We start from the raw sequence: 226,356 nt of genomic DNA on the forward strand, positions 1-226,356 counted from the left end.
CCGCTGGCATCTGGCACAACTGGACCACCGGCGCCAAGATCAAACGATCTCTCATCGCCTACGACCACTGAGAACATCGGACTCATTCATCTAGGCGGGGTGGGGGCCGGGGCGTACGCTCGGTTCCGACGGTTTCTCTGACTGAGTCAGTCATACAGGGGGCGAGCCATGACCGTTCCGGAGATCCGCGCCTTCAACCGCTTCTACACCAACCTCATCGGCGCCCTCGACTACGGCCGCCACCTCTACGCCCCCTACACCCTCACCGAGTCCCGCGTCCTGTACGAACTCGCGCACTCCCCCCGCACCGACGCCGCCGACCTGCGCACCCAGCTCTCCCTGGACTCCGGCTATCTCAGCCGCATCCTCGGCAAGTTCGAGCAGGCGGGACTGGTCGAGCGGGGGCCGTCCGAGGCGGATCCGCGGCGGCGCCGTATCGTCCTCACCCCGCGCGGCCGGAGCGCCGCCGAGCTGCTCGACGAGCGGGCCCGGGAGAGCGTCGAGGCGCTGCTCGGCACCGTCGCCCCCGCCGACCGGCCCCGGCTCACGGAGGCGATGCGCACCATCCGGGGCATCCTCGGCGACGGCCGCGCCCCGCGCCCCGAGGACGTCGTGCTGCGCGAGCCCGGGCCCGGTGACCTCGGCTGGATCGTGCAGCGCAACGCCGCGCTGTACGCCGCCGAGTACGGGTGGAACGCCGACTACGAGGGCCTCGTCGCCCGGATCGTCGCCGACTTCGCCGAGGATCACGATCCGCATCTGGAGCGGGTGTGGATCGCCGAGCTGGACGGGCGGCCGGTGGGGTGCGTGATGTGCGTACGGGACGACGCACCCGGCACCGCCCGGCTGCGGCTGCTCCTCGTGGAGCCCGGCGCGCGCGGGCTCGGCATCGGGGACCGGCTGGTCGAGGCGGTCGTCGACTTCGCGCGCGAGGTCGGCTACCGCGACCTCGTGCTGTGGACCAACGACGTGCTGGCCGCCGCCCGCCGCATCTATCAGCGGCACGGTTTCGTCCTCGTCGCCGAGAAGGCCCACCGCTCCTTCGGCAAGGACCTCGTCGGCCAGGACTGGCGCCGGGACCTGCGTACGCCGACCGAGGAGTGAGACACCGTCGGGACACCGTGAGATCCCGACGGGTGCCGGTACCCGTCCCCGAGTAGGGTCCCCACCATGAAGCTCGCCTTCTCCACCCTCGGTGTCCCCGGTCTGCCCCTTCCCGAGGTGCTGCGGCTCGCGGCCGCGCACGGCTATCACGGTGTGGAACTGCGCGCCCATCCCGAGGAGCCCGTCCATCCCGGTATCGGCCCGGCCGAACGGGCCGACGCCACCGCCCAGTTCAAGGCCGCCGGTGTGGAGGTGCTCTGCCTCGCCGGGTACGCGCGCGTGGCCGCGCCCGGCGCCGACGAGCCCGTCGTGGAGGAGATCCGGGCCCTGCTCGACCTCGCCCACGACCTCGGCGCGCCCTTCGTCCGCGTCTTCCCGGGCGGCGCCGACACCCGGTCCCCCGCCGAGGCCGACGCCATCGCCGCCCGTCGCCTCGGCACGGCCGCCGAGTACGCGGCCGACCTCGGCGTACGGATCCTGCTGGAGACCCACGACTCTCACCGCACCGGCGCCGCCGCGACGCGCGTCCTGGGTCTGGTCGGGCACCGGCAGGTGGGCGCGGTGTGGGACGTGATGCACACCTGGCTGGGTGGCGAACAGCCCCTGGACAGCTACGCCGCGCTCGCCCCGTATCTGGGATATGTACAGGTCAAGGACATCGCCTCGACCGAGGACACCAGCCCGCTGCCGCTCGGCGCCGGGGTGCTGCCGCTCGCCGAGTGCGTCGAGGTCCTCTCCCGGCACGGCTGGGACGGCTGGCTGTGCTGGGAGTACGAGAAGCGGTGGTACGAGGCCGCCGCGCCGCTCCCCGAACTGCTGGACGCGGGCCGGGAACACCTGACCCGGCTGCTCACCGAGTCGGCCTGAGTCCCGCCCCCTCCCCCTCCACGCACCACTCCAGCACCGCCGGCCACGACCCGTACCCCGCGTCCAGGTCCAGGTGGCCGGCGCCCGGCAGCACCTCGGCGGTCAGGCCCAGCGGATCGCCGTACTCGCGCTGGACGCCGTCCGGGCAGTACGGGTCGTCGTCCCCCGCGACCAGCCACGTCCGCCCCGGCAACCGCAGACCCTCGGGTACGGCCAGGGCGAACTGGGCGACTTCGGGCTGCCGTACGAGGAAGGAGGCGGCGGGGGGAGCGACCAGCAGGACCCGGTCGACGTCCGCCGTACCGGGCAGCTCCCGTACGACCGCGTGCAGCCAGAGGACGACGGACAGGCTGTGCGCGACGACGACCCGCTCCCCGTCGGCGCCGAACTCCCCCAGGTGACGCCGGAGTTCGGTCAGCCACACCTCCAGCGTCGGGTCGTCCGGGTCCGGCAGTCCCGGATACGTCACCCGGTGGCCCCGTTCGTCGAGACGGTCGGCGAGCCAGTGCTGCCAGTGGGCCTCGGGGCGGTGGTTCTGCCAGCCGTGGAGGATCAGGTAGGACGTCATGCGTCGATGATTTCCGCCCGCACTCACCAGGTCCAGTTAATCTTTCACGATGGAACCCTTAAGCTCCGCCTTCACCATCGATCTGCGGCGCCTCACGGTCCTGCGCGAGCTCCAGCGCCGGGGCAGCCTCGCCCGTACCGCCGAGGCGCTGCACCTCACCCCGTCGGCCGTCTCCCAGCAGCTCTCCGCTCTGGCCCGCGAGTTGGGGGTTCCGCTCACCGAACGCGACGGCCGGGGCGTCCGGTTGACCGGTCAGGCGCGGGTTCTGCTCGATCACGCCGACGTGATCGCCGCCCAACTGGAGCGGGCGCGCGCCGACTTGGCGGCGTACGAGGAGGGCGGGCGCGGCACGGTGACGATCGGCTGTTTCTCCAGCGCGATCCTGGGCCTGCTGCCGGACGCGCTGCGGGCGCTGGACGAACGGCTGCCGCGGGTGCGGATCGACGTCGTCGAGGCGGAGCCGCCGGATCTGTTCACGGCGCTCGACGCGGGCCAGGTCGACGTGGCCGTGGCGGTGGACTTCGCGGCGGCCCCACCGTCCACCGACCGCCGCTACCAGCGGGTCGACCTGTGCGCGGACATCCTCGATGTGGCCGTCCCGGCCGGGCACCGGCTCGCGGGGCGCGGCCGGATCGCGCTGCGGGAGCTGGCCGCGGAGCCCTGGATCGTGGGCGACGCGCGCAGCTGCTGCGGGGCGGTGGCGCGGTCGGTGAGCGCGGCCGCCGGGTTCACACCGGACATCCGGCACGCGGTGAACGACTGGAGCGCGCTGGCGGCGCTGGTGGAGGCGGGGCGGGGCGTGGCCCTCGTACCTCGCCTGGTCCGGCCCCTGTACGCCCACCGGCGCATCGCCCTGCTGACGACCGAGGGAACACCGCCGTCCCGGAACCTCTTCGCGGCCGTCCGCACGGGCTCGGAAACGGATCCGGTCCTGACGGCAGTCCGAAACCAGCTACGCCTGACGGCGGCGGCCGCAGCGGCTCCGCCCGGGAGAACGGACGGAGGGACGTACGGTGACCGGGGCGGCCTGGCGGCCGGGTGACCGGTCGGCGAGGTGATCGGTCGGCCGGGGTGATCAGGCGGCGAGGAGATTAGGCGGCCGGGTGACCGGTCAGCGGGGCGATCAGGCAACCAGGGCGACCGGTCGGCCGGGCGATCAGGCAACCAGGGCGACCGGTCGGCCGGGCGATCAGGCAACCAGGGCGACCGGTCGGCCGGGCGATCAGGCAGCCGGGGTGACCGGTCGGCGGGGCGATCCGGCGGCCGGGGTGATCAGCCGGCCTGGTGGATCTGGCGGCCGGGCGACCCCCCTGTCAGCGCACCGCCGGCGCCGTCCGCTCTATCGCGCGGGACACCCGGTCCTCCAGGCGGGCGCGGCACTCCGGCCACTCCGTCGCGGTGATCGAGAAGATCGCGGAGTCGCGCAACAGGCCTTCCTCCCCCGGCACCTTGGAGGCGTGGTAGTTGCGCAGGATGCCCTCGAAGCGGGCGCCGACGCTCTGGATGGCGGCGCGGGAGCGGGCGTTGCGGGCGTCGCTCTTCAGGTCGACCCGGCCGACTCCCCACTCCTCGAAGGCGTGGCGGAAGAGCAGGTACTTGGCCTCGGCGTTCACTCCCGTGCCCTGCGCCGAGGCGGCCAGCCAGGTGTAGCCGATCTCGACCGCGTCCAGCCGGTCGTCGCCGCGCCACCTGCGCGGCTCGCAGTACGCCGTCGTCCCGACCGCCCGTCCGGTCGCGCGGGAGATCTGGGCGTAGGGGGCGATCAGTCCGGCCGCGGCGCGCCCGAGCTGTGTGTCGATGTACGCGCCGACGCCCTCGCCCCGGGGCACCCAAGTGAAGTCGAACGTCCCCCGGTCCTCCTCCGCCGCGACCGCCAGATCGGCGGCGTGCCGCCGCTCCAGCGGCTCCAGGCGCACCAGCGCGCCCTCCAGAAGGGGACCCTCCAGCCCGTGACTCACCCCGTGATGTCCTTCCTCAACCGCGCGAACGCCTCGTGGAAACCCGGGAAAGTCTTACGGACACAGCCCGGGTCGTCGAACGAAATACCGGGCGCGCGCAGCCCGGTCACCGCGAAGGACATGACGATGCGGTGATCGCCGTGGGTCCGGATCTCCGTGCCGGACGCGGGGGCCGCCGGTTCGATGCCGATCCAGTCCGGGCCGGTGGTCACCGGGACGCCCAGCCGCCGCAGGTTCTCCGCGCAGGCCTCCAGGCGGTCGCACTCCTTCACGCGGGTGTTCGCCACGTCCTCGATGCGCACCGGGCCGCTCGCGTAGGGGGCGATGGCGGCGAGGGTCGGCATGGTGTCGGAGATGTCGCGCATGTTCACGGTGACGCCGCGCAGTTCGCCGGTGCCCTCGACGGTGGTGCGGTCGGCGCCGACGTCCACCTTCGCGCCCATCCGGCGCAGCACGTCCACGAAGCCGAGGTCGCCCTGGAGCGCGCCCCGCCCGAGGCCCTCGACCGTCACACGGGCGCCCGGGGTGACGGCGGCGGCCGCGAAGACGTAGCTCGCGGTGGAGGCGTCCGGTTCGATGGCGTAGGTCGTGGCGCGGTAGCCGCCCGGCGGGACGACGAAGACCTCTCCGTCCCGCTCCACCTCCACGCCGAAGGCCCGCATCATCGCGGTCGTGATCTCCACGTACGGCGCCGAGACGAGGTCGGTGACGCGGATCCGCAGGCCGGTGCGGGTCAGCGGGCCGAGCAGCAGGAGTGCGGTGAGGTACTGCGAGGACTGGCCGGCGTCCAGGGTGACCTCGCCGCCCTCGACGCCCGCCGCCCGGACCGTCAGCGGATGGTGCCCCTCGCGCTCCTCGTGCCGCAGGTCGACGCCCAGGTCGCGCAGGGCGCGGGTGAGCGGCAGCAGGGGGCGGCGGCGCATCTGCGGCGAGGCGTCGAAGCGGAAGGTGCCGTGGCCGGCGGCGGCGAGCGCGGGCAGGAAGCGGGCGGTGGTCGCGCCGTCCCGGCAGTACACGTCCGCCTCGGTCACCGCGGGACCGGCCGGCCGGCCGTCGATCTGCCAGGAGTCCGGCGTACGGCCGACGCGGTACCCGAGCCGGCCGAGTCCCTCGGCGAAGCCCTCCGTGTCGTCCGAACGCAGGGGCCGTACGAGGGTGGTGACACCGTCGGCCGCCGCCGCGAGGAACAGGGCGCGGGCGGTGATGGACTTGGAACCGGGAATGTCGACTACGGGCATGCCCTCATGATCGGCCGAGCACGGGTTCGGGCGCCCGCTCGTCCACGGGATGGACCCCTTCCCGTCGCCTGCGCGTCACCGAGGTCAGCGCCACGCCGCCGACCAGCAGGGCCGCCGCGCACCAGCGCAGGCCGTCGACCCGCTCGCCGAGGAACAGGGCCGCCGACGACATGCCGAACACGGGGACCAGGAGGGAGAAGGGGGCGACGGTGGAGGCCGGGTAGCGGCGCAGCAGCCGGCCCCAGACGCCGAAGCCGAGGACCGTCGTGACCCAGGCGACGTAGAGGACCGTGCCGGCGCCCCGCGGGTCCAGGGCGCGCAGGGCGTCGTAGTCCCGGCTGGGCCCCTCCAACACGAGGGACAGGCCGAGCAGCGGCAGGACGGGGATCGTGCTGACCCACACCATGAAGTTGAGGGCGTCCGGCGGGGCCGCCCGGCGGGTGAGGACGTTGGCGGCGCCCCAGCAGGCCGCCGCGGCGATCACCAGCGCGAAGGCGCCGAGCGGGCCCGAGGCACCCTCGTCGTAGGCCGCGACGCCGATGCCGGCCAGCGCCACCGCCATGCCCGCCACGCCCGTCGCCGAGGGCCGCTCGCCGAGCACCGCGAAGGCGATGAGCGCCGTGAACACCGACTGGATCTGCAGGACGAGTGAGGACAGTCCGGCGGGCATCCCCGCGTCCATGCCGACGAAGAGCAGCCCGAACTTGGCGACCCCGAGCACGAGGCCCACGGCCACGATCCACTTCCACGCCACCTTCGGACGGCCCACGAAGAACACTGCGGGCAGGGCCGCCACCAGGAAGCGCAGGGCGGAGAAGAGCAGGGGCGGGAAGTGGCCGAGGCCGACCTCGACGACGGTGAAGTTGACGCCCCAGACGGCGGCGACGAGGACGGCGAGCAGGAGATGTGCGGGTCGCATGCGTCGAGGATCGCGGCGGTGGACTGTTCAGCACCAGCGAAGATTGCTGCATGGTTGGATGAAGCAACGCTAACGACGGGAGGGGCGATGCTGGATCTCCAGCGCCTGCGCGCCCTGCACGCGGTCTCCGTCCACGGCACGGTCGGCCGGGCCGCCGCCGCGCTCGGCTACACCCCGTCCGCCGTCTCCCAGCAGATCGCCAAGCTGGAGCGGGAGACGAGGACGGTCCTGCTGGAGCGGGAGGGCAGGGGGGTGCGGCTGACCGACGAGGCGCTGCAACTCGTCGCCACCGCGCAGGAGTTGCTGGCCATCGTGGAGCGGGCCGAGACCGGTCTGGAGGAGCGGCGCGGGCTGCCCGCCGGACGGCTGACGGTGGCCGCGTTCGCCTCGGCGGCGCGCGGACTGCTGCCGCCGGTCCTCGCCGACCTGGCGCTGCGGCACCCCGCCCTGGACGCCCGGCTCACCGAGATCGACCCGCATCTCTCCGTCGACCTGGTCGCCAAGGGGGCGGTCGACGTGGCCGTCGCCCACGACTGGGACATCGCGCCGCTGCCGGCCCCGGCGGGCGTGGAGCAGGCGGTGATCGGGGACGACCTGTGCGATCTGCTGGTCCCCGAGGGGCACCCCTTCGCGGGGCGTACGGCGGTGCGGCGCGCGGAGCTGGGCGGCGAGCGGTGGATCTGCCAGCCGCCCGGCCGGGTCTGCCACGACTGGCTGGTCCGCACCCTGCGCGCGGCCGGCCACGAACCGGACCTCGTCCACCAGGCCGACGAGAACCCGACCCTGGTGGCCCTGGTCGCGGCGGGACTGGGCGTGGCCCTGATCCCCCGCCTGGGGCGGGGGCCGCTTCCGGCGGGGGTGGTGGAGGTCCCGCTGGACCCGATGCCGGTACGGCGCCTGTACGCGCTGTGGCGCGCGGGCGCGGCACGGCGTCCGGCGATCGTGGAGACGGTCCGCGCGCTGCGAGACCACTGGCCGCGCGTGACACACCGTCAGTGACGACGCCGCCGACGCCCCCCGCGCGGGCGCGGCACGGCGTCCGGCGATCGTGGAGACGGTCCGCGCGCTGCGGGACCACTGGCCGCGCGTGACACACCGTCAGTGACGACCCCGCCGGCGCCCCGCCCGCCTGCTCATCGGCCCCGCACACCACCGACACACCGGCAGCGACCGCCCCGCCGGCGCCCCGCGCGCCCGCTCATCGGCCCCGCACGCCACCCCCGTACCGACTTCGGGGAATCCTCGCGAAGCCCGGAACCCGGTTCGTGGCTCGCTCGTCCAACTCCCGAAAACGCCGGACGAGTCCGCGCGGTGCGGTGTCGGCCCTCGCTTCTGGCGGCGATCGCCGACCACCCTCTCCGCCGCACCGCGCACCGGCGACATCCGTCATCGGCGCGCCCCCTCCCTGCGCCGATGACGGCCCCCTCTCCGTGGGGCCGGGAGCACCCCGACCCGTACGCCCGCCCCCCGCTGCGCGGAATACCGCCCCCTGCGCGCTACCTTGACCGGCAGAAACTTTCCGGATACTGGTGTCGCGACGGAAGTTTCCTTCAGTGGATCACCTCCGGAAGGAGCGCACGTGCCCTCCAGACGCACCGTCCTCGCCGCCGGCGCCGGCCTCACCGCCGCCCTCGCCCTCAGCGGTTCCGCCCGCGCCGACGACAGCCGGCTGACCGCCCTGATCTCCGGTATGACGCTCGACGAGAAGGTCGGCCAGCTCTTCGTCTCGCGGGTCTTCGGCCACTCGGCGACCGCCCCCGACCAGGCCGACATCGACGCCAACCTCAAGGAGCTGGGCGTCCGTACGGCCGCCGAGCTGATCGCCAAGTACCACCTCGGCGGGATCATCTACTTCACCTGGGCGCACAACACCCGCGACCCGAGGCAGATCGCCGCCCTGTCCCACGGCATCCAGCGCGCCTCCCTGGCCCAGCCGCGCGGGCTGCCGGTGCTGATCTCCACCGACCAGGAGCACGGCATCGTCTGCCGGATCGGCAAGCCCGCCACCCTCTTCCCGGGCGCGATGGCGGTCGGCGCCGGGGGCTCGCGCGCCGACGCCCGCACCCTCGGGCGCGTCGCGGGCCGCGAACTGCGCGCGATGGGCGTACGGCAGAACTACTCACCCGTGGCCGACGTGAACGTCAACCCGGCCAACCCGGTCATCGGCGTACGCTCCTTCGGCGCCGACCCGAACGCCGTCGCGGAGCTGGTCGCCGCCGAGGTCGAGGGGTACCAGTCCGCCGGTGTGGCCGCCACCGCCAAGCACTTCCCGGGGCACGGCGACACCGCCGTCGACAGCCACTACGGCTTCCCCGTCATCACCCACAGCCGTGAGGTGTGGGAGACGCTCGACGCGGTGCCCTTCCGGGCGGCGATCGCGGCCGGCGTCGGCGCGATCATGACCGCGCACATCCTGGTCCCCGCCCTCGACGACTCCGGCGACCCGGCCACCCTGTCCCACCCGATCGTCACCGGCCTGTTGCGCGAACGCCTCGGCTACGACGGGGTGGTGGTCACCGACGCCCTCGACATGGCGGGGGTGCGCACCAAGTACGGCGACGAGCGGGTGCCCGTGCTCGCGCTCAAGGCCGGCGTCGACCAGCTCCTCAACCCGCCCGACCTGGACCTGGCGTGGAACGCGGTCCGCACCGCCGTGCAGAACGGCGAGCTCACCGAGGCGCGCGTCGAGGAGTCCGTCCTGCGCGTCCTGCGGCTCAAGGAACGCCTCGGGCTGCTCGACGACGTGTACGGCCGGGCGGGCGCGATGCGGACGGTCGGCGGTACGGCCCACCGCACCGAGGCCGACCTGATCGCCGAACGCACCACGACCCTGCTGGTCAACGAGGGGCCGGTGCTGCCGCTGTCCCCGCGCACCCGGCCCCGGCTGCTGGTCGTGGGCGCCGACCCGGCCTCCCCGTCCGGCACCACCGGCCCGCCCACCACCGTCCTGGCGAGCGCCCTCACCGAACTCGGTTTCACGGCGACCGCTCTGTCCACCGGCACGGCCCCCTCCGCCACGACCATCGCCCGCGCGGTGGAGGCGGCGGGTGCGGCGGACGCGGTGGTCGTGGGCACGTACAACGTCGCCGCCGGCAGCGCCCAGCAGAGCCTGGTCCGCCAACTGGTCGCCACGGGACGCCCGGTGGTCGCCGTGTCCCTGCGCAACCCCTACGACGTGGCCCAACTGCCCACCGTCAAGGCGTATGTGGCGGCCTACTCCTGGACCGACGTCGAACTGCGCGCCGCCGCGCGGGTGATCGCGGGCAAGGTGGCGCCGCGCGGAAAGCTGCCGGTGCCGGTGCAGCGGGCGGACGATCCGACGCGGGTGCTGTACCCGATCGGGCACGGGCTGTCGTACTAGAACTCACCCCCGTACGGGAGCCATGTCCCGCAAGCCGCGCAAAACCCCCCATTCCGGTGGCGCGCCCGCACCCGTGGGCGTCACGCTGGTGCGGGGGTCACGCGCGGGCATGGGGGGCACGGCGATGGGACGTTCCTTGCGGGTGCTCGGCGCCGCCCTGCTCGCGCTGCCGCTGCTCACGGCGTGTCAGTCGTCCGCGTCGGACACGGTGACCGGACCCGCCGGCCCCCGGACGCCGGCCCCGTCAGCCCCCGGGTTCGGCGCGGTGTTCCTCGGGGTCGGCGAGTGCAGCTCCTTCGGGACGGACAACTACACCGAGGTGCCGTGCGACGGCGAACGGGCGGCGGCGCGGGTCCTCGCCCGCCACACCGGCAGACCGGCCGACGGCCCCCTCTGCCCGCCGGTCACGGACTTCGTCCTGTACATCAGCGAGCAGGCGTCGTCCTCCGACGAGGACGGCGACGGCACGCTCCCCCGGGCCTACGCCTGCATGCGCAACCTCCAGCCCCCGCACCCCGGCGACCCGGGCGCCGGAGGCGGCCCGCGCACGATCGTCGGCGACTGCGTGTACGGCCTGACCGAAGGCCGGGTACGCGAGACGGCGTGCGACGGCTCCGGCCCCCACCGCCCCCAGTACCAGGTGACGAAGGCCGCGCCCACCCGACACCAGTGCCCGGCGTCCACGGCCCTCTACGTCCACCTGAGCCCCCCGAACCCGGTGGGCTGCGCCCGCCGGGTCTGAGCCCGCGTGGGCGCTACGGCCGCAGCGCGGGTTCCCTTTCCACGTCGCGTACGTCCAGCCTGGCGTCGAACTTCGCCAGGGGCCTGGCCGCGGTGACGGCGGTCGGGGAGACGCCTGCCCAGGCCAGGATGCGGGACGTGGCCAGGGACTTCTCGTCGGCCACCAGGCCCGCCACGTTCGCCCCGTGGTTCAGGCCGGGGGCCGTGAAGACGTACGCGTCCTTCGCGCCCTTGTCGACGCGGAAGCGCTCCGCGCCCCACGGGTCGTTCTGGCCGTAGACGAAGAGCATGTGGCGGGCGTTCTGGCGGACCCAGGTGTCGACGTCCCGCATGGCCCAGGGCTGGAAGGTCATCGGGATGTCACGCGGGACGAAGTTGCGCGGCGGCTGGTAGCCGTAGCGGATGTACTGCTTCTCGATGTGCGGGAAGTGGATGGTGGGGGCGCCGAGTTGGGTGCCCGCCTGGTAGTAGTACGGGGTGTACGTCTCCAGGCCCTGGTCGGCGTAGGCGCTGAAGCCGGAGATCGTGTCGACCGAGTTCCAGATCTCGTCGTCGGTCGCGGTCGCCGCGTTCGCCGGGATCGTGTCGCAGTCGGACAGCAGGCTGTACTGCCAGAAGCCCCACACGTAGTCGAGGACGACCGCCTCGTAGGCGCGGTCCAGGCTGCCGATGGTGGTGAACGTGTAGCCGTTCTCCGCCGCGTAGGCCGCGTACTTCTTCTCCAGCGGCTCGCGGCGCACCAGCGCCTCGCGCTGCACCGCGTTCAGACGGTCGCGGCACTCCTTCGTGCCGACCCCGGCGAAGAAGCGGTCGTAGGCCGAGTCCTCCTTGTTCACCACGTCGTTGGGCGCGACGTAGGCGACGACGCCGTCCATGTCACGCGGGTAGAAACGCTCGTAGTACGTGGCGGTCATGCCGCCCTTCGAACCGCCCGTGGCCAGCCAATTCTTGGAGTAGACGGGCTTGAGGGCCTCGAAGACGCGGTGCTGGTCGCTCGCGGCCTGCCAGATGTCCAGCTTGGACCAGTCGGCGGGGGCGGGGCGGGAGGGGGTGAAGAAGCGGTACTCCAGGGAGACCTGGTTGCCGTCGACGATCTGGGTCGGCTCGCGGCGGCTGGGGCTGGTGGAGACGTTGTAGCCGCTGGTGTAGAAGACCGTCGGGCGGCTGACGTCCTTGTGCAGCACGGTGATCCGCTGCTGGAACGTGCCCGCCGACGGGTTCCGGTGGTCGACCGGCTGGGTGTAGTTCAGGACGAAGTAGCGGTAGCCGGGGTACGGCTTCTCCTGGATCAGGCTCATGCCCGGGATCGCGAGAAGCCGGTCCTTGATGTCCGTCGGCTCCGGCTCGGCGGCTGTGGCCGCACCCGCCGTGCTCAGCGTGCCTATGAGCACGGTGAGCGCCAGCAGCCATCTGAGCGCCTTGCGCATGCGCGTGCACCCTCCCTGTAGACAGATGTGCGCCGGAAGCTATCGGAGCAACTCTGTTCACACCAGGGGAGGTTGAGACCTCGTGCGGGGTGCCTTTCAGGACGTGCGAGGTGCTGTACGGGACATCAGCACAGAATCCAGCCGGAACTGACCGAGCCCGTCCCCACCGAGCCCCTCACCCATACGCACCGGTGTCCCGCGTGCACGGTGACCGGGCCGGCGCGCAGGATGGAGCGCACATCGCGCACCACGGGACGGCTGCCGCGCGCCTGCACGCTGACCGTCATCCGCCGGACCACGCCGGGCCGCTTGGTGACGGTGATGGCGCAGACGGTGCCGTTGCCCTTGAAGACGTACACCGACCCGGTGGGGAAGGTCAGCGTCCGCACCTGGCGGCCGGCGCAGGGCGCGGTCGCCGCGGGGGCACGGTCCGGCACCGCCGCCTGGGCACTGCCCGGGACGGCGAGTTCCAGCAGCCCGGACACGGTCAGTACGGCGAGCCCGAGCCCGAGCCGCCGCCGTATCGCACCAACGCTCACGCCAGCCCCTCCGTCCGCGACAGTTCCCGTACTGGTGTACGGACGCACGAGGCGGGTCGAATGGTTGCGCTACCCGTGACGGTCGGCTCGGGTCAGCTCAGCTCGGCCGCCACCGGCTCCCCGATGAACGTCCGCCACAGTTCGGCGTAGCGGCCGCCGAGGGCGAGGAGTTCGTCGTGGGTGCCGTCCTCCACGACGCGGCCGTGGTCCATGACCACGACGCGGTCGGCGCGGGCCGCCGTGGTGAGGCGGTGGGCGACGACCAGGGTGGTACGGCGGCCGGCGAGACGGTCCGTGGCCTGGTTGACCTGGGCCTCCGTCGCCAGGTCGAGGGCCGCCGTCGCCTCGTCGAGGAGCAGGATGTCGGGGTCGACGAGCTCCGCGCGGGCCAGGGCGATGAGCTGGCGCTGGCCGGCCGACAGGTTGCGGCCGCGCTCGGCGACCTCGTGGAGGTAGCCACCCTCCAGGGTGGCGATCATCTCGTGCGCGCCGACCGCGCGGGCCGCCGCCTCCACCTCGGCGTCGGTGGCGTCCGGGCGGCCGTAGGCGATGGCGTCGCGGACCGTGCCCGCGAACAGGTACGCCTCCTGCGGGACGACGCCCAGGCGGTGGCGGTAGGAGGTGAGGTCCAGGGCGCGCAGGTCGGTGCCGTCGACGGTGACCCGCCCCGCGGTCGGGTCGTAGAAGCGGGCCACCAGCTTGACGAGGGTCGACTTGCCCGCGCCGGTCTCGCCGACGAACGCGACGGTCTGACCGGCGGGGACGCGCAGGTCGATGCCGGTCAGCGCCTCCTCCTCGGCGCCGTACGCGAAGTGCACGTCCTCGAAGGCGATCTCACCGCGCAGCGAGAGGACTTCGAGCGGTTCGTCGGCGGACTTGGTGGACGTCGGTTCCTGGAGCAGCTCCTGGATGCGGCCGAGGGAGACGGTCGCCTGCTGATAGCCGTCGAAGACCTGGGAGAGCTGCTGCACGGGGGCGAAGAACAGGTCGATGTAGAGCAGGTACGCCACCAGCGCGCCGGTGGTCAGGGTGGCGTCGTCGACGCGGCCCGCGCCCGCGATCAGTACGGCCGCGGCGGCCACCGACGACAGCAGCTGGACGAAGGGGAAGTAGAGGGAGATCAGCCACTGGCCCCGGATACGGGCCCTGCGGTAGCTGTCGCTGGCCTCGGCGAACCGCGCCCCGCCGTCGCGTTCGCGCCGGAACGCCTGTACGATCCGCAGCCCGGACACCGACTCCTGGAGGTCCGCGTTGACCGTCGACACGCGCTCGCGGGCGAGTTCGTACGCCTTCACGCTGGCCCGGCGGAAGAAGTACGTGGCGACGATCAGCGGGGGCAGGGTGGTGAAGACGACGAGCGCCAGCTGGAGGTCGATCACCAGCAGGGCGACCATGATGCCGAAGAAGGTGACGACCGAGACGAACGCGGTGACCAGGCCGGTCTGCAGGAACGTCGAGAGGGCGTCGACGTCCGTCGTCATCCGCGTCATGATCCGGCCGGTCAGCTCCCGCTCGTAGTAGTCGAGGCCGAGCCGCTGGAGCTGGGCGAAGATCTTCAGCCGCAGCGAGTAGAGGACCCGCTCCCCGGTGCGCCCGGTCATCCGGGTCTCGCCGATCTGCGCCGCCCACTGCGCGAGGACGGCGAGCAGTCCGAGCAGCGAGGCCGCCCAGACCGCGCCGAGGGCCGCCGCGCTGACGCCCTTGTCGATGCCGTGCCGGATCAGCACCGGCAGGAGCAGCCCCATCCCCGCGTCGACCGCGACCAGCCCGAGGCTGACCAGCAGCGGGGCGCCGAAGCCGCGCAGCAGCGCGCGCAGCCCGTAGTGGTCCTCCGGGCGTACCGCGCGCGCCTCGTCGATGTCCGGGGTGTCGGTGGCCGGGGGCAGCGCCTCGACCTGCGCGAGGAGCTCGGGTGTGGCGGGGGTGCCGCTCAGGGCGGTGTCACGGGGCTCCCGCGCCCCCGCCCACAGCCTCGGCGTGATGCCGCGCTCGGCGTCGAACTCGGCGTCCAGCTCGTCCCGTACGGACGTGTCCTCGGCCTGCGCGACCGGCTGCGCGTGGCCCGGGGAGACGCCGCCGAGTTCGTCGGGGTCGGTGAGCAGGCGGCGGTAGAGGGCCGAGCGTTCCTGGAGCTCCTCGTGGGTGCCGAGGTCGGCGAGGCGGCCGGCGTCCAGGACGGCGATGCGGTCGGCGAGGTTGAGTGTGGAACGGCGGTGCGCGATGAGGAGGGTGGTGCGGCCCTCCATGACCTGCGCGAGGGCCTCGTGGATCTCGTGCTCCACGCGCGCGTCCACGGCGGACGTGGCGTCGTCGAGGACGAGCAGGCGCGGGTCGGCGAGGATCGCGCGGGCGAGCGCGATGCGCTGGCGCTGGCCGCCGGAGAGGGTGAGTCCGTGCTCGCCGACCTTGGTGGCGTAGCCCTCGGGCAGCTCGGCGATGAAACGGTCCGCCTGGGCGGTGCGGGCGGCCTGCTCGATCTGCTCGTCGGTGGCGTCCGGACGGCCGTAGGCGATGTTGTTGCGGACGGTGTCGGAGAAGAGGAAGGAGTCCTCGGGGACCAGGCCGATCGCGGCGCGCAGCGAGTCCAGGGTGAGCTCGCGGACGTCCCGGCCGCCGACCAGGACCGCGCCGTGCGTCACGTCGTAGAAGCGGGGCAGGAGCAGGGAGACCGTGGACTTGCCGGAGCCCGAGGAGCCGACGACGGCGAGGGTCTCGCCGGGGCGGATCTCGAAGCTGAGGCCGTCGAGGACCGGGTGGTCGGGGTCGTAGCCGAAGGAGACGTCGTCGAACTCGACGGTCGCGGGCGCGTCCGCGGGGAGTTCCACCGTGCCGTCCTTCATGGTCGGCTCGGTGTCGATCAGCTCCAGGACGCGTTCGGTGCCGGCGCGGGCCTGCTGGGCGACGGTGAGGACCATCGCCAGCATGCGGACCGGGCCGACCAGCTGGGCGAGATACGTGGAGAAGGCGACGAACGTGCCGAGGGTGATGTGTCCGCGTACCGCCAGCCAGCCGCCGAGGGCCAGCATGGCGACCTGGCCGAGGGCGGGGACGGCCTGGAGGGCGGGGGTGAACTTCGCGTTCAGGCGGATCGTGCGCAGACGGCCGGCGAAGAGGCGGCGGCCGACCTCCCGCAGCTTGCCCGTCTCCTGGTCCTCCTGCCCGAAGCCCTTCACCACGCGGACGCCGCTGACGGCGCCGTCGACCACGCCGGCCACGGCGGCGGCCTGGGCCTGCGCGTACCAGGTGGCGGGGTGCAGCTTGGAGCGGCTGCGCTTGGCGATCCACCACAGGGCGGGCGCGACGGCCAGCGCGACCAGGGTCAGCGGGATCGACAGCCAGGCCATCACGACCAGGGAGATCACGAACAGCGCGACGTTGCCGATGGTCATCGGCAGCATGAAGAGCAGGCCCTGGATCAGCTGGAGGTCGCTGGTGGCGCGGCCGACGACCTGGCCGGTGGACAGCTCGTCCTGACGGCGGCCGTCCAGCCGGGTGATCGTCGTGAACATCTCGGTGCGCAGGTCGTGCTGCACGTCGAGGGCGAGGCGGCCGCCGTAGTAGCGGCGGATGTAGGTGAGGACGTAGACGAGGAGGGCCGCGCCGATCAGGGCGGCCGCCCAGGGGGCCATGTCCCGGCTGTGGTCGCCGACCACATCGTCGATGATCACCTTGGTGACCAGCGGGACGAGGGCCATGACGGCCATGCCGAGGAGGGAGGAGCCGAGGGCGAGGACGACGTCCTTGGGGTAGCGCCAGGCGTAGCCCGCCAGCCGTCGTGCCCATCCCCGTTGCTCGCTCACGCCGGTGCCCTCCGTCAGATCTGATCTTCCGGAAGGCACCAACACGAACAGAAGCGGATTTCATCCCTCCGCAATGATCGGGACCCGGTCGGATGCGAACCCGTCACTCGGGGTGAGGCCTCCCCGAGGTCAGGAGGCGGCGAGGTCGCGGTGGATGACCCTGGCCACGCCCTGGATCGTCGCGATGCCGTAGTCCATGGTGCTGTTGCCCTGGGTGAGGACCGTGATCGTGTAGTCGTGGCCGCCGCCCGTGAACGTGCCGACGCTGTGGACCCGCCAGCCGTAGGTGGCGCGCTGGAGCCAGCCGTTCTTGACGTGCACGGCGACGCCGGAGCCCGCGCCGTACGGGGTGCCCCAGCGCTGCGAGGAGATGACCTGGCCCATCAACTTCAGGATGTACGCGCGGGAGTTGTCGCTGAGGACGGCGTTGTGCGCGGTGATGAGCTTGAGCAGCTTCTGCTCGTCGGTGACCGTGATCTGGGTCAGGCCCCAGTAGCCGTTGGCGCCGGGCTTCGTCTGGGTCATGCCGGCCGCGGTGAGGAAGCCCCTGATCTTCGTCAGACCCAGCTGGCTCCACAGCCTGCTGGTCGCCGCGTTGTCCGACTTGGTGATCATGGCGGTGGCGAGCGAGGTCTCGGTGCTGGTCAGATACCGGTTGTGCTTCCTCGCGTCCCACAGCAGGGTGGCGAGGACGGTGACCTTGACGACGCTGGCCGAGTCGTACGCCGTGGTGGCGCGCAGGGTGCAGGTCGTGTTCGTCGTACGGTCGTAGAGGCCGACCGCGACGGTGCCCGCGCGCCCCGCGAGCGCCGAGGTGATGTCGGTGCGCAGCTTGGTCGCCAGCGCCGCGCTGGACGACGTGCAGCTGACGGCGGGGGCGGTGGCGGAGGCCGGGGCGGCCGCGGCCACGCCGGTTATGCAGGCGGTCAAGGTGCCGATACCTACGGCGAGGGCTCTGGTGCGTCGTGAAGTCCGGGGCGTCATGCCCCGGTTGACGCGTGAGGCGGCCCGAATGGTTGTACGAGTCGGGTCGGTTGTGGATTCGTTACCTGGGCGCTTGGGTCACTCGGCGGCTTCCGTCACCGCTTCCAGCGCCTCGTACTGCCCGCCCGCTTTCTAGTACTCGTCGTGCCGTCGCAGCCAGTGGGTCTCCTCGCCCTCCTCCTGGCGGCCCAGGGGGGCGCGGTCCAGGAGGCCGTAGTACGCCATGGCCGGTTCGAGGCCGCGCGCGGTGGTGACGTAGGTGCGGAAGACGGTGCCCTCGGCGAGCGCGTAGGCGCTCAGGCCGGGGCCCTCGGTGACATAGCTCGGCACGTCCGTGCCGCACGCCTGCGCCATCTGACGCACCGTCGGCGGGATGTCGCCCTCCAGGAACGGCGCGAGCTCGTCCGGCGTGTACACGAAGCCCAGGTCGCGGTGGAAGTCGCTGCCGCCGCTGGAGACCCAGTCGAAGCCCCAGCCCATCCGCCGCCGGTAGTCGAGGAGTCGGTCGAGGGGCGCCCGCGAGGAGCAGATCAGCGTCACGTCACGGGCCTTGAGGTGCACCGCGTTGGGGTCGAGGGTGTCGGCGATGGAGGAGCAGACCGGGCATCCCGCCTCGTAGGGCGGGCCGAACATGAAGTGGTAGACGAGCAGCTGGGAACGGCCGTCGAAGAGGTCCGCGAGCTGCTGGGTCCCGCTCTCGGTCTCGAAGCGGTACTCCTTGTCGACCGGCACCCAGGGCAGCTCCCGCCGCTTGCGGGCGAGCTCGTCGCCGCGGCGGGTGAGCTGCTTCTCCTCCGCGAGCAGTTCCTGGCGGGCGGCGTCGAACTGTTCCCGCGTTCCGACCGTGTGCTCGGGCATGGCCTCGTCCCTCCTGTAAGGCAGCCCCACCTCCACCGTACGCGCGCCGTACCCGGCCTTCCCCTTTTGCTCAGTTTGCCGCTTCCCGTCATCCAATCGACATGTCCACTTCATAGACAGGTCCGCATGTCCATGCCACTCTCCCCGTGCCGCCTCCATTCAACCCGCGTAGATCGGACTCCCCACATGAAGCTGGCGACACGTACCGGCCACTGGAGGGCGGTGGCGCTGGCCACCTCCGCCGTGCTGGTCGGCCTCACCGCTCCCGCCCTGACGGCGACCCCGGCCGCGGCGACGACGACCTCGTACGACTCGACGTACTACAAGAACGCCGTCGGCAAGACGGGCGCGAGCCTGAAGGCCTCCCTCCACACGATCATCAGCAGCCAGACGAAGATCTCGTACTCCGCGGTCTGGAACGCGCTCAAGGTCACCGACCAGGACCCGAACAACAGCAACAACGTGATCCTGCTGTACAGCGGGGTCTCGCGCGCCAAGTCCCTCAGCGGCGGCGACCTCGGCGACTGGAACCGCGAGCACGTCTGGGCCAAGTCCCACGGCGACTTCGGCGAGGTCACCGGCCCCGGCACCGACCTGCACCACCTGCGGCCCGCCGACGTCCAGGTCAACAGCATCCGCGGCAACCTGGACTTCGACAACGGCGGCAGCGCGGTCACGAACGGCGGCGGCAGCCGCGTCGACTCCGACTCCTTCGAGCCGCGCGACGCCGACAAGGGCGACGTGGCCCGCATGATCCTCTACATGGCGGTCCGCTACGAGGGCGACGACGGCTTCGCCGACCTGGAGCCCAACGAGAAGGTGGGCAACGGCAGCAACCCGTACATCGGCAAGCTCTCGGTCCTCAAGGCATGGAACGAGCAGGACCCGCCGAGCGCCTTCGAGGAGAAGCGCAACCAGGTCATCTACGACACCTACCAGCACAACCGCAACCCGTTCATCGACCACCCGGAGTGGGTCGAGGCGATCTGGTAGGGGCCGGCCTACAGGTGCGTGGGCGCGAACATCCGCGGTACCGCCGGGAGTACGACCACCGACGGGCCGGGTGAGCCGAGCGCCTTCGCCAGGTCGGGCTCCAGGGTCTCCGGGGTCGTACGGATCCCGGGGACCCCGAAGGACTCCGCGAGGGCCACATAGTCGGGGCGGGTCAGTTCCGTCCCCGTGGACCGGCCGAAGGCGTCCGTCATGTACTCGCGCAGGATGCCGTAGCCGCCGTCGTCGATGATCAGCCAGGTGACGGGGAGGTCGTACTGCCTCGCCGTCGCCAGCTCCGCGATCGAGTACAGCGCGCCGCCGTCGCCGGACACCGCCAGCACCGGGCGCGTGGGATCCGCCACCGCCGCGCCCAGGGCCGCCGGGAAGCCGTAGCCGAGGCCACCCGCGCCCTGGGCGGAGTGCATCAGGTTCGGGGCGTGCGCGTCGAAGGCCGACCAGGCCCAGTACGACATGATCGTCATGTCCCAGAAGGACGGGGAATCGGTGGGCAGGGCCCGCCGGATGGACCGCAACAGGCCCTGTTCCAGGGTGAGTTCCTGGGCGGCGAGGCGGTCGGCGACCTTCGCCAGCACCTCGCGCACCCGCTCCGGCGCCGTCGGGTCGACGCGCTCGGAAACCGTCTCCAGCAGCGCCTGCAACGCCAGTCGCGCGTCCGCGTGGATGCCCAGCGCCGGATGGTTGGACTCCAGCTTGCCGAGGTCGGCCTCGATCTGGATCACCCGGCCGCGGGGGCGGAACGTGTGGTAGTTCGAGGACAGTTCGCCGAGGCCCGAACCGACCACCAGCAGGACGTCCGCGTCCTCCAGGAAGTCCGTGGTGTGGCGGTCCTCGATCCAGGACTGGAGCGACAGCGGGTGCGTCCAGGGGAACGCCCCCTTGCCGCCGGGGGTCGTCACGACCGGCGCCTGGATCCGCTCCGCGAGCCGCCGCAGCTTGCCCGCCGCGTCCGCGCGGATCACTCCCCCGCCCGCGATGATCGCCGGACGGGCCGCACCGGACAGCAAGTGGGCGGCCACCGCGGTCAGTTCGGGGCGCGGGGGCAGCTCCTCGGGGAAGGCGTCCCCGACCGTCACCACCGGCACACGCGCCTCGGCCAGCAGCACGTCCTGCGGGATCTCCACCCACACCGGGCCGTGGGGCGCGGAGAGCGCCGACTTCCAGGCGGCGGTGATCGCGGACGGGATCTGGGACTGCGTGCGGACGGTGTGCACCGACTTCACCACGCCCCGGAACGAGGCGGCCTGGTCGGGCAGTTCGTGCAGATAGCCGTGCCTGCCGCCGCCCAGCCCGGCCGTCGGGATCTGGCTGCTGATCGCGAGGACGGGGGCGGAGGCCGCCGCGGCCTCCTGGAGCGCCGGGAGGGACGTCAGCGCGCCGGGGCCGGTGGACAGCAGCAGCGGGGCCGCCTCGCCGGTGACGCGGCCGTACGCGTCCGCCGCGAACCCGGCGTTGTTCTCCACCCGCAGGCCCACGTAGCGCAGGTCGGAGCGGCGCAGCGCGTCGAACACACCGAGCGCGTGCTGGCCGGGCAGGCCGAAGACGGTGGTCGCGCCGAGCCCGGCCAGTGTCTCCACGACCAGGTCTCCGCCGTTGCGTCCGGCGGGAGGGTTCAGGGCCGCCGAGATCTGGGCCTGCGTCGGACGGAGCACCAGGTCGTGGTCGTGGGTCACTGCTCGCGAGCCTCCGCAATCTGACGGGACATGATCGTGGTCAGTTCGTACGCCGTGTGGGACGCGGCCACCGAGGTGATCTCCGCGTGGTCGTACGCGGGGGCCACCTCGACGACGTCCGCCGAGACCAGGTTGCAGGATGCCAGGCCGCGCAGGATCTCCAGGAGTTCGCGCGAGGTCATGCCGCCGGCCTCCGGTGTGCCGGTGCCCGGCGCGTGGGCGGGGTCCAGGCAGTCGATGTCGATGGAGATGTACAGCGGGCGGTCGCCGATGCGCTGGCGCAGCTGGTCGGCGACCTCGTCGGCGCCGCGACGGTAGATGTCGGCGGACGTGACGATGCCGAAGCCCATCTTCTCGTCGTCGGTGAGGTCCTGCTTGCCGTAGAGCGGGCCGCGGGTGCCGACGTGGGAGAGGGCGGAGGTGTCGAGGATGCCTTCCTCGACCGCGCGCCGGAACGGCGTGCCGTGGGTGTACTCCGCGCCGAAGTAGGTGTCCCAGGTGTCCAGGTGGGCGTCGAAGTGGAGCAGGGCGACCGGGCCGTGCTTCTTCGCGACCGAGCGCAGCAGCGGCAGCGCGATGGTGTGGTCGCCGCCCAGGGTCATCAGGCGGGCGCCGGTGCCGAGCAGTTCGTCGGCGGCGGCCTCGATCGTCTCCACGGCCTCGTTGATGTTGAACGGGTTCACCGCGATGTCACCGCCGTCGGCGACCTGGGCGAGCGCGAAGGGGGAGGCGTCCTGCGCCGGGTTGTAGGGGCGCAGCAGCCGGGAGGCCTCGCGGATCGCGTTGCCGCCGAAGCGGGCGCCCGGCCGGTACGAGACGCCGGAGTCGAACGGCACGCCCACGACGGCGACGTCGGCGCGGCCGACCTCGTCCAGCCGGGGCAGCCGGGCGAAGGTCGCGGGGCCGGCGTACCGCGGGATCCGGGAGGAGTCGACGGGGCCGCGGGGCGTCTCGTTGCTGCTCATGGTCAAGGCCTTCCTTCGTGTGCGCCGTGCGCCGTGCGCCGTCCTGCGCAGGCGACCAGCTTCGACCCTAGGTGGCCCGGCGGCGACTGCGAAGTGTACGTTTCCTCCATTACACCCGGAGACCATGGAGAAAACATCCACCGTGCCGGACCCCGCCGTTCCCCCCGCTCCCCCCGTCCCCCTCGCCGCACTCCTCGCCCGCGAGGACCTCGCCCTGCGGCAGATCGCCGGACCCTCCGGCCCCGGGACCGTCGTCCACGGCGCCCACACCTCGGAGATGGCCGACCCGTACCCGTATCTGCTGGGCGGTGACCTGCTGCTGACGGCGGGCGTGCACATCCCGGACACGGCGGACGCGTCGTACTTCGACGACTACGTCACCCGGATCGTGGCGGCCGGCGGCGCCGCGCTCGGCTTCGGTCTCGCGCCGGTGCACGACACCGTGCCGCCCGCCCTGGTGGCCGCCTGCGACGCCCACGGGCTGCCCCTGCTGGAGGTGCCGCCGGGGACCACGTTCTCGGGTGTGGCCCGAGCGGTGTGGCAGCTGATGGCGCGGGCCCGGCTCGCCGAGCTGCGCCGGGTGACGGAGGCCCAGCAGAGCCTCGCCTCCGCCGCGTCCCGCCCGGACCCGGTCCCCTCCGTGCTGCGGCAGCTCGCCCAGCGGCTCGGCGGGCGGGCGGTGCTGTACGGGCCGGAGGGCGCCGAGATCGCGTCCGCCGGTCCGGCGCCGGACGACCGGGCGGGCGCCGCGCTGGCCGAGCTCGCAGAGGTCGTCACCGTCCGCCCCTTCACCACCGCCACCGACACCGTCGCCGCGACCCACCTGGCCGCCTACGCCCTCGGCGCCGGCCGGGGTCTCGTGCTGGGCGTCGCCGCCCCGCAGCGCACCCCTGGTGACCACACGATCGCCTCCGTCGCCGCCGTCCTGCTCTCCCTCCTCACCGGCGAGCAGCGCAGCGGCTCGGGCACGGCCCGCTCCTCGGCGCTCGTACGCCTGCTGCTGGGCGCCACGCCGGAGGAGGTGGCCCCACGACTCGGCGCCGCCCGCTGGACGGTGATCCACGCCTGCCCGGACCCGGAGACCGCCGGTGCGCCGGGCACCGCGGGCAGCCAGGAAGAAGCCCACACCCCCGACCCCATCACCGCCTCCGCCCTCGGCGCCGCACTCGGATCGTCGCTCGTCGATGTCGCCGACGGGATCGTGCGGGTTCTCGTGCCGGAGGGGCAGGAGCCCGTGCCGTGTCCCGGTTGGATCCTCGGGGTCAGTCCGGTGGTGGCGGCCGGGGAGCTGGCCCTCGCCGATGCCCAGGCCGGTCGCGCCCTCGCCCGGGCCCGGGCCACCCGCGGCCCGCTGGTCCGGCACGGGGCGCGCACGGGCCTGGCCGGTCTCGTCCCCGCCGGTGAGGCCGAGGCCCATGCCCGGGCCCTGCTCGCCCCGATCGCCGGGACGCCCGCCCTGCCCGAGACGCTGCGCGCCTGGCTCTCCCTGCACGGGAGCTGGGACCGCACCGCCGTCGCGCTGAAGGTGCACCGCAACACCGTCCGCCAGCGCATCGCCCGTTGCGCGGCCCTGCTGGAGGCGGATCTGGACGACCCGGACGTCCGTATGGAGCTGTGGTTCGCGCTGCGGCAGAACTGACCGGGGTGACCCACGTCCCAGCGGCCGAAACCCCGACGACGCGGACAGGCCGCTGCCCCACAATGGACACCATGCCGATACCCGGGACACCCAGCCGCGCGGAGCTCGTCGATCATCTCGTCAGAACGCGTATCGCGGGCGACGTGGCCACGCCCCGCGAGAACAACCTCTCGCACTACCGCCAGCTCGCGAACGGCAACCGCCACTACTGGTTCGGCCTGGAGCTCGGCGACCGCTGGAGCGACGAGCAGGACGTGCTCGCGGTGATGGCCGAGAAGGTCGGCGTGAGCGACGACCCGGAGTACCGGTACGGCCAGGACACCATCGACCCCGAGCTGACCGTCGCCGGTCTGGAGCGGCTGGCGAGCCGGCTGCGCAAGGCGGCCGAGGACCGGCAGCGGGTGCTGTTCGCCACCGGCCACCCGGGCGGCCTGCTGAACGTGCACCACGCCACCGCCGCGGCCCTGCGCGCGGCGGGCTGCGAGATCGTGGTCATCCCGGACGGGCTGCAGACCGACGAGGGGTACGTCATGCAGTTCGCGGACGTGGCGGTGCTGGAGCACGGCGCGACCCTGTGGCACACCCACTCCGGCGAGCCGATGAAGGCCATCCTCACGGCCCTGGAGCGGACCGGCCGGCCGCTGCCCGACCTCGTCGTCGCCGACCACGGCTGGGCCGGCTACGCGGGACAGCACGGCGTCGACTCCGTCGGCTACGCGGACTGCAACGACCCGGCGCTGTTCGTCGCCGAGACGGAGGGCACCGTCCAGGTCGCCGTCCCGCTCGACGACCATGTGCTCAGCCCGCGTTTCTACGAGCCGATGACCGCGTATCTCCTGGCCGAGGCGGGCCTGGCCTGACCGGCGGGGTCAGCGGGGAACCCTGACCACGCCCTCCTGGATCACCGAGATGGCCAGCCGGCCGTCCCGTGTGTAGATACGGGCCTGGCCGAGGCCCCGGCCGCCGTGGGCCGACGGTGACTCCTGGTCGTAGAGCAGCCAGTCGTCGGCGCGGAACGGGCGGTGGAACCACATCGCGTGGTCCAGTGAGGCGCCGACGACGTCCCCCACCGCCCAGCCGCCCCGGCCGTGCGCGAGCAGCACCGAGTCGAGCAGGGTCATGTCGGAGACATAGGTGGCCATGACGACGTGCAGCAGCGGATCGTCGTCGAGCTTGCCGTTGGTGCGGAACCACACCTGGCTGTGCGGCTCGCGCGGCTCGCCGAACTTCCCGTACGGCGGCTCGTCGACGTAGCGCAGGTCGATGGCCTCGCGCGCCTCCAGGAACCGCTCGACCACGTCGGGGTCGAGGTGGTCGTAGCCGCGCAGCCGCTCCTGGGAGGTGGGCAGCGTGGCCGGGTCGGGCGAGGGCGGCATGGGGGTCTGGTGGTCCAGCCCCTCCTCGTACGTCTGGAAGGACGCCGAGAGGGCGAAGATCGGCCTGCCGTGCTGGACGGCGACCACCCGGCGGGTGGTGAAGGAGCGGCCGTCGCGCATCCGCTCGACGGTGTAGACGATGGGCGCGCCCGGGTCGCCCATGCGCAGGAAGTACGCGTGGAGCGAGTGCGCGGGCCGGTCCGCCGGGACCGTGCGCCCGGCGGCGACCAGCGCCTGCGCGGCGACCTGCCCGCCGAAGACGCGCGGGACGACGGCGGAGCGGGACTGGCCGCGGAAGATGTTCTCCTCGATCTGCTCGAGGTCGAGCAGATCGAGGAGATCCTGGAGTGCCTGGCTCATGGCGTGTGGTGGTACCGGCCAGTGATCGTGGTCGTCCTACAGACCCATGTCCTTCGCGATGATCGACTTCATGATCTCGCTGGTGCCGCCGTAGATGCGGTTGACGCGGTTGTCCGCGTACAGGCGGGCGATCGGGTACTCGTTCATGAAGCCGTAGCCGCCGTGCAGCTGGAGGCAGCGGTCGATGACGCGGTGGGCGACCTCGGTGCAGAACAGTTTGGCGCTGGCGGCCTCGGCGGGCGTCAGCTCGCCGGCGTCCAGGGCCTCCAGGGCGCGGTCGGCGACGGCCTCGGCGGCGTCCACCTCGGCCTGGCAGGCGGCCAGTTCGAACTTGGTGTTCTGGAAGGCGGCGACGGGCTGGCCGAAGACGACGCGGTCCTGGACGTACTGCTTGGTGAACCGGATGGCGGCCTTGGCCTGCGCGTAGGCGCCGAAGGCGATGCCCCAGCGCTCGGAGGCGAGGTTGTGGCCGAGGTAGTAGAAGCCCTTGTTCTCCTCGCCGAGGAGGTCCTCGACGGGCACCTTGACGTCGACGAACGCCAGCTCGGCGGTGTCGGAGGTCTTCAGGCCGAGCTTGTCGAGCTTGCGGCCGACGGAGTAGCCCTCGGCCTTGGTGTCCACGACGAAGAGGGAGATGCCGTGGCGGCGGTCCTCGGCGGTGGGCGCGGCGGTGCGGGCGCAGACGATCATGCGGTCGGCGTGGACGCCGCCGGTGATGAAGGTCTTGGCGCCGTTGAGGACGTAGTGCGTGCCGTCCTCGGAGAGCTTGGCGGTGGTCTTCATGCCCGCGAGGTCGGAGCCGGTGCCCGGCTCGGTCATCGCGATGGCCCACATCTCCTCGCCGGAGACGAACTTCGGCAGGTAGCGCTTCTTCTGCTCGTCGGTGGCGAGCAGCTTGATGTAGGGCAGGCCGAGCAGGACGTGGACGCCGGAGCCGCCGAACTGGACGCCCGCGCGGGCGGTCTCCTCGTACAGCACGGCCTCGAACTTGTAGGAGTCGATGCCGGCGCCGCCGTACTCCTCGTCGACGCGTATGCCGAAGACGCCCAGCTCGGCGAGCTTGTAGTAGAACTCGCGCGGCGCCTGGCCGGCCTCGAACCACTCGTCGTAGACGGGGACGACCTCGGCCTCGATGAAGGCCCGGAGGGTCTCCCGGAACGCTTCGTGATCCTCGTTGAACACCGTACGGCGCATGCCGCCACCTCCACGTACATCAGCTGGGCCGGCCGCCCTGTCTAAGCGCTTGCTCACATCACCGTACCGGCGAGTATAGAAGTCGTCCAGAGACGTCTGTCACTCTTCGCTCAGTCTGTACCGCCGGGACTGGACGAGGTCTGGATGCCCCGCGGCGCCGACTCACGCCTGCGCGCGGTCCTCCGCCGCCGCCCCGAAGGCGCCGCGCGCCATCTTGTGCAGCAGTTCCGCCGTCGCCCCCCGGCCGGGCAGGGAGCCGGGGCGGCCCAGGTGCGGGGTGGAGTTCAGCAGGCCGAAGACCGAGTGGACCGCCGAGCGGGCGGTGGGCTCGGTGAGCGCCGGATACACCTCGCGGACCACCTCCACCCACAGCTCGACGTACTGCCGCTGCAACTGGCGCACCAGCTTGCGGTCGCTGTCCCGGAGGCGGTCCAGCTCGCGGTCGTGCAGGGTGATCAGGGGGCGGTCGTCGATCGCGAAGTCGATGTGGCCCTCGATGAGCGAGTCGAGGACGGCCCCGGCGGGCACCCCGTCGGCCTCCGCGAGACGGCGCCGCGCCCCGGTCAGCAGCTGGCCGCTGATGCCGACGAGCAGCTCCGCGAGCATCGCGTCCTTGCCCGGGAAGTGGCGGTAGAGACCGGGACCGCTGATGCCGACGGCGGCTCCTATCTCGTCGACCCCGACGCCGTGGAAACCCCGCTCGGCGAAGAGGCGGGCGGCCTCCTTGAGGATCTGCTCGCGGCGGGTGGGGGCGTCGGTTCTGGTGGCCATGAGGGCAATTCTAGACAGGGAGGTTAGCGGTCGTTAACCTGAAGGAAATGCGTTAACGCTCATTAACAGGGTGAGGGGATCGCAGGATGCACGAGGCACCGGAGCTGACCAGCGCGGCAGACCCCGCGTCGGCGGCCTGGCGCGCCAACGAGGAGGCGCATCGCGCGCTCGCCGAGGAGCTGCGCGAGAAGCTGGCCGCCGCACGCCTGGGGGGCGGTGAGAAGGCGCGGGCGCGGCACACCGCGCGCGGCAAGCTGCTGCCCAGGGACCGGGTGGACACGCTGCTCGACCCGGGCTCGCCCTTCCTGGAGCTCGCCCCGCTCGCCGCCGACGGGATGTACGAGGGACAGGCCCCGGCCGCCGGGGTGATCGCCGGCATCGGCCGGGTCAGCGGCCGCGCGTGCGTGATCGTCGCCAACGACGCCACGGTCAAGGGCGGCACCTACTACCCGATGACCGTGAAGAAGCATCTGCGCGCCCAGGAGGTGGCCCTGGAGAACCGCCTGCCGTGCCTCTACCTGGTCGACTCCGGCGGCGCCTTCCTGCCCATGCAGGACGAGGTCTTCCCGGACCGGGACCACTTCGGGCGGATCTTCTACAACCAGGCCCGGATGTCGGGCGCCGGGATCCCGCAGATCGCCGCGGTCCTCGGCTCGTGCACGGCGGGCGGCGCGTATGTGCCCGCCATGAGCGACGAGGCGGTCATCGTGCGCGGCCAGGGCACGATCTTCCTCGGCGGGCCCCCGCTGGTGAAGGCCGCCACCGGCGAGGTCGTCACGGCCGAGGAGCTGGGCGGCGGCGAGGTCCACTCGCGCGTGTCGGGCGTCACCGACCACCTCGCCGAGGACGACGCGCACGCGCTGCGGATCGTGCGGAACATCGTCGCCACGCTCCCCGCGCGCGGGACGCCGCCCTGGGAGGTCACCCCGGCCGTGGAGCCCAAGGTCGACCCCGCCGGGCTGTACGGCGCGGTGCCTGTCGACCCCCGCACCCCCTACGACGTGCGGGAGATCATCGCGCGCGTGGTCGACGGCTCGCGGTTCGCCGAGTTCAAGGCCGAGTTCGGGCAGACCCTGGTCACCGGCTTCGCCCGGATCCACGGCCACCCGGTGGGCATCGTCGCCAACAACGGCATCCTGTTCTCCGAGTCCGCCCAGAAGGGCGCCCACTTCATCGAGCTGTGCGACCAGCGCGGGATCCCCCTGGTCTTCCTCCAGAACATCTCGGGCTTCATGGTCGGCAAGGACTACGAGGCGGGCGGCATCGCCAAGCACGGCGCGAAGATGGTCACCGCCGTCGCCTGCACGCGCGTGCCGAAGCTGACCGTCGTCGTCGGTGGCTCCTACGGCGCGGGGAACTACTCGATGTGCGGCCGGGCCTACTCCCCCCGCTTCCTGTGGATGTGGCCCAACGCCAAGATCTCGGTGATGGGCGGCGAGCAGGCCGCGTCGGTCCTCGCGACCGTCAAGCGCGACCAGCTGGAGGCGCGCGGCGACGACTGGCCGGCCGAGGACGAGGATGCCTTCAAGGCGCCGATCCGCGCCCAGTACGAGCGCCAGGGCAACGCCTACTACGCCACCGCCCGGCTCTGGGACGACGGCGTCATCGACCCCCTGGAGACCCGCCAGGTGCTGGGTCTGGCCCTGACCGCCTGCGCCAACGCGCCGCTGGGCGACCCCCAGTTCGGCGTCTTCCGGATGTGAGGACCCATGTTTGACACAGTGCTTGTCGCCAACCGGGGCGAGATCGCGGTCCGCGTCATCCGCACCCTGCGCGCCCTGGGTGTGCGTTCGGTGGCCGTCTTCTCCGACGCGGACGCCGACGCGCGGCACGTCCGGGAGGCCGACACGGCGGTACGGATCGGTCCGGCGCCGTCCGCCGAGAGCTATCTCCACATCGAGCGCATCCTGGAGGCCGCCGCCCGCACCGGCGCCCAGGCGGTCCACCCCGGGTACGGCTTCCTCGCGGAGAACGCCGACTTCGCGCGCGCGTGCGCCGACGCGGGCCTGGTGTTCATCGGGCCGCCGGCCTCCGCGATCTCCCTCATGGGCGACAAGATCCGGGCCAAGGGGACGGTGAAGGAGGCCGGCGTCCCGGTCGTCCCCGGGTCGAGCGGCAGCGGCCTGACGGACGCCCAGCTCACCGAGGCGGCCCTGGAGATCGGTCTGCCGGTGCTGCTCAAGCCGTCCGCGGGCGGCGGCGGCAAGGGCATGCGCCGGGTGCGGGACGCCGCGCTGCTCGCCGACGAGATCGCCGCCGCCCGCCGCGAGGCCCGCGTCTCCTTCGGCGACGACACCCTCCTCGTCGAGCGGTGGATCGACCGGCCCCGGCACATCGAGATCCAGGTCCTGGCCGACGGGCACGGCCAGGTCGTGCACCTGGGCGAGCGCGAGTGCTCCCTCCAGCGACGGCACCAGAAGATCATCGAGGAGGCGCCGAGCGTCCTGCTCGACGAGGCCACGCGCGCGTCGATGGGCGAGGCCGCGGTCGAGGCGGCCCGCTCCTGCGGCTACCGGGGCGCGGGCACGGTCGAGTTCATCGTCCCCGGCGACGACCCGTCGTCGTACTACTTCATGGAGATGAACACCCGCCTCCAGGTGGAGCACCCGGTCACCGAACTCGTCACCGGGCTCGACCTGGTGGAGTGGCAGGTGCGGATCGCGGCGGGCGAGCGGCTGGGCTTCGGCCAGGAGGACGTCCGGCTGACCGGGCACGCGGTCGAGGCGCGGATCTGCGCGGAGGACCCCGCGCGCGGATTCCTCCCGTCCGGCGGCACCGTGCTGCTGCTGAACGAGCCGCGGGGCGACGGGGTGCGCACGGACTCCGGGCTCAGCGCGGGCACCGAGGTGGGCAGCCTGTACGACCCGATGCTGTCCAAGGTCATCGCGTACGGCCCCGATCGCGCGACGGCGATCAGAAGGCTCCGGGCGGCCCTCGCGGAGACGGTGACCCTCGGCGTGCAGACCAACGCGGGCTTCCTGCGCCGGCTGCTGGCCCATCCGGACGTCGTGGCGGGCGAGTTGGACACCGGTCTGGTCGAGCGGGTGGTGGACGACCTCGTCACCACGGACGTACCGGAAGAGGTGTACGAGGCGGCGGCCGCCGTGCGGCTGGACGCGCTGAAGCCGCGGGACACGGGCTGGACGGACCCCTTCTCCGTGCCGAGCGGCTGGCGCCTCGGAGGCACCCCCCGGGCCGTCACCTTCCCGCTGCGCGTGCAGGACCCCGTGGAGCACACCCCCCGGGGCACCCACACCGTCACCCCCGACCGGGTCTGCGTCACCCTCGACGGCGTCCGCCACACCTTCCACCGCGCCGCCGACTGGCTGGGCCGCGACGGCGACGCCTGGCACGTCCGCGACCACGACCCCGTCGCCGCCTCCCTCAACCGCGCCGCGCACGCGGGCGCCGACTCGCTCACCGCGCCCATGCCGGGGACCGTGACGGTGGTGAAGGTCGCCGTCGGCGACGAGGTGGCCGCCGGGCAGAGCCTGCTGGTGGTGGAGGCGATGAAGATGGAACACGTCATCTCCGCCCCGCACGCCGGCACGGTCGCCGAACTGGACGTGACCCCCGGCTCGACGGTCGCCATGGACCAGGTGCTGGCCGTCATCGCACCGCACGAGGAGGCCGAGGAATGACGGCACCGGGACTCCCCATGGTCGTACCGGCCCAGGGCCTGCCCCCGCGGGTGCGGATCCACGAGGTCGGCGCCCGTGACGGACTGCAGAACGAGAAGTCGACCGTGCCGACCGAGGTCAAGGCGGAGTTCGTGCGCCGTCTCGCCGGCGCGGGCCTGACGACGATCGAGGCGACCAGCTTCGTCCACCCCGCGTGGGTGCCGCAGCTCGCGGACTCGGCGGAGCTGTTCCCGCTGGTGCGGGATCTGACGGGGGTCCGGCTGCCCGTGCTGGTCCCCAACAACCGCGGTCTGGAGCGGGCGCTGGCGCTCGGCGCGCGCCGGATCGCGGTCTTCGCCAGCGCGACGGAGTCCTTCGCGAAGGCCAACCTCAATCGCACGCTGGACGAGTCGCTGGCGGTGTTCGGCCCGGTCGTCGCCCGCGCCAAGGACGAGGGCCTGCACGTCCGCGGCTATGTCTCCATGTGCTTCGGCGACCCGTGGGAGGGGCCGGTCCCCGTCCACCAGGTCGTGCGCGTGTGCAAGGCGCTGAGGGACATGGGCTGCGACGAGCTGAGCCTCGGCGACACGATCGGCGTCGCCACGCCGGGCCATGTCCTCGAACTGCTGTCGACGCTCAACGAGCAGGGCGTGCCGACGCATGTGATCGGCGTGCACTTCCACGACACCTACGGCCAGGCCCTCGCCAACACCCTGGCCGCCCTCCAGCACGGCGTCACCACCGTCGACGCCTCCGCCGGCGGTCTCGGCGGCTGCCCGTACGCCAAGTCGGCCACCGGGAACCTCGCCACCGAGGACCTCGTGTGGATGCTGCACGGCCTCGGTATCGACACCGGGGTCGATCTGGACCGTCTCGTCGCCACCAGCGCGTGGATGGCCGAACAACTGGGCCGACCCAGCCCGTCCCGCACCGTCCGAGCCCTGTCCCACAAGGACGACGAGGCCGGCCAGGACCACCAGGAGCAGTGATCACAGTCATGGACTTCCGACTCTCCCCCGAACTGGAAGAACTCCGCCGCACGGTCGAGGCGTTCGCGCACGACGTGGTCGCACCGAAGATCGGCGACTTCTACGAGCGGCACGAGTTCCCGTACGAGATCGTGCGCGAGATGGGCCGCATGGGCCTGTTCGGGCTGCCGTTCCCGGAGGAGTACGGCGGGATGGGCGGCGACTATCTCGCGCTGGGCGTGGCGCTGGAGGAGCTGGCCCGGGTGGACTCCTCCGTGGCGATCACCCTGGAGGCCGGGGTGTCGCTGGGCGCGATGCCGATCCATCTCTTCGGCACCGAGGAGCAGAAGCGCACCTGGCTCCCCCGGCTGTGCGCCGGCGAGGTCCTGGGCGCCTTCGGCCTCACGGAGCCGGACGGCGGCTCGGACGCGGGCGCGACCCGGACGACGGCCCGTCTCGACCCGGAGACGGACGAGTGGGTGATCAACGGCACGAAGTGCTTCATCACCAACTCGGGCACGGACGTCACGGGGTTGGTGACGGTCACCGCGGTGACCGGTCGCAAGCCGGACGGCAAGCCGCTCATCTCGGCGATCATCGTCCCGTCGGGCACGCCCGGCTTCACGGTGGCGGCGCCGTACTCCAAGGTCGGGTGGAACGCCTCGGACACCCGCGAGCTGTCCTTCGCCGATGTGCGGGTCCCGGCGGCGAACCTGCTCGGTGAGGAGGGGCGCGGCTACGCCCAGTTCCTGCGGATCCTCGACGAGGGCCGGATCGCCATCGCGGCGCTGGCGACCGGTCTGGCGCAGGGCTGTGTGGACGAGTCGGTGAAGTACGCCAAGGAGCGGCACGCCTTCGGCCGGCCGATCGGCGCCAACCAGGCCATCCAGTTCAAGATCGCCGACATGGAGATGAAGGCGCACACGGCCCGGCTCGCCTGGCGCGACGCTGCGGCCCGGCTGGTCAGTGGCGCTCCCTTCAAGAAGGAGGCGGCCCTGGCCAAGCTGTACTCGTCGACGATCGCCGTGGACAACGCCCGTGACGCCACGCAGATCCACGGCGGCTACGGCTTCATGAACGAGTATCCGGTGGCCCGGATGTGGCGTGACTCCAAGATCCTGGAGATCGGCGAGGGCACGAGCGAGGTGCAACGGATGCTGATCGCCAGGGAATTGGGGCTCGTGGGCTGAGACTCGACGCCCACGCGGCGCGCGCGGCTTGGGAATCGAGGGGCGCCCTCTGGACAACTTCTGAGGTTAGGCTAACCTACCTTCGAATTGTCCGGCGGGCGCCCCGCCCTGTTCGAAAGCAGCGTGTCCATGTCCAACGCCAGAGCCACTCATCCGACCCGTCGCGGCATCCTCGCCGCCGGAGGCGCCCTCGGTCTCGGCGCCGCGCTCGCGGCCTGCGGGGACGACGACGCGAAAAAGGGTGGCTCGGGCACGACGTCGAGCACCTCCGCCAAGTCCGGCCCCTGGACGTTCAAGGACGACCGCGGCACGACCGTGAAGCTCGACAAGGTCCCGTCGAACATCGTCGCGTTCACCGGCGTCGGCGCCGCGCTCTTCGACTACGGCATCCAGGTCAAGGGCGTGTTCGGCCCGACGAAGACCACCGACGGCAAGGCCGATGTCCAGGCCGGCGACATGGACATCAGCAAGGTGGAGATCCTGGGCAACGTCTGGGACGAGTTCAACGTCGAGAAGTACGCCGCCCTCGCGCCCGACTTCCTCATCTCCACCATGTTCGACAACGCCGGCACCCTCTGGTACGTCCCCGAGGCATCCAAGGACAAGATCGCCAAGCTGGCCCCGAGCGTCGCCGTCTCCGTCTACGACCGTCAGCTGACCGCTCCGCTCCAGCGGATGTGGGAACTCGCGGAGTCGCTGGGCGCGGACATGACGGCCGCCGCCGTCACCGAGGGGAAGAAGAAGTTCGAGGCCGCCTCGGCCCGGCTGCGCGCCGCGGCCAAGGCCAAGCCGGACATCAAGGTGATGGCCGGGTCCGCCAGCCAGGAGCTGTTCTACGTCTCCGGCACCAACCTCTCCATCGACCTGGAGTACTTCAAGGCGCTCGGCGTGAACTTCGTCGAGCCGCCGGAGAGCGCCAAGGCGCAGGGCGGCGGCTGGTACGAGTCGCTGAGCTGGGAGAACGTCGACAAGTACGCGGCGGACATCATCATGATGGACGACCGGTCCTCGACGATCCAGCCGGCCCACATCACCGAGGCGACCTGGAAGAAGCTGCCCGCGGTGAAGGCGGGCCAGGTCATCGCCCGGTCGCCGGAGCCGATCCTGTCGTACGCGAAGTGCGTGCCGCTGCTGGAGAACCTGGCGGCGGCTCTGGAGAAGGCCAAGAAGGTCGCCTAGTCGCGGACCGCACCCTGGGTGCGCCGAGGGGTCCCCCATGCTCCTCGGCGCCCTTCGGCATGCCCTCCTGAAGCCTGGCTGGAGTCCGGCTGGAATCTGATCGGAGCCCCAACTCCCTGACTGAATAGGGTTGTTGATGCCGCGACAAACGTGAGTACCGTCACGGAAGGGGTGCGGTTCGGAGTGGGTAGCTTAGGTTAGGCTAACCTAAGCAAGATCGAGGCTCCCCGCCCCCGCGTCCGTCCGCAGCGGACCGTCCCCACCTCCGGAGGACCCCCACCATGCGCTCGCACCTGCTCAATGACACGACCGCGGAGCAGTACCGCCGCTCCGTGACCGAAGGAGTCGAGCGGGTGGCCGCCAAAATCGCCGCCACCAACCGTCCGTTCACCGGCGTCACGGTCGACGCCCTCGCTCCCGCCATCGACGCGATCGACCTCGACCAGCCGCTGCACGACACCCACGCGGTGCTCGACGAGCTGGAGGACGTCTATCTGCGGGACGCGATCTACTTCCACCACCCCCGCTATCTGGCCCACCTCAACTGCCCGGTCGTCATCCCGGCCGTGCTCGGCGAGGCCATCCTCTCCGCCGTCAACTCCTCCCTGGACACCTGGGACCAGTCCGCCGGCGCCACCCTGATCGAGCGCAAGCTCATCGACTGGACGGCCGGCCGTATCGGCCTCGGCCCTGCCGCGGACGGGGTGTTCACCTCCGGCGGCTCCCAGTCCAACCTCCAGGCGCTGCTGCTGGCCCGCGAGGAGAACAAGAGCGGCGACCTCGGCAGGCTGCGCGTCTTCGCCTCCGAGGCAAGCCACTTCAGCGTGCGGAAGTCGGCGAAACTGCTCGGCCTCGGCGAGGACGCCGTGATCTCCGTCCCCGTCGACCACGACAAGCGGATGCAGACCGTCGCGCTCGCCCGTGAGCTGGAGCGCTGCACGAGGGACGGCCTGATCCCCATGGCCGTGGTCGCCACGGCCGGCACCACCGACTTCGGCTCCATCGACCCGCTGCCCGAGATCGCCGAGCTGTGCGCGCAGTACGGCACCTGGATGCACGTCGACGCCGCCTACGGCTGCGGGCTGCTCGCCTCCCTCAAGTACCGGGACCGCGTCGACGGCATCGAACGCGCGGACTCCGTCACCGTCGACTACCACAAGTCCTTCTTCCAGCCGGTGAGTTCATCGGCCCTGCTGGTCCGCGACGCGGCCACCCTGCGCCACGTCACCTACCACGCCGAGTACCTCAACCCCCGCCGCATGGTGCACGAGCGCATCCCCAACCAGGTGGACAAGTCCCTGCAGACCACGCGCCGCTTCGACGCGCTCAAGCTGTGGGTGACCCTGCGCGTGATGGGCGCCGACGGCATCGGCCGGCTCTTCGACGAGGTCTGCGACCTGGCCGTCCAGGGCTTCGACCTGCTCGCCGCCGACCCCCGCTTCGACGTCGTGGTCGAGCCGACGCTGTCCACCCTGGTCTTCCGCTACATCCCCGCCGCCGTCACCGACCCGGCCGAGATCGACCGCGCCAACCTCTACGCCCGCAAGGCCCTGTTCGCCTCCGGTGACGCCATCGTCGCGGGCACCAAGGTCGGCGCCCGCCACTACCTGAAGTTCACCCTGCTCAACCCCGAGACGAAGGCGTCGGACATCGCCGCCGTCCTCGACCTGATCGCCGACCATGCCGAGCAGTACCTGGGAGAGTCCCTTGACCGCGCTTGCTGACACCACGGAAAAGACCTACGACTTCGTGGGCATCGGGCTCGGCCCCTTCAACCTCGGCCTCGCCTGCCTGACCGAGCCGATCACCGAACTCGACGGCGTCTTCCTGGAGTCGAAGCCCGACTTCGAGTGGCACGCCGGCATGTTCCTCGACGGCGCCCACCTCCAGACGCCGTTCATGTCGGACCTGGTCACCCTGGCCGACCCGACCTCCCCGTACTCCTTCCTGAACTACCTGAAGGAGAAGGGCCGGCTGTACTCCTTCTACATCCGTGAGAACTTCTACCCGCTGCGCGTCGAGTACGACGACTACTGCCGCTGGGCCGCCGGGAAGCTGAGCTGCGTCCGCTACGGAACGACGGTGACCGAGGTGACGTACGAGGACGAGCTGTACGTCGTGAGCACCGCGAACGGTGACACCTACCGCGCCCGCCATCTGGTCCTGGGCACCGGCACCGTCCCCTTCGTGCCCGAGCCCTGCCGGGGCCTGGACGGCGGCCTGTTCCACAACGCGCAGTACATGCACCGCAAGGCGGAGCTGCTGACCAAGAAGTCGATCACGATCGTGGGCAGCGGCCAGAGCGCCGCCGAGATCTACTACGAGCTGCTGTCCGAGATCGACGTCCACGGCTACCAGCTGAACTGGGTGACGCGCTCCCCGCGCTTCTTCCCCCTCGAATACACCAAGCTGACGCTGGAGATGACCTCCCCGGACTACATCGACTACTTCCGGGCGCTGCCCGAGGAGACCCGCTACCGGCTGGAGAAGCAGCAGAAGGGCCTGTTCAAGGGCATCAACTCCGACCTCATCGACGCGGTCTTCGACCTGCTGTACCAGAAGAACGTCGAGAGCGGCGACCGCCCGGTCCCCACCCGTCTGCTCACCAACTCCTCGCTGACCAGCGCGCGGTACGCCGACGGCACGTACACGCTGGGCTTCCACCAGGACGAGCAGGACAAGGACTTCGAGCTGGACACCGAGGGCCTGGTCCTCGCCACCGGCTACCACTACGAGCCCCCGGCCTTCCTCGCCCCGGTGCGCGAGCGGCTGCGCCACGACGGCCACGGCCGCTTCGACGTCGCCCGCAACTACGCCATCGACGTGACGGGGCGCGGGATCTTCCTGCAGAACGCCGGCGTCCACACCCACAGCGTCACCAGCCCCGACCTCGGCATGGGCGCCTACCGCAACAGCACCATCATCCGAGAGCTGCTCGGCACCGAGTACTACCCGGTCGAGAAGACCATCGCGTTCCAGGAGTTCGGCGTATGAACCTCACCCTTCGTCCCCTCGACCCGCTGAAGGACGCCGAGCTGCTGCACTCCTGGGTCACCCACCCCAAGGCCGCCTTCTGGATGATGCAGGACGCCCGGCTGGAGGACGTCGAGCGGGCCTACATGGAGATCGCCGCCGACGAGCACCACCACGCGCTGCTCGGACTGCACGACGGCGAACCGGCGTTCCTGATGGAGCACTACGACCCCGCCCACCGCGAGCTGGTCGGGCTCTACGAGCCGCGGCCCGGCGATGTCGGCATGCACTTCCTGGTCGCGCCCACCGACCGGCCCGTCCACGGCTTCACCCGGGCCGTCATCACCGCCGTGATGGCCCATCTGTTCGAGGACCCCGCGACCGCGCGGGTCGTCGTCGAACCGGACGTGGCCAACAAGGCCGTCCACGCCCTGAACGAGGCCGTCGGCTTCGTGCCCGAGCGGGAGATCGACAAGCCGGAGAAGAGGGCGCTGCTGAGCTTCTGCACCCGGGAGCAGTTCGTCGCGGCGACGGGGGTGCGCGCGTGAACCTCACCGACGCCGTGGCCCACCTCTCCCCCGAACGCTGGGAGCAGGCCAACCGCCACCTTCTGCGCAAGGCCCTCGCCGAGTTCGCGCACGAGCGGCTGATCACGCCCGAGGCCGACGGGGACGCGTATGTCGTGCGCAGCGACGACGGGCTGACGTCGTACCGCTTCACGGCCGTGCGCCGCGCCCTCGACCACTGGCAGATCGACGCCGGCTCCATCGTCCGCACCCGTGAGGGCGCCGAACTCCCGCTCGCCGCACTGGACTTCTTCATCGAGCTGAAGCAGTCCCTGGGCCTGAGCGACGAGATCCTGCCGGTCTACCTGGAGGAGATCTCCTCCACCCTCTCCGGCGCCTGCTACAAGCTCACCAAGCCGCAGGTCACGGTCGCCGAGCTCCTCGACGGCGGCTTCCAGGCCATCGAGACCGGCATGACCGAGGGGCACCCCTGCTTCGTCGCCAACAACGGGCGGCTCGGCTTCGGCGTCCACGAGTACCTGGCGTACGCCCCCGAGACCGCGAGCCCGGTCCGGCTGGTGTGGCTGGCCGCGCACCGCTCCCGCGCGGCCTTCACGGCGGGCGTCGGCGTCGACCACGAGTCGTTCCTGCGGGACGAGCTGGGCGAGGCCACCCTGAACCGATTCCGCGCCACGCTCACCGAGCAGGGCCTCGACCCCGCCGACTACCTCCTCATACCCGTCCACCCCTGGCAGTGGTGGAACAAGCTGACGGTCACCTTCGCCGCCGAGGTCGCCCGCCGGCACCTCGTCTGCCTCGGCGAGGGCGACGACGAGTACCTGGCCCAGCAGTCCATCCGGACCTTCTTCAACACCTCCGACCCCCGCAAGCACTATGTGAAGACGGCCCTGTCCGTCCTCAACATGGGCTTCATGCGCGGCCTGTCCGCCGCCTACATGGAGGCCACCCCCGCGATCAACGACTGGCTCGCCCAGCTCATCGAGAGCGACCCGGTGCTGAAGTCGACCCGCCTCACGATCATCCGCGAGCGGGCGGCCGTCGGCTACCGGCACCTGGAGTACGAGCGGGCCACCGACCGCTACTCGCCGTACCGCAAGATGCTGGCCGCCCTGTGGCGGGAGAGCCCGGTGTCCGCCCTCCGGGACGGCGAGTCCCTGGCGACCATGGCCTCGCTGGTCCACGTCGACCACGAGGGCCGCTCCGTGGCCGGCGCGCTGATCGAACGGTCGGGCCTGCCCGCCACCGAATGGCTGCGGCACTACCTGCGCGCCTACTACACCCCGCTGCTGCACTCCTTCTACGCCTACGACCTGGTCTTCATGCCGCACGGCGAGAACACGATCCTGGTCCTGAGGGACGGCGTCGTGACACGGGCGGTGTACAAGGACATCGCCGAGGAGATCGCGGTGATGGACCCGGACGCGGTGCTGCCTCCCGAGGTCGCCCGCATCCGGGTGGAGGTCCCCGAGGACACGAAGCTGCTGTCGATCTTCACGGACGTCTTCGACTGCTTCTTCCGCTTCCTCGCCGCGAACCTCGCCGAGGAGGGCGTCCTGACCGAGGACGGCTTCTGGCGCACGGTCGCCGAGGTCACCCGCGAGTACCAGGAGTCCGTGCCGCATCTGGCCGACCGGTTCCGCCAGTACGACATGTTCGCCCCCGAGTTCGCCCTGTCCTGCCTCAACCGGCTCCAACTGCGCGACAACAAGCAGATGGTGGACCTGGCGGACCCCTCCGGGGCGCTCCAGCTGATCGGCACCCTGAAGAACCCGATCGCCGGGTTCTGACCCGTCGGTGCCGTCCCGATTGGGAGACAATCCCCCCATGGCGGAAATCATCCAGAAGGACGGCACCTGGGTCTTCGACGGCGACGCCCTGCGGCTGACTCCCGGACGGGACAAGAACATCAGCCCGCTGCGTCGGCAGCTGGGTGAACTGGTCGTCCCCCTGGGCGCGTTGAGCGGGATCTCCTTCGAGCAGGGCAAGCGGAACGGGCGGCTCAGGCTGCGGCTGCGCGACGGCGCCGACCCCCTGCTGCACGCCACCCGGGGCCGGCTGCGCGAACCCCACGACCCGTATCAGCTGCTCGTCGAGTCCGACCGGTACGGCGTCGCCGAGTACCTGGTGGACGAGGTCCGCAACGCCCTGCTGCTCGACCGGGTCCCGGCCGACCCGGTGGACGCGTATCTGCTGCCGGGCCCCGCCCTGCCGCTGACCGTGTCCGCCGGGGACGGCACCGCCGGCTTCGACGGCGAGCACGTGCGCCTGGAGTGGAACTGGAAGACGGAGGAGGCCAAGGCCGCCGCCGGCGCCCGCAGCCTGCCCCTCGCCGACATCACGGACGTGGAGTGGCATCCGGCGGTCGGCCTGGAGAACGGCTGTCTGCGCTTCACCGTGCGGGGCGCGGCCACCAAGGCGCCCGCGAAGTACGACCCCAACGCGGTGGAGCTGTGGGGCTTCAAGAAGGACCCGCTGATGGCGCTGGTCGCGGCGGCCGTCCAGGCCCGGCTGCCGCACCCGGCGGCGGCCCGTGACGGCGTACGCGACGGAGTACGGCGGGACGCCGCGCCGCACGACACCCTGGCGGCGGCCGACGGGGCCGGGGCGGCCCTGCCGGCCGCCGGTGACAGCGACCACGACGCCCTGCTGCGGCGCCTGCGGGAACTCGGTGAGCTGCACCGCTCGGGGGTCCTGACGGACGAGGAGTTCACCTTCGCCAAACAGGCGGTCCTCAAGCGGCTGTGAGATCCCCTACTTCGCTCGGCGCGCCACCGTGAAGTGGTCGATGCGGTCGCCCGTCTCGGCGATGCCCGACACCTTCAGGGTGGTCCAGCGGCCCTTCGGCGCGGGCGTGACGTCCACGCGCAGGAAGGAGTAGTTGAGGTAGCGCACCCGGGACCAGGCGACGGTCTCGTTCTGCTTGCCGTCCTTGAGGTTGACGAACGAGGCCACGGAGTCGACCTCGTGCTCGTGTCCCTCGTAGGAGTCGGGGGCGGTGAACGCGTACAGGCTGCGGCCGGCGGCGCCCGCCGTCACGTAGACGACGCCCTCGGTCTCGGGGTAGGCGGTGCCGCCGATCGGCAGCTTCTTGACGACCTCGCCCGCCTTGATGACGTCGGTGCGCTCGTACTGGTGGTTGTGGCCGTTGATGACGAGGTCGACCTGGTACTTGTCGAACAGCGGCACCCACTCCTGGCGGACACCGCCCTCCGAGGCGTGCGCGGTGGAGGTGCAGTAGGCGCAGTGGTGGAAGAAGACGACGATGAAGTCGACGTCCTTCGAGGCCCGGTACTTCTTCAGCTGGGTCTCGAACCAGGTGGTCTGGGTGCCGCCGGAGATGCCGAGGTTGGCCGGGATCTCGAAGGAGACGTCATTGGGGTCGAGGGAGATGACCGCCGTGTTGCCGTGCACGAAGGAGTAGACGCCGGGCAGGTTCTTGGCGTCCGGGCCGTTGTCCGGGAGGGTCCAGCGGGCCTCCTCGCCGCCGTAGCCGTTGGGCGAGTACCAGGCCTCCATGTCGTGGTTGCCGAAGCTCACCATCCACGGCACGGACTTGGCGACCGACTCCGTCTGGTAGAGGAACTGGTCCCAGGTGCGCGAGTCGAAGCCGGTGTCGGTGGTCTTGCCGGCGCCGGCGGGGTCGCCGTAGGCGATGTCGCCGGCGTGCAGGTGGAAGGCCGGGTTCTGGCCGAGGATCAGGCTGTCGTTGGCGAGGGCGTGGTAGCTGACGCCCTGGTCGCCGAAGGCGGTGAAGGTGAAGGGCGCCTTCGCGGCGGGCGCGGTGGTGAAGGTGCCGAGGGTGCCCAGCAGATGCGGCTGGGCGGGGTCGAAGCCTTCGTGGCCGACGCCGTAGTAGTAGGTGCGGCCGGGGCGCAGATGGGTGAGCTTGGCGTGCAGGTAGTACTGCGTGCGGTCGCCGCTCGCGCCGACGCCGGCCGGGGTGTACAGGGTGCGCACCTCGGCCTCGATCTTGCGGGAGAGGTCGCAGGGGTGGGCGCCGATGCGGATGAACGGCTTCTTGACGGCGACCGGCACCTGCCAGGAGACGGTCATCTCGGTACGGGGGTCGTTGCCGTAGGCGAGGTGGCGGCCGAAGGGGGCGACGAGGGCACCGTCGACATGCTCGGTGGCCGGCGCGGCCGACGGGGTGGGGACGGCGGCCCGGGCGGTGGCGCCCGGGACGAACACCCCACCGGCGACGGCGCCCAGGGTGACGGCACCGCCTCTGATCATCGTGCGCCGGGAGAACTTGGAGCGAAGGTACTCGTGCTGCTCGGCCATGCTCATGCGCTCGGCGAGCTCGTCGGGTACGCCCATGCGAGGAAGGTCCATGGCGTCTGAAACTCGTCCTCCCAGGCGACGGGCCGCAAGACGCCGGATGGACGGTTCACGAACAGGCACTCATGAGCGATTCAATGACCGTCCAAGTTTTGCCTGCAGAGGGCTGCCCGATATCGGGCAGGTTTCTTGCGAAACTCGGCTCGGTACCCCAGGATCTACCGGGTGCACGACGAACTCGTTGATCACCTGACGCGCTCCACCCCCCTGAACAGGGGCGAGGCACTGCGGGTGATCCAGGACGTGCTCGCCTACTTCGACGAGACGACCGAGGAGTACGTCCGTCGCCGCCACCGCGAGCTCCAGGCCCAGGGCCTGGTGAACGCGGAGATCTTCGAACGGATCGAGGCGGACCTGAGATACCGGGCGGTCGCACCGCCGGAGCTCACCCTCCGGCAGCTGCGCCGCATCGTCTACGGCTAGGAATACGTATACATGTGCGGAATCGTCGGATACATCGGGAAGCGTGATGTGGCCCCGCTGCTGCTGGAGGGCCTGCAGCGGCTGGAGTACCGCGGCTACGACTCCGCGGGCATCGTCGTCAGCTCCCCGAAGTCGGCGGGCCTGAAGATGGTCAAGGCCAAGGGCCGCGTGCGCGACCTGGAGGCCAAGGTCCCGGCCCGCTTCAAGGGCACCACCGGTATCGCCCACACCCGCTGGGCCACCCACGGCGCCCCGTCCGACCTGAACGCCCACCCGCACATGTCGGCCGACAGCAAGGTCGCCGTCGTCCACAACGGCATCATCGACAACGCCGCCGACCTGCGGAAGAAGCTGGAAGCGGACGGCGTCGAGTTCCTCTCCGAGACCGACACCGAGGTCCTCACCCACCTCATCGCCCGCTCGCAGGCCGAGAAGCTGGAGGACAAGGTCCGCCAGGCGCTGCACGTGGTCGAGGGCACCTACGGCATCGCCGTCATGCACGCCGACTTCCCGGACCGCATCGTCGTCGCCCGCAACGGCTCCCCGGTCGTCCTCGGCATCGGCGAGAAGGAGATGTTCGTCGCCTCGGACATCGCCGCGCTGGTCGCCCACACCCGGCAGATAGTGACCCTCGACGACGGCGAGATGGCCACCCTCAAGGCCGACGACTTCCGCACCTACACGACGGAGGGCACCCGTACGACGGCGGAGCCCACCACCGTCGAGTGGGAGGCCGCCTCCTACGACATGGGCGGCCACGACACGTACATGCACAAGGAGATCCACGAGCAGGCCGACGCCGTGGACCGCGTGCTGCGCGGCCGCATCGACGACCGTTTCTCCACCGTGCACCTCGGCGGCCTCAACCTGGACGCCCGCGAGGCGCGCCAGATCCGCCGCGTCAAGATCCTCGGCTGCGGCACCTCGTACCACGCGGGCATGATCGGCGCCCAGATGATCGAGGAGCTGGCCCGCATCCCCGCCGACGCCGAGCCGGCGTCCGAGTTCCGCTACCGCAACGCGGTCGTCGACCCCGACACCCTGTACATCGCCGTCTCCCAGTCCGGTGAGACGTACGACGTCCTCGCCGCCGTGCAGGAGCTGAAGCGCAAGGGCGCGCGGGTCCTCGGCGTGGTCAACGTGGTGGGCTCCGCGATCGCCCGCGAGGCGGACGGCGGCGTCTACGTGCACGCCGGCCCCGAGGTCTGCGTGGTCTCCACGAAGTGCTTCACCAACACCACCGTCGCCTTCGCGCTGCTCGCCCTGCACCTCGGCCGCACCCGCGACCTCTCCGTACGCGACGGCAAGCGGATCATCGAGGGCCTGCGCAAGCTGCCCGGCCAGATCGCCGAGATCCTCGCCCAGGAGGAGGAGATCAAGAAGCTGGCCGACGAGTTCGCCGAGGCCCGCTCGATGCTCTTCATCGGCCGCGTCCGGGGCTACCCGGTGGCCCGTGAGGCCTCCCTGAAGCTCAAGGAGGTCTCGTACATCCACGCCGAGGCCTACCCGGCCTCCGAGCTCAAGCACGGCCCGCTGGCCCTCATCGAGCCCGCCCTCCCCACGGTCGCGATCGTCCCCGACGACGACCTGCTGGAGAAGAACCGCGCGGCCCTGGAGGAGATCAAGGCCCGCTCGGGCCAGATCCTGGCGGTGGCCCACCAGGAGCAGGAGAAGGCGGACCGCACGATCGTCGTCCCGAAGAACGAGGACGAGCTCGACCCGATCCTGATGGGCATCCCCCTCCAGCTCCTGGCGTACTACACGGCGAAGGCCCTGGGCCGCGACATCGACAAGCCGAGGAACCTCGCGAAGTCGGTCACGGTCGAGTAGTTCAGACAGAGACGGAACGGACCCCCACGTGATGCCACCTTCACGGGGGGTCCGCTCATGTGCGCCGGGGTCGCCCAACTCCCCGGCATCGGCTGCCCACTAGCCGGTGGCCGTCACCCCCCGGCCGGCAGCCCGTCGCGGAAGCGTCGTCGGCCAGTGAGCCAACGCCGCGGTCGCCGCGTACCAGGCGACCGCCCCCGCGGCGACGGCGAACCAACCGCCCACCTTGGCAAGGCCATCCGTGTCGCCGAAGCGCGCGATCGCGAGCAGCACCAGCGCGACGAGGAACAACCCGTAGGTCCCCTGGGTGAGTTGGTCGCCCCCGGAGACGGTCAGGGAGAGCGCCACCAGGGCGAACAGCAGCAGGAACAGTCCGGCGGCGTTGTCGGAGACCTGGTTGCCGGCGGAGACGGCCCAGGTGAACCAGAAGGCGCCGACGGCCGCGAAGGCGGTCCCGTTCACGGTGTCGCGGTCGCGGAGGGCGAGAAGGCCGGCGACGAACAGCGCGACGCCGCCGACGTAGTGGGCGATGGATACGGCGTCCGCAGCCGTCACGCCGTCGATCACGTCCGTGTACCCGAGGCCGAAGGCCAACAGGGTGACGCCGAGGGCGAGTCGGCCGACGATCGTGGTGGTGCTTCCCGCAGAGACGTCGTTGTCCACGGCGGGCTCCCTTCATGCATTGTGCAGTTGTGTGACCGATATATGCCCTTCACAAGGGCACAAACACCTCCGCGGGCCAGGAGATTCATATCGGTCGCACAGGGGGAGCCGCCGTTCCCACGGAGCATCTCACCTGGGAGAACGGGGAGTTACGGAAGGACAACGAGAGGACGGGGTCCGGACGTCAGGGGATGACGACAACCGGCCGCTTGGCGCGCTTGGCGAGCCGACCCGCGACGGAGCCGAACATCCGGCCCACGATGCCGTGCGTGGAGCCGACGACGATCGCGTCCGCCTCGTACTCCCGCCCCACCTCTTCGAGTTCGTGGCAGATGTCGCCGCCGCGCTCGACGAGGATCCAGGGCACCTCCGCCAGATAGTCCGCGCAGGCCAGTTCGAGGCCGAGGACCTCGGTGCGGTGGTCCGGGACGTCCACGAAGACGGGCGGCTCGCAGCCGGCCCACACCGTGGTGGGCAGCCGGTTGGCCACATGCACGATGATCAGCCCCGAGCCGGAGCGGTGGGCCATGCCGATGGCGTACGCGAGGGCGCGCTCACTGGACGTGGAGCCGTCGAAGCCGACCACCACGCCGTGCTTGAACGCGGGATCGCAGGACGGGCGTGCGTCGGGTGTCGCCAGCGGATCGGCCGCCGTGGGATCGGCGACGGGCCGCTTGCGGTCCGCGGGTTCGAAGAATTCGTGACCGGCCATGGCTGTCTCGGCGTTTCGATCCTTGGTGGGTGGGACGACAGTGAGCGGCGGAGCTGTGTCCGGGAATCATCTTCCCAACCCCATACCCCCAAGGGTACGGCGGCACGCCTCCTCTGCCCATATCCCGCGCACAGGGTGTGGGGGCTCCCCGCACGCCGTGTGCGGGGTTCCAGGGAGCATGCACGAGGGGGCGCCCGTAACGCAATGGTTGCTGCCCCGTACAGGCGGTTTGCACGGCATTCGCTCACCCGTCACCGATCCGCGCAGTGACCGAGTGATCGAACAGGCGTTGAACCCGGTGAACCCGCCCTCCCAGGGAGCCCGTCATGTCCGCACCGCGCACGAACACCGAGCCCGCCGCCCGCGACGACAAGGCGAGCGACCTCATCCGCTGGGCGGCGTTCACCTGCGTCCTGGTCCCGGTGGTCCTCCTCTGGTACGGCAGCTCGCTGGCCGGAGCGGCCGGCACCGCGCTCGGCCTCGCCGCGGTGACCGCGGTCTGCCGGCTGCTGCTGCGGCAGTCCGAGCGGGGCGCGGCCCGGCTGCTCACGGAGGAACAGGCACCCCAAGGGCCCCAGCCGAGCCGCCGGCACCGCACCGGGGCGACGGCCCATCGAGGCGGACGTCACACTGGGGGAAACACACCGGTCGGCTGACCGGTTTCCGCGCACGCGGCCGTATCTTTTCAGCCAACTTCCGGCGACCGCGCATCAGGCCGTCCAACACCCCCCTGCACCCCGTTTGACCTGCAAGGAAAGGGTCCACAGGACCCTGCGCACCCTACGCAGATCGGCCACTGCGACGAGGCCCACTTCCCTGCACGACCCGTGGGTGCAACGCTTCGTGATCGAATGCTTCACGCCAAGTTGCCATGTCGACAATGTGCCGGGTGACGCACTGCCTCACCCGGGAACAACGCGACACAGTAGATTCGATCTTGACTGTCTACGGCGGGGGACTCGTGCAGGACCGAGGGGAAACGTGCAGGAGCGACACAACCGAGGAGCCGCGACCACCGAGGGGGGCTTAGCAGGATGAGCCACGACTCCACTGCCGCGCCGGAAGCCGCGGCCCGGAAGCTTTCCGGGCGACGCCGCAAGGAGATCGTCGCGGTGCTGCTGTTCAGCGGCGGCCCCATCTTCGAGAGTTCCATTCCGCTGTCGGTGTTCGGGATAGACCGCCAGGACGCCGGCGTGCCGCGCTACCGCCTTCTGGTGGCAGCCGGCGAGGACGGCCCGCTGCGGACCACAGGGGGCCTGGAACTCACGGCACCACATGGCCTGGAGGCGATCTCCCGGGCGGGCACGGTCGTCGTGCCGGCCTGGCGATCGATAACCTCCCCGCCGCCGGAGGAAGCGCTCGACGCACTGCGTCGGGCGCACGAGGAGGGCGCCCGCATAGTAGGACTGTGCACCGGCGCCTTCGTCCTCGCGGCGGCGGGCCTGCTGGACGGCCGACCGGCGACGACACACTGGATGTACGCACCGACGCTCGCGAAGCGCTATCCGTCGGTGCATGTCGATCCCAGGGAGCTGTTCGTCGACGACGGCGACGTGCTGACGTCGGCGGGTACGGCGGCCGGAATCGATCTCTGTCTTCATATAGTGCGCTCGGATCACGGCAATGAGGCGGCGGGCGCACTGGCCCGGCGACTCGTCGTGCCGCCGCGCCGGTCGGGCGGCCAGGAGCGCTACCTCGACAGGTCTTTACCGGAGGAGATCGGCGCCGACCCGCTGGCCGAGGTCGTCGCCTGGGCGCTGGAACACCTCCACGAGCAGTTCGACGTGGAGACGCTGGCAGCGCGCGCGTACATGAGCCGTCGTACGTTCGACCGCCGCTTCCGCTCACTGACCGGCAGCGCGCCGTTGCAGTGGCTGATCACCCAGCGGGTGCTCCAGGCGCAACGCCTGCTGGAGACGTCGGACTACTCGGTGGACGAGGTGGCGGGCCGCTGCGGCTTCCGCTCGCCCGTCGCGCTGCGCGGCCACTTCCGGCGGCAGCTCGGCTCGTCGCCGGCGGCGTACCGGGCGGCGTACCGGGCGCGCAGGCCGCAGGGCGAACGGACCGACGTCGAACCGCCGTCCCCGCCACCGGCGCCGATGCTGTCCCCGACGACGTCGGCGGTCGGCACGGCACCCGGCCTGCACCCGGAGACCCCGGTCCCGATGCAGACCCGCCGGACGGCCGCGGCGGCCAGCGCGGTGGGCCTGGCGTCGGACCACCACGCCCGCGAGCCCTATGCGGCACGGGTGGGACTGCCGGGGCCGCGCAGCGGGTCCTGAGGATGTCCTGAGGCCGAGGAAAGGTGTGGGGGCCGGGGTGGAAGATTCCACTCCGGCCCCCGCCCTTTCCTTCAGCCGGCTTCCTTCAGCGGCGGCCCTTGCCCCCGCGCAGGTGCACCCAAAACCGAACGTCAGCTTTAGGGTGGTCGCATGAACGATCGCATGGTGTGGATCGACTGCGAGATGACCGGCCTCTCGCTGTCCGACGACGCGCTCATCGAGGTGGCCGCCCTCGTCACCGACTCCGAGCTGAACATCCTCGGCGAGGGCGTGGACATCGTCATCCGCCCGCCGGACTCCGCCCTGGAGACGATGCCGGAGGTGGTACGTCAGATGCACACCGCGTCCGGTCTGCTCAAGGAGCTGCCGAACGGTACGACCCTGGCGGAGGCCGAGGAGCAGGTCCTGACGTATGTGCGCGAGCACGTCAAGGAACCGGGCAAGGCCCCCCTGTGCGGCAACTCCGTCGGCACGGACCGCGGCTTCCTCCTCCGTGACATGCCGAAGGTCGAGGAGTATCTGCACTACCGGATCGTCGACGTCTCCTCGATCAAGGAACTCGCCCGCCGCTGGTACCCCCGGGCCTACTTCAACAGCCCGGAGAAGAACGGCAACCATCGCGCCCTCGCCGACATCCGCGAATCGATCGCGGAGCTGCGCTACTACCGCGAGGCCGTCTTCGTCCCCCAGCCCGGCCCGGACTCCGACACCGCCAAGGCGATCGCCGCCAAGCACGTCCTGCCTGCTCAGCACGGCTGAAGGGGGCTCGCGTACGGCCCCCGCGAAAGCCGTGCGCGAGCACCCCTTCGGACCCTGTACACTTTTTCTCGGCCGGTCGGGGACGACAAAGTCCACTGCCGGTCATGGTGGGTGTAGCTCAGCTGGTAGAGCACCTGGTTGTGGTCCAGGATGTCGCGGGTTCGAGTCCCGTCACTCACCCTGAATGATCAAGGGGCTGACCTGACAAACAGGTCAGCCCCTTGGCGTTCCCAGATGTCTGGGGACGGTGGAGTCGGCGTCGCCTGCGTCTGGTGTGCGAAGCCGTTGGACACCGAATCGGTCATCGACCTCTCGGCAAACGTCTGCGCCGCGTCGCGTACGGCCATCGGCTCATCCACGTGGCGGCGATCGAAGCGGCCGGCAAGCCCGCGCCCGCCCGCACGCACCGCCACCAGGACGTCGGTCGTAGGGGACGGCCAGCTACGACGAGCCGTACGACACGTACATCCCCGAGATCGGCACCGGCACCGCCGCCACGGTGTATCTGCACCGGCGCGCCTGCCCGCGAACCCCACGACAGACCTACCCGTCGACCCCGCCCCCGTCGCCTACCCTGAGGGCCTGTCCCCGGGGAGAGTGAGCCGCCGCCGTGCAGATCGAGCCCATCACCACGTCCCGCCTGGATCTCCTTCCCCTCCGCGTCGAGCACGCCGAGGAGATGGCCACGGTCCTCGCCGACCCCGCCCTCCACACGTTCATCGGCGGCGCGCCCGCCACCCCGGAGGCCCTGCGCGCCCGTTACGTGCGTCTGGTCGCCGGTTCGCCCGATCCGGCCGTCTCCTGGTGCAACTGGGTCCTGCGGCACCGCTCCGAGGGCCACCTGCTCGGCACCGTCCAGGCCACGGTCACCGACGCGGGCCGGGCTGCGGAGATCGCCTGGGTGATCGGCGTCCCCTGGCAGGGGCGGGGCTACGCCAAGGAGGCCGCCGCGGCCCTGGCCGACCGGCTGCGCACCCAGGGCGTCCACACCCTCACCGCCCACATCCACCCGACCCACGGCGCCTCCGCCGCCGTAGCGGAAGCGGCCGGACTGACGCCCACCGACGAGGAACAGGACGGCGAGATCCGCTGGCGGTCCCGCTGACGGCGCAGGACGGCTGACAACCCGCCTCCCACAAGACGCCGACCACCGCCGCCAGGTGCGCCCCGCCTCTCCGAACTCCCCCGCGCCCTCCGGGACTTACGACGACGCCCGCTCCACCAGTTCCGCCGCCAGGACCACCTGTCGGCGTTCCAGGCCCCGTGACACCGCCGGGCGGCGGTCGGCGATCTCGGTGAGGAGGAGGTCCAGCATGCGGCGGCCCATCTCCTCGATGGGCTGGCGGACGCTGGTCAGGGGCGGGTCCATGTGGCGGGCGATCGCCGAGTCGTCGTAGCCGACGAGGGCGACGTCGTCGGGGATCACCCGGCCCGCCTCGCGCAGCGCCTGGCGGGCGCCCGCCGCCATCACGTCGGAGCCCGCGAAGACCGCGTCGAGGGCGGGGTGCCGGGCCAGCAGCTCGGCCATCGCCCGGCGGCCGCCCTCCTCGGTGAAGTCGCCCGGCTCCACCAGGCTGTCGTCCACCGCGTGGCCGGCCTCGCGCAGTGCGGCGCGGTAGCCGTCGACGCGGCGCTGGGCGCCGTACACGTCCAGGCGGCCCGTGATGTGCGCGATGCGGTGCCGGCCACGGGAGAGCAGGTGCTCCACCGCGGCGCGGCCGCCGCCGTAGTTGTCCGAGTCGACCGAGGGGAGCGTCTCCGCGGCCGACCTGGGGCCGCTGATCACCGCCGGGATCTCCAGCTGGGAGATCAGGTCGGGCAGCGGGTCGTCCGCGTGGACCGAGACCAGCAGCACGCCGTCCACCCGGTGCGCCGCGAGGTACTGCGCCAGCCTGCGGCGCTCCCGGTCGCTGCCGGCGAAGATGAGCAGCAGCTGCATCTCGGTGTCCGACAGTTCCGCCCCGACACCGCGCAGCATGTCGGAGAAGTACGGCTCGGCGAAGAAGCGGGTCTCCGGCTCGGGGACGACGAGGGCGATCGCGTCGGTGCGGTTGGCGGCGAGGGCGCGGGCCGCCGTGTTGGGGACGTATCCGAGTTCCGCGACCGCGGCCTCCACCGCCGCGCGCGTGGCGTCGCTGACCCTGGGCGAGCCGTTGATCACCCGGGAGACGGTGCCGCGGCCCACGCCGGCCCGCGCGGCGACCTCTTCGAGGGTGGGCCTGCCGCCGCTGCGGCTGCCGCCGCTCCGGCCCCGCGCTCCGTGGCTTGCCATGGGCTCCGCCTTCCCACCGTCATCCAACCCCGTTGGCCTGGAATCTAACAGTCCTGTGTGTTCGGACGATCGTCACGACGACCGTCGACCGGGTTAGCTAACAGGCCGATAACCGAACGCATCTCTCCGCGCGCTCACCCTTGACACCCCCGCCCGAACCGACGACTCTTCAACACATCACTTGTGGGAGCGCTCCCACGGTACCTGACACATACATATCCCGCACGTTCCCCGCCCGAGCCGCAGCGAGAACAAAACGGGCCCAACCATGCACGTTGGCCGGGGGGTCGGCACGTCAGGGCAACAGGAGGACGCAATGCGAGCATTCACCCGTACCGCCCGTAGGGCGGTGGTCCTCGCGGCCGTAGCGTCGCTGGGCGCCGGGTTGCTGGCCGGCTGTGCCGACGACGGCGGCGACGACGACTCGAGCGGGTCGTCGTCCGGCGGCGGCAAGGGCAAGACCACCATCACGCTGGGCCTTTTCGGCACCTTCGGCTTCAAGGAGGCCGGGCTCTACGCCGAGTACGAGAAGCTCCACCCCGACATCAAGATCGCCGAGAATGTCGTGGAGCGGAACGAGAACTACTACCCGGCGCTGCTCAACCACCTGACCACCAACAGCGGCCTGCAGGACGTCCAGGCCGTCGAGGTCGGCAACATCGCCGAGATCGTCGGCACCCAGGCGGGCAAGCTCACGGACATGTCCAAGGTTTCGGGCGTGAACAAGAGCAACTGGCTGCCCTGGAAGTGGTCGCAGGCCACCACCAAGGACGGCGAGACCGTCGGCCTGGGCACCGACATCGGCCCGATGGCCATCTGCTACCGCAAGGACCTCTTCCAGGCGGCCGGCCTGCCCACCGATCGTGCCAAGGTCGCCCAGCTGTGGGCCGGCGACTGGGGCAAGCTGGTCACCGCCGGCGAGCAGTACAAGGCCAAGGCCCCCGCGGGCACCACCTTCTGGGACTCCCCCGGCGGCCTGATCAACGCGATCCTCAGCAGTGAGAAGGAGAAGTTCTACGACGAGAAGGGCGAGGTCATCTACAAGACCAACCCCGCCGTCAAGGCCGCCTTCAACCTGACCGCGAAGGCCGCCGAGGAGGGCCTGACCGGCGCCCAGACGCAGTTCCAGCCGACGTGGGACCAGACGATCGCCAACAGCAAGTTCGCGGCGATGGCCTGCCCGCCCTGGATGATCGGCTACATCAAGGGCAAGTCGAAGCCCGACGCCGCCGGCAAGTGGGACGTGGCCGTGGCCCCGAAGTCCGGCAACTGGGGCGGCTCCTTCCTGACCGTGCCGAAGAGCGCCAAGCACGTCAAGGAGGCCCAGGAGCTGATCGCCTGGCTGACCGCGCCCGCGCAGCAGGCCAAGCTGTTCAGCGTGCAGGGCTCCTTCCCGAGCGCGCCGAGCACGTACACCATGACCGAGGTGACCAGCGCCAAGAACCCGATGACCGGGGACGCCCCGATCGGCCAGATCTTCGGTGAGGCCGCCAAGGCGATCCCGGTCCAGGTGATCGGCCCGAAGGACCAGATCATCCAGCAGGGTCTGACCGACAACGGCGTGATCCTGGTGACGAAGGGCAAGTCGCCCGAGGAGGCCTGGAACACGGCGACGAAGACCATCGACAACAACCTGGACAAGTGACCGGTATGGCCACCCGCCACGACACCGCCGCGCCCCCCGTCGAGGGGGGCGCGGCCCCGGGCCGCCCGGGCCCGGGAGCACCGCCCGCGGAGGCGGACGCGCGCCGCCGGGCCCGGCTCTCCCGCCGCTGGCAGCGGGACATGCGCTGGAGCCCGTACGCGTTCGTCTCGCCGTTCTTCCTGCTGTTCGTCGCCTTCGGTCTGTTCCCGCTGCTCTACACGGGCTGGGCGTCGCTGCACCAGGTGGAGCTGACCGCGCCGACCGACATGACCTGGGTCGGGATGCGCAACTACACCCGTATCTTCGACGACGACTTCTTCTGGAACGCGGCGAAGAACACCCTGACGATCGGCATCATCTCGACCGTCCCGCAGCTGTTGATGGCGATGGGCGTCGCGCACATCCTCAACTACAAGCTGCGTGCCTCGACCTTCTTCCGGGTCGCGATGCTCGCACCGTACGCGACGTCGATCGCGGCCGCCTCGCTGGTGTTCGTGCTGCTCTTCGGCCGCGACTACGGCATGATCAACTGGGCGCTGGACCAGGTCGGGATCAACCCCGTCGACTGGCAGAACGACAAGTGGCCCTCCCAGATCGCCGTCTCGTCGATCATCATCTGGCGCTGGACCGGCTACAACGCGCTGATCTACCTCGCCGCGATGCAGGCGATCCCACAGGACCTCTACGAATCGGCGGCGCTGGACGGCGCGAGCCGCTGGCAGCAGTTCCTGCATGTCACGCTGCCGTCGCTGCGGCCCACGATCCTGTTCACGGCGGTCGTCTCGACGATCGGCGCGAGTCAGGTGTTCGGCGAGCCGCTGCTGTTCGACGCGAACAAGGGCGCGTCGGGCGGCGCGGAGCACCAGTTCCAGACCCTCGGCCTGTACCTGTACGAGCAGGGCTGGGTGAACCAGCACCTGGGCCGGGCCTCCGCCATCGCCTGGACGATGTTCCTGATCCTCATCGTGATCGGGATCATCAACTACGTCATCTCGCGCCGGCTGCGCGCCAGTAGTTAGGAGTACGGCCGTGACGACGACTTTGACGACACCGGAGGACACCCGGCCGGCCGCGAAGAAGGTGCGCCGGCCCAAGTCGGCGCGGGCCGGCGGGCAGATGCACGGCGGGCCGGTCGCCTACGTGATCCTGGCCGTGTTCACCATCGTCTCGCTGTTCCCGCTGTTCTGGACGGCGGTCGCCGCCTCCCGGGACAACAACCGGCTGGCGCAGACCCCGCCGCCCTTCTGGTTCGGCTCCAACCTCGGGCACAACCTGGACGTGGCCTGGAACGACGCGAACCTGGGCGAGGCATTCGTCAACACCACGTTCGTGGCGGGGGTGTCGGCGGCGACGGTGGTCTTCCTGTCGACGATCGCCGGGTTCGCCTTCGCCAAGCTGCGCTTCCGGGGCCGTAACGCGCTGATGCTGCTCGTGATCGGCACGATGATGGTGCCGCCGCAGCTCAGTGTGATCCCGCTGTACATGATGGTCGCCAAGCTGGACTGGACGGACCAGCTGCAGGCGGTGATCTTCCCGTCGCTGGTGAGCGCGTTCGGTGTGTTCTTCATGCGGCAGTACCTGATCCAGGCGCTGCCGGACGAGATCATCGAGGCCGCCCGGGTCGACGGCGCGAGCAGCTGGCGCGTGGTGTGGCACGTGGTGTTCCCGGCCGCCCGGCCGGCGATGGCCGTGCTCGGCATGCTGATCTTCGTACAGACGTGGAACGACTTCCTGTGGCCCTTCCTGGTGCTGACCCAGACCGGTAACCCGACCGTGCAGGTCGCGGTGGCGGGCCTGGGCCGCGGATACACCCCCGACCAGTCGCTGATCATGGCGGGCGCGCTGCTCGGCACGCTGCCGCTGCTGCTGGTCTTCGCGATCTTCGGCAAGCAGATCGTGGGCGGCATCATGCAGGGCGCGGTGAAGGGGTAACCCCTCTTCCGCCAGCCCTCGTCTCCAGGGGCCGGGTCACCGCCGCCTCGGCCCCCCTCTCTCCTTCCCCTTCCGTTGGTCTACTCGACCCCCTATGGGAGCGCTTCCATGTCTGAGCCCCTTACGCCCGTGACCTTTCCTCCCGCCTTCCTCTGGGGCGCCGCGACGTCCGCGTACCAGATCGAGGGGGCGGTGCGGGAGGACGGCCGCACCCCCTCGATCTGGGACACCTTCAGTCATACGCCGGGCCGCACGGCCGGTGGTGAGACCGGTGACATCGCTGTCGACCACTACCACCGCTACCGCGAGGACGTGGCGATGATGGCGGACCTGGGCCTGACGGCGTACCGCTTCTCCGTCTCCTGGTCGCGGGTCCAGCCGACGGGCCGGGGCCCCGCCGTCCAGGTGGGCCTGGACTTCTACCGGCGGCTGGTGGACGAGCTCCTGGAGCACGGCATCAAGCCGGCCGTCACCCTCTACCACTGGGACCTGCCGCAGGAGCTGGAGGACGCGGGCGGCTGGCCCGAGCGCGACACGGCGTTCCGCTTCGCCGAGTACGCGCAGATCGTCGGCGAAGCGCTCGGCGACCGCGTGGAGAACTGGATCACGCTCAACGAGCCGTGGTGCAGCGCCTTCCTGGGCTACGGCTCCGGCGTGCACGCGCCCGGCCGCACGGACCCGCTGGCGTCCCTGCGCGCCGCGCACCACCTCAACCTGGCCCACGGGCTGGGCGCTTCGGCGCTGCGCGCGGTGATGCCGGCCCGCAACCAGGTCGCGATCAGCCTCAACTCCTCGGTCGTACGCCCGCTTTCGCAGCACCCGGCGGACCTGGCGGCGGCACGGAAGATCGACGACCTGGCGAACGGTGTCTTCCACGGGCCGATCCTGCACGGGGCGTACCCGCAGTCGCTGCTGGACGCGACGCGGTCGATCACCGACTGGTCGTACGTCCTCGACGGCGACCTCCAGAGCATCAACCAGCCGCTGGACGCGCTCGGGCTGAACTACTACACCCCGACCCTGGTGTCGGCGACGAGCAACGCCCCCGACGGGCCGCGCGCGGACGGTCACGGCGCGAGCGAGCACTCCCCGTGGCCGGGCGCGGACGACGTCGCCTTCCACCAGACGCCCGGCGAGCGCACGGAGATGGGCTGGACGATCGACCCGACCGGCCTGCACGACCTGATCATGCGGTACACGCGGGAGGCGCCGGGGCTGCCGCTGTACATCACGGAGAACGGCGCGGCGTACGACGACAAGCCGGAGCCGGACGGGTCGGTGCACGATCCCGAGCGGATCGCCTATCTGCACGGGCATCTCGCGGCCGTCAGGCAAGCGATTACCGACGGGGCGGATGTGCGGGGGTACTTCCTGTGGTCGCTGATGGACAACTTCGAGTGGGCGTACGGGTATGAGAAGCGGTTCGGGGCGGTGTACGTGGACTACGGGACGTTGAAGCGGACGCCGAAGTCGAGTGCGAAGTGGTACGGGAAGGCCGCGAAGTCTGGGGTGCTGCCCGCCGTTTCGGGCTGATCCGCCGTCGTGGCTGGTCGCGCCCGCGCGGCGGTAGCCGCACATTGATACAGCCCCGCGCCCCTTCTTTTCGGGCTTCGCCCGAATCGGGGGCGCGGGTACCCAAGAGACCTGGTCGGCTCAGATCCCCAAGTGGGCGAAGACCACATCCCGGGCGCGGAGTACGGCGGGTGGGTCGATCTCGGCGAGGATCGGGAGCGCCTCGTCCCAGCCCTCGGGGGTGAGGGCCTCGGCGAGGAGGGTGCGGGCGCGGGGGAGGTCGGGGCCGGGGGCGGGGCGCAGCAGGGTGGCGAAGCGGCGGGCGGTCGGGGGGACGGTCAGCGGGCCGCCGACGAAGGACACCGCGGTCATCTCGTCGCGCACCGCCGCGGCTTGGGCGGCGAGATGGGCGCAGGCCTCGGCGCGTTCCCGGTCGCCTGTCAGGCCCAGGGCGATCCTCCGGGCGTCGTCGTGTTCGCCGAGTGCGGCGCAGGCCAGCGCGACGACGGCGGCGCCACGGGTGTGGGTGGGCCAGGTGTCGCGGGCGCGGGCCGCCGCGAGCAGGTCACGGGCGCCGGCGGGATCATCGTCGGCCAAGGCCAGGGCGAGCAGGGCCGGTTCATGGTCGTGCTTGGGTGTGTCCGTGGCCCGGTCCCGCAGGAATCCGCGCAGGGTGAGCGCGTGGTCCGGGGCGTGCCGGGCCACGGCGACGAGGAGTTGGGCGATGCGCAGCACCGGCGCGTCGCGCATGCCGGGCACCACGCGGTCCGCCCAGCGCCGCGCCGCGTCGGGGGCCTGGGGCCACAGCTCCTCGACCAGTTCCACCCGGGCGTCGTCGCGATCGTCCTGACCGAAGGGCATCTTCGGTCTCTCCTCCAGGAGTTCCAGCACTCGTTCGGCCGCTCCGGCGCGGACCAGTGCCTGGAGGACGACGGTGCGCACGGTCAGCATGAGGAGTGAGGAGTCGTGGGCCAGCTCGTACGCCCGCTCGGCGAGGCGCAGTGCCCGGTCCCGGTCGGTACGCGCCACGGAGAGGGACGTCGTGGCGTACCCCCAGGCGCGGACGACGGGGGTGGGGACCGCCTGGAGCAGGCGTTCGGCGTCGTCGTGGAAGCCGGCCGCCGCGAGCGCGCCCGCGAAGGAGCCGAGGGCGACCTCGTGGCCGTAGGAGGCCCGGTCCGACCAGGCGCTGTGTCCGTGTTCCGCCTGGCGCAGCAGGCGCAGGGCCCGCTCGGGGTCGTCGGCGGCGACGTGCGCGGCGAGCGTCGCCAGTGCCTCGGCCACCATCTCCCAGGGGTGGCTGTCGGTGCTGTGCGGCAGCAGGGCCGCGAGTTCCTCGGCACGGCCCGCCTCGGCGAGCAGGCGTACGGTGCGTGCGGTGAGCCCGGGTTCGAGGCCGATGTATCCGCGCAGTTCGCCCTCGCCGAGCGCCTGCCAGGCCTCCGCCGCCCGGCCCTCCCGCGCCCAGGCCGTGACGATCTCCCGCCACAGGCCGCGGCGGACGCCGATCTGGGCCTGGTTGGGCACCAACCGCACGGCCCGTACCAGCTGTTGGGCCTCGCCCGGTCGGCCGCACGCGGCGAGTCCGCGGGCCCGGTCGCGCAGTTCCCACACGTCCTGCGGTGGCCGCCGTTCGTCCGTCGCGGGCGCGGCGAGTGCGGCCAGGGCGTCGGCGTCGTGCGGGCGGGCCCGACGCAGGGCCTGTGCGGCCACGGCGGGCAGGTTGCCGGGTTCGCGGGCACGCCGTCGGGCCATGGCGGCGATGTCGTCGTAGAGGCGGTCCGCCTCGGCGGGGTGGCGAGCGACGGTCCAGGCCTCGGCGACCGCGATGAGCCCCGGTATCCGCTCCGGCCGGGGCCACACGCCCTTGGCGTACAGCTCCGCCAGGCGCAGGATCGCGGCCGCCTCGTCCGGATCCGGGAGCAGGACGGCGGCGGCGGTGAGCGTCTCGACGTAGGGCCCGTAGCCCGACGGATGCACCGGCCGGGGCAGTGCCCGCAGTTCGCGCGCCGCCTCGTCGGTCCGGCCGGCCCGGGCCAGCGTCTCGGCGAACACGCCCCGGGCCCGGACGACGTCGGAGAGGTCGGCGCTGCTGTCGCCGGACGTGGCCGCCGATGCCATGCGGACCGCTTCCTCGGCCACGTCCACGGCCCGCCGGTCGCCCCGTTCCGCCAGCGCGCGGGCCACCTGGCTCATGGCGCGGGCGCGGTGGAGGGGCCGTAGGACGCTGCGGGCCAGGCCGAGGGCCTGGCGGGCGCGGCCGAGCCGGGCGTACACGGCGGGGATGTCCGGGTGCAGTGCCTCGTTGCGCTGGGCCACGAGATCGCCGGCCGCCCCGAGCGCGGCCAGCGCGCCCAGGTCGTCGGGGGTGACCCGGCGTACCGCCTCGCGGGCGGCGGCGATCTCGGCGAGGCAGGCGGCGTCGCTGCCCGTGGCGTCCCTGAGGAGGTCGCGGCGGCGGACGTCCACGGCGAGGTCGGTGAGGCGGGCGGGCTCCCGGAAGTGGGCGAGGAGACGGCCGTAGGGCTGGAGGAGGTAGCGCGGGGTGCTGTCGGGCCAGCCGCGCTCCTCGTAGGTCCGCGCCCAGGTGTGCAGGCGGTCGACGTAGGCGGCCAGGTCGGGGCCGAGTTCGTCCTGGGCGGCGGTGAGGAGGGTGTCGTGGGCGAAGAGGTAGCCGCTGCCCACCAGGTAGAGGGTGACGTCGCCGCCGCTGTCGGCGCCGACGCCCCGCCGGCGCAGCAGCCGTCCGAACGCCCGGCCCAGCCGCCGGTTCAGCTCGTAGGCGGTCTCACCGGTGAGTTCCCGCAGGTCGTCGATGGTGAGCGGGCCGCGGGCGGCGGTGAGGAGGCCGACCAGGTCGCGTTGGAGCCGGTCTCCGGACAGCGCCTGCTGGAGGTCGTACGTGGCCTCGTGCTCGGTGTGCCGGGAGGCGGCCGTGGCCGACAGCTTCGTCACCGGGCAGGCGCGCAGCGGGTGTCCGCCCTTGACGTCGGCGGGGATCCCGGGGCTCGTGCGGCCGGTCACCAGGACGCGGACGTTCGCCGGGAGCCGTTCCGGCAGGAGCGAGGCGATGCTCGTGCCGGTGCGGCCGGGGGTGAGGGACTGGTCCTCGTCGAGGCCGTCGACGACGAGGAGGAGGGTGCCGCCGTCCCGCGCGACCCGGTCCGCCGCCTGGCGCAGCAGCAGTCGGCGTTCGCCGTCGCGGGCGACCGCGGTGGCGGTGGCGGCCGGTTCGCGGCCCGCGATCGTGGCGAGCTGGTCGATGACGGCGGCCGTGTAGGCGTCGCCGTCGGACTGGCCGGCGTGGCGCGCGGTGATGAAGAACCAGACGGGGACGACACCGCGCGGCGGATGCAGCGCGAACCAGGACACGAGGGCCGTCTTGCCGGCCCAAGGCGGTCCTTGGAGCCAGAGATACGGCTCCCGGCCGGCGCAGAAAGCCACGAGCTCTTGAAGCTCGGCCTCCCGGTCCTCCAGTAATTCGGGGGCGATGTCGGCGAGTTGGGCGCGGTAGACCTCCTGGACGAGGTCGAGTCCGGTGGCGGGCAGCGCGGAGGGCAGGGCATCGGAGCGCAGTCCGTGGCCCAACAGCGCTTCGAGCGCGGCCAGTCGGTCCGCGTCCAGCGCGAGCGACCAGCCGTCCACGCGGCTCGCCGCGATCCTGCCGACGCCGTCCGCGCGGTGGTGCCGGCTGACCACGCCGATCAGACGGCCGCCGCTGAAGACGGCCGCGCCGGACATGCCCTCCCAGGGGTCCCGTCCCGGTTCCGGGTCCTCGGCGGGCGGCGGTGAGGTGACGCCCAGGTCGAGGGTCCCCTCGCGCCGGTTGGACAGCACCGCGCAGGTCGCCCGCAGGTGCTCGGCGTCCCGGAAGCGTGAACCGTCCGCGTCCGTACGGAGCTTGAAGCGGGGGAAGCCGAGCGCGGCGCAGCTCAGCACCGCGTCCACGTCGGCGACCCGGCCGTACGACACCGGCGGCACGTCGTGCTCCGGCACCGTCAGCACCGCCACGTCGATGCCCGTGTGCGCCCACGCCACCGCCGCCTCGACGGTCCGCTCCCCCGGCCGGTCGGCCTCGAAGCGCGCCCGGACGCCCGACGCGCCCTCGACGACATGTGCGGCGGTCAGGACGACGCCGGGCCGGACCAGGTATCCCGAGCCCCGACGGCCGCCGTCCGGCGCCGCGACGACGATCTCCGCGGCCCGCTCCGGCCGCAGGCCCCGCTCAGCGTTCGCCGTCAACCTCGCCGCCCGCGATCGACACGGTCCTCGGCGCTCCGCCGTCCGCCGGTACGACCTTCGGGGTGAGGGTGAGGGTGACCCGCTGGGTCTCGGCGTGCCCGTACTTGCCGTTGGCCCCGGCGTCGACGACCCACAGGCGCACCTTGGCGTCCCCGCCGGCCTCCCGGGTGACGGCGACGGACGCCTCGACCTCGACCGGCCCCAGCTCGAACCGCAGGGACTCGCCCTGTCCGTCGGCCAGCGCGGTGGTCAGCTGCGTCCGCAACTCCCGGATCATGTCGGCCAGTTCGATCACGCGTCCCCCTTGTGCAGCGGTGCTCAGATGCTACAAGGGGGACGCCCGTCTCACGGGTGGTGCGGCAGCCTGACCACGGCCACCTCACCCGCCCCGATCCCGACCCGGCCGTCCGGCACCGGCTTCCCGGTGAGGAGTTCCGTGGCCCCGTCGGGCACGCGGATCTCCGCTCCCCGGCCGCCGTGGTCGATCAAGAACAGGTAGTCCGCGTCCGGGCCCCGGCGGCGGGCCGCCTCCAGGCCTTCGGGGAGGTCGTCCAGGACGGGGCGTACGCCCGCGTCCTCGCACATGCGGGCGAGCAGCGCGCCCAGCGCCTCCGGGTCCGGGCGGGTCGCGACGTAGTACGTCACGCCGTCGCCGTACGTATGGCGGGTCACCGCCGGGCCGCCGGCGAGGGGGCCGTCCGTGTAGGACGAAACCGCCCGCGCGCCCTCCAGACGTACGCGCTCCGACCACAGGGTCGCGGTGGCGCCGCCGGTCAGGGAACGCGTCTGCCCCGGCAGCAGCGGGAACAGCTCGTCCGTGCGGACGCCCAGGGCCTCGCGGAACGCGCCCGGGTAACCGCCCAGCCGGACATGGCAGTTCTCGTCGACCATGCCGGTGTGGAAGCCCACCGCCAGGGTGCCGCCGCGCCGGGCGTACGAGGTGAGGTTCTCGGCGCCCGTGTCGTCCACCAGGTACAGCGCGGGGGCGAGGACCAGGCGGTACGCGGACAGGTCGGCGTCCGGGCGGACGAAGTCCACGGCCACGCCGGCCCGCCACAGCGGCTCGTACCAGGAGCGGACCTGGTCCAGGTAGCGGACCTCCTCGCTCGGCTGGGACGGCAGTTCCAGGGCCCAGCGCGCGTTCCAGTCCCAGACGACGGCCACCTCGGCCGTGCCGGTGCTGCCCTTCACCTCCGCCAGCGCCTTCAGATCCGCGCCCAGCCGGACCACGTCCTGCCAGATCCGGCTGTCGGTGCCGGCGTGCGGCAGCATCGCCGAGTGCCACTGTTCGGCGCCCGCCCTGGCCGCCCGCCACTGGAAGTAGGCGATGCCGTCGGCGCCGCGCGCGACATGGGCGAGGGCGTTGCGGCGCAACTCCCCCGGCTCCTTGGCGCGGTTGACGGGCTGCCAGTTCACCGCGCCGGTGGAGTGCTCCATGAGCAGCCACGGCTCGCCGCCCGCCAGGGAGCGGACGAGGTCGCCGCTGAGCGCGATGTCGATCTGCGACTCGGGATCGGTGGAGCGCAGATAGTGGTCGTTGGAGACCACGTCGAGCCGCGGGGCCCAGCGCCAGTAGTCCAGCGCGTCGAAGTTGTACATCACCATGAAGTTGGTGGTGGCGGGGATGCCGGGGGCCGCATCCCGCAGCACCTCGCGCTCCGCCGTGCACAGCGACAGCAGTTCGTCGCTGCAGAAGCGGCGCCAGTCCAGCTGGTGGGTCGGGTTGGGGACGGCGCCGGTCGCGCGGGGCGGGAGGATCTCCTCCCAGTCGTAGTACCACTGGCTCCAGAAGGTGGTGCCCCAGGCGTCGTTCAGCGCCGCCAGATCGTCGCCGTACTTCTCCCGCAGCCAGCCCCGGAACGCCGCCGCGCTGGTGTCGCAGTAGCACTCCGCGTTGTGGCAGCCGTACTCGTTGTGGATGTGCCACATCGCCAGCGCCGGGTGGCCGGCGTAGCGCGTGGCGACGGCGCGGGCGATCCGCAGGGCCGCCTCGCGGTAGGCGGGGCTCGACGGGCAGAACGTCTGGCGGCTGCCGTACGACAGGGTGCGCCCGTCGCGGTCGACGGGCAGCGCCTCCGGGTGCGCGCGGAAGAACCACGCCGGGGGTGCCGCGGTCGGGGTGGCGAGGTCCGCGGCGATGCCGTTCTCGTGCAGCAGGTCGAGGACCTTGTCCAGGCGCGCGAAGTCGTACTCGCCCTCGCGCGGCTCCAGCAGCGCCCACGCGAAGATGCCGACGCTGACCATCGTCACCCCGGCCTCGCGCATCAGGCGCATGTCCTCGGCCCAGACGTCCTCGGGCCACTGCTCGGGGTTGTAGTCGCCGCCGTAGGCGAGGCCGGGCAGGTTCAGGGTGGGCTTCATCGGGCGGCTCCGCTCAGCAGGCGGCGGGTCGTCGCGACGCCCCACTCGTCCAGGGACATCAGTCGGTCGCTGGAGGCCATCAGGCCCCCGGTGGTCTCCACGTGGGCCGCCCAGCGCTCCCGGGTCTCCACGGCGGGGCGGGCCATCAGGCAGTCGGGGTCGTTGATCCAGAGCCGGCCGTGCTGCCATTGGCGGCCGGCGCCGGTGAACTCGGCCGGGTCCTGGCCGGGCTGGCTGTAGTCGTCGGCCTCGGGGCGCCGGTGCGGGGCGGTGTCGGGGCTGACCCGCATCGCGTCGAACAGGCCGATGGAGGGCAGGATCGGGGCGCCGCAGCCCAGCAGGTAGGCGTCCGCGCCGATCGCCTCGCGGATCAGACCGATGCCCGCCCGGTACGCGGTGAGCGCGTCGGCGCCGGAGTGGCGTACGCCGTCCAGGGCGCCCGCGTAGAGGAAGTCGACCTTGAAGTAGTCGTAGCCCTCGGCGCGCAGCGTGGCGTAGACGTCACGGAGGTAGGCGGCCGCGCCGGGGTGGGTGGTGTCCAGGACGTACAGGTCGTGGCCCCAGTTGCGGCCGGCGTGGGTCAGGCCGCCGTCGGGGTCGCGCACCAGCCACTCGGGGTGGTCCGCCGCGAGCTCGCTGCCCGGGTCGACGAGGAAGGGGGCGGTCCAGATGCCGGCGCGGCGGCCCCGGGCGCGGATGGCGTCGGCGATGCCGGCGCGGGAGCGGAAGCGGCCGGAGAGGGTGAGCCAGTCGCCGAGGGCCTTCTGGTAGCCGTCGTCGATCTGGACGACGTCGACGGGCAGGTCGAGGGTGTCCATCGCACGGAGGTTCTCGTGGATGTCGTCCTCGGTGACGGCGGTGAAGTACTCGTACCAGGAGCACCAGACGGTGGGGGCGGGGCGGGGGGCGGGCAGACCGAGGCCGTCGGCCCAGTCGGCCAGCGCGCCCCGGATGCCGCCGGGGCCCGAGTAGGACCAGTGGTCCACGTCGCCGTCGGCGCTGATGTGCGCGTGGCCGTCGCGGATCTCCAGCCGGATGGACGGCACCGACCGCAGGGGGTCCGGTGCCGCCCACACCTCGACGGGCCCGTCCTCGCCCTGGGGGGCCAGGGCGAGCAGTCCCTCCCCCTGGAAGACGCCCGGCGGGACCGTGCGCCCGGGCCGGTAGCAGACCGTGGCCCAGTTGTCGTTCGTCGGGCGGTACGGCGTCGCGTCGAGCCGGTAGGCGCCGCTGGGGCTCCAGGACTGCCAGCCCTCTTCGTGGACCAGCGCCCGGCTCGGGTCCACGGGGACGGTCGGACGGTGGGTCACGGGGGCCATGAGGTTGTGCACGGGGTTCTCTTTCGCGTGGTGCCGGTCAGCCCTTGTTGGAGCCCAGGGTGAGACCGCTGACGAACTGGCGCTGGAGCGCGAAGTACACGACCAGCGTCGGGATCGCGGTGAGCAGCGAGCCCGCGGCGACCAGGTTGGGGTCGGTGAAGTACTGCCCGGAGAGGTTGTTCAGGGCCGAGGTGATCGGCATGTTCTCGCCGGTGGAGATCAGCACGAGGGCCCAGAAGAAGTCGTTGTAGATCCAGATGGACAGCAGGGTCGCCAGGGCGGCCATCGCGGGCTTGCACAGCGGCAGGGTGATCTGCCAGTACAGCCGCCACACGGAGGCGCCGTCGACGAGGGCGGCCTCGGTCAGCTCGTGGGGCAGGGAGCGCATGTAGTTGCTCAGGACGAAGGCGCAGAAGCCGGACTGGAACGCCACATGGATGAGGACCAGGCCGAGCGCGGAGTCGTACAGCTTGCCGCTCATCGTGATGCCGGGCAGGTCGATGAGCAGGTACATGCGGTACAGCGGGGTGATGATGACCTGCTGGGGCAGCAGGTTGCCGGCCGTGAAGACCAACAGCAGGAAGAGGTTGACGCGGAAGTCGAACCGGGCGACGTAGAAGGCCACGCAGGACGACAGGAACAGGGTGAGCAGCACCGCCGGGACCGCGATGACCAGCGTGTTCCCGAAGTAGTGCAGCATGTCCGACTGCTGGAAGGCGTTGGTGAAATTGTCGAGGCTCAGCTTGTCGGGCCAGGAGACATAGCCCTTGTCGCTGGTCTCGGCGTACGGCCGCAGGGCCGCGTAGATCGCCCACAGCAGGGGGGCCAGCCAGGCGAGGGCCATGCTGGCGAGGAAGACGTGCAGCACGATCCGGGCGGGGCGGACGGGCGCGCGCTTCTTCAGTGCGACCGTGGCGGTGCTCATGATCGCCGCTCCTTCCGGAAGGTCGCGATCAGATACGGGATGATCACGACGAGGGAGATCAGCAGCAGGACCACGGCGATCGCCGAGCCGTATCCGATACGGCTGGACTCGCCGATGATGTTGTTGGTGACCAGGATCGACAGCAACTCGGTGCCCTGGGCGCCCTTGTTGAAGACGAAGACCAGGTCGAAGGCGCGCAGGGCCTCGATGATGGTGACGACCAGGACGACGGTGTTGGTGGGGCGCAGCGTCGGGAAGATGACGTTCTTGAAGGTCTGCCACTCGCCGGCGCCGTCGAGCGCGGAGGCCTCCCGCAGGGACGGGTCGACGCTCTTCAGACCGGCCAGGTAGAGGATCATCATGTAACCGGTGTGGCGCCAGGACGCGGCGACCAGCACGGCCCACAGGTTGAGGTCCGGGTCGCCGATCCAGTCGATGTAGTGGCCGGGCTTGTTGGCGCCGATGATGCTGTTGATCAGGCCCGTGTCCGGGTTGTAGACCAGCTGCCAGACGAAGCCGATGCACGCCAGCGAGATGACGACGGGCAGGAAGAACGCCGTCTGGTAGACCCGGCTGAACCTGATCTTCTTGTCCAGCATCACGGCCAGGAGCAGGCCGAGCGGCGTGGGGATCAGGATCAGCACCACGAACCAGATGATGTTGTGCTGGACAGCGGGCCAGAACTGCGGGTTGTCGGTGAACAGCTGCTTGAAGTTGTCCAGCCCGACCCACTGGATCGAGTCGAAGCCGATGCCGTTCCAGGTGGTGAAGGCGAGGGCGATGGAGGCGAAGGCGGTCACCCAGACGAGTGCCACGTGCAGGATCGTCGGGATGCCGGCCATCAGACCGAGCGTGAGCCGGTCGCGGCGGGTCAGCAGGCGCCGGTGCCCCTGCTGGACCCGCTTCTTCTCGGACGCGTGCCCCGGAGGCGGCACGGCGGCCGCCTCCGGGGACTTCGTGGGGGTGTCGGTCGTCATGAAGAGAGTCACTCCGACGCGAAGATGGTCTTCTTCTGGCGCTCGATCGACGAGAGCAGACTGTCGACGTCCTTGGGGTTCTGGAGGAACTTCTGCAGACCCGGCTGCATCACCGTGGAGGTGAAGTCGGGGCGCGAGTCGCGGTCCATGAACTGGGTGAGGCTCTTGGCGCCGCCGATCATCTCGAACGCCTTCTTCTGCAGGGCCGTGTACGAGGCCGTGCTGGCCTTGTTCGAGGCGGCGACCACGCTGGGGTCGGCCTTGAGGTAGATCTCCTCGGCGGCCGGGGTGCCCAGGTACTCCAGGAGCTTGGTCACGCCCTCCTTGTTCTTCGGGGACTTGCTGACCATGAAGCCGTCGGTGGGCGCCTCCACGGTGTCCTGGCCGAACTGGGAGTTGATCTCCGGGAAGGGGAAGAAGTCGAGGTCGTCGACGTCGGCCTGGTTGGTGAACTGCTGGGCCACGAAGGAGCCCAGGAGGTACATGCCGGCCTTCTTCGCCACCAGGGTCTGGGCGGCGTCCTGCCAGGTGCGGCCCATGAAGCCGTCCTGGTGGTAGGGGAGGATCTCGGACCAGTGGTCGAAGACGGCCTTGACCTTGGCGTCGGTCCAGGAGGCCTTGCCCCCCATCAGCTCGACGTGGAAGTCGTAGCCGTTGACGCGGAAGTTGATCTGGTCGAAGGTGCCCATCGCCGGCCAGGCGTCCTTGTCGCCGAAGGCGATCGGGACCAGGCCGTCCTTCTTCATCTGCTTGCACAGGGCGACCAGCTGGTCCCAGGTGGTGGGGACGGTGTAGCCGTGCTGCTGGAAGACGCTCTTGCGGTAGAAGATCGCCCACGGGTACGTGGTCAGCGGCACGAAGTAGTACTTGCCGTCCTCGCCCTTGCTGAGCTTGTGCATCGCCTCGGGGAAGTTGCCCCCGATCTTCTGCCACACCTCGTCGACCGGGGAGGCGAGGCCCTTCTTCGCGAAGAACTGCATGCGGTAGCCGGCGAACCAGTTGAACACGTCGTCCGGCGTGCCCTGCAGATACGAGTTGATCTGCTCCTGGAAGGTGTTGTGGTCCTTGGTGTTGACCTTGACCGTGATCCCGGACTGCTTCGTGAAGCCCTGGTAGATCTCCCCGTAGGCCTTCTTCGGCACGGCGTCGGACTGGTTGGAGCCCAGGGTGACGGTCTTGGGGTCGGACCCGGTGCCGCTGCCGCCGCAGGCGCTGAGCAGGGGTATGCCGGCACCGAGGACGGCTGCGCCGCCTATGCCGCGCAGCAGGGTGCGGCGGCTCGGGGACGGGAGGGAGAGACCGGAGGGCGTGAGGGGCATGTCGGCTCCTGAGGGCTGAGGCTCGGCTCACCATGACCGAGCGAGCGGGATTCCGTCGTAACCGACCAGAAACCAACTCGACCGAACATGGTGGCGCAATAACAGTCGTATGTCCGGTCATGCGTCAAGGGCCTCCGGCCCCATTTGTCGAAACGCAACGAACACGTTTGTTCGGAAAAAAAAAAAGAGGACAAGGAAAAAAAAAAAAAAAAGCCACGCGCCGGGGTCCCCCCCGCCTCGTGGACCTGCGGGTGTGTCAGTTGAAGGCCGCGAACGCCTTCGAGAAGGCGAACGGCTCCTGGACGATCGAGCTGCAGGTGGCGTCGGCGACATTCTTCGCACCGCCCGCGCACGCCTTGTCGCGGGTCGCGGACCACATCGACAGCCAGCCCAGGCCCTTCGACTTCGCAAAGCCCACCAACTGGGAGGCGTCCGCCACCGTGAAGGTCTCGGCGGCGACGTCGTTGACGCCGATCATCGGGGTGACCGCGACCGCCTTCCAGGCCGCGCTGTCGCTCAGCCCGAGCACGCTCTTGATCTGCGCCTGCGTGGCAGTCGCGGCCTGCTCGGCATACGTGCCCATGTCGCCGCTGTACGCCGGCCCGTAGTCCATCGCCATGATGTTGACCGCGCTGATCCTCACGCCGTTGGCCTTCGCGTCCGCGACCAGGTTCACACCGTCCTGGGTCAGGCCCTCCGGCATCACCGGGAGGGTGAAGGAGACGTCCAGACCGGGGTGGGTCGCCTGGAGCTTGGCGATCGCCTGAGCGCGGCGGGTGTTGGCGGCCGCGTTGGGCAGCGCGCCGCCCTCGATGTCGAAGTCGGCCTTGGTGAGCTGGTAGGCGTCCACGACCCTGCCGTACGCCGCCGCCAGCGCGTCCGCCGAGGAGCAGGTGGTGCCGAGCTCGGAGCCGGAGGCGCCGCCGAAGGAGACCCGCACAGCGCCGCCCTTGGCGCGCAGGGCGCCGATCTGGGAGGCCACGCCGTCGCTCGCGAGGTCGGTGACCCCGCCCCACTTCGGCGTGCAGCCGCCGCCGTCGGTGATGAACGCGAGGTTGAAGTTCTTCACCCCGGTCGCGGTGGCGCTCGCGAGGAGGTCGAAGGCCGGGTAGAGCGAGGTGTCGACGTACGGGGCGAAGGCTGCGGTGGCGGGGGTGCCGGTGCTCCCGGAGGGCTTGGGGGTGGGGCTCGGGCTCTGGGTGGGCGTCGCGCTCGCGGTGGCGGTGGCCGTGGGGGTCGCGGTCGGCGTGGCGGGCTGGGTCGGGCGGCCGCTCGGCTCGGGCGTGGCGCCGGTGTCGGCGGAACAGGTCGCGCCGTCGATGCGACAGCCGGTCGGATCCGCCGTGCCGTTCACGACGAAGCCGACGGTGACCGATTCGCCGGCCGCCAGCCCGTCCGTGTCCCACTTCGGCGGGCGCACGGTGATGTGCTGACCGCTCACGCTCGACTCGCCGTTCCACAGCGAGCTGAGCCGGGCGCCGGACGGCAGGTCGAACTCCAGCGTCCAGTCGGCCTTCACGCCCGCGGTGTTGTTGGTGACGACGTACTGCGCGGTGTACCCGGTCGACCAGTCGCTGGTCTTCGTGTACGCCGCGCCGATGCCGGCGGCCTGGGCGGTGCTGGTGAACAGGACGACACCGCCGCCGACGACGGCCGCCGCGACGACACCGCCGATCACTTTGTTCCTGCCGCTGATCTTGCGCCGGTGCGTGCTCATCGCGTGCCTGCCTTCACTGCTCAGGGGGGTGGGGGCGGGGTGGGGTGCGGCAGCACGCTAGCGATCCGGAATCGGGCAAATGGCCTGATCCGGACGGTGGTTGAGGATCTTAGGGTGCGCTTAAGGAAGGGATGGGGGGCGGTTAAAGGTCGAGACCAATTCCGGGCTCGGCGGGGTCGCGGCCGGGCGGAATCCCGGCTCGGCGGGGTCGCCGGGCGGGTGGATTCCCGGTGTGTCGACGGGGGCTCGGCGCGGTCGCCGCCGGGCGGAATCCCGGCTCGGCGCGGTCGCCGCTGGGGCGGATTCCCGGCGCGTCGGCGGCGGCACTGTGCGGTCGCCGCCCGGGCGGGACTCCCGGTGCGTCGGCGGGCGCTCAGCGCGGTCGCCGCCCGGGCGGAATCCCGGCGCGTCAGCGGGGGCTCAGCGCGCGGGTGTCCAGCGTCTGCGCCGCCGTACCGCCCCCCGGTGGCCGCGTCGGCGGCCCGGGATCCGTGCTCTTCCGTCCAGTTGGATCCAGATGCGCACCTCGGTGCCGCCCAACACCGATGAGCCGATCCGGACGTCCCCGCCCGTCGACTCGGCGAGCCGGCGCACGATGTCCAGGCCGAGGCCGGTCGAGCCGTCGCTGCCGGAGCCTCGGCCGCGCGCCATCGCCGCCTCGGGGTCGGCTATGCCGGGCCCGGCGTCCGAGACCAGCACGATCACCGCGTCCTCGCCGTTGTGCACGTCGACCGCGAAGGCGGTGCCCTCCGGGGTGTGCCGGAAGACATTGCCGAGCAGGGCGTCCAGCGCGGCCGCGAGGTCGGCGCGGGCCACCGGTATCCGCACCGGCCGGTCCACTCCGGCCGTACGCACTTTGCGGCCCTCGTCCTCGGCGAGCGCCGACCAGAAGGCCATCCGCTCCCGCACCACCTCGGCCGCGTCGCACCCGGCGCCCGGACCGGCGGTCGCCGTCTGCGGCTTGGCCTCTCGGGCCGTACGGATGATGGTGTCGACCTCTCGCTCCAGCTGCGCGACCGCCGCCCGGGTCTGCTCGGCGGACGGCGAGTCCCCGAGCGAGGCGGCGTTCAGCCGCAGCACGGTCAGCGGGGTGCGCAGCCGGTGCGAGAGATCGGCCGCCAGTTCCCGCTCGTTCGCCAGGAGTTGTACGACCTGGTCGGCCATGGAGTTGAACGCGACCGCCGCCCGCCGCAGTTCGGTCGGCCCTTCCTCGGGCACCCGTGCGCCCAGCTGTCCCTCGCCCAACTCGTGCGCCCCCTCGGCCAGTAGTCGAGCGGGCCGCACCATCCGTACGCCCAGCCGGTCGGCGACCGCGACGGAGCCGACGACGAGCGCCACGCCCACGGCGGCCAGCACCGCCCAGGCCGTGCCGACCCCGTTGCTCACCTCGGACTCGGGGACGAACACCTCGATGACCACGGTCCCGAGGCTGAGGGCGACCGGCTGGAGCAGCGCGGAGCCGCCGGGCACCTCGGCGGTGGACGCGCGGCCCAGCGTGCGTACCGCCGCGATGTCCTCGGCGGTGGCGCGCTGCCGGCCGAGATCCACGGCGGCGCGGCCGGCACCGGCGGGCAGGTGCACGGCCATCCCGTCGTCCGCGCCGGCCGAGGCGACGACCCGTTCCAGCTGGTCGCGGTCGGTGGTGATGGACAGCGCGGGCACGACGACGGCGGCCTCCCGCTCGGCGTTGGAGAACGCGCGGTCGCGGGCCATCTCCTTGACGACCAGCCCGAGCGGCACCGCGAACGCCACCACGACCATGGTGGTGACGGCCAGGCAGACCTTGACCAGCGCCCACCTCATCGCACCGGCTCCGGGCCCGGAAAGTCCTCGGCGGGCGGCTCCAGCTTCACCCCGACGCCGCGCAGGGTGTGCAGATAGCGCGGCCGGGCGGCGGTCTCCCCCAGCTTGCGGCGCAGCCAGGACAGATGGACGTCGATGGTCTGGTCGTCGCCGTAGGACTGCTGCCACACCTCGGCGAGCAGTTCGCGGCGGGGCACGACGACCCCGGGGCGGCCGGCCAGGAAGGCCAGCAGGTCGAACTCGCGGCGGGTGAGGTCGAGTCGGACTCCGTCCAGCTCGGCCTGGCGGCGCAGCGGGTCGACGGTCAGGCCGCCGACGCGCAGCACGCTGGAGGGCGGGGCCTCGGCGGTGCCGGCGCGGGAGCGGCGCAGTACGGCGGCCATCCGGGCCGACAGGTGCTCGACGGAGAACGGCTTGGTGAGATAGTCGTCCGCCCCGGCGTTGAGCAGCCGGACGATCTCCGTCTCGTCGTCGCGCGCGGTGGCGATGATCACCGGAACGTCGGTGATGCCGCGCAGCATCTTCAGGGCCTCGGAGCCGTCGAGGTCCGGCAGTCCGAGGTCGAGGATGACCAGGTCGAAGCGGAAATGGGCGACCTCGCGCAACGCTTCCAGCGCCGTGCCGACGCTGCGCACCGTGTGGGCGGCGTCGGTCAGATGCCGGATCAGCGCCGAGCGTACGAACTGGTCGTCCTCGACGACGAGCACACTTGCCATGCGCCGCACCGTACGCCATGCCGTCGGACCGGACCGGGCCTGTGGACAACTGCCTGTGGATAACTCCGGGCAACTCCGTACGGGCGACACCCGTGTGACGGGTGAGGCAGGATGACCGGCGATGCGCAGAGGACTCGTACTCGTACTGGCCTGGTCGCTCGCCACGGGCGCGGCGGTCACGCTGTCATGGTGGGGTGTGCACACGGTGATGGCGGGCACGGCCTACGACCCGCCGCGCGCCCTGCCGATCGCGGCGGCCGACGCGACGGGGCAGCAGGCGAAGCCGCTGACGCCGGCGACGGGCCGCCCGGCCCCTTCGCCGTCGCCCACACCGTCCGCCGACCCGAAGCCGAGCCGGACGCCGACGCGATCGCCGTCTCCGTCGCCTTCGCGGCAGACCACCGCCTCCGGCCAGGTGAAGAGCTACGACACCGACGGGGGCCGGGTGGTCTTCGACCTCGGCAGGAGCTCGGCGACCCTCGTGTCGGCGACCCCGGGTGCGGGCTGGTCGATGCAGACCTGGACCACGGAGAGCTGGATCCGGGTGGAGTTCGCCTCGGGCGCGGACCGGGTCTCGGTGTTCTGCACCTGGCACGACGGCCCGCCCCGGGTGGAGGTGGGGACGTACTGAGCATTCGGGGCGGGCCGACGCCCGAGGCGACTGGAAAAGTGAAAGCCAACTAAATATTGACAGTCGACTCTCATTTGGGGGTAGCCTCTCAGTAGGTTGCTTTCCCTATGGGAGGTCGTCATGACCGCACGTGCTGTCTCCGCCTCACCCCGCCGCTGGCTCGCCCTCGCCGCGCTCACCCTGAGCGTGCTGCTGGTCGGCCTCGACGGCACCGTCATCAATGTCGCCCTGCCGACGATGGCGGGCGAACTCCCCGCCGACAGCGCTCAGTTGCAGTGGATCGGCGGCGGCTATCTGCTCGCCCTGTCCGTCGCGATGCTCCCGGTCGGCCTGCTCGGCGACCGCTTCGGCCACAAGCGGCTCCTGCTCGGCGGCATCGCCCTGTTCGGCCTCGCCTCCCTGGGCGGGGCGCTGGCCGAGACACCGGCCCAGGTCATCGCGGCACGGGCCGTCCTGGGCCTCGGCGCGGCCGCGATCATGCCGCTGTCGATGGCGATCCTGCCGCGCGTCTTCGCCCGGGAGGAGCTGCCGCGCGCCATCGCCGTCTGGACGGCGGCCACCGCGCTCGGCATGCCGGTCGGCCCGGTGGTCGGCGGCTGGCTCCTCGACCACTTCTGGTGGGGCTCGGTCTTCCTGTTCAACGCGCCCGTCGCCGCCCTCGCCGTACTCGCCGGCCTGTGGCTGCTGCCCGCCGACACCGCCACCCGGACCGCCGCCCCCTTCGACATGCTCGGCACCGTCCTCGGCGGCCTCGGCATCACCGCCCTCGTCTACGGCACGATCCTGATCCCGCGCGACGGCTGGACCGCCCCGGCGGCGCTCGTCCCGCTCACCGCGTCCGTCGCCCTCCTCGCCGCGTTCGTCGTACGCGAGCGCCGGTTCCCGCACCCGATCGTCGATCTGCGCCTCTTCACCGACCGCCGCTTCCTGTGGGGCACCCTGATCGCCGTCTTCGTCAACTTCGCGGTGATGGGCATCCTGTTCGTCGTCCCCCAGTACCTCCAGGCCGTCCTCGGCCACGACGCCCTCGGCACCGGACTGCGCGTGCTGCCCCTGATCGCCGGCCTGATGGTGTCGGCGACGGCGAGCGAGGCGGTCGTTCCGCGCCTCGGCGCCCGTACGGTGATCCCGCTCGGCCTCGCGCTCCTCGCCGCCGGCGCCCTCCTCGGCGCCACCACCCACGTCTCGGACGGCTACGGCTTCACCGCGCTGTGGCTCGCCCTGACCGGCCTGGGCTTCGGCCTCGCGGTCGTCCCGGCCACGAGCCTCGTGATGGGCGCCCTGCCCGGCGACAACACCGGTTCCGGCACCAGCCTCCTGGAGACCGTCCAGCAGCTCGGCTCGGTCCTCGGCGTGGCCGGCCTCGGCAGCCTGCTCGGCTACGGCTACCTCGCCCACCTGCGTACGGATGGCCTCCCCGCGCCGGCGGCGGACGCGGCCCGCGACTCGGTCACCGGCGCGGACGCGGTGGCGGCACAGCTGCACGACACCGCCCTCACGGCCTCCGCCCACGCCGCCTTCGTCCACGGCATGAGCCTGGTCCTGGTGGCGTGCGGGGCGATCGCCCTGCTGGGCGCGGTGCTGGCCGCGCGGTTCCTGCCGGGGCGGACCACCTGCTCGAGGACGGTGGCCCGCGCGCTCCCCGAGCCCGCAGAATCGGTCGTATGACGACGCACGAGACCTCCGCCGCGCCCGCCCTCGGCCTGCGGGAACGCAAGAAGCGCCAGACCCGCGAACGCGTCCGCCGCGAGGCCTACCGCCTCTTCGCCGAGCAGGGCTACGAGGCGACCACGGTCGACCAGATCGCGGACGCGGCGGAGATCTCGCCCAGCACCTTCTTCCGCTACTTCCCGACCAAGGAGGACGTGGTCGTACGGGACGAGTACGACCCCGTCCTCGCCGAGGCCCTGCGCGCCCGCCCCGCCGACGAGCCCGTCGTGGAGGCGATCGTCAACTCCCTGAAGGGACCGATGGGCGCCTTGCTGGACCAGGACCGCGAGGAACTCCTCCTGCGCACCCGCCTCATCTTCACCGACCCGGTGCTCCGCGCCCACAACCTGGCCGAACAGGAACGCAGCGAGCGCGCCCTCGCCGAGATCATCGCCGAACGCGCCGGCCGCGACTCCGCCGACCTGGAGGTCGGGTGCGCGGCGGCGGCCATCATCGCCGTCTTCACCACCCTCGTACGGCACTGGGTGGAGAGCGACGGCCGGGAGGACCTGGCCGGGCTGTACGAGCGGTATCTGCCGCTGTTGTCCCGGGGGTTGGACTTCTGAGCGACGCGGCGGCGTGGCGTTCCTAGCGGAACACCGAGGGCGGCGGCGCCGGTGAGGCGACCGCCGCCTCGTCCGTCACGGGGGTCGCGCCGCCGGTGAAGTCGGTGAGGGTCCGGCCGTGTTCGACACGGGCGGGGTGCGGGTCGGAGGCGGCGCGGCGGGTGAGTTCGGCGACCGGCAGCGGGAGGTCGGCGGCGACCAGCACCGCGTTGCCGAACCGTCGGCCCCGCAGCACGGCCGGGTCGGCGATCAGGGCGAGCTCGGCGAAGCGGGCGGCGGCGGTGGCGATCTGGCCGCGCAGATGGGCGAGGGGCGGCCCGTCGGCGAGATTCGCGACGTAGGTACCGCCGGGGCGCAGGGCCCTGCGGACGTCGTCCAGGAACTCCACCGAGGTCAGATGGGCCGGGGTGCGGGCCCCGCTGAAGACGTCCGCGACGACGAGGTCGGCCCAGCCGTCCGGCACCTTGGCCAGGCCCTCCCGGGCGTCCACCGACCGCACCCGGATCCGCGCGCCGGGGTCCAGCGGCAGCTCCCGCCGCACCAGCTGTACGAGGCTCGCGTCCCGCTCGACGACCTGCTGGGTGGAGCGGGGGCGGGTGGCGGCCACGTACCGGGCGAGGGTGAGGGCGCCGCCGCCGAGGTGCACGGCCTGCACGGGCTTTCCGGGCGGGGCGACGAGGTCGATGACGTGGCCGATGCGGCGCTGGTACTCGAAGGAGAGGAAGGCCGGGTCGTCGAGGTCGACGTGGGACTGCGGGGCTCCGTCGACGAGCAGCGTCCAGGCCCGGGCGCGGTCGGGATCGGGCACGAGCTGCGCGAGCCCGCCGTCGACCTGCTCGACGACGGCCTCGGCCCCGCCTCGCCCCCGCCGCGCACCCCCCGACCGAGGGCCGCCGCCACGCGCCTGCCGACCACTACTGGACCTTCCCATCCACCCATTTTCGCAGGGGCCGAAGGGGGGTGCTCACGCGTGGCGCGGGGGTGCTCACGCCCGGCCGCAGGGGTGCGGGCTCGCGGCGCGGCGGGGGCACAGAGCAGAGGGGGCCGGTGCGGACGGGAGGCTCGCGGCGCAGTTGCGGGGCTCGCGGCGGGGAGGGGGCCCGCGGCGCAGACGGGAGGCTCGCCACGCAAAGGGGCGCAGTTCGGCGCGGGTCAGCTCGCGCAGCTTCGGCACCCGGCGCAGGCCCCGCCCGCGCGCGGGACGGCGGCCCCGTGCCCTCATACCTCCACTTCGGCGCCCTCCCGGCGCGAAGGGGGCCCGCGGCGCGGACGGGAGGCTCGCGGGGCAAAGAAGAAGTCGCAGCGCAGGCAGGGCTGCTCACTCGCGGCTGTCGGCTGCCTCGATCATGCGGGCCGCCTCGCCCAGGGCGCGGCGCAGTACGGCCGGGTCCGTCGCGAGGTCGGCCTCGCCGGGGGGCAGCAGCCAGTCCGAGCCCGCCACGGGCGGCTCGGGGTCCAGGCGCAGTCCGCGGCCGTCGGTCTCCGTGCAGGTGCTGCCGGGCAGGTCCCAGCCGGCGGCCGTCCCGGCCGGGACCACGAAGCCGAGGGTTCCGGTGCCGTCGTCGTGCAGGACGGGCCCCACGGCGTCGCAGGCGCCGCGCCGCATGATGTCGACCGCCTCCAGCCCCTGCCGGGCCGGAACGCTCACCACGTCGCACCCGTGGCCCGGCGGGAGCACACCGCATTCGGCGCTCGGGGCGTGCCCCGCGGTCGTCAGCGGCATACAAGGATCGATGCTCTGGCTGGTCTCCATGCCGGCCTCCACACGACGGAACCCCTCTTGCAGTCCGCAGGGTCCAACGCCCCACCGCGTCAACGGCTACGCCGGAAGTCCGCCGCAAAGGATGGCAGTTCATGGCAGATCGTGGATGAGATATCCGGTTTGTAGCCAAACACCGCATGGCGCCCCGGCGGCAGCAGGTACGTTCTTGCCCGCCGGAAACAGGGCGATCACCTCCTTAAATCGGTCAAGTCACCCCATTTCCGGCATGGTTCGACGGTTCGCACGAGAGGACCCGGCCATGGCGTCGTCAACGGTGCCCTCCCCCCGGCCCCCCCGGCCCAACCTCGCGTTCCGGCGCGTCCGCGGACAGCGTTCCCCCGCGGAGTTCGCCGCGCTGGTCCGGCGGGCCGCCCGCGAGATCGGCGAGCGGGTCAGCTGCGACGCGCGCTACATCGGGCGCGTCGAGGCGGGCGAGATCCGCTGCCCCAATTACGCCTACGAGCGGGTGTTCCTGCACATGTTCCCCGGCCGCACGCTCATGGACCTGGGGTTCGCGCCCCGCTCGGCCGTCCGCGGACGCGGGGCGCGCCCAGCGGACACCGCACCGGACGGAGAGCTCGCGCGCCCGGCGCGGGCCCTCGTCCGCGCGCACGGCGCGATTGAGACGCCCGGGGCGTACGAGCCGTATGACACGCAGGACTTGTATGACACGCAGGACTTGTACGACACGCACCACAACCACGAGGAGAGCGACGTGCTGCGTCGCGCATTCATGACAGGCGGCGGAGCCACCGTGGCCGCCGCCTCCCTGGGCCCCCTCGGGCTCGCCCTGGACGCGTCGACCGCACAACGGCCGGTCCGTCGCGCCGGGTCGAGCGAGGCGAGCGCCCTGGAGGAAGCGGTCCGCAGGATCCGGCTGCTGGACGACCGCCACGGCGCCGACGGCCTCTACCGGCGCGCGGCCGCCCCGCTGCGCGCCGCCTACGCGCTCCTGGACGCCGGTACGACGCGCCAGGCGACCTCCGACCGCATCCACTCGGGCGCCGGTGAACTCGCCATCTCCGTGGGCTGGCTGGCCCACGACTCCGGCCGCTTCGACGACGCCCGCTCGCACTACGCCGAGGCGCTCGCCACCGCGCGCGTGAACGGCGACCAGGCGCTGGAGGCCCACGCCTTCTGCAACACGGCGTTCCTCGCGCGCGACGCGGGGCGGCCCCGGGAGGCCGTGCGGGCGGCGCAGGCGGCCCAGCGGGTCGCGAGACCCCTCGGCTCCGCGCGCCTGATGTCCCTGCTCGCGCTGCGCGAGGCCGGCGGGTGGGCGGGGCTCGCCGACCGCACCGGCTGCGAACAGGCCCTGGTGCGGGCCCAGGCCCTCTTCGAGCGAGGCCCCTCGGACGCCGACCCCGAGTGGATGAGCTTCTACGGAGAGGCCGAGCTGGAGGCGCTGGAGGCGCAGTGCTGGTCCACGCTGGGGGACTGGCCGCGCGCCGCCCGTCACGCGGCCCGCGCCGCCGACCTCCAGGACCCGCACTTCACCCGCAACATCGCGCTGTACACCGCGGAACTCGCCGACGACCTCGCCCGCGGCGGCCGCCCCGACGAGGCGGCGACGGCCGGCCGGCGCGTCCTGGACCTCCTGGAGCAGGTCCAGTCCTCCCGCATCCAGACGATGCTGGCGGGCACCGCCCGGGTGCTGCTCCCGCACCGCAGGGCCACGGGCGTCTCGGCGTTCCTGGAACGGCACGCCGCCCGGCCCCGCGCGGTCTGAGCCCGCCCCGCGCGCGATGCCGGCCCGCCGGGCGTCCCGGCCCGGTCAGCCCGCCAGATGTCCCAGGTCGTTCCAGCTCTCGATCGCCGGCTCGCCGTAGGCCCAGGACAGGACCGAGAGGGACGTCGGGTTCAGGCGTATGCGGGCGGCGAAGTCCATGGGGAGGCCCAGCCAGCGGGCGCCTATGGACCGCAGGATATGACCGTGGGCGAAGATCAGCACGTCGCGGTCGGCCGCGCGCGCCCAGGCGACCACCTCATCGGCGCGGGCCGTCATCTCCGCCAGCGACTCACCCTCGGGGACGCCGTCGCGCCATATGAGCCAACCCGGGCGGACGGCCTGTACCTCGGCGGGCGTCAGGCCCTCGTACGCGCCGTAGTCCCACTCCATGAGCGTGTCCCACGCGGTGGCCCGCTCGCCGAAACCGGCGAGTTCGCACGTCTCCCGCGCGCGTGCCAGCGGACTCGTGCGCACCTCGACCCCGGGCAGGCCGTCGAAGGGCGCCCGGTGCAGGCGCTCCCCGAGCAGCTTCGCGCCCCGGCGGCCCTCTTCGAGCAGCGGTACGTCGGTCCTGCCGGTGTGCTTGCCGGACAGCGACCACTCCGTCTGTCCGTGCCGGGCCAGCAGGATGCGCGGTGCCATGGGAGACCTTCCGGGTGAACAGCTGAAATCGAGCGGCGAACCCCTCCATCATCGCGCACCCTGGACGAGGGCAACCCGGTGGCCGGTCTCAGCGTCTTGTGGGCCGGGGGTGCTCCGGGCGCCCGCATCCACACGCCGTAAAGTGTCACCCTCGTGCCACAGCGTGCCGCAGCGACCACAGAAGGGGGAGGCGATCGGATGCCCCAGACCGAGACACCGGGCACCGAGGCGGCCTCGCGAATCCGGCTGCGCTGGTGGGCGGAGCTGCCCCTGATCCTGCTGGTGTACGCCTGCTACTCGGCGGGGCGCCTCCTCGCGCGCGGCGACGTCGATTCGGCGGTCGACCACGGCCTGGCGATCCTGCGCATCGAGAAGTTCCTCCACATCAACGCCGAGCACCCGCTCAACCGGCTCTTCACGCGCGAGACATGGCTCGGCGTCCCGGCCGACTTCTGGTACGCCTCGCTGCACTACGTGATCACGCCGCTGGTCCTCGTCTGGCTGTTCCGCTTCCGCGCCCCGCAGTACCGCGCGGCCCGCACCTGGCTGATGTCGTCCACCTTCATGGGCCTGATCGGCTTCACCCTGCTGCCGACCTGCCCGCCCCGCCTGCTCTCGGCGGGCCACGGGTTCGTGGACACGATGGCCCAGTACAGCTCGTACGGCTGGTGGGGCGGCGACGCGAGCGCCCCGCGCGGCATGGGCGGCATGACCAACCAGTACGCGGCGATGCCGAGCCTGCACGTGGGCTGGGCCCTGTGGTGCGGCGTCATGCTGTGGCGCTTCGGCGGCAACCGCGCCACGAAGGCGGCCGGTGTCCTCTACCCGCTGATCACCACGATCGTGGTGATGGGCACCGCCAACCACTACTTCCTCGACGCGGTCGCGGGCGCGGCCGTGATGGGCGTCGGCCTGCTCGTGACGCCGCTCGTGCTGCGCGCCCTGGACCGGATCCGGGCCCGGTTCGCCACCCGGGTCCCGGCCCTCGCGCAGGGCGCGGACACCGCTCAGGCCACGCAGAGCACCCCTCAGGACCCGACACGGGCCACGATTGTCAGTGGCGAGTGCCAGACTTCGCCGGGTGAGCGATTTCCACGGCAGCGCGAAACACGGCTCGGCACCGGAGCCGAGCCGAGTGCCTCTCCCACGGACGCGGGGGAAGGCACTCCGGCAGCGGCTCGCTGAGCTGCGCGGACCGGACGTCCCGGCCAAGGCGCTCGACGCGCGCGCCCTCGCGGCGCTCGCCTCGAACCCCGGCTGCCGCCGCCGCGCGATCCTCGACGGCGCCGGGGTGGACAAGACCGCCCTGGCCGACGCGCTCGGCTCCCCCTCGGCCTTCGGCCAGTCCCAGTTCGCCCTGACGCGCGGCAACGCCTTCGAGGCGAAGGTGAAGGCGGACGGCGGCGCCGAACTGCTGCGGCTGGTCCACGAGAAGCTGGACCGCACGGCCGAGCCGCCCGCCGGCGGCGCCGCCACACCCGACCTGACGGCGATCGGCCCCGAGGGGCGCACGGCGCGTACGGCGCTGGCGCTGCGCGAGGCCACCGAGGCACGCGGCACCTGGACCCTGCTCGACCATCCGATGCTCGCCCTCGACGTCGCCGGCTCCCCCGCCTTTCTGGAGCCGGACGCGGTGGTCGTCCACCCCGACGGCAGCTGGACGGTCGTCGAGATCAAGTCCTTCCCCATGCTGGACGGCGCGGCGGACCCGGCGAAGGTCGGCGCGGCCGCCCGCCAGGCCGCGGTGTACGTGCTCGCGCTGGAGGAGATCGCCGCGCGCCTCACCCGGGGCGGCGACCCGGCGCCCCGCGTGCGGGAGCGGATCCTCCTCGTCTGCCCGAAAGACTTCTCCAACGCGCCGACCGCCTCCGCCGTCGACATCCGCAAGCAGCGCGCGGTCACCCGCCGCCAGCTGGTCCGGCTCACCCGCCTCCAGGACATCGCCGACGCCCTCCCCGAGGGCACCTGCTTCGCCCCCGACCTGCCCGCCGAGCAGCTCACGGCCGCCGTCGACGCGGTCCCGGCGGTCTACGCCCCCGAGTGCCTGTCCGCCTGCGAACTGGCCTTCCACTGCCGCGCCCGCTCCCGCGCGTCGGGCGCGGTGACCAGCCTGGGCCGCTCGGTCCGCGCCGACCTCGGCGCCCTGACGACCACCGACGACGTCCTCGCCGCCGCCCACGGCCACCGCGGCGACCCGGACGACCCGGCGGTGGCGGCGCTGCGACGGGCGGCCGCCCTGCGCGCGGAGGCGCTCGCCGCCGCACCGGCGGGAGGTGCGGCCCGGTGAGCACGCCCACCCCGCCCGCGACGGCGCCGGCCGTGGAGGTTCCCGTATGTCGCTGATCGCCACCCTCGCCCGGCTGGAGGCCGTCAGCGCCGGGCGGGCCCAGCCCGCCGCCACCGTGCGGCACCGGCATCTGTCCGCGCGGCCGCTGGTCTTCGTGCCGCTGACCACCGCCGGTGAGGCCGGCGCCCCGCTCGGCGCGCTCGTGGGGACCGACCGGGACGCGCCCCGCCTGCTCGTCGTACCGCAGCCGCGCGACCGGGACCTCCGGTTCGCGTTCCTCGCCGACCTCGCGGACGTCGTCCTGCCGTACATCGACTCCTACGTCGACGTCGTCGAGGCCGCCGAGCGCAGCGAGACCGACCCGGAGACGGGCAAGCGCGTCAAGGTCGAGGTCGACCTGTGCGCGGACGCGCCCCAGCTGATCGTGCCGAGCCGCACCGGCGTCGACTTCGTCCGTCTGCTGGGGCGCTCCATGCGCTTCCGGCGTACGGCGGAACAGGACCCGGAGTCCCCGTACCCCGCGCCCCCGCGCGTACCGCTGCTCGGCCGCTGGCTCACGCACTACGGCGAGCGGGCGCGGGTGCCCGGCTCCTCGCTGCTGCTGGCGCTCACCGACCTGCTGGCCCGGCACTGGGCGACCGGCCAGTCCAGCGTGGAGGACCAGCACCTCGGCTCGCTGCTGGCGTGGATCGACCCGCCGGACGGCGTCTCCGGCGCGGACGCGGCGCGCCACGCGGAGCTGGCCCGCGACGCGGCCGGACAGCTGCTGTGCCCGCCGGCCGGCCCCGCGACCGACCCGGCGTTCGACAACAAGCTGCTCGCCCCGGCGATCGAGCGCTACGACCGCGCGCGGACCGCGCTCGCCGCCGCCGAGGACGGAGTGCAGGCCGACGACCGGCTCGCCGTCCTCACCGCCGCCGAGCGGGACCTGCGCGACCTGGTGCTCAGCCGCACGCTGCCCACCTGGGAGCGGGTGTGGCGGGGACTGGACCTGCTGCGGGAGCTGCCCGAGGGCGCGCACGTCGAGGAGCGGTGGACGCGCGACCGCTGGTCGTTCACCGGCCACCGCGACCGCGTCCTGGCCGGCGAGCCCCCGCAGCCGCGCCGGGACGACGCGGTGACGGCGGCGAACAAGCTGGCCACGCGCGAGCGCGAGCAGGCCCGCCTGGAGGCGCAGGAAGCGCTGGACGACCCGCTGGTGATGGCGGGGCGGCGGCTGGCCGGGGAGGCGTTCGCCGGCGAGGTCACCGATGTCGTCATGGCGTACAGCGAGGGCAAGCGGCCCAGCCCGCGCCCGCTGGTCACCGTCCGCACCGACGACCGGCCGCACCTCGGGGAACGGGTGAGGGTGTACCGGTCGCTGGGCGGGAAGCCGCAGACCGCCGAGTTCGTGGGCGCCGAGGAGGACGGGGCGCTCCTCGTCCTGCGGATCGTCGACAAGATGGGCCGGGGCAAGGAGCCGGAGGAGGGGTCCGTGCCCGAGAAGGGCGAGCGGGTGTGCTTCACGCTCTTCGAGCACGAGCAGCGCGGCGGCGCGAAGCTGCCCGACCCGGAGCAGACGCCGTGGACGCACGGCGGACCCCCTGGGGAGCAGGCGCAGGTCGTCGAGGCCGCCGATCCCGTCACCGAGGAGGACGTGCTGTGACCACCGAGGCCGCCTTCGACCCCGGTACGGCCGCCGCGCGGGCCACCGAGGCGATCCTGCGCGACACGCTGCACGGCGACGCGCGCGGGGTGGTCGTCGACTCCCCGCCCGGCGCCGGGAAGTCCACCCTCGTCGTGCGCGCCGCGCTCGAACTCGCCGACGCGGGGCGCCCGCTGATGGTGGTGGCGCAGACCAACGCGCAGGTCGACGACCTTGTCCTGCGGCTCGCCGAGAAGTCCCCCGAGCTGCCGGTGGGCCGGCTGCACAGCAGCGACACCGACGCGTACGACAAGGCGCTCGACGACCTGGCGAACGTCCGGAAGTCGGCGAAGGCCGCCGACCTCGCCGGTCTGCCCGTCGTGATCTCCACGGCGGCGAAGTGGGCGCATGTGAAGACCGACGAGCCGTGGCGGCACGCGATCGTGGACGAGGCCTACCAGATGCGCTCGGACGGGCTGCTCGCCGTCGCGGGGCTGTTCGAGCGGGCGCTGTTCGTGGGCGATCCCGGGCAGCTCGACCCGTTCGCCATCGTGGGCAGCGAGCAGTGGGCGGGGCTGTCGTACGACCCGTCGGCGTCGGCGGTGACGACGCTGCTGGCGCACAACCCGGAGCTGCCCCAGCATCGGCTGCCGGTGTCGTGGCGGCTGCCCGCGTCGGCGGCCCGGCTCGTCTCCGACGCGTTCTACCCGTACACCCGCTTCCGCAGCGGCACCGATCACGGCGACCGTGCCCTCGCCTTCGCCGTACCGTCCGACGGCTCGGGACCCGACCGGGTGATCGACGAGGCGGCCGAGTCGGGCTGGGGCCTGCTGGAGCTGCCCGCCCGGCACACCCCGAGGACCGACCCGGAGGCGGTCCAGGCGGTCGCCCTCGTCGTACGGCGGCTGCTGGACCGGGGCGGCGCGGCGACGTCGGAGCGCTCACCGCACCCGGCCCCGCTGACCGCCGCCCGTATCGCCGTCGGCACCGCGCACCGCGACCAGGCGGCGGCGGTCCGCGCGGCCCTCGCCGAGCTCGGTGTGGCGGACGTGACCGTCGACACGGCGAACCGGCTCCAGGGCATGGAGTTCGACGTCACGGTTGTCCTCCACCCGCTCTCCGGCCGCCCCGACGCCACCGCCTTCCACCTGGAGACGGGCCGCCTGTGCGTCCTCGCCTCACGCCACCGCCACGCGTGCATCGTGGTGTGCCGCGCGGGCGTGACCGACCTCCTGGACGACTACCCGTCAACAGAACCGGTCCAGCTGGGCACCCTCGTGAAGTTCCCCGACGGCTGGGAGGCGAACCACGCGGTACTCGCCCACCTGGAGGAACACCGGGTGAGCTGGCGGCCCTGAGGGTCGCCCCGGCGGGGGCGGCGTGTGCGGTGGGTGGGGTGGGGGGAGCATCCCGTCGGGCCTCGGGGCTTGGGGCCGTTCGTAGGTCCCCTTGCGGGGCGCGGGACAATGGAAGGTGGTTCGGGTGGACGGCCTGGACCGTGCCGACCTATCAGGAGGAGAAGACATGGCGGAGCCCACGCCGCGTCGCACCGAACCGCGGCTACGCCCCGCGCCCCTGCTCTTCGAGCCCGCGGAGGCCGCCGGCGATCCGGAGCACTTCTTCGACCTGGAGTCCATCGACGACCCCCGGGCCCTGCTGGCCCGCGCGACGGAGCTGACGCTGGCCTTCCGCGCGGCGGCCGACCGGGCGGTGGAGTTCCAGGCCATCGCGGCCGCCCAGCTCGCCGACCCCCGCCGCTTCGACCGGCTGACCCCGGCGGACATCGCCGAGCGGGCGGAGTGGACGGAGGACTACGCCAAGAAGATGGTCGAGTTCGGCCGCGACCTGCTGCGCGGCGGCGACGGACAGAACCCCGTCGAACCGGTCTGACACCGCCGGCACCGCCGCCCCAGCCGTATCTCCCGTCGCCGTCCGGCTCCCCGCACAGCACCTCGGCATATGCCAGGCGGGCACGATAGACCCTCGTCGGCCCGCGCGTCCCGGCTTCTCGCAACTCATAGGATTCGCGCGCTCACTGCCGGTACATCTGTCAGGCATGAGCAGCGTATGGGACGAGACCCTCGACGTCGCGGGCATCACCTCGGACGGCGCCTTCTGGCTGGCCTCCGCCGGAACGTACCCGCGCAGCACCCTGGCCCACTGGCGGGAGCAGCCCGACGCCCCGGTCGTGCTGCCCTGTGGCTCGGTCTTCGACGTCGTCAGCGCACCGGCGCTCTTCGGCCGCCGCATGCTGGACCGGCTGTGGGACGAGGGCGCCGGATCGGGCCCGGTGGCCGTCTTCCGCGGCCGGATGCTGCTGTTCGCCGCGCCGGGCACGGCCCAGCGGCTGCCGTCGCTGCTGGCGTGGGAGGAGTGGGGCGCGACGGACGGCGGCAGCGGTCGTACGGCGGCGGTCCCGCCGCTGCTGTGCCATGGCACCGGGGACGCGGTGACCGTGCCGCCGGTGGCCGGAACCGACCCCTCGGGCTCGCGCTGGCTGGTCGCCCCGGACACGCGTCAGCCCTGGTTGCCGGGGCCGGAGGTGCTGCTGTGGGCGGCCGTGCGGGCGGCCCGGGAGGCGGTGCGGATATCGATTTCACCCACCCCGGACCAGGATGCTAAGGTCTACGACGTCAGCAGGCGCCGCTAGCTCAGTTGGTTAGAGCAGCTGACTCTTAATCAGCGGGTCCGGGGTTCGAGTCCCTGGCGGCGCACCGACGGGAAAGCCCCTCGCGAAAGCGGGGGGCTTTTCGTATGCCGTGGCCGGCCATGGATCGCGGGGGAGGCGTCACACCCCTGGCGTGATCCGTACGGTCCACGCCCCCGACGCCGTCCGCCCCTCCACGTCCACCCGGACGCCCGGGCCGCCGTCCTCCCCCGGCACCGTGAAGCTCTCGCCCGCGGCGACCGGGGCGTCGGCGAGGGGCGGGTAGACCGAGTCCTCCCAGCACGCCTCGGTGTGCGGGTGGGCGTCGATCACCTCGATGGGGCCGCGGCCCGACTCGGCGCCGCTGCGGACGCGGTAGACGAGGACGCCGGCGCGGCACACGGACCGGTCGTTGCCCACCGGGCCGCGCGCCTCGAAGGCGAGGGCGCTGTCGGCCCCGGTGCGCACCACCGCGAGCTTGACGCCGTTGCCGAGGCCGAAGGCGGGTGAGCCGGTGGCGCGGGTGACGGGGATGCCGGGGCCCGCCCCGAGGGGTTCCAGGGTCAGCCGGGTCGGCCGGGCCCCCTGTACGCACACCACCTGGCGCGGTTCCAGCCACCCCAGCTTCCACTTGTGCCAGGCGAACAGATCCGGCGCCAGCCCGAACTGGCTGCCCATCAGATCCCAGTCGCCGACGTAGGTGTCCCAGTCGCCCTTGCCGTCGGCGGGGCGATGGTAGAGGTCGGGCAGGTCGAAGACATGGCCGGTCTCGTGGGCGAGGACCAGCCGGTCGGGCGGATGCTGCTCGAACACCGTGACGACGCGCTGGATGTCGGTGCCGTCGGCGCGCAGCGGGGTGTCGAGGTTGACCACCTTGGTGGCGTCGGAGTCGACGCCGGGCGCGTCCGGGTCGGCGACGAAGTAGACGATGTCGTAGCGGGAGAAGTCGACCTGGCTGTCGGCGGCGGCGAGCGCGTCGTGCAGATAGGCGGCGCGGCGTTCGGCGTTCCAGTCGCGCTGTATGGCGTAGGCGGTGGCCGGTTTCGGCATGCGGATCCAGTGGCGCATCGGATGCGCGCGCAGGGTGAACCGGCCGTAGGACGCCTGGCGGAAGTAGCTGCTGGTGGCCGGAAAGTGGTCGGCCGCCAGTTCGGCGGGGGTGGTCATCGGGGCCCAGTCCGGGAAGGACAGGAAGACCATGACCGCGTCGAGGGTGCGGGTGGGGCGCCGGTAGTCGGCGTTCCAGGTGTCCAGGCCCTCGGAGTGGTGGGCGCCGGTGCGGGGCAGGGCGCAGGGGGTGGTCGAGAAGGGTTCGGCGACGGAGGGGCCGGCGAAGAGGGAGGTGGCGGCGAGGGCGGTGAGAGTGGTGAACACGGCCGCGGTGCTGCGCAGTCGGGGTCGCGGGAGCGGACGCGGCACAGGGACCTCCGGGGCGGTTCAGGGGACTCCGCACCCAGCCTTAGTGATTTCGTCGTACTACGCCCTGTTTGTCTGCCCCAGACGAGTGAGGGGCGCCCGCTTCCGTACCGGTCGACACCCCCGGACCACTCACGGAACGTCACAAGTGGTCGTGCGCCCGCAGAACCCGTCCAGCTACGGGCAGAAACGATCTGTCAGAAGAGTGCTCATGTCGGGGACACTGGGCAGTGGCTGCGCAACTCCGGGGGTAGCACCTATGATCGGCACACTTTGCTGCACGGACACAGATCGAGTGCACTGCGGGAGCGAGCGGTGAGCGGAACGTCCGAAGGGCCGACGCCCGCGGCAGACCTCGACGGGTCAGCCGTCACAGAGAGTGACAGCATGGCGCCTCCTGGTACCGGGGACGCCCTCGACACACGGATCGCCGAACCCGACGACCCCCTGACCTACCGTTCCGTCTTCGCGGCGGCGCCCCTCGGGATGGCCGTCGTCGACCCCGCGGGACTGGTCGTCAGCGTCAACGACGCGCTCGGGGCGCTGCTCGGCGGTGAACCCGCCGACCTGATCGGCCGGGTGGCCGCCGATCTGCTGGACCTCGCCTCCGACGCCCGTACCTGGCACGCCTATCGGGAGGTGCTGCGCGGCCGGCAGGCGCGGGTGCGCTGCTCGCGGCGGCTGAAGCGGCCCGACGGCCGGTCGCTGTGGGCGCAGGTGACCGTCTCGCCGCTGGGCTCCGGCGGGCCCGGGGTACTGCTGTCGGTCGCCGACATCAGCGCCCGGCGCGATCTGCAGGCCCGGCTGCGGCACCTGCAGAACCACGACCCGGTGACCCGGCTGCCCAACCGCACACTGTTCTTCGAACGGCTGACGGCCGCGCTGGAGGCGGACTCCTACGACGGCGGCGGCACCGGGCGGATCGGGCTGTGCTACCTGGACCTCGACGGCTTCAAGGTGGTCAACGACACCCTCGGCCACCGGGTCGGCGACCGGCTGCTGGCCGCCGTGGCGGAGCGGCTCACGGCGTGCGCGCGGGAGGCCGGGGAGGGCCGGCCGAGCGTGCCGCTGGTGGCGAGACTCGGGGGCGACGAGTTCGCGCTGCTGGTGGAGGACTCCACCGGCACCGATCAGCTCTCGGAGCTGGCCGAGGCCGTACTGCGGGCGCTGCAGGCGCCGTTCGACCTCGCGGGGCAGCGGCTCGGGCTGTCCGCCTCGATCGGGGTCGTCGAACGGCACGCGGCGGGGACGACGGCGACCGGGCTGATGCAGGCCGCGGACACCACGCTGTACTGGGCGAAGGTGGACGGCAAGTCCCGCTGGACGCTGTTCGACCCCGAACGCAACGCCCATTTGATGACCCGCCAGGCGCTGGCGTCCACCCTGCGGCCGGCCATCGAGCGCGGGGAGTTCGTGCTGGAGTACCAGCCGCTGGTGGGGATGGCCGACGGGCGGCTGCACGGGGTGGAGGCGCTGGTGCGCTGGGACCACCCGCGGTTCGGACTGCTGCCGCCGAATCGGTTCGTCGCGCTGGCCGAGGAGGACGGCTCGATCGTGCCGCTGGGCCGCTGGGTGCTGGCCACCGCCTGCCGGCAGGCCCGGCGCTGGCAGTTGGACCATCCGGACGAGCCGCCGCTGTTCGTGAGCGTGAACGTGGCGGTGCGTCAGGTGTGGGACTCCGACCTGGTGGCCGACGTGGCGGAGATCCTCGCCGAGACCGGGCTCGCGCCGGGGCTGCTCCAGCTGGAGCTGACCGAGTCGGCGGTGATGGGCTCGGCGGGGCGGCCGCTCCAGGCCCTCCAGGCGCTCAGCGACATGGGCGTGCGGATCGCCATCGACGACTTCGGCACCGGGTACTCGAACCTCGCGTATCTGTCCCGGCTGCCGGTGTCGGTGCTGAAGCTGGACGGGTCCTTCGTCCGGGGCTTCCAGTACGAGGGGCGGGCCGACACGGCGGCGCCGCCGAACCCGGCCGACGAGGTGATCGTCGAGGCGATGATCGACCTCGCGCACCGGCTCGGACTGACGGTCACCGCCGAGTGCGTGGAGACGGCGGCGCAGGCGGACCGGCTGCGGCGCATCGGATGCGACACCGGACAGGGGTGGCTGTACTCCCGGCCGGTGCCGCCGGATCGTATCTCCGAGCTGCGCTACAGCGAGGCGTGCACCTGAGTCACGTGGTGGGCAACCCGTAGGCGTCGGCGACGAGTTCGTAGGAACGCAGGCGCAGTTCGCCGCGGTGGGCGTGGCTGGTGAGCATCAACTCGTCGGCGCCGGTGCGCTTGTGGAGTTCGTCGAGGCCGGTGCGGACCTCGTCGGCGGTCCCGTGGACGATGTTGGCGGTCCAGGAGTCGACGAACTCCCGCTCCAGCTCGCTGAATCGGTGCGCCTCGGCCTCCTCCGGGGAGGGGAAGAGCCCGGGGCGTCCGGTGCGCAGGCGGACCATGTTCAGGCCGGTGGCGAGCACCTGGCGGCGGGCCTCCCGCTCGTCGTCCGCCGCGAGGACGGAGACGCCGATGAGCGCGTACGGCTCGTCCAGCACCTCGGAGGGCCGGAAGGACTCCCGGTAGAGGTCGAGGGCGGGGACGGTGTTCTGCGCGGAGAAGTGGTGCGCGAAGGCGAAGGGAAGGCCGAGCAGGCCGGCGAGGCGGGCGCTGAAGCCGGAGGAGCCGAGGAGCCAGACGGGCGGCCGGTGACGGGACTGGACGCCGCCGGGCGTGGTGGCCTGGACGGGGCCCGGGACGGCGTGGATGCGCCGGTAGGGGTGCCCGTCGGGGAAGTCGTCGTCGAGGAAGCGGGTCAGCTCGGCGAGTTGCTCGGGGAAGTCGTCGGCGCCCTCGTGGAGGGTGTCGGTGCGGCGCAGGGCGGCGGCGGTGGCGCCGTCGGTGCCGGGGGCGCGGCCGAGGCCGAGGTCGATCCGGCCCGGCGCGAGCGCCTCCAGGGTGCCGAACTGCTCGGCGATGACGAGGGGGGCGTGGTTGGGCAGCATGACGCCGCCCGAGCCGAGGCGGATGCGGTCGGTGTGGGCGGCGAGGTGCGCGAGGATCACCGCGGGCGAGGAGGAGGCCACGCCGGGCATCGAGTGGTGCTCGGCGACCCAGTACCGGTGGAATCCCCGGGCCTCGGTGAGCCGGGCCAGGTCCACGCTGGTCCGCAGCGCGTCGGTGGCGGTCCGCCCGGCGCCCACGGTCACCAGGTCCAGCACGGACAGCGGAACCGCCGCGCTCCCCCGCACGACCCCACGGATCTCACCCACCGCATACCTCCCGATCACAGGAATCCTGACACCGGTGCGGTAACAGGGGACTGTCCCCGGTTATTCCCGCTCACACCTGCACGATCGGTTCGCGGGTGAAGAGGGCGCCGAGGTTCGGGGCGTTGACGCGGCGGTCGGTGAGGCGCAGGGCCTCCCAGACGGTGGCCTGAGTGGCGGTCAGGACCGGCTTGGCGAGGGCCGCCTCCAGGGCGGGGACATGGGCCGCCGTGCGCAGGAACGTGCCGGGGATCACCAGCGCCTGGGCATCCGGGTGGTCGGCCGCCCGCGCCAGGGCGAGGAGGGCCGGCTCGCCCTCGGGACGCCCGTCCGTCGCGCGGACGGAGAGCACGTTCGCCCCACCGTCGCGGAGGAAACCGGCGAAGGCGACGGCCCGCTCCTCGTCGTACGGGGCCGCGACCGCCACCCGGCGCACGTCCAGTTCCCGCAGGGCGTGCACGAAGGCGAACGACGTCGACGAGGCCGGCATACCCGAGGCCCGGGCCAGGGTGCCGATCTGCTGCTGGGCACCCTCCCAGCCGTAGGCGAAGCTGCCGCTCGTCGACGCCCAGACGACCGCCTCCGCGCCCGCGAGACGCAGTTGCTCGCCGAGCCCGGCGAGGACCTCCGGCGGGCCCAGTCGGCGGATCGGGTCCTTCTCCCCCGGGTCCGCGTCCGCGTGGACCACGTCGATCCGGACGTCACTGCCCAGGAGCTGCTCGATACGGGGGTAGTCGTCCTCGGCCGAGTGGCCCGGGTGGAGGAGTCCGAGTGCGGTCATGGCCGGCCTTCCTGTACGGGGGCGGTACGGGGGCGCTGGCGTCAACTCCCCCAACGGCCGGGTACCCCGTGCGCGCCGCCGTCCCCACACCGTCCACCCGGTCGGCCGAGTCCTTGCTGTTGACGCCGGGTGCCGCCCGCTGCCAGCGTGAACCCTCCATGACCCTGCCGACGCTTCTCGTCCTCGACGCCGACCCTCCGCCCCGGCTGGGACGGCTCACCGGGCGGGTCCGGGTGGTGCGCACGGACGCCTCCGGGCTGGCCGCGCGGCTGCCCGACGCCGACGTCCTGCTCGTCTGGGACGCCGACGGCGACCGAGCCGGTGCCGCCGTACGGGACGCGTGGGCCGATGACGGGCGGGCCGCCCGGCCCCGGTGGGTGCACAGCGCGGGACCGCGCGCCGACCATCTGCTGTGCCCCGCACTCGTCGCCTCCGACACCGTCGTCACCACCGCGCGCGGCCTCTTCGAACAGCCCGTCGCCGAGTACGTCGCCGCACTCGTCCTCGCCCTCGCCAAGGACCTGCCGCGCACCTGGGAGGCGCAGCGGAGGCGGGAGTGGCGGCCCCGGGAGGCGGGGCGGGTCGCCGGGACGCGCGCGGTCGTCGTCGGGTCGGGGCCGGTCGGACGGGCCGTCACCCGGACCCTGAAGGCCCTCGGGGTGACGGTCGCCCTGGTCGGACGCGTCCCGCGGACCGGCATCCACGGCCCCGGCGACCTCGACCGGCTGCTGGCGCGCGCCGACTGGGTGATCGCCGCAGCCCCGCTCACCGATGTCACCCACGGCATGTTCGACCTCCGCCGCTTCGGCGTGATGCTGCCCTCGGCGCGCTTCCTCAACGTCGGCCGGGCGGAACTCGTCGACGAGGACGCCCTCGCGCGGGCGCTGGCCCGGCGGTGGATCGCCGGAGCGGCCGTGGACGTCGTCGGCCAGGAGCCGCTCGCCGCCGACAGCCCCCTGTGGAACGTCCCCGATCTGCTCATCTCCCCGCACATGGGCGGAAACATCGTGGGACGGCACGACGAACTGTCCACCCAGTTCGTGGACATGTTCGAACGATGGGCGGCCGGGCGGCCCTTGGTGAACGTGGTGGACAAGCGCCGCGGCTACGTCCCCGGTCACTGAAGCCACACCACCCTCGCCCATTTCCCCTCGCATATCCCACGGGGACCCGGGTAGCCGCGCCGCCATGGCCGAACCGAACGCACCGAACCGACCGAGCGGACCCGTCCCCCACACGGGGCGCCAACTCCCGGCGCCCACTCGCCGTTCGCTGCTCGCGGGGGTCGCGGCGGCCGGCGCGCTGGGGGCCGCCGGCTGCTCGCGCGTGGCCACCGCGTCCACGACCGACGGGGGCGACCTGCTCGACCGGCTGCGCGCCCAGGGCGTCGTACGGCTCGGGATCGCCGGTGAGATCCCCTTCGGATACATCGACCGCGACGGCGAGCTGACCGGCGAGGCGCCCGAGCTCGCCCGGGTGATCTTCAATCGGCTCGGGGTGGACCGGGTGCAGCCCGTGCCCACCGAGTTCGGCTCGCTGATACCCGGGCTGAAGTCCCAGCAGTTCGACGTCGTGGCCGCCGGGATGTACGTCAACCCCGAGCGCTGCGAACAGGTGATCTTCGCCGACCCCGATTACCAGATGCTGGACTCCTTCATCGTCCGCAAGGGCAACCCCAAGGGGCTGCGCTCCTACCAGGACGTCGTACGGAAGAAGGCGCGCTTCGCCACCGGCACCGGCTACGCCCAGATGCAGTACGCCGTGGAGGCCGGGTACGCGGAGAGCGACATCCTCGTCGTCCCGGACCAGGTCGCCGGGCTGAACGCCGTCGAGGCCGGGCGCGTCGACGTGTTCGCCGCCACGGCCGTCACCGCCCGCCAGGTCGTCAAGAAGTCCCGCAAGGCCGAGGCCACCCGGCCCTTCGCGCCGCTCGTGAAGGGCCGGCCGCACATCGACGGCGGCGCCTTCGCGTTCCGCCGGACCGAGACCACCCTCCGGGACGCCTTCAACGCCGAGCTGCACCGGCTCAAGCGCAGCGGCGAACTCCCGCGCATCCTGCGGCCGTTCGGCTTCACCCAGGCCGAGATGACCGACCTCACCGCGAAGGAGCTGTGCGCCGGATGACCCCCGGACTGTGGGAACTCGTGCTCAACGGCCTGTGGACCACCCTCCAGCTGCTCTTCCTCAGCTCGCTGCTGGCGGCGGCCGTCGCCTTCGCCGTCGGCGTCGCGCGCACCCACCGCCGCCGGCCGGTCCGCTTCCTCGCGGGCTTCTACACCGAGGTGTTCCGCGGCACCTCCGCGCTGGTGATGATCTTCTGGGTGTTCTTCGTGCTGCCGCCCGCCTTCGGCTGGCAGCTGGTCCCGCTGTGGGCGGGCACGCTCGCGCTCGGCCTGACGTACGGCGCGTACGGCGCGGAGATCGTGCGGGGCGCGCTGAACGCCGTGGACCCGGCCCAGCGCGAGGGCGCGATCGCCCTCGGCTTCACCCCCGCCCAGCGGCTGCGCCGGATCCTGCTGCCGCAGGCGGTGCCGGAGATGGTCCCGCCCTTCTCCAACCTGCTGATCGAGCTGCTCAAGGGCACCGCGCTGGTGTCGGTCATGGGCATGGGCGATCTGGCGTTCAGCGGCAACCTGGTGCGCCTCGCGCTCCAGGAGAGCGCGCACATCTACACGTACGTCCTGCTCATCTACTTCGCGATCGCCTTCGTGCTCACCCGGCTGATGCGGGCCCTGGAGCACCGGCTGAAGGCGGGTGTCCGATGAACTGGGACTGGTCGGCCGTCCGGGACTTCATGCCGTACTTCTGGGACGGGCTCCTCGTCACCCTCCAGGTCCTCGCCCTCGGCTCGCTGATCTCCTTCGGTCTCGGCCTCGTCTGGGCGCTGGCGATGCGCGCGCCCACCCGGTGGGTGCGGTGGCCGGTCGGGATCGCGACGGAGTTCGTCCGCGACACGCCGCTGCTGGTGCAGCTGTTCTTCCTCTTCTACGTGCTGCCCGAGTGGGGGCTGACCCTGTCCGCCCTGGCCACCGGCGTCCTCGCGATCGGGCTGCACTACTCGACGTACACGATGCAGGTCTACCGGGCCGGTATCGAGGCGGTGCCCGCCGGTCAGTGGGAGGCGGCGACGGCGCTGAGCCTGCCCGGGGCCAGGACGTGGCGGGTGGTGATCCTTCCGCAGGCGGTCCGCCGGGTCGTGCCGGCGCTCGGCAACTACGTCATCGCGATGCTCAAGGACACGCCGCTGCTGATGGCGATCACCGTGCTGGAGATGCTCGGCCGGGCGCGGCTCTTCTCGCAGGAGCGCTTCCAGTTCACCGAGCCCGTCACGGTGATCGGCGTGGCCTTCGTCGTCGTGTCGTATCTCGCCTCCCTTCTTCTGCGCACCCTGGAGCGACGCCTTGTCCGTTGAGATCAGCAAGGTCACCAAGCGGTTCGGCGGGCACACCGTGCTCGACCGGCTGGACCTGTCCGTGAAGGCGGGCAGCCACGTCACCCTCATCGGGCCGTCCGGCTCCGGCAAGACGACGATCCTGCGGATGCTGATGACCCTGACCAAGCCCGACTCGGGCACGATCACCGTGGACGGGCAGCGGCTGTTTCCGGCAGCGGAGAAGCAGTGCCGGGAGGTCCGCAGGAACATCGGGATGGTGTTCCAGCAGTTCAACCTCTTCCCCCACATGAACGTCCTCAGGAACCTCACCGAGGCCCCGACCACCGTGCTGGGGCTGTCGAAGGAGGAGGCCGAGGCGCGGGCCCGGGAGCTGCTGGAGCTGGTGGGCCTGTCCGACAAGTGCGAGGTACGGCCCTCGCAGCTGTCCGGCGGTCAGCAGCAGCGGGTGGCGATCGCGCGGGCGCTGGCGATGCGGCCGAAGGTGCTGCTGCTGGACGAGGTGACCTCCGCGCTGGACCCGGAGCTGGTCGCGGGCGTCCTCGACCTGCTCAGGGACATCGCCACCACCACCGACATCACGATGCTCTGCGTGACCCACGAGATGAGTTTCGCCCGGGACATCTCCGACCAGGTGCTGATGTTCGACGCCGGCCGGGTGGTGGAATCCGGCCCGCCGGAGAAGATCTTCGGCGACCCCGAGGAGGAGCGGACCCGGGAATTTCTCGGCGCCGTCCTGTGACGGCGTGCGATGACTACGGGGTGTGTACGGGTGAACACGCAGGTCTCGGGGATGGGTCCTGCCCCGGTCATATGCCAGGGGATCAGGACCGCAGATGAGGGCGCCGAAACCGGACGAGATTCTCGTCAACACCCCCTCCATCCAGCACCCTTGGCCGTTATCGTGGAGGTGATTCGCTGCCCGGATCACGGCCAGAAAGCGACCGCAGGGGGACAACCGTGGCGCTGATGCACGAGCCGACCGCACCGTACCACTCGGCCCAGGACGCCCTGCGCGTGCTGGAAATCGTGGCACGGCACTCCACCGGAATCACCGACGCCGAGCTGGCCCGCCAGACCGGCTTCGGGGCGGAGCGACTGACCGCGCTTCTGCGGATGCTGCGCCGCGAGGGATTCGTCGAACAGGTCATCGACGGCGCCTATGTGACCGGCGCCGCGCTCGCCCGCCTGGGCTCCGCGCACCACCGCGAGGAGGCGCTGCGCGAGCAGCTCCAGCGGACCCTGGCCCGGCTGCGGGACTCCGTCGGCGCCGCCGTGTACATCAGCCGGTACGTCGACGGCGAGGTGCGGATCACCCAGTACGCGGACGGGCCGGACACGCCCCCGGTCAACGAGTGGGTGGACTTCCGCTTCTCGGCCCACGCCCACGCGGTCGGCAAGAGCCTGCTGGGCCAGCTCGACCACAACGGCCGCCGTGACCATCTCTCCCGCCACAAGATGGCCCGCCTCACCTCGCGCACGATCACCAGCGACAAGCTGCTGCTCTCCCGCCTGGAGGCGCAGCCGCCCACGGTGCCGGTGCTGGACCTCCAGGAGTACGCGATCGGCACGGTCTGCGCGGCCGTCCCGATCACCGCGGGCTCCACGGTGGGCTGCCTCGCCCTGTCCATGCCGGTCGAACACGCCCACCGCCTCCGCCAGGCCGCCGACACCCTCAACCGCAACGCGACCCCGGTACTGCTGAGCCTGGCGATCTAGGAACGGATGGGCGGGCCCGGAGGGTGGTCAGGAGCACCCCTTCGGGCCAGGTAGTATTTTCTCTGTCGCCAGCCGCGAGAGAGAAAATCGAGCGGTCGGCGGGAGTCTGCGCCGCTAGCTCAGTTGGTTAGAGCAGCTGACTCTTAATCAGCGGGTCCGGGGTTCGAGTCCCTGGCGGCGCACTTCAGAAGGGCCTCTCGTGGGAGCGAGGGGTCCTTCTATGTTGTGCAGGTCGTCCTGGGTCAGGGGGCGGTACGCCGTCTCGCCCGGGGGACGCCACCACACCGGGTCCGGGCAGCCGAGGCCCTCTCGCCTCAGCCGCGCTCGGTGGATCTTGTTCGTGGCCGTCACCGGCATCCGTTCCACGACCCGCACGAAACGGGGCGCCATCTTCGTGCCGAGGTCGGGCTGGGCCGCCAGGAAGGCCGCGAAGCCCGACGCCTCGAAGGTCCCCGCCAGCGCCGCCATCACCTGGTCCCCGGTCACCGGGTCCGGCACGGCGTAGACGGCGACGGCGTCGGCCCCCGCGTACCGGGCGAGGATGTTCTCGATCATCGCGGCGGCAAGGTTCTCCCCATCGACCCGGATGCGGTCGTCCGCGCGGCCCGCGAAGTACAGGAACCCGTCCGCGTCCCGGCAGAAGAGGTCGCCGGTCCAGTACCAGCCGTTCCGCCGCCGCTCCCGCTCCGCCTCCGGGTTGCGCCAGTAGCCCTCGAAGGGGTTCGGGGCCGTGTTGACCAGCTCCCCTATCGCCTCGTCCCCGTTGAGCAGCCGCCCCGCCGCGTCGAACACCGCCGCCGGGCACTCGGTCCGCGTCTCGGGGTCGAGGACGACGAGACCGGGCCCCGCCCGCCCCACCGCCCCGGCCGGCGTCCCCGGCGACCACTGCACCGCCGCCCCGCCCTCCGAGGACCCGTACCCCTCCACCAGCCGCACCCCGAACCGCCGCTCGAACGCCGCCGCGTCCACCGCCCCCGCCTCGGTGCCGAAGCCCATCCGGAGCGGGTTGTCCCGGTCGTCGTCCCGTTCCTCGGTGGCCAGGACGTACTGGATGGCCCGGCCCACGTACGTGAAGTACGTCGCCCCGTACCGGCGCACGTCCCCCAGGAACCCCGACGCCGAGAACCGCCGCCGCAGCGCGACGCCCGCCCCGGCCGCGAGCGCGGGCGCCCAGTCGGCGATCACCGCGTTGCCGTGGAACATCGGCATGCAGATGTAGTGCACGTCGTCGGCGCCGACAGCGAACTGGTCGGCGAGTGAACGCCCGGCCGCCGCCAGCCGGCCCTGGGAGCAGATCGCGGCCTTCGGGGCGCCGGTCGAGCCGGAGGTGAAGCAGAGGAGGAGGCGATCGCTCGGGGTGGCCCGGGAGGCGTCGGGGCGGGCGTCGGCGTACGGGGCGAGCAAGGCGTCGTACTCCGGGGTGCCGGTGATCAGGAGCCGTACGCCGGGCAGGTCGAGGCCCCGCAGAAGGGGCAGGTGGGCGGGCTCGGTGATCAGGAGCCGGCACTCGGTGTGCAGGATGTCCCGGGCCAGTTCGGGGCCGCGGCGGGTGGGGTTGATGCCGGCGACGGCGGTGCGGGCGAGGGCCGCCGCGCTCAACCACAGCGGATATTCAGGGGTGTTGTCGAGGAGTACGCCGATGTTGGCGCCGCCCGGCGGGAGCAGATCGGTCAGCAGCGCCGCCCGGGCCGCCGCGCCCGCCGCCACCTCGTGATGGGTGAGCGTCCGCTCCTCGAACCACAGGCCGGGCCGATGGTCGCCCCACCGCCCCGCGACGAGCTCCGCGACCGTGCGCGCCCTGGACTCCTTGGACTCCATGGACTCCATGGCAGCGCACGGTAGCTGACGAGCCCTCAGATAGGGAGGGTCGTCACGGGGTCGTCGTCGCGCCGTCCACGACGACCGTATGGGTCGTGTCGTCCACGCCGAAGCCGAACTCGTCCGACATCTGGCTGGACAGGACCATGAAGGCGACGCAGAAGCCCGCGACCGCCCCGAGGAACGCCAGCACACCGATCGTGGACGCGGCGAGCACGGTCCGGCGCGGGGCCTTGGCCGTGGCGACGACGGTGGCGCCCTCGGCGTAGTACACGGTGACGAAGTCGCCCTCCAGGACCGTCCCCGAACCGTCCTCCTCCTCGAAGCGGACGGTACGGCCGTCGCGGGCGGTGAACTCGTAGACGTGGTGCAGCGTGGTGCGCACCGAGGTGTCGCCGCCTCCGCCGTGGGTCGTCGTGTACACCCGCAGACAGCGTGCCTCGGCCGTCAGCCCGCTGTTCCAGGCCCGGCGGATCCGCATCGCCCGGCGCAGCAGGCGGTACGCGGCGAACAGGACCAGGGCCAGGATGAGGCCCGGTACGAGATAGAAGAAGAGTTCCACGGTGCTTCCCCCGAGGTCAGGTACTGCTCCTCAGCGCCGTCATGGTCATGACCGCGTGGAGGGAACCTACCCCGGGGGAGAGTCGGCCCGGCTCAAGCAAGGCTCAGAGAATCAGAAGGTGACGTCGGAGCAGGCGTAGAACGCGTTGCCCGTGTCGGCGATCGTCCAGACCGCGAGGATCACATGGTGACCGCTCAGGCCGGACGGCAGGGTGCCGCTGTGGGAGAGGGTGGACGGGGGGCGCTGGCCGCCGTAGGGGACGGTCAGGAACGGGGTGAGGTTGAGGTCGGAGCGGGCCAGGTTGTGGTTCTGGTTCCAGCCCGGCTTGGTGACGTAGTACTTGAAGTCGGTCGTGGCGTGCATGGCGGTGAACTGCCAGCGGAAGGTGTAGCTCTGACCGCCCGTCACCCGGGTGGTGGGCCAGGCTCCGCCGGACGGGGTGCGGGGCGAGCTGAGCTGGGCGAACCGGCTCAGACCGCCGTTGCAGAGCTGGCCGTCCGCCGGTCCGGCCGCCGGGAAGCCCTTGGGGCCCTCGACGCTCTGCGGCTCCCATTGGATGTCGCCGCAGTTGGTGACCGTGCCGTTCTGGCAGAGCTTCTGCCGGCTGATGGGCAGATCGGTGTAGCCGTGGCCGCTGGCACCACCGGAGGAGAGCGCGAGTGCTCCCGCGGTGGTGAGCCCCAGCACGGCCGCGTACAGCTTGGTCCGTGTGCGCATGCTGCCGCTCCTGGAGAACGTGGGGAGTTCATGGGGAGTTCCATGAGGCGTGCAGGTCTAGACCAAGTCTGAGAGTATGGGCGTTACTTGAACATGTCCATACCAATCCCCGGGGTGATTCCGGGTATCAGGGCGTCTGTTCGCCGCGTCCCGCGCAGAACGCCACCGTCAGGTCCTTCACCAGGGCCTTGCGCTCGTAGTCGTCCAGCTCCACCAGGCCCCGCACGGTCAGCCGGGTCACCGTGTCCTCCACCGAGTCCACCACCGACGTGAGCATGCTCGCCCGCTGCTGGGCGTCCAGCGCGGCGATCCGGCGGCGGTGCATCGCGGCGGCCACCTCCGGGGCGTACTCGCAGCGCACCGGCTGGACCGAGTACACCTCAAGGCCCACCGCGCCCGCCTCCCGCGCCACCAGCCGGGTCAGCGCCTCCCCCGCCGCCTCGGCCGGCCCGCGCCCCGCGCCCGGCATGTCCACCGGCACCCGGGCCAGCGCGGCCTCGACGCACTCGCGCAGATACGTCTCGTGGTCCTCGACGCCGAGCGTGGCCCGCGCGGTGTCCCGCACCCGCCACACCACCAGCACGACCACCCGCAGCGCGACCCCGTTGCCGTCGGCGGCCGGCATCGGCTCGCTGCGCCAGTGCCGCAGCCGCACGTCCACCCGGCGGCGCAGCAGCAGTGGGTTCACCCAGAGCAGGCCGGTGCGCCGGACGGTCCCCCGGTAGCGGCCGAACAGGCCGAGCACCCAGGCCCGCCCGGTGCGCCCGCGCGCCAGACCGCCGAAGCCGAACAGCCCGAGCGCGCCCGCGCCCGCGTACGCCGCCCACTGCGCCGGACCGAGCCCCGCGCCGGCGTACACCGGCAGCCGCAGCGCCTCCTCCGCGAGCGGCGGCAGCACCCCGGCCCACCACGAGGTGGCCGCGCAGCCGGCCGCGCCGCAGACCCCGGCGAGCACGCCCACCGCGCCGGGCAGCACCCGTCCGCGCCGCTCGACGAGCGCGGGGTCGACCTGGGCGAGCGGGCGGGGCCGGGCGGCGGCCGGGCGGCGCAGGCCGGGGGAGGCGGAGGCGCCGGGGGTGCGCGGCTGTTCGCCGGTGCCCTCGCGGCGGGCCACCACGGCGGGCGCGGCCGGCACCGGCTGCGGGTCGGGGTCGTCGCGGAACAGCAGATGGACGGGGATCTCGGTGGTCACCTCGTTCTGGATGAGCCGGGCGGGCCGGGCCTGGCCCTCGTCGGGTTCGGGGGTGCGTGCGGTGGTCGTACTGGTCATGCTGCCTCCAGCCTCCGCGCCAGATGCGTCACAAACGGTTGGTCCCGAGGGGAAGTCGGTCAGGAGTAGAGGCGGCGCCAGGTCTCCGGGCCCGGGTAGCCGTCCGCGGCCGTGCCGCGCCAGCCCTGCGCGCGCTGGAACGCCTCGACGGCACGCCGGTCCGCCGCTCCCCAGCGCGGCCCCGGACCCGAGGTGTAGAACCGGCCGTACCCCTTCTTCACCAGCTGCTCCCCCAGCCGGGTGACGTAGGGGTTGTTCGCGCCGGGCCTGAACATCGCGCGGCCGGGGTACGCCGGGACGCGCGCGGCCGGGGCGGGCGGTCCCGGTGTCCCGGTGACGATGTCCCGGCCCTGCCCGGTGACGAGCAGCGCCCAGGTCTGCGGGCCGGGCAGCCCGTCGGCGTCGGCGCCGCTCCAGCCCTGGGCCTGCTGGAACGCCTGAGTGGCCCGGCGGTCGGCGTCGGTCCAGCGGGGGCCCGGGCCCACGGCGTAGAAGCGTTGCGCGCCGCGCGCCGCGAGCATCCGGCCCAGCTCGGTGACGTACTTGTTGTTCGCGCCGGTCCCGAAGTACGCCCGCCCGGGGTACGGCGTCGGCACCTCCCCGGCGCCCTTGCCGCCCGCGTCGCCGGGGTCCTTGCCGCCCGCGGTCCCGGAGCCCGCCCCGCCCGGCTCGCCACCCGTTGCGCCGCCGGGATCGCCGGAGCCTGCCCCGCCCGGCTCGCCCGAGCCCGACCCGTCCGGCTCCGGACCCGCCGTCCCCGAGGTGACGCCCAGGTAGCGGTAGGGGACGTACTGGTCGGAGTGGCTCCAGTAGGCGTAGGGCGTGGCCTGGCGGCGGGTGGACGGGCGGGTCTGCTCGTAGGCCGTGTAGTAGCTGTGCGTGTAGTCCGTCCAGCCGCCGAAGATCACGACGTGGCTGCCGTCCTGGGGGTCGGCCGGGTTGTGGAAGAGCAGGATGTCGCCGGGCTGGAGGTCCTCCTTGGAGATCCGGGTGCCGTACTGGCCGAGGCTGCCGGTCCACTCGTTCCCGGGCAGGCCCCAGGCCATCGAGACGAAGCCCGAGCAGTCCTGCCGGTAGCCGTCGGACCAGTAGGAGTACATGCTGTACGGCACCTTCGCCGTGACCCAGGTCTTGGCCCGCCGGATGATGTCGGCGCGGGTGGTGGCGGGCGTCCTGGACGGGGCCGGGGTGGCCGCTTGGCCGCCGGGGCCGTGCAGCGGGGCCTTGCCGCCCTGCGGGGTCGCGGGCTCGTCACCTGCGGGAACGCCCGGTCGGCCGGGTGCCTGCGGGGCGGCGAGGGCGGGGACCGCGTGGCCGGCGGCGAGGGCGGCGGAGGCGGCCGCCGCGACGACGACGGTCCGGTGGGCGGCGGTCGGGCGGGCGGCCGCGGGGTTCAGCCGCCGGAGCGCGCATCCGGGGCAGTCGCAGTCACCGGCGGGATCGATCTCCTCGAATACCGGAGTCTCCATGAGATGCCCCTCACACTCCAGGTCGAAATGTCTCGCTTATCCACATCGGGCAGTTTCTCAACTGTCCATCCGGCGCGCATGCTGACGGTCCGAATGATGTACACGGGGCAGCCGCGGCCGAGGGGTGGTCGGGAGCACCGTTCGAGGTCATGTAGAGTTAACGATGTCAGCAGGCGCCGCTAGCTCAGTTGGTTAGAGCAGCTGACTCTTAATCAGCGGGTCCGGGGTTCGAGTCCCTGGCGGCGCACAGACGAGGAAAGCCCTCCGCGAGAGCGGGGGGCTTTTCTGTATGCCCACTTTCTGCGTGTCCGCCCACACAGGGTCCACAAGGTACACATGATCCCCACACGCTCCACAATGACCCCTTATGAGGGGTAAACAGCGCGTTGCGCACCTTGCGATCAAGCTCGGGGGCATAGAACCCTCTTTCTCAAGATGCTGCGGATTCGCGGCAGTTGGGGGGATCACAGACACGCGCGATGTGCGCGTGTGTGGGGGGATGACACATGACGGTGCCTACGCACCAGTCCGTCGCAACGATCATGTTCCGTCGTCTCAGGAGGTCACTGCCGACCTATGACTACGAGCACTACAGCCGGCTCGCGGGCCCGCTGACCGAACCCGACACCGGCCCGCCCGGACAGCCGTACCGGGTGCGCTACCGCTCACTGCTGGCCCAGGAGCCGCACCGGATCCGTGTCGCGCTCATGCTGGGTGCGGCACCGCTGTTCTCCCTGGTGCTGCTGGTGTGGCTGCTGCGGCCGGCCCACTGGACACACCGCGATCACCCGGCCCACGGCTTCCTGCCGGCGCTGGACGTGGTCATGCTCGTCTCGATCGGTCTGATCGAGTTCTTCCGCTGTCTGAACGTCCTGTCGAACGCCCACGCGACCCTCGTCGCCCGTGACCCGGTCCCGGTGGTGCCCGAGACCGGCACCCGGGTCGCCTTCCTCACCACCTACGTCCCCGGCAAGGAACCCCTGGAGATGGTGACGCGCACCCTCCGGGCGGCGGTCCGGGTGCGGCACCGGGGCCTGCTGCACGTGTGGCTGCTCGACGAGGGCGACGACCCGGAGGTGAAGGAGGTCTGCGCGCGCCTCGGCGTGCACCACTTCTCCCGCAAGGGCGTCGAGCGCTGGAACCGGCCCTCGGGCCCGTACCGCGCGAGAACCAAGCACGGCAACTACAACGCCTGGCTGGAGGCGCACGGCGACGCCTACGACTACTTCGCCTCCGTCGACACCGACCATGTGCCGCTGCCCAACTACCTGGAGCGGATGCTGGGCTGGTTCCGCGACCCGGACGTCGGCTTCGTCATCGGGCCCCAGGTCTACGGCAACTACGACACGTTCGTCACCAAGGCCGCCGAGTCGCAGCAGTTCCTCTTCCACGCGCTGATCCAGCGCGCCGGCAACCGCTACGGCGCCCCGATGTTCGTCGGCACCTCCAACGCCGTGCGGATCACCGCGCTGAAGCAGATCGGCGGACTGTACGACTCCATCACCGAGGACATGGCGACCGGCTTCGAGATGCACCGCGCCAAGAACCCGGCGACCGGCCGGAGATGGAAGTCCGTCTACACACCCGACGTCCTCGCCGTCGGCGAGGGCCCGGCCGCCTGGACGGACTTCTTCACCCAGCAGCTGCGCTGGTCGCGCGGGACGTACGAGACGATCCTCAAGCAGTACGGCAAGGGCCTGTTCACGCTCCCGCCCGGACGGCTCCTCAACTACACGCTGATGATGGCGTTCTACCCGCTGTCCGCCCTCAACTGGATCCTCGCCGCACTGAGTTGCGCCCTGTTCCTGGGGCTCGGCGCGTCCGGCGTGAACATCGACCCGGCCGTGTGGCTGATGCTCTACGGCAACGCCTCCGCGCTGCAGATCGGCCTGTATCTGTGGAACCGGCGGCACAACGTCTCCCCGCACGAGCCGGAGGGGTCCGGCGGGATCGCGGGCATGGTGATGTCGGCGCTGTCGGCGCCGGTGTACGCCCGCTCCCTGCTGGACGCCGTGCTGCGCCGCAAGAGCCGGTTCGTGGTGACGCCCAAGGGCGACTCCGCCAGCCCGGACACGCTGTTCGGCACCTTCCGCGTCCATCTGTTCTTCGTGCTGGTCTTCGGGGCGTCCATCGTCGCCGGATTCGTGTGCGGACACGCCCACCCCGCGATGATCGTGTGGGCGTCGCTGGCGCTGGTGATCACCGCCTCGCCGGTGGTCGCCTGGCGGGTGATGGCGCGTGAGGCGCGGCAGACCGCGCACGGCCCCGAGCCCGCCTCCGATCCGCGGGAGCCGGCGCACGCGCGGGCGGGCGCCCAGTGAGGCGGGGCGCCGGACAGCGGCGCGCCCGCAGGTTCGCTCTCGCCACGGTGGTCGTCGTCGCGCTGGCCGGGACGAACGGGCCCTGGCTCTACCGCTTCGGCACCGCGCGCTACCACGCGTACGCGATCGACCGGCCGGAGTACAAGGCCGCCAACGGGCAGTGGCGGACCGTGGAGTTCCCCCGGGGCTACCGGCAGAACACCATCCACGCGGTGCTGCTGCACACCGGGAAGGTGCTGATGGTCGCCGGGTCGGGCAACGACCAGGAGCACTTCGACGCGAAGCAGTTCGACACCCGGCTGTGGGACCCGGTGCGGGGCACGGTCAGCAAGGTGCCCACGCCCAAGGACCTGTTCTGCACCGGGCACACCCAGCTCGCCGACGGGAGCGTGCTCATCGCGGGCGGCACCCAGCGCTACGAGAAGCTCAAGGGGGACGTCACCAAGGCCGGCGGCCTGATGATCGTCCACAACGAGAACCCGGACAAGCCGATCACCCTGCCCGCCGGAACCCGGTTCACCGGACGGGAGAACGGCAGGACCTTCGTCTCCAAGGACCCGGTGCTGGTGCCGCGCGCGACGAAGGTGTTCGACAAGGGCACCGGGAAGTTCCTGCGCAACGACCCGGGCCTCGGCCGGATCTACGTCGAGGCGGAGAAGTCGGGGGCGCGGTACGCGACCGGGACCCAGGACAACTACCGCATCCCCGCGCTGACCGGCGTCGACGCCCGCAACACCTACGGCATCGCGCAGAAGCTCGCCCTCGACAAGAAGGACTTCCAGGGGATCCGGGACGCCTACGAGTTCGATCCGGTCGCCGAGAGGTACGTCCCGGTCGATCCGATGAACGAGGCCCGCTGGTATCCGACCCTGACCACGCTGGGCGACGGCAGGGTGCTGAGCGTCTCCGGGCTCGACGACATCGGGCAGCTGGTGCCGGGCAAGAACGAGGTGTTCGACCCGAGGACCAGGACCTGGGCGTACACCAAGAAGATCCGGCAGTTCCCCACCTATCCCGCGCTGTTCCTCATGCAGAACGGGAAGATCTTCTACTCGGGGTCCAACGCGGGCTACGGACCGGACGACGTGGGACGGGTGCCGGGGGTGTGGGACGTGGACACCAATGTGTTCACGCCCCTGCCCGGGCTCACCGACCCGGACCTGATGGAGACCTCCGGGACCGTGCTGCTGCCGCCCGCGCAGAGCGAGCGGTACATGGTGATCGGGGGCGGCGGGGTCGGGGAGTCGCCGAGGTCGAGCGCGCGGACGCGGATCGTCGATCTCAAGGCCGAGGAGCCGCGCTTCCGGGACGGGCCGAGCCTGGAGGAGGGGACGCGGTATCCGCAGTCGTCCGTGCTGCCCGACGACACCGTGCTGGTGTCCGGTGGCTCGCGGGACTACCGCGGGCGGGGCGACTCCGACATCCTCCAGGCCCGGATCTACCACCCCGACACCGACTCCTTCGACCGGGTCGCCGATCCACGGGTGGGGCGCGACTATCACTCCGGGTCGCTGCTGCTGCCGGACGGGCGGGTGATGTTCTTCGGCTCGAACCCCCTGTTCGGGGACGCGGCGAACACGAAACCCGGGACGTTCGAGCAGCGCGTCGAGGTGTACTCGCCGCCGTATCTCTTCCAGGGGCACCGGCCTGAGCTGTCCGGGGGGCCGGCGGCCATCGCCCGGGGCTTCTCGGGGACGTTCGCCTCCCCGGACGCGGCGGCCATCAGGAAGGTACGGCTGATCCGGCCCAGCGCGTCCACGCATGTCACGGACGTGGATCAGCGGTCGATCGCGCTGGGGTTCACGACCGCCGGGAACAAGGTGACGGTCACCGTGCCGGGGAACCGGAATCTGGTGCCGTCGGGCTGGTACATGCTGTTCGTCGACGACGCGAAGGGGGTGCCGAGCGTGGCGCGGTGGGTGCGGGTGCCGTGACCGCCGGCGGTGGGGGCGGGTGGGGGTGCGTGGGGGGCCGGTCGCGCAGTTCCCCGCGCCCCTAGGGGGTGGTAGCCCGCGCCAGTCGGAGTGCGTACTCCGGCCACCAGGCACCCGCCTTCGGGCCGCCCTTGCACTCGCCGTCCGACTCGCCGGGCCGCTTGATCCACAGGTAGGCGTCCGCCAGGGGATCCCCCGTCCGTGTCGTCGGGGGATCCCCCAGGGCCCGCCCCGGCGGGTTGCACCAGCGTTCCGTGGGGGCGCCCTGCTCGTAGGGGCCGTTGCCGTTGCGGCTGGTGTCGATCACGAAGTGCTTGCCGCCCGTCCGCGCCGAGAGCTGCCGGGCGTACGCCAGGGAGTCCGCGGTCGTATAGAAGTTGGAGACGTTCACCGCGAAGCCGTCGGCCCGGTCGAGGCCCGCGCGGCGCAGCGGCTCCCGGAGCTGCTCCGGGTCGGCCCAGCCCGCGTTGCCCGCGTCGACGTACACCTTGGTGCCCTTCAGGGACGTCAGGGTGGTGACCGCGCCGGAGAGCAGGTCGTAGCGTTCCGCATGGTGCCCGGCGGGGGTGCAGCCGTCGGCCAGGTGGAGGACGGCGTCGGGTTCGAGGACGATCAGGGCCGGGCGGTCGGCGATGCCCCGGGCGACGGCGGCGATCCAGGCACGGTAGGCGTCGCCGTCGGGGGCGCCGCCCCGCGAGTACTGGCCGCAGTCGCGGTGCGGGATGTCGTAGAGGACCAGCACGGCGGTGCGGCCCGCCCGGTCGGCGGCCTCGGTGACGCGCCGGGCCTGCCCCTCCGGGTCGTCGGGGCCGAGCCAGGTGCCGGTCGGCTGCTCGGCGATCCTGCGGATCAGGTCCGCCTCGGCGGTGTCGCCCGCCTTCTCGTACGCGGCGACCTGACGGGCGGCCGTGCCGTCCGGGTCGACCCAGAACGGGTCGGCGTCCTTCGGCCGCTGGGTGATCCCTGGTCGTGGGTCGTCGCTCCCGTTGTCCGTGGCGTCCTCCCCCGAGCATGCCGCGAGCAGCAGTGCCGAACCCGCCAGCGCGGCGACGGCGACCTTCCTGACGTACATCCAACTCCCCCTTGGGTGCACGGTTTTCCCCCGATCGTGGCATACGACCCGCCTCGTCCACGAGGCCGCGCCTCCCCGGCGCTCACGTGGCGTCAACTGGCCGTTACAGCACGGCCGGTGTGGGTAGGTGCGCGCCAGGCCGGTCGGCCGGAACCGGAAGGGGAGGGCGCGTCGATGCATCACACCACCCGGGAGGTCCGGCTGGCGGCGGCCCTGGTGGAGGCCGCGGACAGCCTCACCGACGGCTTCGACCCCGCGCAGTACCTGCAACGCGTCGCCGACCACTGCGTGGAGCTGCTGGCGGCCAGGGCGGCCGGGTTCATGCTGATCGACGGCGGGCAGACCGTGTCGCTGGCCGCGAGCAGCCGGCAGCAGGAGGTCGCCCTGGACCTGCTGCGCGCCCAGTGCGCGGGCGGGCCCTGCCTGGACAGCTACGGCACGGGGCGGCCCGTGGCGCCGGTGTCCGTCCGGGACGCGCACGCCGAGGCCCGCTGGCCGGACTTCACCGAGCGGGCGCTGCGTCACGACGTGACGGCGACGTTCGCGGTGCCGCTGCGGCGCCGGGAGACGCTGCTGGGCGCGCTCAACGTCTTCGGGACGGCTCCGTCCGAGGGCTGCGCGGACGGGCTGCGGCTCGCGCAGTCGCTGGCGGACGCGGCGGCGGTGGGGCTGCAGAATCAGCGGGCGTTCCGTCAGTACCGCGATCTCAGCGGGCAGTTGCAGCGGGCGCTGTCCAGCAGGGTGCGCATCGAACAGGCCAAGGGCATGCTGGCGGAGCGCTGGCACACCGACGTCGACGAGGCGTTCCGGGCCCTGCGGCAGTACGCGCGACGCCGTCGGCTGCCGCTGGACGAGGTGGCCCGGGCGGTGGTCCAACGCAGCCTGGACGATGGGGAGTTGCGTGGCTGAGTGGTGACGGGCCCCGACGCGACGCCCTCTAGGCCGCGACGCACATCCGTTCTAAAGTCATGGGGACGGCCCCAGCCCCCGGCCAGTCCCTCACCCACCGTGGTCTCCGCAGCCTCCCGCGCCGGTCGCCGGGTTACTCCCGCAGCCCGTGCGCGCGCGGTCGAGGACCGGCCCGGTCGGCGGTTTCCGGGGAGCGGGCCGCCGACCGGGCCCGGTATGCCGGCCGCCTCAAGGGCCGCTTCCGCCGTAGGGGCGGCGGCTCAGGGTCCGGTTCCGGTCAGATATGCCGAGACGATCACGTTCGCCGTATAGCTGCGGGTCGCCCGGTCGAAGGTGCCGCCGCAGGTGATCAGACGGAGTTCGGCGCGGCCCGGCTGCCGGGTGCCGTAGGCGCGCCCGGCGTCGAAACGGTCGCGGCGCACGACCTCCACGTCGTCGACGGTGAACTCGGCGATCCTGCCGTCGGCGCGGACCACCCGGACCGTCTCCCCCGCCGTGAGCGTGCTGAGCTTGTAGAAGACGGCGGGCCGGGTCTCGGTGTCGACATGGCCGACCATCAGCGCGGTGCCCCGGGCGCCCGGAGTCGCGCCGGCCGCGTACCAGCCGACGACGCCCGCCTGGTCGTAGGGCGGCGGATCGATGCCGCCCCGCGGGTCGAGGCCGCGGGCCACCACGGGCGCCTGGACGCCTATCTCGGGGATGTCGATGCGCTGGGGCGACGCGGCACCCAACGGCCGGGCGGCGGGCGGGAGTTCCACCCCGGGCGGGCGGCCGACCGCGGCCATGTCGCCGGTGGTGGCGCCGCTCGTCCCGGACGGTACGCCGGTCACCTCGCGGCCCCACAGCCACAGCCCGAGCAGCAGCACCGCCCAGGCCGTCCACGTCAGCAGACGGCCGCCGCCCGAGGAGCGTTCGGACATCGCGGTCAGTCCGTCCCGCGGCTCCGGCGCAGCCCGCGCAGGGCCACGGCGCCGGCGGCCGCGCCCGCCAGGACCAGCCCGACCACCGCGTGGACGGTGCCGGGGCCCTCGACGCGGGCCTCGGCGGCGGCCGGCCGGTGCGCCGTCCCGCCGCCGCCCGCGTGCACGGGCGCGATCGGGGAAGCGGGCGCGACGCTCTGCCCGGACGCCGCCACGACCTTGATCGTGCCCTTGACCTGGAAGTCGGCGCAGGTGATCTTGACGGCGTAGGAGCCGGCCTCGGCCGAGGAGCGGATCCGGGTCTCGCCGGTCAGGGTGCCGTCGGTGCCGACGAGCCGGGCGTCGGAGACGAACGCCTCGGAGGCCGCGACCGCGGATGTCCCGGAGCAGCCGCTGACCCGGAGCGCGATGTCGGCGCCCGCGGCGGGGGTCGACGGGGTCACCGAGACGCTGCCACCGCCTCCGTCGGCCGCGTGAGCGGCGGGGACGACAGCGGGGACGACGGCGAGGGCGGCCAGTACGGCGCCGGTGCGGAGAGTGACTGTGAGTGGACCCATCGTGAAACCTCCCGTTGTAGCGAGGCTCCCTCCCGCACCCCGGCCGCGCATCCGCTGGCGGGACCGGGCTCGTCCGTACGGGTTACTTCTCCGGTGTGACGGGTTGTTTCTCGGGGGCGGCGGGTTTCGGTTCCGTCCGCGCCGACCGCCCTCGGCTCAGATCCGCTCGACCAGGTCCGCGATCGAGTCCACGATCTTCGACGGGCGGTAGGGGAAGTTCTCCACCTGCTCGGGCCGGGTCAGGCCGGTGAGCACCAGGTACGTCTGCATGCCGGCCTCCATGCCGGCCAGCACGTCGGTGTCCATGCGGTCGCCGATCATCGCGCTGGACTCGGAGTGCGCGCCGATCGCGTTGAGCCCGGTGCGCATCATCAGCGGGTTGGGCTTGCCCGCGAAGTACGGCTGCTTGCCGGTCGCCTTGGTGATCAGCGCGGCGACGGCGCCCGTCGCGGGCAGCGGACCCTCGGTGGAGGGGCCCGTCTCGTCGGGGTTGGTGCAGATGAACCGGGCGCCGTCGTTGATCAGCCGGACGGCCTTGGTCATCGCCTCGAACGAGTACGTACGCGTCTCCCCGAGGACCACGTAGTCGGGCTCGTGGTCGGTGAGGATGTAGCCGATGTCGTGCAGCGCGGTGGTGAGTCCGGCCTCGCCGATGACGTACGCGGAGCCGCCGGGCCGCTGGTCGTCGAGGAACTTCGCGGTGGCCAGCGCCGAGGTCCAGATGTTCTCGATCGGCACGTCCAGGCCCATCCGGCTGAGCCGGGCGTGCAGGTCGCGCGGGGTGTAGATCGAGTTGTTGGTCAGCACCAGGAAGGGCTTGCCGGACTCGCGCAGCCTCTTCAGGAACGCGTCGGCGCCGGGGATCGGTACACCCTCGTGGATGAGCACACCGTCCATGTCGGTGAGCCATGACTCGATGGGCCTGCGGTCTGCCATGCGCGGATCTCCTGCCGTACGCCGTGCTGCGTGAGCCCAGCCTAGACACAGGCCCGATCTTGGGGAACGCCCCTCTCACACCGTGGTCAGCGGCGGTTGCGGGTGAGGCGCAGGACGATGCCCGCGGCGAGGAGGGCGGTCGCCGCGAACGCCGCGGCCGGGGAGGCCAGGCCGGTGCGGGCGAGTTCGGCGGCCGTGTCGGTGAGGGAGTGGTCGGACGGGTCGGTGGGCCGGGGGGCGGTGGAGGGGTCCGGGTCGTTCGGGTCGTCCGGGTCGTCCGGGTCCGCTACGGGGACGGGGTCGGTGCCGACGGTGAAGCGGTAGTCGTTGGACTGGCCCACCCACTCGCCGTCGTCGCCGTGCCGCTGGACGACGGCCGCGTTGGCGGTGATGTCGTTGGTGACGGCGTCGGCGGCCAGGGCGAGGCGGACCTTCACGGTGAGGGTCCGGCGGGGTCCGACGGTGAAGCCGGGAAAGCCGGCGGGACCCTCGAAGGCACCCACCAGCTCGTCCTCGTCGGTGGTCTCGAAGCGGACGGGGTACGGGCGGTCACCGGCGTAGAACTCCAGGCGCGGCTGGGCGGGCTTCAGCGCCCGCGCGCCGTCGACGAGGACGACGACCGGGTGGATGCCGGCGCAGGTGCGCGCGGTGGTGTTGGTGAGGTCCAGGTACCAGGTGCCGGGGGCTCCGCCCGGCTCGTAGGTCTGCGGGCCGCCGCGCAGCCTCGTGGTGAGGGGGAAGGCGCGGTCGTCGGCGGTGGCGCAGGGGGAGACGGGGGTGGCGTGCACGGGGGTGGACGCGGGGAGGGCGGCCGTGACTAAGGCGAGGGTGAGGGCAGCAGGCGTACGCAGTCGCATGGTCATGAGAGCTTGGCGGGGGCGGCGGGGGCGGCGGGGATGCCGCTCCGGGCGCGGGGCGAATCCGCCCGTTCAGCTCATACGACTTTCACGCGAACGGCTTCCCGCCCGTTCCGCACGGATTTCCGGCGGCCCGGCTACCCGTCCGCCCGTCCGAACACCGGCCCCAGCAGCAACCGCGCCGCGCCTTCCGCGACCGCCCGCTCCCCGCCCGGCGCGACCCCGACCGGCACGGCCGCCTCCCCGGCCGGCCCGCGCGCCCGCAGTACGGCGGCGACGCCCCGCGTGAACTCCTCCGGTGCCGCCGCCACCGTACGACCGCCGAGCAGGACCCGGTCGATGTCCAGCAGCGCCACGAGGTTGGCGGCGCCGGTTCCCAGGACGCGGGCCGCCTCCCGTACGTCCCCGCGGTCGACGGCGGCGAGGCACAGGACCTCGACACAACCGCGGTTGCCGCAGGGGCAGGGCGGGCCGTCGAGCTGGACGACCTGGTGCCCGAACTCCCCCGCCCCGGTACGGGCTCCCCGGTGCACGCTCCCGCCGAGGACCAGACCGGCGCCGAGCCCCGTACCGAGGTGGAGGTAGGCGAAGGAGCCGCGCTCACCGCCGACGGCGAGACCGAGGGCGGCGGCGTTGGTGTCCTTGTCGACGACGACCGGCGCCCCGAGCCGCGCGACGAGGGCGTCCCGCAGCGGAAACCCGTCCCACTCGGGAAAACCGGTGACCCGGTGCAGGACGCCCCGACGGTGATCGAGCGGACCGGGGAGAGCGACACCGACGCCGAGGAGGGTGCGGGGCGTGGGGACGGCGAGGGACTCGACCTCTCGTACGACCGCCGTGAGCACCGCCTCCGCGCCCGCGCCGAGGTCCACCGGCGCCCGGCGCTCGTCCACCACGGTTCCCCGGAGGTCGACCAGGACGGTGCGCAGTTCGTCGCGGTCCAGGTGGACGCCGGCCGCGTACCCCGCCTCGGGGACCAGCCGCAGCACCGTGCGCGGCTTGCCGCCCGTGGAGGCGCGCCGGCCCGCCTCCGTGGCGAGGCCCTCCTCCCGCAGCCGCGCGGTGATCTTGCTGACCGCCTGGGGGGTGAGGCCGGTGCGCTCGGCGAGTTCGAGCCGGCTGATGCCCTCCGCTCCGGCCGTGCGCAGCAGGTCGAGCACCAGCGCGGAGTTGTGGCTGCGCAGGGCCGGCAGATTGGCGCCGGCGCCCGCCAGCGGAAGCGCGCCGCCGTTCGCCGGGGGGCGCGTGTCGCCGTTCGTCCTGTTCACAACACCCATTCTCCCCTGTACTTGCACTTTGGCAACAGCGTTGCGAAAGTGGGAGGCATGACTGGTACTCCCCTCGGCAGCCGTCCCGCCGGCCGCCCTCTCCGTGTCGGCCTGATCGGCTACGGCCTCGCGGGCTCCGTCTTCCACGCCCCGCTGATCGCCGCCACCGAGGGCCTCGCCCTGGACACCGTGGTCACCTCCCACCCGGAGCGGCAGGCGCAGGCGCGCGCCGAGTTCCCGCAGGTCCGGTCGGCCGCGACCGCCGAGGAGCTGTTCGACCGGGCCGACGAGCTGGACCTGGTGGTCGTGGCCTCGCCGAACCGGACGCACGTACCGCTCGCCACCACCGCGCTGAAGGCCGGCCTGCCGGTGGTCGTCGACAAGCCGGTCGCCGGCACGGCAGCCGAGGCCCGCGCGCTCGCCGCCCTGGCCGACGAGCGCGGACTGCTCCTCTCCGTCTTCCAGAACCGCCGCTGGGACAACGACTTCCTGACCCTGCGCGGCCTGCTGGCCGAGGGCACGCTGGGCGACGTATGGCGATTCGAGTCCCGCTTCGAGCGGTGGCGGCCGCAGCCCAAGGGCGGCTGGCGGGAGTCCGGCGACCCCGCGGAGATCGGAGGTCTGCTCTACGACCTCGGCAGCCACGTCGTCGACCAGGCGCTGGTGCTGTTCGGCCCGGCCGTGTCGGTGTACGCGGAGGCGGACGTCCGCCGCCCGGGCGCGCAGACCGACGACGACACCTTCATCGCGATCACGCACGCGAACGGCGTCCGCTCCCACCTCTATGTCTCCGCCACCACCGCCCAGCTCGGCCCGCGCTTCCGGGTGCTGGGCTCGCGGGCGGGCTATGTGAAGTACGGGCTCGACCCGCAGGAGGCGGCCCTGCGGGAGGGTCTGCGGCCGGCCCGGGGTGGCGCCCCGGACTCCGGCTGGGGCGAGGAGCCCGAGGAGCTGTGGGGTCGCACGGGCTCCGGCGAATCCCCCCTGACCGGCGGCGGAACCCCCGTACGGACCCTCCCCGGCGCCTACCCGGCCTACTACGCTGCGGTGGCCGAGGCACTGATCCACGGCGGCCCCAACCCGGTGACCGCCCTGGAGGCGGCGGCCGCCCTCGACGTCCTGGAGGCGGCCCGCCGTTCGGCACGAGACGGAGTGGCGGTGACGCTGTGATGACGGGACCGGAGATCACCCCCAGGTTCGCCCCGGAGATCACCCCGACCATCGAGGAACTGACAGCCCAGGAACGGCGCCTGGTGTTCCGTCAGTTCACCTACGACGACGCCTGGGCGCTGGGCTCACTGCTGGTCGACCTCGCGCGGGAGCGCCAGGCCCCGGTGGCGATCGACATCCACCGCTCCGGCCAGCAGCTCTTCCACGCGGCGCTGCCCGGCTCCGCCCCGGACAACGACGCCTGGATCGCCCGCAAGCGCCGGGTCGTGGAGCGCTACGGCGAGTCCTCGTACCTGGTCGGCGCCCGCTTCCGCGCCAAGGGCACGACCTTCGAGGAGTCGTCCCGCCTCGACGCCGACACCTACGCGGCGCACGGCGGCTCCTTCCCCCTCACCGTGGAGGGCGTCGGCGTCATCGGCGCGGTGACGGTCTCCGGCCTGCCCCAACTCCAGGACCACCGTTTCGTGGTGGAGGCGCTGGAGCTGTTCCTGGAGAAGGACAGGTAACTCCGGCTCCCCGGAATGAACTGGGGACTCCCTCCGGTTGGCACCGCTGTACAGCGCACCGCACCGACCGGAGGGAACGGAACCCGTGAGCGACACCCCGGCCTTGAAGCAGTCCGTACAAGAATCCGTGCAGAAGTCCCTGCAGCAGTCCGTCGGCCGTTACGGCGTCTGGAGCGTCGGCCTGCGCTCGGAGGACCCGGCCCGCCGCGGCGAACTCGGCGAGGCGGCGGCCGAGTTGGAGGAACTGGGCTTCGGCGCCGTATGGCTGGGCAGCAGCAGCGCCACACGCCACGCGGTCCCCCTGATCGAGGCGACGTCGACGCTCACCGTCGGCACCAGCATCCAGAGCATCTGGCAGTACGAGGCCGCCGACGCCGCTTCCGCGTACGCCGAGTTGGAGGCGGCCCACCCCGGCCGGTTCCTGCTGGGCCTCGGGGTCAGCCACGCCAAGCTCGCCGACCAGTACCGCCGCCCCTACGCGGCCCTGGTCACGTATCTCGACGCCCTGGACACGGCCGGCGTCCCGGCGGGCCGGCGCGTCCTGGCCGCCCTCGGCCCGCGCATCCTGGAGCTGTCCCGCGACCGTGCCGCCGGCGCGATCCCGTACCTGGTCACCGCGGAACACACCGCGCGGGCCCGGGAGATCCTGGGCGACGCCCCGCTGCTGGCACCGGAGCTGAAGGTCGTCCTGGAGACCGACCCGGACCGCGCCCGCACCCTGGCCCGCGACTGCCTGGCCATCTACCTGGGCCTGCCGAACTACACCAACGCGCTGCTCCGCGAGGGCTTCACCGAGGAGGACCTGGCGAACGGCGGCAGCGACCGCCTGGTGGACGCGGTCTTCGCCTGGGGCGACGAGCACCGCGTCCGGGAGCGGATCGACGCCTATCTGACGGCCGGCGCGGACCACGTGGCGTTGCAGATCGTGGACGGCGGAGACAGGGAGACCCTCCCGAGGCAGGCGTGGAGGACCCTGGCGTCCCTGCTCGCGTGACAGCGCGGCCCCCGCTCGTCAGGCGTTCTTGAGCTCCTGCCGCTGTCGCCCCAGCCCCGAGATCTCCAGCTCCACCACGTCCCCGGCCCGAAGGAACGGCTTCGGCTCGGGCCGCCCCAGCGCCACCCCCGCGGGCGTACCGGTGTTGATGACGTCCCCGGGATAGAGCGTCATGAACTGGCTGACGTACCGCACGACCTCCCCCACCGGGAAGATCTGCTCGGCCGTGGTCCCGTCCTGCTTGATCTCCCCGTTGACCCACAGCCTCAGGGAGAGGTCCTGCGGGTCGGGCACCTCGTCGGCGGTCACCAGCCAGGGCCCGAGCGGGTTGAAGGTCTCGCAGTTCTTGCCCTTATCCCAGGTGCCGCCCCGCTCGATCTGGAACTCCCGCTCGGAGACGTCGTGCGCGACGGCGTACCCCGCGACATGCGCGAGCCCCTCCTGGGCCGACCCCAGGTAGCGGGCCGTGCGCCCGATGACGACGGCGAGTTCGACCTCCCAGTCGGTCTTCGTCGAGCCGCGCGGCACGAGCACGGTGTCGTAGGGACCGACGACCGTGTCGGCCGCCTTGAAGAAGATCACCGGCTCGGCGGGCGGCTCTGCCCCCGTCTCGCGCGCGTGGTCGTGGTAGTTCAGCCCGATGCACACGACCTTGCCGATCCGCCCCACCGGCGCCCCGACCCGCAGGCCGGTCGCGTCCAGCGCGGGCAGCTCACCGGCGTCGGCGGCGGCACGGACGCGGGCGAGGGCCGTGTCGTCGGCCAGCACCGTCCCGTCGATGTCGGCGACGACGCCCGACAGGTCGCGCAGCGTCCCGTCGGCGTCCAGCAGCGCGGGCCGCTCCGCTCCGGCCGTACCGACTCGCAGCAGCTTCATGGAACCTCACCGTCTTCCTCGATTGCGGGTGCCCGTGCGACGGTGTGCGGCCGGAGTGCGGCCGAGGCCCGCAGCCATCGGAGGGCTGGTCGATCCTCCAGGGTCGCCGTCCAGTCCGCAATACCCGGTTCACGTACTGGACCGTAGCCGCCGTGGTCAGCGGTACAGCAGCACCCGCTCGACGGCGGTCCACGTCGTGCTGGTGACCACGTACAGCGCGGCGGCCAGCGGCACGATCGCCACGGTGACGAGGGTGAAGAAGGACAGGAACGGCATGACCTTCGCGGCGGCCCCGAGCCCGGGCACCGTCTCCGCGCCGACCGCGTTCGGCGCGGCGCCGGCCATCGTCCGCCTCGCGCGCAGGAAGTTGAACGTGCAGACGGCGGCGACGACCGCGAACAGCGCCAGGTAGACGAGCCCCGCCCCGCCGAACAGCCCGCCCCCGGACAGCGCGTCGGCCCACCGGTCCCCGAGCGGCGCGGCGAACAGTTCGTGGGAGAGCAGCTCGTTCGTCCGCCCGCCGATGGTCGTGCTGGAGAACAGGTGGTAGAGCAGGAAGAACGCCGGCAGCTGGAGCAGCCCCGGCAGGCATCCGGCCAGCGGCGACACCTTCTCCTCGGCGTGCAGCTCCAGCACGGCCCGCTGGAGCTTCTCGGGGTTTTTCGCGTACTTCTCGCGCAGCTCGGCGACCTTCGGCTGGAGTTCGGCCCGGGCCCGCTGTCCGCGCGCGGAGGCTCGGGACAGGGGGAGCACGAGGAGTCGTACGAGCGCGGTGAACAGGACGATCGCGGCCGCCGCGGCCGAGGCGCCGAACAGCGGGTGCAGCAGGTCGGCGAGGCGGCCGACCAGGTCGGCGAAAGCCGAGAAAACAGACATGGGTGAGCCCTCCGAGGGTCATGCCGGGGATGTGATGCATGGCGGCATGACGACCCGCGCGGGGTCACCGGAAGGAAAGGGTGCGCCCTACGCGACGGCCGTCGGGACGGCGTGTCCGGGTGCTCGGGGGCGGGTGCGCCCCTTGGCGTCGGGGTCGCGTTGAGGCAGGAAGGCCGTACGACGGGCGCGGTCGCGGATGGCCGTACGCACCCGGGTGGGCGGCACGGCGGGCACGGCCCGCGCGGCGATCAGGGCGCAGACGGCGAGCGCGGAGCCGACCGCGGCGGTCGCGGCGAGCGCGACGGTGGCGGTGAGGCTGCTGCCGCTGTAGAGCAGGGCGATGTCCAGCAGCAGGAACAGCAGCGCGGCGGGGCGCGAGGACGTCCAGTCGCGGATCGTCACGGTGGCCCTCCCCTCGCCCATCTGCTTCTCTTCGCTGCGCTCGTCGCGCTGTCGTCGATTATGACTGACCGGTCTCGATGGGCTGCAAGAGCCTCTTGGGTTCGAGCAGGGCCCGGCTCACCGGATCCGCCGGGTCGGGGCTGAGCCCGGGTCCCGGCTCCATGACGACGTCCGGGACGGGTACGACGGTTCCGCAGGCGGGGCATTCGCCGTACGACCCGAGTTCGGTACCGCAGTCGGCGTGCCGGAAGCGGCGCAGCTGGACGTCGCCGAAGTGCTCGCGGCCCCACAGGCCGAGGGAGCGCAGGGTGGGCCACAGGGCGATGCCGCGTTCGGTGACGACGTACTCGTCGCGCGGCGGGGAGTCCTGGTACCGCCGCTTCTCCAGGATCCCCTCCGCCGTCAGCATCTGCAGACGGGTGGAGAGGACCGCGCGCGGGATGCCGAGATGCACGAGGAAGTCGTTGTAGCGCCGGACGCCGAAGAGCGCGTCGCGCACGACGAGGAGGGTCCACCGCTCGCCGATGATCTCCAGCGCCCGCGCGATGGAGCACTCCTGCGTCGCGTAGTCCTTGCCCAGTGCCATGGCGTCCACTGTAGCGATTTTCCGGGGCTAGGTTCAATGAGCGAACCTACAGTGTTACGGTGCTGGACATGGATAAGTTCAATGAACGAACCCACTCTTCGCTCGCCGCCCCGGGGGCACCCGGCACCACCGGCCCGGCCACCGCGACGACGGCGGACGCGACGCCGGCGCAGGCGACCACGGCGCAGGCGACCACGGCGCAGGCGACGCCGGTGCACGCGGAAGCGCCCCCGCACCCCCGCGCCACCCTCGCCCTGACCAGCGCGGCCACCGCCGTGACGCTGATGACGTACACCGCGCCGGTGGTCACCCTCCGCGACACGGCGGCCGCCCTGCACACCCCGCTCTCCGCCCAGGCCTGGCTGATCAACGGCACCCCGCTGGGCCTCGCCGCACTGCTCCTGGTCGCCGGCAGCCTCGCCGACGACTACGGCCGCCGCCGGATCTTCGTCGCCGGCACGCTCACCCTCGGCATCACCACGGCCCTGGGCGCGCTGGCCTCCTCCACCTGGCTGTTCACCCTCGCCCGTATCGCCCAGGGCGGGGCGAGCGCGGCGATCCTCGCCAGCAGCCTCGGCCTGCTCGTGCAGGCCTTCCCCACCCCGCGCGGCCGACTGCACGCGACCGGCGTGTGGGGAGCCTTCGTGAGCGGCGGCATCGCGGCGGGACCGCTGGTCGCGGGCGCGATGCCCGACTGGCGGGTGGCGTACGGCGTCCTCGGCGCGGCCGCGCTGATCGTGGCCGCCCTGTCCGCGCGCACGCTGACCGAGTCCCGCTCCCCGCGAGGCGGGCGCCCGGACATCGTCGGCGCGCTGACGTTCGGCCTGGCGCTGGTGGCCCTGGTCGCCGCCCTCACCCTGGGCCGGGACGGCTGGCTGCGGCCCCAGGTGGGCCTGCCGCTGCTGGCGGCCGTCTCGCTGCTGGGCCTGTTCGTGCTCGTGGAGCGCCGGACGGCGACCCCGATGATCGACCTGGGCCTGCTGCGCCGCCGCCCCTTCCTGGCCTCCTCCGTCGGCGGCCTGTTCACCGGCCTCGCGGTGATCGGCCTGTTCAGCTTCCTGCCCGCCCTGTTCCAGCAGGCCCTCGGACTCTCCGCGATGGACACGGCCTGGCTGTTCCTGCTGTGGTCGGGCCTGTCCTTCGCGGTCGCGTTGCAGGCCAAGCGCCTGGCGGGCCGGGTCCCGCCCCGCCACCAGCTGGCCGTGGGGTTCGCGCTCCACGCGGCGGGCGTCCTCACCATGCTCGGCGCGATCGGCTCGGGCTCCTGGCACCGAGTGCTGCCAGGCCTGGTCCTCAGCGGCATCGGCAGCGGACTGCTGAACGCCGCCCTGCCCCTGCTGGCCGTCGAATCGGTGCCGGCCACGCGCGCCGCCATGGGCTCGGGCGCCCAGCAGACCCTCCGCTACATCGGCTCCTGCGCCGGTGTCGCCCTGACCATCGCGATCGTCACGTCGTCGGGCGGTGGCCTGGGCCACGGCGCGGATGTCGCGATGCTGATCTCGGCGGGGCTGTCGGTGGTGGCGGGGGTGGGGGTGCTGGTGCTGCGGGAGACGCGGGCGTGAGGGCGTCGCTGGCTTTGGGTCTGCTTCAGGGCTCTACCGAGGACGCATGGAGACGAGCGTGCCCCACACCACCAGGCGGTACCGGGAGGTGTACTCCGGGGTGCAGGTGGTCAGGGTGAGGTAGTAGCCGGGGGCGGCATAGCCGTAGGCCGGCTTGGTCAGCGAGCGCGGGACGGGTCGTAGGACACCGGAGTCGCCGGGCGAGGTCTGCGGGAGGATCTTGTCGACGGCGTATGTGTAGACGGCCGACCTCGTCTCGACCTGCACGGTGTCGTCGGGCCGTAGCCGGTCGAGGTGCCGGAAGGGTTCGCCGTGGGTGTTGCGGTGCCCGGCGAGGGCGAAGTTCCCGGCCTGGCCCGGCTGTTGGGTGCCGGGGTAGTGGCCGACGTACCCCTTGTTGAGGACGTTCCGCTTGCTGGTCCCCTCGGCCACGGGGACGCGGAGGTGGAGGCGGGGGACGGTGAGGATCGCGTAGGACCGGGAGGGCTCCGGGGTCGCGGCCGGGGAGTCGCGGTGCGCGGAGACCCGGCCGCCGTCGCCGTTCCCCGTGGGCAGACCGCCGCCCGCCGAGGGTTCACCGGCCCCGACGGTCGGCCCGCTCCCGCCGCCCCTCCCCCACTCCCGCTCCAGCGCCTGGACCTTCCGCTCGGCGCCCTCCTTGGCCTCCCGGTTGGTCCACCACAGCTGATGCACGACGAACAACAGGAGCAACACCCCTGCGGTGACCAGGAGTTCGCCGCCGCTCCACAGTACGCGCCGGCGAAGGGCGCGGCGCCGCAGGGTGCGATGCCGCACGACGGGATTCCGCACGCGTACGCCTCCCTTCACGCCGCCCGCACGATAAGGGCAGCGCGACGAGCTCTCCAGCCCCGTGCACGGAAGCGCGCCCCCGCACTTCATCCATAGGTTTGAGAAAGGGCTGCCAGAACTCTCGACAACACCCTGGGCCGCGCCCGATGCTTCGTGTCGCAGGGGACTCGTACGGACCTTCGTACGGACGCCGCACGGTCCGGCGCACGCACCCCCACCTCACGCCCCCACCACGCAGACGACCGGCGGTCGGTCGCACCGAGCGGAGAACCCATGATGCGACGCAGAACACTGCTGGCGGCCACCGGCGGAGCCCTCCTCGGCAGCGCCCTGGCCACCGGCACGGCCCGCGCGGACGCGACCATCGCAGTCAACCCGTCGACCACGTACGGCACATGGGAGGGCTGGGGCACGTCCCTGGCCTGGTGGGCGAACGTGTTCGGCAACCGGGACGACTTCGCCGACCTCTTCTTCACCACCAAGTCCGTGACGTACAACGGCACCACCCTCCCCGGCCTGGGCCTCAACATCGCCCGCTACAACCTGGGCGCGTGCAGCTGGAACACGGTGAACGGCGCGAGCATGGTGGCCTCGCCCAACATCCCCGGCTTCAAGCAGATCGAGGGCTACTGGCAGGACTGGAACAACGAGGACCCGACGTCATCGGCCTGGGACTGGACGGCCGACGCGACACAGCGCGCGATGCTGATGAAGGCCACGTCGAGGGGCGCCACCACCGAACTCTTCGCCAACTCCCCCATGTGGTGGATGTGTCTGAACCACAACCCGTCGGGCGCGGCGGACGGCGGCAACAACCTCCAGTCCTGGAACTACCGCCAGCACGCCTCCCACCTGGCGACGGTGGCCCAGTACGCGAAGAACAACTGGGGTGTGAACTTCGCGACCGTCGACCCCTTCAACGAGCCCTCGTCCTCCTGGTGGACGGCGACGGGCACCCAGGAGGGCTGCCACATCGACGCGACGGTCCAGTCGGCCGTCCTGCCGTATCTGCGCAGTGAGTTGGACAAGCGCGGCCTGACGTCCACGAAGATCTCCGCGTCGGACGAGACGAACTACGACCTCGCCCGCACCACCTGGAACTCCTTCTCGGCCACCACGAAGGGCTACGTCGACCGGGTCAACGTCCACGGCTACCAGGGCTCGGGCGGCCGCCGCGACCTGCTCTACACCGACGTGGTGACCACGTCGCGCAAGGCCCTGTGGAACTCGGAGACGGGCGACAACGACGGCACCGGCCTGTCGATGGCGAGCAACCTGCTCTACGACTTCCGCTGGCTGCACCCCACCGCGTGGGTGTACTGGCAGGTCATGGACCCCTCGACGAACTGGGCGATGATCGCGTACGACGCCAACACGCTCCAGCCGGGCGCGATCACGACGAAGTACTACGTGATGGCCCAGTTCAGCCGCCACATCCGCCCCGGCATGACGATCCTGGACACGGGCGTGAGCTACGCGGCCGCGGCCCTGGACAGAACAGCCCGACGCCTGGTGATCGTGGCGGCGAACACCTCCACCTCCGCCCAGACCCTCACCTTCGACCTCTCCCGCTTCACGACGGTGACGGGCGGCTCGGGCGGACTGGTCCCGCGCTGGAACACGGTGACGACGGGCGGCGACCAGTACAAGTCGTACGCGAACACCTATCTGAGCGGGAAGACGGTGGCGGTCCCGTTCGCCCCGAAGTCGGTGCAGACCCTGCAGATCGACGGCGTCACGATCTGACGTTCCCGGGGCCCCGGCTCACGGCTCAAGCCGGACGGTCATCTCCACCCGCACCTCGTCCCCGACGGCCAGCCCCTGAGGCAAGCGCACCGCCTGCTTCAGGGGCAGCAGATAGCCACCGCCCTTGGGAAAGAGGGACGTCTCGAAAGCCACCTTCCCGATCCGCGCCGCGACCGGAACGACCCCCACCCATAGCTGGCTCCGGCGGCCACCGCCCGGATGTCGGCGCACTCCTCGTCCGGCACGGGCACGAAGTAGTACGGCGCCGGCCCACGCCACTCGATCACCTGACCGCCGAAGACGAACTCCACGAGCCCCCGCTCCCTCCTGGCCTGCGTATATCTCACTTTTGTCAGCGGCGGGCAGTACGGTGTCGTGCATGCGCCCCGACACGCCCGCCGAGAACGTCGACCACAACGCCGAAGCGGCCCGCCTGGAGCGAACCGCCGCCCTGTATCCGGAGGACGCCGAGGCCCTGCTGCTGCAGGCCGCGGCCCACCTGGAACTGTCCGGCGACCGCCCCGCCGCGAGCGCGCTCTACGACCGGCTGCTCGCCTCCCAGGCCGGCCTGGACAACCCCCACCTGGTACGGGCCCTGAAGGCGTCCAACCTATGGGAGTACGGCCACGAGGCGGAAGCCAGGGCGATCATCGACGGCATCCGCGCGGCGGCCCCGAGGGACCCGGCCCCCTGGGTGATCGTGGCGGAGGCACTGGAGGCCCACGACGAGCTGGAGTCGGCCGAGCAGACCTTCACGGAGGGAGCCCGCGCCCTCCTCCCGCCGGACACGAACCCCCCGTACTCCACGCACCCCCTCCTCTTCGGCCGCCACCGCGTACGCCGCATGCTGGGCCTGACCCACGACGACTGGGACACCCTGGCGGACACCCTCCACACGTCCCCCATCTCCCTGGACGAGCTCCACGACCCGAAACGCGTCTGGTCCCTGGGCTCGAACAACCCGGCGGAACTGAAGGCGGAGATCACCCGCCTACGAGCCGAACTGGGCACCTTCCGCGAGGCCCTCTCCCGCCCGTTCCCGGTGGCGATCCTCCACTGGCCGGCGGACGAACTCACGGAACTCCTGACGGCGTACCCGACCCTGGCCTCCGAATACCCGTCCCACGAGGAACACCTCGCGACGATAGAGGCAGCCCTCCGCGAACTGTCCTCCTCCGGCACCCAGAACCTGGGCATCGTCACCGGCACAGTCCCGTCCTACGAGGCCTTCGCAGCCTCAGAATCAGCCTCCCCGACCGACACAGCCCTCCTCCCCCAGTACGCCACAACACTGGCAGCCAGGGGCCGAGCGGTGGCTTGGCCACCCCAGAGAGGCACGGCATGCTGGTGCGGCTCGGGGGCGACCTATGAGGACTGCCACGGCACCCCTACGACCTGACCAGCCACCCATGCACCGCCCACCGGCCACCGAAAGCTCACTCCTGCCCCTTACTGGAGCGGGCCGGGTCAAGGCGGCCGGAAGGGCCATAGCCAAAGGCGCCGTACAGCGCCCTTGAAGCGGCACGCTCAAAATCAGTCGGCTCGACCTTCCAGGGCTCGATGACGATTTCGAGCCACAATCCCCAGTTCCTTCTGCAACTGCTGACGATTCTTGCCGCGCGTCTTCAGTGCGTGACAATTCGGGCAGAGCGCAATCATGACATCGGGGGTGTCCTGCCCGGTGCGTGCCAGACCATTTACGTGGTCGACTTCCAGAATGGGCTGATCTGTGTCGGTGCGCTCATCCGGATGTCCAGCACACGAGGTGTTTTCACATTGTCCCTCACTTCGGATCAATACAGCTTCCCGAGCCGCAGCTGAGCGCAGGTATCGTTCCACTTTTGTCAAGGAGGAGCGACGGTCACGTCGACTGGCCGTCCGACGAGCAGCGGCAGTCAGCCGCCGATATCTCTCCTGAGGTGTCGTCGGATCCGATTCCGACGCCGAATCGACCTCCGCAGGAACAATCTCGGTGGAATCATCGTGGATCTGCCCATCGTCCTCCGCCAGAGCCTCAACGACCTCCGAGGGCCACGTCTCCGGCAACGGCGAAGGAACGGGAGCAAGGACCCACACGAACTCCCGACGCTGCTCGCCATCCCGCCCAAGCCCCCACCGCCGACGGCACTGGACGATCACAGCCCACGACTCAAAGGTCCAGCGCCCCTGAAATGGCTTGTGCCAGTAGCGCAGCGCCTTCCGCTGCTCCTGGTACTTTTTAAGGGACCTGTTTCCTCCGGTGAGTGACTGGTCACCGGATAGGCCATCGCCTGTGTATGCGATCCAACCCGTCTCGGGGATGCGGTGATCGGCGTAGGGACCCTTCTCATCCGAGTAGACAGCGAGGATCCCGTCTGCGAGTGGAGTAATCCCCATTGTGTTGTTGCCACCGTAGTCATCCGCTATCTCACCGCGATGCACGTACTGATCCCCGATGAAAGGACGCAAGTAGGTGTCCACGCGGCCAGGAATGACGTCACGCAACCCGAGAGCCTCAAGCAGCTGAGACGCTTCAGCACTGAAGAACCGTACGAGCAGATTACTGATCGCCTGTATGGCCAGTTCTCGGTCCTCGCGGAGAAGGTCGTAATCCTGCTGCGGCAGGCCGGCTAGCGGGTTTACATCATCCAGAGCCGTCAGCGTCGGGCGGCGCTGCTTACTCGTCAGATGGAGATCGGCCTGCGCAGCCACTTCCCATAGCTTGTCATGCTGAAGAACCCAGAAGGGGTACCGCACATCCTGCTCACCCAAGCCCGATCCCCCGAACCTGGCAAGGAGGACCCCCACTTCCTTCTTCACCACAAACCACGGCTGCTCGCGAGGGCGCCCTTGCATAGCTTGGGCGATGGCCCACAGGAGCAGCAGGGGACGATGCAGCGGTACGCCCGTGGCGCGCTCCGCAGGACGCACCCTTCCGATCCGATCCAGCAAGTCCCGCCCCTCAGCCACTGCACCCCTCCAGCCCTCCGGTACTAGTACGACTATCTGACCAGATGGCACTGACAATGCCTCCACGGATCGCGCCCGTGGTGAGTGTGGGTCCATGGCACCCACGTCGATGCAGCGGCTGTTACAACTGATCGCGGCAGCATGAGCGACCAAGGGGGCCAGCGTGACTCAGTCGGGAGATCTGTCTCAGCCTGTCACTGGGGTGTACGAACAGCTCATCACCGAAGGTATGCAGGCGCAGATCGAGCAGCTGAACACGGCTGGATGGAAGGCCATCGACGGGGAAGTCGGCGCTGAATCGTCACCGCATGTCCTGGCCCGACACATTGGGGAAGAGGTCCGCCGCAGGCTGAGTCAGCTGCCGCACGACAAGCAGGTGGCTGCGGCCAACCACATCATGCAGTCGTTGATCGCCCATGCCCCCGATCCGGATGCTGACGGCAGGGCATCGGCAATCGTCGAAGGGCCGCGGCAACTCTTGGCTCTCGCTGAGCAAGAAGCCGCTGGCGTCTACGCCATCAGACCGTTGACGCCGCTCTCCGAGTCGGCATTGATCACCAATGCTCCCGATGACCCCAGCCTCGGCGCGGAGTTGAGGGCCGAGCTGGCGACCGCAGACAGCGTCGACCTGTTGTGCGCCTTCGTGAAGTGGTACGGCATACGGGTCCTTGAGGACTCACTACGCGCGGCAAAGGAACGGAACGTCCCCATCAGGGTCATCACGACCACCTACATCGGCGCCACCGACCGATACGCATTGGATCGCCTCGTGCGCGAGTTTGGTGCCGAAGTGAAGGTCAACTACGAAACCCGATCAACTCGCCTCCACGCCAAGGCATGGCTCTTCCGCCGTAAGACCGGCTTCGATACGGCCTACGTGGGTAGCTCCAACCTGTCCAAGGCGGCTCTGCTCGACGGCCTGGAGTGGAACGTGCGGCTGTCATCGGTCGCCACACCCAGGGTGCTGGACAAGTTCGAGGCGACCTTCGACACCTATTGGGAAGACATCGCCTTCGAGACGTACAACCCCGACGAGGACGGCGAGCGGCTCTCCAAAGCATTGGCTCGTGCAGGAGGAAGGGGATCGGACGACGATTTCCAGATCAACCTCTCCGGGCTCGAAGTGCAGCCCTTCCCTCACCAGCGGGACATGCTTGACCGGCTTCGAGTCGAGCGTGAGATCCGCGGCCATCACGAGAATCTCCTGGTCGCAGCCACTGGCACCGGTAAGACAGTCATGGCTGCTCTGGATTACCGTGCCCTACGCGACAAGCGGGGCGGAGAGCTTCCCCGGCTGCTCTTCGTCGCCCACCGCAAGGAAATCCTGAGGCAGTCCCTGCGCACCTACCAAGAGGTGCTCGGCGACGCCTCGTTCGGGGAGCTACTCCACAACGGCCAGGAGCCGACGGCCTGGACCCATGTCTTCGCCAGCGTCCAGTCCCTCAACCTGCAGCGGCTGGTACAGCTCGATCCCGGCCATTTCGACATCATCGTCATCGACGAGTTCCACCACGCCACGGCAAACACGTATCGCCGTGTCCTCAAGCACTTCAAACCGGCCGAGCTGCTCGGCCTCACCGCGACTCCGGAGCGTATGGACGGGCTCAACGTCCAGGATGAGTTCTTCGACGGGCGGATCGCCGCCGAGATGCGGCTGTGGGAGGCCCTGGAAGCCGATCTGCTCTGCCCGTTCCACTACTTTGGGGTCCCAGACGGCACAGATCTGACCCAGCTCAACTGGCGTGCGGGCACCTATGACCGCGACGAGCTGGGCGAGGTCTATACGGCCACGAACGGCCCCGCTCTCATCGTTCTCAAGCAGGTGAAGGACAAGATCTCCAACCCGGCTGGCATGCGTGCGCTGGGCTTCTGCGTGAACAAGAGACACGCCCACTTCATGGCCAAGCAGTTCATCGAGGCGGGATTCAAGGCAGCGGCCCTCGACAGTGACTCGTCGGTGGCCGAGCGGGAACGAACGCTGGATGACCTCAAGAAGGGCAAGATCCAGGTCATCTTTTCCGTCGACCTCTTCAACGAGGGCCTAGACATCCCCGACGTCGACACCTTGTTGCTTCTGCGTCCCACGAACAGTGCGACCGTCTTCCTCCAGCAGCTTGGCCGCGGTCTACGGCGCACTCCAAACAAACCGGTGCTGACCGTGCTGGACTTCATCGGCCAGCACCGGGCAGAGTTCCGCTTCGAGGAGCAATTCCGCGCGATGACAAACCTGTCTCGCAATCGTCTTGTCGACGACATCGAACGCGACTTTCCTCAGCTGCCCTCGGGCTGCCAGATCATCCTGGAGGGCAAGGCCAAGGACCTCGTCCTCGACAACATCCGCACCCAGCTCAACGCCACCATCACCACGCTGGCCAAGGAAGTCAGGGACTACAGCGTGCCCAGGCTCGACGCCTATCTGCGGGAGAACCGACGCGACATCAAGGAGCTGTACAAGAGCGACAATTCCTGGACGAAGGTCCTACGGAAGGCGGGGGTCATCAAGGATGCCCCGCTGCCAGGTGAGGAGGACCTGCTCAGGCGGGTCCATGCCTTCCTTCACGTGGACGACCAGGACCGAGCCCAGGCATACCTGCGTCTCGTCGCGGACAACGCTCCGGCCTACGACTCCCTCTCCGCTGCTGATCAGGCATACGCCCGCATGCTCTTCTTCAATCTGTGGGACAGAGCGGGCGGCTTCTCCAGCTACGGGGAGGGTCTGGAATTCCTTCAGGCACAGCACCGCTTTCGGGATGAGCTCCAACAGGTCCTGACGTACGTCCTCGACCGCACCGATCACTACCCCATCCCCCTGGAGGGCCCGCTCAGCCACCTCCCCTTGAAGATCCACAGCGCCTACAACCGTTCCGAGGCCCTCTCCGCACTCGGGGTGGCTCGGTTGGGCGGACAGATGCCGGGTGTCTTCGCCCAGGGAGTGACCTGGGTTGAGGAGTTCAAAACCGACGCCCTGCTGATCACCCTGGAGAAGAACGAGAAGGACTTTTCCCCCAGCGTCCGCTACAAGGACTACGCGATCACCCCAACTCGCTTCCACTGGGAATCACAGAGCACCACCTCGGAGAGCTCCCGAACCGGCCTGCGCTACCAGCATCACGCCAAGCAAGGCAGCCACGTTCTCCTCTTCCTACGCCGCTACAAGACCAACGCCATCGGCAAGTCCGAGCCGTGGATCTTCCTGGGCCCCGCCACGTACGTCAAGCACACCGGCAGCAAGCCCATGGCTATTACCTGGGACCTCCAACATCAGCTCCCTGCCGATGTGTGGACGTACTCGACCATCGCCGCCGGGTAGCCAGGTCCATGCAGGCGGTTACCCGAGATACGGCGTGGCCCGCCGCTCCAAGAAGTGCGTCAACCTCAGTCGCTGCGTATGGTGCATCTCCAGTGCTTCCAGCTCTGTTTGGTCCACCCACCGCAGCTCCGTCGACTCCTCAGAGATGGCCAACATCCCGCCGATCACACGGGCCCTGAAGCACACATTGAACTGCCGTCGCACCTCGCCGTCGTCGTAGGCGATGACGTGCCGAGGATCGGTGTATGTACCGACGAGGCCGGTGATCTCAATGTCGAGGCCGGTCTCCTCCTTGACCTCCCGCACCGCAGTACCAGGCAAGCTATCCGTAAGCTCCATGCCGCCGCCTGGCAGCGCCCACTTGCCCGAGTCCGAGCGGCGTTGCAAAAGGATGCGGCCCTGGTCATCGGTCACAACGGCCGAGGCCGCCACGACCAAGCTATTCGGCTTCGGAGCGTTCGGGTCGTCGTAGTACTCGGTACGCGCCACCTAGTCAGCCTCCACAGGTCGCGCCGTCGACCAGACGGCATCGAAGCTCTCCGCGTATCCATCAAACACGCGGCTGCCCTCCACACGCCGAAGGTGCCACACAGGCGCGCGGTAGGCGTTCATGCCCCAGACGTGAGCGTTGACCAGCATTTGGTCGTCTGCTCGATACAAGCTGTTGTAGAGCGTCGTCTCATGGGTCCTGAGTTCGACGCCGGGCACCCCGAGCAGCGGACCGTAATGCAACAACGCCAGGCGGCACCGCGACTCGATGCCGTGCCCATAGCGCTCTTCGTCCCCTCGTGCCTTCACCATCGGGCTGTCGGCGTCTCCTACGGCGATACGCACCGAGCAGCCTGCCTCTGCGCGGCTTCGCAGAAGGTCATTCAGTCTCGGGTAGGCCTCATGCAAGAAGACTGCCGCGTAGACGAGTACGTCAATGCGGTCGCGCGCCGCAGCGAGAAGGTCGATGAACACCGAAACGGGTAGGTCTGCCCGTTGCTCATAAAGGGCAACAAGCTCAGGGCTGACTGCCCGTGCTGATCGCGCCTGCCGTAAGGCCGGCCACAGGGCATGCACGTCCTCACCTAACGCCTGAGCAGCCTTCATCGCGGTGGCTCTGCGTGGGACTCGACCAAGATTCACCCATCGCTCGACGCTCTTCGGATCCACCTCTGTTGCATCAGCCAAGGTGGCGTGCGTCCATCCTCCGGCGGCCATGGCGACGCGTAGGCGTTCATTCGCTGACATAGGGACGTTCTACACCCCTTGGGACGTCCCGATTTGGGAAATGTACGTGGTTCCTCCGTCCTGGTGATCACACCGAGCATGGTGCTTGAGCAAGTAGTCAGGAGGGAGAAAAAACCCAAGCCATGGATACCCAAGCAGCTTTGGACAGAGCAATCGCGGGTTGGTTGCTGCGGGCTCATCCCATGCCGGAGCGAGCTCAGAGGGAGTGGAACACACAGGGCGTGGCGCTGCTGCCGCTCGGTGAGCGGTTCGCGGCTGTCCGGATGCCGGCGGACATCGTGCACGCAGCCGCAGGAACCGATGATCGACACCAAGTAGCGGTATTTCTTGGTGAGTCATTGGGCGGCTCGATCATTCACGACCACCGCGTCGCCGGTGGGACGTACTACGCCCTCATCCAAGGTCACGCCGGACTCGTCTGGGCGTACGGCGATGTTGCGACGTGTCTGGGGCGCGACACCTATCTGGGCGTGCCGCGGCTCGATCGGCAGCAGCCGCCGGGGAGCCATTGGGTGATCCCGCCTCGGTACGAGGGCGACTTGTGTGCCCCGCGATCCATCATCTCGCTGGTCGAGGAAGGTCGATCACGACTCACTGAGCAGTTCAGTGCCGAACTCCAGTCCGTCGAAAGGCAAGGCTGACCCATGACTACTGCTTCGACTGTGCTCTCTCCGTGGGCCCTGCGCCTGGTCAGCGATCGGCTGCCGGTTCGTCCTGCGCCCTACGTCTCGGTCGTCCTGGAGCCGACCACGCAGACCGCCCGTTACACCGACGCCGCGGGAAAAGTAGTGGAGATGGGCAAGCACGGCACGTCCAGGACGACCGGTACCGCCTCGGTCTCGGGTGGTGGGGACGGGCAGACGCCTCAGCCGCAGACGCAGGACGACAACACCACCGACTACGAATCGGACTGAGCCATGTCCCCCACCGTCCTGGTCCTCACCTCGTTGGAAGACGTCACCGCGGACCTCGTCATCCGCGCTCTCCATGACCGTGAGGTGCCTGTCGTGAGAGTCGACCCGGTCGACATCGGGCCCGGCCTTGTCTTCGGCTTCCGTATCGGGCCGGGGAAGCCGGCCTGGGGCGGGCGGTTACGTACGGCAAGTCGGGAGGTGGGAATGAAGGAGGTGGCAGCGGTCTACTACCGTCGACCCACCCCGTATGCAGCCCGGTTCGAGCATCTTCCCCGACAGCAGCGGGACTTCGCCGCCGCCGAAGCGAGGCATGGGCTCGGTGGCGTGCTGAACAGTCTCCCGAACGCGCTGTACGTGAACCATCCGGCCGCGGTGACCCGAGCCGACTACAAACCCGCTCAACTCCAGAGGTTCGCCGAACTCGGTCTGAACATTCCGCCGACCCTGATCACGAATGATGTCGATCAGGCACGCGCGTTCGCCCTCGGCCACGAGCACGTCGTCTACAAGAGCTTCCGTGGTCTGCCCGCCGGGGAGGACGGCCGCTCCGGTGCGATCTGGACACAGCGCGTCGATGCCGACGCCTTCGACGACAGCCTGACGGTCACGGCGCATCTCTTCCAGGCGGAGATTCCCAAGACGGGTGACGTGCGCGTCACGGTCGTCGGACAACGCCTCTTCGCACAGCGGATCGTGGCGCCGGACGGGGCGCTGGACTGGCGCAGAGGCGACTGGGACCACCTGATCCACTCCCCGATGGTCGTGCCCGCACCCGTCGAAATCGCACTGCGCCGCTATCTGCTCACCTTCGACCTGGTCTTCGGATGCTTCGACTTCGCTGTCACCGACGACGGAGAGCATCCCGACGACTGGTGGGCCCTCGAGTGCAACCCGAACGGGCAATGGGGCTGGCTTCCGGACGCGCCGGCCATCGCCGAGGCGTTCGCCGACATCCTGAGCGGGAAGGAGGCGGTTCATCATGGCGATGCCGACCGATCCTGAGACGCATGCGGCGCGACTGCGTGCGGCACTGGCGAAAGAGCTTGTCGGGAAGGGCGCGCTGGACGATCCCGGCTGGCGGACAGCCGTGGAGTCGGTGCCTCGGCACCGTTTCCTACCCGGCTTCTACCTTCCGTCCGAAGCCCTCGACGATCAGGGGCTGCGGGTCTGGGAACCGATCACCGCAGCTCTGGACCACGGCCGTTGGTTGGCCGCGGCGTACTCCGACACGACGCTCATCACCCAGTTCGACGGCTCCGAGCCGGACTGGAACGCTCCGGCGTCCCTTCACGGCGGCGCGCCCACGTCGTCGTCCACCATGCCGTCGCTCGTCGTCCGTATGTGGGCCGACGCCGATGTCCACGAGGAGCACACGGTGTTGGAGATCGGCACCGGGACCGGCTATTCGACGGCGCTGGCCTGCGAGCGGTTGGGCTCATCGCATGTCACCAGCCTGGAAGTCGACCCACACCGGCTGGAGTCGGCGGCCGATTCCCTCTACGGCTGCGGTTACGCACCTACGCTCGCGGTGTCGGACGGACTGTACGGCTACTGGCCCGAAGCCTGGTTCGACCGGATCGTGGCCGCGTGTTCCTTCCGCACGGTCCCCTCGGCGCTCGTGTCCCAGACCCGACCGGGTGGGAAAATCCTGCTCACTCTCTCCGGCTGGCTGTACGGCTACGCCCGGGTCCTCCTCACCGTCGCGGAGGACGGCACCGCTGCGGGATCACTGTTGCCCGGGACGGTGTCCTTCATGTCCGCGCGGGCCCATGCGGCGCCGTCGTTCGGCAATCCCGCCCATTGGGCTGCGGGTGTGCCCGAGAAGCCCAGACCGGCCATGCACGGGCCGGAGCGGATCACCGCGGCCACCGAGGAGGCGTTCCACCTACGCTTTCTGGCCCAATGCGCCGCGCCGAACGCCCAGTTGGTCACCATCGACGGTGTCCTCCACATCACCGACGTCACGGACGGCTCTGCCGCCACTCTCACTCCCCACGCCGATTCATGGGACGTACGCGAAGGCGGTCCGGTAAGGCTGTGGGAGCGCATCGAGCATGTCCTGACCGCCTTCGATGCGGCCGGTCGGCCGGGGCCCGAGACGTTCACATGGCACGTGTGCGACGGTGGGCAGACCCTCAGCCATCCCCTCCTGCCCGACCTGCCTCTGCCCAGGCTCTGACCCGTCAGATCCTCCCCACCTCCCTCAACCCATAGGCAGACGGCCGCCCGTCCAGCCTCCAGCGTTGGTCGGGGTGGAGGTGGCAGTGCCAGAGGACCAGTGGGGTGCCCTTCGCTGTGCTTCCGCCGTTGGCCAGGCCCACGCATTTGTGGGAGGGGCCGTTGACCCAGGCGTACGCGCCGTTGCCCACGCGTTGGAACTGCCAGCGCTGGTCGGGGTGGAGGTGGCAGTCCCAGAGGATCAGGGCCGTGCCGTTCGCCGTGCTTCCCGCGTCGGACAGGCCCACGCACAGGCCGGTGCTGCGCAGGGAGCGGTCGTTGTTGCCGTACCAGCTCCACGCCGCCGTCGGATCGTCGTCGCAGGCGGCCAGGACCAGCGGTGTGCCGGGGGTCGTTCCTCCGTCCTTCGGTACGACGCACCGGGCACGGGAGGCGGCCGCGCTGCGGAGGGAGGTGAGGTGATCCGCGTGTGCCGGGGCCGCGGAGGCGACCAGCAAGCCGAGTACGGCGACCAGGACCGCGCCGGGGACATGCCGGCCGGTCCGCCCTTTGCGTGACGTGTTCCGCATGGCTCCACTGGACCAGCTCGCCGGCCCCGCCAGGAAGGGCGCGCGGTGGTGCCGAAGGGCGCGCTTCGGGTCTCACCGGCTGGGCGGGATCACCCCCGACCACAGCTCGCCCAACTCCTCGGCCACCCCCGGCGCCATCACCACCAACGGCCCGTCCGGCACCGGCACTTGGGGCAGCGTCACCGCTCCCGCCTCCACCCCGATCAGATACGCCGGCAAGCCGTCCACCGTGTGGAACTCACCGATCGCCGCCGCCGTCGCCCGGCCCGCCGCCACCTGGGCCAGGGACAGGGCCGTCGAGCCCATCACCCTTGTCGTGCAGTGGCGGTCCGCCAGTGCGGACAGGAGGGTGTCCTGGCCCGGCCAGTGGGCGTGGGCCGCCCACTCCGTCAGGACCACGTGGCCCGTGAGGTCCGTGTGGTCCGCCGCCTGGATCGGCGTGCCGTTCAGGGTGGCTCCCCCGCCCCTGATCGCCGTGAAGGTCTCGTTCCGCCAGGGGTCCGCCACCAGGCCCAGCAGGGGCGTGCCGTCCGCGGTGGCCAGGCCCAGGGAGAAGGAGCACCAGCCCAGGCCGTGGGCGTAGTTCGTGGTGCCGTCCACCGGGTCGATCAGCCAGTGCGGGGCGTTCTGCGACGTCGGCGCCTCGACGCCGTACTCCTCGCCGTCGATGCCGTGTCCCGGGAACTCCTCGCGCAATACCTCCCGGACGTGTGCCTCGATCCTCTCGTCCGTTCTCGTGACGATGTCCGCCGGGCCCGCCTTCTCCCGTACGCCGCCCTCGTACGGCACACGGATCGCCTGCGACGCCCACGCCGCCAGTTCCCTCGCCACCGCCAGCGCGTGATCCAGGTCCACGTCCATGTCCACCTTCACAGTCCTTCCTCGAAGGTCCGGATCGTCTCGTGCAGGCTCTCCGGCTGGTCCAGGTGTACGTCGTGGGCCGCGTCCGGGATGACCACCACCCTCGTCTCCGGGCGGCGCTCCCGCATCTCCGTCGCCTCCGTCGGGCGCATCGTGCCCTTCTCGCCGCGGATCACCAGCGTGGGGGCCGTGATACGGGACCAGTCGTGCCAGTAGTCCCGCGTCGCCAGTTCCGTCACCGCCGCGACCATCGTCGGCCCGTCCACGCGCGCGTGGCCGCCGTCCGGTCGCCAGTCCAGGCCCCTCGCCCATGCCTCGTGGCCCAGGAAGTCCACCGCCTCGGCGAAGGTGGGGAACGGGGTCGGCCAGCTCGCCATCCACGCCGAGATCTCCGCCGGCAGGTGCGGGGTGCGGCACGCCGGGCCCGCCTCCACGAGGATCAGGGCCGCCACCATGTCCGGTTCCGCCGCGGCCAGTTGGAGTGCCGTCAGGCCGCCCAGCGACTGGCCCAGCAGGACCGCCGGGGCGATCCCCAGGTGCGACAGCAGCGCCGCCGCGTCCGACACCGCCGCCGCTCTCGTCATGTCCCGTGGCGTGCGCGTGCTGTCGCCGTGGCCTCGCGCGTCGTAGCGCACCACCGTGCGGCCGGCCGCCAGCAGGCGTCCGGTCAGGTCGTCCCACTCGCCCCGGTGCCCCGCCAAGCCGTGCAACAGCACGATCGGCGGCAGGGTCGCCGGGCGGACGTCCGGGCGCTCCACCTCGTACGTGATCCTCGTGCCGTCTGTCGTCGTCAGGGTTCCTACGGGCATGCGGGTCAGCCGTTTCTGTGGTCGGGGGCGGGGTGAGGCCGCTGGAGGTGATCGTGACCGTGCGGGTTAGCCTCAAGGGAAACGTGAGGAGACAGTGATGGCCAAGGTTCCCAGTTCCCTGATCGCCGCGAGCGGGCTCATCGGCGGGTACGGCGTCGCGCGGTGGACCAGGAAGCGGCAGCTCGGCGGGGCCGTGCTCGCCGTCGCGGGTGCCGCCGCCGCGCAGCAGTGGCGGCAGCAGGCCGGCGGGAAGGCCGCGGGGGCGCTCAGCGCCGCGTACGTCGCCGCCTTCGCCGGGTCCCATCCGCTGTCCAAGAAGGTGGGCGCCTGGCCGTCCGTGTTCGGGGTCGCGGGGGCCGTGGCGCTGGCGTCGTGGGCGGTCGCCGACCGGCGGGGCTGAGCGGGCGGGCGCGGCGCCTTCAAGCGAGTGCGGCGCCGTTCAGTCGTACGCACCCTTCACTCGTACGCACGGGTGTTCACGATGACGTCTCCCCCGAGTACGTGTCGTCCCATGGTTCACGCGTTCGCACGTGCCATGGGCCGCCACCCTAACCGATCTTGACCGTCGCGATCACGCTCATATCAGGTCCGGCCGCCCCGACCGGAACGCCCTCCGATACCCCTGCGGGCTCGTCCCCACCACCCGCCGGAACCGCTCCCTGAACGCCGTCGGCGACCCGAACCCCGCCTGCGCCGCGATCCGTTCGACCGGATACGCGGTCGTCTCCAGCAGGTACTGCGCCCGCCGCACCCGCGCCCGATGCAGCCACCGCGACGGCGTCGTCCCCGTCTGCTCCCGGAAACGCCGGTTCAGCGTGCGCGTGCTCATGCCCGCCCGGGCCGCCATCTCCTCCAGCGTCACCTCCCGTTCGCAGTGGGCCTCCAGCCAGGACAGCAGCGGCTCCAGCGCGGTGCCCGCGGGGGTCGGCGGCACCGGTGGCAGGTCGTGGACGATGAACTGGGCCTGGCCGCCCTCCCGTTCGAGCGGCATCACCGACATCCGGGCGGCGTGCGCGGCGACCGCCGAGCCGTGGTCCCGGCGGATCATGTGCAGGCACATGTCCAGGGCCGCCGCCGCGCCCGCCGAGGTCAGGAACTGGCCGTTGTCGACGTACAGCACGTTCGGGTCGACCTCCACCTCCGGATGGCGCGCCGCGAGGTCCGCCGCCGCGACCCAGTGCGTCGTCGCGCGCAGCCCGTCCAGCAGGCCCGTCGCCGCGAGCAGGAACGCGCCCACGCAGATCGACGCGATCCGCGTGCCGTTCGCCGCCGCCGCGCGCAGCGCCTCCGCGACGCCGGGCGGCAGTGTGTCGGGGGGCGCGGCGACGCCCGGCAGGATGATCGTGTCGGCCTCGGCCAGCAGCTCCAGTCCGTACGGCGCCCGGACCGTGAAGGCGCCGGCCCGCACCTCCTCCCCGGCCGTCACCGAGCAGACCTTCACCCGGTACGGCTCCCGGCCGTCCGGCAGCCGCGCCCAGCCGAAGGTGTCGACGGGTACGGAGAGGTCGAAGGGGATGACGCCGTCCAGGGCGAGTACGGCCACGATGTGGGGCATGGCGGGATCGTAGGCGTACGGCGAGATTCTGCCGAGCGGGTCCGTCCATCCCGCGCGGTCCTGCGGGTCGTACGGCCATTCCTGGCGAGAATCCGTTGGAAGCTGGCAGTCCTGCCACTCCTCCCGTGATCCGCGCTCCCCTAGCGTCCCCTCGTGACCAAGTTCCTTCTGGCCGTCCATGTCCTGGCCGCGATCGTCGCGATCGGACCCGTCACGGTCGCCGCCAGCATGTTCCCGCCCGCCGTCCGCCGCGCCCTGGCCGCGCCCGAGGACGCGCGGGCCGCCGAGACCGTACGGCTGCTGTACCGCATCTGCCGGGTGTACGCCGTCGTGGGCGTGGTCGTTCCCGTGTTCGGGCTCGCCACGGCGGGGCAGTTGGGGGTGCTCGGCGACGGCTGGCTGATCACGTCCATCGTGCTCACCGGGCTGGCCGCGGTGGTCCTCGGCGGGCTGGTGCTGCCCCGGCAGGAGGCGCTCGCGGAGAGCGCGGGCGCGGGCGGGGACGCGGGAGGCGGTACGCGGGAGGCGACCGTGCGGCTCGCCATGCTCACCGGGGTGTTCAATCTGCTCTGGGCGGTGGTGACCGTGCTGATGATCGTGCGGCCGGGGTCCACCACGGGGGCGTAGCCCGGCCCTGGCCGCGAGGTCACTGAAAGCGCGCTACGCCCCCACCCCCCGCGACACCGCGTAGATCAGCAGCCCCGCCAGCGACCCCACCACCGTGCCGTTGATCCTGATGAACTGGAGGTCGCGGCCGATGTGGGCCTCGATCTTGCGGGTGGTGTGGTCGGCGTCCCAACTGGCCACCGTGTCGGTGATCAGGGACGTGATCTCCTTGCGGTAGGTCGTCACCACGTGGACCGCCGCGCCCTCCAGCCAGCTGTCGACCTTCTCCTGGACGCCCGGCTCGCGGGCCATGCGGGCGCCGAGCGAGAGCAGGGAGGCCCGCACCCTCAGGCGCAGCTCGCTGCGTTCGTCCTCCGCCGCCGAGACGATCATGGAGCGGACGGCGGTCCAGGCGCTCGCGATGAGGTCCTGGACCTCGCCCCGGCCCAGCACCTCGCCCTTCAGCCGCTCCACACGCGCCCGCGTGTCCGTGTCGGACTGGAGATCCGCGGCGAAGTCGCTGAGGAAGCGGTCCAGGGCGCCGCGGGCCGGGTGGGACGGCATGTCGCGCATCTCGGCGCAGAAGCGCAGCAGTTCCTTGTAGACGCGCTCGCCGACCCGCTTGTCGACGAAGCGGGGCGTCCAGCCGGGCGCCCCGCCCTGCACGGCGTCCATGACGGAGTCGCCGTGCAGCACCAGCCAGTCGTGCGCGCGGGTGACGACGAGGTCGACGGCCCGCTTGTGGCCGCCGTCCGCGACGATCCGCTCCAGCGTCTTGCCGATGCCGGGCGCGATCTCCTGCGCGTCGGCCCGCCGGGTGATCGCCTCGCCGACGACCGCCTGCACGTCGGAGTCCCGCATGACGGTCAGCGCGCCCCGCAAGGCCGTCGCCAGCTCCGCCGTCACACGGTCGGCGTGTTCCGGCTCGGCGAGCCAGGCGCCGAGCCGGCTGCCTATGCCGACGGCGCGCAGGCGTTGCCGTACGACGTCCTCGGAGAGGAAGTTCTCCCCGACGAACTCGCCCAGGGACACCCCGAGCACGTCCTTCTTCGTCGGGATGATCGCCGTGTGCGGGATGGGCAGGCCGAGGGGGTGGCGGAAGAGGGCGGTGACCGCGAACCAGTCGGCCAGCGCGCCGACCATGCCGGCCTCGGCGGCCGCCGCCACGTAGTCCGCCCACGCGCCGGCGCCCTCGTGGGAGGCCCAGGTGGCGAGGACGTAGACCACCGCCACGAACAGCAGCAGGCCCGCCGCGGTCAGCTTCATGCGGCGCACGCCGCGCTGCCGCTCCTCGTCGGCGGGGGTGAAGGCGGTCATCGTGCGGTAGGTCGCAGGGCGCGTGCCGGCCCGGCCGGTCGTCGCTTCCGTAGATTCCATTTGCTCCACCCGTTCGGTGATCCCGCACACATTGTCCCTTCCTGACCTACTCCCGGAACGGATCAGGAGTTCCCGGTACGGATCAGGAGTTCCCGGCGCCTGCCCGAAGAGAGCGCCGAGGAGGCCCGCTCCCCCTGCTTCGCAGGCGTTTGCCCAGCTCATGCCGCATCATGTGGTCATACGACCGGAGGCCCGAGGAGAACGGGGGCGCATGGCCGGACACCGTGGGAGTGCGACCCTGAGCGCGATCGTCGCGCTGATCGTCGGACTGTCCGCCCTCATCTACGTCTCCGTCTCCGCCGGCGACGGTCACCCGGCCGACACCGGCAAGAACGGCCGTACGCGCGCGGGCACCGGCCCGCTCGACCCGGCCGCGCCCGCGTCCTCCGGCATGTGGGTGGGCACCTGGGCGGCCTCCCCGGTCGGCGGGGAGCCCCGCACCGAGGCCGACGGCATGGCGGGGCGGTCCGTGCGCAACGTCGTGCACACCAGCGTCGGCGGTACGAGTGCCCGGATCACCCTGTCCAACCTCTTCGGCACGGCACCCCTCACCGTCACGCACGCGACGATCGCCCTCGCGGCCGCGCAGGACGGCCCGGCGGCGGCCCCCGGCACGATGCGGCGGCTCACCTTCGGCGGGGACCCGCGCGCGGTCGTGCCGGCCGGTAAGGAGGCCGTCAGCGACGCCGTGCGGCTCGCCGTGCCGTCCGCCGCGGACGTGCTGGTCACCACGTACTCCCCCACGTCCTCCGGCCCGGTCACCTACCACCCGCACGCCCGCCAGACGAACTACGTCGCCGACGGCGAGCGGACGGCGGACGTCTCCGGGGCGGCGTTCACCGGGCACAGCGACCGCTGGCGCTATCTGACGGCCGTCGACGTGTTCGGACAGGAGGCCGACGGCACGGTCGTGGCGCTCGGGGACTCGCTCACCGACGGGACCACCTCCACCCCGGACACGAATCGCCGCTGGCCCGACGTGCTGTCCGGCCGGCTGCGGGACGCGGCGCGGGCCGGGGCAGACGTGCCGCGGTACGGCGTCGTCAACGAGGGGATCAGCGCGAACCGGGTGCTCGCCGACGGGGTGGACGTACCGCTGGACAACCCGAGCGCGCCGCACCGCTTCGACCGCGATGTGCTCGGGCGCCCGAACGTCCGGGTGCTCGTCGTCGACCTCGGGATCAACGACATCCTGCGCGCCCCCGGGCAGGCCGACCCCGAGGCGATCCTCGCGGGCCTGCGCACGCTGGTGGACCGGGCCCACGCGCGGGGCATCGAGGTCGTCGGGGCGACGCTGATGCCGTTCCGGGGACACCGGGGGTACAGCGGCCCGCGCGAGGCGGTACGGCAGCGGATCAACGAGGAGATCCGGGAGGGCGGGGTGTACGACGTCGTGGCCGACTTCGACAGGGCGCTGCGGGACCCGTACGACCCGAGACGCTTCCGCGCGGACTACGACTCGGGGGACCATCTGCATCCGAGCGACAAGGGGTACCGCCGGATGGCGAAGGAACTGGACCTGGCCGAGCTGAAGGGCTCGGTACCGGCGACCTTGTGAGCCCCTTCCTGAGCTTCCGCCCGCCTACTCGCCGCCCTTGATCTGCTTCCGTTTCACCCGCTTGCGCTCCACCGCGACGCCGCCCCAGAAGGCGAACCCGGTCACCACCACCCGGGGCGCGCCCGCGTCCCCGCGCACCCCCGACTCCCGCTGGTCGAAGCCGCCCATGATGCCGATGCCCCGGACGGAGACCTCCACCCCCGGCGGCACCACGATCTGCATCCCGCCCATGATCGCCACGCAGTTGATCACGACCTCGCCCGCCGTGAAGTCCGCCTCGCGCAGATCGATCTCGCCGCCGCCCCAGAACGTGAAGCAGTTGAAGCGGCGCGGCACGACCCAGCGGCCCCTGCGCTGGAAGCCGGACATCACGGCGACCGCCCAGGTGGACGTGGGCTCGCCGTCCACGATCCGTCCGGCCCAACTCCCGTCCTCCGCGGCTTCCTTGTTCAGCGACAGCACGGGCGGCGGGGTGACCGCGGCGACCGGCAGATCCCGGGTGATCGGCGCCAACTCCCCGTAGGTACGCGCCTGGTACGTCGCCTCCAGCCGCTCCTCGAACTCCGCCATGTCCAGGCGCCCCTCGGCGAGGGCGTCCCGCAGGGCCTCGGCCACTCGTTCACGATCGGCGTCGGAAGCGCGCAGCTCCGGAACATTGTCGGTCATACACAGCAGCGTACGAGCTAAGAGACCGCTTCCCCAGCCCGGTCGGGCGGGGAAGTGGGGGTTTCCCCCAGGGAATTCAGCATCCTGGCGATGACCGTCTCGATGTCCGGCTCCCGCACCGACAGGTCCACCAGCGGGTACTCCGCGGCGATCCGCGCGACCAGCGGTGCCGCCGACGCGGACGCCGGGAAGGCCAGCCACTGACGGGGTCCCTCCACCCGTACGACCCGTGCGCCCGGGCCCGCGTCGATCGGCGGCACCTCGCGCTCCAGGTCCACCACGAGGGTCCGCTCGCTCTCGCCCGCCTCGTGCAGGCCGGTCAGCGCGCCGTCGTAGACGAGCCTGCCGTGGTCGATGACCATCACGCGGGAGCAGAGCTGCTCGATGTCCTGGAGGTCGTGCGTGGTGAGCAGGACCGTCGTGCCGCGTTCGGTGTTCAACTCCCGCAGGAACTCCCGCACCTTGGACTTCGACATGACGTCGAGGCCGATCGTCGGCTCGTCCAGGTACAGCACCTCGGGGTCGTGCAGCAGGGCCGCCGCGATGTCGCCGCGCATCCGCTGGCCCAGCGACAGCTGCCGCACGGGGACGTCCAACAGGTCGGACAGGCCGAGGAGTTCGACGAGCCGGTCCAGGTTCTCGCGGTAACGGGCGTCCGGGATGCGGTACATGCGGTGCATCAGACGGTAGGAGTCGACGAGCGGGAGGTCCCACCACAGCGTCGTGCGCTGGCCGAACACCACGCCGATGCGGTGGGCGAGGCGCGTCCGCTCCCTCGACGGGTCGATGCCCGCCACCCGCAGCCGGCCGCCGCTCGGGTTCAGGATCCCCGTCAGCATCTTGATCGTCGTCGACTTCCCGGCGCCGTTCGGCCCGATGTACCCGACCATCTCACCGCGCGCCACGCGAAAGGACAGCGAGTCGACCGCCCGCACCTCGCGCCGCTCCCGCCGCATGAATCCGGTCTTCCTGCGCACGTCGAAGACCTTCTCCACACGGTCCACGTCGATGAACGCCTCACGGTCCACATCGTCCACTGCTAGCTCCCCGTGCTCCGATACGACCTCAGTCCCGCCCGCCACGCCGCCATGGCCGGTACCCAGCACACCGCGGCCACCAAGGGTGAGGCGAACGCCGTCCCGTCCGGCAGGCCGAGGGGCAGGGGGCGGTCCAGGGCGTAGCTCGCCGGGAGCCAGTTGACGAAGGACAGCGGCAGGACGAAGGTCACCCCGCGCACCAGGTCCCGGCCGAACACGCCCGGCGGATACTGCAGCAGCGTCGTCCCGCCGTAGGTGAACGCGTTCTGCACCTCGGCCGCGTCCAGCGCCACGAACTGGAAGGACGCGCCCGTCAGGAACAGCGCCCCGAAGATCGCCGCCCCGCTGATCAGCGTCACCGGCAGCAGCAGCACCGTCTGCGGGCTCCAGTGGACGCCGGCCGTGGCCAGCCCCCAGCCCAGCACCAGCGCGCCCTGGCTGATCCGGCCCAGGCGGCGCAGCGCGAAGCGGTCCGCGGCGACCTGGGCGAGCACCGGGGCGGGGCGCACCAGCAGGGTGTCGAAGGAGCCGTCGCGCATCCGGACGCCCAGCGTGTCCATCGAGCCGAGCAACAGGTCGGAGAGGCCGAACGCGGTCGCGGACATCCCGTAGAGGAAGGCGACCTCGGGCAGCGTCCAGCCGGCGAGCGAGTCGACCTGCGAGAACATCAGCAGGATCGCGACGAAGTCCAGCCCGGTCAGCAGCAGGTTGCCGACCACCGTGATCGCGAAGGAGACCCGGTAGGCCGTGGTGGAGCGCACCCACATCCCGGCGATCAGCCAGTAGGCCCGCAGCCCCTCGCCGAGCCTCGACGCCTCAGCCACCCTGCACCACCACCCGTCGCGTCGCCGCCGCCTGCACCGCCCGACCCGCCGCCAGCAGCACCACCGCCCACGCCGCCTGGAACGCGTACGCGCCGAGCGGTCCGGTCTCCCCCATCAGCACGTCCGCCGGCATCTGCAGCTGGGCCGCCCACGGCAGCAGCCGGACGACGTCCCCGAGCCCGTCCGGGAAGGCGTTCAGCGGCAGGGTCATGCCCGAGCAGAAGATCCCGGTGACCATGAGGGCCTGGGTGACGCCGGTGCCGTCCATCAGCCAGAACATGCTCAGCGCCGCCAGATAGCGGATGCCGAAGCTGACGACCATCGCCAGCAGCAGCGCGACCAGGAAGGCCACCCAGGTCGCCGGATCGGTGGGCAGCGCCGTCGGGAACAGCAGTGCGCCGAACAGGAAGGGGAGCACGCCCCGGCCCAGCATCTGGAACAGCGCCCGGCCCAAGTCGCTCGCCAGCCACCACAGTTGAAGATCGACGGGACGGTACAGATCGATGGCGATCTCACCCGTACGGATGCGTCCCATCAGATCCTTCTCGGCGCCGCCGCCCTGGATCGCGAGCGTCGCGTACAGGCACTGCCCGAGCCACACATAGGTGACCGCCTGCGCCTGGTCGTAGCCTCCGAGGTGCGGCTTCTCGTCCCACAGGGCCAGATACGTGTACACGAGGATCACGCCGAAGACGGTGTTCGTGAACACTCCGGCGGCCGTGGCCGCCCGATACGTCGCGTACCGTCGGAATCCCCCCACGGCGACGGCCGCGTACAACCGCGCCGAACCCACGGCACCGCCCTCCCGCCCACCGACACCGGAAGCAAAGGACCCTAGTCCCCGCCGACTGTGACGTGCCACGCATTTTCCCGTGCGCGTCGTCGCGGAACGCGTGCCGATTCTCGGGAACGGATCGCGTGGTGCGAGAGTCTTCACCAGAGGGGGCGTAGCAAGGCGTACGAGGCGTACGGGAACGTACGACGCGAAACAGGAGTCCGTTCAGCACATGAGTGACGAGCCGCAGCAGCCGAACCAGGTCGTGGCACCGAGAGAGCCGCAGGCGGCGGAGGAGGCCGGGGTGGCCGGGGACGGCAAGAAGGCCAAGCGGCCCAAGCGCACCGGGTGGCGGCGGCTGATCCCGACCTGGCGTGTGGTGCTCGGCACGTTCGTCATCGGCGTGCTGCTCCTCGTCGGCCTGTTCTTCATCGGCTACTCGATGGTCAAGATCCCCCCGGCCAACGCGCTCGCCACCAAGCAGTCCAACGTGTACGTGTACGCGGACGGCACCGAGATCGCTCGCGACGGCCAGGTCAACCGGGAGAACGTCACCCTCGCGCAGGTCTCCAAGGAGGCGCAGCACGCCGTGCTCGCCGCCGAGGACCGCGACTTCTACACCGAGTCGGCCGTCGACCCCAAGGCGATGCTCCGGGCCGGCTGGAACACCGCGACCGGCAAGGGCAAGCAGTCCGGCTCGACGATCACCCAGCAGTACGTGAAGAACTACTACCTGGCACAGGAGCAGACCGTCACCCGCAAGGTGAAGGAGTTCTTCATCTCGATCAAGCTGGACCGCGAACAGAGCAAGGACAAGATCCTCGAGGGCTACCTCAACACCAGCTACTTCGGCCGCAACGCCTACGGCATCCAGGCCGCCGCCCAGGCGTACTACGGCGTCGACGCCACCCAACTGACCGCCGCCCAGGGCGCCTACCTCGCCGCGCTGCTCAACGCCCCCAGCGAGTACGACGTGATCGCGCACCCCGAGAACAAGGCGGCCGCGCTGGCCCGCTGGAACTACGTCCTCGACGGCATGGTCAAGAAGGGCTGGCTGGAGGAGTCGAAGCGCAAGGCGACGACGTTCCCGACGCCGCGCGAGGAGAGCGCCGCCGACACCGGCATGTCCGGGCAGCGCGGCTACATCGTCCGGGCCATCCGCGACGAACTCATCCAGAACAAGATCGTCAGCGAGGACGAGCTGGACTCGGGCGGCTACCGCATCACCACCACCCTGCAGAAGAAGAAGCAGGACGCCTTCGTCGACGCGGTGAACGACCGGCTGATGAAGAAGCTGGACAAGAAGAACAACAAGGTCGACACCTACGTCCGCGCGGGCGGTGCCGCCGTCGACCCGAAGACCGGCAAGGTCGTCGCCATGTACGGCGGCATCGACTACATCAAGCAGTACACGAACAACGCCACCCGCCGGGACTTCCAGGTCGGCTCCACCTTCAAGCCGTTCGTGTTCACCTCGGCCGTGCAGAACGGCTCCGAGACCCAGGACGGCCGCACGATCACCCCGAACACGGTCTACGACGGCACCAACAAGCGCCCCGTCCAGGGCTGGAGCAGCGGCTACGAACCGGCGAACGAGGACGACGCCTCCTACGGCGACATCACCGTGCGCACCGCCACCGACAAGTCCGTGAACTCGGTGTACGCGCAGATGGCCGTGGACGTCGGCCCCGAGAAGGTCAAGCAGACCGCGATCGGCCTCGGCCTGCCCGCCGGCACCCCCGACCTCCAGCCGTACCCGTCGATCGCGCTGGGCGTGGCCAACGCCAGCGTGCTGGACATGGCGGAGGCGTACGCGACGCTCGCCAACCACGGCAAGCACGGCACGTACACGATGATCGAGAAGATCACCAAGGACGGGCGGCCGGTGTCCCTGCCGGAGCGGAAGTCCACGCAGGTCGTCAGCCGTGAGGCGGCCGACACCACCACGTCCGTGCTGCAGAGCGTCGTCGAGCAGGGCACCGCGACGGCCGCGCAGGCGGCGGACCGCCCGGCGGCCGGCAAGACCGGCACCGCGGAGAAGGACACGGCGGCCTGGTTCGCCGGCTACACCCCCGACCTCGCGACGGTCGTCTCGGTCATGGGCCAGGACCCGGTGACCGCCGCCCACAAGCCGCTGTACGGCGCGCTGGGCCTCCAGCGGATCAACGGCGGCGGGGCGCCCACGGAGATCTGGGCGCAGTTCACCAAGGAGGCCCTGAAGGGCACGTCGGCCACCGAGTTCGACCTCGAACTCCAGGAGGGCGCCGACGTGATCGAGCAGCCGAGCAGCGAGCCCTCGCAGGACGGCACGACCGGCGACGAGGACGGCACCACCGGGGGCGACGAGCACGGCGCCACCACCGGCGCGCCGAGCACGGGCGCCACGCGGGGCGGCACCACCGGCGGAACGACCGGCGGCGCCACCGGCGGGACCACGACGGGCGGCACCACCGGGGGCACCACGACGGGCGGCACCACGACCGGCGGCACCACCGGGGACACCACCACCGGCGGGACGACCGGGGACACGACGGGCGGCGGGACGACGGGCGACACGTCCGGCGGCACCCCGGGCGGCGACACGGGCGCGGTGTTCCCGCAGATGACGGCCCGCCGCGAGGTGTCGTAGCCGCCGGGGTCCGGTCCCCGGCCGGGGGCTCAGTGCCCGCTGGTCGCCTTCAGGCCCACGACGGCGACCAGCAGCAGGCCCACGAAGAAGATCCGGGCGGCGGTGGCCGGCTCCCCCAGCACCGCCATGCCGAGCACGGCCGCACCGGCCGCCCCGATCCCGACCCACACGCCGTAGGCGGTGCCGATGGGCAGGGAGCGGGCGGCGTACGACAGCAGCAGCATGCTGGCGACGATGCCGGCGCCGGTGAGCAGACTGGGGACGAGCCGGGTGAAGCCGTCGGTGTACTTCATGCCGATGGACCAGCCGACTTCGAGGAGACCGGCGAGAACGAGCAGGACCCAGGCCATGGGGACGCACCTCCGGGAGAACGCTTGACCGCTATGGGTGCGTCGTCTTTGCGGAATCCCGGTACGGCGCGTCTCGTCGGGTGCCTGTCCAACGTAGCAAATCACGCACGAAGGGGCCGGTGACGATGGTCACCGGCCCCTTCGGAGCGTCGCACTACAGGTACAGGCCGGTGGAGTCCTCCGACCCCTCGAAACGGTCCGCGGCCACGGCGTGCAGGTCGCGCTCGCGCATCAGCACGTAGGCGACGCCCCGCACCTCCACCTCGGCGCGGTCCTCCGGGTCGTACAGCACCCGGTCGCCCGGCTCCACCGTCCGCACGTTCTGCCCGACCGCGACGACCTCGGCCCAGGCCAGCCGACGGCCCACGGCCGCGGTGGCCGGGATCAGGATCCCGCCGCCGGAACGCCGCTCGCCCTCGCCGGTCTCCTGCCGTACGAGGACCCGGTCGTGCAGCATCCGGATGGGCAGCTTGTCGTGCTGGGGGTCGCTGTGCTCGTTTCTGTTGGCGCTCACGCTGTGAAACCTACCTGCCTTCGGGACGTCCGTACGCGCCCGGGTCAGTCCTTGCGGCGGCGGCCGCCGAGGACGAGCAGGCCGACGATCCCCACCGCCACCAGGGCGACGGGCACGATCCGCTCCAGGCGGGGCGCGCCCTCCTCGTCGGTGAAACTCGCCTTCACCTCGCTCACGACCCGGTTGGCCTGGACGTAGGCCCGGCCAAGGGTGTGATCGACGTTGGCGACGACCTTGGCCTTGGCGTCGCCGACGATGGTCTTGGGGTGCACCCGCACCCCGATCTCGTCGAGCGTCTCGGCCAGCGTGTCCCGGCGGCGCTTGATGTCCGCCTCGATCTGCGCCGGGGTTCTGGTGTCCGACGTGTCCGCCACCGTACGGCCTCCGTGGTCTGCTGAGGTTGTTCTGGACAGTCTGTCAGCTCCTGCCGCCGCCGCACTGTCAGGACCCCCGGTTACGCTCGATCCATGAGTGAACGACTCGAGCCCGGGGACGTGGCCCCCGACTTCACCCTTCCCGACGCCGACGGCACCGAGGTGTCGCTGGCGGAGCACAAGGGCCGCAAGGTCATCGTGTACTTCTACCCGGCGGCGCTGACGCCCGGCTGCACCAAGCAGGCGTGCGACTTCACGGACAACCTGGAGCTGCTGGCCGGCGCCGGGTACGACGTGATCGGCATCTCCCCGGACCAGCCGGAGAAGCTGGCGAAGTTCCGCGACAAGGAGAACCTGCGGATCACCCTGCTGGCCGACCCGGAGAAGACGGTCACCGAGGCGTACGGCGCGTACGGCGAGAAGAAGAACTACGGCAAGACCTACATGGGCGTCATCCGCTCCACGATCGTGGTGGACGAGGAGGGCAAGGTCGAGCGGGCGCTGTACAACGTCCGGGCGACGGGCCACGTGGCGAAGATCATCAAGGACTTGGGTATCTGACCCCTCCTCCACCGACAGGCCAGGCGTGACTGCCCACTCTTCGGATCGTTGATCCGTACGAGCTGGGAACGCTTGGCCGAATCGGAGGGGAAATGGGCGCCAGATACACCCGCGAGCTGCTTGAAGAGGCAGCCCGCGCGACCCGGCACATCGACGACGCGATCCGGTGGTGCGGGGGCCGTCCGACGCCCGGCACCCGCAGATACCTGCGCCGGAGGATGGCCGCGGCAGGCGTGGACATCACGCATCTGGCGACCAACCAGGTGCGCCACTCGGAAGAACGCCTGCGCGCCGCCGTCGCGGCCTCGTCCAGCATGCGGGACGTCGTACGGCACCTGGGCATCAGCCAGGTCGGCGGCAATCAGGCCCACATAGCCCGGCGGGTCACGGCGCTCGGCATCGACACGGCGCATTTCACGCCGGCTCGGGGGCGCCCGAAGGGCTCGCGTGGCGACTGCCTCCATCTGGGCAGCGCCGACGACGGCAGGATCCCGGGGGCACGCCTGCGTCGCGCACTGCTGAGTATCGGGACGAGCGAGCGCTGCGCCATGTGCGAGACCGGTCCCGAATGGAACGGCAGGCCGCTGGTCCTGGAGGTCGACCATGTCAACGGGGACTGGTGGGACAATCGACCGGAGAACCTCCGCCTGCTGTGCCCCAACTGTCATGCCGTGACGGACACTTACCGAGGCCGCAAGCGGAGGCGGTCATGAGCCGGGCCCGATTTCCCCGGGAGACCCTGGCGGCCACTGCCGCCGTCTCCAGGAGCCTGGTCGACCTGCTACGACGCCTCGACGCGCCGCTGGGCAGCCAGACGCTGCGGTATGTGCGCGCGCGGATCGAGCACTACGGGATTGACATCTCGCACTTCGTCCCCGAACCCCTCCCGCCACGGGAGAGGGGCAGATACACCCGTGACGCTCTCACGGAGGCAGCAGCCCGCTCGACAAGCATCCGAGAGATGCTCGACCACCTGGGTGTTCCGCCGAGCGACAGTCTGTACGGCCATATCCGGAAGAAGCTCGACCGGTGGGAGATCGACACCTCTCACTTCACCGCGGGACGAGGTCACAGCCGATGGTCCGTCCCAGTGGCCCGCCTCACGGAGGCGGTGGCCCTCTCCACCGGTCTTGCCGGAGTCCTGAGCACGCTCGGCCTGCCGGACAACGGCACCACCCGGCAACGGGTGAAGCGCAGTCTGCGGGAACATCGCATCCCCACGGACCATTTCACCGGCCAGGGGCACCGCCGGGGGCTCCCCTCGCCGCAGCGGAGGTCCGCGGAGGAGATCCTTCGGCGACAACCACCGGGATCCCCACGGACGAAGACCGTCCTCCTCCGGCGCGCTCTCGACGACCTCGCTGTGCCTCATGTCTGCGGGGAGTGCGGTCTTGGCGACACCTGGCAGGGCAAACGCCTGGTGCTGGAGATCGACCACATCAACGGCGACCGGTTGGACGACCGGCGGGAGAACCTGCGCTATCTGTGCCCGTCCTGCCACAGCCAGACGGCGAGCCACTCCCGACCAGGTCACACGAGGGCCCCGCGCGACCAGTAAAGTAGCGGCGTTGGGCCCGTACCCCAGCTGGCCTAGAGGGCGCCGGTTTAGGTCCGGTGTGTCGTGGGTTCGAGTCCCACCGGGCCCACAGCAAGCAACGCCCGGCATCTTCGCAGCGATCGAAGGTGCCGGGCGTTTTTGCGAGCGTCAGCCCAGCAACTCCCGTACCACCGGTACCAGCGCCCGGAACGCCTGGCCGCGGTGGCTGATGGTGTTCTTCTCCTGGGGGGTCAGCTCCGCGCAGGTCCGGGTTTCGCCCTCCGGCTGGAGGATGGGGTCGTAGCCGAAGCCGTTCGTGCCGGTGGGGGTGTGGCGGAGGGTGCCGAGGAGGCGGCCTTCGACGACCCGCTCGCGGCCGTCCGGGAGGGCGAGGGCCGCCGCGCAGGCGAAGTGGGCGCCGCGATGGGGATCGTCGATGTCGGCGAGCTGGGCCAGCAGGAGCTCCAGGTTGGCCCGGTCGTCGCCGTGGCGGCCGGACCAGCGGGCGGAGAAGATGCCGGGGGCGCCGTTGAGGACGTCGACGCACAGGCCCGAGTCGTCGGCCACCGCGGGCAGGCCCGTCGCCCGGGCCAGTGCGTGGGCCTTCAGCAGGGCGTTCTCGGCGAAGGTGACGCCGGTTTCCTTGACGTCGGGGACGTCGGGGTAGGCGTCCGCGCCGACGAGGTCGTGGTGCAGTCCTGCGTCGGCGAGGATCGCCCTGAGCTCGGTGATCTTTCCGGCGTTGCGGGTGGCGAGGATCAAGCGGGTCATGGGGTCCAGTATTCCGGCCCCGCCGGCGACGCCGGACACGCCGTTAGGGCGTGCAGACCTTCGTCAGTTCGCCCGCCGCGTCCGTGACCGGGCTGAGGTCGGGGGTGTTGTCGCCGTTCTTCACGGCGGTACGGACGTTGCCGACGGCCTTGGAGAGGTCGTTCACGGCCTTGGTGACGTCGGCGTTGTCGGTCTTGTCGCCGATCTCGCCGAGGTTCTGGTCGATGGAGTCGAGGGACTGCTCGAGCTGGGTGGGGTCGTTGGAGGCGTTCTCCACGGCCTGCTGGAGATCGGTGACGCTGTCGGCGATGGCGTCGGCGGTCTGTACGCAGTCCAGCGCCTTGTCGACGGCGTCGCACCCGGTGGCCGTGAGGCCCACCGTCAAGGCGACGGCCGCCGTGGCGGCGGCGATGGCGGTACGGCGACTTCGGCGTCGTCGGCTCGCGGCCATGGTGCTGTGTCCTCCCCTGTAGCGGACCCTCACGGGCCCCTTCGTGTACTGCGCAAGACGCGGCGGCGGGCGGCGGGGTTGACCGCACCCGCCGCCCTCCTTGGCATGTCCTTTACTTTTCGAGGACGGTATCAAGGGCCGTGCGCTGGATGACAGCCAATTCCGTGCAGCCCGAAACCGCCAGGTCCAGCAGGGAGTTGAGCTCGTCGCGGGCGAAAGGCTCGGCCTCGGCGGTGCCCTGGACCTCGACGAAGCGGCCGTCGCCGGTGCAGACGACGTTCATGTCGGTCTCGGCGCGCACGTCCTCCTCGTAGCAGAGGTCGAGGAGCGGGACGCCGCCGACGATGCCGACGGAGACCGCCGAGACGGTGCCGGTGAGCGGCTGGCGGCCGGCCTTGATGAGCTTCTTGCCCTGGGCCCAGGAGATCGCGTCGGCGAGCGCGACATACGCGCCGGTGATCGCCGCCGTGCGGGTGCCGCCGTCGGCCTGGAGGACGTCGCAGTCGAGGACGATGGTGTTCTCGCCGAGCGCCTTGTAGTCGATGACGGCGCGCAGGGAGCGGCCGATGAGGCGGGAGATCTCGTGGGTGCGGCCGCCGATCTTGCCCTTGACGGACTCCCGGTCGCCGCGGGTGTTGGTGGCGCGGGGCAGCATGGAGTACTCCGCGGTGACCCAGCCCTCGCCGCTGCCCTTGCGCCAGCGGGGGACGCCTTCGGTGACGGAGGCCGTGCAGAAGACCTTGGTGTCGCCGAAGGAGACGAGGACGGAGCCCTCTGCGTGCTTGCTCCAGCCGCGTTCGATGGTGACCGGGCGGAGCTGTTCGGGGGTGCGGCCGTCGATTCGAGACATGGCCACGAGCCTATCCGCAACGACGGAAGGGGCCCCTCCCCCGGTGGGAAGGAGCCCCGGCCGTCGAGCGTGCGCGGTGGGCGCGGCTCACATCATGTCTTCGATCTCCGCCGCGATCGGGTCGGCGTCCGTGCCGATGACGACCTGGACGGCCGTGCCCATCTTCACGACGCCGTGGGCGCCGGCGGCCTTCAGGGCGGCGTCGTCGACCTTGCTGGCGTCGACGACCTCGGTCCGCAGCCGGGTGATGCAGCCCTCGACCTCTTCGATGTTGTCGATGCCACCGAGCCCGGCGACGATCTTCTCAGCCTTGCTGGCCATGTTCCTTCTCCCTGATCAGACCCGATCCAACCGCTTTGTCGCAGTAACCCACAGTTGGCCCATCTTTGCGAGCGATCGTGCCGTCGCTGCCCAAGGATGGCAGCAACGAAATCGTCCGTAGCTGGTCTACACCACCTGACAGGCGGTCGACAAACCATGAGTGCCGAGAACGCCGGTCCCGCGGTCTCCCCCGCGCGCGCACGCTGGAACACTCTGTTCCAGGGCCTGCAGAAGATGGGCCGGAGTCTCCAGCTCCCGATCGCCGTGCTGCCGGCCGCGGGCATCCTCAACCGGCTCGGTCAGCCGGACGTGTTCGGCGCGGACGGCCTCGGCTGGGACAACGTCTCCAAGGTGATGGCGGGGGCGGGCGGCGCGCTGCTCGACGGGTCGCTCGGGCTGCCGATGCTGTTCTGCGTGGGTGTGGCGATCGGCATGGCGAAGAGGGCGGACGGTTCGACGGCGCTGGCGGCGGTGGCGGGCTTCCTCGTCTACTTCAATGTGCTGCGGCAGTTCCCGGAGGACTGCCCGGAGGGCTCGAAGGCGGTGCCGAACGTCGGCTGCCAGGTGACGGACGGGACGGTGACCGCGTTCGTCTTCCTGAATCCGGGGGTCTTCGGCGGCATCGTGATGGGCCTGCTCACCGCGTTCTTCTGGGCGCGCTATCACCGTACGAGGCTGGTGGACTGGCTGGGTTTCTTCAACGGGCGGCGGCTCGTCCCGATCATCATGGCGTTCGTGGCGATCGGCTTCGCCGCGCTGTGTCTGTGGGTGTGGCCGCCGATCGGTGACGGGCTGGAGAACTTCAGCGAGTGGCTGCGGGACGCGGGGTCGTGGGGTGCGGGGGTGTTCGGTGTGGCCAACCGGGCGCTGCTGGTGGTGGGGCTGCATCAGTTCCTGAACGTGCCCATCTGGTTCCAGTTCGGCACGTACACCGCGCCGGACGGCAAGGTGGCGCACGGCGACATCAACATGTTCCTCGCCGGGGATCCGGACGCGGGGCAGTTCACCTCGGGGTTCTTCCCGATCATGATGTTCGCGCTGCCGGCGGCGGCGCTGGCGATCGCGCACTGCGCGCGGCCGAGCCGGCGCAAGGAGGTGGGCGGGCTGATGCTGTCGGTGGCGCTGACGTCGTTCGTGACGGGCATCACCGAGCCGATCGAGTACTCGTTCCTGTTCATCGCGCCGGCGCTGTATGCGGTGCACGCGGTGCTGACGGGGGTGTCGATGGCGGTGACGTGGGGGCTGGGGGTGCACGACGGGTTCAGCTTCTCGGCCGGGCTCATCGACTACGTCATCAACTGGAACCTGGCGACGCGGCCGTGGGCGATCATCCCGATCGGCCTGGGCTTCGGCGCCGTGTACTACGCGGTCTTCCGCTTCGCGATCACGAGGTTCGATCTCAAGACGCCGGGGCGGGAGCCGGAGGAGGAGCACGAGGACGTGGCAAAAGCCTGACGTACCAGGCTTGTTGGGCCCCTGGACCGCCGGTCCGGGGGCCCTTTGGCGTGCCGGTGGCGGGGCCTTCGTCCGGCACTGCGCGTAGCGCTCCGGTTGCAGGTTTGACGGGTTCCTTATATCGGCCCATCGTGCTACAACAGGTCTACACCACTGAGTGGTGTAGACCACCACCCGATGGAGGAAGTCTATGAGCACCGCCACCGCATCGGCGGCCCCCACGAAGAAGTGGGGATCCGGCCTGTTCCAGGGCCTGCAGAAGGTCGGCCGCAGCCTCCAGCTGCCGATCGCCGTGTTGCCGGCAGCGGGCATTCTGCTGCGCTTCGGTCAGCAGGACATCCACGACAAGCTGAACCTGCCCGACAAGGTCACGGCGGTCTTCGCCACGGCCGGTGGCGCGATCTTCGACAACCTGCCGATGCTGTTCTGTATCGGTGTCGCGATCGGTTTCGCCAAGAAGTCGGACGGCTCCACCGCGCTCGCCGCCCTGGTCGGCTTCCTGGTCTACAGCAACGTCCTCAAGGCGTTCCCGGTCACCGAGGCGAAGGTCCAGGCCGGCGCCGACATAGCCGCGACCTACAACAACCCCGGTGTCCTCGGCGGCATCGTCATGGGTCTGCTGTCCGCCGTGCTCTGGCAGCGCTTCCACCGCACCAAGCTGGTGGACTGGCTCGGCTTCTTCAACGGCCGCCGTCTGGTGCCGATCATCATGGCCTTCGTGGGCACGCTCATGGGCGTCTTCTTCGGCCTGGTCTGGGAGCCCATCGGTGACGTCATCTCCGACTTCGGTGAGTGGATGACCGGTCTGGGCGCCTTCGGTGCCGCGCTGTTCGGCCTGATCAACCGCGCGCTGATCCCGGTCGGCATGCACCAGTTCGTGAACACCGTCTCCTGGTTCCAGCTGGGCGACTTCAAGAACGCGGCCGGCGAGGTGGTCCACGGTGACCTCAACCGCTTCTTCGCCGGTGACCCGACCGCCGGTCAGTTCATGTCCGGCTTCTTCCCCATCATGATGTTCGGCCTGCCGGCCGCCGCGCTCGCCATCGCGCACACCGCCCGCCCCGAGCGCCGCAAGGCCGTCCTCGGCATGATGGTCTCGCTCGCCCTGACCTCCTTCGTGACCGGTGTGACCGAGCCGATCGAGTTCTCGTTCATGTTCATCGCCCCGCTGCTCTACGCGATCCACGCGGTGCTCACGGCCCTGTCCATGGCGGTCACCTGGGCGCTCGGCGTCCACGCGGGCTTCACCTTCTCCGCGGGCTTCATCGACTACGCGCTGAACTGGAACCTGGCCACCAAGCCCTGGATGATCATCCCGATCGGGCTGGCGTTCGGAGCGATCTACTACTTCGTCTTCCGCTTCGCCATCACCAAGTTCAACCTCCCCACCCCGGGCCGCGAGCCCGAGGAGGAGATCGAGGACCTCACGAAGGCGTGAGTCCCCGTACGGCGTGACGAAGGCCCCGGTACCGAGGAGGTGCCGGGGCCTTCGTATGCGTATGCGTCAGATCTCGTACGTCGTCCTCGGCGCCGCCAGCTCCACCGGGCCGTCGTACACCGCGCGCGCGTCGGCCAGGTTGACCTGGGGGTCGGTCCACGGCGGGATGTGGGTGAGGACCAGGCGGCGGGCGCCCGCGCGGGCCGCCGTCTCGCCGGCCTGGCGGCCGTTGAGGTGGAGGTCGGGGATGTCCTCCTTGCCGTGGGTGAAGGCCGCCTCGCACAGGAACAGGTCGGTGTCCCGGGCCAGCTGCTCCAGGACCGGGCTCACCCCCGTGTCACCGGAGTACGTCAGCGACTTCCCGCCGTGCTCGATCCGGATGCCGTACGCCTCCACCGGGTGCGCCACGCGCTCGGTGTGCACGGTGAACGGCCCGATGTCGAAGGTGGACGGCTTGACGGTGTGGAAGTCGAAGACCTCGCTCATCGAGGAGGCCGAGGGGGTGTCGGCGTAGGCCGTGGTGAGCCGGTGTTCGGTGCCTTCCGGGCCGTAGACCGGGAGGGGGGCGCACCGGCCGCCGTCGTGGCGGTAGTAGCGCGCGACGAAGTACGCGCACATGTCGATGCAGTGGTCGGCGTGCAGATGGCTCAGGAAGATCGCGTCGAGGTCGTAGAGACCGCAGTGGCGCTGCAGCTCGCCCAGGGCGCCGTTGCCCATGTCGAGGAGCAGCCGGAAGCCGTCGGCCTCTACGAGGTAGCTCGAACAGGCCGATTCCGCGGACGGGAACGACCCCGAGCAGCCGACGACGGTGAGCTTCATGGAACAGAAACCTCCGCTGGCGGGAAACGTCGGAAAGCGGGTGTCGGGGGTCGTGCGGTCCGTCGAGCGTAAGGCGCAAAACCTCCGGTCGCTCCTCCACCAGGGGCCGTTGTGGGCGAACTCACCTGTGGTGTCACCGGTTCGGCTGGACGCGGGGCGTATGAAATCAGCGGGAGCGCGCAAGCGCTCGAATATGTACCGTCGTGCTCATGGACACGTCCTGGTGGCTGGCGCTCGCGGCGGTGGTACTGCTCGCTCTGGTCGCCACGCTCGTCGACGGGTGGGGCCGGCGCCGGCCCCGGCCGGAGGGCCGGCGGAGGCGGGCGGGGGGCGCGGGCGCCGGGGAGCCCCGGCCGGCGGAGATCTGGTGGGCGCAGGACCGGCCGTGTCTGGTGCTGGGGGTGCGGGGGCGGCACGCGAGCGTCGTACGGATCACCAGCAAGTACCACGACGAGCGGCCCGGGGTGATCCCGCTGCCGCCGGGTGCCGTCGGCGAGTCCCAGGGGCGGGCGAGTTTCCTGGAGACCGACGAGGTCAGCGAGGTGCCGGTGTGCGACTTCGGGCGCCGGGTGGGGGTGGTGGACCCGGTCCTGTGGGACCAGGTCCGACACCTGGCCACATGACGCTCCGCTGGGAGGACCGTGAGCTGTCTGCGGGTCCGTCGTGGCTGGTCGCGCAGTTCCCCGCGCCCCTTTGGGCGACCATCACGCCCAGAGTTGACCTTGCAAGGTCTCGATGGCCTCTTCCGTCGTCGCCGCCGTGTAGACGCCGGTCGACAGGTACTTCCAGCCGCCGTCGGCGACGACGAAGACGATGTCCGCGGACTCGCCCGCCTTCAGCGCCTTGCGGCCCACGCCGATCGCCGCGTGCAGGGCCGCGCCCGTGGAGACGCCGGCGAAGATGCCCTCCTGCTGGAGGAGCTCCCGGGTGCGGGTGACCGCGTCGGCCGAGCCGACGGAGAAGCGGGTGGTGAGGACGGAGGCGTCGTACAGCTCGGGTACGAAGCCCTCGTCGAGGTTGCGCAGGCCGTACACCAGGTCGTCGTAGCGCGGCTCGGCGGCGACGATCTTGATGTCCGGCTTGTGCTCGCGCAGATAGCGGCCGACGCCCATGAGGGTGCCGGTGGTGCCGAGTCCGGCGACGAAGTGGGTGATGGAGGGGAGGTCGGTGAGGATCTCGGGGCCGGTCGTGGCGTAGTGGGCGCCGGCGTTGTCCGGGTTGCCGTACTGGTAGAGCATCACCCAGTCGGGGTGCTCGGCGGCGAGTTCCTTGGCGACGCGCACGGCGGTGTTGGAGCCTCCGGCCGCGGGGGACGAGATGATCTCGGCGCCCCACATGCCGAGCAGGTCCCGGCGCTCCTGCGAGGTGTTCTCGGGCATCACGCAGACCATGCGGTAGCCCTTGAGCTTGGCCGCCATGGCGAGGGAGATGCCGGTGTTGCCGGAGGTCGGCTCGAGGATGGTGCAGCCGGAGGTCAGGCGGCCGTCCTTCTCCGCCTGCTCGATCATGTGCAGGGCGGGGCGGTCCTTGACCGAGCCGGTGGGGTTGCGGTCCTCCAGCTTGGCCCAGATACGGACGTCGGCGGACGGCGACAACCGCGGCAGGCGCACCAGGGGGGTGTTGCCCACCGCGGCCAGCGGGGAGTCGTAACGCATGGGAGACCGGCGCGCCTCAGCGCATGCCGCCGGCCACGGCCGGCAGGATCGTGACGTTGTCGCCGTCGGCGACCTTGGTGCTGATGCCGTCGAGGAAGCGGACGTCCTCGTCGTTCAGGTAGACGTTGACGAAGCGGCGCAGTTCGCCGCCGTCCACGATGCGGGCCTGGATGCCCGCGTGGCGGGTTTCGAGGTCGGCGATCAGCTCGGCGAGGGTGTCGCCTTTGCCCTCCACCGCCTTCTGACCGTCGGTGTACTGGCGGAGGATGGTCGGGATGCGGACCTCGATGGCCATGGTTCGGGACTCCTGTCGGAAAGTGTCGTCGGGTCTGTGGGCGCGCGGCGGCGCGCACCGCGGCTCACGGCCGTACGGCGGCAGGGTTACGTCAACAGATGGCGCTGTTCAGCCGGCACAGGTCGACGTGCAGCCGCGCCACCAGCAGGATGCCGGGCGCCTTCTCGCTCACGTCGTACAGAACCATGGGCTCATCGTATCGATTCCCGGTCCGGCCCCAGCAGTGTGATCTCGCATGATGGATGAATTCTGACCGAATGACGAGATCAGTACGCTTCTACGACCCTGACCTCCTCCTCCGTGACCTCGCCCTCCACGATGCGGAACGAGCGGAACTGGAACTCGCCGAGGCCGTCGGTGTCGGCGGTGGAGACGAGGACGTAGTGCGCGCCGGGCTCGTTGGCGTAGGAGATGTCGGTGCGGGAGGGACGGGCCTCGGTCGCCGTGTGGGAGTGGTAGATGACGACGGGTTCCTCGTCGCGGTCGTCCATCTCGCGGTAGAGCTTGAGCAGATCGCCCGAGTCGAACTCGTAGAAGGTGGGCGACATGGCCGCGTTCAGCATGGGGATGAAGCGCTCGGGGCGGTCGGAGCCGGCCGGGCCCGCGATGACGCCGCACGCCTCGTCGGGGTGGTCCTCACGCGCGTGCGCGACGATCTGGTCGACGAGGGCCTGGGTGATGGTCAGCATGTTCGTCAGGATAAGCAGAAGGGCCGTCCCGTACCGAGGTGTGGTACGGGACGGCCCAGATGCCGGACGTCCTGAGCGGCGGACGCAGGGGGTGCCACGAGTACTCCCTGCGGCCGGACGTCCTGGCGGTGGTCAGCCCACCCGGTCGGCCACCTTCTCCTGCACCGGCTCGCGGCGCTCGGTGACCTCGGGGTTGCGCGCCTTCAGCACGGCCCAGCCGATGCCCAGGGCGGCGGCCCAGCCGGCCATCACGTACAGGCAGACGCGGGAGTCGGCGTCGTAGGCGATCAGGCCGGTGACGAAGAGCAGGAACACGATGGCGATCCAGCTGCACACCGCGCCGCCCGGCGCCGGGAAGGACGAGGCGGGCAGCCGGCCCGCGACGACCGCGCGGCGGTAGAGGACATGGCTGATCAGGATCATCAGCCAGGTCCAGATGCCGGCCGCGGTGGCCACCGAGGTGACGTAGCCGAAGGCCTTCTCCGGGACGATGTAGTTGAGGACCACGCCGATGCCCATGAAGGCGACGGAGACCGTGATGCCGAGGGCGGGCGTCTTGGACGCCGACAGCTTGGCGAAGGCGCGCGGGGCCTCGCCGTTGTCCGCCAGGGTGCGCAGCATGCGGCCCGTGGAGTACATGCCCGAGTTGCAGGAGGACAGGGCCGCGGTCAGGACGACGAAGTTGACGATGCCCGCGCCGGCCGGGATGCCGATCAGCGCGAACGCCTTCACGAAGGGGCTGACGCCGTCCGCGAACTCGGTCCACTTCACGACGCAGAGGATGACGGTGAGCGCGCCGACGTAAAACAGCGCGATGCGCCAGGGCAGGGTGTTGATCGCCTTGGGGAGGGTCTTCTCCGGGTCCTCGGACTCACCGGCCGTGACGCCGACCAGCTCGACGGCGAGGTAGGCGAACATGACGCCCTGCAGGGTCATCAGGGACGAGCCGACGCCCTTGGGGAAGAAGCCGTCGAACTGCCAGAGGTTGGCGACGGAGGCGGTGTCACCGGCGGCGCTGAAGCCGAAGGTGAGGACGCCGAGGCCGATCACGATCATGCCGATCAGCGCGGTGACCTTGACCATCGAGAACCAGAACTCCAGCTCGCCGAAGAGCTTCACGGAGATCAGGTTGACCCCGAAGAGGATCACCAGGAAGACCAGGGCCGTCGTCCACTGCGGGATGTGCGGGAACCAGTAGTGGACGTAGATCGCGGCGGCCGTCAGCTCGGCCATGCCGGTCACGACCCACATCAGCCAGTACGTCCAGGCGGTGAAGTAGCCGAAGAACGGGCCGAGGAACTCGCGGGAGTACTCCGCGAACGAGCCCGAGACCGGGCGGTAGAGCAGGAGCTCACCGAGCGCCCGCATGATGAAGAACACGATCGCGCCCGCGAGCGCGTACATCAGGATGAGGCTGGGGCCGGCCTTGGCGATATTGGCCCCGGCTCCCAGGAAGAGGCCGACGCCGATGGCGCCGCCGATCGCGATCATCTGGACCTGACGGCTGCCGAGTCCTCGCTCGTACCCCTCTTCAGGGGTGTCCTTGACCTGCTCTGAGGTCATGTGTTGTGCGCCTTTCTCCATGCCGACCCGGGCCTCTCGTCGGCCTCGGATCGGGTTCGATCCCCCCGGATTGATGGAGCTTTTGCCTGGCCGGCGGTCGCCGGCTCGGTGGCGCACCCGACCGAACATACGGGTGGTGTTCGTCGGGCGGTCGTGAAGATTTATCACGGCCGTAACAGTGATCGGGGGTGCGCGATGTGGCGCACCCCACAGGAAGAAGCAGACAGAGTCGACAGAAAGCGGACAGACCAGGCCGCATCGGTGACGTGATCGTTATCCGGATTTGAGCGTCCTCTGAGCGAACACTCGTCCACCCGGGAAGGCCCGGGGAATCGGGAGGATTACGGCAGAAGGGTCGTCACCAGGGTCTCCTGGAGGCCGCCCAGCCACAGGTACGCCATCACCATCGGCTTGCGCGGGTCCTCGTCGGGGAGCCGGTAGAGCAGATCGGTGTCGTCCTCGTCGGTGATGTCGAGGCGGGAGCCGATCGCCAGGCGCAGGTCGTTGAGCGCGCCGAGCCACTGGCGGGACTCGTCCGGGGAGAGCTTGAGGATCGCGCCGGTGTCGTCGACCGGGGCGAGCGCGTCGAGCGAGCGGACCACCGCGAGGGCGTTCTCCCGCTTGCCGGCCCGCAGGTCGTTCTCGGTGTAGCGGCGGAACTCGGCGGAGTGCGCCTGCCGCTCGGCGGCGTCCTGCGGGGAGGCGGGCGCCTCGACCGGGTCGGTGTAGGCGTCGGGGAAGAGCCGCCGGAGCACCGGGTCGGAGGGCGGCTCGCTCGGGCCCTCGGCGAAGAGTTCGGCGAGGGGGTCGGCGGGGGCGTCCTCGCCGGGTCCCGGGCCGATCAGCTCCAGGAGCTGTACGGCCAGCGACCGGATGATGGAGATCTCGACGTCGTCGAGCGCGACGGCCGCGCCGCCGCCGGGGAGCGGTTCGAAGTGTCCGGGCATCGGTGAGGTGACTACTTCCGGTCCTGCTGGAGGGTGGCCCACAGACCGTAGCCGTGCATCGCCTGCACGTCGCGTTCCATCTCCTCGCGGGTACCGCTGGAGACGATCGCCCGGCCCTTGTGGTGGACGTCGAGCATGAGCTTGGTGGCCTTGTCCTTGGGATAGCCGAAGTACGTCTGGAAGACATACGTCACATAGCTCATGAGGTTGACCGGGTCGTTGTGGACGATCGTGACCCAGGGGACGTCCGGCTCGGGTACGGCGAAGACCTCCTCCGCCGACTGGGTGCGTTCGATCTCTAGGGGAGCGGGTGACGTCACACAGCCCATGCTGCCACGACGGCCACATATCGTCACACTGACGAGATGTGGTGCTAGGATGCTCATCATGAACACAGCAGACCTGGGCCTGCCGGTGGATGTCCCCTCGACGGCGCTCTTCACGGACCAGTACGAGCTCACGATGCTTCAGGCCGCCTTGCGGGCGGGAACCGCCGAGCGGCGCAGCGTGTTCGAGGTCTTCACCCGCCGGCTGCCCGAGGGACGGCGCTACGGCGTCGTCGCCGGCACCGGACGCGTGCTGGACGCGGTGGAGAACTTCCGCTTCGACGCGGGCGTCCTCGGCTTTCTGCGCGAGCGGAAGATCGTCGACGAGGAGACCCTCGAATGGCTCTCCGGATACCGCTTCTCGGGTGACATCTGGGGCTACCCCGAGGGCGAGGTCTACTTCCCCGGCTCCCCGGTCATGCGGGTCGAGGGCAGCTTCGCCGAGTGCGTGCTGCTGGAGACCGTGATCCTGTCCATCCTCAACCACGACTCGGCGATCGCGGCCGCCGCCTCCCGGATGGCGTCCGCCGCCGGGGACCGGCCGCTGGTCGAGATGGGCGCGCGCCGCACCCACGAGCTGTCCGCCGTCGCCGCCGCGCGCGCCGCCTACGTCGGCGGCTTCGCGACCACCTCCGACCTGGCCGCCGGCTTCCGCTACGGCATCCCCACGGTCGGCACGTCCGCGCACGCCTTCACTCTGCTGCACGACAGCGAGCGGGACGCCTTTCGGGCCCAGGTCGACACCCTGGGACAGGGCACGACCCTCCTGGTGGACACCTACGACGTCACCGAGGCCGTGCGCACGGCGGTGGAGGTGGCCGGTCCCGAGCTGGGCGCGGTGCGCATCGACTCCGGCGACCTGCTGCTGGTCGCGCACCGGGTGCGGCAGCAGCTGGACGAGCTGGGCGCCCGCCGGACGCGGATCATCGTCACCTCCGACCTCGACGAGTACGCGATCGCGTCGCTCGCCGCCGCGCCGGTGGACGCCTACGGCGTCGGTACGCAGCTGGTGACCGGCTCGGGCCATCCCACCTGCTCGATGGTGTACAAGCTGGTCGCGCGGGCCGAGTCCGCCGATCCGAAGGCGCCGCTGGTGCCGGTGGCGAAGAAGGCGAGCGGCGGCAAGACGTCCATCGGCGGCCGCAAGTGGGCGGCGCGGCGCAGGGACGCGGACGGGGTCGCCGAGGCCGAGGTGATCGGCACCGGCGCGGTCCCTCCCGAGCTGGCCGACCAGGCGCTGCTCGTGGAGCTGGTCAAGGGCGGCCAGGTCGTCGCCCGCGAGCCGCTGGACGTCGTGCGCGACCGGCACATCGCCGCCCGGGCGAACCTGCCGCTGTCCGCCACCCAGCTCTCGCGCGGGGAACCCGTCATTCCGACGGAGTACGTAGCGGGGCGGTCGGGTAGCTAGGACGCGTGCCCGGTGGCAGCCGGGCATCGGCCCTCTCCCCTACCGCCGCCGAAGTCTCTAGGCTCAATTACTTCACCCTCCCCCGGACTCGAAGGAGCTGGGGGACCCCCATCGAAGGACACCGACCATGCGCCGCGCCTTGATCGTCGTTGATGTGCAGAACGACTTCTGCGAGGGGGGCAGCCTCGCCGTGTCCGGGGGTGCCGATGTGGCCGCCGCGATCACCGAGCTGATCGGGCAGGCCCCCGCCGGATACCGGCATGTGGTGGCCACCCGCGATCACCACATCGCGCCCGGCGGCCACTTCGCCGACAACCCGGACTTCCGCCACTCCTGGCCCGCGCACTGCGTCGCGGGCACCGAGGGTGTCGGCTTCCACCCGAACTTCGCCCCGGCGGTCGCCTCCGGCGCGGTCGACGCCGTCTTCGACAAGGGCGCGTACGCGGCCGCCTACAGCGGCTTCGAGGGCGCCGACGAGAACGGCGTGGGGCTCGCGGAGTGGTTGCGGTCGCGGCATGTCGACGCGGTCGACGTGGTCGGCATCGCCACGGATCACTGCGTGCGGGCCACGGCGCTGGACGCGGCGCGGGAGGGGTTTCGTACGCAGGTGCTGCTCGATCTGACCGCCGGGGTGGCCGCCGAGACCACCGAGCGGGCGATCGAGGAGATGCGGGAGGCGGGAGTGGAGCTCAGCGGGAAGCCGGTGGTGCAGTAGCTCTCCCCGCCCCGGCTGTCAGGCCTGGGCCGCCGGTCTCAGCAAGGCCCTGATCGGGCGCCACAGCTCCATCGGCCCGACAGCGTTGTCCGGGGTGGTGCGCCATATCAGGCCGTCGGGGTGGTGGAGGACCGCGGTGATCTCGTCCGGGGTCGGAGGGGCCGCGTTGCCGCGGAGATAGACCGCGCGCAGGCCCAGATTGCGGAGCCTGGTCAGGGCTCGGGCGCGGTTCTGGGCGAGGACGAGCAGACGGACCGAGGTGCCGCTGTCGGCGGCTGGGCTGGGCAGATTCAACGCCACCACCACGTTGCCGTTCGGCAGCTTGCAGAAACCTCCTGCGGCCATGCGGTCACATCCCCGTTTCGGTCGGCGTCAATAAGCGAGCCATAGGACGCACCTAAACACGATCGGCGGCGACCCGCCAGGGGGTCACCGCCGATACGCTTCTGACCTGCGAGAACGTCGACTACTTCGTCGACGGCCCCACCTTGACCGTGATCGTCGAGCCGTTCAGGGGCTCGCCCACGATCCTGATCGAGGTGTTGGTGTCAGTGATCTTGACACCGGCGTACGGGTTCGACGCGTCGTAGTACGTCGACTTGCCGTCGTCGAAGACCGGGACACCGGCGCGGGCCGGGATCTTGGTGGCGACGTCGGCCTTGTGCAGCGTGAGCGCGTCCGTCGGGTACCAGCTGAACGGGGAGTCGAAGGACTGGATACGGCTGCGCATCAGCGTGCCGTCGGCCCACTTCAGCGGGGTCGGGTGGGAGTCGACCGGAAGGACCAGGCCCTCACCCGGGTGGGCGCTGACGTTGTTGTCCTTCTGGGAGGTGTCCCACTTCCAGATCAGCAGACCGTTCTGGTACGGGTAGTGCTCCACCCAGTCCGGACGGGTCGTCGAGAAGCCGAAGTTGTACGGGCCGACCTTGAGGGTCTTGTCGTACGAGACGTACTGGCGGTTCTCGGCGATGTAGTACTGGTCGTAGTCGTCCGTGATGGACGCGCCGATCCGGGAGAAGCCCTTGGACGTCCAGGCCGCGTCGGCGGTCTCGGCGTTGTCCGCGAAGAGCACGGCACCGTCGGCCGTCACCGTGATCTCGTCGGCCGCGAAGCCCTTGAGGGCCACACCGCCGTCGGAGGCGTAGCGGAAGCGCACCTGGATCTTCTTGCCGGCGTAGGCGTCCAGCGGGAAGGTCAGCTTCTGGTAGGCGTCGACCGAGCCGGTGAGGGCGGGCTGGTTGCTGCCGTCCCGCGGGATGGCGGTGCCGTCGGCCAGCTTGCCGTCGATCGGCGTCCAGTTGGCGCCGTCGGTGGAGACCTCCGTGTACAGGAAGTCGAAGTCCTTCTCGATGTCCCACCAGCCGTCGAGCGTCAGCGCCGCCGACGTCTTGCCGGTCAGGTCGACCGAGCGGGTCAGGGTGTTCTTCAGGTCGTTGCCGCTGCCGCTCCACCACTGCGTGGCGCCCTGTGCCGGGGCGACCACCTGGGTGGTGACCTTCTTCTGGGGCAGCTGGACGACGAGGCCCTGCGGGTTCTTGGTGTTGTACTCGGCGATGCCCAGGGTGTGCTTGGACTTCACGCCGGCCTTGGCGACGTCGTAGTCCAGCCAGCCCAGCTGGAGCTTGTCCCAGGCGTTCATGTCGCCGGGGAGGTCGCCGATGGCCTCCTTGCCGGTGCCGAGCCAGGAGCCGGAGGACATGAGCGTCCAGAACCCGGTGGAGTTCTCCTGGGTGTTGGTGGTGTCGTAGTGGTCCGGCAGGCCGAGGTCGTGGCCGTACTCGTGGGCGTAGACGCCCAGGCCGCCGTTCTCCGGCTGGATGGTGTAGTCGCCGACCCAGATGCCGGTGTCGCCGATCTGCGCGCCGCCCAGCTTGTTGCCCTCGGGGCCGGTGGCGCCGGCGTCGGTGCCGAACGCGTACCAGCGGTGCGCCCAGATGGCGTCCTCGCCCTGCGCGCCGCCGCCCGCGGACTCGTCCTCGCCGGCGTGCACGATCTGGAAGTGGTCGATGTAGCCGTCGGGCTCGTTGAAGTTGCCGTCGCCGTCGTGGTCGTAGCGGTCCCACTGGTCGAACTGGGCGAGCTCCGCCTTGATCTGGGCGTCGGTCGCGCCGGCCGCCTTGCGCTGGGCGACCCAGGCGGTGACGCCGTCCTGGACCGCGTACCAGGCGCCGGTGGAGGCCTTGTTGGAGCCGTAACGGGCCTCGTTGTAGGGCACCTTGACCCAGTCGGCCACTTCGCCGTCGACCGAGTAGCGGCCCGAGGACTGCTTCTCGTAGTAGCTCTTCACCGAGGCGTTGCCGGTGCCGAAGTACAGGTCCTGGTAGTGCGCGCGGTTGTAGTCCGCCTGCCAGGCCGTGCTGTTGTCCTTGGCGCGGTCCGGCTTGGCTATCTGGTTGTGCAGCGGGCCGGGGGTGCCGCCGTAGCGGCTGTCGACCTGGTCGCCGAACTCGACGAGGATCGTGAAGATCTTGTCGGTCTTCTCGCGGCCGAGCTCCACGTACTTGCTGTCGCCCTTGCGGCTGTCGAGCCGCACGACCTTGGAGCCGTCCCGCTCCTTGACCGTCGCCTTGCCCGAGATGACCTGCTTGAGGGCCTCTTCGCGCTGGGCGTCCTGCGTCTTGCTGAGCGGGCCGTCGAAGTCGTGCTCCTTGGCCTTGGCCGGCTGCGGGTCCTGCCGGTCCACCGCCGAGGACTCGGCCGCCGTGTTCTCGGCCGCCGTCGCCACGGCGAACGTCGAGAACGTGGCCGAGGCCGCCGCGAGCGCGACGGCGGTCGCGGCCGTCCTGAACGTCCAGGATCTACTGGTCACTTGATGTCCTCCCCTAACGCGCCCGGAACGCGCGGAAGGGGGGTCCTCTGTCAAGGGATGTCCGCGCGCGGTTATACGCGTGTAGTCAAGTGACGCCATTTGACTACTGGTTTACGAGAAAAGACAGACCTTGACTTGGACAAGTCAATTGCATTATTGGGAGTTGGCCGTTCGCAATGCGGACACGTGACCGTAATATGACGGGCGCACGGGCCCGTCCACGGGGTGGACGCCATGACTCCGTGCGCCCCCTGTGCACCGGCACCGTGGGTTAGGTCACGCTTACCGCCCGTTCCGCTCGGGCATGCAGGCGAATAGAGTCGAGCTCTCCCCCCGCTTCCGAGGACACGATTGCCATGCCTCGTCCGACTGTCGCACAGCTCACGTACGGTTCCTTCACCGTCACCCTCTCGACGCTCGCCATGCTGCTGCTGTCCCGGACGAGTTCGGGCCCGGGCATCGCGGTGATCACCGTCGCCGCGCTCGCGCTCGGCCTGCTCGTGGCGATGACGGTGCCCGTGCCGAAGGTGTCGCCCACCGCGACTCCGGCGACTCCGGCCGCCGCCGAGGAGGCCCAGCCGGAGCCGGTGGCGCGCTGAACCGCTGTCCGTCAACCGGTGCTGACCACCACCGTCTTGGCCGCCTTGTCGTGCAGGCCCTGCTTGTACGGCTTGTCGAAGTAGCTCCAGCCGCCGCAGACGATCGTCCAGAAGAAGAAACAGCAGAAGGCGAACGGCACCCACAGCACGAGCGCCCGGACCAGCGAGTTGGGCAGGGAGGGCGTCACGCCGTTGTCCAGGTCCGCCACGCGCAGGCCGAGCCACCTCTTGCCGAGCGTCTGACCCGACCTGGCGGTCAGGAAGGTGTCGTAGGCGATGTAGAGGACGGCGGTCACGAGGGACTGCGCGAACGTCTTGGCACTCTCGACGTCATCGCCGTTCACGTTGTACTGGGTGACGCCCAGACCCCAGGTGAGCAGGCCGACGACGACCCCGACCAGGATCATGTCGATGATCCTCGCGGCGGTGCGCCGACCGCTGTCGGCGAGCGGCGGCACGCCGGCGAGGGGATCGGCGGGGGCACCGCCGTAAGGACCGCCGCCGTACGGGCCGCCACCGTAGGGGCCGCCGCCGTAGGGCGTGTCGTACGGCGAGCCCGCCCCCTGGCCTTCGCCTCGCGGGGGCGGCTGCTTCCGGAACGGATCGTCCTCCGGCGGCTCGCCGCCGGAACCGGGGGGCGGTTCGGTCGTCATGGCCCGAGTGGACCCCGCCCCTAGCCGTTTCGCATCCGGCGGACGGCCGACCGGAGTACGGCTGGGAGTACGGCTACGCGTCGGCTACGAACGTGTGGGCGGCCTTGTCGTGCCAGCACTGGTGCCAGGGCTTGTCGAACAGGCCCCACACCACGCCGACGAGGCCCACGCCGAGGAGGACGGGGACGCTGTAGACGAACCAGCGGCGCAGGGCCCCGCCGAACGTGGGCGCGTCATGGCCCTCGATGTCCCGCACCTCCAGACCGAGCAGCTTCTTGCCGAGGGTGCGGCCCCACTTCGCGGTGGGGAGGGCCTCGAACAGGACGCCGGCGAGCAGGAGGACGGCCACGATGATCCCCAGGTAGGCCGAGGTCGTGCCGTCGAGGATCCAGACGGTGACGGTACGGCCGGAGAGCTTGGCGGCGTCGATCTTCTCGTCGACGTGGTCCAGGGCCTTGGTTCCGAGGGGCACCGCGGCGGCGGCGGTGACGGCGCCGAGGACCACGCTGTCGACGAGCCGGGCGAGCAGCCGCTTGCCCATCGGGGCCGGACGGGCGGCGGCCTGCCGGCGCGCGGCGGCCTGGAAGATGTCCTCGACGGGCGGCTTCCAGGGAGCGACGGGCTGATCGCCCCCGGGCCCACCGGCCAGCTGATGCACTTGCTGCGCCCAGGAGGACTGGCCCCCGCCGGGGCCACTGGTCATGGGGGTGGGACCGGAGGAGGGGGTGGAGGCGGCGGGGCCGGCCGCTTGCGGAGGTACGCCGGGGGTGCCCTGCTGGGCGCCGGGGAAGGGGGGTTGCGCGGTGTGCGCGCCGGGGTGGGCGGCCGGCGGGATCTGCGGCGCCTGCCCCTGGGCGGCCTGCGGGCCCTGGGCCTGCGCGGCGGCGGCCCGTTCGGCGGCGGCCCTGCCTGCGGCGAAGCCGGGGGCGGCGGGGGCTGCTTGGGGGCCGGAGTCGGGCGTGCCGGGGGCTGCGACGCCCTGCGGGCCGAAGGCCGGGCCCGACTGAGCGGGACCCGGCTGTGCGGGACCCTGCTGAGCGGGACCCTGCTGTGCCGGACCGGAGGGTGCCGGCGCCGCCGCGCCCTGCGCGGGGTTCGCGAAGACCGCGCCTCCCGAGGGGAGGGGGGCGGCGGGTGCGCTCTCGGGGTGTGCTCCGGGGGTGCCGTCGTGGCCGCCCGTCCGCGGGTGCGGGGCGCGGAACGTCACCGTGCCGGGGTCCGGGGCGGCCGTTCCGTCGTGCGGGGCCGGGGTTGCCTGGTTCGCGGGGGCCGTTGGGGCGGCGGGTGCGGTCGACCCCGCCGGGCCCGCCGTAGCCGCGGCCGGACCCGTCGTAGAAGCGGCCGGGCCCGGGGTGGGGCGGCGGAAGATGAAGGTGCCGGACGGGTCCATGCCGTCGGGGGCCTCGCTCGCGCCGGGTGCCTCGGAGTGGCCGCCGTACAGCCGTTGCCGCGGGTCCTCGTCGAAGAAGTGCGGGCCCGTCTCCTCCACCGGGTCGGCGGCCGGAGGGGTGAGCGGCTCGCCGCCGGCCGGCGCCGGGCGGCTGGTGCCCGGTACCCAGGCGGAACCGTTCCAGTACCGGACGTATCCGGGGATGGAAGGGTCCGGGTAATAGCCTTCGCGGGGCCTGTCGTCGCCGGGGGCCGGGGTTGGGGCGCTCATGTCCGTCGTCCCGTATCTGCTCGGAGGTGGGATGGGGGCCTCCACATCTATCAGACCGGCGCAACCCCCACCGCCTCTCCCGCCGTACCGACCCCATTCCGGGCGACCGAAAAAACTTCTCCGAACCCGCGTAATGCTCCGGGACCCGCCCCCTCTCTCCTCGTGCGGGCGCCTCACCGAGGCCCCGCACGGACCCACCGAGTCCCCAGGGAGAGGAAACCGACATGCACCACACCGTGGTGGAACGCGAGCTGGAGCTCAAGCTGATCCTGTCGCCCGAGCGCAGCGTCCCCGTGCCGGCCCGCCTGAGCTACCGCAGCGACGACCCCTTCGCCGTGCACATCACCTTCCACATCAACTCCGAGGTCCCGGTCGACTGGACGTTCGCCCGCGAACTGCTCGTCGAGGGCGTGTTCCGGCCGTGCGGTCATGGGGACGTGCGGGTGTGGCCGACGAAGGTGGAGGGGCGGAACGTGGTCCTGATGGCGCTCAGTTCGCCGGACGGGGACGCTCTGCTGGAGGCGCCGAGCGCGCAGGTCTCGGCCTGGCTGGAGCGCACGCTGCGCGTGGTGCCCCCGGGGACTGAGGGCGAGCAGCTCGGCATCGACGACGCGCTCGATCAACTGCTCGCCCAGTGACGGAAGGCGTTCAGAACATCTTGCCCGGGTTGAGAATGCCCAGCGGATCGAAGACGTCCTTGATCTGCCGTTGCATCGCCACCCCCACCGGGCCGATCTCGCGCGCCAGCCACTCCTTCTTCAGTACGCCCACCCCGTGCTCGCCGGTGATGGTGCCGCCGAGCTCCAGACCGAGCGCCATGATCTCGTCGAAGGACTCGCGGGCCCGCCGGGACTCGTCGGGGTCCGCGGCGTCGAAGCAGACGGTGGGGTGGGTGTTGCCGTCGCCCGCGTGGGCGACGACACCGATGGTCAGCTGGTACTTCTCGGCGATCCGCTCGACGCCCTCCAGCATCGCGCCGAGCCGGGAGCGCGGTACGCACACGTCGTCGATCATCGTCGTGCCGCGCACCGCTTCGAGTGCGTTGAGGGACAACCGGCGTGCCTGGAGGAGGAGTTCGGATTCGGCGGCGTCGTCGGCGGGGACCACCTGGGTGGCGCCCGCCGCCTCGCACAGGGCACCGAGGGCGGCCAGGTCGGCGGCGGGGTCCGCCGTGTCGAACGCGGCGAGCAGAAGGGCTTCCGTGGTGTCGGGGAGTCCCATGTGCGCGAGCGCGTTGACGGCCCGCACCGTCGTACGGTCCATGAGTTCGAGGAGTGAGGGGACGTGGCCGCCCGCCATGATCCGGCACACGGCGTCGCAGGCGGCGGCGCCGGAGGGGAACTCGGCGGCGAGGACGAGCTGCTCGGGCGGCTTCGGTCTGAGCGCGAGGACCGCCTTCACGACGATGCCGAGGGAGCCCTCGGAGCCGACGAAGAGCCGGGTGAGGTCGTATCCGGCGACGCCCTTGGCGGTACGGCGGCCGGTGGACAGCAGGCGGCCGTCCGCGAGCACGACGTCGAGGCCGAGGACGTACTCGGCGGTCACCCCGTACTTCACACAGCACAGGCCGCCGGACGCGGTGCCGATGTTGCCGCCGATCGTGCAGCTCTCCCAGCTGGACGGGTCGGGCGGATAGTGGAGCCCGTGTTCGCCCACGGCACGGGACAGCGTCGCGTTGACGACGCCCGGTTCGACGACGGCGACGCGGTCGACGGGGCTGATCTCCAGGATGCGGTCCATCTTGGTCAGGGACAGCACGATGCAGCCGTCGGAGGCGTTGGCGCCGCCGGACAGGCCGGTGCGGGCGCCCTGCGGGACGACCGGGACGCGCAGCTCGGTGGCGGTGCGCATGACGTGCTGGACCTGCTCGACCGTGCGCGGCAGGACGACGACGGCGGGGGTGCCGGCCGGGCAGAAGCTGGCCATGTCGTTGGCGTAGGAGGCGGTGACGTCCGGGTCGGTCAGGACGGCCTCGGCCGGCAGCCCCGCGAGCAGCCGGTCGGTGAGGTTGCCCTGGGCCTCGTCGGGTGCGGCTTCGATACGGCTCATGATCACAGAGTGTCACCCGGGGCCATCGGTGTGAACCCCATGGACTCCCCCTGGGGACACCGCGATGTGGTCGTCGTACTGACGCACAGTGAACACCATGGAGCAGAACGCCGCCGCCCCCGTCCCCGCGTCCCCCGCCCTCTCCGGAACCCCCTCTCCCCGCCTACGCCGTCGGCTTCTCGTCGGCTCGCTCGTCGGGGGGCTGGTGCTCGGGGGTGTGCTGCTGTGGCTGCCCGGGGAGTCGAGCGCCCCGGCGCGGGGGCCTGGGCCGGCGCCCGGTGCCCAGGCCCGGGCCGCCGTGCTCACCGGGGTCGCGGCCTCGCTGCCGGATCTCGGGGTGTTCATCGGGGAGCAGGAGCGGTTCGTACGGGCGCATCCGCGGGACGCCCGGGGGTGGGCCATGCTCGGGGCCGCCTACGTCGAGCGGGGGCGGCGCACCGGTGACGCCGCCGGTTCCTATCCCAAGGCCGAACGCGCGCTGCGGGACTCCCTCAAGGTGCTGCCGAAGGGCAACGCCGAGGCGCTCGACGGGCTCGCCGCGCTGGCCAACGCCCGCCGGGACTTCCGTACCGCCCGGAAGTGGAGCGAGGCCGCGCTGTCGGCGGCACCCCGGCGCTGGGCGTCGTACGCGCAGCTCATCGACGCCTGCACGGGGCTCGGCGAGTACAAGAAGGCGCGGACGGCGCTGGACCGGCTGGTGGCGCTGCGCAAGGATTCGGCGGTGCTGGGGCGCGCGGCCGGGGTGTACCGCGACCGGGGTTGGCGGGAGGACGCCTCGGCGGCCCTCGCCGACGCGGCGGCCCGTGCCTCCTCCCCCGCCGAGCGGGCCGCCTGGCAGGAGCGGGCCGGGCAGTTGGCCTGGGAGAGCGGGGAGCGCGAGGACGCTCTGCGGCACTTCCGGGAGGCCGTGCGCCTCGACCCCGACCAGCGTGCCGCGCAGGCCGGGCAGGGCAGGGTGCTGGCCGCGCTCGGCCGTAACGCGGAGGCGCTGAGCGCGTACCGGATGGCGCTGGCCAAGCAGCCGCTGCCGGAATACGCCCTGGAACTGGGCGAGTTGTACGAGTCGCTGGGTCTCACCCGGGCCGCGCGCGTGCAGTACGACCTGCTGCGGGAACAAGTGCGGCGGGATGCCGCCGGAGGGGTCGACGGGACCCTCGTCCTGGGCCTGTTCGAGGCCGATCACGGGGACCCGGCGGCCGCCGTACGGATGCTCCGGGAGGAGTGGAGGCGGCAGCCGGGCCTCGCCGTGGCGGACGCGCTGGGCTGGGCGCTGCACCGGGCCGGCGACGACAAGGAGGCGCTGGCGTTCGCCGTGCGGGCCACCGACCGGGAGCACGGCGGCGAGGTGCGCAGCGCGCCGTACGCCTATCACCGGGGCATGATCGAGCGGGAGTTGAAGCTGGACGGGCCGGCCCGTCGGCATCTGGCCGAGGCGCTGCGGATCAACCCCTGGTTCTCACCGGTGCACGCCCGCGCCGCGCACACGGCCCTCAGGGCGCTGGGGGAATCGGCGGCGGACGTACCGCTGCCGGACTGATTCCCCCAGCCTCCCTCGGCCGGTGGCCTACAGGTTGCCGCGCTTGGCCTGCTCGCGCTCGATCGCCTCGAAGAGGGCCTTGAAGTTGCCCTTGCCGAAGCCCATCGAGCCGTGGCGCTCGATGAGTTCGAAGAAGACGGTCGGGCGGTCCTGGACCGGCTTGGTGAAGATCTGCAGCAGATAGCCGTCCTCGTCGCGGTCGGCGAGGATCTTCAGCTCGCGCAGGGTCTCGACGGGGACCCGGGTGTCGCCGACCCACTCGCCGAGGGTGTCGTAGTACGAGTCCGGGGTGTCGAGGAACTGCACACCGGCCGCGCGCATGGTGCGTACGGTCGCGACGATGTCGTTGGTGTTCAGCGCGATGTGCTGGACGCCGGCGCCGCCGTAGAACTCCAGGTACTCGTCGATCTGGGACTTCTTCTTGGCGATGGCGGGCTCGTTGATCGGGAACTTGACCTTGAGCGTGCCGTCGGCCACGACCTTGGACATCAGCGCGCTGTACTCGGTCGCGATGTCGTCGCCCACGAACTCCTTCATGTTCGTGAAGCCCATGACCTTGTTGTAGAAGCCGACCCACTCGTTCATCCGGCCGAGTTCGACGTTGCCGACGCAGTGGTCGATCGCCTGGAAGGTGCGCTGGGCGGGCGGCTCGACGATCGGCGCGGCGGCGACGTAGCCGGGCAGGTACGGGCCGTCGTAGCCGCTGCGCTCGACGAGGGTGTGGCGGGTCTCGCCGTACGTGGCGATCGCGGCGAGGACGACCGTGCCGTGCTCGTCCTTGAGCTCGTACGGCTCGGCGACGGAGCGGGCGCCGTGCTCCAGGGCGTAGGCGTACGCGGCGCGCGCGTCCGGGACCTCGATGGCGAGGTCGATGACGCCGTCGCCGTGCTCGGCCACGTGCTGGGCGAGGAAGTGGCCCCAGGGGGTGGTGGGCTTGATCACCGAGGTGAGCACGAAGCGGGCGGAGCCGTTCTCCAGGACGTAGGCGGCGGTCTCGCGGCTGCCGTTCTCCGGTCCGGAGTAGGCGACCAGCTTCATGCCGAAGGCGGTGGAGTAGTAGTGCGCCGCCTGCTTGGCGTTGCCCACGGCGAAGACGACCGCGTCCATTCCCTTGACCGGGAAGGGGTCGGCCTGCCGGGCGGTGTCGGGAGTGTGGTGTGTGGTCTGCGTCATGGCCGAAGCCTGGCTCCGCTCTGCAAGCTGCGCAATAGTTCGGTTGTTCACTGGGCAATATGACCAGCGCCGTGCGCGTCCGGCCGGGGTCTCTGTACAGGATGACCATCGGGATGCCCATCCACTCGGGAGGCTGCTGTGGCGATCGATCATCTGGACGGCCGGATCATCGTGCTGCTGGCGCGCGAGCCGCGGATCGGGGTGCTGGAGATGTCCCGGCGGCTGGGGGTCGCCCGGGGCACCGTGCAGGCGCGGCTCGACCGGCTTCAGTCGAATGGAGTCATCCGCGGCTTCGGTCCGCAGGTCGATCCGGCGGCCCTCGGCTACCCCGTCACCGCCTTCGCCACCCTCCAGATCCGGCAGGGCCAAGGCGCCGACGTCCGGGCGCACTTGGCGACCGTGCCGGAGGTGCTGGAGCTGCACACCACCACCGGCAACGGCGACATGCTGTGCCGTCTGGTGGCCCGCTCGAACGCCGATCTCCAACGGGTCATCGACCTCGTCGTCGGTTTTGATGGGATCGTCCGGGCCGCCACCGCGATCGTCATGGAGAACCCGGTTCCGCTGCGGATCATCCCGCTCGTGGAACAGGCGGCGGAGGACAGCGGCCGACCGTAGGGAGTGGGCGTGTGAGCTTCTGGGAGTACCTGGGCGACCGGCACCAGCAGCTGCTCACCGACGCCTGGCAGCACGCCTCCGTCGTCCTCCCGTGCGTCGCCCTGGCGGCCCTGCTCGGAGTGCTCGTCGCCGTCGCCACCTATCGCAGCGAGTGGGCCGGCCGGCTCACCACCACCGCCACCTCGACGCTCCTGGCCGTCCCGTCGCTCGCCGTGATCGGCCTGCTGGTGCCGATCGTGGGGCTGGGCGTGGCGCCCACCGTGATCGCGCTGACGCTGTACGGGCTGCTGCCGATCGTGCGCAACGCGATCGTCGGCCTGCGCGGGGTCGATCCCGCGCTGGTCGACGCCGCGCGCGGCGTCGGAATGTCCCGGCCCGCCCGTCTGCTGCGGGTGGAGCTGCCGCCGGCCTGGCCGCCGATCCTCACCGGGATCCGGGTCTCCACCCGGATGCTGATGGGCATCGCCGCCATCGCCGCCTACGTCTCCGGGCCCGGCCTCGGCCATGTGATCTTCCGGGGCCTGGCCTCGCCGGACAGCGGGAACGCGCTCGACCAGGTCCTCGCGGGCACCCTCGGGATCGTCGTCCTCGCCCTGCTGTTCGACGCCGCGTACGTCCTGCTCGGACGGCTGACCATACCGAGGGGGAGCCGTGTCTGAGACGGCCACGTCCGGGACGGCCACGCGGGGCGCCTCGATCGAACTGGAGGGCCTGACCAAGCGCTGTCCCGGCAGCCCGCAGCCCTCCGTGGACGACGTCAGCATGGAGATCGGGGCCGGCGAGACCGTCGTCCTCGTCGGCCCCTCGGGGTGCGGGAAGTCCACCACCCTGAAGATGATCAACCGGCTGATCGAACCGAGCGGCGGCCGCATCCGCATCGGCGGCGAGGACGTCACCGACGTCGACCCGGTGAGACTGCGCCGCACGATCGGGTACGCCACCCGGTCGGCCGGTCTCTTCCCGCACCTGACCGTCGCCCAGAACGTCGCCCTGGTGCCGAGGATGCTCGGCTGGACCGGGCGCCGGATCAGGGACCGGGTGGAGGAGGTGCTGGACCTGGTCGGCCTCGACCCGGGCGAGTTCCACGGCCGCTACCCCCGCCGGCTGTCCGGCGGGCAGCAGCAACGCGTCGGCCTGGCACGGGCGTTGGCGGCCGATCCGCCGGTGCTGCTGATGGACGAGCCGTTCGGCGCGGTGGATCCGATCACCCGCGAACATCTCCAGGACGAATTGATCCGGCTCCAGCACGAGCTGCGCAAGACGATCGTCTTCGTCACCCAGGACGTCGACGAGGCGATCAAGCTGGGCGACCGGATCGCGGTGCTGCGCGAGCGCTCGCGCATCGCCCAGTTCGACACCCCGGAGGCGATCCTCGCCCACTCGGCGGACGCCTTCGTGTCGGGGTTCGTGGGCGGCGCGGGCGCGGCGCTGAAGGGGCTGGACCTGACGCGCGTAGGGGATGCCGTGCTGCTCGACAGGCGGCGCCGCCCCTACAAGTGGCTGCGGCGCGGCGACCTGATACGGATACGGGCCCGGAGCTCGCTGGCACGGGCCGGGACACCGGTGCACGACACGGCGGGGGCCGAAGGGTCCGTTGCGGTCAACGGTCTGGCGGCGGCCGAAGGCTGCGCTGCGGTCCACGGGCCGGCGGCAGCCGGAGGCTCCGTGGCGGTCAACGAACCGGCGGCGGTCCACGGGCCGGTCGCGGTCCACGACCCGGTCGCGGTCGGTGCTCGGGCCTTGCGGGCGCAGCCGCCGGTCCCGCGGCTCACCTGGCGGAAGCTGACCTTCCTGCCCGCCTTCGTCGTCGCGATGCTGCTCGCGACCTGGCTGTGGTTCCAGCAGGCCGACCTGGACACGATCTCCGAGAACGCGCTGTCGGGCGGACAGGTGTCCAAGGCCCTGTGGCAGCACGTGCAGCTGACAGCGATCTCCACCTTCTTCGTACTGATCATCGCGATCCCCCTGGGCGTCCTGCTGACCCGTCGCGCCTTCCGCCGGGCCGCCCCGGTGGTGACGGCCGTCGCCGACATCGGGCAGGCGACCCCGGCGATCGGCCTGCTGGCGCTGCTGGTGATCTGGCTGGGCATCGGCCCCTGGGCCGCGCTGATCGGGATCGTCGCCTACGCCGTCCTGCCCGTGCTGTCGCACACCGTCGCGGGCCTGCGGGCGAACGACCCCACGCTCCTCGAGTCGGCCCGGGGCATCGGCATGTCGCCGCTGGGGGTGCTCGGGCGGGTGGAACTGCCGCTCGCCGTCCCGCTGATCCTGGCGGGCGTGCGGACGGCCCTGGTGCTGAACGTCGGTACGGCGACGCTCGCGGCCTTCGGCGGGGGCGGCGGCCTGGGCGTCCTCATCGCCACCGGCATCACCACCCAGCGCATGCCGGTACTGGTGCTGGGCTCGGTGCTGACCATCGCGCTGGCACTGCTCGTCGACTGGCTGGCGTCCCTCGCCGAGGCACTACTCATGCAAAGAATCCGTTGCAAAGGTCTCTTTGCAACGCTATCTTTGTACGCGTGACCGAGCCCCAGAACCCTCAAGTACGCCAGCTCGACGCCCGCTCGCTGCGCGGACTGGCCCACCCCCTGCGCATGCGGCTGCTGGACTCCCTGCGCTTCGGCGGACCGGCGACCGCCTCCCAACTGGCCGAGAGACTGGGCGAGTCCAGCGGCGCCACCAGCTACCACCTCCGTCAGCTCGCCGAGTACGGCTTCGTCGAGGACGACCCCGAGCGCGGCAAGGGCAGGGAGCGATGGTGGAAGGCCGTCCACCACGGCCTGGCCTTCGACGACGCGCTGCTCACGGACGCCGACCCGGTCGTCCGCGGCGCCGCGGACCTCTACCTCCACGAAATCGCGACCACCCAGACCCGGGACCTGTCGACCTGGCTGGGCAACCGCGCCTCATGGCCCGAGGAGTGGAACACGGTCTGGGACATGAGCAGCGCCACGCTGAGACTCACCCCCGAGCTCACCCGTGAACTCGTCGAGAAGATGCACGCCCTGGTCGAGACGTACCGCGACCGCGCGGCCGACGAGGACGACGCCCGCACCGAGCAGGTGCGCTTCCACACCCACGCCTTCCCGATCACCACGCACTGAGAGGCTCCGCCCGATGCATCCCGAGACCCATCTCGCCCTGCACCACGCCCGCGCCGCGGAACTCCACGCGCAGGCCGAGGCGTACGCCGTCGCCGCCTCGGTCGCCGTCCCGCCAACCGGGCCCGCCCGTGACCTTCGTACGAGGGTCGGCTGGACGCTCGTGGAAGTGGGGCTGCGGCTGGCCACGCCGGGGACGGCGGCCGCGCATTAGCAATGGGGCACGGAGCCCTTCCCCGTCTCCAGGGCCTTGAGGGCGTTCACCGCGCCCTTGAGGGAGGTCACCGGAACCAGGCGCAGACCCTGGGGCAGCTCGCCCTTCGCGTCGGAGCACTCGTCCTTGGGGACCAGGAAGACGGTCGCGCCGTCGCGGTGGGCGGCCTGCGTCTTCAGGGCGACGCCGCCGACCGCGCCGACCGTGCCGTCCGCGTCGATGGTGCCGGTACCGGCGATCGTACGGCCGCCGGTCAGATCGCCTCCGGCGCCGTCGCCGTCGAGCTTGTCGATGATGCCGAGGGAGAAGAGGAGACCGGCGCTGGGGCCGCCGACGTCGGCGAGCTTCAGGGTGACCTTGACGTCGTCGTCGCTGAGCTTCAGATACTTCAGGGCGGCCTCGGTGGCCGCGTCCTGGGACTCCTTCATCTGCTCGGTGTTGTGCTCCTCGATCTCCTTGACGCTCTCCCCGCTGGGGTAGACCGAGTCGCGGGGCATGACGGCGCGGTCCGTACGGAACCAGCCGTCGATCACATCGCCCAGGGAGATCCGGGTGTCCGGGTTCGTGGCCTCGATGGTCGTCATCCGCAACTGCCCACGGGTCTCCCTGACCGGCGCCCCGGAGATGCTGATCACCGCGGCGCCCTTGTTCGCCCCGAGCACATTGGCGGTCATCCCCGGCTGCGCGATGGAGAAGGGCAGCGGAGCGAAGGCCGCGGTGGCGAGCAGCGCGAGGAGGGGGGCGGCGCAGAGGGCGAGGGCCTTGGGGCGAGTGAGGCGTGACAGCACGGGGTCAATGTACGTGGTCGCCGGAGCGGGGGTGACGGCCGACCGCTTTGCGCAGTTCCCCGCGCCCCTATCGCGACAGCGGGCCGCCGGCCCGTGCGGGCGGTCGGTGGCCGCTCGCGCAGTTCCCCGCGCCCCTTTCCTCGCCGCCGAAACGTAGCCGCGGGCAGTCGTGCCGCTGGGGCGGCACGGGTGGGCGCGGCGGCACCCCGTCACGCCGGGTTGCGCGACCCACCCCCGGCTAGCCCACCCCGTCGGCGGCACTCAGCGGAGTGCCTCCGCGACCTCCCTCGCCGCGTCCATCACCCTCGGCCCCACCCGCTCCGGCACCGCGTCCGCCAGCATCACCACGCCCACGCTGCCCTCGACACCGGTCACCCCCAGCAGCGGCGCCGCGGCCCCGCTCGCCCCCGCCTCCAGCTCACCGTGCGTCAAGGTGTACCCCGGCTCCCCCGACGGCTGCTGCCGAGCGGCGAGGATCGCCTTGCCGGCGGCCCCCCGGTCCAGCGGATGCCGGAACCCGGCCCGGTACGCCACGTGATAGTCCGTCCACGTCGGCTCGACCACGGCGACGGCCAACGCGTCCGCCCCGTCCACCAACGTCAGATGCGCGGTCGCCCCGATGTCCTCGGCCAGCGACCGCAGCGCGGGCAGCGCGGCCTCCCGCACCAGCGGATGCACCTGCCGCCCCAGCCTCAGCACCCCCAGCCCGACCCGGGCACGCCCGCCCAGATCACGCCGTACGAGGGCATGCTGTTCCAGCGTGGCGAGCAACCGGTACACCACGGTCCGGTTCACGCCCAGTTTGTGGGAAAGCTCGGTGACGGTCAGTCCGTGGTCCGTGTCGGCCAGCAGCTTGAGGACCCGCAGTCCTCGGTCGAGCGTCTGAGAGGTCTCCGCGGTCACGACGCCCACTCCTCCGGTGGTCAGGCCGGCGGTCCCCCTCTCGGCGGTTGCGTCACAGAGTCCCGTCCCTGACGCGCTTCAGAGGCCGCCGATCGGTGACAGCCCGGGTTCTTCCCGGACAACAGTCGCTATCACGGCTGCGCTCCGCGGCGGCACTGCCACGGGGCGTGTGCGTAGCGGGACAGTAGCGGCACCGGTTCGCTGAGCGGAAGGCTCCGTCCAGAATCCGGTCAGTGGCCGGTATGGACTACCTGCATTTGTCCCGATACGTACAGCGTGCGATCGAACGCCTCACCCCGCGGTGCGCGACCTCACTTCATCCGCGTCGCCCACTCGCGCACCTTGGCGATGCGCTGGCGCAGCTGCCCCGCCGTCGCCTCGGCGCTCGGCGGCCCGCCGCACACCCGGCGCAGTTCGGTGTGGATCACCCCGTGCGGCTTGCCGCTCTGATGGACGTAGGCGCTGACCATCGTGTTGAGCTGCTTGCGCAGCTCCATCAGCTCCTTGTGCGAGACCACCGGCCGCCGCTCGGCGGGCAGCTCCAGCAGGTCGGCCTCCGCGTCCGGCTTCTTGCGGCTGTGCGCGATCTGCTTGGCCTGCCGCTTCTGCAGCAGCAGCTGCACCTGGTCGGGCTCCAGCAGTCCCGGAATCCCGAGGTAGTCCTGCTCCTCCTCGCTCCCCGGGTGCGCCTGCATACCGAACTCGGCGCCGTCGTACAGCACCCGGTCGAAGACGGCCTCGGACTCCAGCGCCTCGAAGGAGAACTGCTCCTGCTCGCCGGTGTCCTCGTCCTGCTCCTTGTTCGCCTCCTCCATCTCCTTCTCGGACTCGGCGTACGGGTCCTCCTCGCCCTCCTTCTTCGGCTTGTCGAGGGCGTGGTCCCGTTCCACCTCCATCTCGTTGGCGAAGGTGAGGAGATCGGGGACGGTGGGCAGGAAGACGGAGGCCGTCTCGCCGCGGCGGCGCGACCGTACGAAACGGCCGACGGCCTGGGCGAAGAAGAGGGGCGTGGAGATGGTGGTGGCGTAGACCCCGACGGCGAGCCGGGGCACGTCGACGCCCTCGGACACCATCCGCACGGCGACCATCCACCGGTCGTTGCTCTGGCTGAACTCGTCGATCCGCTTGGACGCGCCGGCGTCGTCGGACAGGACGAGGGTCGCCTTGGTGCCGGTGATCTCGCGGATCAGCTTGGCGTACGCGCGCGCGGAGTCCTGGTCGGAGGCGATGACCAGCGCACCGGCGTCCGGGATGCCCTTGCGGACCTCGGTGAGGCGCTGGTCGGCGGCGCGCAGCACGCTCGGCATCCACTCGCCGCGCGGATCGAGGGCGGTGCGCCAGGCCTGGCTGATCGCGTCCTTGGTCATCGGCTCGCCGAGCCGTGCGGCGATCTCGTCGCCGGCCTTGGTGCGCCAGCGCATGTTGCCGCTGTAGGAGAGGAAGATGACCGGCCGGACGACGTGGTCGGCGAGGGCGTTGCCGTACCCGTAGGTGTAGTCGGCGGCGGACCGCCGGATGCCGGCGTTGTCCTCCTCGTACGTCACGAAGGGGATGGGGTTGGTGTCGGAGCGGAAGGGCGTACCGGTGAGCGCGAGCCGGCGCGTGGCCGGCTCGAAGGCCTCCAGGCACGCCTCGCCCCAGGACTTGGAGTCACCGGCGTGGTGGATCTCGTCGAGGATGACCAGCGTCTTGCGCTGTTCGCTGCGGTTGCGGTGCAGCATGGGCCGTACGCCGACGCCCGCGTAGGTGACGGCGACGCCGTGGTACTCCTTGCTGAGCGGTCCGGCGCTGTACTCGGGATCGAGCTTGATCCCTATCCGGGCCGCGGCCTCCGCCCACTGCTTCTTCAGATGCTCCGTGGGCGCGACCACGGTCACCTGCTGCACGACATGGTGGTGCAGCAGCCAGGAGGCGAGGGTCAGCGCGAAGGTCGTCTTACCGGCGCCGGGGGTCGCGACGGCGAGGAAGTCGCGCGGCTGCTCCCGGATGTATTTCTCCATCGCCCCCTGCTGCCAGGCACGCAGCTTGCTGGCGGTGCCCCAGGGGGCGCGGCCGGGGAAGGCGGGTGACAGGTGGTGAGAAGCGGCGGTGGTAGTCACGGTCTCCGGAAGGGGTGGTCGGGCGACTCGGAGGGCGAGCTGGAAGTGGGGGACGGTCGGGCGGTTCGGCTACGTATGACAACCGGGCCACCCTACCGGCGGCCCGCCCCTGTCACCGTGCGGACGCGGTCCGGTCGCCCCCGGGTGGGACCCACATCACAGCCCCCGCAGACGCCCGGCGATCACCCCGACGTCCGCCTCCCGCCCCGCCGCCACATCGATGACCAGCGCATACGCCACCTCCTGATCGCACCCGCCCAGATCGACCCCATGGACCCCGAGCAGGGTCGCGGCGAGTGCTTTACGGCTCACCGCTCGCGCAGTCGCGTCGCCACCCAGGATCCGAGGAGGGCCACCCCCGCCATCGGCAGGAACACGGCCGCGAACGCCGCCGGATGCGAGCCGGACGTCCCCGTCGCCGGGTGGCTCACCGCGCCGCCGCCCAGGGCCGCGAAGGCGGCGCCGCCCCCGGCCAGGAGGAGGGCGTTGCACAGCCCGTCGGAGATCTGGAGGGCGGCGGAGTTGGCGCCGGCCTCCTCGGGGGCGGACAGCCGCAGCAGGAGCACGCTGGTGGAGGAGATCACCAGCCCCATCCCGAAGCAGCCGAACGCCCAGGCGACGGCCACCGTCCAGGCCGGCACGGAGTGGATCAGCACACTCGGCGCGGCGGCGATGGCGGCGGCGGTGAGCACCATGCCGAACACCATGAGCCGCTCCCGGTACGGCGCCACGCGCGGCCGGGACTGCACCCAGGACCCGAGCGCCCAGGTCGCCCCGCTCGCGGCCAGCGAGAATCCGGCGAGGGTCGGCGTGAGCCCCCGCTCGGTGACCAGCATGAGCGGTACGAAGGACTCGGCGGCGATGAAGGAACCGGCGGCCAGCCCGCGCAGCAGCACGACGGACGGCAGCCCGCGGGCGGCCCGGCAGGTGCCGCGGGGCAGCAGCCCCAGCACGGCCGGCACGAGCAGCGCGCCGCCGAGGACGCCGGGCAGGAGGGAGAGGGGCCGCGGCTCCTGGGCGGCGTACTGGAGCAGCCCCGCGCCGAGGGAGACGGCGAGGGCGAGCCGTATCCGACGCCGCCCGAAGGAGCCGGAGCCGTCCTCACCGACCCCGGCGTCGTGCCTGCCGCCCACGGCTCCGGCGGCCCGTCGGCGTATCTGCGGCAGGGCGAGGGCCAGCGGGAAGACGACCAGGACGGGTATCCCGATGAACACCCAACGCCAGCCGAGGTGTTCGGTGACGGCGCCGGCGGCCAGCGGCCCGACGACCGACGGCACGACCCAGCACGCGGCGAAGGCCGCCATGATGGACGGCCGCAGCCGCTCCGGATAGGCGCGTCCTACGACGACGTACAGCGCGACGATGACCAGCCCGCCGCCGAGCCCCTGCACGGCGCGCCCGAGGATGAACACCCACATGACCCCGGCGGTCCCGCACAGCAGCAGCCCGGCCGCGAAGGCCCCGATCCCGCTGGTGAGCGCCCCGAGCGGGCCCCGGCGGTCGGCCCACTGCCCGGCGAGCACCATTCCGGACAGGCTGGTGGTGAAGTACCCGGAGAACGCGAACGCGTACACCGACACCCCGTCCAACTCCCGTGCCGCGACCGGCATGGCCGTCCCCACGGCCGTCGCCTCGAAGGCGATCAGCAGCACGACGGAGACGATCCCGACGGTGAGCGCCCGATACCCCCACCCCAACACACCCTCACGGGACTCCCCGACGTCACCCACGACACCGACGCCCTGCGGCTCAACCACGGTCATGGGCCTCAGAGTAAGCCCCGTCCCCCACCTTGACCCCTGTCAAAAGCCCCGCCCCACCTGCGACCTTGGTCGTAGATCCCCGACCTGGTCCCCTTTGTGAACGCGGTATGGCAGTGCCGTTGCAGCGCGCCCGGAAGCATTGAGGCCGGGCTTCGTCGGGCCGTACGGTCGTCTCACCGAGTTCGGAACGGGGCCCCACGGCCCCTCACCGACGCGGCCGTGTGCCCGAGTGGTTCAGGGGCTCGCCTGCAAAGCGAGTTACGTGGGTTCAATTCCCGCCACGGCCTCTTGTCGTCTGGCCCAGTATGGGTCGGATGGAGCCTGAAGTGAGTGCCGCGTTGATCGGTGCGGCGGCGGGTGCGCTCGCCGCGGTCATCACCTCGTTTCTCGCCGTGTTCGTCAGCCGGCGGCAGAGGTCGGTGGATCTCGTCGTGGCCGCCCTGTCCCACATGGAGGGCGGAAGTCAGGCCCGCAGCGCCGGAGTCGCCGCGCTGGCGGCGATGCGGGGGCCCGTCGACGCGCCTCCCGCGCGGTCGGTGAAGCGGGAGTGGGAGCTCTACGGGCAGGCCGTCGGGCAGCAGCTCTTTCGTCAGCTCATGTATGTCCTGAACCACGGCGGGAATCGCTTTGTGACCCACGAGGTGGAGAACATCATGTCGATGATGGAGTGGGTCGTCGGGGATCCGACCCTGCGCTTCACCGACCCGGGACAGCGGAGCCGACTGGCTTCCGCGCTCCGCGGCTACATCGCCGCGGTGCCGTCCGCACGGGACGAATCCCTCGACGTCCTGGTCACCCGCTCACGCCATTGGCTGGACCGGCTGGGCCGGCCCCGTCGGTGAGGGCTACGCGTACAGCCCTCCGCCCGCCTCGTCCGCGAAGACCTCCGGCCAGTAGCGCCAGCCGTCGTCCGTCGGGGTCGCCGGGGTGGGGTCGCAGGCTCTGGGGTCCACCGCGGCCAGGGTGCGGGTCATCGTGTCGGACAGCTGGTCGTAGGCCTCGGTCAGGTCGTGGATCGCGTCCAGCGAGCGCTCCCGGTGGACCAGCCACAGGGTGAACGCCAGCGTGGACACGTCCGCGTTCAGCGGGCGCGGGATCGCGTCCGGTTCGCTCCAGGAGAGGACCGCGCCCGTCGCTCCGTCCACCAGCAGGAGCGTGTCCTCCAGGAGGTGGCCCAGGCGGATCAACGGGCCGACGCTCCCTGCCGGTTCCGCCTCCAGTCTCTCCAGCGGCTCGTCCGTGTCCAGCGTGAACCACACGCACTCCTCCGGCAGGCCCACCTCCCTCAGGAAGCGGCACGTCGGCTCGTGCGTCAGCGCGGTCGGGAAGTCGACCTCCTCGAAGCGGACGATCGCGCGCGTGCCGAACTCCTCGTCCAGGAGGCGCGGCGGGAGGTCCAGGGCCAGTTCGGAGTGGGTGCCGGGGCCCGCCATCAGGGACAGCGGGCGGATCACCGCGGCCAGGCGCCAGAACGGGGGGACCTCGCCGCCCGTCCCCGCCTCGTAGAGCGAGAGCAGCTGCGCCGACGCCTGGGCCACCGCCTCCGGGCCGAAGCGGCCCGCGTACGCCGCGAACTGGCCGCGCAGCGCCGCCAGTTCGTCCGCCGCCGTCGCGAAGCGCACCAGCTTCTCCAGCGAGGGCGCGAGGGGGCGGCGGTCCATCAGGTCCGGGCGGTCGTGGAGGAAGTACGTCGTCGTGACCTCGCCCGTCGCACCGTCCAGCAGCACCGACTCGGTCTCGAGGCCCGCCGCGCCCAGCAGTCCGCCTATCACCAGCTGGTCGCGCAGCTCCGCCGGCAGGCGGTGGTCCGGGGAGTCGCCCGTCGAGTCCGCGACCGTGCGCAGCCCCTCCGCCCGCAGCGCCTCGAAGGTCACCAGGCCGCCCACGCCCGGCAGTCCGGGGCCGGTCAGCCAGCGCCGCGTCGGGCCGTGGGTGACATACGGGTCCAGGGCGTCCTCGGTGAGGGTGATCACCTCGGTACGCGCGGCGTCGATCGCGCTCATCGTCCCCCCGTGTGCGTGAAGTCGCCCCTCAAGGCGGGTGGTTCCCCTTACGGGCAGGGCGTCCCGTCGGCCGCCGCAGCGGCGGCCCGCCCCACACCCAGAACACTACGCCGCACCACTGACAACCCCCCGCCACCTGCGGAAACGCCCCGCGACACCCCTCGCGTCGCGCACACCTCAGGTGAAGTACACGCCCCCGAGCACCACCGCGAGCGCCGCCAGTGCGAACAGGGCGATCCACAGCGCCAGTTTGCCGACGCCGGGCGGTGGTTCGTAGCGCTCGGGGTCGTTCATCGGTCCGTCACCACCGCCGCCTGCGGGCGGATCGGGAGTCGGTTGACCGGGCGTCCCGTCGCGGCCCGTACGGCGGAGGCGATGGCCGCCGGCGAGGTCACCACCGGCACCGCGCTGACCGCCTTCGCGCCGAAGGGCGCCACAACGTCCCGCTCCTCCACCAGCTTCACGATCCGGATGTCCGGCGCGTCCAGGGCCGTCGGCAGGGCGTAACCCGTCAGATCGGGATGGCGGACCACGCCGCGTGCCGTACGCAGGTTCTCGGTGAGCGCGATGCCCAGGCCCTGGGTGACGCCCGCCTCGATCCGGGCCTCCAGCTGCGCGGGGTTGAGCACCCGGCCCACGTCCTGGGCGACCGCCAGCTCCACCACCCGGACCGAGCCCAGCTCGATGTCGACGTCCACCACCGCGCGGATCGCGCAGAAGGCCATGCCCACGAAGGCGTCGCCCTGCCCCGCCTCGTTCAGCGGCTCCGTCGGGTGCGGGCGGCACTGGGCCGTCGCCCACAGCTCCTTGCCGTGCATCTCCTCGGCGACGGTGGTCGACAGGACGCCGTCGTACGAGGTGATCTTGCCGTCGGTGATCTGGAGCAGCTCGGTCGACATGCCGAACTTGTGCGCGAGCGGCTGGAGGAGTTGGGTGCGGACCATCTTCGCCGCGCGTTCCACCGCGCCGCCCGAGACCCAGGTGTGCCGGCCCCGGCAGCCCGCGCCCGCCGGGGGCTGGTCGGTGTCCACCGGGGCCACGTGGACCTCGTCGACGCCGAGGGTCTCCTGGACGATCTGACGGGCCAGCGTCGTGAAGCCCTGACCGGTCTCGACGGCCGCGCAGAGCACGGTCGCGATCCCGTCCTGGACCTTCACCGTGGCGGTGGAGACCTCGTCCGCGCCCTCCGCGCCCAGCATGTGCACCATGCCCAGGCCGTAGCCCACGCCGCGGCGCACCGCGCCCGGTTCGCCCGCGCCCTCGGGGCCACCGGGCAGCAGCCACTCCTCCTCGGGCGTGTCCTTGGGCAGCGGCGGCAGGGGGAAGTCCCGTACGGCCTGGAGCAGTTCCGCGACCGGCGCCGGGCAGGTCACCGTCTGGCCGGTCGGCAGCACGTCACCCGTCGCGAGCGCGTTGCGCAGCCGCAACTCGGCCGGGTCCAGGGCGAGTTTCTTCGCCAGCTTGTCCATCTGCGCCTCGTAGGCGGCGCACACCTGGAGGGCGCCCTCGCCGCGCACATGGCCGGAGGGCGGGTTGTTGGTGCGTACGGCCCAGCCCTCGATGAAGGCGTTCGGCACGACGTAGGGGCCGCAGGCGAAGGAGACCGCGGCGGCCAGCGCCTCCGAGGAGGTGTCGGCGTACGCGCCCGCGTCCAGCAGGACCTGCGCCTCGACCTTCACCAGCTTGCCCTCGGTGTCGGCGTGGTGGCGGTAGCGCAGCAGGGTCGGGTGGCGGTGGGCGTGACCGAGGAAGGACTCCTCGCGGGTCGCCGTCAGCTTCACCGGGCAGCCGGTCTTCAGCGCCAGGAGACCCAGCGGGAGTTGGAAGCCCTGGTCCTCGCGGTCCGCCGTCGCGCCCGGAACGCCGGTGACGACGATCTTCACCCTTTCGGGGGTCAGGCCGTAGACCGCGGCGGCCGTGTCACGGTCGGTGTGCGGGTCGGTGGAGGCCAGGTAGAGCTCGACGCCGCCGTCCGGTCGGGGCACGGCGAGGCCGGCCTCCGCGCCGATGGGGGCGGGGTCCTGGCGGCCGATGCGGTACAGGCCCTCGACGACGATCTCGCCGGACGCGTCCGGGTCGCCGTGGCGCAGCGGGATGTGCCGGATCAGATTGCCGTCGGGGTGCAGCGGCTCGGCCTCGAACGCCTGCTCGGGGTCGGTGACCGGGTCGAGGACCTCGTACTCGACGATCACGGCGGCCGCCGCCATGCGCGCGGTGTCCGGGTGGTCGGCGGCCACGGCGGCGATGGGCTCGCCGTGGTGGCGGACGACGTCGGAGGCGAAGACGGGACGGTCGGCCGTGCCGCGCCCGTGCAGGGGGCTGCCGGGAACGTCCTCGTGCGTGATGACGGCCCGCACACCGGGCATCTCGCGCGCGTGGGTCGTGTCGATCGACACGATGCGCGCGTGCGGGTGCGGCGAGCGCAGCACCGCCGCCCACAGCAGGCCCTCGGCCCACAGGTCCGCCGCGTACGGGAAGGTGCCCTCCGTCTTGGCGCGGGCGTCGGCCGGCGGCAGGGAGGAACCGAGCCCGTGCGGGATCGGCTCGGGGGCCGGCGCGGCCTCCGCGGCGGTCGTCGCGGTGGCGGCTTCGTTGCTCACGCCTGGCCTCCGTCCTGCGGTCCGTACGCCTGGTTGTGCTGGTCGTGCGAATGGTCGCGGGGTGCCATGGCACCCGGGGCCTCGAACGCGGACCGGTGGATTCCGCCGGCCCCGGGGCCCGCCTGGTGGGGGATCCGCGCCTCGTCGTCGTCCGCTCCGGACTCGTCGCCGGCCGCCGCGTGCGCCTCGCGCTCCGCCACGACCTCCTGGACGGCCCGTACGACGCCCCGGTAGCCGGAGCAGCGGCACAGGTTGCCGCACAGCGCCTGGCGGGTCTCCAGCTCGGTCGGCGCCGGGTTGCCCTCCAGCAGGTCGTGCACGGTCATCGCCATGCCCGGCACGCAGAAGCCGCACTGCACGGCGCCGCATCGGGCGAGGGCGCGCTGCACGTCCGACGACTGCCCGTCGACGGCGAGGCCCTCGACGGTACGGACCTCGCTGCCGGCCGTGGTGACGGCCGGGACCAGGCAGGAGGCGACCAGCCTGCCGTCGACCTGGACGTTGCACGCCCCGCACTCGCCCTGCGAGCAGCCGTCCTTGGCGCCGGCGAGTCCGAGCCGCTCCCGCAGGACGTAGAGCAGCGACTCGCCGATCCACGCGTCGGTGACGGGCCGGTCGGACCCGTTGACGCGCAGGACGTAGGAGGCGAGGGGGTGTTCGTCGGGGAGCGGGGCGGGGGGCTCGGCCGGGGCTGCGGCCTCCGGGGAGGCGGCGTCCGCGCCGTCGGTTCCGTCCGGACCGGCGGCGTCGGCGGTCACGGCTGCCGCCTCCGCCTCGACGCCCTCGACGCCCCCGGCGGCCTCACGCGGGCCACGGGAGCCGTCGGGGTGCCCGGGGCCCTCGGGGGCCCCGGAAGCGTGCTGTACGGCCTCCACGGCGCCCGGGGCGGGCTCGTAGGAGGGCTCGGTGGGGACGGCGGACGCCTCTGACGAGGCGGACGCGGCGGAGTGCGGCCCGCCCGCGGCTGAGGCCCCCTCGCCCGAGCCGGCGTCACGCGGGCCCGTGTCACCGGCCGGCTCGTGCGGGGCATCGGTGTGCGCGCCGGTGTCGTGCGGCACGCGCGTGTGCCCGGTCTCCCCCGGGTGCGCCGGCGCCGCGCCGTACCGACCGGCGTGCTCGCCCACGGCCCCGTGGTCCCCGGTGCGGTCGTCCACGCCCCCGCGGTCAACTCCGTCGGCGCCGGGCCGCTCGGCCCTCTCCTGCGCCCACGATCCGCCGGAGGTCTCCGTCGCCCAGGGGGCGGGCGCGCCGCCCGGGAGGGTCGCCGGTGGGGTGCCGCCCCACTGCTCCACCAGGGACGACGTGGTGAACTCGCCCGATTCGTCCGGGAGGTCGCCCCCGGCGACGGGGATCGACCACTGGCCGGTCACGTCATGACCGGGGGCGGGGGCCGCGGCGGGCTCCTCGAAGGTCCACTGGCCGGTCGCGCCGGGGTTGTACGTGAAGCGGTCGTCGGCGGCGGGCGCGGCCGGGTCGGGCCACTGGGTGCCGCCCGCCGGGATCGCCCACTGGCCCGTGCCCGTGGCCGCGGGGTCCGTCTCACCGCTTCCGGCGGGGGCCACCGTTATCTGCGGCGGCACGTACCCGTGGCCGGGCGCGGCGAGCGGGCTGTCGCCGGCGAGGAGGGCGTCGATGCCGCCCTCGGGCAGGGTCACGAAGGCGGTGGCCCCGTCGTCGTAGTCGCCCTGGGGCAGGGGGTCCCAGCGGCCGCCGCCCTGCGGGGCGCCGCCCTGTCCGTGCTGCTGTTCGTCGGTCACGACAGCGCCCTCCCCAGTGCTCGTCGGGCCAGCGCGGCGACGGTGCGCCGCAGGTGCAGTACGGCGGGCGGCAGCTCCGGCACGGAGCCGTCCACGCCCGGCTCGGGGTCGGGGATGCACGCCGCGGCGACGTACTCCCCGAAGGCGTTCAGGGCCTCGGGGACGATCGCGCGGTTGTTGTCCCAGTCGATGAGCCGGGCGACCCACTGCTCGGCCTCCAGGGGCCGCAGCGGCATGGGCGCTATGGCGCCCACGGCGCACCGCACTCCGCGCCGGGCGGGATCGAGGACGAGGGCGACGGAGGCGACGGCACGCCCGGGGCCCGTCCGGCCGGTCGCCTTCAGGAAGACCTGGGGGGCGTGCAGCAGCGGTACGCGCACGTACCCGATGAGTTCGCCGCCGCGCAGCATCTCCATGCCGGCCAGCAGGTGCGAGACGGGGATCTCCCGGCGGGCGCCGCCGGGGCCCGCGATGATCAGGGTCGCTTCGAGGGCGGCCAGGACCGGCAGCGCGTCACCGGTGGGGGCCGCCGAGGCGATGTTGCCGCCCAGGGTGCCCGCGTTGCGGATGTGCGGCGGACCGGCGGCGCGCGCGGACGCGGCGAGCGCCGGGATGAGCGCGGCGAAGTCGGGGCGCCCCATGCGCGCGTGCGTGAGCCCGGCGCCGAGCAGGGCGTGGCCGTCCTGGTACTGCCAGCCGCGGATCTCGCTGATGCGGCCGAGTCCGACGAGTCCGGCGGGCCGGAGCTGGCCGGAGTTGACGGCGGCCATGAGGTCGGTGCCGCCCGCGACGGGCACGGCGGCGGGCATGGCGGCGAGGGCCGCCACCGCTTCGTCGAGTGTCGTGGGCAGCGTGACGGCCTGCCCCGCCTGCGGTGCGTGCGTGGTCAAAACCGGCTGCCCCTTCCCGCTGCCCCACCTGGTCCCACCTGTTGCGCCGTACGGTACGTGCTGACAGGGCGGACGTGGCAACTCTGGCACATCTTCGCAACACCCGAAGACGGGGGTCCGCTAGGAGGCATTCGCCCACCTCACTGGGGAGATGGTCCGTTTTCGTACGGCATCTCCGGTGCGCACGAATTGCCACTCTTCAGCGACCCTGCCGGGGTTTTTCCCACCCGGGTTCCGTCACCTGTGCGGGGGCGGTCCCGCCAGCGGCCGGCCCGCCACGCCCGGCCGTCTCTGCCAGGGCCGCGGCCCCTCGGGCGGGCGATAGGCCACCCCCAGGGCGTCGAGCCGCTCGTAGTGCGCGGCCATGCGCCGCTCGAAGTCCGCGAAGTCCCGTTCCCCCGGCGACGGGAGTTCGCTCCACGCCACCTCCGCGAAGGCGGCCAGCCTGGGGAAGGTCTGGTAGTCCACGCGCGCCTGGTCCTCCATCACCTCGGTCCACACGTTGGCCTGGGTGCCCAGCACATGGCGGGCCTCGTCGGCCGTGAGGTCCGGTGGAACGGGCTCGAAGCGGTAGACGTCCTCCAGGGTGCGCACATAGCCGATGGGCACGGGTTCGCCGTCACCGTCGGCCTGCCGGTGGTCCAAGTAGACCTGCTGCTCGGGGCACATGACGACGTCGTGGCCGGCGCGCGCGGCGGCGATCCCGCCCGCGTAGCCGCGCCAGGACGACACGGCGGCGCCGGGGGCGAGCCCGCCCTCCAGGATCTCGTCCCAGCCGATGAGCCGGCGCCCGCGCGCGGCGAGCCAGGAGTCGAAGTGCCGGATGAACCACGACTGGAGCTCGTCCTCGCCAGCGAGCCCCAGTTCCTCGATGCGGGCCTGTGCGGTGGGCGAGGCCCGCCACTGGTCCTTGGGGCACTCGTCGCCGCCGATGTGCACGAACGGCGAGGGGAACAGTTCCAGGATCTCCTCGAACACCCCCTCGTAGAAGCGCAGGGTGGTGTCAGTGGGGGCCAGTACGTTGGGATTGACCCCCCAGGTGTCCCAGACGGAGAGGGCGGTGGTGTCGATGACGTCGGTGTTGCCGAGTTCCGGGTACGCGGCGATGGCGGCCTGCGAATGTCCCGGTACGTCGATCTCGGGGACGACGGTGATATGCCGGTCGGCGGCGTAGGCGACGATCTCGCGGATGTCGTCCCGGGTGTAGAAGCCGCCGTGGGGCCGCTCGTCCCACAGGGGTGAGGCGCGGTGGCCGAATTTGGTGCGCGACCGCCAGCCGCCCACCTCGGTGAGGCGCGGATACCGCTCGATCTCGACGCGCCAGCCCTGGTCGTCCGTCAGGTGCAGGTGCAGGACGTTGAGTTTGTGCGCCGCCATCAGGTCCAGGTAGCGCAGGACGCCGTCCTTGGGCAGGAAGTGCCGGGCGACGTCCAGGAGGAGGCCGCGCCAGCGGAAGCGGGGGGCGTCCTCGATGACGACCTGCGGGAGGTCCCGGTCCTGGCCGGGCCGCACCGGGGCGCGCCGGAAGGCGTCGGGGCCGAGCAGCTGCCGGAAGGTCTGCGCGCCCCAGAAGACACCGGCCGCGCTGCCGCCCTCGATCAGGCGCGGACCCTCCCCGATGCGGACGCGGTAGCCCTCCGGCGGCAGCTGCGGATCGATGGCCAGCACGATGCGACCGGGGTCCTCGGTGCCCTCCGGCAGGGACAGCCCGGCCGCCGCGCCAAGCGTCGCCCGCAGCCAGCGGGCGACGCCCTCGGTGCCGGGCCGGGCCTCCAGCCGGGTGTCGTCGAAGAGGCACTCGTAGCCGGGGGCGATCCACTCCAGGCGTCGCGGCGCGGGTACGAGCCCGGTCGGTTCCATCACGCTGCCCCCCGGCCCGCGGCTACTTGTTGCCGTCGCCGCCCTTGTCGTCCCCGCCGGAGCCCATGGAGTCGTAGATCTCCTTGCACATCGGGCACACCGGGTACTTCTTGGGGTCGCGGCCGGGCACCCACACCTTGCCGCACAGCGCCACGACGGGCGTGCCGTCGAGGGCGCTCGCCATGATCTTGTCCTTCTGGACGTAGTGGGCGAAGCGCTCGTGGTCACCGTCGCCGTGGGACACCTGCGGCGTCGGCTCGACGAGGGTCCCCGTACCAGTCCCGCGCTCGGGCTCAAGAGTGCTCATACCAGCCAGGGTACTGAAGCTCACAGGCATCAGTTGAGCGAAGGGTCGTCCGGATACGTGGCCACCATCGCGAGCTCGCTGCGCTGGCGGCGCAGCACCTCGCGCCAGAGTCTCTCGGGGGCCGGGGAGGAGACGTCCCCGGGCTCCGACTCGACGACGTACCAGGCGCCCTCCACCAGCTCGTCCTCCAGCTGACCGGGTCCCCAGCCGGCGTACCCGGCGAAGATCCGCAGGGAGCCGACGGCCGCGGCGAGCAGTTCCGGCGGGGTCTCCAGGTCGACCAGTCCGATCGCGCCGTGCACCCGGCGCCAGCCGAGCGGGTCCGCGTCCTCGCCGGCGTCGCCGCCGGGGATCACCGCGACGCCGAGCGCCGAGTCGAGAGACACCGGGCCGCCCTGGAAGACGACCCCGGGTTCGCCGGCCAGGTCCGCCCAGCCCTCCAGGATGTCGCCCACCCCCACCGGCGTCGGACGGTTGAGGACGACGCCGAGGGAGCCCTCCTCGTCGTGGTCGAGAAGGAGCACCACCGCACGGTCGAAGTTCGGGTCCGCCAGGGCGGGGGTTGCCACGAGCAGCCGCCCTGTGAGCGAGGACACCTCGGTCATGCCAGACATGATCCCGCATCTTGCCTTCGTGTGGGGAGGCAATGCGGGCATGGGAGTGAGAGCAGCTCAGGGCTCATGGGTGCGACCCCGGCGCACGCCCCTCGCCGGTGACCCCATGTGCCCGATAGGGAACGGTTCGTGTTGTGACACAGCTATGACCGTGCCGGGTGTCCTCCGGGCTTACTTGAGGGGGGTGGGCGGCGATTACTCTGTCTCCTCTGGCCCCTGCCCCACTCCACGGAACGCGAGATACATGACCGTCAACGACGATGTCCTGCTTGTCCACGGCGGAACCCCGCTGGAGGGCGAGATCCGTGTCCGCGGTGCGAAGAACCTCGTACCGAAGGCCATGGTCGCCGCCCTGCTGGGCAGTGAGCCGAGTCGGCTGCGCAACGTTCCGGACATCCGTGACGTGCGGGTCGTACGCGGGCTGCTGCAACTGCACGGGGTGACGGTCCGTCCGGGCGACGAGCCGGGCGAGCTGGTGCTCGACCCCACCTATGTCGAGAGCGCGAACGTCGCCGACATCGATGCCCACGCCGGTTCGAGCCGCATCCCGATCCTGTTCTGCGGACCGCTGCTGCACCGCCTCGGGCACGCGTTCATCCCCGGCCTCGGCGGCTGCGACATCGGCGGCCGGCCGATCGACTTCCACTTCGAGGTGCTGCGGCAGTTCGGCGCGAAGATCGAGAAGCGGGCGGACGGCCAGTACCTGGAGGCGCCGCGGCGGCTGCGCGGCACGAAGATCCGGCTGCCGTACCCGTCCGTCGGCGCGACCGAGCAGGTGCTGCTGACGGCGGTGCTCGCCGAGGGCGTCACCGAGCTGTCCAACGCGGCCGTCGAGCCGGAGATCGAGGACCTCATCTGCGTTCTGCAGAAGATGGGCGCGATCATCGCGATCGACACCGACCGCACGATCCGCATCACCGGTGTGGACAAGCTCGGCGGCTACAACCACCACGCCCTGTCGGACCGTCTGGAGGCCGCCTCCTGGGCGTCCGCCGCGCTGGCGACCGAGGGCAACATCTACGTCCGCGGGGCGCAGCAGCGCTCGATGATGACGTTCCTGAACACCTACCGGAAGGTGGGCGGCGCCTTCGAGATCGACGACGAGGGCATCCGCTTCTGGCACCCCGGCGGCCAGCTGAAGTCCATCGCGCTGGAGACGGACGTGCACCCCGGCTTCCAGACGGACTGGCAGCAGCCGCTGGTCGTCGCGCTCACGCAGGCCACGGGCCTGTCCATCGTCCACGAGACGGTCTACGAGTCGCGGCTGGGCTTCACCTCGGCGCTGAACCAGATGGGCGCCCACATCCAGCTCTACCGCGAGTGCCTCGGCGGCTCCGACTGCCGCTTCGGGCAGCGCAACTTCCTGCACTCCGCGGTCGTGTCCGGCCCCACCAAGCTCCAGGGCGCCGACCTGGTCATCCCCGACCTGCGGGGCGGGTTCTCGTACCTGATCGCGGCGCTGGCGGCCCAGGGCACGTCCCGGGTCCACGGCATCGACCTGATCAACCGCGGCTACGAGAACTTCATGGAGAAGCTGATCGAGCTCGGCGCGAAGGTGGAGCTGCCGGGCAAGGCGCTCGGCTGAGCGCGCTTGTGCCAACGCCGAAGGGCGGCCACCCCGGATCGGGTGGCCGCCCTTCGGCGTGTGGGAGGGCGCGCCCCTCAAGGGGCGCTGCCCTGGTGGCGCGGGGAAGCGCGCGACCGGTCCCGGCGGACCGGCGGACACCGGCGGCGCTCAGGCGTCCACGGCGTCCGTCCACGGCGTCGGTCCCCGGCGCTCGAAGCGGAGCGCTTACTTGCCCTTGGCCGCTTCCTTGAGCTTGCTGCCCGCGGAGACCTTCACGCTGTAGCCGGCCGGGATCTGGATCGGGTCGCCGGTCTGCGGGTTCCGCGCGGTGCGAGCGGCACGGTGGGTGCGCTCGAAGGTCAGGAAGCCGGGGATGGTGACCTTCTCGTCGCCCTTGGAGACGATGTCGCCGACGACCTCGGCGAACGCGGCCAGCACGGCGTCGGCGTCCTTGCGGGTCACCTCGGCGCGGTCGGCCAGCGCGGCCACCAGCTCACTGCGGTTCATGTTCTTACTCCCGTGTTCTTCTTGCCGTTGAGGCGTGCCACGCGGCGGAGCCGCATGTTGGGCACAGCGAAGCCGATGCTGCCAGGGTCCATCGGTGGTCCCCGGACCGGGTCCCGCCGTCGGACAACGCGCCCAGACACGCATCCTGCCTCTACCTGCGGCGGGAAAGCCAATCCGGCACCCGCAGGAGCCGTGAGAACACCCGTGGGTGTCACACGAAAAGCGCCCTGACCGGCCGCCAACCATAGATGGCCATCAGGTGTACGGGGTTCCACGACGCGCCGGTTCCAAGCCTGCCGTGGCGATCCTCACAGCCCCCGCACAACGACCGACCCCGCGAACAGACCGCCCGCGCCATCGCCACGGGACCGGGTCGGACGCGGCAGCTGCAGCCCGCCGCGCCCGGAGGGTCACCGCCGAAGACGCGCCGACGGCCACGGCAGCCGCGATCACACGGCCACCGCCGTTCCGCCGCCCCGCGCCCCCGCCCGGACCGGCGCCCCCGGACGCGGGCCCCGGTGTTCGGGTGCCCTCGTCGGGGCGGCCGGTAGGTCGGGGCGGTCGGCGTGGGTGGTCGCCGCGGAGCGGCCGATCCGGGCCGGGCCCGCCGCCGACGGGGCCGGACCGAGGCCGCGGGCGGCAGGGTCCGGCCGGGCTCAGGCGTTCGGTCGGCGTGGGTGGTCGCCGCGGAGCGGTCGATCCGGGCCAGGCCCGCCGCGGCGCCCCGACGGGGCCGGACCGGGCGGCGGGGTCAGGCGTTCGGGGATGCCGCCTTCGCGGCCTCGCGGACCGCGCCGGCCACCGCGCCGGCGACCTTGTCGTTGAAGACGCTCGGGATGATGTAGTTCGGGTTCAGCTCGTCCTCGGTCACGACGTCCGCCAGGGCCTTCGCGGCGGCGAGCATCATGTCGGTGTTGACCGTGCGGGACTGCGCGTCCAGCAGGCCGCGGAAGACACCCGGGAAGACCAGCACGTTGTTGATCTGGTTGGGGAAGTCGGAGCGGCCCGTGGCCACCACGGCGGCGGTCTGGCGGGCGACCGCCGGCTCCACCTCGGGGTCGGGGTTCGCGAGCGCGAAGACGATCGCGTCCTCGCTCATCGCGGCCACGTCGGCGCCGTCGAGGACGTTGGGCGCGGAGACGCCGATGAAGACGTCGGCGCCGCGCACGGCCTCCTTGAGGGTGCCGGTGAGGTTCTCCGGGTTGGTGTTGTCGGCGATCCAGCGCAGCGCGGAGCCGGCGGGGGCGCCCACGAGGTCCTCGCGGCCGGCGTGCACGACACCGTGGATGTCGGCGACGACCGCGTTCTTCACGCCCGCGGCGAGCAGCAGCTTGAGGATGGCCGTACCGGCCGCGCCGGCGCCGGACATGACGACCCGCACGTCCCCGATGCCCTTGCCGACCACGCGCAGCGCGTTGGTGAGGGCGGCCAGGACGACGATGGCGGTGCCGTGCTGGTCGTCGTGGAAGACGGGGATGTCGAGGGCCTCACGCAGCCGCGCCTCGATCTCGAAGCAGCGCGGCGCGGAGATGTCCTCCAGGTTGATGCCGGCGAAGCCGGGGGCGATGGCCTTGACGATCTCGACGATCGCGTCGGTGTCCTGGGTGTCCAGGCAGATCGGCCAGGCGTCGATGCCGGCGAAGCGCTTGAAGAGGGCCGCCTTGCCCTCCATGACGGGGAGGGCCGCCTTGGGGCCGATGTTGCCGAGGCCCAGCACGGCGGAGCCGTCCGTCACGACCGCAACGGAGTTGCGCTTGATGGTGAGGCGGCGGGCGTCCTCGGGGTTCTCGGCGATCGCCATGCAGACGCGGGCCACACCCGGCGTGTAGATCATGGACAGGTCGTCACGGTTGCGGATCGGGTGCTTCGACGCCATCTCGATCTTGCCGCCGAGGTGCATCAGGAACGTACGGTCGGAGACCTTGCCCAGCGTGACGCCCTCGATGCCGCGCAGCTGCTCGACGATCTCGTCGGCGTGGGCGGTGGAGGTGGCGGCGATGGTGACGTCGATACGGAGCTTCTCGTGCCCGGAGGCGGTGACGTCGAGGCCGGTGACCGAGCCTCCGTGGGACTCGACGGCCCCGGTGAGCTGGGAGACCGCGGTTCCGCTCGCGGGCACCTCCAGCCGGACCGTCATCGAGTAGGAGACGCTGGGCGCCGTTGCCATGGCCGACTTCCTCTTTCACCGTGTGACGCTGGTATGCCGTCCGATCGTCGCACCTACTGACGGGTAGGCGTTAGCGGCCCAGGACTTGCGAACGTTTTGTTCATGACGAAAGAGGCCCACGTCACACGGACGTGGGCCTCTCGTCAGGTCAATGACACCGACCCGCCATGCTCGCCTCGCGGCAAGTGGTCCCTCTGAGGGACGAAGGTTGGGCCCGGGGGCTTGGATCGAGCCGGTGTCACACCCAGGCTAACAAACAGATCCCGCGAGGCCATTCCCGTCCGCGGAGTTCACGGGAACGGGGCTCACGGAGTTCACGGGAACGGGGCTCACGCGTCAGTCCCTGAGCAGGTCCGGCACGCCCGCCGCGTCCGGGTCGTCGCGCTCGCCGGAGACGACCGTCAGCTGCTGGGTCGCCCGGGTCAGCGCCACGTACAGCACCCGCAGTCCCGCCGGGCTCTCGTCGGCGATCTCCGCGGGCGAGACGACGACCGTCGCGTCGTACTCCAGGCCCTTCGCCTCCAGGCTGCCGAGGGCGACGACCCGGTCGCCGAGCCCGTCGAGCCAGCGCCGGGCCTCCTCGCGCCGGTTCATCGCGACGACCACGCCGACCGTGCCGTCGACCCGCCCCAGCAGCCGCTCGGCCTCCGCCCGCGCAGTGGCGCCCAGGGCGTCCCGGGCGCCCGCGCCGCCGCGCCTGTCCGTCGCCACGAAGCGCGGTACGACGCCGGTGGAGCGCACCGCGGACGGCGACTCGGCGCCGGGCATGGCCAGGGCCAGCACCCGCGCGGCCAGCTCGGCGATCTCGGCCGGGTTGCGGTAGTTCACGGTGAGCTGGAAACGGCGGCGCGGGCGGGTGCCGAGGGCCTCGTCGCGGGCCTCGGCGGCCTCGTCGGGGTCGGACCAGGAGGACTGGGCCGGGTCGCCGACGACCGTCCACGTGGCGTGCCGGCCGCGGCGGCCCACCATCCGCCACTGCATCGGCGTGAGGTCCTGGGCCTCGTCGACGATGACGTGGGCGTACTCGACGCGCTCGGCGGCCAGTCGCTCGGCGCGCTCGCGCTGCGACTCCTCGCGCACCGGCATCAGCTCCTCCAGGCCGGTGAGCTGGTCGAGCGGGTCCAGCTCGCGCTTCCTGCGCGGGCGGGCCGGGGAGCCGAGGATCGCCTGGAGCTCGTCGAGCATCGCGATGTCGTGCACGGAGAGACCGTCGCGCCGGAGCGAGCGGGCGACGCGGCGGACCTCGCCGGGGTTGAGGATCCGGCGCGCCCAGCGGCCCAGCCGCCGTTCGTCGGCCATCGCGGCGAGCACGGCCCGGGGCGTCAGCTCGGGCCACCAGGCGTCGAGGAACGCGGTGAAGGAGTCCTCGCCGGTGATGTCCTCGTCGAAGGAGGAGCGCAGCTCGGCGGCGAGTTCGGGGTCGGTGTGCCGGGTGGCGGCGCCGGACTGCTCCCACAGGGCGTCCAGCAGCAGCTTGCGGGCGCGGGGACGCAGCAGGTTCACGGGCGCCGTACCGCCGAGGGCGGTGCGGCGGATACGTTCCAGCGCGTCCCGCTCCAGCTCCAGCCGCCGCCCGAAGGCGACGACGCGCAGCCGGGTGGGGGTCTCGGCGGGCACGCGCGCGGAGGCGTCGGAGTCCTCGTCGACGGCGGGCCGGCCGGAGGAGGCGGCGGCGCCGGCCCCGGGCCCGAGTTCCAGCGCGCCCCGGGCCGCCTTCCGCAGCACCTTCAGCATCCGGTACGACCCCTTGGCGCGGGCCACGGAGGGGGCGTCGTACAGCGTGGCCTCGGCGCCGTCGACGAGGGAGCCGATGGCGCGGATGGCGACCTGGCCCTCCTCGCCCAGGGACGGCAGCACGCCCTCGGTGTAGGCGACGAGCAGGGGGGTGGGCGAGACGATCAGGATGCCGCCCGCGTACCTCCGCCGGTCCTGGTAGAGGAGGTAGGCGGCGCGGTGCAGCGCGACGGCGGTCTTCCCGGTGCCGGGGCCGCCCTCGACGTAGGTGACGGAGGCGGCGGGGGCGCGGATGACCAGGTCCTGTTCGGCCTGGATGGAGGCGACGATGTCCCGCATGGTGTGGCTGCGGGCCTGGCCGAGCGCGGCCATGAGGGCGCCGTCGCCGACGACGGCCAGCTTCTCGCCGTCGAGGGACGCGGTCAGCTCGGGCCGCATCAGGTCGTCCTCGACGCCGAGGACGCGGCGCCCCTTGGAGCGGATGACCCGGCGGCGTACGACCCGGCCGGGATCCACGGGCGTGGAGCGGTAGAAGGGCGCGGCGGCCGGCGCCCGCCAGTCGATGACCAGCGGGGAGTAGTCCTGGTCCAGGACCCCGATGCGCCCGATGTGCAGGGTCTCGGCGATGTCGGCGGTGTTGTCGCCGCGCACGGCGCCCTCGGCCGGTTCCACGGCGGTGTAGGCGCCGTCGGGGCCCTTCTTGCCGTCCTTGCCGAGCAGGAGGTCGATCCGGCCGAAGAGGAAGTCCTCGAACTCGTTGTTGAGCCGGTTGAGGTGGATGCCCGCCCGGAAGACCTGGGCGTCGCGCTCGGCGAGGGCGCCGGGCGTGCCGACCTGGCCGCGCTGGGCGGCGTCGTTCATGAGGAACTCGGCCTCGTGGATCTTCTCCTCGAGGCGCCGGTAGACCCGGTCGAGGTGTTCCTGTTCGACGCTGATCTCCCGGTCCCGGACCGAGTCATGAGCCGGCTCGTGAGCCGACGCGTGAACCGGGCCGCGAACAGGGTCGAGCGCGGTTTCCTGTTGAGCCTGAGCGGCCACCGGGCCCCCTTCTGACGTGCTGGGCAGCCGTCAACCGTACGCGAAGGGGACCCGTGCGTGGAAGCTACGCGTCGATCTGGACCAGCTTCTTCCCGTCGAACGTCATGACCTCGTAGTGATCGATCTCGTTCGGCTGGAAGGACACGCCGCCCTCGACGTACAGCGGGCTCTTGGACTGCTCGGTCTTGGCGTTCGGGACGCCGTAGCCCCATTCGGGGACGGACCAGGAGGAGCTGGTCTCCCGCTCGCCGTTCTTGCCGACGGCGATGAGGGAGCACTTCTGCGGGCCCTTGACGTTCTTGAGCTCCAGGACCGTCTGGGTGCCCCACGCCTTCTGGGTGGTGCCGACGCTGCCCGTGACCTTGGTGGACGTGTCGGTCCCGGTCACCTTGTCCGCCGCGGGAACGCTCTCGAAGGCGGCCTTGGCGGAGGAGGCGAGCGTCTTCGGCCCGTCGGACGTGCCGCTGTCGCCGCCGGTCGCCGCCATGACCCCGATGGGTCCGCCGACGATCAGGGCGGCCGCCGCCGCGACCAGGTAGAAGGAGCGCCGGCGCTTCTGGGCGCGCCGCTCGGACACCTCGTCGACCAGCCGCTCCACCAGCCGTGGGCTGGGCTTGGCGGAGAGGGAGTCGCCGATCGCGGGAGTGCCGGAGCCCGGCAGGTCCGCGAGGGCGGCCAGCATGGGTTCCATCCCGGCGAGCTCGTCGAGCTGCTGGGCGCACCACTCGCAGCCGGCGAGATGTGCCTCGAAAGCGGTTGCCTCGGCGTCGTCGAGGATCCCGAGGGCGTAGGCGCCGACGGTCTCGTGTTCGCTCGGAGTCGGAGATCCGGGCCTGGGTCCCTGCATGCCGCCAGACATACCCGAACCGCCCGCTCCGAATCCCTGCATACCCCCGTAAATGCTCATCACGCCGTCACCCCCCGCTCCTCCAGAGCCAGCTTCATCGACCGCAGGGCGTAGAACACCCGAGAGCGGACGGTGCCGCTGGGAATGCCCAGCGTCTCGGCCGCCTCGTTGACGGTACGCCCCTTGAAATAGGTCTCGACGAGGACCTCCCGGTGGGCCGGGGTCAGGTCGTCGAGCGCGTCCGACAACGTCATCAGCCACAGCGCCTTGTCGATCTCGTCCTCCGCGGGGATGACCTCCAGCGGCGACGGGTCGACCTCCTGCGGCCGGGCCTGCCGGCTGCGGTGGCCGTCGATGACGATGCGGCGTGCGACCGTCACCAGCCAGGGGCGTACCGATCCGGTCGCTCGATTGAGCTGGCCGGCGTTCTTCCAGGCACGGATGAGCGTTTCCTGCACGACGTCCTCGGCGCGCTGCCGGTCACCGGCGACCAGTCGAAGGACATAAGCAAGGAGGGGTCCGGCGTGCTCGCGATAGAGCGCACGCATCAGCTCCTCATCTGGTTCCGAGGGCTGTGAGGACATGCGATGTCGGGCCCTCGATCCACGTTCATTGGCCACGGCCGCATCCTTGCGCACGCCCACCTCCGGTGTCCGGGGGTTCCCCCAGTCGGTCGCTCCACCATCCGTACGCAGGGAGCCGGTCGCGTGTTCAAAGTGAGTCGACAGTTTTCTTCGAAGTGACGTCACGAGGGGGGACATGAGACCACATACCCCCACCGAATCCTTTACATTTTCGCCACATCAGCGCGATCGCGCCGGATGCCCAGGCCATCGACTCCGGAAACGGGGTGTTATCGAAATCACTTCGCCAAAGCACCGGAAGCAACGGTTCCGGTGCGGGCCGTGCGGCGTCGGTGGCGGGCCACACGCTCACGGTTCCCGCACACCTCGCTGGAACACCAGCGCCTGCGCCGTCCCCTTGATGTATCGACGTACACAATGGGGCAGTTGTCGCCTTCGCACTGCCTGAGACCGGCTCGGGCGGCGGGATCGGTGAGCAGCGTGATCGCGTCCCGCGCGACGACGGCGAGCAGCGCGGGGCAGTCCGGCGGCGCGGCCAACTCGCGCGTCAGACGACCGTCTTGATCCCGTACGGCGCGAGGGGCGGGCGGCGCCGCGCGGGCCAGCTCGTTCACGCGGGCGAGGGCGAGGTCGTACGACGGGACGCCGGTGGGGCGTTCGTACGGCGGACGGTCGGCGGCGGGGCGTTCGTACGACGGACCGTCGGCGGTGAGGAAAGGTCGCACCAACTGCCCCACCTGCCCCCTGAGTTCCCTGAACCCCACGAGCCACGCGCTGTCGGCGCGGTCGAGGGCGGTCGCCTCGGGGACGAGTCCGGAGCCGGTGATCCAGGCGCACAACCGGGGCGTGGAGTCGAGCCGTTCGACGGGATGGGCGGTGGCCAGCAGGTCCAGACAGATCCGCCCCGTGTCGAACCGCGGCTCGTACGGTCCCGTGACCACACCCAGTGCCATGTGCCTGTCACCGCCCCAGGAGGAACAGCCGGTGGGAACACTTCCCTCTCACAGTGCCCGCCCGCCGCCGCGCCCGGAACCCCTCGTACCCGCGCGCGTGGACGACGGCGTATGCGCGTGCGCGTCCGGGCGATGGCCGGGGCAGGGGCGGAAACGGTTGCCTGGACACATGACGACGACAACGACTCCCACGACAACGGCAGGGCTCCGCAGGCCGACGGCCGGAGCGGCGCTCCTGACCGCGGCGACCGTGACGACCGGCCTCGCCGCCGGCACCTTCTACATCTTCGCGTGCGCGGTGATGCCGGCCCTCGCCCGCAGCGACGACCGTACGTATGTGAGGGTCATGCGGGACATCAACGAGGTGATCCAGAACCCGGTGTTCTTCCTGAGCTTCTTCGGGGCGCTGGTGCTGACGGGCGTGTCGGCGTGGCAGCTGAGGGCGACGCGATGCCGGGCGTGGGTGTGGGCGGGGCTGACGGCCTACGTCCTGGCCTTCGCGGTGACGGTGCTCTTCAACATCCCCCTCAACAACCAGCTGGCCGGGGCGGGCGATCCGTCGGCCCTGCGGGAGCGGTTCGAGGACGCGTGGGTGGGATGGAACGTGGTGCGGGCGGTGCTGTCGACGGTGGCGGTGGGCTGCCTGGCACGGGGACTGGTGATGTTCGGGCGGGAGTCGCGGTGACGTGCCCGCGTGCGGTTGCCGCTCCCGGTGATCTCCGCCCGGCGCTCACGTGTCCGCGTACTTCGCGTCCGCCGCTGGGTCCAGGGCCAGGCGGTAGCCGCGTTTGACCACCGTCTGGATCAGCTTCGGGGTGCCCAGGGCCGTGCGGAGGCGGGCCATCGCCGTTTCGACGGCGTGTTCGTCGCGGCCCGCGCCCGGCAGCGCGCGCAGAAGGTCCGCGCGGGGGACCACCCAGCCCGGGCGGCGGGACAGGGCGCGCAGGAGGGACATGCCCGCTGGCGGTATGGGCTTGAGGTCGCCGTCGACCAGGACCGCGTGGCCGCGGATCTCCACCCGGTACCCGGCGATCGGCAGCGACCGGGCGCGACCGGGCAGTTCCTGGCACAGGAGCTGGACGAGGGGGCCCAGGCGGAAGCGGTCCGGCTGGACCGTGTCCACGCCCCTCGCCTGGAGCGGCAGGGCCGTGACCGGGCCGACGCAGGCCGGAAGGACGTCGTGGTGGAGGGCGGCGAGGAACTCCGGCAACAGGCCGCGCTCCTCCGCGCGGGAGAGCAGCGAGGCCGCCGCCGGTGCGCTGGTGAAGGTCACCGCGTCCAGGCCGCGGGAGACGGCCGCGTCCAGGAGGCGGTCCAGCGGCGCTAGGTCCTCCGGCGGCATCCAGCGGTACACCGGCACGCCCACCACCTCCGCCCCGCCCTCCCGCAGCGCCTCCACGAAGCCGGGCACCGGCTCCCCGTGCAGCTGAACGGCGATACGGCGGCCCTCGACGCCCTCCTCAAGGAGCCGGTCGAGGACCTCGGCCATGGACTCGCTCGACGGTGACCACTCCTCCGTCAGCCCGGCGGCCCGGATGGCGCCCTTCACCTTGGGTCCACGCGCGAGCAGTTCCACGCCCCGCAGCCGCGCCAGGAGTTCCTCGCCCAGCCCCCAGCCGTCCGCGGCCTCGATCCAGCCCCGGAACCCGATGGCGGTGGTCGCCACCACCACGTCCGGCACCTGGTCGATGAGGTCCTTGGTCGCCGCGAGCAGCTCCCCGTCGTCGGCGAGCGGCACGATCCGCAGGGCGGGCGCGTGCAGGACGGCGGCACCGCGTCGCTGGAGCAGCGCCCCCAGTTCGTCGGCTCGGCGCGCGGCCGTCACGCCCACGGTGAAGCCCGCCAGGGGCCCGTGGTCCGGTCGCTGCTGTTCCTCGTACATGGCTGTCGTCCCGCATTCGAGTCGTTGCACCTACATGCCGACCGAGCCTGTCAACGGCGCGTGACAGGCTCGGTTCCCCTTCATGTCGACGGTGTTACGTCACACCTCGGCATAGCTGAGCTGCTGCTTCGTCTCTGTGGCAGAAGTGATCTCCGCCGCGCCGACCGGGCGGCGAAGGTATACGGCCCAGGTAACCACGAAGCACACCCCGTAGAAGGCGAGGAAGGCGACGAAAGCGCCGGTTCCGGTGCCGTAGGAGAGGAAGGACTGCCGGAAGGCCAGGTTGATGCCGACGCCGCCGAGCGCGCCAACCGCGCCGATCAGCCCCATGGAGGCGCCGGACAGGCGTCGGCCGTAGGCGGCCGCCTGCTCGCCCTGGAGCCCCTTGGCGAGGGCCTTCGCCTGGAAGATGCCGGGGATCATCTTGTACGTCGACCCGTTGCCGAGGCCGGTCAGGATGAACAGCACCACGAAGACGGCGACGAAGAGCGGCAGCGACTTCCGCATGCTGGCGAAGATCAGGACGCCGGTGGCGGCGGCCATGCCGACGTAGGTGTAGAGGGTGATCTTCGCGCCGCCGTAGCGGTCGGCGAGCCAGCCGCCGAGGGGGCGGATCAGGGAGCCGAGCAGCGGGCCGATGAAGGTGACGTACGCGGCCTGGAGGGGGGTACGGCCGAACTGGTTGGTCAGCACCTGCCCGAAGGCGAAGGAGTAGCCGATGAACGACCCGAACGTGCCGACGTAGAGGAAGGACATGATCCAGGTGTGGGCGTCCTTCGCGGCGTCCTTGGCGGCGCCGGTGTCGTTCTTCACGGACGTCAGGTTGTCCATGTACAGCGCGGCGAGGACGGCGGCGATCACGATCAGCGGGATGTAGATCCCGAGCAGCACGCGGGGTCCGCCATTGGCGCCGATGACGGCGAGGGCGACCAGCTGGAAGACCGGGACGCCGATGTTGCCGCCGCCCGCGTTCAGACCGAGCGCCCAGCCCTTCTTGCGGAGCGGGAAGAAGGCGTTGATGTTGGTCATCGAGGACGCGAAGTTGCCGCCGCCGATGCCCGCCAGCAGGCCGACCAGCAGGAAGGTGTCGAAGGAGGTCCCCGGCTCCATCACCGTGTACGCGGCGATGGTGGGGATGAGCAGCAGCGCGGCGGAGATGATGGTCCAGTTCCGGCCGCCGAAGAGCGCGATGGCGAAGGTGTACGGCACCCGTACGGTCGCGCCGACCAGGGTCACCACCGACGTGAGCAGGAACTTGTCGGCCGGTGTGAGGCCGTACTCCGGGCCCATGAACAGCACCAGCACGGACCACATCGTCCAGATCGAGAAGCCGATGTGCTCGGAGAGGACCGAGAAGGCGAGGTTGCGGCGGGCGATCTTCTCGCCGGTCTGCTGCCAGAAGGTCTCGTTCTCCGGATCCCAGTGCTCGATCCAGCGGCCTCCCTTGTGCGAGGAAGGCGGGGCGGGCGCGGTACTCGGGGCTGTCATGACGCCTCCACGGTGCTCCGGGACTCGGGTGTGACTAGGAGTGGCTGAGTCCTGACGGTAGGGAGAGCGCGTTTCGCCGCTGTGCCTGTGAGTGACCGGAAGGGAACGTTGCTCTCACCTCCGGCGGGGGCGTGATGAGAGGTCCGGCCCTCGCCCGGAGGGTGGCCGCCGTCCTACGCCCCGTCCGCCAGCGTCGTCGTCGACCCCTGTGCCGGTGACGGCGATCTGTTCGGAGGCGGGACGGCGGGGCTGCTCACCGGCGGCGAGACGGGAGGAGGTTCCACCGAGGGACCGCCTGGGGCCGACGGCGACGGGCCGCCGCTCGGCCCGGCACCGGTCGGCGCGACGGACCCGCTCGGCGACGGCCCCGGTACGGCGGCGGAGGCGCTCGGCGAGGCCATGGAACCGGCGGAGGCGCTGGGCGCCGTACTCCTCCTGGACCGGGCCCGGTCGCTTCCCGTGACCCGGGCCCCCGTCCCGCCCGGCAGTACCGCGTCCGCCGGCTGCGGGTCCGCCGACGAGAAGGGCGGTGTGCTGCTGTCGACGTGACCGGCGTGCCGCCCGTCGTCCTGCCCCGGCCCGGGCAGCCAGGGAACGCCGGCGTTGCCGGAGAGCAGCGTGCCGACGACGACGGCGGCGTAGGCCCCGCAGCCGAGGCCGACGGTGATGCCGATCCGGCGGAAGGTACGGCTACGGCGGCCGGACTCGCCGACGACGACGGGCACGCCGGACCCCTCAACGGCGCGCGGCGCGGCACGCGGCGAGTCCCGCTGAACGGTCACCCCATCGGGGTCACGCACCCGGCCACGACCGAGGGGACGGGCCGGATCACCGACGCCCCACCGGGGCGGATCACCCCCACCCGACAGCGCCCCGCCCCTCGCACCGATCGCCTCCCAGGGATCCCGCACCCCACCCCCGTCATCCTCCGAGCACCGCTCGAATTCAGACACCCGCCCACCCCGCTGAACCGGCACCTCGCTCGTCGGTGCCGCAGGCTCGGGCCACTCGGGTTCGGCCGCTCCGGGCCACTCGGGCCGGGTTTCGTCTCGCCCGTCTCGCCAGTTCGTCATGTGCGCACTTCCCCCCAACAGGACAGTTCAGGGTGCGCATACGACCTTGAGCACACATCGGCCGAACCGGTCCCCCACCCGGTCCCGCACGCCCCTTTCAGCCCACCGTGCTCAGGTCGACGAATCTAGCGCAGACATGTCCCCCGTGTACGGGATGTGTCATTTATGGTGAGAGGTCATGCTCATGTCGATGGCCGGAATCCACCCCTCCACGGGCACCCGCAGCCACGATCCTTCCTCCGCGACCTCGGCCGCCGCCCGCCGCAGCGCGTCCAGTGCCGGATGGACCAGCCCCTTTCGCCACACCAGCGACACCGGCGACAGCGGGACGGGATCGACGAGCGGCCGGGACACGGTTCCGGGCATGGCCGGAAAGCCCACCACGGCGAGCACCGGAGTCCGGCTCTTCGCGATGATCCGCCGGAACTCCTCGTCCCCGACGGCGAGCGGGGCGGGCGGCGCGATCTCGATGCCCCGCCCCTCGAACAGCCGCCGCGCGAGGTCCGTCCACTCCGGGGTGCGGGGATTGCCGGCGCCGGCGTAGACCCGCTCCCCCGCCAGTTCGGCGAGCGGGACCTCGGTGAGGGCGGCCAGCGGGTGGTCCTCGGGCAGCACGACCGCCATCGGCTCGTAGCGCACCGGCTGGTGCTCCAGCCCCGCCCGCAGCGCCGGTTCCAGACCGGCGTACCGTCCGAACGACGCGTCCAGCCGCCCCGCGAGCATCTCGGCGGCCGCCCAGGTCAGCCCGCTCTCGTAGCGGGCCATCAGCTCCTGGTCGGGGGCGATGCGCCGGGCCCGTTCCAGCACCCGGCGTCCGGTGACCAGGCCGGGCGAGTTGACGTCCACGAGCAGCGGGCGGGCCTCGCGGAAGGCGGCGAGGAGTTCCTCCTGGGCCGCCAGCACCCGGCGCGCGTGCGGCACCAGCCGCTCCCCGTCGGGCGTCAGCGTCACCTGCCGCGTGGTCCGTACGAACAGTTCGGCGCCCAACTCCCGCTCCAGCCGCCGCACATCACGGCTGAGCGCCTGCTGGGCGACGTAAAGGCGTGCGGCGGCGCGGCTGAAGTGCAGGTCCTCGGCGACGGCGAGGAAGGCGCGCAGCAGCCGGAGGTCGAGGTGGGCGGGCATCCGGCGAATTTACAACAGGGGTGCGTCAATCGATCCCGGGAAGGTGTTGGACGCCTTGATCGTCCCGGCCCGACTGTTGATCCATGCCGCCCTCGGAGATACCGCCCCCGGACCGTACGCCCCTGCTGACCACCACCGCCGACACACTCGTCGCGATCGATCTCACGCCCCGCGTCAAGGAGACCGCACACCACCGCGGTTCGCGACGCGCCGAAGCCGCCCGCACGCCCTACCACCGCCTCTTCGCCCTGCCCGGCGCCCGCGCCTTCACCGGTGCCAATCTCCTCGCGCGTCTGCCGATGGGCATGTTCGGCATCAGCGCGATCCTGATGATCGTCGGGGCCGGCGGCTCGTACGCGCTGGCGGGCGCCCTCTCCGCCACCGGTCTCGCGGCGACCGCGCTGGCCGGGCCGTATGTCGCCCGCCTGGTCGACCGACACGGGCAGGCGCGGGTCGCCGTACCGGCGACGCTCGTCGCGGCCCTCGGCAGCGTCGCCCTCCTCCTGTGCGTCCGCTGCGGCGCCCCGGTGTGGACCTGGTTCCTCGCGTACGCCGCGACCGCGACGATCCCCAACATCGGCGGTCTGTCCCGGGCGCGTTGGGCGCATCTGCTGAGGGACGACCCCGAGGCGCTGCACACGGCGAACTCCTTCGAGCAGGCGGCCGACGAGCTGTGCTTCATGCTGGGTCCGGTCCTGGCGGCCTTCCTGTGCGGGACCGTCGCCCCCGAGGCGGGCGCCGTGACCGCCGTGTCCTTGCTGGTCGCCGGCATGCTGCTGTTCGCCGCCCAGCGCGGGACCGAGCCGCCGCCGCGCCCGGCCGGCCGGGACCGGGGGCCGTCGCCGCTGCGGGTGCGCGGGATCCCGCCGCTGCTGGCCGGGTTCGTCGCCACCGGTGCCGTGTTCGGGTCGATGGAGGTGGTGACCGTCGCGTACGCGGACGCGCTCGGGCACCGCACGGCGGCGGGCGCGGTCCTCACCCTCCAGGCGGTCGGCTCCTGCGCGGCCGGGTTGCTCTACGGGGCGCTGCGGCCGGCCGGTCCGGCCGAGCGGCGGCTGCGGTGGTGTCTGCTGGCGATGGCCGCGCTGATGTGGCTGCCGCTGCTGTCCACCCGCGCCCCCGGCGGCCTCCTGGCGCTCGCGGCGGCGCTGCTGGTGGCGGGCATGGCGACCGCGCCGACGATGGTGACCTCGATGACGGTCGTCCAGCACCGCACCCCCGAGGGCCGGCTGAACGAGGGCATGAGCCTGATGGTCACCGGACTGCTCGCGGGCATCGGCTGCGGCTCGGCGACCGGCGGTTTCGTGGTCGAACACGCCTCCCCGGTGGCCGGGTTCGCCGTACCGGCGGCAGCGGCCGGCACCGCGCTGCTGATCGGGCTCGCCCGTCGAATCGCTTGACCCAATTCCTGCCGGACCCATTGACGGGCTCCCAGCCCCTACATACCTTCCTCCGTCGAAGCGCTTCGACGTCTTTCATCGAATCGATTCGACGGCCGCCTCCCCGTTGCCGTCGTCTCGCTTCCGATGAACGACGCCCTGCCCCGAAGGGCCCCCTGGGCCCGAGACCCATCCGACTCCCCAGGAGGCACTGGATGTTGACGGCACGAAGGCGTGTGATGGCACGAAGGCGTGGGGCGGCGGGCGCGGTGATCCTGGCCGGGTCGCTGCTCCTGACCTCCTGCGGGGGCTCGGACGACGGCGGTTCGTCCGGCTCCAAGACCCTGCGGCTGTGGCACTACGAGGCTCCGAACAGCGCGATGGGCGCGGCCTGGACGGAGGCGATCAAGGAGTTCGAGGCCACGCACCCGGGTGTGAAGGTGGAGTTCGAGTCGAAGGGCTTCGAACAGATCCAGAAGACCGCCCCGATGGTCCTCAACTCCTCCGACGCGCCCGACGTCATGGAGTACCTCAAGGGCAACGCGTCCGCCGGCCTGCTGTCCAAGCAGGGGCTGCTCACCGACCTCACCCAGGAGGCCACGACCCGCGGCTGGGACAAGAAGCTCAGCGCGAGCGTCCGCACCACCAGCGTGTACGACACCAACGGGGTCATGGGCTCCGGCAAGTGGTACGGCGTGCCCAACTACGCCGAGTACACGATGGTGTACTACAACAAGGACCTCTTCAAGAAGTACGGGATCGCCGAGCCGAAGACGTTCGACGAACTGACCGCCGCGATGGACAAGTTCGTCCAGAACAAGGTCACCCCGCTGGCCGACGCCGGCGCCGAGTACCCGGCCCAGCAGTACCTCTACCAGCTCGCCCTGTCGAAGGCCGACCGCGCCTGGGTCGACTCGTACCAGCTCTACAAGGGCAAGACCGACTTCCACGACCCCGCCTGGACCTACGCCGCCGAGACCTTCGCCGACTGGGTGAAGAAGGGCTACATCGCCAAGACCTCCAGCAGCACCAAGGCCGAGGACGCGGGCGTCTCCTTCATCCAGGGCAAGTCGCCGATCTTCTTCTCCGGCAGCTGGTGGTACGGCCGGTTCGTCGACGAGGTGAAGTTCGACTGGGGCACCTTCCTGTGGCCCGGCACGAACCTCAGCCCCGGCTCCGGCGGCAACATCTGGGTCGTCCCCAAGGGCGCCAAGAACAAGGAGCTCGCCTACGACTTCATCGACATCACCATGTCGAAGAAGATCCAGAACCTGCTCGGCAACAAGGGCGGTGTCCCGGTCGCGGCCGACGCGAGCGCCATCACCGAACCGAAGTCGAAGGAGCTCATCGACAACTTCAACACCCTCTCCCAGCGCGACGGCCTGGCCTTCTACCCGGACTGGCCGGTGCCCGGCTACTACGACGTCCTGGTCTCCCAGACCCAGAAGCTGATCACGGACAGCGAGAAGCCGGACGGCTATCTGGACGCCCTCCAGGACGCCTACGACAAGGGCGCGCCGAAGCGATGACGGTCACCGTCGCACGGGACGCGCGGGGGGCCCGCAAGGCCGGTCACCCGGCCGGGCCCCCGCGCCGCCCCCGCTCCTCCTACGCCCTGTTCCTGCTGCCCGGCACCCTCGCCTTCCTGGCGGTCGTGGTGGTGCCGTTCGCGATGAACACCTATGTCGGCTTCACCGACTGGCAGGGCGTGGGCAGCCCCCACTGGACCGGACTCGCCAACTACCGCGAGCTGATGGACGACTCCGAGTTCTGGGCGTCGTTCCGGCACAGCCTGTTCATGGTCGTGGCGATGGCGGTGATCCCGACCGCGCTCGGACTCGTCCTGGCCGCCGCCCTCTTCGACTTCGTCGGCAAGCACTTCGGCAGCAGGGTCGCGGCCGTGCTGCGGGCCTGCTTCTACCTCCCGCAGGTGCTGCCGATCGCGGTCGCCGGCATCGTCTGGAGCTGGATCCTCGCCCCCGACAACGGCTCCCTGAACGAACTCCTGAAGGCGATCGGCCTGGAGTCCTGGCAGCAGGACTGGCTGGGCGACCCCGACCTCGCGCTGTACAGCGTGATGGGCGTGATGGTGTGGGTGCAGATCGGCTTCCCGCTGGTCGTCTTCATGGCGGGCCTGCAGCGGGTGGACCCGCAGCTGTACGAGGCGGCCGAGCTGGACGGGGCGGGCTGGTGGCGCCGCTTCTGGCACATCACGCTGCCGCAGATCCGCCCGGAGATCTACGTCGTCCTGACGTGGTGCTCGATCGCCGCGCTGAAGGTGTTCGGCGCGGTGTACGTGCTGACGAAGGGCGGCCCGGGCGGCGCGACGGACGTGCCGTCGTACTTCTCCTTCACCACCTTCTTCGAGAAGACCCAGGTCGGCTACGGCGCGGCGATCTCCACCGTGCTGACCGTGATCATCCTCGCCCTCGCCCTGGTCGGGCTGAAGCTCCAGACCCGGGCGGAGGACGCGGAGGAAGGGGCCCGCGCATGACGACAGCCCTGCGCCGCTACCCGGTCCTGATCGCTCTGTGCATCGGCGCCCTGTTCATGATCGTCCCGTTTCTGATCGTCGCGATCAACGCCGTCAAGTCCCCGGCGGAGTACTCCCAGAACGGCCCGCTGAGCCTGCCCGACGGCCTCTACCTGGACGGCCTGAAGGACTTCTGGGAGCGCGTCGACTACAGCCAGAAGCTGATCAACTCCACCCTGATCAGCGGCTCGGTGGCGCTCCTCGCGGTGGTCCTGTCCGTGCTGAACGCGTACGCGATCGGCATCGGCCGGATCAAGGGCCGCACCTGGGTGCTGGCCTTCTTCGTGCTGGCCAACATGCTGCCGCAGGAGGCGCTGGTCTACCCGGTGTACTACCTGAGCAAGCAGGCCGGCCTCTACGACACCCGGCTCAGCGTGATCATCGTGTTCACGGTGATCCAGTCGGCCTTCGGCACGTATCTGCTCTCCTCCGTGCTGAGCCAGTTCCCCCGGGAGATCATCGAGGCGGCCCGGATCGACGGCGCGAACAAGTGGCAGATCCTGTGGCGGATCGTCGTCCCCGTCAGCCGCCCCACGCTCGGCGTCCTGCTGGTCTTCTTCTTCATCTGGACGTGGAACGAGTTCCTGCTCCCGCTGGTCATGCTGATCTCCAACGACAACCAGACGGTGTCGGTGGCCCTCGGCGTCCTCCAGGGCCAGCGGCTGATGGACGCCACGATGACCAACGCGGCCGCGCTGCTCGGTGTCCTGCCCGCGCTTGTGTTCTTCCTCGTCTTCCAGCGCACGCTCACCCGCGGCATCGCGGTGGGCGCCGTCAAGTAAGGACCCCCCACGTGAAGTTCACCGATGGTTACTGGCTGCTGCGCGAGGGCGTCACCGCGGCCCACCCGGCCGAGGTCCTCGACGTCACGGCCACGGAGGGCGGCGCGCTGGAGATCCACGCGCCGACCCAGCCGATCCGCCACCGCGGCGACCTGCTGAAGGGACCGGTCGTGACGATCAGCGCGCACGCCCCGATGCCCGACGTCATCGGCGTCACCTTCACCCACTTCGACGGCGACCGGCCGCGCGTCCCCGCGTTCGAGGTGCGGACCGAGGAGTTCACCCCGCAGATCTCCTACGACGACGACACCGCGACCCTCACCTCCGGCGCGCTGTCGGTCCGGGTGGCCCGCACCGGGCCCTGGCGCGTCGACTTCCTGGCGGGGGGACGGACGCTCACCAGCAGCGGCCCCAAGAGCATGGGCATCATGCGGGACGCCACCGGCGCCCACTACTTGCGCGAACAGCTCGGGCTCACGGTGGGCACCTCGGTCTACGGCCTCGGCGAACGCTTCGGCCCGCTGGTCAAGAACGGCCAGGTGGTGGACATCTGGAACGCCGACGGCGGCACCGCGACCGAACAGGCCTACAAGAACGTGCCGTTCTATCTGACCGACGCGGGCTACGGCGTCTTCGTCGACCACCCCGGCAAGGTCAGCTTCGAGGTCGGCTCGGAGACCGTCTCCCGGGTCCAGTTCAGCGCCGAGACACAGCGGTTGACGTACTACGTGATCCACGGCCCCACCCCCAAGGACATCCTGCGCAAGTACACCGCCCTCACCGGCCGCCCGGCCCTGCCGCCCGCCTGGTCGTTCGGGCTGTGGCTGTCGACGTCGTTCACCACCTCGTACGACGAGGAGACGGTGACCTCCTTCATCGAGGGCATGCGCGAGCGGGAACTGCCGCTGTCCGTCTTCCACTTCGACTGCTTCTGGATGCGGGAGTTCAACTGGTGCGACTTCGCGTGGGACCCCCGTGTCTTCCCCGACCCGGAGGGCATGCTGGCCCGGCTGAAGGCGAAGGGCCTGCGGGTCAGCGTGTGGATCAACCCGTACATCGCGCAGCGCTCCCCGCTGTTCGCCGAGGGCAAGGCGCTCGGGCATCTGCTGAGGCGACCCGACGGATCGGTGTGGCAGTGGGACCTGTGGCAGCCCGGCATGGCCCTGGTCGACTTCACCAGCGCCGCCGCCCGTGACTGGTACGCGACGAAGCTGGAGGCGCTGCTCGCGCAGGGCGTCGACTGCTTCAAGACCGACTTCGGCGAGCGCGTGCCGACCGATGTCGCCTGGTCCGACGGCTCCGACCCGGAGCGCATGCACAACTACTACACCTACCTGTACAACCGCACCGTCTTCGAGGTGCTGCGCAAGCACCGGGGCGAGGGCGACGCGGTCGTCTTCGCCCGGTCGGCGACGGCGGGCAGCCAGCAGTTCCCGGTGCACTGGGGCGGCGACTGCGAGGCCACCTACGAGTCCATGGCGGAGTCGCTGCGCGGCGGGCTGTCGCTCGGGCTGTCCGGCTTCGGGTACTGGAGCCACGACATCGGCGGCTTCGAGGGCACCCCGACACCGGCGCTGTTCAAACGCTGGCTGGCCTTCGGGCTGCTCTCCTCGCACAGCAGGCTGCACGGCAGCTCCTCCTATCGGGTGCCGTGGCTGTTCGACGAGGAGTCGGTGGACGTGCTGCGCCACTTCACCCGGCTGAAGCTGCGTCTCATGCCCTACCTGTACGAGGCCGCGCGCGTCGCCCACGAGGAGGGCGTGCCGGTGATGCGGGCCATGGTCCTGGAGTTCCCGGACGACCCCGGCTGCGCGCACCTCGAACGCCAGTACCTGCTCGGCTCCGATCTGCTGGTCGCCCCCGTCTTCAGCGACGAGGGCGAGGTCACGTACTACGTCCCGGAGGGCACCTGGACCCACTTCGTGACCGGGCGGACCGTCACCGGGCCGCGCTGGGTGCGCGAGAGGCACGACTTCCTCAGCGTGCCGCTCCTGGTCCGGCCCGGCGCGGTGATCCCGGTGGGCGCGATCGCCGACCGGCCCGACTACCCGCACGCCGACGGGGTCACCCTGCGCGCCTACGGCCTGCGGCCCGGCGCCCGGGTCACGGTGCGGGTCGGCGACGGCACCTTCACCGTCGTACGCGAAGGGAACACGCTGCGGGCGTCCGCGAGCGATCCCTCCGTCCCCTGGGCGCTGGCGGCCGGAGACCGGGTGGCGCGGGCGGAGGCGGGCACGGGCTTCCTCAGTCTGGAGGTCTGATGGTCAAGATCACCGATGTGGCGCGGCACGCCGGGGTCTCGCCCAGCACGGTGTCGTACGCGCTCAGCGGCAAGCGCCCCATCTCCCAGGAGACCCGGCGGCGCGTCGAGGCGGCCATCCGGGAACTGGGCTACCGCCCGCACGCCGGCGCGCGAGCCCTGGCGAGCAGCCGCTCCAACGTGCTGGCGCTGGTCGTCCCGCTGCGGGCCGGCATCCACGTCCCCGTCGTCATGCAGTTCGTGGTGTCCGTGGTGACGGCGGCCAGGCGGTACGACCACGACGTACTGCTGCTCACGCAGGAGGAGGGCGAGGAGGGGCTGCGCCGGGTCGCGGACACGGCACTCGTGGACGCGCTGATCCTCATGGACGTCCAGCTGCGCGACCCCCGGCTGACGTTGCTGCGCTCGCTGGAGCGGCCGAGCGTGATGATCGGCTTCCCGCAGGACCCCGCCGGACTGACCTGCATCGACCTCGACTTCAAGGCGGCGGGCGAGGTGTGCGTGGAGCATCTGGCGCAACTCGGGCATCGCGTCGTGGCGTTGGTGGGCTCGCCGCCCGAGGTGTACGTGCGCGGGACGGCGTTCGCGCAGCGGGTCGTCCAGGGCTTCACGGCGGCCGCCGACCGGTCCGGGCTGGCCTCGGCGGTCCATCCCTGCGAGGCGTCCCCGGCGGCCGCCCGCCAGGTGGCGGAACGGCTGCTGCGGGACCAGCCGGCGCTGACCGGCGTGGTCGTCCACAACGAGCCCCTCCTGGAACCCCTGATCGACGCCTTCGAGCAGCTCGGCCTCGGCGTGCCCGGCGATCTGTCGGTCACCGCGATCTGCCCCGACGAACTCGCGGAAGGCGTACGGGTGCCGGTCACCTCGGTCGCGCTGCCGTCGGCGGAGGTCGGCGAGCGGGCCGTGGAGCTGCTGATGACGAAGCTGGGCGGCGAGCCCGTGCCGGAGGCGACGCTGCTGCCGCCCCGGCTGACCCGGAGGGAGAGCACCGCACCACGACCCGCGTGACCCCGACCCGCGTGACCCCGATGCGAGAAGGAGCCGTGAGACATGAGAGGCACCAGAGGTACGACTGGCACGAGTGCGCGAGGCGCGAGTACGGGAGGCGTGAGGCGACGTCGCAGAACCACGTTCGCCGTGGCGCTGGCCCTGCTCGCCGGTCTGTGCGCGACCGTACCCGCGCACGCGGACGCGGCGGACCCGGCGTACCCCTTCCGCGATCCGTCGCTCTCCGTGGACGCCCGGGTCGACGACCTGCTCGGCCGGCTGACGCTCGACGAGAAGATCTCCCTGCTGCACCAGTACCAGCCGGCCATCCCCCGCCTGGGCATCGCCGGCTTCCGCACCGGCACCGAGGCCCTGCACGGCGTGGCCTGGCTCGGCAAGACGACGGTGTTCCCCCAGGCCATCGGGCTCGCCTCGGCGTGGGATCCGGCCCTGATGCGGAAGGTCGGCTCGGCGGTCGGCGACGAGGCGCGCGGCTTCCAGCAGGAACGCCCGGACGGCTGGGGCCTGAACCTGTGGGCGCCCGTGGTGAACCCGCTGCGCGACCCGCGCTGGGGCCGCAACGAGGAGGGCTACAGCGAGGACGCCCTGCTCACGGGCGCCCTGTCGACGGCGTACGGGCAGGGCCTGACGGGCGGCGACCCGGACCATCTGAAGACGGCGCCGACCCTGAAGCACTACCTGGCCAACAACAACGAGTGGCACCGCACCACCACCTCCTCCGACCTGCGCCCGCGCGTGGCGAAGGAGTACGACGAGGCGGCCTTCCGGCCGGCGATCGCGGCGGACGCGGCGACGGGCGTGATGTCCTCGTACAACCTGGTCAACGGCCGCCCGAACACGGTGAATCCGGATCTGGACGAGGTCGTGCGGTCCTGGTCCTCGCGCGACCTGATGAACGTCACCGACGCCTTCGCCCCGGGCAACGTCCCCGGCGAGCAGAAGTACTACCCCACCCTCGCCGAGGGCGACGCGGCCGCGCTGAAGGCGGGCGTCGACAGCTTCACCGACAACAACGCGGACGGCACCCCGACCGCGACGGCCGTCAAGTCGGCGCTGGCGCAGGGCCTGTTGAAGGAGTCGGACGTCGACACGGCCGCCTCCCACATCCTCTCCGTGCGGGTCCGCCTCGGCGAGTTCGACCCGGGCGGCGGCCGCTACGGCGCGATCGACAAGTCGGTGATCAACAGCCCCGAACACCGCGCGCTCGCCCGCGAGGCGGCGACGGAGGGGGCGGTGCTGCTGAAGAACTCCGGCGGTGCGCTGCCGCTGAGCAAGTCCGCCAAGGACGTCGCCGTGGTGGGCCCCCTCGCCGACACCCTCTCCACCGACTGGTACTCCGGCACCCTGCCGTACGGCGTCACCCCGGCCGGGGGCATCGCCGCCAAGCTCGGCACCCCGGTCGCGACGAGCGAGGGCGTGGACCGCGTCGCCCTGAAGGACACGGCGACGGGCCGGTACGTCACGGCGGGCACGGGCGAGGCGGGCGCGCTCCTGAAGGAGAGCACGGCCTCCGACGCCACGACCCACTTCGACGTCTTCGACTGGGGCTCGGGCGTGGTGACCCTGCGCTCGGCGGCCAACGGCCGCTACGTCGGCTACAACTGGTCGGGCTTCGTCAACGACCAGGCGCAGCCCGGCGGCTGGTACGTCCAGCAGCAGTTCAAGCTGGAGCAGCAGGACGACGGCACCGTGCTGCTGCGCTACGCCGGGTACGAGACCGAGGAGTCCTGGTGGTCCAACCCGGTCTACCTGGGCGTGACCGGCGCCGACGGCACGCTGGGCCTGGTCGCCAAGGACAAGGCCGCCCACTACACCAAGGACGTGGTGCGCAGCGGCACGGCCGAGGCGGTGAAGGCGGTCCAGGGCAGAAGCGCGGCGGTGGTCGTGATCGGCTCCCACCCCTCGATCAACGGCCGTGAGGGCCACGACCGCACCGACATGTCCCTGCCGCCCTCCCAGGAGGCCCTGGTGAAGGCGGTCCGCGCGGCCAACCCGCACACGGTCGTCGTGGTCGAGAACAGCTACCCCACCACGCTCGGCGACCTCCAGCAGAACACCCCCGCCCTGCTGTGGACCTCCCACGCCGGGCAGGAGACGGGCAACGCCCTCGCCGACCTCCTCTTCGGCGACGCCGACCCGTCCGGGCGGCTCACCCAGACCTGGTACCGCTCGCCGTCGGACCTGCCGTCGATCCTGGACTACGACATCATCAAGTCGGACCGCACCTACCAGTACTTCCGGGGCAGCCCGCTCTACCCCTTCGGCCACGGCCTGTCGTACACCACGTTCCGCTACGACGCCCTGCGGAAGGTGGCGGGCGGCTACCAGGTGAAGGTGACGAACACCGGCGACCGGGCCGGCGACGAGGTCGTCCAGCTCTACGTCCACCAGCGCACCTCGCGCGACAAGCAGCCCCTGCGGCAGCTGAAGTCCTTCACCCGGGTGTCCCTGAAGCCGGGCGAGTCGAAGACGGTCCAGCTGAGGCTGACCCCGTCCGACCTGGCCCACTGGGACGTGACGCGCTCGCGGTGGGTGACGGAGACGGCGACGTACGACGTGCTGGTCGGCGCCTCCTCGGCGGACGTCCGCTCCCGTACGACCTGGCAGGTCAAGGGCGAGACGATCCCGCCGCGGAACCTCGCCGCGCAGACCCGCGCCGAGAACTTCGACGACTACGCGTCCACCCGGCTGGTCGACGAGTCGAAGGAGCGCGGAACGGCGGTGGAGGCCACGGCGGACGGCGCCTGGCTGAAGTTCGCCGACGCCCGACTGGGCTCCGGGCCACGGGAGTTCGAGGCGCGGATCGCCGGGACCGCGGCCGGCACGGTGGAGGTCCGGCTGGGCTCGCCGACCGGGCGACTGCTCGGCACGGCTCGCTTCGCCGGGACCTCCTCGGCGTACGACTACGCGACGGTGACGGCCGGGCTCACGCAAGGGGCGAAGGGCCGCGGCGACGTGTACCTGGTCCTCGGCGGCGGCCTGCGGCTGGCGTCGTTCAGCCTGCGCTGAGCCCCCAGGCCAGCCCGAGCCGGTAGGCGGCGCACAGATTCACGTCCAGGACGTAGGCCCCGGCGGTGCCGCACTGTTCGCCGCCGCTGCCGGGGTCGACGGGCTGGCCGTGCCCCATGCCGGTGACGCTGTACGTCTCGACGACGGCGTTCCCGGCGGGGTCCCGGAAGACCTGGTGCGGATAGCCGGCGACCGTGTCGCTCACATCGGCGCTCTGATCGGCCCCGTGGACATCGGTCCACTGCTTCATCAGGTCGGTCATGTTCACCGGCTTCACGGTGTAGTCGGCGGTGCCCTGGAAGACGGTGAGCGTCGGCCAGGGCCCGCCGTACCCGGGCCGCGCCGCGCGCACCCGGTCGCCCCACTGCTTCGCCGTCTGGGTGGCCCCGACGTACATGCACACATACGGCGACCCTGCGGCCTGCGCGCATCCGTACGGCAGGCCGGCGACGACACCGCCCGCGGCGAACTTCTCCGGGTACGCCGCCATCATCACCGCGGTGAGGCCGCCGCCCGCGGAGAGACCGGTGACGTAGACGCGGGAGGCGTCCGCGCCGAGGTCGGCGAGCTGCCGGTCGACCATCTGCGCGACGGACGCGGCCTCGCCCTGGCCGCGCTGGATGTCACCGGACTGGAACCAGTCGAAGCAGTTCGACAGGTTGTTGCCGCTCTTCTGCTCCGGCAGCACGACGGAGAACCCCCACCGGTCGGCGAGCTGGGTCCAGCCGCTGCCGGTGCCGTATCCGGCGGCGTTCTGCGTGCATCCGTGCAGCGCGACGACGACCGGCCGCCCGGCGGGCAGACCGTCGGGGACATAGCGGAACATGCGCAGGTCACCAGGGTTGGAACCGAAGCCGGTGACTTCCTGGAGGGAGGCGGCGGAGGCGGGCGCCGGCGTGAGGAGGACGGCGAGCAGGGCCGTCAGGACGGCGAGCAGGGTCGCGGCTCTGGTGTGCGGCATGGGTGTCATGGGGTGGGACCGTAGAAGCGTCAAGCATCCGCCGATATGTGGCCGGGCCCCACAACGCACCGAGGGCCCGGTGGTCTGTACGACCACCGGGCCCTCGGTTCACATGGGAATTGTGGAGATGGCGGGAATCGAACCCGCGTCCAACGGTGCGGAATCAGGGCTTCTCCGTGTGCAGTCCGGTACGAGTTTCTCGGCCCTCCGGATCACCCAGACAAGTCCGGAACGGGCCCAGTCACTGTTTGATTTCCCTCTTCACCCCGTGACCGGGATCAAGGTTTAGTCCCCTAGCTGATGCCAGGAACCGGGTCGGGAACAGCCCCGGGCTGACACTCCCTTAAGTAAGGGGCAGTTGCCTAGCTACCTGATCAGGCAGCGAGGGCGAACTGCGTCGCCTTGGGAGAATCGCTCTTGATAGTGGCGATTATTTTTTTCGGCCTGTGGTTTACGAGATCATGGCCGCTTCCTCGACACGCTTCCCCTGCTTCGACAGCCGCTGTCGAAACCGATCATCCCCATGTTGATATTTCAAGAACCCGGTCTCCCGGGCCGCTCACCAGGTGTTCGCCCGGTGTTGGTGCCATCGTACGGGACCAACGCACGCCGATGCCACCGTATTCCCGGGCAGCCCTGCTACGCGCCCCGCTGACGCCGCTTCGCCGCAGCGATCGCCCGGTCCGACTCCCGCCGGTCCTGCTTCTCCCGCAGGGTCTGACGCTTGTCGTACTCCTTCTTGCCTCGCGCGAGCGCGATCTCCGCCTTCGCCCGGCCGTCCTTGAAGTACAGCGCGAGCGGCACGATCGTGTGCCCCGTCTCCTCCGCCTTGACGGCCAGCTTGTCGATCTCCTCGCGGTGCAGCAGCAGCTTGCGCTTGCGGCGCGCGGAGTGGTTCGTCCAGCTGCCCTGGCTGTACTCCGGGATGTGGGCGTTGTACAGCCACGCCTCGCCCCGGTCCACCTGGACGAACCCGTCGACCAGGGAGGCACGGCCCTGGCGCAGCGACTTCACCTCGGTGCCGCTGAGCACCAGCCCGGCCTCGTAGGTGTCGATGATCGCGTAGTCGTGCCGGGCCTTCTTGTTCTGCGCGACGATCTTGCGCTTGCCGCCCTTCTCGCCGTCCTTGGCCTTGGCGGCCGCCCCGCCCTGCTTGGGCTGGGACTCCTTGGGTACGTACATTCCCTTGCTCATAGTGCCGTCCATTTTCGCACCACGATGGGGGTCGAGGGCCAGCCCTTAAATCACCGGCGGGGCACCACGCGCGTGCGTACCTAGTCGGCGTCTCCCAGGCCCTTGAGGACCGTCCGGGCCTGCTGGAGCGCGCCCTCGTCCGCCTCCAGGTCCGGGGTGATCCCCTTGCCGTCGACGGTGCGGCCCGACGGGGTGCGGTAGTGGCCGACGGTCAGCTCGGCGACGGAGCCGTCGGGCAGCCGGCCCGGCATCTGCACCGAGCCCTTGCCGAAGGTGCGGGTGCCCACGACGACCGCGCGGCCCCGGTCCTGGAGGGCCCCGGTGAGCAGCTCGGCCGCGCTCATGGTGCCGCCGTCGACGAGCGCGACCAGCGGCCGGCTCGTGTCGCCGCCGGGATCGGCGTGCAGGGCGCGCTGTTCGCCGTCCACGTCGTAGGTGGCGACGAGCCCGCCGTCGAGGAACGCGGAGGCGGTGGTGACGGCCTCGGTGACGAGACCCCCGGAATTGCCGCGCAGATCGAGCACGATCCCGGCGCCGGCCGGAGTCCGCGCCACGGTCGCGCGAACGGTGTCGCCCACGCCCTTGGTGAACGCGGCGATCTTTATGACGGTGACCCCGCCCGTGAGCTTCTGCACGGTGACGGAATCGGTGGACAGGCTGGCCCGGCGCAGGGTCTCGCTCCACGCGCGCGTGCCGCGCTGCAGGCCGAGCGTGACCGTCGTACCCGCCGGGGCGTCGGTGGCGTCACCGCGCAGTAAGGACACCACCTCGGTGACCGGCAGCCCGTCGACGGTCCGGCCGTCGACACTGCGCAGCCGGTCGCCCGACCGCACACCGGCGGCGGCCGCGGGCGACCCGTTCTGCACCTTGGTCACCTCGACCCGCCCGTCCCGCTCGCGCCGCGCCCACAGCCCGACGCCGGTGTAGCGGCCGTCGAGGGCCTGCTCGAACTCCTCGTACTCGCCCTCGGAGTACACGGCGCCCCAGCGGTCCCCGCTGCGGCTGACGGCCCGCTCGGCGGCCTCCATGGGCGATTTTCCGTCAGCCATGGCCTCGGCGGCGGCCTCGGCGACCTCGGCGTGCCTGCCGGTGGGAGCGGCGGCCTGCCGCGCCTCCCCGGGCGCCCCCTTGCGGTCCCCCGCGCTGCCGGGCAACGACCCGGTGGCGGCCCCCGCGACGAGCACACTGGCGAACACCAACGTCAGGGCGGCCCCACGGCCGAAACGGCGGGGCTGACAGAACAGGTCACGACCTGACATGGCGGTGAGTCTAGGGGAACGCGAAGGGCCGTACGGCTGCTTGTCCGTACGGCCCTCTTGGCATGCGTCACACCTTCAGGTACTTGCGCAGGGCGAAGAAAGCGGCCAGGGCCGGCATCAGGAGGCTGGTCGCGAGGATGAGGGGGAGCTTGGTGATGACGGCGTCCCAGCCGATGAAGTTGATGAGGTTCAGCTTCTGGGACAGGGCCAGGCCGTGGTCGATGATGAAGTAGCGGGCGATCACCAGGAATCCGCAGGCGACCGTGCCGCCGATCAGGCCGGCGACCGCGGCCTCCGCGATGAACGGCGCCTGGATGTAGAAGCCGGAGGCGCCGACCAGGCGCATGATCCCGGTCTCCCGCCGACGGCTGAACGCCGAGACGCGCACCGTGTTGACGATCAGCATGAGCGCCACCACCAGCATCAGCGCCATCACCGCGCGCGCGGCCCAGTTCATGCCGTTGAGCAGCCCGAACAGGTTGTCCAGGATGCCCTTCTGGTCCTGGACCGACTGCACGCCGTCCCGGGCGTTGAAGCGGCTCGCGACGACCTGGTACTTCTCCGGGTCCTTCAGCTTGATCCGGTACGACTCCTGCATCTGGTCCGGCGTGAGGGACGCGGCCAGCGGCGAGTCGCCGAACTGCTCCTTGTAGTGCTTGTACGCGTCGTCCTGCGACTCGTAGGTGACCGTGTCGACCGCCGGCATCTTCTTGAGGTCGGCGAGGATGTCCTTCTTCTGGTCCTCGGTCACCGCGCCCTTGGCGCAGTTGGGGTCGGACTCGGCGTCGCTCTTGTTGCAGAGGAAGACCGAGACGTTGACCTTGTCGTACCAGTAGCCCTTCATCGTGCTGACCTGGTCGCTCATCAGGAGCGATCCGCCGAACAGCGCGAGGGACAGGGCGACGGAGACGATGACGGCGAAGGTCATCGTCAGATTGCGGCGGAGACCGACACCGATCTCCGACAGAACGAACTGGGCGCGCATGGCGTCTGGTTGGGCCTTTCCGTGGACGGGCGGTCAGTGCTGGTAGCCGTAGACGCCGCGTGCCTGGTCTCGGACGAGGCGGCCCTTCTCCAGCTCGATGACGCGCTTGCGCATCTGGTCCACGATGTTCTGGTCGTGCGTCGCCATCACCACGGTGGTGCCGGTCCGATTGATCCGGTCCAGCAGCTTCATGATGCCGACGGAGGTCTGCGGGTCGAGGTTGCCGGTGGGCTCGTCGGCGATGAGCAGCTTGGGCCGGTTGACGAAGGCGCGCGCGATGGCCACGCGCTGCTGCTCACCGCCGGACAGCTCACCGGGCATCCGGTCCTCCTTGCCGCCGAGGCCGACGAGGTCGAGCACCTGCGGCACGGACTTGCGGATCTCGCCCCGCGACTTGCCGATGACCTCCTGCGCGAAGGCGACGTTCTCCGCCACCGTCTTGTTCGGCAGCAGTCGGAAGTCCTGGAAGACGGTCCCCAGCTGGCGGCGCATCTGCGGCACCTTCCAGTTGGAGAGCCGCGCGAGGTCCTTGCCCAGGACGTGCACCTGGCCGTGGCTGCACCGCTCCTCGCGGAGGATCAGCCGCAGGAAGGTGGACTTTCCGGAGCCGGAGGACCCCACGAGGAACACGAACTCGCCCTTCTCGACCTCGAGGGACACATCCCTGAGGGCGGGGCGGCTCTGCTTGGGGTAGACCTTGGAGACGTTGTCGAATCGGATCACGGATGCACCACGGGTCGCCGGGGGTAGATGAGGGGGACCATACGCGAACCGGGTGCGCGAGCGCAGGCACCGTACGGGGTTGGGGCATGCTTGTGTGCTTTTGTACGGTGCTTCGCACGCTTCCCGGCCCCTGACAGGACGACCTGACGCGAGCTGGCCCGGAACCTGGCACAGTGGTAGGGGAACGTTCGGGTTTCCGTGGGCGTTGTACGGAGCAGAACCGGTGCAAGGAGGGCGAGCGCATGACGTACGACCGGTTGGTGTGCGCGAACTGCGCGGCGCCCGTGAGCGAGGGCCGGTGCCCCGTGTGCCGTGCGAACCGCGAGCGGCTGCAGCAGGAGGGTCTCCTCGGGGGACTGAATCCGACGGCCTTGATCGCGTTGCTGGTGGTGCTGATCGCGGCGGTGGCGCTGCTGGCGCACCAGACCGCTTAGCGGACCGAGCCGAAGAGCGACAGGAAGGGCCCGGAGCGTCGGCTCCGGGCCCTTCTCATATGTCCGCGGCCCTCGCGGGCGTGGCTACCGTCAGGCGGCGGCGCCGCGGCCCGCGGCGAGGCGCGGGAGGACGCGGAAGCCGATACCACCGGCGATCATCGTGGCGGCGCCGATGATCAGGAAGGTGGTCTCGCCGGCACCGGTCTCGGCGAGCTCCTTGCCGCCGCCCTGGGCGGAGGCTTCGGAGGAGTCCGAGGTGTCGGTCAGCGCGGAGCTGCCCTCTTCCTGGGTGGAGTTGTTGTTGCCGTTGGTGTCGGTGTTGCTGCCACCGGTCGACGACGAGCCGCTCGTGGTGCTGGAGCCGCCGGTGGAGGACGAGGAACCGCCGCTGTTGCCGCTGCCGCCGTTCCCGTTGCCGCCGCCGTTGTTGCCGCTGCCGCCGTTCCCGTTACCGCCGTTGTTGCCGTTACCGCCGTTGCCGTTACCGCCGTTGTTGCCGTTGCCACCGTTGTTGCCGGCGCCACCGGCCGCAGCCGCGCCACCAGCGGCGGCAGCGTCGCCGCCACCAGCCGCGGCCGCGCCACCGGCGACAGCGGCGTCGCCACCACCGGCAGCGGCTGCGGCGCCACCGGCGACAGCGGCGTCACCGCCACCGACGGCCGCGTCGCCACCACCGGCGACAGCAGCGGCGCCACCAGCGGCCGCGTCACCGCCACCGGCTGCGGCAGCGTCACCGCCACCGGCGGCAGCGTCGCCACCACCGGCTGCGGCAGCGGCGCCACCGTTGGTCTCGGTGCCGCCGATGACACAGATGCCGACCGGGCAAGGGCCGTCCTGTGTGGTCTTCTGGCTGCCCTCGGCCGTCGAGACGAGCCCGCTGTCGCCGTCGCCGTCGAGGGCCTGGGCCGCGCCGGCCACCGTCAGCGAGGCGCCCGCCGCGATCACGGCGCCGGCGGCGATGCGCGCGACCCGGATCCGCGTCTTCTTGGTCATATGGTTGCTACCCCCAGTAGCTGTCGTCGATGAGGCCGCGCTCGGGGTTGTGATCGACGGAGGTAGCGCTGAGATGAAGCGAAGCCCCCCGGTTCACATGCGCCCCAAAGATACGCATGCCACGCTTTACCCTTCCGATTTTTCATAGCAACGTCAAGGGCGTTGCGCGCGCAATGTCCATCTCCGCACTCAATGCCGGATCCTGCGGCTGTGAGTGTGATGTAAAACCCAGACAAATGACAACCGCCCCCGAATTCGGGGGCGGTTGTCATGTCGACAAATTTACTTCTCTTGCTGCTTGCGCCAGCGAATACCGGCCTCAAGGAAACCGTCGATCTCACCGTCGAGGACGGCCTGCGGGTTTCCGACCTCGAACTCGGTGCGCAGGTCCTTGACCATCTGGTACGGGTGCAGGACGTAGGAACGCATCTGGTTGCCCCAGGAGCTGCCGCCGTCCTTGAGGGCGTCCATCTTGGCCCGCTCCTCCTGACGCTGCCGCTCCAGCAGCTTGGCCTGCAGAACGTTCATGGCCGTGGCCTTGTTCTGGATCTGCGAGCGCTCGTTCTGGCAGGAGACGACGATGCCGGTCGGCAGGTGCGTGATGCGCACCGCGGAGTCGGTGGTGTTGACGCCCTGGCCGCCGGGGCCGGAGGACCGGTACACGTCGATCCGCAGATCGGACTCGTCGATGTCGATGTGGTCGGTCTGCTCGACGACCGGCAGCACCTCGACACCCGCGAAGGAGGTCTGACGGCGGCCCTGGTTGTCGAAGGGCGAGATACGGACGAGCCGGTGGGTGCCCTGCTCCACGGAGAGCGTGCCGTAGGCGTACGGGACCTGGACGGCGAAGGTGGTCGACTTGATGCCGGCCTCTTCCGCGTACGACGTCTCGTAGACCTCGGTCTTGTAGCCGTGGCGCTCCGCCCAGCGCAGGTACATGCGCTGGAGCTGCTCGGCGAAGTCGGCGGCGTCGACGCCACCGGCCTCGGCGCGGATGTTGACCAGGGCCTCGCGCGCGTCGTACTCGCCGGAGAGGAGGGTGCGCACCTCCATCTCGTCGAGCGCCTTCTTCACCGCCGTGAGCTCGGCCTCGGCCTCCGCGCGGGTGTCCGGGTCGTCCTCCTCCTCC

General features: G+C 71.4%; 203 protein-coding genes, 6 tRNA genes, 1 other RNA gene, 2 pseudogenes and 1 riboswitch (1 of these 213 only partly in view). Of the genes and pseudogenes, 98 read left to right on the forward strand and 114 right to left on the reverse strand.

The genetic code is table 11. The features are described from left to right. Positions 1-168: 168 nt before the first annotated feature. Positions 169-1,104: a bifunctional helix-turn-helix transcriptional regulator/GNAT family N-acetyltransferase gene (locus ACZ5NW_RS32620; RefSeq protein ID WP_468747612.1), complete on the forward strand. Its 936-nt coding sequence runs from the start codon at positions 169-171 to the stop codon at positions 1,102-1,104. Positions 1,105-1,170: 66 nt separating this feature from the next. After that, entirely contained in the window at positions 1,171-1,971 is an 801-nt protein-coding gene (locus tag ACZ5NW_RS32625; RefSeq protein WP_468747613.1) for a sugar phosphate isomerase/epimerase family protein, read from the forward strand. Here ACZ5NW_RS32625 and ACZ5NW_RS32630 read toward each other — a convergent pair. Continuing rightward, positions 1,955-2,539, reverse strand: a complete 585-nt coding sequence (locus ACZ5NW_RS32630) for an RBBP9/YdeN family alpha/beta hydrolase (RefSeq protein WP_468747614.1) — start codon at positions 2,537-2,539, stop codon at positions 1,955-1,957. The genes ACZ5NW_RS32625 and ACZ5NW_RS32630 overlap by 17 nt on opposite strands. 49 nt (positions 2,540-2,588) lie before the next feature. Between ACZ5NW_RS32630 and ACZ5NW_RS32635 the strand changes: the two genes are divergently transcribed. After that, a complete protein-coding gene (locus ACZ5NW_RS32635; protein ID WP_468747615.1) occupies positions 2,589-3,581 on the forward strand; it encodes a LysR family transcriptional regulator in 993 nt (330 codons plus the stop codon). Positions 3,582-3,852: 271 nt separating this feature from the next. On the opposite strand, the gene ACZ5NW_RS32640 is transcribed toward ACZ5NW_RS32635, so the two are convergent. From ACZ5NW_RS32640 to ACZ5NW_RS32650, 3 genes are read right to left on the reverse strand one after another with little or no spacing between them, the layout of a single operon-like run. After that, positions 3,853-4,497 carry a GNAT family N-acetyltransferase gene (locus ACZ5NW_RS32640; RefSeq protein WP_468747616.1) on the reverse strand — a complete coding sequence of 215 codons (645 nt, stop codon included), beginning with the start codon at positions 4,495-4,497 and terminating at the stop codon, positions 3,853-3,855. Continuing rightward, on the reverse strand, positions 4,494-5,735 hold the full coding sequence (aroA, locus tag ACZ5NW_RS32645; protein ID WP_468747617.1) for a 3-phosphoshikimate 1-carboxyvinyltransferase: 1,242 nt from the start codon (positions 5,733-5,735) through the stop codon (positions 4,494-4,496). Before aroA ends, ACZ5NW_RS32640 begins: the two co-directional genes overlap by 4 nt. A gap of 4 nt (positions 5,736-5,739) precedes the next feature. Next, the gene (locus ACZ5NW_RS32650; RefSeq protein WP_468747618.1) at positions 5,740-6,654 is read right to left on the reverse strand and encodes an EamA family transporter; all 915 of its coding nucleotides are present in this window, start codon (positions 6,652-6,654) and stop codon (positions 5,740-5,742) included. A gap of 87 nt (positions 6,655-6,741) precedes the next feature. Here ACZ5NW_RS32650 and ACZ5NW_RS32655 point away from each other — a divergent pair, with 87 nt between their 5' ends. The 3 genes from ACZ5NW_RS32655 (at position 6,742) to ACZ5NW_RS32665 (ending at position 10,757) form a co-directional block, all read left to right on the forward strand. Then, positions 6,742-7,653: a LysR family transcriptional regulator gene (locus ACZ5NW_RS32655; RefSeq protein ID WP_468747619.1), complete on the forward strand. Its 912-nt coding sequence runs from the start codon at positions 6,742-6,744 to the stop codon at positions 7,651-7,653. A 580-nt stretch (positions 7,654-8,233) separates the two neighbouring features. Then, complete coding sequence (locus tag ACZ5NW_RS32660) at positions 8,234-10,015, forward strand: glycoside hydrolase family 3 protein (RefSeq protein ID WP_468747620.1); 1,782 nt, start codon at positions 8,234-8,236, stop codon at positions 10,013-10,015. Between the two features lie 124 nt (positions 10,016-10,139). Continuing rightward, positions 10,140-10,757, forward strand: a complete 618-nt coding sequence (locus tag ACZ5NW_RS32665) for a hypothetical protein (protein WP_468747621.1) — start codon at positions 10,140-10,142, stop codon at positions 10,755-10,757. A 13-nt stretch (positions 10,758-10,770) separates the two neighbouring features. Here ACZ5NW_RS32665 and ACZ5NW_RS32670 read toward each other — a convergent pair whose 3' ends face one another. The 5 genes from ACZ5NW_RS32670 to ACZ5NW_RS32690 form a co-directional block, all read right to left on the reverse strand. After that, a complete protein-coding gene (locus tag ACZ5NW_RS32670) occupies positions 10,771-12,183 on the reverse strand; it encodes a S28 family serine protease (protein WP_468747622.1) in 1,413 nt (470 codons plus the stop codon). A gap of 125 nt (positions 12,184-12,308) precedes the next feature. Next, positions 12,309-12,722 (reverse strand): hypothetical protein, encoded by a 414-nt coding sequence (locus tag ACZ5NW_RS32675; protein WP_468747623.1) that lies wholly within the window; start codon positions 12,720-12,722, stop codon positions 12,309-12,311. A gap of 92 nt (positions 12,723-12,814) precedes the next feature. Next, positions 12,815-16,522 carry an ABC transporter ATP-binding protein gene (locus tag ACZ5NW_RS32680; RefSeq protein ID WP_468747624.1) on the reverse strand — a complete coding sequence of 1,236 codons (3,708 nt, stop codon included), beginning with the start codon at positions 16,520-16,522 and terminating at the stop codon, positions 12,815-12,817. 129 nt (positions 16,523-16,651) lie between these two features. Next, entirely contained in the window at positions 16,652-17,506 is an 855-nt protein-coding gene (locus tag ACZ5NW_RS32685) for a serine hydrolase (protein WP_468747625.1), read from the reverse strand. 132 nt (positions 17,507-17,638) lie between these two features. Next, a complete protein-coding gene (locus ACZ5NW_RS32690; RefSeq protein ID WP_468747626.1) occupies positions 17,639-18,364 on the reverse strand; it encodes a DUF899 domain-containing protein in 726 nt (241 codons plus the stop codon). A gap of 186 nt (positions 18,365-18,550) precedes the next feature. Between ACZ5NW_RS32690 and ACZ5NW_RS32695 the strand changes: the two genes are divergently transcribed. After that, positions 18,551-19,357, forward strand: a complete 807-nt coding sequence (locus tag ACZ5NW_RS32695; protein ID WP_468747627.1) for an endonuclease I family protein — start codon at positions 18,551-18,553, stop codon at positions 19,355-19,357. 8 nt (positions 19,358-19,365) lie between these two features. On the opposite strand, the gene ACZ5NW_RS32700 is transcribed toward ACZ5NW_RS32695, so the two are convergent. Together ACZ5NW_RS32700 and speB are read right to left on the reverse strand one after the other, a co-directional pair. Next, positions 19,366-21,048, reverse strand: coding sequence for a thiamine pyrophosphate-binding protein (locus ACZ5NW_RS32700; RefSeq protein WP_468747628.1), 1,683 nt, complete (start codon positions 21,046-21,048; stop codon positions 19,366-19,368). Next, positions 21,045-22,013 (reverse strand): agmatinase, encoded by a 969-nt coding sequence (gene speB, locus ACZ5NW_RS32705; RefSeq protein ID WP_468747629.1) that lies wholly within the window; start codon positions 22,011-22,013, stop codon positions 21,045-21,047. Before speB ends, ACZ5NW_RS32700 begins: the two co-directional genes overlap by 4 nt. Before the next feature lie 124 nt (positions 22,014-22,137). Between speB and ACZ5NW_RS32710 the strand changes: the two genes are divergently transcribed. Next, positions 22,138-23,652: a PucR family transcriptional regulator gene (locus ACZ5NW_RS32710; protein ID WP_468747630.1), complete on the forward strand. Its 1,515-nt coding sequence runs from the start codon at positions 22,138-22,140 to the stop codon at positions 23,650-23,652. Positions 23,653-23,723: 71 nt separating this feature from the next. After that, on the forward strand, positions 23,724-24,512 hold the full coding sequence (locus ACZ5NW_RS32715) for a phosphatase (RefSeq protein ID WP_468747631.1): 789 nt from the start codon (positions 23,724-23,726) through the stop codon (positions 24,510-24,512). A gap of 9 nt (positions 24,513-24,521) precedes the next feature. On the opposite strand, the gene ACZ5NW_RS32720 is transcribed toward ACZ5NW_RS32715, so the two are convergent. The 3 genes from ACZ5NW_RS32720 to ACZ5NW_RS32730 all read right to left on the reverse strand — a co-directional run bounded on the left by ACZ5NW_RS32720 (position 24,522) and on the right by ACZ5NW_RS32730 (position 27,353). After that, complete coding sequence (locus tag ACZ5NW_RS32720) at positions 24,522-25,388, reverse strand: acyl-CoA thioesterase (protein WP_468747632.1); 867 nt, start codon at positions 25,386-25,388, stop codon at positions 24,522-24,524. A gap of 36 nt (positions 25,389-25,424) precedes the next feature. Further along, positions 25,425-26,582: an acyl-CoA dehydrogenase family protein gene (locus tag ACZ5NW_RS32725; protein WP_468747633.1), complete on the reverse strand. Its 1,158-nt coding sequence runs from the start codon at positions 26,580-26,582 to the stop codon at positions 25,425-25,427. A 162-nt stretch (positions 26,583-26,744) separates the two neighbouring features. Continuing rightward, on the reverse strand, positions 26,745-27,353 hold the full coding sequence (locus tag ACZ5NW_RS32730) for an SACE_7040 family transcriptional regulator (RefSeq protein WP_468747634.1): 609 nt from the start codon (positions 27,351-27,353) through the stop codon (positions 26,745-26,747). Between the two features lie 86 nt (positions 27,354-27,439). Between ACZ5NW_RS32730 and ACZ5NW_RS32735 the strand changes: the two genes are divergently transcribed. The 10 genes from ACZ5NW_RS32735 (at position 27,440) to ACZ5NW_RS32780 (ending at position 40,555) form a co-directional block, all read left to right on the forward strand. Continuing rightward, positions 27,440-29,056 (forward strand): carboxyl transferase domain-containing protein, encoded by a 1,617-nt coding sequence (locus ACZ5NW_RS32735; RefSeq protein ID WP_468747635.1) that lies wholly within the window; start codon positions 27,440-27,442, stop codon positions 29,054-29,056. A gap of 6 nt (positions 29,057-29,062) precedes the next feature. Next, positions 29,063-30,994 carry an acetyl/propionyl/methylcrotonyl-CoA carboxylase subunit alpha gene (locus tag ACZ5NW_RS32740; RefSeq protein ID WP_468747636.1) on the forward strand — a complete coding sequence of 644 codons (1,932 nt, stop codon included), beginning with the start codon at positions 29,063-29,065 and terminating at the stop codon, positions 30,992-30,994. After that, complete coding sequence (locus tag ACZ5NW_RS32745; RefSeq protein WP_468747637.1) at positions 30,991-31,962, forward strand: hydroxymethylglutaryl-CoA lyase; 972 nt, start codon at positions 30,991-30,993, stop codon at positions 31,960-31,962. The genes ACZ5NW_RS32740 and ACZ5NW_RS32745 overlap by 4 nt, the downstream gene beginning before the upstream one ends. A gap of 8 nt (positions 31,963-31,970) precedes the next feature. Further along, the gene (locus ACZ5NW_RS32750) at positions 31,971-33,131 is read left to right on the forward strand and encodes an acyl-CoA dehydrogenase family protein (protein WP_468747638.1); all 1,161 of its coding nucleotides are present in this window, start codon (positions 31,971-31,973) and stop codon (positions 33,129-33,131) included. A gap of 129 nt (positions 33,132-33,260) precedes the next feature. After that, a complete protein-coding gene (locus ACZ5NW_RS32755) occupies positions 33,261-34,310 on the forward strand; it encodes an ABC transporter substrate-binding protein (protein WP_468747639.1) in 1,050 nt (349 codons plus the stop codon). A gap of 281 nt (positions 34,311-34,591) precedes the next feature. Then, positions 34,592-36,034, forward strand: coding sequence for a lysine decarboxylase DesA (gene desA / locus ACZ5NW_RS32760; protein WP_468747640.1), 1,443 nt, complete (start codon positions 34,592-34,594; stop codon positions 36,032-36,034). Further along, positions 35,991-37,304, forward strand: coding sequence for a lysine N(6)-hydroxylase/L-ornithine N(5)-oxygenase family protein (locus tag ACZ5NW_RS32765; RefSeq protein ID WP_468747641.1), 1,314 nt, complete (start codon positions 35,991-35,993; stop codon positions 37,302-37,304). The genes desA and ACZ5NW_RS32765 overlap by 44 nt, the downstream gene beginning before the upstream one ends. Then, a complete protein-coding gene (locus tag ACZ5NW_RS32770) occupies positions 37,301-37,831 on the forward strand; it encodes a GNAT family N-acetyltransferase (RefSeq protein ID WP_468747642.1) in 531 nt (176 codons plus the stop codon). The genes ACZ5NW_RS32765 and ACZ5NW_RS32770 overlap by 4 nt, the downstream gene beginning before the upstream one ends. After that, a complete protein-coding gene (locus ACZ5NW_RS32775) occupies positions 37,828-39,597 on the forward strand; it encodes an IucA/IucC family protein (protein ID WP_468747643.1) in 1,770 nt (589 codons plus the stop codon). Before ACZ5NW_RS32770 ends, ACZ5NW_RS32775 begins: the two co-directional genes overlap by 4 nt. A gap of 37 nt (positions 39,598-39,634) precedes the next feature. Further along, positions 39,635-40,555, forward strand: coding sequence for a DUF4429 domain-containing protein (locus tag ACZ5NW_RS32780; RefSeq protein ID WP_468747644.1), 921 nt, complete (start codon positions 39,635-39,637; stop codon positions 40,553-40,555). Between the two features lie 6 nt (positions 40,556-40,561). Here the strand turns inward: ACZ5NW_RS32780 and ACZ5NW_RS32785 are convergent, their stop codons facing one another. Beyond that, positions 40,562-42,127: a purple acid phosphatase family protein gene (locus ACZ5NW_RS32785; RefSeq protein ID WP_468747645.1), complete on the reverse strand. Its 1,566-nt coding sequence runs from the start codon at positions 42,125-42,127 to the stop codon at positions 40,562-40,564. Between the two features lie 186 nt (positions 42,128-42,313). On the opposite strand from ACZ5NW_RS32785, the gene ACZ5NW_RS32790 reads away from it, so the two are divergent. Continuing rightward, complete coding sequence (locus ACZ5NW_RS32790) at positions 42,314-42,571, forward strand: hypothetical protein (RefSeq protein WP_468747646.1); 258 nt, start codon at positions 42,314-42,316, stop codon at positions 42,569-42,571. A 12-nt stretch (positions 42,572-42,583) separates the two neighbouring features. Further along, the gene (gene glmS / locus ACZ5NW_RS32795) at positions 42,584-44,401 is read left to right on the forward strand and encodes a glutamine--fructose-6-phosphate transaminase (isomerizing) (RefSeq protein WP_468747647.1); all 1,818 of its coding nucleotides are present in this window, start codon (positions 42,584-42,586) and stop codon (positions 44,399-44,401) included. 99 nt (positions 44,402-44,500) lie between these two features. Here glmS and ACZ5NW_RS32800 read toward each other — a convergent pair whose 3' ends face one another. Both ACZ5NW_RS32800 and ACZ5NW_RS32805 read right to left on the reverse strand, forming a co-directional pair. Next, a complete protein-coding gene (locus ACZ5NW_RS32800; protein ID WP_468747648.1) occupies positions 44,501-45,064 on the reverse strand; it encodes a GPR1/FUN34/YaaH family transporter in 564 nt (187 codons plus the stop codon). A 184-nt stretch (positions 45,065-45,248) separates the two neighbouring features. Continuing rightward, entirely contained in the window at positions 45,249-45,776 is a 528-nt protein-coding gene (locus ACZ5NW_RS32805; RefSeq protein WP_468747649.1) for a universal stress protein, read from the reverse strand. A 326-nt stretch (positions 45,777-46,102) separates the two neighbouring features. Here ACZ5NW_RS32805 and ACZ5NW_RS32810 point away from each other — a divergent pair, with 326 nt between their 5' ends. The 5 genes from ACZ5NW_RS32810 (at position 46,103) to ACZ5NW_RS32830 (ending at position 49,922) form a co-directional block, all read left to right on the forward strand. Further along, positions 46,103-46,432: a hypothetical protein gene (locus ACZ5NW_RS32810; protein ID WP_468747650.1), complete on the forward strand. Its 330-nt coding sequence runs from the start codon at positions 46,103-46,105 to the stop codon at positions 46,430-46,432. A 378-nt stretch (positions 46,433-46,810) separates the two neighbouring features. Next, positions 46,811-48,058: a helix-turn-helix domain-containing protein gene (locus ACZ5NW_RS32815; RefSeq protein WP_468747651.1), complete on the forward strand. Its 1,248-nt coding sequence runs from the start codon at positions 46,811-46,813 to the stop codon at positions 48,056-48,058. 150 nt (positions 48,059-48,208) lie between these two features. Next, positions 48,209-48,817 (forward strand): oligoribonuclease, encoded by a 609-nt coding sequence (orn, locus tag ACZ5NW_RS32820; RefSeq protein WP_468747652.1) that lies wholly within the window; start codon positions 48,209-48,211, stop codon positions 48,815-48,817. A gap of 107 nt (positions 48,818-48,924) precedes the next feature. Next, positions 48,925-48,997, forward strand: a tRNA-His gene (locus ACZ5NW_RS32825). Between the two features lie 430 nt (positions 48,998-49,427). Beyond that, entirely contained in the window at positions 49,428-49,922 is a 495-nt protein-coding gene (locus ACZ5NW_RS32830; protein ID WP_468747653.1) for a GNAT family N-acetyltransferase, read from the forward strand. Between the two features lie 96 nt (positions 49,923-50,018). Here the strand turns inward: ACZ5NW_RS32830 and ACZ5NW_RS32835 are convergent, their stop codons facing one another. Then, complete coding sequence (locus ACZ5NW_RS32835) at positions 50,019-51,089, reverse strand: LacI family DNA-binding transcriptional regulator (protein WP_468747654.1); 1,071 nt, start codon at positions 51,087-51,089, stop codon at positions 50,019-50,021. Between the two features lie 316 nt (positions 51,090-51,405). Between ACZ5NW_RS32835 and ACZ5NW_RS32840 the strand changes: the two genes are divergently transcribed. The 4 genes from ACZ5NW_RS32840 to ACZ5NW_RS32855 all read left to right on the forward strand — a co-directional run bounded on the left by ACZ5NW_RS32840 (position 51,406) and on the right by ACZ5NW_RS32855 (position 56,199). After that, the gene (locus ACZ5NW_RS32840; protein ID WP_468747655.1) at positions 51,406-52,734 is read left to right on the forward strand and encodes an ABC transporter substrate-binding protein; all 1,329 of its coding nucleotides are present in this window, start codon (positions 51,406-51,408) and stop codon (positions 52,732-52,734) included. A gap of 5 nt (positions 52,735-52,739) precedes the next feature. After that, complete coding sequence (locus tag ACZ5NW_RS32845; protein WP_468747836.1) at positions 52,740-53,753, forward strand: carbohydrate ABC transporter permease; 1,014 nt, start codon at positions 52,740-52,742, stop codon at positions 53,751-53,753. Between the two features lie 10 nt (positions 53,754-53,763). Then, positions 53,764-54,666: a carbohydrate ABC transporter permease gene (locus tag ACZ5NW_RS32850; RefSeq protein ID WP_468747656.1), complete on the forward strand. Its 903-nt coding sequence runs from the start codon at positions 53,764-53,766 to the stop codon at positions 54,664-54,666. Positions 54,667-54,774: 108 nt separating this feature from the next. Continuing rightward, positions 54,775-56,199 carry a GH1 family beta-glucosidase gene (locus ACZ5NW_RS32855; RefSeq protein WP_468747657.1) on the forward strand — a complete coding sequence of 475 codons (1,425 nt, stop codon included), beginning with the start codon at positions 54,775-54,777 and terminating at the stop codon, positions 56,197-56,199. A gap of 120 nt (positions 56,200-56,319) precedes the next feature. Here the strand turns inward: ACZ5NW_RS32855 and ACZ5NW_RS32860 are convergent, their stop codons facing one another. From ACZ5NW_RS32860 to ACZ5NW_RS32905, 10 genes are all read right to left on the reverse strand, one after another. Beyond that, positions 56,320-60,420 carry a trypsin-like peptidase domain-containing protein gene (locus ACZ5NW_RS32860; RefSeq protein WP_468747658.1) on the reverse strand — a complete coding sequence of 1,367 codons (4,101 nt, stop codon included), beginning with the start codon at positions 60,418-60,420 and terminating at the stop codon, positions 56,320-56,322. Beyond that, a complete protein-coding gene (locus ACZ5NW_RS32865) occupies positions 60,404-60,715 on the reverse strand; it encodes a trypco2 family protein (protein WP_468747659.1) in 312 nt (103 codons plus the stop codon). Before ACZ5NW_RS32865 ends, ACZ5NW_RS32860 begins: the two co-directional genes overlap by 17 nt. 50 nt (positions 60,716-60,765) lie before the next feature. Then, positions 60,766-62,781: a beta-galactosidase gene (locus ACZ5NW_RS32870; protein WP_468747660.1), complete on the reverse strand. Its 2,016-nt coding sequence runs from the start codon at positions 62,779-62,781 to the stop codon at positions 60,766-60,768. Then, positions 62,778-64,100 (reverse strand): glycoside hydrolase family 36 protein, encoded by a 1,323-nt coding sequence (locus ACZ5NW_RS32875; protein WP_468747837.1) that lies wholly within the window; start codon positions 64,098-64,100, stop codon positions 62,778-62,780. The genes ACZ5NW_RS32870 and ACZ5NW_RS32875 overlap by 4 nt, the downstream gene beginning before the upstream one ends. Positions 64,101-64,137: 37 nt before the next feature. Continuing rightward, positions 64,138-65,025 carry a carbohydrate ABC transporter permease gene (locus tag ACZ5NW_RS32880; RefSeq protein ID WP_468747661.1) on the reverse strand — a complete coding sequence of 296 codons (888 nt, stop codon included), beginning with the start codon at positions 65,023-65,025 and terminating at the stop codon, positions 64,138-64,140. Then, complete coding sequence (locus ACZ5NW_RS32885) at positions 65,022-66,002, reverse strand: carbohydrate ABC transporter permease (RefSeq protein ID WP_468747662.1); 981 nt, start codon at positions 66,000-66,002, stop codon at positions 65,022-65,024. The genes ACZ5NW_RS32880 and ACZ5NW_RS32885 overlap by 4 nt, the downstream gene beginning before the upstream one ends. Positions 66,003-66,010: 8 nt before the next feature. Beyond that, positions 66,011-67,321: an ABC transporter substrate-binding protein gene (locus ACZ5NW_RS32890; protein WP_468747663.1), complete on the reverse strand. Its 1,311-nt coding sequence runs from the start codon at positions 67,319-67,321 to the stop codon at positions 66,011-66,013. A gap of 256 nt (positions 67,322-67,577) precedes the next feature. Then, on the reverse strand, positions 67,578-69,038 hold the full coding sequence (locus ACZ5NW_RS32895; protein WP_468747664.1) for a glycoside hydrolase family 18 protein: 1,461 nt from the start codon (positions 69,036-69,038) through the stop codon (positions 67,578-67,580). Between the two features lie 420 nt (positions 69,039-69,458). Beyond that, the gene (locus ACZ5NW_RS32900; RefSeq protein ID WP_468747665.1) at positions 69,459-70,841 is read right to left on the reverse strand and encodes a sensor histidine kinase; all 1,383 of its coding nucleotides are present in this window, start codon (positions 70,839-70,841) and stop codon (positions 69,459-69,461) included. Further along, the gene (locus ACZ5NW_RS32905; protein ID WP_468747666.1) at positions 70,838-71,557 is read right to left on the reverse strand and encodes a response regulator transcription factor; all 720 of its coding nucleotides are present in this window, start codon (positions 71,555-71,557) and stop codon (positions 70,838-70,840) included. Before ACZ5NW_RS32905 ends, ACZ5NW_RS32900 begins: the two co-directional genes overlap by 4 nt. 121 nt (positions 71,558-71,678) lie before the next feature. Here ACZ5NW_RS32905 and ACZ5NW_RS32910 point away from each other — a divergent pair, with 121 nt between their 5' ends. The 3 genes from ACZ5NW_RS32910 (at position 71,679) to ACZ5NW_RS32920 (ending at position 74,464) form a co-directional block, all read left to right on the forward strand. After that, positions 71,679-72,188 carry a hypothetical protein gene (locus tag ACZ5NW_RS32910; RefSeq protein ID WP_468747667.1) on the forward strand — a complete coding sequence of 170 codons (510 nt, stop codon included), beginning with the start codon at positions 71,679-71,681 and terminating at the stop codon, positions 72,186-72,188. A 120-nt stretch (positions 72,189-72,308) separates the two neighbouring features. Then, entirely contained in the window at positions 72,309-73,856 is a 1,548-nt protein-coding gene (locus tag ACZ5NW_RS32915; protein WP_468747668.1) for an MFS transporter, read from the forward strand. Next, positions 73,853-74,464 carry an acyl-CoA-like ligand-binding transcription factor gene (locus ACZ5NW_RS32920; protein ID WP_468747669.1) on the forward strand — a complete coding sequence of 204 codons (612 nt, stop codon included), beginning with the start codon at positions 73,853-73,855 and terminating at the stop codon, positions 74,462-74,464. Before ACZ5NW_RS32915 ends, ACZ5NW_RS32920 begins: the two co-directional genes overlap by 4 nt. A 22-nt stretch (positions 74,465-74,486) precedes the next feature. Here the strand turns inward: ACZ5NW_RS32920 and ACZ5NW_RS32925 are convergent, their stop codons facing one another. Further along, positions 74,487-75,395, reverse strand: coding sequence for a spermidine synthase (locus ACZ5NW_RS32925; protein ID WP_468747670.1), 909 nt, complete (start codon positions 75,393-75,395; stop codon positions 74,487-74,489). Positions 75,396-75,782: 387 nt separating this feature from the next. Further along, a complete protein-coding gene (locus tag ACZ5NW_RS32930; protein WP_468747671.1) occupies positions 75,783-76,217 on the reverse strand; it encodes a hypothetical protein in 435 nt (144 codons plus the stop codon). Positions 76,218-76,485: 268 nt separating this feature from the next. Here ACZ5NW_RS32930 and ACZ5NW_RS32935 point away from each other — a divergent pair, with 268 nt between their 5' ends. After that, positions 76,486-77,955 carry a hypothetical protein gene (locus tag ACZ5NW_RS32935; RefSeq protein ID WP_468747672.1) on the forward strand — a complete coding sequence of 490 codons (1,470 nt, stop codon included), beginning with the start codon at positions 76,486-76,488 and terminating at the stop codon, positions 77,953-77,955. Positions 77,956-78,000: 45 nt separating this feature from the next. On the opposite strand, the gene ACZ5NW_RS32940 is transcribed toward ACZ5NW_RS32935, so the two are convergent. After that, positions 78,001-78,597: a histidine phosphatase family protein gene (locus ACZ5NW_RS32940; RefSeq protein ID WP_468747673.1), complete on the reverse strand. Its 597-nt coding sequence runs from the start codon at positions 78,595-78,597 to the stop codon at positions 78,001-78,003. Positions 78,598-78,795: 198 nt separating this feature from the next. Between ACZ5NW_RS32940 and ACZ5NW_RS32945 the strand changes: the two genes are divergently transcribed. From ACZ5NW_RS32945 to ACZ5NW_RS32975, 7 genes are all read left to right on the forward strand, one after another. After that, a complete protein-coding gene (locus ACZ5NW_RS32945) occupies positions 78,796-79,782 on the forward strand; it encodes a phosphatase PAP2 family protein (protein WP_468747674.1) in 987 nt (328 codons plus the stop codon). Then, positions 79,733-80,884, forward strand: coding sequence for a hypothetical protein (locus ACZ5NW_RS32950; protein ID WP_468747675.1), 1,152 nt, complete (start codon positions 79,733-79,735; stop codon positions 80,882-80,884). Before ACZ5NW_RS32945 ends, ACZ5NW_RS32950 begins: the two co-directional genes overlap by 50 nt. 46 nt (positions 80,885-80,930) lie before the next feature. Further along, positions 80,931-82,529, forward strand: coding sequence for a hypothetical protein (locus ACZ5NW_RS32955; RefSeq protein ID WP_468747676.1), 1,599 nt, complete (start codon positions 80,931-80,933; stop codon positions 82,527-82,529). Continuing rightward, a complete protein-coding gene (locus ACZ5NW_RS32960; protein ID WP_468747677.1) occupies positions 82,526-83,866 on the forward strand; it encodes a DEAD/DEAH box helicase family protein in 1,341 nt (446 codons plus the stop codon). The genes ACZ5NW_RS32955 and ACZ5NW_RS32960 overlap by 4 nt, the downstream gene beginning before the upstream one ends. A gap of 166 nt (positions 83,867-84,032) precedes the next feature. After that, on the forward strand, positions 84,033-84,398 hold the full coding sequence (locus ACZ5NW_RS32965; protein WP_468747678.1) for a hypothetical protein: 366 nt from the start codon (positions 84,033-84,035) through the stop codon (positions 84,396-84,398). A 166-nt stretch (positions 84,399-84,564) separates the two neighbouring features. Next, positions 84,565-85,158 carry a bifunctional DNA primase/polymerase gene (locus tag ACZ5NW_RS32970; RefSeq protein WP_468747679.1) on the forward strand — a complete coding sequence of 198 codons (594 nt, stop codon included), beginning with the start codon at positions 84,565-84,567 and terminating at the stop codon, positions 85,156-85,158. After that, positions 85,149-85,222 (forward strand) — tRNA-Lys (locus ACZ5NW_RS32975). Before ACZ5NW_RS32970 ends, ACZ5NW_RS32975 begins: the two co-directional genes overlap by 10 nt. Positions 85,223-85,296: 74 nt before the next feature. On the opposite strand, the gene ACZ5NW_RS32980 is transcribed toward ACZ5NW_RS32975, so the two are convergent. Then, positions 85,297-86,574, reverse strand: coding sequence for a M6 family metalloprotease domain-containing protein (locus tag ACZ5NW_RS32980; protein ID WP_468747680.1), 1,278 nt, complete (start codon positions 86,572-86,574; stop codon positions 85,297-85,299). 312 nt (positions 86,575-86,886) lie between these two features. On the opposite strand from ACZ5NW_RS32980, the gene ACZ5NW_RS32985 reads away from it, so the two are divergent. Beyond that, a complete protein-coding gene (locus ACZ5NW_RS32985; RefSeq protein ID WP_468747681.1) occupies positions 86,887-88,743 on the forward strand; it encodes a putative bifunctional diguanylate cyclase/phosphodiesterase in 1,857 nt (618 codons plus the stop codon). A gap of 1 nt (position 88,744) precedes the next feature. Here the strand turns inward: ACZ5NW_RS32985 and ACZ5NW_RS32990 are convergent, their stop codons facing one another. Both ACZ5NW_RS32990 and ACZ5NW_RS32995 read right to left on the reverse strand, forming a co-directional pair. Further along, on the reverse strand, positions 88,745-89,827 hold the full coding sequence (locus tag ACZ5NW_RS32990) for an LLM class flavin-dependent oxidoreductase (RefSeq protein WP_468747682.1): 1,083 nt from the start codon (positions 89,825-89,827) through the stop codon (positions 88,745-88,747). Positions 89,828-89,897: 70 nt separating this feature from the next. After that, positions 89,898-90,605, reverse strand: a complete 708-nt coding sequence (locus ACZ5NW_RS32995) for a maleate cis-trans isomerase family protein (protein WP_468747683.1) — start codon at positions 90,603-90,605, stop codon at positions 89,898-89,900. 158 nt (positions 90,606-90,763) lie between these two features. Here ACZ5NW_RS32995 and ACZ5NW_RS33000 point away from each other — a divergent pair, with 158 nt between their 5' ends. The 7 genes from ACZ5NW_RS33000 to ACZ5NW_RS33030 all read left to right on the forward strand — a co-directional run bounded on the left by ACZ5NW_RS33000 (position 90,764) and on the right by ACZ5NW_RS33030 (position 95,897). Continuing rightward, a complete protein-coding gene (locus tag ACZ5NW_RS33000) occupies positions 90,764-91,729 on the forward strand; it encodes a D-2-hydroxyacid dehydrogenase (RefSeq protein ID WP_468747684.1) in 966 nt (321 codons plus the stop codon). Positions 91,730-91,793: 64 nt separating this feature from the next. Beyond that, entirely contained in the window at positions 91,794-92,729 is a 936-nt protein-coding gene (gene ehuB, locus ACZ5NW_RS33005) for an ectoine/hydroxyectoine ABC transporter substrate-binding protein EhuB (RefSeq protein ID WP_468747685.1), read from the forward strand. Next, on the forward strand, positions 92,726-93,370 hold the full coding sequence (gene ehuC / locus ACZ5NW_RS33010; protein WP_468747686.1) for an ectoine/hydroxyectoine ABC transporter permease subunit EhuC: 645 nt from the start codon (positions 92,726-92,728) through the stop codon (positions 93,368-93,370). The genes ehuB and ehuC overlap by 4 nt, the downstream gene beginning before the upstream one ends. Further along, positions 93,367-94,017 carry an ectoine/hydroxyectoine ABC transporter permease subunit EhuD gene (ehuD, locus tag ACZ5NW_RS33015; RefSeq protein ID WP_468747687.1) on the forward strand — a complete coding sequence of 217 codons (651 nt, stop codon included), beginning with the start codon at positions 93,367-93,369 and terminating at the stop codon, positions 94,015-94,017. Before ehuC ends, ehuD begins: the two co-directional genes overlap by 4 nt. After that, positions 94,007-94,738: an amino acid ABC transporter ATP-binding protein gene (locus ACZ5NW_RS33020; RefSeq protein ID WP_468747688.1), complete on the forward strand. Its 732-nt coding sequence runs from the start codon at positions 94,007-94,009 to the stop codon at positions 94,736-94,738. Before ehuD ends, ACZ5NW_RS33020 begins: the two co-directional genes overlap by 11 nt. Positions 94,739-94,956: 218 nt before the next feature. Beyond that, positions 94,957-95,715: an IclR family transcriptional regulator gene (locus ACZ5NW_RS33025; protein ID WP_468747689.1), complete on the forward strand. Its 759-nt coding sequence runs from the start codon at positions 94,957-94,959 to the stop codon at positions 95,713-95,715. Positions 95,716-95,823: 108 nt separating this feature from the next. Continuing rightward, positions 95,824-95,897 (forward strand) — tRNA-Lys (locus ACZ5NW_RS33030). Here the strand turns inward: ACZ5NW_RS33030 and ACZ5NW_RS33035 are convergent. From ACZ5NW_RS33035 to ACZ5NW_RS33055, 5 genes are all read right to left on the reverse strand, one after another. After that, positions 95,863-97,533, reverse strand: a complete 1,671-nt coding sequence (locus tag ACZ5NW_RS33035) for an AMP-binding protein (RefSeq protein WP_468747838.1) — start codon at positions 97,531-97,533, stop codon at positions 95,863-95,865. The genes ACZ5NW_RS33030 and ACZ5NW_RS33035 overlap by 35 nt on opposite strands. Positions 97,534-97,585: 52 nt before the next feature. Beyond that, on the reverse strand, positions 97,586-98,095 hold the full coding sequence (locus ACZ5NW_RS33040; RefSeq protein WP_468747690.1) for a hypothetical protein: 510 nt from the start codon (positions 98,093-98,095) through the stop codon (positions 97,586-97,588). 111 nt (positions 98,096-98,206) lie between these two features. After that, complete coding sequence (locus ACZ5NW_RS33045; RefSeq protein WP_468747691.1) at positions 98,207-98,812, reverse strand: lytic polysaccharide monooxygenase auxiliary activity family 9 protein; 606 nt, start codon at positions 98,810-98,812, stop codon at positions 98,207-98,209. Positions 98,813-98,939: 127 nt separating this feature from the next. Continuing rightward, positions 98,940-100,082: an SPFH domain-containing protein gene (locus ACZ5NW_RS33050; RefSeq protein ID WP_468747692.1), complete on the reverse strand. Its 1,143-nt coding sequence runs from the start codon at positions 100,080-100,082 to the stop codon at positions 98,940-98,942. Positions 100,083-100,141: 59 nt separating this feature from the next. Beyond that, a complete protein-coding gene (locus tag ACZ5NW_RS33055) occupies positions 100,142-101,551 on the reverse strand; it encodes a peptidoglycan-binding protein (RefSeq protein WP_468747693.1) in 1,410 nt (469 codons plus the stop codon). A gap of 173 nt (positions 101,552-101,724) precedes the next feature. Here ACZ5NW_RS33055 and ACZ5NW_RS33060 point away from each other — a divergent pair. From ACZ5NW_RS33060 to glxA, 3 genes are all read left to right on the forward strand, one after another. Continuing rightward, positions 101,725-101,798: transfer RNA gene (locus ACZ5NW_RS33060), tRNA-Lys, on the forward strand. A gap of 259 nt (positions 101,799-102,057) precedes the next feature. Then, the gene (locus ACZ5NW_RS33065; protein ID WP_468747694.1) at positions 102,058-103,872 is read left to right on the forward strand and encodes a glycosyltransferase family 2 protein; all 1,815 of its coding nucleotides are present in this window, start codon (positions 102,058-102,060) and stop codon (positions 103,870-103,872) included. Continuing rightward, positions 103,869-105,806: a radical copper oxidase GlxA gene (glxA, locus tag ACZ5NW_RS33070; RefSeq protein ID WP_468747695.1), complete on the forward strand. Its 1,938-nt coding sequence runs from the start codon at positions 103,869-103,871 to the stop codon at positions 105,804-105,806. The genes ACZ5NW_RS33065 and glxA overlap by 4 nt, the downstream gene beginning before the upstream one ends. Before the next feature lie 61 nt (positions 105,807-105,867). On the opposite strand, the gene ACZ5NW_RS33075 is transcribed toward glxA, so the two are convergent. Then, the gene (locus ACZ5NW_RS33075) at positions 105,868-106,878 is read right to left on the reverse strand and encodes a glycoside hydrolase family 6 protein (protein ID WP_468747696.1); all 1,011 of its coding nucleotides are present in this window, start codon (positions 106,876-106,878) and stop codon (positions 105,868-105,870) included. Positions 106,879-107,052: 174 nt separating this feature from the next. Here ACZ5NW_RS33075 and ACZ5NW_RS33080 point away from each other — a divergent pair, with 174 nt between their 5' ends. After that, positions 107,053-107,787 carry an ANTAR domain-containing protein gene (locus ACZ5NW_RS33080; protein ID WP_468747697.1) on the forward strand — a complete coding sequence of 245 codons (735 nt, stop codon included), beginning with the start codon at positions 107,053-107,055 and terminating at the stop codon, positions 107,785-107,787. 260 nt (positions 107,788-108,047) lie between these two features. Here ACZ5NW_RS33080 and ACZ5NW_RS33085 read toward each other — a convergent pair whose 3' ends face one another. The 5 genes from ACZ5NW_RS33085 to ACZ5NW_RS33105 form a co-directional block, all read right to left on the reverse strand. After that, positions 108,048-108,707 carry a class F sortase gene (locus ACZ5NW_RS33085; RefSeq protein WP_468747698.1) on the reverse strand — a complete coding sequence of 220 codons (660 nt, stop codon included), beginning with the start codon at positions 108,705-108,707 and terminating at the stop codon, positions 108,048-108,050. A gap of 5 nt (positions 108,708-108,712) precedes the next feature. After that, positions 108,713-109,264: a hypothetical protein gene (locus ACZ5NW_RS33090; protein ID WP_468747699.1), complete on the reverse strand. Its 552-nt coding sequence runs from the start codon at positions 109,262-109,264 to the stop codon at positions 108,713-108,715. A gap of 156 nt (positions 109,265-109,420) precedes the next feature. Further along, positions 109,421-110,200, reverse strand: a complete 780-nt coding sequence (locus ACZ5NW_RS33095; RefSeq protein WP_468747700.1) for an HAD-IIA family hydrolase — start codon at positions 110,198-110,200, stop codon at positions 109,421-109,423. Positions 110,201-110,286: 86 nt separating this feature from the next. Further along, entirely contained in the window at positions 110,287-111,063 is a 777-nt protein-coding gene (locus ACZ5NW_RS33100; RefSeq protein ID WP_468747701.1) for a hypothetical protein, read from the reverse strand. Between the two features lie 131 nt (positions 111,064-111,194). After that, a complete protein-coding gene (locus tag ACZ5NW_RS33105; RefSeq protein WP_468747702.1) occupies positions 111,195-112,325 on the reverse strand; it encodes an ROK family transcriptional regulator in 1,131 nt (376 codons plus the stop codon). Between the two features lie 57 nt (positions 112,326-112,382). Here ACZ5NW_RS33105 and ACZ5NW_RS33110 point away from each other — a divergent pair, with 57 nt between their 5' ends. The 3 genes from ACZ5NW_RS33110 to ACZ5NW_RS33120 all read left to right on the forward strand — a co-directional run bounded on the left by ACZ5NW_RS33110 (position 112,383) and on the right by ACZ5NW_RS33120 (position 114,995). After that, entirely contained in the window at positions 112,383-113,495 is a 1,113-nt protein-coding gene (locus tag ACZ5NW_RS33110) for a Gfo/Idh/MocA family protein (protein ID WP_468747703.1), read from the forward strand. Next, positions 113,495-114,001, forward strand: a complete 507-nt coding sequence (locus tag ACZ5NW_RS33115) for a heme-degrading domain-containing protein (RefSeq protein ID WP_468747704.1) — start codon at positions 113,495-113,497, stop codon at positions 113,999-114,001. Before ACZ5NW_RS33110 ends, ACZ5NW_RS33115 begins: the two co-directional genes overlap by 1 nt. 85 nt (positions 114,002-114,086) lie before the next feature. Beyond that, entirely contained in the window at positions 114,087-114,995 is a 909-nt protein-coding gene (locus ACZ5NW_RS33120; protein ID WP_468747705.1) for an LLM class F420-dependent oxidoreductase, read from the forward strand. Positions 114,996-115,013: 18 nt separating this feature from the next. On the opposite strand, the gene ACZ5NW_RS33125 is transcribed toward ACZ5NW_RS33120, so the two are convergent. The 4 genes from ACZ5NW_RS33125 to ACZ5NW_RS33140 form a co-directional block, all read right to left on the reverse strand. Then, a complete protein-coding gene (locus ACZ5NW_RS33125; RefSeq protein ID WP_468747706.1) occupies positions 115,014-115,871 on the reverse strand; it encodes a fumarylacetoacetate hydrolase family protein in 858 nt (285 codons plus the stop codon). 156 nt (positions 115,872-116,027) lie between these two features. Further along, a complete protein-coding gene (locus tag ACZ5NW_RS33130; protein ID WP_468747707.1) occupies positions 116,028-116,747 on the reverse strand; it encodes a YidC/Oxa1 family membrane protein insertase in 720 nt (239 codons plus the stop codon). An 87-nt stretch (positions 116,748-116,834) separates the two neighbouring features. Further along, positions 116,835-117,170, reverse strand: coding sequence for a DUF6412 domain-containing protein (locus ACZ5NW_RS33135; RefSeq protein WP_468747708.1), 336 nt, complete (start codon positions 117,168-117,170; stop codon positions 116,835-116,837). 37 nt (positions 117,171-117,207) lie between these two features. Further along, the gene (locus tag ACZ5NW_RS33140) at positions 117,208-117,735 is read right to left on the reverse strand and encodes a winged helix-turn-helix transcriptional regulator (RefSeq protein ID WP_468747709.1); all 528 of its coding nucleotides are present in this window, start codon (positions 117,733-117,735) and stop codon (positions 117,208-117,210) included. 68 nt (positions 117,736-117,803) lie between these two features. On the opposite strand from ACZ5NW_RS33140, the gene ACZ5NW_RS33145 reads away from it, so the two are divergent. Beyond that, entirely contained in the window at positions 117,804-119,297 is a 1,494-nt protein-coding gene (locus ACZ5NW_RS33145) for an MFS transporter (RefSeq protein ID WP_468747710.1), read from the forward strand. Positions 119,298-119,330: 33 nt separating this feature from the next. On the opposite strand, the gene ACZ5NW_RS33150 is transcribed toward ACZ5NW_RS33145, so the two are convergent. Further along, on the reverse strand, positions 119,331-120,107 hold the full coding sequence (locus ACZ5NW_RS33150; protein ID WP_468747711.1) for a class E sortase: 777 nt from the start codon (positions 120,105-120,107) through the stop codon (positions 119,331-119,333). Positions 120,108-120,380: 273 nt separating this feature from the next. Here ACZ5NW_RS33150 and ACZ5NW_RS33155 point away from each other — a divergent pair, with 273 nt between their 5' ends. Then, positions 120,381-121,853, forward strand: coding sequence for a glycoside hydrolase (locus ACZ5NW_RS33155; RefSeq protein ID WP_468747712.1), 1,473 nt, complete (start codon positions 120,381-120,383; stop codon positions 121,851-121,853). A gap of 18 nt (positions 121,854-121,871) precedes the next feature. Here ACZ5NW_RS33155 and ACZ5NW_RS33160 read toward each other — a convergent pair. Next, positions 121,872-122,164, reverse strand: a pseudogene (locus ACZ5NW_RS33160) (DUF1905 domain-containing protein). 68 nt (positions 122,165-122,232) lie between these two features. On the opposite strand from ACZ5NW_RS33160, the gene ACZ5NW_RS33165 reads away from it, so the two are divergent. Further along, a complete protein-coding gene (locus ACZ5NW_RS33165) occupies positions 122,233-123,252 on the forward strand; it encodes an SEC-C metal-binding domain-containing protein (RefSeq protein ID WP_468747713.1) in 1,020 nt (339 codons plus the stop codon). A gap of 134 nt (positions 123,253-123,386) precedes the next feature. Here ACZ5NW_RS33165 and ACZ5NW_RS33170 read toward each other — a convergent pair whose 3' ends face one another. Next, complete coding sequence (locus ACZ5NW_RS33170) at positions 123,387-124,784, reverse strand: SRA domain-containing endonuclease (RefSeq protein WP_468747714.1); 1,398 nt, start codon at positions 124,782-124,784, stop codon at positions 123,387-123,389. Between the two features lie 247 nt (positions 124,785-125,031). Between ACZ5NW_RS33170 and ACZ5NW_RS33175 the strand changes: the two genes are divergently transcribed. Next, positions 125,032-128,112 (forward strand): DEAD/DEAH box helicase, encoded by a 3,081-nt coding sequence (locus ACZ5NW_RS33175; protein ID WP_468747839.1) that lies wholly within the window; start codon positions 125,032-125,034, stop codon positions 128,110-128,112. An 18-nt stretch (positions 128,113-128,130) separates the two neighbouring features. Here ACZ5NW_RS33175 and ACZ5NW_RS33180 read toward each other — a convergent pair whose 3' ends face one another. After that, positions 128,131-128,601, reverse strand: coding sequence for an NUDIX domain-containing protein (locus ACZ5NW_RS33180; RefSeq protein WP_468747715.1), 471 nt, complete (start codon positions 128,599-128,601; stop codon positions 128,131-128,133). Continuing rightward, the gene (locus ACZ5NW_RS33185; protein ID WP_468747840.1) at positions 128,602-129,318 is read right to left on the reverse strand and encodes an XRE family transcriptional regulator; all 717 of its coding nucleotides are present in this window, start codon (positions 129,316-129,318) and stop codon (positions 128,602-128,604) included. Between the two features lie 251 nt (positions 129,319-129,569). On the opposite strand from ACZ5NW_RS33185, the gene ACZ5NW_RS33190 reads away from it, so the two are divergent. From ACZ5NW_RS33190 to tgmC, 4 genes are read left to right on the forward strand one after another with little or no spacing between them, the layout of a single operon-like run. Continuing rightward, positions 129,570-129,989: a hypothetical protein gene (locus ACZ5NW_RS33190; RefSeq protein ID WP_468747716.1), complete on the forward strand. Its 420-nt coding sequence runs from the start codon at positions 129,570-129,572 to the stop codon at positions 129,987-129,989. A 3-nt stretch (positions 129,990-129,992) separates the two neighbouring features. Continuing rightward, positions 129,993-130,262: a putative ATP-grasp-modified RiPP gene (locus ACZ5NW_RS33195; RefSeq protein WP_468747717.1), complete on the forward strand. Its 270-nt coding sequence runs from the start codon at positions 129,993-129,995 to the stop codon at positions 130,260-130,262. Positions 130,263-130,265: 3 nt separating this feature from the next. Beyond that, positions 130,266-131,264, forward strand: a complete 999-nt coding sequence (tgmB, locus tag ACZ5NW_RS33200; protein WP_468747718.1) for an ATP-grasp ribosomal peptide maturase — start codon at positions 130,266-130,268, stop codon at positions 131,262-131,264. After that, the gene (gene tgmC / locus ACZ5NW_RS33205) at positions 131,242-132,441 is read left to right on the forward strand and encodes an ATP-grasp peptide maturase system methyltransferase (protein ID WP_468747719.1); all 1,200 of its coding nucleotides are present in this window, start codon (positions 131,242-131,244) and stop codon (positions 132,439-132,441) included. The genes tgmB and tgmC overlap by 23 nt, the downstream gene beginning before the upstream one ends. 4 nt (positions 132,442-132,445) lie before the next feature. On the opposite strand, the gene ACZ5NW_RS33210 is transcribed toward tgmC, so the two are convergent. The 3 genes from ACZ5NW_RS33210 to ACZ5NW_RS33220 all read right to left on the reverse strand — a co-directional run bounded on the left by ACZ5NW_RS33210 (position 132,446) and on the right by ACZ5NW_RS33220 (position 134,679). Further along, positions 132,446-133,009, reverse strand: a complete 564-nt coding sequence (locus tag ACZ5NW_RS33210; RefSeq protein WP_468747720.1) for an RICIN domain-containing protein — start codon at positions 133,007-133,009, stop codon at positions 132,446-132,448. A 72-nt stretch (positions 133,010-133,081) separates the two neighbouring features. Further along, positions 133,082-133,870, reverse strand: a complete 789-nt coding sequence (locus tag ACZ5NW_RS33215) for an inositol monophosphatase family protein (RefSeq protein WP_468747841.1) — start codon at positions 133,868-133,870, stop codon at positions 133,082-133,084. A gap of 8 nt (positions 133,871-133,878) precedes the next feature. Beyond that, a complete protein-coding gene (locus ACZ5NW_RS33220) occupies positions 133,879-134,679 on the reverse strand; it encodes an alpha/beta fold hydrolase (protein WP_468747721.1) in 801 nt (266 codons plus the stop codon). Between the two features lie 97 nt (positions 134,680-134,776). Between ACZ5NW_RS33220 and ACZ5NW_RS33225 the strand changes: the two genes are divergently transcribed. Then, positions 134,777-135,079, forward strand: a complete 303-nt coding sequence (locus tag ACZ5NW_RS33225; protein ID WP_468747722.1) for a hypothetical protein — start codon at positions 134,777-134,779, stop codon at positions 135,077-135,079. Positions 135,080-135,256: 177 nt separating this feature from the next. Here ACZ5NW_RS33225 and ACZ5NW_RS33230 read toward each other — a convergent pair whose 3' ends face one another. Then, positions 135,257-136,234: a GlxA family transcriptional regulator gene (locus ACZ5NW_RS33230; RefSeq protein WP_468747723.1), complete on the reverse strand. Its 978-nt coding sequence runs from the start codon at positions 136,232-136,234 to the stop codon at positions 135,257-135,259. Between the two features lie 153 nt (positions 136,235-136,387). Between ACZ5NW_RS33230 and ACZ5NW_RS33235 the strand changes: the two genes are divergently transcribed. Further along, positions 136,388-136,861, forward strand: coding sequence for a DUF2269 family protein (locus ACZ5NW_RS33235; RefSeq protein ID WP_468747724.1), 474 nt, complete (start codon positions 136,388-136,390; stop codon positions 136,859-136,861). 33 nt (positions 136,862-136,894) lie between these two features. Here the strand turns inward: ACZ5NW_RS33235 and ACZ5NW_RS33240 are convergent, their stop codons facing one another. Further along, positions 136,895-138,217 carry a DUF445 domain-containing protein gene (locus tag ACZ5NW_RS33240; protein ID WP_468747725.1) on the reverse strand — a complete coding sequence of 441 codons (1,323 nt, stop codon included), beginning with the start codon at positions 138,215-138,217 and terminating at the stop codon, positions 136,895-136,897. A 211-nt stretch (positions 138,218-138,428) separates the two neighbouring features. On the opposite strand from ACZ5NW_RS33240, the gene ACZ5NW_RS33245 reads away from it, so the two are divergent. After that, a complete protein-coding gene (locus ACZ5NW_RS33245; RefSeq protein WP_468747726.1) occupies positions 138,429-139,775 on the forward strand; it encodes an SGNH/GDSL hydrolase family protein in 1,347 nt (448 codons plus the stop codon). A gap of 24 nt (positions 139,776-139,799) precedes the next feature. On the opposite strand, the gene ACZ5NW_RS33250 is transcribed toward ACZ5NW_RS33245, so the two are convergent. From ACZ5NW_RS33250 to ACZ5NW_RS33265, 4 genes are read right to left on the reverse strand one after another with little or no spacing between them, the layout of a single operon-like run. Then, positions 139,800-140,441, reverse strand: coding sequence for a DUF1707 SHOCT-like domain-containing protein (locus tag ACZ5NW_RS33250; RefSeq protein WP_468747727.1), 642 nt, complete (start codon positions 140,439-140,441; stop codon positions 139,800-139,802). Positions 140,442-140,458: 17 nt separating this feature from the next. Further along, positions 140,459-141,469, reverse strand: a complete 1,011-nt coding sequence (locus tag ACZ5NW_RS33255) for an ABC transporter ATP-binding protein (RefSeq protein ID WP_468747842.1) — start codon at positions 141,467-141,469, stop codon at positions 140,459-140,461. A gap of 11 nt (positions 141,470-141,480) precedes the next feature. Continuing rightward, on the reverse strand, positions 141,481-142,302 hold the full coding sequence (locus tag ACZ5NW_RS33260; protein WP_468747728.1) for an ABC transporter permease: 822 nt from the start codon (positions 142,300-142,302) through the stop codon (positions 141,481-141,483). Beyond that, on the reverse strand, positions 142,295-143,095 hold the full coding sequence (locus ACZ5NW_RS33265; RefSeq protein WP_468747729.1) for an ABC transporter permease: 801 nt from the start codon (positions 143,093-143,095) through the stop codon (positions 142,295-142,297). Before ACZ5NW_RS33265 ends, ACZ5NW_RS33260 begins: the two co-directional genes overlap by 8 nt. Positions 143,096-143,309: 214 nt before the next feature. Between ACZ5NW_RS33265 and ACZ5NW_RS33270 the strand changes: the two genes are divergently transcribed. After that, positions 143,310-145,706, forward strand: a complete 2,397-nt coding sequence (locus ACZ5NW_RS33270) for a transglycosylase domain-containing protein (RefSeq protein WP_468747730.1) — start codon at positions 143,310-143,312, stop codon at positions 145,704-145,706. 29 nt (positions 145,707-145,735) lie between these two features. Here the strand turns inward: ACZ5NW_RS33270 and ACZ5NW_RS33275 are convergent, their stop codons facing one another. The 3 genes from ACZ5NW_RS33275 to ACZ5NW_RS33285 all read right to left on the reverse strand — a co-directional run bounded on the left by ACZ5NW_RS33275 (position 145,736) and on the right by ACZ5NW_RS33285 (position 146,944). Next, positions 145,736-146,056, reverse strand: coding sequence for a DMT family transporter (locus ACZ5NW_RS33275; RefSeq protein ID WP_468747731.1), 321 nt, complete (start codon positions 146,054-146,056; stop codon positions 145,736-145,738). 36 nt (positions 146,057-146,092) lie between these two features. Beyond that, positions 146,093-146,159: riboswitch (guanidine-III (ykkC-III) riboswitch) on the reverse strand. Between the two features lie 51 nt (positions 146,160-146,210). Next, positions 146,211-146,513, reverse strand: a complete 303-nt coding sequence (locus tag ACZ5NW_RS33280) for a GroES family chaperonin (RefSeq protein WP_236052880.1) — start codon at positions 146,511-146,513, stop codon at positions 146,211-146,213. 101 nt (positions 146,514-146,614) lie between these two features. After that, on the reverse strand, positions 146,615-146,944 hold the full coding sequence (locus ACZ5NW_RS33285) for a DUF3618 domain-containing protein (RefSeq protein WP_468747732.1): 330 nt from the start codon (positions 146,942-146,944) through the stop codon (positions 146,615-146,617). A gap of 93 nt (positions 146,945-147,037) precedes the next feature. On the opposite strand from ACZ5NW_RS33285, the gene bcp reads away from it, so the two are divergent. From bcp to ACZ5NW_RS33305, 4 genes are all read left to right on the forward strand, one after another. Next, positions 147,038-147,505, forward strand: coding sequence for a thioredoxin-dependent thiol peroxidase (bcp, locus tag ACZ5NW_RS33290; protein ID WP_468747733.1), 468 nt, complete (start codon positions 147,038-147,040; stop codon positions 147,503-147,505). 92 nt (positions 147,506-147,597) lie between these two features. Beyond that, the gene (locus tag ACZ5NW_RS33295) at positions 147,598-148,218 is read left to right on the forward strand and encodes an HNH endonuclease (RefSeq protein ID WP_468747734.1); all 621 of its coding nucleotides are present in this window, start codon (positions 147,598-147,600) and stop codon (positions 148,216-148,218) included. Continuing rightward, positions 148,215-149,063, forward strand: a complete 849-nt coding sequence (locus ACZ5NW_RS33300) for an HNH endonuclease (RefSeq protein ID WP_468747735.1) — start codon at positions 148,215-148,217, stop codon at positions 149,061-149,063. The genes ACZ5NW_RS33295 and ACZ5NW_RS33300 overlap by 4 nt, the downstream gene beginning before the upstream one ends. 12 nt (positions 149,064-149,075) lie before the next feature. Next, positions 149,076-149,151 (forward strand) — tRNA-Leu (locus ACZ5NW_RS33305). A gap of 59 nt (positions 149,152-149,210) precedes the next feature. Here the strand turns inward: ACZ5NW_RS33305 and rdgB are convergent. From rdgB to ACZ5NW_RS33325, 4 genes are all read right to left on the reverse strand, one after another. Further along, positions 149,211-149,813, reverse strand: a complete 603-nt coding sequence (gene rdgB / locus ACZ5NW_RS33310; protein WP_468747736.1) for an RdgB/HAM1 family non-canonical purine NTP pyrophosphatase — start codon at positions 149,811-149,813, stop codon at positions 149,211-149,213. A gap of 43 nt (positions 149,814-149,856) precedes the next feature. Next, the gene (locus ACZ5NW_RS33315; protein WP_468747737.1) at positions 149,857-150,264 is read right to left on the reverse strand and encodes a hypothetical protein; all 408 of its coding nucleotides are present in this window, start codon (positions 150,262-150,264) and stop codon (positions 149,857-149,859) included. 112 nt (positions 150,265-150,376) lie between these two features. Next, positions 150,377-151,114 carry a ribonuclease PH gene (rph, locus tag ACZ5NW_RS33320; protein WP_468747738.1) on the reverse strand — a complete coding sequence of 246 codons (738 nt, stop codon included), beginning with the start codon at positions 151,112-151,114 and terminating at the stop codon, positions 150,377-150,379. A gap of 87 nt (positions 151,115-151,201) precedes the next feature. Beyond that, on the reverse strand, positions 151,202-151,435 hold the full coding sequence (locus ACZ5NW_RS33325; RefSeq protein WP_468747739.1) for a PTS sugar transporter subunit IIB: 234 nt from the start codon (positions 151,433-151,435) through the stop codon (positions 151,202-151,204). A 156-nt stretch (positions 151,436-151,591) separates the two neighbouring features. On the opposite strand from ACZ5NW_RS33325, the gene ACZ5NW_RS33330 reads away from it, so the two are divergent. Beyond that, entirely contained in the window at positions 151,592-152,890 is a 1,299-nt protein-coding gene (locus ACZ5NW_RS33330) for a PTS transporter subunit EIIC (protein ID WP_468747740.1), read from the forward strand. 190 nt (positions 152,891-153,080) lie between these two features. Beyond that, entirely contained in the window at positions 153,081-154,328 is a 1,248-nt protein-coding gene (locus ACZ5NW_RS33335) for a PTS transporter subunit EIIC (RefSeq protein WP_468747741.1), read from the forward strand. A 66-nt stretch (positions 154,329-154,394) separates the two neighbouring features. On the opposite strand, the gene ACZ5NW_RS33340 is transcribed toward ACZ5NW_RS33335, so the two are convergent. Next, positions 154,395-155,147, reverse strand: coding sequence for an MBL fold metallo-hydrolase (locus ACZ5NW_RS33340; RefSeq protein ID WP_468747742.1), 753 nt, complete (start codon positions 155,145-155,147; stop codon positions 154,395-154,397). Between the two features lie 209 nt (positions 155,148-155,356). On the opposite strand from ACZ5NW_RS33340, the gene ACZ5NW_RS33345 reads away from it, so the two are divergent. Then, positions 155,357-155,770 (forward strand): type II toxin-antitoxin system PemK/MazF family toxin, encoded by a 414-nt coding sequence (locus ACZ5NW_RS33345; RefSeq protein WP_468747743.1) that lies wholly within the window; start codon positions 155,357-155,359, stop codon positions 155,768-155,770. Positions 155,771-155,851: 81 nt separating this feature from the next. Here ACZ5NW_RS33345 and ACZ5NW_RS33350 read toward each other — a convergent pair whose 3' ends face one another. From ACZ5NW_RS33350 to clpS, 7 genes are all read right to left on the reverse strand, one after another. Continuing rightward, a complete protein-coding gene (locus ACZ5NW_RS33350; RefSeq protein ID WP_468747744.1) occupies positions 155,852-156,802 on the reverse strand; it encodes a PLP-dependent cysteine synthase family protein in 951 nt (316 codons plus the stop codon). Between the two features lie 16 nt (positions 156,803-156,818). Further along, positions 156,819-157,097: a MoaD/ThiS family protein gene (locus ACZ5NW_RS33355; RefSeq protein ID WP_468747745.1), complete on the reverse strand. Its 279-nt coding sequence runs from the start codon at positions 157,095-157,097 to the stop codon at positions 156,819-156,821. A 91-nt stretch (positions 157,098-157,188) separates the two neighbouring features. Continuing rightward, complete coding sequence (locus ACZ5NW_RS33360; RefSeq protein ID WP_468747746.1) at positions 157,189-157,284, reverse strand: putative leader peptide; 96 nt, start codon at positions 157,282-157,284, stop codon at positions 157,189-157,191. Between the two features lie 79 nt (positions 157,285-157,363). Further along, positions 157,364-157,786: a M67 family metallopeptidase gene (locus ACZ5NW_RS33365; RefSeq protein ID WP_468747747.1), complete on the reverse strand. Its 423-nt coding sequence runs from the start codon at positions 157,784-157,786 to the stop codon at positions 157,364-157,366. 132 nt (positions 157,787-157,918) lie between these two features. Beyond that, complete coding sequence (locus ACZ5NW_RS33370; protein ID WP_468747748.1) at positions 157,919-159,349, reverse strand: amino acid permease; 1,431 nt, start codon at positions 159,347-159,349, stop codon at positions 157,919-157,921. 341 nt (positions 159,350-159,690) lie between these two features. Then, positions 159,691-160,296: a DUF2017 domain-containing protein gene (locus ACZ5NW_RS33375; RefSeq protein WP_468747749.1), complete on the reverse strand. Its 606-nt coding sequence runs from the start codon at positions 160,294-160,296 to the stop codon at positions 159,691-159,693. Between the two features lie 11 nt (positions 160,297-160,307). Next, entirely contained in the window at positions 160,308-160,625 is a 318-nt protein-coding gene (gene clpS, locus ACZ5NW_RS33380; RefSeq protein ID WP_468747750.1) for an ATP-dependent Clp protease adapter ClpS, read from the reverse strand. Between the two features lie 58 nt (positions 160,626-160,683). On the opposite strand from clpS, the gene ACZ5NW_RS33385 reads away from it, so the two are divergent. Together ACZ5NW_RS33385 and ACZ5NW_RS33390 are read left to right on the forward strand one after the other, a co-directional pair. After that, complete coding sequence (locus ACZ5NW_RS33385; protein ID WP_468747751.1) at positions 160,684-162,030, forward strand: nicotinate phosphoribosyltransferase; 1,347 nt, start codon at positions 160,684-160,686, stop codon at positions 162,028-162,030. Positions 162,031-162,157: 127 nt separating this feature from the next. Then, positions 162,158-162,745, forward strand: a complete 588-nt coding sequence (locus ACZ5NW_RS33390; protein ID WP_468747752.1) for a nicotinamidase — start codon at positions 162,158-162,160, stop codon at positions 162,743-162,745. Positions 162,746-162,763: 18 nt separating this feature from the next. On the opposite strand, the gene ACZ5NW_RS33395 is transcribed toward ACZ5NW_RS33390, so the two are convergent. Both ACZ5NW_RS33395 and ACZ5NW_RS33400 read right to left on the reverse strand, forming a co-directional pair. Beyond that, positions 162,764-163,090, reverse strand: coding sequence for a hypothetical protein (locus tag ACZ5NW_RS33395; RefSeq protein ID WP_468747753.1), 327 nt, complete (start codon positions 163,088-163,090; stop codon positions 162,764-162,766). 121 nt (positions 163,091-163,211) lie between these two features. Further along, complete coding sequence (locus ACZ5NW_RS33400; RefSeq protein WP_468747754.1) at positions 163,212-165,554, reverse strand: immune inhibitor A domain-containing protein; 2,343 nt, start codon at positions 165,552-165,554, stop codon at positions 163,212-163,214. Between the two features lie 356 nt (positions 165,555-165,910). On the opposite strand from ACZ5NW_RS33400, the gene ACZ5NW_RS33405 reads away from it, so the two are divergent. Next, entirely contained in the window at positions 165,911-166,153 is a 243-nt protein-coding gene (locus ACZ5NW_RS33405) for a hypothetical protein (protein ID WP_468747755.1), read from the forward strand. An 11-nt stretch (positions 166,154-166,164) separates the two neighbouring features. Here the strand turns inward: ACZ5NW_RS33405 and ACZ5NW_RS33410 are convergent, their stop codons facing one another. Beyond that, positions 166,165-166,806: an RDD family protein gene (locus ACZ5NW_RS33410; protein ID WP_468747756.1), complete on the reverse strand. Its 642-nt coding sequence runs from the start codon at positions 166,804-166,806 to the stop codon at positions 166,165-166,167. A 73-nt stretch (positions 166,807-166,879) separates the two neighbouring features. Beyond that, positions 166,880-168,466: an RDD family protein gene (locus ACZ5NW_RS33415; protein ID WP_468747757.1), complete on the reverse strand. Its 1,587-nt coding sequence runs from the start codon at positions 168,464-168,466 to the stop codon at positions 166,880-166,882. Between the two features lie 224 nt (positions 168,467-168,690). Between ACZ5NW_RS33415 and ACZ5NW_RS33420 the strand changes: the two genes are divergently transcribed. Continuing rightward, a complete protein-coding gene (locus ACZ5NW_RS33420) occupies positions 168,691-169,104 on the forward strand; it encodes an SsgA family sporulation/cell division regulator (RefSeq protein ID WP_468747758.1) in 414 nt (137 codons plus the stop codon). A gap of 10 nt (positions 169,105-169,114) precedes the next feature. Here the strand turns inward: ACZ5NW_RS33420 and ACZ5NW_RS33425 are convergent, their stop codons facing one another. Further along, a complete protein-coding gene (locus tag ACZ5NW_RS33425; RefSeq protein ID WP_468747759.1) occupies positions 169,115-170,521 on the reverse strand; it encodes an FAD-binding oxidoreductase in 1,407 nt (468 codons plus the stop codon). A gap of 91 nt (positions 170,522-170,612) precedes the next feature. Here ACZ5NW_RS33425 and ACZ5NW_RS33430 point away from each other — a divergent pair, with 91 nt between their 5' ends. Further along, positions 170,613-172,052, forward strand: coding sequence for a tetratricopeptide repeat protein (locus ACZ5NW_RS33430; protein ID WP_468747760.1), 1,440 nt, complete (start codon positions 170,613-170,615; stop codon positions 172,050-172,052). A gap of 27 nt (positions 172,053-172,079) precedes the next feature. Here ACZ5NW_RS33430 and hppD read toward each other — a convergent pair whose 3' ends face one another. Continuing rightward, positions 172,080-173,225 (reverse strand): 4-hydroxyphenylpyruvate dioxygenase, encoded by a 1,146-nt coding sequence (hppD, locus tag ACZ5NW_RS33435; RefSeq protein WP_468747761.1) that lies wholly within the window; start codon positions 173,223-173,225, stop codon positions 172,080-172,082. Positions 173,226-173,363: 138 nt separating this feature from the next. Between hppD and ACZ5NW_RS33440 the strand changes: the two genes are divergently transcribed. From ACZ5NW_RS33440 to ACZ5NW_RS33465, 6 genes and pseudogenes are all read left to right on the forward strand, one after another. Further along, positions 173,364-173,843 (forward strand): Lrp/AsnC family transcriptional regulator, encoded by a 480-nt coding sequence (locus ACZ5NW_RS33440; protein WP_468747762.1) that lies wholly within the window; start codon positions 173,364-173,366, stop codon positions 173,841-173,843. 11 nt (positions 173,844-173,854) lie between these two features. Then, on the forward strand, positions 173,855-174,502 hold the full coding sequence (locus ACZ5NW_RS33445; protein WP_468747763.1) for an ABC transporter permease: 648 nt from the start codon (positions 173,855-173,857) through the stop codon (positions 174,500-174,502). Next, a pseudogene (locus tag ACZ5NW_RS33450) lies at positions 174,495-175,439 on the forward strand (ABC transporter ATP-binding protein); the annotation flags it as partial. The gene ACZ5NW_RS33445 and the pseudogene ACZ5NW_RS33450, both read left to right, overlap by 8 nt. A 144-nt stretch (positions 175,440-175,583) precedes the next feature. Continuing rightward, on the forward strand, positions 175,584-176,366 hold the full coding sequence (locus ACZ5NW_RS33455) for an ABC transporter permease (protein WP_468747843.1): 783 nt from the start codon (positions 175,584-175,586) through the stop codon (positions 176,364-176,366). Next, positions 176,363-176,947, forward strand: coding sequence for a helix-turn-helix domain-containing protein (locus ACZ5NW_RS33460; protein WP_468747764.1), 585 nt, complete (start codon positions 176,363-176,365; stop codon positions 176,945-176,947). Before ACZ5NW_RS33455 ends, ACZ5NW_RS33460 begins: the two co-directional genes overlap by 4 nt. A gap of 13 nt (positions 176,948-176,960) precedes the next feature. Continuing rightward, positions 176,961-177,158: a hypothetical protein gene (locus tag ACZ5NW_RS33465; protein WP_468747765.1), complete on the forward strand. Its 198-nt coding sequence runs from the start codon at positions 176,961-176,963 to the stop codon at positions 177,156-177,158. On the opposite strand, the gene ACZ5NW_RS33470 is transcribed toward ACZ5NW_RS33465, so the two are convergent. From ACZ5NW_RS33470 to ACZ5NW_RS33490, 5 genes are all read right to left on the reverse strand, one after another. Beyond that, positions 177,155-177,946 carry a S16 family serine protease gene (locus tag ACZ5NW_RS33470; RefSeq protein ID WP_468747766.1) on the reverse strand — a complete coding sequence of 264 codons (792 nt, stop codon included), beginning with the start codon at positions 177,944-177,946 and terminating at the stop codon, positions 177,155-177,157. The genes ACZ5NW_RS33465 and ACZ5NW_RS33470 overlap by 4 nt on opposite strands. A 261-nt stretch (positions 177,947-178,207) precedes the next feature. Further along, positions 178,208-178,849, reverse strand: a complete 642-nt coding sequence (locus ACZ5NW_RS33475; protein ID WP_468747767.1) for an IclR family transcriptional regulator — start codon at positions 178,847-178,849, stop codon at positions 178,208-178,210. Positions 178,850-179,160: 311 nt separating this feature from the next. Continuing rightward, a complete protein-coding gene (locus ACZ5NW_RS33480; RefSeq protein ID WP_468747768.1) occupies positions 179,161-180,948 on the reverse strand; it encodes a DEAD/DEAH box helicase in 1,788 nt (595 codons plus the stop codon). A 156-nt stretch (positions 180,949-181,104) separates the two neighbouring features. Further along, positions 181,105-181,260: a hypothetical protein gene (locus ACZ5NW_RS33485; RefSeq protein WP_468747769.1), complete on the reverse strand. Its 156-nt coding sequence runs from the start codon at positions 181,258-181,260 to the stop codon at positions 181,105-181,107. Next, positions 181,257-182,711 (reverse strand): MFS transporter, encoded by a 1,455-nt coding sequence (locus tag ACZ5NW_RS33490; RefSeq protein ID WP_468747770.1) that lies wholly within the window; start codon positions 182,709-182,711, stop codon positions 181,257-181,259. Before ACZ5NW_RS33490 ends, ACZ5NW_RS33485 begins: the two co-directional genes overlap by 4 nt. A gap of 215 nt (positions 182,712-182,926) precedes the next feature. Here ACZ5NW_RS33490 and ACZ5NW_RS33495 point away from each other — a divergent pair. Together ACZ5NW_RS33495 and ACZ5NW_RS33500 are read left to right on the forward strand one after the other, a co-directional pair. After that, positions 182,927-182,998: transfer RNA gene (locus tag ACZ5NW_RS33495), tRNA-Cys, on the forward strand. Positions 182,999-183,037: 39 nt separating this feature from the next. Further along, positions 183,038-183,553, forward strand: a complete 516-nt coding sequence (locus tag ACZ5NW_RS33500; RefSeq protein WP_468747771.1) for a hypothetical protein — start codon at positions 183,038-183,040, stop codon at positions 183,551-183,553. Positions 183,554-183,556: 3 nt separating this feature from the next. On the opposite strand, the gene ACZ5NW_RS33505 is transcribed toward ACZ5NW_RS33500, so the two are convergent. The 7 genes from ACZ5NW_RS33505 to ACZ5NW_RS33535 form a co-directional block, all read right to left on the reverse strand. After that, positions 183,557-184,714, reverse strand: coding sequence for an SUKH-4 family immunity protein (locus tag ACZ5NW_RS33505; protein ID WP_468747772.1), 1,158 nt, complete (start codon positions 184,712-184,714; stop codon positions 183,557-183,559). 290 nt (positions 184,715-185,004) lie between these two features. Beyond that, positions 185,005-187,314 (reverse strand): xanthine dehydrogenase family protein molybdopterin-binding subunit, encoded by a 2,310-nt coding sequence (locus ACZ5NW_RS33510; RefSeq protein WP_468747773.1) that lies wholly within the window; start codon positions 187,312-187,314, stop codon positions 185,005-185,007. Next, a complete protein-coding gene (locus tag ACZ5NW_RS33515; RefSeq protein WP_468747774.1) occupies positions 187,311-189,071 on the reverse strand; it encodes a (2Fe-2S)-binding protein in 1,761 nt (586 codons plus the stop codon). The genes ACZ5NW_RS33510 and ACZ5NW_RS33515 overlap by 4 nt, the downstream gene beginning before the upstream one ends. Then, a complete protein-coding gene (locus ACZ5NW_RS33520) occupies positions 189,068-189,961 on the reverse strand; it encodes an FAD binding domain-containing protein (RefSeq protein WP_468747775.1) in 894 nt (297 codons plus the stop codon). The genes ACZ5NW_RS33515 and ACZ5NW_RS33520 overlap by 4 nt, the downstream gene beginning before the upstream one ends. A gap of 237 nt (positions 189,962-190,198) precedes the next feature. Next, on the reverse strand, positions 190,199-191,821 hold the full coding sequence (locus ACZ5NW_RS33525; protein ID WP_468747776.1) for a beta-N-acetylhexosaminidase: 1,623 nt from the start codon (positions 191,819-191,821) through the stop codon (positions 190,199-190,201). 22 nt (positions 191,822-191,843) lie between these two features. Beyond that, positions 191,844-192,128, reverse strand: coding sequence for a DUF3039 domain-containing protein (locus tag ACZ5NW_RS33530; RefSeq protein WP_468747777.1), 285 nt, complete (start codon positions 192,126-192,128; stop codon positions 191,844-191,846). Between the two features lie 29 nt (positions 192,129-192,157). Continuing rightward, on the reverse strand, positions 192,158-192,733 hold the full coding sequence (locus ACZ5NW_RS33535; RefSeq protein WP_468747778.1) for a YqgE/AlgH family protein: 576 nt from the start codon (positions 192,731-192,733) through the stop codon (positions 192,158-192,160). Between the two features lie 253 nt (positions 192,734-192,986). On the opposite strand from ACZ5NW_RS33535, the gene murA reads away from it, so the two are divergent. Continuing rightward, positions 192,987-194,327, forward strand: a complete 1,341-nt coding sequence (gene murA, locus ACZ5NW_RS33540) for a UDP-N-acetylglucosamine 1-carboxyvinyltransferase (RefSeq protein ID WP_468747779.1) — start codon at positions 192,987-192,989, stop codon at positions 194,325-194,327. A gap of 207 nt (positions 194,328-194,534) precedes the next feature. On the opposite strand, the gene ACZ5NW_RS33545 is transcribed toward murA, so the two are convergent. The 6 genes from ACZ5NW_RS33545 to ACZ5NW_RS33570 all read right to left on the reverse strand — a co-directional run bounded on the left by ACZ5NW_RS33545 (position 194,535) and on the right by ACZ5NW_RS33570 (position 202,139). Next, on the reverse strand, positions 194,535-194,816 hold the full coding sequence (locus tag ACZ5NW_RS33545; RefSeq protein WP_004000874.1) for an HU family DNA-binding protein: 282 nt from the start codon (positions 194,814-194,816) through the stop codon (positions 194,535-194,537). A gap of 751 nt (positions 194,817-195,567) precedes the next feature. Next, on the reverse strand, positions 195,568-196,983 hold the full coding sequence (locus ACZ5NW_RS33550) for an NAD-dependent malic enzyme (protein ID WP_468747780.1): 1,416 nt from the start codon (positions 196,981-196,983) through the stop codon (positions 195,568-195,570). A gap of 336 nt (positions 196,984-197,319) precedes the next feature. After that, positions 197,320-199,755: a HelD family protein gene (locus ACZ5NW_RS33555; protein WP_468747781.1), complete on the reverse strand. Its 2,436-nt coding sequence runs from the start codon at positions 199,753-199,755 to the stop codon at positions 197,320-197,322. A gap of 64 nt (positions 199,756-199,819) precedes the next feature. Next, entirely contained in the window at positions 199,820-200,602 is a 783-nt protein-coding gene (locus ACZ5NW_RS33560) for an anti-sigma factor family protein (RefSeq protein WP_468747782.1), read from the reverse strand. 59 nt (positions 200,603-200,661) lie between these two features. Continuing rightward, positions 200,662-201,246 (reverse strand): sigma-70 family RNA polymerase sigma factor, encoded by a 585-nt coding sequence (locus tag ACZ5NW_RS33565; RefSeq protein WP_030167252.1) that lies wholly within the window; start codon positions 201,244-201,246, stop codon positions 200,662-200,664. A 218-nt stretch (positions 201,247-201,464) separates the two neighbouring features. Further along, positions 201,465-202,139, reverse strand: coding sequence for a CGNR zinc finger domain-containing protein (locus tag ACZ5NW_RS33570; protein WP_468747783.1), 675 nt, complete (start codon positions 202,137-202,139; stop codon positions 201,465-201,467). Between the two features lie 169 nt (positions 202,140-202,308). Between ACZ5NW_RS33570 and ACZ5NW_RS33575 the strand changes: the two genes are divergently transcribed. Then, positions 202,309-202,824 carry an anthrone oxygenase family protein gene (locus ACZ5NW_RS33575; RefSeq protein ID WP_468747784.1) on the forward strand — a complete coding sequence of 172 codons (516 nt, stop codon included), beginning with the start codon at positions 202,309-202,311 and terminating at the stop codon, positions 202,822-202,824. Positions 202,825-202,869: 45 nt separating this feature from the next. On the opposite strand, the gene ACZ5NW_RS33580 is transcribed toward ACZ5NW_RS33575, so the two are convergent. The 4 genes from ACZ5NW_RS33580 to ACZ5NW_RS33595 all read right to left on the reverse strand — a co-directional run bounded on the left by ACZ5NW_RS33580 (position 202,870) and on the right by ACZ5NW_RS33595 (position 207,707). Then, a complete protein-coding gene (locus ACZ5NW_RS33580) occupies positions 202,870-204,021 on the reverse strand; it encodes a uroporphyrinogen-III synthase (protein ID WP_468747785.1) in 1,152 nt (383 codons plus the stop codon). 99 nt (positions 204,022-204,120) lie between these two features. Beyond that, positions 204,121-205,509, reverse strand: coding sequence for a nitrate/nitrite transporter (locus ACZ5NW_RS33585; protein ID WP_468747786.1), 1,389 nt, complete (start codon positions 205,507-205,509; stop codon positions 204,121-204,123). Positions 205,510-205,682: 173 nt separating this feature from the next. Continuing rightward, positions 205,683-206,234: a hypothetical protein gene (locus ACZ5NW_RS33590; RefSeq protein WP_468747787.1), complete on the reverse strand. Its 552-nt coding sequence runs from the start codon at positions 206,232-206,234 to the stop codon at positions 205,683-205,685. Between the two features lie 507 nt (positions 206,235-206,741). Then, positions 206,742-207,707, reverse strand: coding sequence for a LysR family transcriptional regulator (locus ACZ5NW_RS33595; RefSeq protein WP_468747788.1), 966 nt, complete (start codon positions 207,705-207,707; stop codon positions 206,742-206,744). Positions 207,708-207,790: 83 nt separating this feature from the next. On the opposite strand from ACZ5NW_RS33595, the gene ACZ5NW_RS33600 reads away from it, so the two are divergent. The 7 genes from ACZ5NW_RS33600 to ACZ5NW_RS33630 all read left to right on the forward strand — a co-directional run bounded on the left by ACZ5NW_RS33600 (position 207,791) and on the right by ACZ5NW_RS33630 (position 218,678). Continuing rightward, positions 207,791-209,107, forward strand: coding sequence for an MFS transporter (locus ACZ5NW_RS33600; protein ID WP_468747789.1), 1,317 nt, complete (start codon positions 207,791-207,793; stop codon positions 209,105-209,107). A gap of 218 nt (positions 209,108-209,325) precedes the next feature. Then, complete coding sequence (locus ACZ5NW_RS33605; protein ID WP_468747790.1) at positions 209,326-210,615, forward strand: ABC transporter substrate-binding protein; 1,290 nt, start codon at positions 209,326-209,328, stop codon at positions 210,613-210,615. Then, positions 210,612-211,580, forward strand: coding sequence for a carbohydrate ABC transporter permease (locus ACZ5NW_RS33610; protein WP_468747791.1), 969 nt, complete (start codon positions 210,612-210,614; stop codon positions 211,578-211,580). Before ACZ5NW_RS33605 ends, ACZ5NW_RS33610 begins: the two co-directional genes overlap by 4 nt. After that, complete coding sequence (locus tag ACZ5NW_RS33615; protein WP_468747792.1) at positions 211,577-212,401, forward strand: carbohydrate ABC transporter permease; 825 nt, start codon at positions 211,577-211,579, stop codon at positions 212,399-212,401. The genes ACZ5NW_RS33610 and ACZ5NW_RS33615 overlap by 4 nt, the downstream gene beginning before the upstream one ends. An 11-nt stretch (positions 212,402-212,412) precedes the next feature. Further along, on the forward strand, positions 212,413-214,662 hold the full coding sequence (gene yicI, locus ACZ5NW_RS33620) for an alpha-xylosidase (protein ID WP_468747793.1): 2,250 nt from the start codon (positions 212,413-212,415) through the stop codon (positions 214,660-214,662). Next, positions 214,662-215,669: a LacI family DNA-binding transcriptional regulator gene (locus ACZ5NW_RS33625; RefSeq protein ID WP_468747794.1), complete on the forward strand. Its 1,008-nt coding sequence runs from the start codon at positions 214,662-214,664 to the stop codon at positions 215,667-215,669. Before yicI ends, ACZ5NW_RS33625 begins: the two co-directional genes overlap by 1 nt. 99 nt (positions 215,670-215,768) lie before the next feature. After that, positions 215,769-218,678 (forward strand): glycoside hydrolase family 3 protein, encoded by a 2,910-nt coding sequence (locus ACZ5NW_RS33630; protein WP_468747795.1) that lies wholly within the window; start codon positions 215,769-215,771, stop codon positions 218,676-218,678. Here ACZ5NW_RS33630 and ACZ5NW_RS33635 read toward each other — a convergent pair. From ACZ5NW_RS33635 to ftsE, 6 genes are all read right to left on the reverse strand, one after another. Continuing rightward, positions 218,665-219,639, reverse strand: a complete 975-nt coding sequence (locus ACZ5NW_RS33635; RefSeq protein ID WP_468747796.1) for an extracellular catalytic domain type 1 short-chain-length polyhydroxyalkanoate depolymerase — start codon at positions 219,637-219,639, stop codon at positions 218,665-218,667. The two genes, ACZ5NW_RS33630 and ACZ5NW_RS33635, sit on opposite strands and share 14 nt — an antisense overlap. A gap of 119 nt (positions 219,640-219,758) precedes the next feature. Continuing rightward, positions 219,759-220,162: a transfer-messenger RNA gene (ssrA, locus tag ACZ5NW_RS33640) on the reverse strand. 116 nt (positions 220,163-220,278) lie between these two features. After that, positions 220,279-220,821: an SsrA-binding protein SmpB gene (smpB, locus tag ACZ5NW_RS33645; protein ID WP_468747844.1), complete on the reverse strand. Its 543-nt coding sequence runs from the start codon at positions 220,819-220,821 to the stop codon at positions 220,279-220,281. Positions 220,822-220,913: 92 nt separating this feature from the next. After that, positions 220,914-222,092, reverse strand: coding sequence for a S41 family peptidase (locus ACZ5NW_RS33650; RefSeq protein WP_468747797.1), 1,179 nt, complete (start codon positions 222,090-222,092; stop codon positions 220,914-220,916). Between the two features lie 67 nt (positions 222,093-222,159). Next, positions 222,160-223,077 (reverse strand): permease-like cell division protein FtsX, encoded by a 918-nt coding sequence (gene ftsX, locus ACZ5NW_RS33655; RefSeq protein ID WP_468747798.1) that lies wholly within the window; start codon positions 223,075-223,077, stop codon positions 222,160-222,162. 33 nt (positions 223,078-223,110) lie between these two features. Continuing rightward, on the reverse strand, positions 223,111-223,800 hold the full coding sequence (ftsE, locus tag ACZ5NW_RS33660; protein WP_264930924.1) for a cell division ATP-binding protein FtsE: 690 nt from the start codon (positions 223,798-223,800) through the stop codon (positions 223,111-223,113). A 242-nt stretch (positions 223,801-224,042) separates the two neighbouring features. Between ftsE and ACZ5NW_RS33665 the strand changes: the two genes are divergently transcribed. Further along, positions 224,043-224,234, forward strand: coding sequence for a hypothetical protein (locus ACZ5NW_RS33665; protein WP_468747799.1), 192 nt, complete (start codon positions 224,043-224,045; stop codon positions 224,232-224,234). A gap of 90 nt (positions 224,235-224,324) precedes the next feature. On the opposite strand, the gene ACZ5NW_RS33670 is transcribed toward ACZ5NW_RS33665, so the two are convergent. Continuing rightward, positions 224,325-225,227: a hypothetical protein gene (locus ACZ5NW_RS33670; protein ID WP_468747800.1), complete on the reverse strand. Its 903-nt coding sequence runs from the start codon at positions 225,225-225,227 to the stop codon at positions 224,325-224,327. Positions 225,228-225,509: 282 nt separating this feature from the next. Beyond that, on the reverse strand, positions 225,510-226,356 hold the 3' portion of the coding sequence (prfB, locus tag ACZ5NW_RS33675; protein ID WP_468747801.1) for a peptide chain release factor 2. The gene runs 257 nt beyond the window's last position; 847 of the gene's 1,104 nt are visible here — the last part of the coding sequence; the start codon falls outside the window, past its right edge; the stop codon is at positions 225,510-225,512.

The organism is Streptomyces sp. NPDC032126, from assembly GCF_055580085.1.

Bases quoted from the DNA above. Each gene is read 5' to 3' on its own strand.
- ACZ5NW_RS32905 (WP_468747666.1), bottom strand. From the start codon at position 71,557: ATGGCAAGTGTGCTCGTCGTCGAGGACGACCAGTTCGTACGCTCGGCG.
- ACZ5NW_RS32720 (WP_468747632.1), bottom strand. From the start codon at position 25,388: ATGAGCCAGGCACTCCAGGATCTCCTCGATCTGCTCGACCTCGAGCAG.
- ACZ5NW_RS33175 (WP_468747839.1), top strand. From the start codon at position 125,032: ATGCAGGCGCAGATCGAGCAGCTGAACACGGCTGGATGGAAGGCCATC.
- ACZ5NW_RS33605 (WP_468747790.1), top strand. From the start codon at position 209,326: ATGGCACGAAGGCGTGGGGCGGCGGGCGCGGTGATCCTGGCCGGGTCG.
- ACZ5NW_RS33090 (WP_468747699.1), bottom strand. From the start codon at position 109,264: ATGGGTCCACTCACAGTCACTCTCCGCACCGGCGCCGTACTGGCCGCC.
- ACZ5NW_RS33110 (WP_468747703.1), top strand. From the start codon at position 112,383: ATGACTGGTACTCCCCTCGGCAGCCGTCCCGCCGGCCGCCCTCTCCGT.
- ACZ5NW_RS32880 (WP_468747661.1), bottom strand. From the start codon at position 65,025: ATGAGCACCGCCACGGTCGCACTGAAGAAGCGCGCGCCCGTCCGCCCC.
- ACZ5NW_RS33300 (WP_468747735.1), top strand. From the start codon at position 148,215: ATGAGCCGGGCCCGATTTCCCCGGGAGACCCTGGCGGCCACTGCCGCC.
- ACZ5NW_RS33415 (WP_468747757.1), bottom strand. From the start codon at position 168,466: ATGAGCGCCCCAACCCCGGCCCCCGGCGACGACAGGCCCCGCGAAGGC.
- tgmB (WP_468747718.1), top strand. From the start codon at position 130,266: ATGTCCCCCACCGTCCTGGTCCTCACCTCGTTGGAAGACGTCACCGCG.
- ACZ5NW_RS32625 (WP_468747613.1), top strand. From the start codon at position 1,171: ATGAAGCTCGCCTTCTCCACCCTCGGTGTCCCCGGTCTGCCCCTTCCC.
- ACZ5NW_RS32835 (WP_468747654.1), bottom strand. From the start codon at position 51,089: ATGGCAAGCCACGGAGCGCGGGGCCGGAGCGGCGGCAGCCGCAGCGGC.
- orn (WP_468747652.1), top strand. From the start codon at position 48,209: ATGAACGATCGCATGGTGTGGATCGACTGCGAGATGACCGGCCTCTCG.
- ACZ5NW_RS32685 (WP_468747625.1), bottom strand. From the start codon at position 17,506: ATGACGCCCCGGACTTCACGACGCACCAGAGCCCTCGCCGTAGGTATC.
- ACZ5NW_RS33125 (WP_468747706.1), bottom strand. From the start codon at position 115,871: ATGAAGCTGCTGCGAGTCGGTACGGCCGGAGCGGAGCGGCCCGCGCTG.
- ACZ5NW_RS33670 (WP_468747800.1), bottom strand. From the start codon at position 225,227: ATGACCAAGAAGACGCGGATCCGGGTCGCGCGCATCGCCGCCGGCGCC.
- ACZ5NW_RS32885 (WP_468747662.1), bottom strand. From the start codon at position 66,002: ATGACGACCGACACCCCCACGAAGTCCCCGGAGGCGGCCGCCGTGCCG.
- ACZ5NW_RS33225 (WP_468747722.1), top strand. From the start codon at position 134,777: ATGGCCAAGGTTCCCAGTTCCCTGATCGCCGCGAGCGGGCTCATCGGC.
- ACZ5NW_RS33065 (WP_468747694.1), top strand. From the start codon at position 102,058: ATGACGGTGCCTACGCACCAGTCCGTCGCAACGATCATGTTCCGTCGT.
- ACZ5NW_RS32770 (WP_468747642.1), top strand. From the start codon at position 37,301: ATGAACCTCACCCTTCGTCCCCTCGACCCGCTGAAGGACGCCGAGCTG.
- ACZ5NW_RS33430 (WP_468747760.1), top strand. From the start codon at position 170,613: ATGGAGCAGAACGCCGCCGCCCCCGTCCCCGCGTCCCCCGCCCTCTCC.
- ACZ5NW_RS33270 (WP_468747730.1), top strand. From the start codon at position 143,310: ATGAGTGACGAGCCGCAGCAGCCGAACCAGGTCGTGGCACCGAGAGAG.
- ACZ5NW_RS33325 (WP_468747739.1), bottom strand. From the start codon at position 151,435: ATGGCCAGCAAGGCTGAGAAGATCGTCGCCGGGCTCGGTGGCATCGAC.
- ACZ5NW_RS32955 (WP_468747676.1), top strand. From the start codon at position 80,931: ATGTCGCTGATCGCCACCCTCGCCCGGCTGGAGGCCGTCAGCGCCGGG.
- ACZ5NW_RS32780 (WP_468747644.1), top strand. From the start codon at position 39,635: ATGGCGGAAATCATCCAGAAGGACGGCACCTGGGTCTTCGACGGCGAC.
- ACZ5NW_RS32875 (WP_468747837.1), bottom strand. From the start codon at position 64,100: ATGGCCCCCGTGACCCACCGTCCGACCGTCCCCGTGGACCCGAGCCGG.
- ACZ5NW_RS32755 (WP_468747639.1), top strand. From the start codon at position 33,261: ATGTCCAACGCCAGAGCCACTCATCCGACCCGTCGCGGCATCCTCGCC.
- clpS (WP_468747750.1), bottom strand. From the start codon at position 160,625: ATGGGCTGTGTGACGTCACCCGCTCCCCTAGAGATCGAACGCACCCAG.
- ACZ5NW_RS33575 (WP_468747784.1), top strand. From the start codon at position 202,309: ATGACGACGACAACGACTCCCACGACAACGGCAGGGCTCCGCAGGCCG.
- ACZ5NW_RS33050 (WP_468747692.1), bottom strand. From the start codon at position 100,082: ATGACCAGTACGACCACCGCACGCACCCCCGAACCCGACGAGGGCCAG.
- ACZ5NW_RS32735 (WP_468747635.1), top strand. From the start codon at position 27,440: ATGCACGAGGCACCGGAGCTGACCAGCGCGGCAGACCCCGCGTCGGCG.
- ACZ5NW_RS32855 (WP_468747657.1), top strand. From the start codon at position 54,775: ATGTCTGAGCCCCTTACGCCCGTGACCTTTCCTCCCGCCTTCCTCTGG.
- ACZ5NW_RS33220 (WP_468747721.1), bottom strand. From the start codon at position 134,679: ATGCCCGTAGGAACCCTGACGACGACAGACGGCACGAGGATCACGTAC.
- ACZ5NW_RS33535 (WP_468747778.1), bottom strand. From the start codon at position 192,733: ATGACCGAGGTGTCCTCGCTCACAGGGCGGCTGCTCGTGGCAACCCCC.
- ACZ5NW_RS32765 (WP_468747641.1), top strand. From the start codon at position 35,991: ATGCCGAGCAGTACCTGGGAGAGTCCCTTGACCGCGCTTGCTGACACC.
- ACZ5NW_RS32895 (WP_468747664.1), bottom strand. From the start codon at position 69,038: ATGAGCACGCACCGGCGCAAGATCAGCGGCAGGAACAAAGTGATCGGC.
- ACZ5NW_RS33595 (WP_468747788.1), bottom strand. From the start codon at position 207,707: ATGCCCGCCCACCTCGACCTCCGGCTGCTGCGCGCCTTCCTCGCCGTC.
- ACZ5NW_RS32690 (WP_468747626.1), bottom strand. From the start codon at position 18,364: ATGCCCGAGCACACGGTCGGAACGCGGGAACAGTTCGACGCCGCCCGC.
- ACZ5NW_RS33080 (WP_468747697.1), top strand. From the start codon at position 107,053: ATGCATCACACCACCCGGGAGGTCCGGCTGGCGGCGGCCCTGGTGGAG.
- ACZ5NW_RS32620 (WP_468747612.1), top strand. From the start codon at position 169: ATGACCGTTCCGGAGATCCGCGCCTTCAACCGCTTCTACACCAACCTC.
- ACZ5NW_RS33410 (WP_468747756.1), bottom strand. From the start codon at position 166,806: ATGACGACCGAACCGCCCCCCGGTTCCGGCGGCGAGCCGCCGGAGGAC.
- ACZ5NW_RS32740 (WP_468747636.1), top strand. From the start codon at position 29,063: ATGTTTGACACAGTGCTTGTCGCCAACCGGGGCGAGATCGCGGTCCGC.
- ACZ5NW_RS32710 (WP_468747630.1), top strand. From the start codon at position 22,138: ATGGAGAAAACATCCACCGTGCCGGACCCCGCCGTTCCCCCCGCTCCC.
- ACZ5NW_RS32840 (WP_468747655.1), top strand. From the start codon at position 51,406: ATGCGAGCATTCACCCGTACCGCCCGTAGGGCGGTGGTCCTCGCGGCC.
- ACZ5NW_RS32945 (WP_468747674.1), top strand. From the start codon at position 78,796: ATGCCCCAGACCGAGACACCGGGCACCGAGGCGGCCTCGCGAATCCGG.
- smpB (WP_468747844.1), bottom strand. From the start codon at position 220,821: ATGTACGTACCCAAGGAGTCCCAGCCCAAGCAGGGCGGGGCGGCCGCC.
- ACZ5NW_RS32970 (WP_468747679.1), top strand. From the start codon at position 84,565: ATGAGCAGCGTATGGGACGAGACCCTCGACGTCGCGGGCATCACCTCG.
- ACZ5NW_RS32920 (WP_468747669.1), top strand. From the start codon at position 73,853: ATGACGACGCACGAGACCTCCGCCGCGCCCGCCCTCGGCCTGCGGGAA.
- ACZ5NW_RS33250 (WP_468747727.1), bottom strand. From the start codon at position 140,441: ATGACCGACAATGTTCCGGAGCTGCGCGCTTCCGACGCCGATCGTGAA.
- ACZ5NW_RS32730 (WP_468747634.1), bottom strand. From the start codon at position 27,353: ATGGCCACCAGAACCGACGCCCCCACCCGCCGCGAGCAGATCCTCAAG.
- ACZ5NW_RS33340 (WP_468747742.1), bottom strand. From the start codon at position 155,147: ATGAAGCTCACCGTCGTCGGCTGCTCGGGGTCGTTCCCGTCCGCGGAA.
- ACZ5NW_RS33330 (WP_468747740.1), top strand. From the start codon at position 151,592: ATGAGTGCCGAGAACGCCGGTCCCGCGGTCTCCCCCGCGCGCGCACGC.
- ACZ5NW_RS33385 (WP_468747751.1), top strand. From the start codon at position 160,684: ATGAACACAGCAGACCTGGGCCTGCCGGTGGATGTCCCCTCGACGGCG.
- ACZ5NW_RS33650 (WP_468747797.1), bottom strand. From the start codon at position 222,092: ATGTCAGGTCGTGACCTGTTCTGTCAGCCCCGCCGTTTCGGCCGTGGG.
- hppD (WP_468747761.1), bottom strand. From the start codon at position 173,225: ATGACGCAGACCACACACCACACTCCCGACACCGCCCGGCAGGCCGAC.
- ACZ5NW_RS33195 (WP_468747717.1), top strand. From the start codon at position 129,993: ATGACTACTGCTTCGACTGTGCTCTCTCCGTGGGCCCTGCGCCTGGTC.
- ACZ5NW_RS33075 (WP_468747696.1), bottom strand. From the start codon at position 106,878: ATGTACGTCAGGAAGGTCGCCGTCGCCGCGCTGGCGGGTTCGGCACTG.
- desA (WP_468747640.1), top strand. From the start codon at position 34,592: ATGCGCTCGCACCTGCTCAATGACACGACCGCGGAGCAGTACCGCCGC.
- ACZ5NW_RS33545 (WP_004000874.1), bottom strand. From the start codon at position 194,816: ATGAACCGCAGTGAGCTGGTGGCCGCGCTGGCCGACCGCGCCGAGGTG.
- ACZ5NW_RS33145 (WP_468747710.1), top strand. From the start codon at position 117,804: ATGGATAAGTTCAATGAACGAACCCACTCTTCGCTCGCCGCCCCGGGG.
- ACZ5NW_RS33345 (WP_468747743.1), top strand. From the start codon at position 155,357: ATGGACACGTCCTGGTGGCTGGCGCTCGCGGCGGTGGTACTGCTCGCT.
- ACZ5NW_RS32890 (WP_468747663.1), bottom strand. From the start codon at position 67,321: ATGCCCCTCACGCCCTCCGGTCTCTCCCTCCCGTCCCCGAGCCGCCGC.
- ACZ5NW_RS33115 (WP_468747704.1), top strand. From the start codon at position 113,495: ATGACGGGACCGGAGATCACCCCCAGGTTCGCCCCGGAGATCACCCCG.
- ACZ5NW_RS33035 (WP_468747838.1), bottom strand. From the start codon at position 97,533: ATGGAGTCCAAGGAGTCCAGGGCGCGCACGGTCGCGGAGCTCGTCGCG.
- ACZ5NW_RS32995 (WP_468747683.1), bottom strand. From the start codon at position 90,605: ATGACCGCACTCGGACTCCTCCACCCGGGCCACTCGGCCGAGGACGAC.
- ACZ5NW_RS33085 (WP_468747698.1), bottom strand. From the start codon at position 108,707: ATGTCCGAACGCTCCTCGGGCGGCGGCCGTCTGCTGACGTGGACGGCC.
- ACZ5NW_RS33465 (WP_468747765.1), top strand. From the start codon at position 176,961: ATGCATCCCGAGACCCATCTCGCCCTGCACCACGCCCGCGCCGCGGAA.
- ACZ5NW_RS33570 (WP_468747783.1), bottom strand. From the start codon at position 202,139: ATGGCACTGGGTGTGGTCACGGGACCGTACGAGCCGCGGTTCGACACG.
- ACZ5NW_RS32965 (WP_468747678.1), top strand. From the start codon at position 84,033: ATGGCGGAGCCCACGCCGCGTCGCACCGAACCGCGGCTACGCCCCGCG.
- ACZ5NW_RS33045 (WP_468747691.1), bottom strand. From the start codon at position 98,812: ATGCGCACACGGACCAAGCTGTACGCGGCCGTGCTGGGGCTCACCACC.
- ACZ5NW_RS33375 (WP_468747749.1), bottom strand. From the start codon at position 160,296: ATGCCCGGACACTTCGAACCGCTCCCCGGCGGCGGCGCGGCCGTCGCG.
- ACZ5NW_RS33350 (WP_468747744.1), bottom strand. From the start codon at position 156,802: ATGCGTTACGACTCCCCGCTGGCCGCGGTGGGCAACACCCCCCTGGTG.
- ACZ5NW_RS32745 (WP_468747637.1), top strand. From the start codon at position 30,991: ATGACGGCACCGGGACTCCCCATGGTCGTACCGGCCCAGGGCCTGCCC.
- ACZ5NW_RS32915 (WP_468747668.1), top strand. From the start codon at position 72,309: ATGACCGCACGTGCTGTCTCCGCCTCACCCCGCCGCTGGCTCGCCCTC.
- ACZ5NW_RS33215 (WP_468747841.1), bottom strand. From the start codon at position 133,870: ATGGACGTGGACCTGGATCACGCGCTGGCGGTGGCGAGGGAACTGGCG.
- ACZ5NW_RS33130 (WP_468747707.1), bottom strand. From the start codon at position 116,747: ATGTCTGTTTTCTCGGCTTTCGCCGACCTGGTCGGCCGCCTCGCCGAC.
- ACZ5NW_RS33185 (WP_468747840.1), bottom strand. From the start codon at position 129,318: ATGGCCGCCGGAGGATGGACGCACGCCACCTTGGCTGATGCAACAGAG.
- tgmC (WP_468747719.1), top strand. From the start codon at position 131,242: ATGGCGATGCCGACCGATCCTGAGACGCATGCGGCGCGACTGCGTGCG.
- ACZ5NW_RS32935 (WP_468747672.1), top strand. From the start codon at position 76,486: ATGGCGTCGTCAACGGTGCCCTCCCCCCGGCCCCCCCGGCCCAACCTC.
- ACZ5NW_RS32810 (WP_468747650.1), top strand. From the start codon at position 46,103: ATGTCCGCACCGCGCACGAACACCGAGCCCGCCGCCCGCGACGACAAG.
- aroA (WP_468747617.1), bottom strand. From the start codon at position 5,735: ATGCCCGTAGTCGACATTCCCGGTTCCAAGTCCATCACCGCCCGCGCC.
- ACZ5NW_RS32870 (WP_468747660.1), bottom strand. From the start codon at position 62,781: ATGAAGCCCACCCTGAACCTGCCCGGCCTCGCCTACGGCGGCGACTAC.
- ACZ5NW_RS33165 (WP_468747713.1), top strand. From the start codon at position 122,233: ATGCGCCCCGACACGCCCGCCGAGAACGTCGACCACAACGCCGAAGCG.
- ACZ5NW_RS33505 (WP_468747772.1), bottom strand. From the start codon at position 184,714: ATGAGCGCGATCGACGCCGCGCGTACCGAGGTGATCACCCTCACCGAG.
- ACZ5NW_RS33600 (WP_468747789.1), top strand. From the start codon at position 207,791: ATGCCGCCCTCGGAGATACCGCCCCCGGACCGTACGCCCCTGCTGACC.
- glmS (WP_468747647.1), top strand. From the start codon at position 42,584: ATGTGCGGAATCGTCGGATACATCGGGAAGCGTGATGTGGCCCCGCTG.
- ACZ5NW_RS33395 (WP_468747753.1), bottom strand. From the start codon at position 163,090: ATGGCCGCAGGAGGTTTCTGCAAGCTGCCGAACGGCAACGTGGTGGTG.
- ACZ5NW_RS32930 (WP_468747671.1), bottom strand. From the start codon at position 76,217: ATGGAGACCAGCCAGAGCATCGATCCTTGTATGCCGCTGACGACCGCG.
- ftsX (WP_468747798.1), bottom strand. From the start codon at position 223,077: ATGCGCGCCCAGTTCGTTCTGTCGGAGATCGGTGTCGGTCTCCGCCGC.
- ACZ5NW_RS33635 (WP_468747796.1), bottom strand. From the start codon at position 219,639: ATGCCGCACACCAGAGCCGCGACCCTGCTCGCCGTCCTGACGGCCCTG.
- murA (WP_468747779.1), top strand. From the start codon at position 192,987: ATGACCGTCAACGACGATGTCCTGCTTGTCCACGGCGGAACCCCGCTG.
- ACZ5NW_RS32665 (WP_468747621.1), top strand. From the start codon at position 10,140: ATGGGACGTTCCTTGCGGGTGCTCGGCGCCGCCCTGCTCGCGCTGCCG.
- ACZ5NW_RS33625 (WP_468747794.1), top strand. From the start codon at position 214,662: ATGGTCAAGATCACCGATGTGGCGCGGCACGCCGGGGTCTCGCCCAGC.
- ACZ5NW_RS32910 (WP_468747667.1), top strand. From the start codon at position 71,679: ATGCGCAGAGGACTCGTACTCGTACTGGCCTGGTCGCTCGCCACGGGC.
- ACZ5NW_RS33135 (WP_468747708.1), bottom strand. From the start codon at position 117,170: ATGGGCGAGGGGAGGGCCACCGTGACGATCCGCGACTGGACGTCCTCG.
- ACZ5NW_RS32725 (WP_468747633.1), bottom strand. From the start codon at position 26,582: ATGCGCCGTACGGTGTTCAACGAGGATCACGAAGCGTTCCGGGAGACC.
- ACZ5NW_RS32940 (WP_468747673.1), bottom strand. From the start codon at position 78,597: ATGGCACCGCGCATCCTGCTGGCCCGGCACGGACAGACGGAGTGGTCG.
- ACZ5NW_RS33315 (WP_468747737.1), bottom strand. From the start codon at position 150,264: ATGGCCGCGAGCCGACGACGCCGAAGTCGCCGTACCGCCATCGCCGCC.
- ACZ5NW_RS33360 (WP_468747746.1), bottom strand. From the start codon at position 157,284: ATGGTTCTGTACGACGTGAGCGAGAAGGCGCCCGGCATCCTGCTGGTG.
- ACZ5NW_RS33365 (WP_468747747.1), bottom strand. From the start codon at position 157,786: ATGCTGACCATCACCCAGGCCCTCGTCGACCAGATCGTCGCGCACGCG.
- ACZ5NW_RS32845 (WP_468747836.1), top strand. From the start codon at position 52,740: ATGGCCACCCGCCACGACACCGCCGCGCCCCCCGTCGAGGGGGGCGCG.
- ACZ5NW_RS33295 (WP_468747734.1), top strand. From the start codon at position 147,598: ATGGGCGCCAGATACACCCGCGAGCTGCTTGAAGAGGCAGCCCGCGCG.
- ACZ5NW_RS32900 (WP_468747665.1), bottom strand. From the start codon at position 70,841: ATGAGGTGGGCGCTGGTCAAGGTCTGCCTGGCCGTCACCACCATGGTC.
- speB (WP_468747629.1), bottom strand. From the start codon at position 22,013: ATGAGCAGCAACGAGACGCCCCGCGGCCCCGTCGACTCCTCCCGGATC.
- ACZ5NW_RS33420 (WP_468747758.1), top strand. From the start codon at position 168,691: ATGCACCACACCGTGGTGGAACGCGAGCTGGAGCTCAAGCTGATCCTG.
- ACZ5NW_RS33490 (WP_468747770.1), bottom strand. From the start codon at position 182,711: ATGACCGTGGTTGAGCCGCAGGGCGTCGGTGTCGTGGGTGACGTCGGG.
- ACZ5NW_RS32635 (WP_468747615.1), top strand. From the start codon at position 2,589: ATGGAACCCTTAAGCTCCGCCTTCACCATCGATCTGCGGCGCCTCACG.
- ACZ5NW_RS33100 (WP_468747701.1), bottom strand. From the start codon at position 111,063: ATGACCATGCGACTGCGTACGCCTGCTGCCCTCACCCTCGCCTTAGTC.
- ACZ5NW_RS33240 (WP_468747725.1), bottom strand. From the start codon at position 138,217: ATGGAATCTACGGAAGCGACGACCGGCCGGGCCGGCACGCGCCCTGCG.
- ACZ5NW_RS33615 (WP_468747792.1), top strand. From the start codon at position 211,577: ATGACGACAGCCCTGCGCCGCTACCCGGTCCTGATCGCTCTGTGCATC.
- ACZ5NW_RS33210 (WP_468747720.1), bottom strand. From the start codon at position 133,009: ATGCGGAACACGTCACGCAAAGGGCGGACCGGCCGGCATGTCCCCGGC.
- ACZ5NW_RS32815 (WP_468747651.1), top strand. From the start codon at position 46,811: ATGAGCCACGACTCCACTGCCGCGCCGGAAGCCGCGGCCCGGAAGCTT.
- ACZ5NW_RS33585 (WP_468747786.1), bottom strand. From the start codon at position 205,509: ATGACAGCCCCGAGTACCGCGCCCGCCCCGCCTTCCTCGCACAAGGGA.
- ACZ5NW_RS33580 (WP_468747785.1), bottom strand. From the start codon at position 204,021: ATGTACGAGGAACAGCAGCGACCGGACCACGGGCCCCTGGCGGGCTTC.
- ACZ5NW_RS32630 (WP_468747614.1), bottom strand. From the start codon at position 2,539: ATGACGTCCTACCTGATCCTCCACGGCTGGCAGAACCACCGCCCCGAG.
- ACZ5NW_RS33610 (WP_468747791.1), top strand. From the start codon at position 210,612: ATGACGGTCACCGTCGCACGGGACGCGCGGGGGGCCCGCAAGGCCGGT.
- ACZ5NW_RS33530 (WP_468747777.1), bottom strand. From the start codon at position 192,128: ATGAGCACTCTTGAGCCCGAGCGCGGGACTGGTACGGGGACCCTCGTC.
- ACZ5NW_RS32785 (WP_468747645.1), bottom strand. From the start codon at position 42,127: ATGGGCGTACCCGACGAGCTCGCCGAGCGCATGAGCATGGCCGAGCAG.
- ACZ5NW_RS33370 (WP_468747748.1), bottom strand. From the start codon at position 159,349: ATGACCTCAGAGCAGGTCAAGGACACCCCTGAAGAGGGGTACGAGCGA.
- ACZ5NW_RS32805 (WP_468747649.1), bottom strand. From the start codon at position 45,776: ATGGCCGGTCACGAATTCTTCGAACCCGCGGACCGCAAGCGGCCCGTC.
- ACZ5NW_RS33140 (WP_468747709.1), bottom strand. From the start codon at position 117,735: ATGGCACTGGGCAAGGACTACGCGACGCAGGAGTGCTCCATCGCGCGG.
- ACZ5NW_RS33525 (WP_468747776.1), bottom strand. From the start codon at position 191,821: ATGGAACCGACCGGGCTCGTACCCGCGCCGCGACGCCTGGAGTGGATC.
- ACZ5NW_RS32670 (WP_468747622.1), bottom strand. From the start codon at position 12,183: ATGCGCAAGGCGCTCAGATGGCTGCTGGCGCTCACCGTGCTCATAGGC.
- ACZ5NW_RS33000 (WP_468747684.1), top strand. From the start codon at position 90,764: ATGACCCTGCCGACGCTTCTCGTCCTCGACGCCGACCCTCCGCCCCGG.
- ACZ5NW_RS33055 (WP_468747693.1), bottom strand. From the start codon at position 101,551: ATGGAGACTCCGGTATTCGAGGAGATCGATCCCGCCGGTGACTGCGAC.
- ACZ5NW_RS32655 (WP_468747619.1), top strand. From the start codon at position 6,742: ATGCTGGATCTCCAGCGCCTGCGCGCCCTGCACGCGGTCTCCGTCCAC.
- ACZ5NW_RS32925 (WP_468747670.1), bottom strand. From the start codon at position 75,395: ATGGGAAGGTCCAGTAGTGGTCGGCAGGCGCGTGGCGGCGGCCCTCGG.
- ACZ5NW_RS33275 (WP_468747731.1), bottom strand. From the start codon at position 146,056: ATGGCCTGGGTCCTGCTCGTTCTCGCCGGTCTCCTCGAAGTCGGCTGG.
- ACZ5NW_RS33280 (WP_236052880.1), bottom strand. From the start codon at position 146,513: ATGCTGCACGACCGGGTCCTCGTACGGCAGGAGACCGGCGAGGGCGAG.
- rdgB (WP_468747736.1), bottom strand. From the start codon at position 149,813: ATGACCCGCTTGATCCTCGCCACCCGCAACGCCGGAAAGATCACCGAG.
- ACZ5NW_RS33245 (WP_468747726.1), top strand. From the start codon at position 138,429: ATGGCCGGACACCGTGGGAGTGCGACCCTGAGCGCGATCGTCGCGCTG.
- ACZ5NW_RS32695 (WP_468747627.1), top strand. From the start codon at position 18,551: ATGAAGCTGGCGACACGTACCGGCCACTGGAGGGCGGTGGCGCTGGCC.
- ACZ5NW_RS33560 (WP_468747782.1), bottom strand. From the start codon at position 200,602: ATGCAGGGACCCAGGCCCGGATCTCCGACTCCGAGCGAACACGAGACC.
- ACZ5NW_RS32650 (WP_468747618.1), bottom strand. From the start codon at position 6,654: ATGCGACCCGCACATCTCCTGCTCGCCGTCCTCGTCGCCGCCGTCTGG.
- ACZ5NW_RS33155 (WP_468747712.1), top strand. From the start codon at position 120,381: ATGATGCGACGCAGAACACTGCTGGCGGCCACCGGCGGAGCCCTCCTC.
- rph (WP_468747738.1), bottom strand. From the start codon at position 151,114: ATGTCTCGAATCGACGGCCGCACCCCCGAACAGCTCCGCCCGGTCACC.
- ACZ5NW_RS33230 (WP_468747723.1), bottom strand. From the start codon at position 136,234: ATGCCCCACATCGTGGCCGTACTCGCCCTGGACGGCGTCATCCCCTTC.
- ACZ5NW_RS33665 (WP_468747799.1), top strand. From the start codon at position 224,043: ATGACGTACGACCGGTTGGTGTGCGCGAACTGCGCGGCGCCCGTGAGC.
- ehuC (WP_468747686.1), top strand. From the start codon at position 92,726: ATGACCCCCGGACTGTGGGAACTCGTGCTCAACGGCCTGTGGACCACC.
- ehuD (WP_468747687.1), top strand. From the start codon at position 93,367: ATGAACTGGGACTGGTCGGCCGTCCGGGACTTCATGCCGTACTTCTGG.
- ACZ5NW_RS33355 (WP_468747745.1), bottom strand. From the start codon at position 157,097: ATGGCCATCGAGGTCCGCATCCCGACCATCCTCCGCCAGTACACCGAC.
- ACZ5NW_RS32750 (WP_468747638.1), top strand. From the start codon at position 31,971: ATGGACTTCCGACTCTCCCCCGAACTGGAAGAACTCCGCCGCACGGTC.
- ACZ5NW_RS33335 (WP_468747741.1), top strand. From the start codon at position 153,081: ATGAGCACCGCCACCGCATCGGCGGCCCCCACGAAGAAGTGGGGATCC.
- ACZ5NW_RS33550 (WP_468747780.1), bottom strand. From the start codon at position 196,983: ATGGCAACGGCGCCCAGCGTCTCCTACTCGATGACGGTCCGGCTGGAG.
- ACZ5NW_RS33390 (WP_468747752.1), top strand. From the start codon at position 162,158: ATGCGCCGCGCCTTGATCGTCGTTGATGTGCAGAACGACTTCTGCGAG.
- ACZ5NW_RS33095 (WP_468747700.1), bottom strand. From the start codon at position 110,200: ATGGCAGACCGCAGGCCCATCGAGTCATGGCTCACCGACATGGACGGT.
- ACZ5NW_RS33405 (WP_468747755.1), top strand. From the start codon at position 165,911: ATGCCTCGTCCGACTGTCGCACAGCTCACGTACGGTTCCTTCACCGTC.
- ehuB (WP_468747685.1), top strand. From the start codon at position 91,794: ATGGCCGAACCGAACGCACCGAACCGACCGAGCGGACCCGTCCCCCAC.
- ACZ5NW_RS32715 (WP_468747631.1), top strand. From the start codon at position 23,724: ATGCCGATACCCGGGACACCCAGCCGCGCGGAGCTCGTCGATCATCTC.
- bcp (WP_468747733.1), top strand. From the start codon at position 147,038: ATGAGTGAACGACTCGAGCCCGGGGACGTGGCCCCCGACTTCACCCTT.